The sequence below is a fragment of the Marinibium conchae genome (genome assembly GCF_015595035.1).
Taxonomy (GTDB): Bacteria; Pseudomonadota; Gammaproteobacteria; order Enterobacterales; family Alteromonadaceae; genus Glaciecola.
The window spans coordinates 461,374-692,059 of record NZ_JADNRN010000003.1 but is presented as its reverse complement, the minus strand read 5'-3'; the positions used below and the strand labels follow the sequence as shown (position 1 = coordinate 692,059).

General features: G+C 42.9%; 238 protein-coding genes and 2 pseudogenes (2 of these 240 running past the window's edge). 147 read left to right on the top strand and 93 right to left on the bottom strand.

The genetic code is table 11. The features are described 5' to 3' along the window. On the top strand, window positions 1-668 hold the end of the coding sequence (gene atpD, locus ISG33_RS14615) for a F0F1 ATP synthase subunit beta (RefSeq protein WP_195734334.1). Its footprint begins 715 nt before the window's first position; 668 of the gene's 1,383 nt are visible here — the last part of the coding sequence; its start codon lies beyond the left edge, outside the window; the stop codon is at window positions 666-668. A 51-nt stretch (window positions 669-719) separates the two neighbouring features. Beyond that, on the top strand, window positions 720-1,133 hold the full coding sequence (locus ISG33_RS14610) for a F0F1 ATP synthase subunit epsilon (protein ID WP_195734333.1): 414 nt from the start codon (window positions 720-722) through the stop codon (window positions 1,131-1,133). Between the two features lie 115 nt (window positions 1,134-1,248). Here ISG33_RS14610 and ISG33_RS14605 read toward each other — a convergent pair whose 3' ends face one another. Next, window positions 1,249-2,214, bottom strand: a complete 966-nt coding sequence (locus ISG33_RS14605) for an integron integrase (protein WP_195734332.1) — start codon at window positions 2,212-2,214, stop codon at window positions 1,249-1,251. A gap of 870 nt (window positions 2,215-3,084) precedes the next feature. On the opposite strand from ISG33_RS14605, the gene ISG33_RS14600 reads away from it, so the two are divergent. The 18 genes from ISG33_RS14600 (at window position 3,085) to ISG33_RS14515 (ending at window position 17,120) form a co-directional block, all read left to right on the top strand. Continuing rightward, window positions 3,085-3,483: a hypothetical protein gene (locus tag ISG33_RS14600; protein ID WP_195734331.1), complete on the top strand. Its 399-nt coding sequence runs from the start codon at window positions 3,085-3,087 to the stop codon at window positions 3,481-3,483. 336 nt (window positions 3,484-3,819) lie between these two features. Then, window positions 3,820-4,266 (top strand): hypothetical protein, encoded by a 447-nt coding sequence (locus tag ISG33_RS14595; protein ID WP_195734330.1) that lies wholly within the window; start codon window positions 3,820-3,822, stop codon window positions 4,264-4,266. Window positions 4,267-4,605: 339 nt separating this feature from the next. Then, a complete protein-coding gene (locus tag ISG33_RS14590) occupies window positions 4,606-4,791 on the top strand; it encodes a hypothetical protein (RefSeq protein WP_195734329.1) in 186 nt (61 codons plus the stop codon). A 1,029-nt stretch (window positions 4,792-5,820) separates the two neighbouring features. Beyond that, window positions 5,821-6,153, top strand: coding sequence for a hypothetical protein (locus tag ISG33_RS14585; protein ID WP_195734328.1), 333 nt, complete (start codon window positions 5,821-5,823; stop codon window positions 6,151-6,153). Window positions 6,154-7,087: 934 nt separating this feature from the next. Next, window positions 7,088-7,492 carry a hypothetical protein gene (locus tag ISG33_RS14580; protein WP_195734327.1) on the top strand — a complete coding sequence of 135 codons (405 nt, stop codon included), beginning with the start codon at window positions 7,088-7,090 and terminating at the stop codon, window positions 7,490-7,492. Window positions 7,493-7,579: 87 nt separating this feature from the next. After that, complete coding sequence (locus ISG33_RS14575; protein ID WP_195734326.1) at window positions 7,580-7,864, top strand: hypothetical protein; 285 nt, start codon at window positions 7,580-7,582, stop codon at window positions 7,862-7,864. A 62-nt stretch (window positions 7,865-7,926) separates the two neighbouring features. Next, window positions 7,927-8,346 (top strand): hypothetical protein, encoded by a 420-nt coding sequence (locus tag ISG33_RS14570; RefSeq protein ID WP_195734325.1) that lies wholly within the window; start codon window positions 7,927-7,929, stop codon window positions 8,344-8,346. 71 nt (window positions 8,347-8,417) lie between these two features. Next, window positions 8,418-8,777: a hypothetical protein gene (locus ISG33_RS14565; protein ID WP_195734324.1), complete on the top strand. Its 360-nt coding sequence runs from the start codon at window positions 8,418-8,420 to the stop codon at window positions 8,775-8,777. Between the two features lie 339 nt (window positions 8,778-9,116). Continuing rightward, window positions 9,117-9,524 carry a DUF6559 family protein gene (locus ISG33_RS14560; RefSeq protein WP_195734323.1) on the top strand — a complete coding sequence of 136 codons (408 nt, stop codon included), beginning with the start codon at window positions 9,117-9,119 and terminating at the stop codon, window positions 9,522-9,524. 699 nt (window positions 9,525-10,223) lie between these two features. Continuing rightward, complete coding sequence (locus ISG33_RS14555; RefSeq protein ID WP_195734322.1) at window positions 10,224-10,733, top strand: hypothetical protein; 510 nt, start codon at window positions 10,224-10,226, stop codon at window positions 10,731-10,733. Window positions 10,734-11,060: 327 nt separating this feature from the next. Beyond that, window positions 11,061-11,477, top strand: coding sequence for a hypothetical protein (locus tag ISG33_RS14550; protein ID WP_195734321.1), 417 nt, complete (start codon window positions 11,061-11,063; stop codon window positions 11,475-11,477). Between the two features lie 1,362 nt (window positions 11,478-12,839). Next, window positions 12,840-13,319, top strand: a complete 480-nt coding sequence (locus ISG33_RS14545; RefSeq protein WP_195734320.1) for an energy transducer TonB — start codon at window positions 12,840-12,842, stop codon at window positions 13,317-13,319. A gap of 343 nt (window positions 13,320-13,662) precedes the next feature. Next, on the top strand, window positions 13,663-14,061 hold the full coding sequence (locus ISG33_RS14540; protein WP_195734319.1) for a hypothetical protein: 399 nt from the start codon (window positions 13,663-13,665) through the stop codon (window positions 14,059-14,061). Window positions 14,062-14,383: 322 nt separating this feature from the next. Continuing rightward, complete coding sequence (locus tag ISG33_RS14535) at window positions 14,384-14,767, top strand: hypothetical protein (protein WP_195734318.1); 384 nt, start codon at window positions 14,384-14,386, stop codon at window positions 14,765-14,767. Window positions 14,768-15,083: 316 nt separating this feature from the next. Then, the gene (locus ISG33_RS14530; protein ID WP_195734317.1) at window positions 15,084-15,428 is read left to right on the top strand and encodes a hypothetical protein; all 345 of its coding nucleotides are present in this window, start codon (window positions 15,084-15,086) and stop codon (window positions 15,426-15,428) included. A gap of 606 nt (window positions 15,429-16,034) precedes the next feature. Beyond that, window positions 16,035-16,214: a hypothetical protein gene (locus ISG33_RS14525; RefSeq protein WP_195734316.1), complete on the top strand. Its 180-nt coding sequence runs from the start codon at window positions 16,035-16,037 to the stop codon at window positions 16,212-16,214. A gap of 176 nt (window positions 16,215-16,390) precedes the next feature. Then, complete coding sequence (locus ISG33_RS14520) at window positions 16,391-16,801, top strand: hypothetical protein (protein ID WP_195734315.1); 411 nt, start codon at window positions 16,391-16,393, stop codon at window positions 16,799-16,801. Window positions 16,802-16,976: 175 nt separating this feature from the next. Further along, window positions 16,977-17,120 carry a hypothetical protein gene (locus ISG33_RS14515; protein ID WP_195734314.1) on the top strand — a complete coding sequence of 48 codons (144 nt, stop codon included), beginning with the start codon at window positions 16,977-16,979 and terminating at the stop codon, window positions 17,118-17,120. A gap of 601 nt (window positions 17,121-17,721) precedes the next feature. On the opposite strand, the gene ISG33_RS14510 is transcribed toward ISG33_RS14515, so the two are convergent. Further along, complete coding sequence (locus tag ISG33_RS14510) at window positions 17,722-18,087, bottom strand: SAM-dependent methyltransferase (protein WP_195734313.1); 366 nt, start codon at window positions 18,085-18,087, stop codon at window positions 17,722-17,724. Between the two features lie 331 nt (window positions 18,088-18,418). On the opposite strand from ISG33_RS14510, the gene ISG33_RS14505 reads away from it, so the two are divergent. From ISG33_RS14505 to ISG33_RS14385, 26 genes are all read left to right on the top strand, one after another. Continuing rightward, entirely contained in the window at window positions 18,419-18,778 is a 360-nt protein-coding gene (locus ISG33_RS14505; RefSeq protein WP_195734312.1) for a hypothetical protein, read from the top strand. 1,539 nt (window positions 18,779-20,317) lie between these two features. Beyond that, on the top strand, window positions 20,318-20,620 hold the full coding sequence (locus ISG33_RS14500) for a hypothetical protein (protein ID WP_195734311.1): 303 nt from the start codon (window positions 20,318-20,320) through the stop codon (window positions 20,618-20,620). 325 nt (window positions 20,621-20,945) lie between these two features. After that, window positions 20,946-21,344 carry a hypothetical protein gene (locus tag ISG33_RS14495; protein WP_195734310.1) on the top strand — a complete coding sequence of 133 codons (399 nt, stop codon included), beginning with the start codon at window positions 20,946-20,948 and terminating at the stop codon, window positions 21,342-21,344. 282 nt (window positions 21,345-21,626) lie between these two features. Continuing rightward, the gene (locus tag ISG33_RS14490) at window positions 21,627-21,953 is read left to right on the top strand and encodes a DUF2185 domain-containing protein (protein WP_195734309.1); all 327 of its coding nucleotides are present in this window, start codon (window positions 21,627-21,629) and stop codon (window positions 21,951-21,953) included. A 348-nt stretch (window positions 21,954-22,301) separates the two neighbouring features. Continuing rightward, window positions 22,302-22,607 (top strand): putative signal transducing protein, encoded by a 306-nt coding sequence (locus ISG33_RS14485; RefSeq protein WP_195734308.1) that lies wholly within the window; start codon window positions 22,302-22,304, stop codon window positions 22,605-22,607. A gap of 595 nt (window positions 22,608-23,202) precedes the next feature. After that, a complete protein-coding gene (locus ISG33_RS17200) occupies window positions 23,203-23,328 on the top strand; it encodes a hypothetical protein (RefSeq protein WP_255528914.1) in 126 nt (41 codons plus the stop codon). 646 nt (window positions 23,329-23,974) lie between these two features. Next, window positions 23,975-24,505, top strand: a complete 531-nt coding sequence (locus tag ISG33_RS14480) for a hypothetical protein (protein ID WP_195734307.1) — start codon at window positions 23,975-23,977, stop codon at window positions 24,503-24,505. 732 nt (window positions 24,506-25,237) lie between these two features. Beyond that, window positions 25,238-25,534 (top strand): hypothetical protein, encoded by a 297-nt coding sequence (locus ISG33_RS14475; RefSeq protein ID WP_195734306.1) that lies wholly within the window; start codon window positions 25,238-25,240, stop codon window positions 25,532-25,534. 943 nt (window positions 25,535-26,477) lie between these two features. Next, window positions 26,478-26,753, top strand: a complete 276-nt coding sequence (locus tag ISG33_RS14470; protein ID WP_195734305.1) for a DUF6881 domain-containing protein — start codon at window positions 26,478-26,480, stop codon at window positions 26,751-26,753. A 490-nt stretch (window positions 26,754-27,243) separates the two neighbouring features. Further along, window positions 27,244-27,681 (top strand): hypothetical protein, encoded by a 438-nt coding sequence (locus tag ISG33_RS14465; protein ID WP_195734304.1) that lies wholly within the window; start codon window positions 27,244-27,246, stop codon window positions 27,679-27,681. Window positions 27,682-27,830: 149 nt separating this feature from the next. Beyond that, window positions 27,831-28,361, top strand: a complete 531-nt coding sequence (locus ISG33_RS14460; RefSeq protein WP_195734303.1) for a hypothetical protein — start codon at window positions 27,831-27,833, stop codon at window positions 28,359-28,361. A gap of 128 nt (window positions 28,362-28,489) precedes the next feature. After that, window positions 28,490-28,972, top strand: coding sequence for a CPCC family cysteine-rich protein (locus ISG33_RS14455; RefSeq protein WP_195734302.1), 483 nt, complete (start codon window positions 28,490-28,492; stop codon window positions 28,970-28,972). Window positions 28,973-29,009: 37 nt separating this feature from the next. Further along, window positions 29,010-29,240, top strand: coding sequence for a hypothetical protein (locus ISG33_RS14450; RefSeq protein ID WP_195734301.1), 231 nt, complete (start codon window positions 29,010-29,012; stop codon window positions 29,238-29,240). 350 nt (window positions 29,241-29,590) lie between these two features. Further along, a complete protein-coding gene (locus ISG33_RS14445) occupies window positions 29,591-29,929 on the top strand; it encodes a hypothetical protein (protein ID WP_195734300.1) in 339 nt (112 codons plus the stop codon). Between the two features lie 364 nt (window positions 29,930-30,293). Beyond that, window positions 30,294-30,572, top strand: coding sequence for a type II toxin-antitoxin system RelE/ParE family toxin (locus tag ISG33_RS14440; protein WP_195734299.1), 279 nt, complete (start codon window positions 30,294-30,296; stop codon window positions 30,570-30,572). Continuing rightward, window positions 30,572-30,868: a HigA family addiction module antitoxin gene (locus tag ISG33_RS14435; RefSeq protein WP_195734298.1), complete on the top strand. Its 297-nt coding sequence runs from the start codon at window positions 30,572-30,574 to the stop codon at window positions 30,866-30,868. The genes ISG33_RS14440 and ISG33_RS14435 overlap by 1 nt, the downstream gene beginning before the upstream one ends. A 62-nt stretch (window positions 30,869-30,930) precedes the next feature. Continuing rightward, window positions 30,931-31,326 (top strand): hypothetical protein, encoded by a 396-nt coding sequence (locus ISG33_RS14430; protein WP_195734297.1) that lies wholly within the window; start codon window positions 30,931-30,933, stop codon window positions 31,324-31,326. A gap of 75 nt (window positions 31,327-31,401) precedes the next feature. Further along, window positions 31,402-31,677 carry a hypothetical protein gene (locus ISG33_RS14425; RefSeq protein WP_195734296.1) on the top strand — a complete coding sequence of 92 codons (276 nt, stop codon included), beginning with the start codon at window positions 31,402-31,404 and terminating at the stop codon, window positions 31,675-31,677. Between the two features lie 425 nt (window positions 31,678-32,102). Continuing rightward, window positions 32,103-32,357, top strand: coding sequence for a type II toxin-antitoxin system Phd/YefM family antitoxin (locus ISG33_RS14420; protein WP_018982647.1), 255 nt, complete (start codon window positions 32,103-32,105; stop codon window positions 32,355-32,357). After that, entirely contained in the window at window positions 32,350-32,613 is a 264-nt protein-coding gene (locus tag ISG33_RS14415; protein ID WP_195734295.1) for a Txe/YoeB family addiction module toxin, read from the top strand. Before ISG33_RS14420 ends, ISG33_RS14415 begins: the two co-directional genes overlap by 8 nt. A gap of 135 nt (window positions 32,614-32,748) precedes the next feature. Next, window positions 32,749-33,078: an SMI1/KNR4 family protein gene (locus ISG33_RS14410; RefSeq protein ID WP_195734294.1), complete on the top strand. Its 330-nt coding sequence runs from the start codon at window positions 32,749-32,751 to the stop codon at window positions 33,076-33,078. Between the two features lie 160 nt (window positions 33,079-33,238). Beyond that, window positions 33,239-33,424: an addiction module protein gene (locus tag ISG33_RS14405; protein WP_229333613.1), complete on the top strand. Its 186-nt coding sequence runs from the start codon at window positions 33,239-33,241 to the stop codon at window positions 33,422-33,424. Beyond that, window positions 33,421-33,717 (top strand): type II toxin-antitoxin system RelE/ParE family toxin, encoded by a 297-nt coding sequence (locus ISG33_RS17335; RefSeq protein ID WP_195734292.1) that lies wholly within the window; start codon window positions 33,421-33,423, stop codon window positions 33,715-33,717. The genes ISG33_RS14405 and ISG33_RS17335 overlap by 4 nt, the downstream gene beginning before the upstream one ends. Before the next feature lie 73 nt (window positions 33,718-33,790). Next, the gene (locus ISG33_RS14395) at window positions 33,791-34,417 is read left to right on the top strand and encodes a hypothetical protein (protein ID WP_195734291.1); all 627 of its coding nucleotides are present in this window, start codon (window positions 33,791-33,793) and stop codon (window positions 34,415-34,417) included. Between the two features lie 84 nt (window positions 34,418-34,501). Then, window positions 34,502-34,891, top strand: a complete 390-nt coding sequence (locus ISG33_RS14390; RefSeq protein WP_195734290.1) for a hypothetical protein — start codon at window positions 34,502-34,504, stop codon at window positions 34,889-34,891. Window positions 34,892-34,981: 90 nt separating this feature from the next. Continuing rightward, entirely contained in the window at window positions 34,982-35,551 is a 570-nt protein-coding gene (locus tag ISG33_RS14385; protein ID WP_229333612.1) for a hypothetical protein, read from the top strand. 486 nt (window positions 35,552-36,037) lie between these two features. Here the strand turns inward: ISG33_RS14385 and ISG33_RS14380 are convergent, their stop codons facing one another. Together ISG33_RS14380 and ISG33_RS14375 are read right to left on the bottom strand one after the other, a co-directional pair. Continuing rightward, window positions 36,038-36,325, bottom strand: a complete 288-nt coding sequence (locus tag ISG33_RS14380; RefSeq protein ID WP_195734289.1) for a type II toxin-antitoxin system RelE/ParE family toxin — start codon at window positions 36,323-36,325, stop codon at window positions 36,038-36,040. Further along, the gene (locus tag ISG33_RS14375; protein WP_195734288.1) at window positions 36,318-36,539 is read right to left on the bottom strand and encodes a TA system antitoxin ParD family protein; all 222 of its coding nucleotides are present in this window, start codon (window positions 36,537-36,539) and stop codon (window positions 36,318-36,320) included. Before ISG33_RS14375 ends, ISG33_RS14380 begins: the two co-directional genes overlap by 8 nt. Window positions 36,540-36,772: 233 nt before the next feature. Here ISG33_RS14375 and ISG33_RS14370 point away from each other — a divergent pair, with 233 nt between their 5' ends. The 25 genes and pseudogenes from ISG33_RS14370 to ISG33_RS14255 all read left to right on the top strand — a co-directional run bounded on the left by ISG33_RS14370 (window position 36,773) and on the right by ISG33_RS14255 (window position 51,932). Next, window positions 36,773-37,375, top strand: coding sequence for a hypothetical protein (locus ISG33_RS14370; protein ID WP_195734287.1), 603 nt, complete (start codon window positions 36,773-36,775; stop codon window positions 37,373-37,375). A 957-nt stretch (window positions 37,376-38,332) separates the two neighbouring features. Next, a complete protein-coding gene (locus ISG33_RS14365; protein ID WP_195734286.1) occupies window positions 38,333-38,716 on the top strand; it encodes a hypothetical protein in 384 nt (127 codons plus the stop codon). Window positions 38,717-38,845: 129 nt separating this feature from the next. After that, window positions 38,846-39,580, top strand: a complete 735-nt coding sequence (locus tag ISG33_RS14360; protein WP_195734285.1) for a hypothetical protein — start codon at window positions 38,846-38,848, stop codon at window positions 39,578-39,580. 99 nt (window positions 39,581-39,679) lie between these two features. Beyond that, window positions 39,680-39,922 (top strand): hypothetical protein, encoded by a 243-nt coding sequence (locus tag ISG33_RS14355; protein ID WP_195734284.1) that lies wholly within the window; start codon window positions 39,680-39,682, stop codon window positions 39,920-39,922. 12 nt (window positions 39,923-39,934) lie between these two features. After that, window positions 39,935-40,324, top strand: a complete 390-nt coding sequence (locus tag ISG33_RS14350) for a hypothetical protein (RefSeq protein ID WP_195734283.1) — start codon at window positions 39,935-39,937, stop codon at window positions 40,322-40,324. Window positions 40,325-40,390: 66 nt separating this feature from the next. Beyond that, a complete protein-coding gene (locus ISG33_RS14345; RefSeq protein WP_195734282.1) occupies window positions 40,391-40,732 on the top strand; it encodes a hypothetical protein in 342 nt (113 codons plus the stop codon). Between the two features lie 91 nt (window positions 40,733-40,823). Beyond that, window positions 40,824-41,087, top strand: coding sequence for a hypothetical protein (locus tag ISG33_RS14340; RefSeq protein ID WP_195734281.1), 264 nt, complete (start codon window positions 40,824-40,826; stop codon window positions 41,085-41,087). Window positions 41,088-41,721: 634 nt separating this feature from the next. Next, a pseudogene (locus ISG33_RS17370) lies at window positions 41,722-41,796 on the top strand (immunity protein Imm33 domain-containing protein); the annotation flags it as partial. Between the two features lie 34 nt (window positions 41,797-41,830). Then, window positions 41,831-41,995, top strand: a complete 165-nt coding sequence (locus ISG33_RS17365) for an immunity protein Imm33 domain-containing protein (protein ID WP_498043315.1) — start codon at window positions 41,831-41,833, stop codon at window positions 41,993-41,995. A gap of 81 nt (window positions 41,996-42,076) precedes the next feature. Then, entirely contained in the window at window positions 42,077-42,598 is a 522-nt protein-coding gene (locus tag ISG33_RS14330) for a hypothetical protein (protein WP_195734279.1), read from the top strand. A gap of 84 nt (window positions 42,599-42,682) precedes the next feature. Continuing rightward, a complete protein-coding gene (locus tag ISG33_RS14325) occupies window positions 42,683-43,108 on the top strand; it encodes a hypothetical protein (RefSeq protein WP_195734278.1) in 426 nt (141 codons plus the stop codon). A 404-nt stretch (window positions 43,109-43,512) separates the two neighbouring features. After that, window positions 43,513-43,830, top strand: a complete 318-nt coding sequence (locus ISG33_RS14320) for a hypothetical protein (RefSeq protein WP_195734277.1) — start codon at window positions 43,513-43,515, stop codon at window positions 43,828-43,830. A 142-nt stretch (window positions 43,831-43,972) separates the two neighbouring features. Further along, window positions 43,973-44,407, top strand: a complete 435-nt coding sequence (locus tag ISG33_RS14315) for a hypothetical protein (RefSeq protein WP_195734276.1) — start codon at window positions 43,973-43,975, stop codon at window positions 44,405-44,407. Between the two features lie 100 nt (window positions 44,408-44,507). Then, window positions 44,508-44,873, top strand: a complete 366-nt coding sequence (locus ISG33_RS14310) for a ribonuclease E inhibitor RraB (RefSeq protein WP_195734275.1) — start codon at window positions 44,508-44,510, stop codon at window positions 44,871-44,873. Between the two features lie 256 nt (window positions 44,874-45,129). Further along, window positions 45,130-45,501: a hypothetical protein gene (locus tag ISG33_RS14305; protein WP_195734274.1), complete on the top strand. Its 372-nt coding sequence runs from the start codon at window positions 45,130-45,132 to the stop codon at window positions 45,499-45,501. After that, window positions 45,491-45,961, top strand: coding sequence for a hypothetical protein (locus tag ISG33_RS14300; RefSeq protein ID WP_195734273.1), 471 nt, complete (start codon window positions 45,491-45,493; stop codon window positions 45,959-45,961). The genes ISG33_RS14305 and ISG33_RS14300 overlap by 11 nt, the downstream gene beginning before the upstream one ends. A 69-nt stretch (window positions 45,962-46,030) precedes the next feature. Beyond that, a complete protein-coding gene (locus ISG33_RS14295; RefSeq protein WP_195734272.1) occupies window positions 46,031-46,405 on the top strand; it encodes an energy transducer TonB in 375 nt (124 codons plus the stop codon). Window positions 46,406-46,741: 336 nt separating this feature from the next. Then, window positions 46,742-47,179, top strand: coding sequence for a hypothetical protein (locus tag ISG33_RS14290; protein ID WP_195734271.1), 438 nt, complete (start codon window positions 46,742-46,744; stop codon window positions 47,177-47,179). Between the two features lie 433 nt (window positions 47,180-47,612). Then, a complete protein-coding gene (locus ISG33_RS14285; protein WP_195734270.1) occupies window positions 47,613-48,047 on the top strand; it encodes a hypothetical protein in 435 nt (144 codons plus the stop codon). A 164-nt stretch (window positions 48,048-48,211) separates the two neighbouring features. Continuing rightward, window positions 48,212-49,846, top strand: coding sequence for a carbohydrate-binding protein (locus ISG33_RS14280; protein ID WP_195734269.1), 1,635 nt, complete (start codon window positions 48,212-48,214; stop codon window positions 49,844-49,846). 60 nt (window positions 49,847-49,906) lie between these two features. Then, a complete protein-coding gene (locus tag ISG33_RS14275) occupies window positions 49,907-50,419 on the top strand; it encodes a tetratricopeptide repeat protein (RefSeq protein ID WP_195734268.1) in 513 nt (170 codons plus the stop codon). Between the two features lie 64 nt (window positions 50,420-50,483). Then, window positions 50,484-51,131, top strand: a complete 648-nt coding sequence (locus ISG33_RS14270; RefSeq protein WP_195734267.1) for a DUF1287 domain-containing protein — start codon at window positions 50,484-50,486, stop codon at window positions 51,129-51,131. 8 nt (window positions 51,132-51,139) lie between these two features. Next, the gene (locus ISG33_RS14265; protein ID WP_195734266.1) at window positions 51,140-51,364 is read left to right on the top strand and encodes a hypothetical protein; all 225 of its coding nucleotides are present in this window, start codon (window positions 51,140-51,142) and stop codon (window positions 51,362-51,364) included. After that, on the top strand, window positions 51,361-51,651 hold the full coding sequence (locus ISG33_RS14260; RefSeq protein WP_195734265.1) for a hypothetical protein: 291 nt from the start codon (window positions 51,361-51,363) through the stop codon (window positions 51,649-51,651). Before ISG33_RS14265 ends, ISG33_RS14260 begins: the two co-directional genes overlap by 4 nt. A 14-nt stretch (window positions 51,652-51,665) precedes the next feature. Further along, window positions 51,666-51,932, top strand: a complete 267-nt coding sequence (locus tag ISG33_RS14255; protein ID WP_195734264.1) for a hypothetical protein — start codon at window positions 51,666-51,668, stop codon at window positions 51,930-51,932. A 116-nt stretch (window positions 51,933-52,048) separates the two neighbouring features. Here ISG33_RS14255 and ISG33_RS14250 read toward each other — a convergent pair whose 3' ends face one another. Then, entirely contained in the window at window positions 52,049-56,050 is a 4,002-nt protein-coding gene (locus ISG33_RS14250) for a rhombosortase-dependent M36 family metallopeptidase (RefSeq protein ID WP_195734263.1), read from the bottom strand. A gap of 340 nt (window positions 56,051-56,390) precedes the next feature. Here ISG33_RS14250 and ISG33_RS14245 point away from each other — a divergent pair, with 340 nt between their 5' ends. After that, entirely contained in the window at window positions 56,391-56,981 is a 591-nt protein-coding gene (locus ISG33_RS14245) for a serine protease external chaperone (protein ID WP_195734262.1), read from the top strand. 127 nt (window positions 56,982-57,108) lie between these two features. Further along, window positions 57,109-58,059 (top strand): FAD:protein FMN transferase, encoded by a 951-nt coding sequence (locus ISG33_RS14240; protein WP_195734261.1) that lies wholly within the window; start codon window positions 57,109-57,111, stop codon window positions 58,057-58,059. Window positions 58,060-58,070: 11 nt separating this feature from the next. Here the strand turns inward: ISG33_RS14240 and ISG33_RS14235 are convergent, their stop codons facing one another. The 4 genes from ISG33_RS14235 to ISG33_RS14220 all read right to left on the bottom strand — a co-directional run bounded on the left by ISG33_RS14235 (window position 58,071) and on the right by ISG33_RS14220 (window position 65,249). Then, window positions 58,071-59,453 carry a M24 family metallopeptidase gene (locus ISG33_RS14235; RefSeq protein WP_229333611.1) on the bottom strand — a complete coding sequence of 461 codons (1,383 nt, stop codon included), beginning with the start codon at window positions 59,451-59,453 and terminating at the stop codon, window positions 58,071-58,073. A 241-nt stretch (window positions 59,454-59,694) separates the two neighbouring features. Then, window positions 59,695-61,305, bottom strand: coding sequence for a general secretion pathway protein GspF (locus ISG33_RS14230; protein ID WP_195734434.1), 1,611 nt, complete (start codon window positions 61,303-61,305; stop codon window positions 59,695-59,697). Between the two features lie 105 nt (window positions 61,306-61,410). Further along, window positions 61,411-63,939 (bottom strand): LamG domain-containing protein, encoded by a 2,529-nt coding sequence (locus ISG33_RS14225; RefSeq protein ID WP_229333610.1) that lies wholly within the window; start codon window positions 63,937-63,939, stop codon window positions 61,411-61,413. 2 nt (window positions 63,940-63,941) lie between these two features. Continuing rightward, a complete protein-coding gene (locus ISG33_RS14220; protein ID WP_195734260.1) occupies window positions 63,942-65,249 on the bottom strand; it encodes a hypothetical protein in 1,308 nt (435 codons plus the stop codon). 770 nt (window positions 65,250-66,019) lie between these two features. Here ISG33_RS14220 and ISG33_RS14215 point away from each other — a divergent pair. The 17 genes from ISG33_RS14215 (at window position 66,020) to ISG33_RS14135 (ending at window position 83,714) form a co-directional block, all read left to right on the top strand. Further along, complete coding sequence (locus ISG33_RS14215) at window positions 66,020-68,782, top strand: HzsA-related protein (protein WP_195734259.1); 2,763 nt, start codon at window positions 66,020-66,022, stop codon at window positions 68,780-68,782. Then, a complete protein-coding gene (locus ISG33_RS14210) occupies window positions 68,782-69,534 on the top strand; it encodes an SH3 domain-containing protein (protein WP_195734258.1) in 753 nt (250 codons plus the stop codon). Before ISG33_RS14215 ends, ISG33_RS14210 begins: the two co-directional genes overlap by 1 nt. A 39-nt stretch (window positions 69,535-69,573) precedes the next feature. Then, window positions 69,574-70,284: an outer membrane beta-barrel domain-containing protein gene (locus ISG33_RS14205; RefSeq protein WP_195734257.1), complete on the top strand. Its 711-nt coding sequence runs from the start codon at window positions 69,574-69,576 to the stop codon at window positions 70,282-70,284. Between the two features lie 15 nt (window positions 70,285-70,299). After that, window positions 70,300-70,830 (top strand): TlpA family protein disulfide reductase, encoded by a 531-nt coding sequence (locus ISG33_RS14200; protein ID WP_195734256.1) that lies wholly within the window; start codon window positions 70,300-70,302, stop codon window positions 70,828-70,830. A 4-nt stretch (window positions 70,831-70,834) separates the two neighbouring features. Beyond that, window positions 70,835-71,107, top strand: a complete 273-nt coding sequence (locus ISG33_RS14195) for a DUF4266 domain-containing protein (RefSeq protein WP_195734255.1) — start codon at window positions 70,835-70,837, stop codon at window positions 71,105-71,107. Next, complete coding sequence (locus tag ISG33_RS14190; RefSeq protein WP_229333609.1) at window positions 71,094-72,284, top strand: DUF3570 domain-containing protein; 1,191 nt, start codon at window positions 71,094-71,096, stop codon at window positions 72,282-72,284. The genes ISG33_RS14195 and ISG33_RS14190 overlap by 14 nt, the downstream gene beginning before the upstream one ends. 2 nt (window positions 72,285-72,286) lie before the next feature. Next, window positions 72,287-72,886: a hypothetical protein gene (locus ISG33_RS14185; RefSeq protein WP_229333608.1), complete on the top strand. Its 600-nt coding sequence runs from the start codon at window positions 72,287-72,289 to the stop codon at window positions 72,884-72,886. A gap of 18 nt (window positions 72,887-72,904) precedes the next feature. Beyond that, entirely contained in the window at window positions 72,905-74,914 is a 2,010-nt protein-coding gene (locus ISG33_RS14180; protein ID WP_195734253.1) for an HlyD family secretion protein, read from the top strand. Window position 74,915: 1 nt separating this feature from the next. After that, window positions 74,916-78,224 carry a tetratricopeptide repeat protein gene (locus tag ISG33_RS14175; RefSeq protein WP_195734252.1) on the top strand — a complete coding sequence of 1,103 codons (3,309 nt, stop codon included), beginning with the start codon at window positions 74,916-74,918 and terminating at the stop codon, window positions 78,222-78,224. Then, window positions 78,208-79,050, top strand: coding sequence for a tetratricopeptide repeat protein (locus tag ISG33_RS14170; RefSeq protein ID WP_229333607.1), 843 nt, complete (start codon window positions 78,208-78,210; stop codon window positions 79,048-79,050). The genes ISG33_RS14175 and ISG33_RS14170 overlap by 17 nt, the downstream gene beginning before the upstream one ends. Before the next feature lie 4 nt (window positions 79,051-79,054). Beyond that, complete coding sequence (locus ISG33_RS14165; RefSeq protein ID WP_229333606.1) at window positions 79,055-79,441, top strand: hypothetical protein; 387 nt, start codon at window positions 79,055-79,057, stop codon at window positions 79,439-79,441. A 184-nt stretch (window positions 79,442-79,625) separates the two neighbouring features. Next, the gene (locus ISG33_RS14160; RefSeq protein ID WP_195734251.1) at window positions 79,626-80,282 is read left to right on the top strand and encodes a MotA/TolQ/ExbB proton channel family protein; all 657 of its coding nucleotides are present in this window, start codon (window positions 79,626-79,628) and stop codon (window positions 80,280-80,282) included. A gap of 11 nt (window positions 80,283-80,293) precedes the next feature. After that, window positions 80,294-80,887 (top strand): ExbD/TolR family protein, encoded by a 594-nt coding sequence (locus ISG33_RS14155; RefSeq protein WP_195734250.1) that lies wholly within the window; start codon window positions 80,294-80,296, stop codon window positions 80,885-80,887. Then, window positions 80,884-81,441: an ExbD/TolR family protein gene (locus tag ISG33_RS14150; RefSeq protein WP_195734249.1), complete on the top strand. Its 558-nt coding sequence runs from the start codon at window positions 80,884-80,886 to the stop codon at window positions 81,439-81,441. The genes ISG33_RS14155 and ISG33_RS14150 overlap by 4 nt, the downstream gene beginning before the upstream one ends. After that, entirely contained in the window at window positions 81,438-82,436 is a 999-nt protein-coding gene (locus tag ISG33_RS14145; protein ID WP_195734248.1) for an AgmX/PglI C-terminal domain-containing protein, read from the top strand. Before ISG33_RS14150 ends, ISG33_RS14145 begins: the two co-directional genes overlap by 4 nt. A gap of 166 nt (window positions 82,437-82,602) precedes the next feature. Then, window positions 82,603-82,839, top strand: a complete 237-nt coding sequence (locus ISG33_RS14140; protein ID WP_229333627.1) for a VF530 family protein — start codon at window positions 82,603-82,605, stop codon at window positions 82,837-82,839. A 164-nt stretch (window positions 82,840-83,003) separates the two neighbouring features. Beyond that, window positions 83,004-83,714 carry a DUF4919 domain-containing protein gene (locus ISG33_RS14135; RefSeq protein ID WP_195734246.1) on the top strand — a complete coding sequence of 237 codons (711 nt, stop codon included), beginning with the start codon at window positions 83,004-83,006 and terminating at the stop codon, window positions 83,712-83,714. 64 nt (window positions 83,715-83,778) lie between these two features. Here ISG33_RS14135 and ISG33_RS14130 read toward each other — a convergent pair whose 3' ends face one another. After that, window positions 83,779-84,066: a TIGR03643 family protein gene (locus tag ISG33_RS14130; RefSeq protein ID WP_195734245.1), complete on the bottom strand. Its 288-nt coding sequence runs from the start codon at window positions 84,064-84,066 to the stop codon at window positions 83,779-83,781. A 133-nt stretch (window positions 84,067-84,199) separates the two neighbouring features. On the opposite strand from ISG33_RS14130, the gene ISG33_RS14125 reads away from it, so the two are divergent. From ISG33_RS14125 to ISG33_RS14115, 3 genes are all read left to right on the top strand, one after another. Next, window positions 84,200-86,110, top strand: coding sequence for a glycoside hydrolase family 9 protein (locus tag ISG33_RS14125; RefSeq protein ID WP_229333605.1), 1,911 nt, complete (start codon window positions 84,200-84,202; stop codon window positions 86,108-86,110). A 327-nt stretch (window positions 86,111-86,437) separates the two neighbouring features. Continuing rightward, the gene (locus ISG33_RS14120) at window positions 86,438-87,751 is read left to right on the top strand and encodes an ABC transporter substrate-binding protein (RefSeq protein WP_195734244.1); all 1,314 of its coding nucleotides are present in this window, start codon (window positions 86,438-86,440) and stop codon (window positions 87,749-87,751) included. Window positions 87,752-87,868: 117 nt separating this feature from the next. Beyond that, a complete protein-coding gene (locus ISG33_RS14115; protein WP_195734243.1) occupies window positions 87,869-90,592 on the top strand; it encodes an ATP-binding protein in 2,724 nt (907 codons plus the stop codon). A gap of 49 nt (window positions 90,593-90,641) precedes the next feature. Here ISG33_RS14115 and ISG33_RS14110 read toward each other — a convergent pair whose 3' ends face one another. Both ISG33_RS14110 and ISG33_RS14105 read right to left on the bottom strand, forming a co-directional pair. Then, a complete protein-coding gene (locus tag ISG33_RS14110; protein WP_195734430.1) occupies window positions 90,642-92,828 on the bottom strand; it encodes an exonuclease domain-containing protein in 2,187 nt (728 codons plus the stop codon). Window positions 92,829-92,929: 101 nt separating this feature from the next. Next, entirely contained in the window at window positions 92,930-93,271 is a 342-nt protein-coding gene (locus ISG33_RS14105; protein ID WP_229333603.1) for a hypothetical protein, read from the bottom strand. Between the two features lie 149 nt (window positions 93,272-93,420). Here ISG33_RS14105 and ISG33_RS14100 point away from each other — a divergent pair, with 149 nt between their 5' ends. The 3 genes from ISG33_RS14100 to ISG33_RS14090 all read left to right on the top strand — a co-directional run bounded on the left by ISG33_RS14100 (window position 93,421) and on the right by ISG33_RS14090 (window position 94,935). Beyond that, window positions 93,421-93,612: a zinc ribbon domain-containing protein gene (locus ISG33_RS14100; protein ID WP_195734242.1), complete on the top strand. Its 192-nt coding sequence runs from the start codon at window positions 93,421-93,423 to the stop codon at window positions 93,610-93,612. 2 nt (window positions 93,613-93,614) lie between these two features. After that, a complete protein-coding gene (locus ISG33_RS14095; protein ID WP_195734241.1) occupies window positions 93,615-94,265 on the top strand; it encodes a flavin reductase family protein in 651 nt (216 codons plus the stop codon). A 373-nt stretch (window positions 94,266-94,638) separates the two neighbouring features. Next, window positions 94,639-94,935, top strand: coding sequence for a high-potential iron-sulfur protein (locus ISG33_RS14090; RefSeq protein ID WP_195734240.1), 297 nt, complete (start codon window positions 94,639-94,641; stop codon window positions 94,933-94,935). 19 nt (window positions 94,936-94,954) lie between these two features. On the opposite strand, the gene ISG33_RS14085 is transcribed toward ISG33_RS14090, so the two are convergent. The 7 genes from ISG33_RS14085 to ISG33_RS14055 form a co-directional block, all read right to left on the bottom strand. Continuing rightward, entirely contained in the window at window positions 94,955-96,316 is a 1,362-nt protein-coding gene (locus ISG33_RS14085) for a sensor histidine kinase (RefSeq protein ID WP_195734239.1), read from the bottom strand. Between the two features lie 28 nt (window positions 96,317-96,344). Beyond that, complete coding sequence (locus tag ISG33_RS14080; RefSeq protein WP_195734238.1) at window positions 96,345-97,736, bottom strand: sigma-54-dependent transcriptional regulator; 1,392 nt, start codon at window positions 97,734-97,736, stop codon at window positions 96,345-96,347. 85 nt (window positions 97,737-97,821) lie between these two features. After that, window positions 97,822-100,299: an ABC transporter permease gene (locus ISG33_RS14075; RefSeq protein ID WP_195734237.1), complete on the bottom strand. Its 2,478-nt coding sequence runs from the start codon at window positions 100,297-100,299 to the stop codon at window positions 97,822-97,824. Window positions 100,300-100,325: 26 nt separating this feature from the next. Next, on the bottom strand, window positions 100,326-101,078 hold the full coding sequence (locus tag ISG33_RS14070) for an ABC transporter ATP-binding protein (RefSeq protein ID WP_370545330.1): 753 nt from the start codon (window positions 101,076-101,078) through the stop codon (window positions 100,326-100,328). Window positions 101,079-101,124: 46 nt separating this feature from the next. Next, a complete protein-coding gene (locus ISG33_RS14065; protein WP_195734236.1) occupies window positions 101,125-102,381 on the bottom strand; it encodes an efflux RND transporter periplasmic adaptor subunit in 1,257 nt (418 codons plus the stop codon). Window positions 102,382-102,586: 205 nt separating this feature from the next. Continuing rightward, window positions 102,587-103,237 carry a glutathione S-transferase family protein gene (locus tag ISG33_RS14060; protein ID WP_195734235.1) on the bottom strand — a complete coding sequence of 217 codons (651 nt, stop codon included), beginning with the start codon at window positions 103,235-103,237 and terminating at the stop codon, window positions 102,587-102,589. Between the two features lie 62 nt (window positions 103,238-103,299). Then, window positions 103,300-105,000 carry an amidase gene (locus tag ISG33_RS14055; RefSeq protein ID WP_195734234.1) on the bottom strand — a complete coding sequence of 567 codons (1,701 nt, stop codon included), beginning with the start codon at window positions 104,998-105,000 and terminating at the stop codon, window positions 103,300-103,302. A 202-nt stretch (window positions 105,001-105,202) separates the two neighbouring features. Between ISG33_RS14055 and ISG33_RS14050 the strand changes: the two genes are divergently transcribed. Further along, on the top strand, window positions 105,203-105,586 hold the full coding sequence (locus ISG33_RS14050) for a VOC family protein (RefSeq protein WP_195734233.1): 384 nt from the start codon (window positions 105,203-105,205) through the stop codon (window positions 105,584-105,586). 58 nt (window positions 105,587-105,644) lie between these two features. On the opposite strand, the gene ISG33_RS14045 is transcribed toward ISG33_RS14050, so the two are convergent. Then, window positions 105,645-106,244, bottom strand: a complete 600-nt coding sequence (locus ISG33_RS14045; RefSeq protein ID WP_195734232.1) for a tRNA-uridine aminocarboxypropyltransferase — start codon at window positions 106,242-106,244, stop codon at window positions 105,645-105,647. Between the two features lie 141 nt (window positions 106,245-106,385). Between ISG33_RS14045 and moaB the strand changes: the two genes are divergently transcribed. The 3 genes from moaB to ISG33_RS14030 are packed head-to-tail and all read left to right on the top strand — an operon-like array spanning window position 106,386 to window position 107,681. Beyond that, window positions 106,386-106,910, top strand: a complete 525-nt coding sequence (moaB, locus tag ISG33_RS14040) for a molybdenum cofactor biosynthesis protein B (protein WP_195734231.1) — start codon at window positions 106,386-106,388, stop codon at window positions 106,908-106,910. Then, window positions 106,910-107,410: a cyclic pyranopterin monophosphate synthase MoaC gene (moaC, locus tag ISG33_RS14035; RefSeq protein ID WP_195734230.1), complete on the top strand. Its 501-nt coding sequence runs from the start codon at window positions 106,910-106,912 to the stop codon at window positions 107,408-107,410. Before moaB ends, moaC begins: the two co-directional genes overlap by 1 nt. A gap of 10 nt (window positions 107,411-107,420) precedes the next feature. Beyond that, a complete protein-coding gene (locus ISG33_RS14030; protein WP_195734229.1) occupies window positions 107,421-107,681 on the top strand; it encodes a MoaD/ThiS family protein in 261 nt (86 codons plus the stop codon). A 58-nt stretch (window positions 107,682-107,739) separates the two neighbouring features. Here the strand turns inward: ISG33_RS14030 and ISG33_RS14025 are convergent, their stop codons facing one another. The 7 genes from ISG33_RS14025 to ISG33_RS17195 form a co-directional block, all read right to left on the bottom strand. Further along, on the bottom strand, window positions 107,740-109,116 hold the full coding sequence (locus ISG33_RS14025; protein WP_195734228.1) for a sensor histidine kinase: 1,377 nt from the start codon (window positions 109,114-109,116) through the stop codon (window positions 107,740-107,742). Further along, window positions 109,116-110,531, bottom strand: a complete 1,416-nt coding sequence (locus tag ISG33_RS14020) for a sigma-54-dependent transcriptional regulator (RefSeq protein ID WP_195734227.1) — start codon at window positions 110,529-110,531, stop codon at window positions 109,116-109,118. The genes ISG33_RS14025 and ISG33_RS14020 overlap by 1 nt, the downstream gene beginning before the upstream one ends. Window positions 110,532-110,557: 26 nt before the next feature. Further along, on the bottom strand, window positions 110,558-111,763 hold the full coding sequence (locus tag ISG33_RS14015) for an ABC transporter permease (protein WP_195734226.1): 1,206 nt from the start codon (window positions 111,761-111,763) through the stop codon (window positions 110,558-110,560). A 10-nt stretch (window positions 111,764-111,773) separates the two neighbouring features. Further along, window positions 111,774-113,108: an ABC transporter permease gene (locus ISG33_RS14010; RefSeq protein ID WP_195734225.1), complete on the bottom strand. Its 1,335-nt coding sequence runs from the start codon at window positions 113,106-113,108 to the stop codon at window positions 111,774-111,776. Between the two features lies 1 nt (window position 113,109). Next, complete coding sequence (locus ISG33_RS14005; protein ID WP_195734224.1) at window positions 113,110-113,832, bottom strand: ABC transporter ATP-binding protein; 723 nt, start codon at window positions 113,830-113,832, stop codon at window positions 113,110-113,112. Window positions 113,833-113,895: 63 nt separating this feature from the next. Beyond that, entirely contained in the window at window positions 113,896-115,152 is a 1,257-nt protein-coding gene (locus tag ISG33_RS14000) for an efflux RND transporter periplasmic adaptor subunit (RefSeq protein ID WP_195734223.1), read from the bottom strand. Continuing rightward, a complete protein-coding gene (locus tag ISG33_RS17195; protein ID WP_255528913.1) occupies window positions 115,149-115,280 on the bottom strand; it encodes a hypothetical protein in 132 nt (43 codons plus the stop codon). The genes ISG33_RS14000 and ISG33_RS17195 overlap by 4 nt, the downstream gene beginning before the upstream one ends. A gap of 438 nt (window positions 115,281-115,718) precedes the next feature. Between ISG33_RS17195 and katG the strand changes: the two genes are divergently transcribed. Beyond that, window positions 115,719-117,977, top strand: a complete 2,259-nt coding sequence (gene katG, locus ISG33_RS13995) for a catalase/peroxidase HPI (protein WP_195734222.1) — start codon at window positions 115,719-115,721, stop codon at window positions 117,975-117,977. 61 nt (window positions 117,978-118,038) lie between these two features. On the opposite strand, the gene ISG33_RS13990 is transcribed toward katG, so the two are convergent. After that, window positions 118,039-118,794: a LytR/AlgR family response regulator transcription factor gene (locus ISG33_RS13990; protein ID WP_195734221.1), complete on the bottom strand. Its 756-nt coding sequence runs from the start codon at window positions 118,792-118,794 to the stop codon at window positions 118,039-118,041. Further along, on the bottom strand, window positions 118,787-119,869 hold the full coding sequence (locus ISG33_RS13985; protein WP_195734220.1) for a sensor histidine kinase: 1,083 nt from the start codon (window positions 119,867-119,869) through the stop codon (window positions 118,787-118,789). Before ISG33_RS13985 ends, ISG33_RS13990 begins: the two co-directional genes overlap by 8 nt. A gap of 449 nt (window positions 119,870-120,318) precedes the next feature. Between ISG33_RS13985 and ISG33_RS13980 the strand changes: the two genes are divergently transcribed. Continuing rightward, window positions 120,319-123,309, top strand: a complete 2,991-nt coding sequence (locus tag ISG33_RS13980) for a TonB-dependent receptor plug domain-containing protein (RefSeq protein WP_195734219.1) — start codon at window positions 120,319-120,321, stop codon at window positions 123,307-123,309. A 364-nt stretch (window positions 123,310-123,673) separates the two neighbouring features. Here the strand turns inward: ISG33_RS13980 and ISG33_RS13975 are convergent, their stop codons facing one another. Both ISG33_RS13975 and moeA read right to left on the bottom strand, forming a co-directional pair. Next, window positions 123,674-124,423, bottom strand: coding sequence for a HesA/MoeB/ThiF family protein (locus ISG33_RS13975; protein WP_195734218.1), 750 nt, complete (start codon window positions 124,421-124,423; stop codon window positions 123,674-123,676). Window positions 124,424-124,473: 50 nt separating this feature from the next. After that, window positions 124,474-125,712: a molybdopterin molybdotransferase MoeA gene (gene moeA, locus ISG33_RS13970; RefSeq protein ID WP_195734217.1), complete on the bottom strand. Its 1,239-nt coding sequence runs from the start codon at window positions 125,710-125,712 to the stop codon at window positions 124,474-124,476. Between the two features lie 171 nt (window positions 125,713-125,883). On the opposite strand from moeA, the gene ISG33_RS13965 reads away from it, so the two are divergent. Continuing rightward, window positions 125,884-126,669, top strand: coding sequence for an exodeoxyribonuclease III (locus ISG33_RS13965; protein ID WP_255528910.1), 786 nt, complete (start codon window positions 125,884-125,886; stop codon window positions 126,667-126,669). 82 nt (window positions 126,670-126,751) lie between these two features. On the opposite strand, the gene ISG33_RS13960 is transcribed toward ISG33_RS13965, so the two are convergent. Next, the gene (locus ISG33_RS13960) at window positions 126,752-127,486 is read right to left on the bottom strand and encodes a hypothetical protein (RefSeq protein WP_195734216.1); all 735 of its coding nucleotides are present in this window, start codon (window positions 127,484-127,486) and stop codon (window positions 126,752-126,754) included. Between the two features lie 340 nt (window positions 127,487-127,826). Between ISG33_RS13960 and ISG33_RS13955 the strand changes: the two genes are divergently transcribed. Continuing rightward, a complete protein-coding gene (locus tag ISG33_RS13955) occupies window positions 127,827-127,997 on the top strand; it encodes a hypothetical protein (protein ID WP_195734215.1) in 171 nt (56 codons plus the stop codon). Between the two features lie 27 nt (window positions 127,998-128,024). On the opposite strand, the gene ISG33_RS13950 is transcribed toward ISG33_RS13955, so the two are convergent. The 12 genes from ISG33_RS13950 to ISG33_RS13895 form a co-directional block, all read right to left on the bottom strand. After that, window positions 128,025-129,092 carry an OprO/OprP family phosphate-selective porin gene (locus ISG33_RS13950; protein WP_195734214.1) on the bottom strand — a complete coding sequence of 356 codons (1,068 nt, stop codon included), beginning with the start codon at window positions 129,090-129,092 and terminating at the stop codon, window positions 128,025-128,027. Continuing rightward, entirely contained in the window at window positions 129,089-129,718 is a 630-nt protein-coding gene (locus ISG33_RS13945) for a DUF4956 domain-containing protein (RefSeq protein WP_195734213.1), read from the bottom strand. The genes ISG33_RS13950 and ISG33_RS13945 overlap by 4 nt, the downstream gene beginning before the upstream one ends. Before the next feature lie 9 nt (window positions 129,719-129,727). After that, complete coding sequence (locus tag ISG33_RS13940; RefSeq protein WP_195734212.1) at window positions 129,728-130,588, bottom strand: polyphosphate polymerase domain-containing protein; 861 nt, start codon at window positions 130,586-130,588, stop codon at window positions 129,728-129,730. Between the two features lie 114 nt (window positions 130,589-130,702). Then, window positions 130,703-131,431, bottom strand: coding sequence for a hypothetical protein (locus ISG33_RS13935; protein WP_195734211.1), 729 nt, complete (start codon window positions 131,429-131,431; stop codon window positions 130,703-130,705). Window positions 131,432-131,583: 152 nt separating this feature from the next. Further along, a complete protein-coding gene (locus ISG33_RS13930; RefSeq protein ID WP_195734210.1) occupies window positions 131,584-134,664 on the bottom strand; it encodes an efflux RND transporter permease subunit in 3,081 nt (1,026 codons plus the stop codon). After that, the gene (locus ISG33_RS13925; RefSeq protein ID WP_229333602.1) at window positions 134,661-135,983 is read right to left on the bottom strand and encodes an efflux RND transporter periplasmic adaptor subunit; all 1,323 of its coding nucleotides are present in this window, start codon (window positions 135,981-135,983) and stop codon (window positions 134,661-134,663) included. Before ISG33_RS13925 ends, ISG33_RS13930 begins: the two co-directional genes overlap by 4 nt. Continuing rightward, the gene (locus ISG33_RS13920) at window positions 135,976-137,397 is read right to left on the bottom strand and encodes a TolC family protein (RefSeq protein WP_195734209.1); all 1,422 of its coding nucleotides are present in this window, start codon (window positions 137,395-137,397) and stop codon (window positions 135,976-135,978) included. Before ISG33_RS13920 ends, ISG33_RS13925 begins: the two co-directional genes overlap by 8 nt. Before the next feature lie 88 nt (window positions 137,398-137,485). After that, window positions 137,486-137,830, bottom strand: a complete 345-nt coding sequence (locus tag ISG33_RS17330; RefSeq protein ID WP_370545338.1) for an alpha/beta fold hydrolase — start codon at window positions 137,828-137,830, stop codon at window positions 137,486-137,488. A gap of 380 nt (window positions 137,831-138,210) precedes the next feature. Then, entirely contained in the window at window positions 138,211-138,642 is a 432-nt protein-coding gene (locus ISG33_RS13910; protein WP_195734208.1) for a hypothetical protein, read from the bottom strand. 63 nt (window positions 138,643-138,705) lie between these two features. Then, window positions 138,706-139,365 carry a hypothetical protein gene (locus ISG33_RS13905; RefSeq protein WP_195734207.1) on the bottom strand — a complete coding sequence of 220 codons (660 nt, stop codon included), beginning with the start codon at window positions 139,363-139,365 and terminating at the stop codon, window positions 138,706-138,708. 77 nt (window positions 139,366-139,442) lie between these two features. Further along, window positions 139,443-139,865 (bottom strand): hypothetical protein, encoded by a 423-nt coding sequence (locus tag ISG33_RS13900; protein ID WP_195734206.1) that lies wholly within the window; start codon window positions 139,863-139,865, stop codon window positions 139,443-139,445. A gap of 49 nt (window positions 139,866-139,914) precedes the next feature. Beyond that, complete coding sequence (locus ISG33_RS13895; protein WP_195734205.1) at window positions 139,915-140,100, bottom strand: hypothetical protein; 186 nt, start codon at window positions 140,098-140,100, stop codon at window positions 139,915-139,917. Window positions 140,101-140,865: 765 nt separating this feature from the next. Here ISG33_RS13895 and ISG33_RS13890 point away from each other — a divergent pair. Genes ISG33_RS13890 through ISG33_RS13880 form a run of 3 tightly spaced genes read left to right on the top strand, consistent with a single transcriptional unit; the run spans window position 140,866 to window position 143,512 of the window. Then, window positions 140,866-141,156, top strand: coding sequence for a helix-turn-helix domain-containing protein (locus ISG33_RS13890; protein WP_195734204.1), 291 nt, complete (start codon window positions 140,866-140,868; stop codon window positions 141,154-141,156). Next, a complete protein-coding gene (locus ISG33_RS13885) occupies window positions 141,146-142,456 on the top strand; it encodes a type II toxin-antitoxin system HipA family toxin (protein ID WP_195734203.1) in 1,311 nt (436 codons plus the stop codon). Before ISG33_RS13890 ends, ISG33_RS13885 begins: the two co-directional genes overlap by 11 nt. 57 nt (window positions 142,457-142,513) lie before the next feature. Next, on the top strand, window positions 142,514-143,512 hold the full coding sequence (locus ISG33_RS13880; RefSeq protein WP_195734202.1) for an SEC-C metal-binding domain-containing protein: 999 nt from the start codon (window positions 142,514-142,516) through the stop codon (window positions 143,510-143,512). 256 nt (window positions 143,513-143,768) lie between these two features. On the opposite strand, the gene ISG33_RS13875 is transcribed toward ISG33_RS13880, so the two are convergent. The 3 genes from ISG33_RS13875 to ISG33_RS13865 all read right to left on the bottom strand — a co-directional run bounded on the left by ISG33_RS13875 (window position 143,769) and on the right by ISG33_RS13865 (window position 146,192). After that, window positions 143,769-144,149, bottom strand: a complete 381-nt coding sequence (locus ISG33_RS13875) for a hypothetical protein (protein ID WP_195734201.1) — start codon at window positions 144,147-144,149, stop codon at window positions 143,769-143,771. A gap of 20 nt (window positions 144,150-144,169) precedes the next feature. Continuing rightward, window positions 144,170-144,592, bottom strand: coding sequence for a hypothetical protein (locus ISG33_RS13870; RefSeq protein WP_195734200.1), 423 nt, complete (start codon window positions 144,590-144,592; stop codon window positions 144,170-144,172). Window positions 144,593-145,328: 736 nt separating this feature from the next. Continuing rightward, complete coding sequence (locus ISG33_RS13865) at window positions 145,329-146,192, bottom strand: YicC/YloC family endoribonuclease (protein ID WP_195734199.1); 864 nt, start codon at window positions 146,190-146,192, stop codon at window positions 145,329-145,331. A gap of 204 nt (window positions 146,193-146,396) precedes the next feature. Here ISG33_RS13865 and rph point away from each other — a divergent pair, with 204 nt between their 5' ends. The 3 genes from rph to tusA all read left to right on the top strand — a co-directional run bounded on the left by rph (window position 146,397) and on the right by tusA (window position 148,164). Next, window positions 146,397-147,110: a ribonuclease PH gene (gene rph, locus ISG33_RS13860; RefSeq protein ID WP_195734198.1), complete on the top strand. Its 714-nt coding sequence runs from the start codon at window positions 146,397-146,399 to the stop codon at window positions 147,108-147,110. A 122-nt stretch (window positions 147,111-147,232) separates the two neighbouring features. Beyond that, window positions 147,233-147,886 carry an orotate phosphoribosyltransferase gene (gene pyrE / locus ISG33_RS13855; protein WP_195734197.1) on the top strand — a complete coding sequence of 218 codons (654 nt, stop codon included), beginning with the start codon at window positions 147,233-147,235 and terminating at the stop codon, window positions 147,884-147,886. A 2-nt stretch (window positions 147,887-147,888) separates the two neighbouring features. Further along, window positions 147,889-148,164: a sulfurtransferase TusA gene (gene tusA / locus ISG33_RS13850; protein WP_195734196.1), complete on the top strand. Its 276-nt coding sequence runs from the start codon at window positions 147,889-147,891 to the stop codon at window positions 148,162-148,164. Window positions 148,165-148,327: 163 nt separating this feature from the next. Here tusA and ISG33_RS13845 read toward each other — a convergent pair whose 3' ends face one another. The 5 genes from ISG33_RS13845 to ISG33_RS13825 form a co-directional block, all read right to left on the bottom strand. Further along, window positions 148,328-149,845 carry a hypothetical protein gene (locus ISG33_RS13845; RefSeq protein ID WP_195734195.1) on the bottom strand — a complete coding sequence of 506 codons (1,518 nt, stop codon included), beginning with the start codon at window positions 149,843-149,845 and terminating at the stop codon, window positions 148,328-148,330. Window positions 149,846-149,968: 123 nt separating this feature from the next. Continuing rightward, window positions 149,969-151,297: a helix-turn-helix domain-containing protein gene (locus tag ISG33_RS13840; protein WP_195734194.1), complete on the bottom strand. Its 1,329-nt coding sequence runs from the start codon at window positions 151,295-151,297 to the stop codon at window positions 149,969-149,971. Window positions 151,298-151,362: 65 nt separating this feature from the next. Next, window positions 151,363-152,118: a class I SAM-dependent methyltransferase gene (locus tag ISG33_RS13835; protein WP_195734193.1), complete on the bottom strand. Its 756-nt coding sequence runs from the start codon at window positions 152,116-152,118 to the stop codon at window positions 151,363-151,365. 96 nt (window positions 152,119-152,214) lie between these two features. Further along, the gene (locus ISG33_RS13830; RefSeq protein WP_195734192.1) at window positions 152,215-152,784 is read right to left on the bottom strand and encodes a YqaA family protein; all 570 of its coding nucleotides are present in this window, start codon (window positions 152,782-152,784) and stop codon (window positions 152,215-152,217) included. Window positions 152,785-152,888: 104 nt separating this feature from the next. Further along, a complete protein-coding gene (locus tag ISG33_RS13825; protein ID WP_195734191.1) occupies window positions 152,889-154,229 on the bottom strand; it encodes a metal-dependent hydrolase family protein in 1,341 nt (446 codons plus the stop codon). 145 nt (window positions 154,230-154,374) lie between these two features. Here ISG33_RS13825 and ISG33_RS13820 point away from each other — a divergent pair, with 145 nt between their 5' ends. After that, the gene (locus ISG33_RS13820; protein WP_195734190.1) at window positions 154,375-155,925 is read left to right on the top strand and encodes a methyl-accepting chemotaxis protein; all 1,551 of its coding nucleotides are present in this window, start codon (window positions 154,375-154,377) and stop codon (window positions 155,923-155,925) included. 103 nt (window positions 155,926-156,028) lie between these two features. On the opposite strand, the gene ISG33_RS13815 is transcribed toward ISG33_RS13820, so the two are convergent. The 3 genes from ISG33_RS13815 to ISG33_RS13805 form a co-directional block, all read right to left on the bottom strand. After that, on the bottom strand, window positions 156,029-157,021 hold the full coding sequence (locus ISG33_RS13815; protein WP_195734189.1) for a fatty acid desaturase: 993 nt from the start codon (window positions 157,019-157,021) through the stop codon (window positions 156,029-156,031). Between the two features lie 185 nt (window positions 157,022-157,206). Continuing rightward, on the bottom strand, window positions 157,207-157,752 hold the full coding sequence (locus ISG33_RS13810; protein ID WP_195734188.1) for a DUF1285 domain-containing protein: 546 nt from the start codon (window positions 157,750-157,752) through the stop codon (window positions 157,207-157,209). Window positions 157,753-157,773: 21 nt separating this feature from the next. After that, complete coding sequence (locus tag ISG33_RS13805; RefSeq protein ID WP_195734187.1) at window positions 157,774-158,730, bottom strand: DUF3014 domain-containing protein; 957 nt, start codon at window positions 158,728-158,730, stop codon at window positions 157,774-157,776. Window positions 158,731-158,899: 169 nt separating this feature from the next. Here ISG33_RS13805 and ISG33_RS13800 point away from each other — a divergent pair, with 169 nt between their 5' ends. Continuing rightward, window positions 158,900-159,211 (top strand): DUF6482 family protein, encoded by a 312-nt coding sequence (locus tag ISG33_RS13800; protein WP_229333601.1) that lies wholly within the window; start codon window positions 158,900-158,902, stop codon window positions 159,209-159,211. A 17-nt stretch (window positions 159,212-159,228) separates the two neighbouring features. Here ISG33_RS13800 and ISG33_RS13795 read toward each other — a convergent pair whose 3' ends face one another. The 7 genes from ISG33_RS13795 to ISG33_RS13765 all read right to left on the bottom strand — a co-directional run bounded on the left by ISG33_RS13795 (window position 159,229) and on the right by ISG33_RS13765 (window position 167,131). Then, complete coding sequence (locus ISG33_RS13795; RefSeq protein WP_195734186.1) at window positions 159,229-160,308, bottom strand: GGDEF domain-containing protein; 1,080 nt, start codon at window positions 160,306-160,308, stop codon at window positions 159,229-159,231. Further along, window positions 160,301-161,314, bottom strand: a complete 1,014-nt coding sequence (locus ISG33_RS13790) for a GGDEF domain-containing protein (protein WP_195734185.1) — start codon at window positions 161,312-161,314, stop codon at window positions 160,301-160,303. Before ISG33_RS13790 ends, ISG33_RS13795 begins: the two co-directional genes overlap by 8 nt. Beyond that, window positions 161,304-162,356, bottom strand: coding sequence for a mechanosensitive ion channel family protein (locus ISG33_RS13785; RefSeq protein ID WP_195734184.1), 1,053 nt, complete (start codon window positions 162,354-162,356; stop codon window positions 161,304-161,306). The genes ISG33_RS13790 and ISG33_RS13785 overlap by 11 nt, the downstream gene beginning before the upstream one ends. A 49-nt stretch (window positions 162,357-162,405) precedes the next feature. Further along, window positions 162,406-163,725, bottom strand: a complete 1,320-nt coding sequence (locus ISG33_RS13780; protein ID WP_195734183.1) for an ABC1 kinase family protein — start codon at window positions 163,723-163,725, stop codon at window positions 162,406-162,408. 72 nt (window positions 163,726-163,797) lie between these two features. Next, on the bottom strand, window positions 163,798-164,085 hold the full coding sequence (locus tag ISG33_RS13775; protein WP_195734182.1) for a hypothetical protein: 288 nt from the start codon (window positions 164,083-164,085) through the stop codon (window positions 163,798-163,800). A 9-nt stretch (window positions 164,086-164,094) separates the two neighbouring features. Further along, complete coding sequence (locus tag ISG33_RS13770; protein ID WP_229333600.1) at window positions 164,095-164,649, bottom strand: DUF6702 family protein; 555 nt, start codon at window positions 164,647-164,649, stop codon at window positions 164,095-164,097. Continuing rightward, complete coding sequence (locus tag ISG33_RS13765; RefSeq protein WP_195734181.1) at window positions 164,636-167,131, bottom strand: M1 family metallopeptidase; 2,496 nt, start codon at window positions 167,129-167,131, stop codon at window positions 164,636-164,638. The genes ISG33_RS13770 and ISG33_RS13765 overlap by 14 nt, the downstream gene beginning before the upstream one ends. A gap of 250 nt (window positions 167,132-167,381) precedes the next feature. Here ISG33_RS13765 and proB point away from each other — a divergent pair, with 250 nt between their 5' ends. From proB to ISG33_RS13735, 6 genes are all read left to right on the top strand, one after another. Continuing rightward, window positions 167,382-168,479 carry a glutamate 5-kinase gene (gene proB, locus ISG33_RS13760; RefSeq protein WP_195734180.1) on the top strand — a complete coding sequence of 366 codons (1,098 nt, stop codon included), beginning with the start codon at window positions 167,382-167,384 and terminating at the stop codon, window positions 168,477-168,479. 125 nt (window positions 168,480-168,604) lie between these two features. After that, window positions 168,605-169,822, top strand: coding sequence for an energy transducer TonB (locus ISG33_RS13755; protein ID WP_195734179.1), 1,218 nt, complete (start codon window positions 168,605-168,607; stop codon window positions 169,820-169,822). A gap of 20 nt (window positions 169,823-169,842) precedes the next feature. After that, window positions 169,843-170,418 (top strand): carbonate dehydratase, encoded by a 576-nt coding sequence (gene can, locus ISG33_RS13750; RefSeq protein ID WP_195734178.1) that lies wholly within the window; start codon window positions 169,843-169,845, stop codon window positions 170,416-170,418. A gap of 117 nt (window positions 170,419-170,535) precedes the next feature. Next, entirely contained in the window at window positions 170,536-172,545 is a 2,010-nt protein-coding gene (locus ISG33_RS13745; protein WP_195734177.1) for an alpha/beta hydrolase family protein, read from the top strand. 43 nt (window positions 172,546-172,588) lie between these two features. Further along, window positions 172,589-174,622, top strand: coding sequence for an alpha/beta hydrolase family protein (locus ISG33_RS13740; protein WP_229333599.1), 2,034 nt, complete (start codon window positions 172,589-172,591; stop codon window positions 174,620-174,622). A gap of 136 nt (window positions 174,623-174,758) precedes the next feature. Beyond that, entirely contained in the window at window positions 174,759-175,994 is a 1,236-nt protein-coding gene (locus ISG33_RS13735; protein WP_195734176.1) for a multidrug effflux MFS transporter, read from the top strand. A 164-nt stretch (window positions 175,995-176,158) separates the two neighbouring features. Here ISG33_RS13735 and ilvC read toward each other — a convergent pair whose 3' ends face one another. After that, window positions 176,159-177,643 carry a ketol-acid reductoisomerase gene (ilvC, locus tag ISG33_RS13730; protein ID WP_195734175.1) on the bottom strand — a complete coding sequence of 495 codons (1,485 nt, stop codon included), beginning with the start codon at window positions 177,641-177,643 and terminating at the stop codon, window positions 176,159-176,161. A 229-nt stretch (window positions 177,644-177,872) separates the two neighbouring features. Here ilvC and ilvY point away from each other — a divergent pair, with 229 nt between their 5' ends. The 3 genes from ilvY to ISG33_RS13715 all read left to right on the top strand — a co-directional run bounded on the left by ilvY (window position 177,873) and on the right by ISG33_RS13715 (window position 179,568). Continuing rightward, window positions 177,873-178,742, top strand: a complete 870-nt coding sequence (gene ilvY / locus ISG33_RS13725) for an HTH-type transcriptional activator IlvY (protein WP_195734174.1) — start codon at window positions 177,873-177,875, stop codon at window positions 178,740-178,742. 218 nt (window positions 178,743-178,960) lie between these two features. Continuing rightward, entirely contained in the window at window positions 178,961-179,380 is a 420-nt protein-coding gene (locus ISG33_RS13720) for a hypothetical protein (protein ID WP_195734173.1), read from the top strand. Then, window positions 179,377-179,568: a helix-turn-helix transcriptional regulator gene (locus ISG33_RS13715; protein WP_195734172.1), complete on the top strand. Its 192-nt coding sequence runs from the start codon at window positions 179,377-179,379 to the stop codon at window positions 179,566-179,568. The genes ISG33_RS13720 and ISG33_RS13715 overlap by 4 nt, the downstream gene beginning before the upstream one ends. A 2-nt stretch (window positions 179,569-179,570) precedes the next feature. Here ISG33_RS13715 and ISG33_RS13710 read toward each other — a convergent pair whose 3' ends face one another. Further along, complete coding sequence (locus tag ISG33_RS13710) at window positions 179,571-181,175, bottom strand: YifB family Mg chelatase-like AAA ATPase (protein WP_195734171.1); 1,605 nt, start codon at window positions 181,173-181,175, stop codon at window positions 179,571-179,573. Between the two features lie 352 nt (window positions 181,176-181,527). Here ISG33_RS13710 and ilvD point away from each other — a divergent pair, with 352 nt between their 5' ends. Both ilvD and ilvA read left to right on the top strand, forming a co-directional pair. Next, the gene (gene ilvD, locus ISG33_RS13705; protein WP_195734170.1) at window positions 181,528-183,375 is read left to right on the top strand and encodes a dihydroxy-acid dehydratase; all 1,848 of its coding nucleotides are present in this window, start codon (window positions 181,528-181,530) and stop codon (window positions 183,373-183,375) included. Further along, entirely contained in the window at window positions 183,375-184,934 is a 1,560-nt protein-coding gene (ilvA, locus tag ISG33_RS13700) for a threonine ammonia-lyase, biosynthetic (protein WP_195734169.1), read from the top strand. Before ilvD ends, ilvA begins: the two co-directional genes overlap by 1 nt. A gap of 115 nt (window positions 184,935-185,049) precedes the next feature. On the opposite strand, the gene ISG33_RS13695 is transcribed toward ilvA, so the two are convergent. Both ISG33_RS13695 and ISG33_RS13690 read right to left on the bottom strand, forming a co-directional pair. Further along, the gene (locus ISG33_RS13695; protein WP_195734168.1) at window positions 185,050-185,391 is read right to left on the bottom strand and encodes a hypothetical protein; all 342 of its coding nucleotides are present in this window, start codon (window positions 185,389-185,391) and stop codon (window positions 185,050-185,052) included. Between the two features lie 102 nt (window positions 185,392-185,493). Next, window positions 185,494-185,838, bottom strand: coding sequence for a hypothetical protein (locus ISG33_RS13690; RefSeq protein ID WP_195734167.1), 345 nt, complete (start codon window positions 185,836-185,838; stop codon window positions 185,494-185,496). A gap of 608 nt (window positions 185,839-186,446) precedes the next feature. Here ISG33_RS13690 and ISG33_RS13685 point away from each other — a divergent pair. Next, window positions 186,447-186,950 (top strand): TFIIB-type zinc ribbon-containing protein, encoded by a 504-nt coding sequence (locus ISG33_RS13685; protein WP_195734166.1) that lies wholly within the window; start codon window positions 186,447-186,449, stop codon window positions 186,948-186,950. 77 nt (window positions 186,951-187,027) lie between these two features. On the opposite strand, the pseudogene ISG33_RS13680 reads toward ISG33_RS13685, so the two are convergent. Together ISG33_RS13680 and ISG33_RS13675 are read right to left on the bottom strand one after the other, a co-directional pair. Then, window positions 187,028-187,180: pseudogene (locus tag ISG33_RS13680) on the bottom strand (porphobilinogen synthase); the annotation flags it as partial. A gap of 87 nt (window positions 187,181-187,267) precedes the next feature. Beyond that, complete coding sequence (locus ISG33_RS13675) at window positions 187,268-187,717, bottom strand: DUF695 domain-containing protein (RefSeq protein WP_195734165.1); 450 nt, start codon at window positions 187,715-187,717, stop codon at window positions 187,268-187,270. A 420-nt stretch (window positions 187,718-188,137) separates the two neighbouring features. Here ISG33_RS13675 and ISG33_RS13670 point away from each other — a divergent pair, with 420 nt between their 5' ends. Then, a complete protein-coding gene (locus tag ISG33_RS13670) occupies window positions 188,138-188,332 on the top strand; it encodes a type II toxin-antitoxin system VapB family antitoxin (RefSeq protein ID WP_195734164.1) in 195 nt (64 codons plus the stop codon). Next, a complete protein-coding gene (vapC, locus tag ISG33_RS13665; protein ID WP_195734163.1) occupies window positions 188,329-188,730 on the top strand; it encodes a type II toxin-antitoxin system VapC family toxin in 402 nt (133 codons plus the stop codon). Before ISG33_RS13670 ends, vapC begins: the two co-directional genes overlap by 4 nt. Window positions 188,731-188,945: 215 nt before the next feature. Here the strand turns inward: vapC and ISG33_RS13660 are convergent, their stop codons facing one another. The 16 genes from ISG33_RS13660 to plsB all read right to left on the bottom strand — a co-directional run bounded on the left by ISG33_RS13660 (window position 188,946) and on the right by plsB (window position 200,189). Continuing rightward, window positions 188,946-189,455 carry a hypothetical protein gene (locus ISG33_RS13660; protein WP_195734162.1) on the bottom strand — a complete coding sequence of 170 codons (510 nt, stop codon included), beginning with the start codon at window positions 189,453-189,455 and terminating at the stop codon, window positions 188,946-188,948. A 138-nt stretch (window positions 189,456-189,593) separates the two neighbouring features. After that, window positions 189,594-190,106, bottom strand: coding sequence for a DUF6882 domain-containing protein (locus tag ISG33_RS13655; RefSeq protein ID WP_195734161.1), 513 nt, complete (start codon window positions 190,104-190,106; stop codon window positions 189,594-189,596). Window positions 190,107-190,274: 168 nt separating this feature from the next. Beyond that, entirely contained in the window at window positions 190,275-190,766 is a 492-nt protein-coding gene (locus ISG33_RS13650; RefSeq protein ID WP_195734160.1) for a GNAT family N-acetyltransferase, read from the bottom strand. Window positions 190,767-190,825: 59 nt separating this feature from the next. Next, window positions 190,826-191,182, bottom strand: coding sequence for a hypothetical protein (locus tag ISG33_RS13645; RefSeq protein ID WP_195734159.1), 357 nt, complete (start codon window positions 191,180-191,182; stop codon window positions 190,826-190,828). Between the two features lie 220 nt (window positions 191,183-191,402). After that, window positions 191,403-191,867: a hypothetical protein gene (locus tag ISG33_RS13640; RefSeq protein WP_195734158.1), complete on the bottom strand. Its 465-nt coding sequence runs from the start codon at window positions 191,865-191,867 to the stop codon at window positions 191,403-191,405. Between the two features lie 86 nt (window positions 191,868-191,953). Beyond that, window positions 191,954-192,379, bottom strand: coding sequence for a hypothetical protein (locus tag ISG33_RS13635; RefSeq protein WP_195734157.1), 426 nt, complete (start codon window positions 192,377-192,379; stop codon window positions 191,954-191,956). Window positions 192,380-192,493: 114 nt separating this feature from the next. Further along, window positions 192,494-192,802: a hypothetical protein gene (locus ISG33_RS13630; protein ID WP_195734156.1), complete on the bottom strand. Its 309-nt coding sequence runs from the start codon at window positions 192,800-192,802 to the stop codon at window positions 192,494-192,496. Window positions 192,803-192,887: 85 nt separating this feature from the next. Next, complete coding sequence (locus ISG33_RS13625) at window positions 192,888-193,079, bottom strand: hypothetical protein (RefSeq protein ID WP_195734155.1); 192 nt, start codon at window positions 193,077-193,079, stop codon at window positions 192,888-192,890. A gap of 87 nt (window positions 193,080-193,166) precedes the next feature. Then, a complete protein-coding gene (locus ISG33_RS13620) occupies window positions 193,167-193,871 on the bottom strand; it encodes a hypothetical protein (protein WP_195734154.1) in 705 nt (234 codons plus the stop codon). 130 nt (window positions 193,872-194,001) lie between these two features. After that, entirely contained in the window at window positions 194,002-194,889 is an 888-nt protein-coding gene (locus ISG33_RS13615; RefSeq protein ID WP_195734153.1) for a hypothetical protein, read from the bottom strand. A gap of 30 nt (window positions 194,890-194,919) precedes the next feature. Continuing rightward, on the bottom strand, window positions 194,920-195,813 hold the full coding sequence (locus tag ISG33_RS13610) for an acyl-CoA desaturase (RefSeq protein WP_195734152.1): 894 nt from the start codon (window positions 195,811-195,813) through the stop codon (window positions 194,920-194,922). A 223-nt stretch (window positions 195,814-196,036) separates the two neighbouring features. Beyond that, complete coding sequence (locus ISG33_RS13605; protein ID WP_195734151.1) at window positions 196,037-196,237, bottom strand: hypothetical protein; 201 nt, start codon at window positions 196,235-196,237, stop codon at window positions 196,037-196,039. A gap of 118 nt (window positions 196,238-196,355) precedes the next feature. Next, entirely contained in the window at window positions 196,356-196,700 is a 345-nt protein-coding gene (locus ISG33_RS13600; protein WP_195734150.1) for a hypothetical protein, read from the bottom strand. 56 nt (window positions 196,701-196,756) lie between these two features. Beyond that, window positions 196,757-197,098 (bottom strand): hypothetical protein, encoded by a 342-nt coding sequence (locus ISG33_RS13595; RefSeq protein ID WP_195734149.1) that lies wholly within the window; start codon window positions 197,096-197,098, stop codon window positions 196,757-196,759. Window positions 197,099-197,250: 152 nt separating this feature from the next. Beyond that, window positions 197,251-197,679: a DUF695 domain-containing protein gene (locus tag ISG33_RS13590; RefSeq protein WP_195734148.1), complete on the bottom strand. Its 429-nt coding sequence runs from the start codon at window positions 197,677-197,679 to the stop codon at window positions 197,251-197,253. Between the two features lie 74 nt (window positions 197,680-197,753). Further along, window positions 197,754-200,189: a glycerol-3-phosphate 1-O-acyltransferase PlsB gene (plsB, locus tag ISG33_RS13585; RefSeq protein ID WP_195734147.1), complete on the bottom strand. Its 2,436-nt coding sequence runs from the start codon at window positions 200,187-200,189 to the stop codon at window positions 197,754-197,756. Window positions 200,190-200,362: 173 nt separating this feature from the next. On the opposite strand from plsB, the gene lexA reads away from it, so the two are divergent. Then, on the top strand, window positions 200,363-200,983 hold the full coding sequence (gene lexA, locus ISG33_RS13580; RefSeq protein ID WP_195734146.1) for a transcriptional repressor LexA: 621 nt from the start codon (window positions 200,363-200,365) through the stop codon (window positions 200,981-200,983). A gap of 83 nt (window positions 200,984-201,066) precedes the next feature. Here lexA and ISG33_RS13575 read toward each other — a convergent pair whose 3' ends face one another. Next, the gene (locus ISG33_RS13575; protein ID WP_195734145.1) at window positions 201,067-201,372 is read right to left on the bottom strand and encodes an NIPSNAP family protein; all 306 of its coding nucleotides are present in this window, start codon (window positions 201,370-201,372) and stop codon (window positions 201,067-201,069) included. A 396-nt stretch (window positions 201,373-201,768) separates the two neighbouring features. Here ISG33_RS13575 and coxB point away from each other — a divergent pair, with 396 nt between their 5' ends. The 4 genes from coxB to ISG33_RS13555 are packed head-to-tail and all read left to right on the top strand — an operon-like array spanning window position 201,769 to window position 206,123. Continuing rightward, window positions 201,769-202,884, top strand: a complete 1,116-nt coding sequence (gene coxB / locus ISG33_RS13570; protein WP_195734421.1) for a cytochrome c oxidase subunit II — start codon at window positions 201,769-201,771, stop codon at window positions 202,882-202,884. Window positions 202,885-202,896: 12 nt separating this feature from the next. Continuing rightward, window positions 202,897-204,516: a cytochrome c oxidase subunit I gene (ctaD, locus tag ISG33_RS13565; RefSeq protein WP_195734144.1), complete on the top strand. Its 1,620-nt coding sequence runs from the start codon at window positions 202,897-202,899 to the stop codon at window positions 204,514-204,516. A 43-nt stretch (window positions 204,517-204,559) separates the two neighbouring features. Continuing rightward, window positions 204,560-205,222, top strand: coding sequence for a cytochrome c oxidase assembly protein (locus ISG33_RS13560; RefSeq protein ID WP_195734143.1), 663 nt, complete (start codon window positions 204,560-204,562; stop codon window positions 205,220-205,222). Between the two features lies 1 nt (window position 205,223). Next, window positions 205,224-206,123, top strand: a complete 900-nt coding sequence (locus ISG33_RS13555; protein WP_195734142.1) for a cytochrome c oxidase subunit 3 — start codon at window positions 205,224-205,226, stop codon at window positions 206,121-206,123. Between the two features lie 58 nt (window positions 206,124-206,181). Here the strand turns inward: ISG33_RS13555 and ISG33_RS13550 are convergent, their stop codons facing one another. Further along, window positions 206,182-206,424, bottom strand: coding sequence for a DUF2909 domain-containing protein (locus ISG33_RS13550; RefSeq protein WP_195734141.1), 243 nt, complete (start codon window positions 206,422-206,424; stop codon window positions 206,182-206,184). 70 nt (window positions 206,425-206,494) lie between these two features. On the opposite strand from ISG33_RS13550, the gene ISG33_RS13545 reads away from it, so the two are divergent. From ISG33_RS13545 to ISG33_RS13520, 6 genes are all read left to right on the top strand, one after another. Next, window positions 206,495-207,364 (top strand): SURF1 family protein, encoded by an 870-nt coding sequence (locus ISG33_RS13545; protein WP_195734140.1) that lies wholly within the window; start codon window positions 206,495-206,497, stop codon window positions 207,362-207,364. Beyond that, complete coding sequence (locus ISG33_RS13540; RefSeq protein ID WP_195734139.1) at window positions 207,351-207,929, top strand: redox-active disulfide-containing membrane protein; 579 nt, start codon at window positions 207,351-207,353, stop codon at window positions 207,927-207,929. Before ISG33_RS13545 ends, ISG33_RS13540 begins: the two co-directional genes overlap by 14 nt. Window positions 207,930-207,943: 14 nt before the next feature. Continuing rightward, a complete protein-coding gene (locus tag ISG33_RS13535) occupies window positions 207,944-208,927 on the top strand; it encodes a COX15/CtaA family protein (protein WP_195734138.1) in 984 nt (327 codons plus the stop codon). Window positions 208,928-208,962: 35 nt separating this feature from the next. Next, a complete protein-coding gene (cyoE, locus tag ISG33_RS13530) occupies window positions 208,963-209,865 on the top strand; it encodes a heme o synthase (protein ID WP_195734137.1) in 903 nt (300 codons plus the stop codon). A 69-nt stretch (window positions 209,866-209,934) separates the two neighbouring features. Further along, window positions 209,935-210,594: an SCO family protein gene (locus tag ISG33_RS13525; protein ID WP_195734136.1), complete on the top strand. Its 660-nt coding sequence runs from the start codon at window positions 209,935-209,937 to the stop codon at window positions 210,592-210,594. A 38-nt stretch (window positions 210,595-210,632) separates the two neighbouring features. Further along, entirely contained in the window at window positions 210,633-211,301 is a 669-nt protein-coding gene (locus ISG33_RS13520) for a GNAT family N-acetyltransferase (RefSeq protein ID WP_195734135.1), read from the top strand. Window positions 211,302-211,323: 22 nt separating this feature from the next. On the opposite strand, the gene ISG33_RS13515 is transcribed toward ISG33_RS13520, so the two are convergent. Continuing rightward, a complete protein-coding gene (locus ISG33_RS13515; RefSeq protein WP_195734134.1) occupies window positions 211,324-212,463 on the bottom strand; it encodes a polysaccharide deacetylase family protein in 1,140 nt (379 codons plus the stop codon). Between the two features lie 148 nt (window positions 212,464-212,611). Here ISG33_RS13515 and ISG33_RS13510 point away from each other — a divergent pair, with 148 nt between their 5' ends. Continuing rightward, window positions 212,612-213,997, top strand: a complete 1,386-nt coding sequence (locus ISG33_RS13510) for an MATE family efflux transporter (RefSeq protein ID WP_195734133.1) — start codon at window positions 212,612-212,614, stop codon at window positions 213,995-213,997. Between the two features lie 47 nt (window positions 213,998-214,044). Here the strand turns inward: ISG33_RS13510 and ISG33_RS13505 are convergent, their stop codons facing one another. The 3 genes from ISG33_RS13505 to nfuA form a co-directional block, all read right to left on the bottom strand. After that, window positions 214,045-215,154, bottom strand: coding sequence for a M28 family metallopeptidase (locus ISG33_RS13505; protein WP_195734132.1), 1,110 nt, complete (start codon window positions 215,152-215,154; stop codon window positions 214,045-214,047). Between the two features lie 44 nt (window positions 215,155-215,198). Then, window positions 215,199-215,495 (bottom strand): hypothetical protein, encoded by a 297-nt coding sequence (locus ISG33_RS13500; RefSeq protein WP_195734131.1) that lies wholly within the window; start codon window positions 215,493-215,495, stop codon window positions 215,199-215,201. Between the two features lie 99 nt (window positions 215,496-215,594). After that, on the bottom strand, window positions 215,595-216,173 hold the full coding sequence (gene nfuA / locus ISG33_RS13495; RefSeq protein WP_195734130.1) for a Fe-S biogenesis protein NfuA: 579 nt from the start codon (window positions 216,171-216,173) through the stop codon (window positions 215,595-215,597). Between the two features lie 303 nt (window positions 216,174-216,476). On the opposite strand from nfuA, the gene ISG33_RS13490 reads away from it, so the two are divergent. After that, window positions 216,477-219,008 carry a M14 family zinc carboxypeptidase gene (locus ISG33_RS13490; RefSeq protein ID WP_229333623.1) on the top strand — a complete coding sequence of 844 codons (2,532 nt, stop codon included), beginning with the start codon at window positions 216,477-216,479 and terminating at the stop codon, window positions 219,006-219,008. Here the strand turns inward: ISG33_RS13490 and ISG33_RS13485 are convergent. After that, complete coding sequence (locus ISG33_RS13485; RefSeq protein ID WP_195734128.1) at window positions 219,001-219,759, bottom strand: ComF family protein; 759 nt, start codon at window positions 219,757-219,759, stop codon at window positions 219,001-219,003. The two genes, ISG33_RS13490 and ISG33_RS13485, sit on opposite strands and share 8 nt — an antisense overlap. Before the next feature lie 34 nt (window positions 219,760-219,793). On the opposite strand from ISG33_RS13485, the gene bioH reads away from it, so the two are divergent. From bioH to ISG33_RS13455, 6 genes are all read left to right on the top strand, one after another. Next, complete coding sequence (gene bioH, locus ISG33_RS13480) at window positions 219,794-220,645, top strand: pimeloyl-ACP methyl ester esterase BioH (RefSeq protein ID WP_195734127.1); 852 nt, start codon at window positions 219,794-219,796, stop codon at window positions 220,643-220,645. A 139-nt stretch (window positions 220,646-220,784) separates the two neighbouring features. Further along, the gene (locus tag ISG33_RS13475; protein WP_195734126.1) at window positions 220,785-221,078 is read left to right on the top strand and encodes a flagellar basal body rod C-terminal domain-containing protein; all 294 of its coding nucleotides are present in this window, start codon (window positions 220,785-220,787) and stop codon (window positions 221,076-221,078) included. Between the two features lie 56 nt (window positions 221,079-221,134). Next, window positions 221,135-222,031: a putative metalloprotease CJM1_0395 family protein gene (locus ISG33_RS13470; protein ID WP_195734125.1), complete on the top strand. Its 897-nt coding sequence runs from the start codon at window positions 221,135-221,137 to the stop codon at window positions 222,029-222,031. A gap of 203 nt (window positions 222,032-222,234) precedes the next feature. Next, a complete protein-coding gene (locus ISG33_RS13465) occupies window positions 222,235-222,690 on the top strand; it encodes a type 2 periplasmic-binding domain-containing protein (protein ID WP_229333597.1) in 456 nt (151 codons plus the stop codon). Further along, complete coding sequence (locus tag ISG33_RS13460) at window positions 222,671-223,948, top strand: porin (RefSeq protein WP_195734124.1); 1,278 nt, start codon at window positions 222,671-222,673, stop codon at window positions 223,946-223,948. Before ISG33_RS13465 ends, ISG33_RS13460 begins: the two co-directional genes overlap by 20 nt. A gap of 18 nt (window positions 223,949-223,966) precedes the next feature. Then, entirely contained in the window at window positions 223,967-225,538 is a 1,572-nt protein-coding gene (locus ISG33_RS13455) for a sensor domain-containing diguanylate cyclase (protein WP_195734123.1), read from the top strand. On the opposite strand, the gene ISG33_RS13450 is transcribed toward ISG33_RS13455, so the two are convergent. Both ISG33_RS13450 and ISG33_RS13445 read right to left on the bottom strand, forming a co-directional pair. After that, entirely contained in the window at window positions 225,535-226,362 is an 828-nt protein-coding gene (locus tag ISG33_RS13450; RefSeq protein ID WP_195734122.1) for a YiiX/YebB-like N1pC/P60 family cysteine hydrolase, read from the bottom strand. The two genes, ISG33_RS13455 and ISG33_RS13450, sit on opposite strands and share 4 nt — an antisense overlap. 3 nt (window positions 226,363-226,365) lie before the next feature. Then, window positions 226,366-228,705 carry a Tex family protein gene (locus ISG33_RS13445; protein ID WP_195734121.1) on the bottom strand — a complete coding sequence of 780 codons (2,340 nt, stop codon included), beginning with the start codon at window positions 228,703-228,705 and terminating at the stop codon, window positions 226,366-226,368. 188 nt (window positions 228,706-228,893) lie between these two features. Between ISG33_RS13445 and greB the strand changes: the two genes are divergently transcribed. Both greB and ISG33_RS13435 read left to right on the top strand, forming a co-directional pair. Further along, window positions 228,894-229,376 carry a transcription elongation factor GreB gene (gene greB / locus ISG33_RS13440; RefSeq protein ID WP_195734120.1) on the top strand — a complete coding sequence of 161 codons (483 nt, stop codon included), beginning with the start codon at window positions 228,894-228,896 and terminating at the stop codon, window positions 229,374-229,376. A gap of 200 nt (window positions 229,377-229,576) precedes the next feature. Then, window positions 229,577-230,686: the 5' portion of an EAL domain-containing protein gene (locus tag ISG33_RS13435; protein ID WP_195734119.1), read on the top strand. 969 nt of this gene lie beyond the right edge of the window; 1,110 of the gene's 2,079 nt are visible here — the first part of the coding sequence; its start codon is at window positions 229,577-229,579; its stop codon lies off the right edge, out of view.

Sequence of the window (230,686 nt, the reverse complement as noted above, 5' to 3'; positions counted from 1 at the left end):
TACTTTTCTTCGTAGATAATATCTACCGTTACACGCTTGCTGGTACTGAAGTATCTGCACTACTTGGTCGTATGCCATCAGCGGTTGGTTATCAGCCGACTCTTGCTGAAGAAATGGGTGTACTACAAGAGCGTATTACCTCAACTAAGACAGGCTCAATCACGTCAATCCAAGCGGTATATGTACCTGCGGATGACTTGACAGATCCATCACCAGCTACGACCTTTGCTCACTTGGATGCAACTGTTGTATTGTCACGTGACATTGCTTCTTTAGGTATTTACCCAGCGGTTGATCCACTAGATTCAACGTCTCGTCAGCTTGACCCATTAGTAATTGGTCAAGAGCATTATGACGTTGCTCGTGGTGTTCAGTCAGTACTACAGCGCTACAAAGAACTAAAAGACATCATTGCCATTCTAGGTATGGATGAGCTTTCTGAAGAAGACAGACAAGTAGTATCACGTGCTCGTAAAATACAGCGCTTCTTGTCACAGCCTTTCTTCGTAGCAGAGGTATTTACAGGCTCTCCTGGTAAGTATGTTTCTTTGAAAGACACCATTAGTGGCTTTAAAGGCATTTTGGACGGTGAGTATGATAGCCTTCCAGAGCAAGCTTTCTACATGGTTGGTTCTATTGACGAAGCACTTGAAAAATCTAAGAAGTAATTCGCAGATTAATACTTATAGTGCAGCGAAAGCTGCCTACTAGGAGGCCCCATGGCAATGACAGTACATTTGGATGTGGTAAGCGCTGAAACAGAGATTTTCTCTGGTCTCGTTGAAACAGTCCAAGTCACAGGTAGCGAAGGTGAGTTGGGTATATACCCTGGTCATGCTCCTTTGATTACTGGCTTACAACCTGGCATGGTTCGAGTTGTTAAACAGCATGGTGAAGAAGAGTTAATTTATGTTGCTGGCGGTATTTTAGAAGTACAGCCACACACAGTAACTGTTCTTGCTGATACTGCACTTCGCGCCGAAGATTTGGACGAAGCTGCAGCGGAAGAAGCCAAAAGGCATGCTGAAGAAACCATCTCACAAGGTGGTGCCGACTTTGATTATGCCGAAGCAGCTATTGAGCTTGCCGAGGCAATTGCTCAGTTAAGATTGATTCAAAAACTGCGCAAGTAAGTTAGTTCACGAAAAGATAAAAACCCAGCAATTGCTGGGTTTTTTGTTTCATGTGGAACAAGTACTTTTACTGATGTAGGCGAGATTAAATGGGCTTGCCAATTACAACACAATACTAAAAAATGTTTTTAAGCGGACTTACGACAGCGTTTCCGCCTCGTTGTAAAATATGCGTATAGATTTGGGTGGTTCTTATATCTGCATGCCCCAGTTGGTCTTGGACCGTTCGAATATCAGCACCATTTTGTAACAAATGAGTGGCAAATGAATGCCTCAGAGTATGTGGCCCTACTCTCTTATCTATTTTAGCTGCTCTCTGAGCGCTCGCAATCGCTTTTCTCAAACTGGACTCGTCAATATGATGTCTGCGCTTTAATTTCGATTCTGGGTCGATTGAGAGAGTTTTAGAAGGAAAGAGATATTGCCAGCCAACAGTAAAACATGCATTCGGTGATTTGTTTCGCAATCCGTGGGGCATAAACACCCCTCCGAAATCAGGATTGCTGCGATCAAGTGATAAATAGTGATTAACAAACTGAATTTGAGAGCGTAAAGGGCTGAGTAATTCATCTGATAAGGTCACTACCCGATGTTTACCGCCTTTACCATTCCATACCCGAATATTTTTAAAATCAAAGTCGATATCGTGAGTTCGCAGCCTTACACATTCCATAAGGCGCAAGCCGCTTCCATATAAAAGCGCAGCTGGAAGCTTATAATTCGCATTTATAGCTTTAAACAATAATCCAATTTCACTAACAGTTAGTACAGTAGGTAATTTTTGTTGTCGATTGCTTTTGGCAAAGCGTAGATCGGGCGAAAGCGGTCGCTTGACTATTTCCTTGTACAAAAAGTTAATAGCATTAAGCGCAATTGCTTGAGTATTGGCAGCAACGTGCTTTTGAGAAACTAAATGTGATAAAAAATGTTCAACATCTTTGTCAAATAGCGTGGCAGGATGCTGGCCACCATGGAATCGGATATAGCTATTTATCCATTTCAGATAAGTTTGGATAGAGCGTTTCGCATAGCGACGAAGATACATTTGTTCTTCAACAAATGATAAAAATTGATTATTCATGCAATAGTCCTTTACTGCAAAGTGTTACTGTTTAAGCATACAGTAAAACCTTTTTGCCTGGAAAGAGCAATACTTTGTAAAAATTCCGTACTTTGGTACAGTGAGCATAATAAGGAAATAATCATTACTATATCTGTAAGTGTGGTGCAGAGGTGAATTTGGGCAAAATATGAAAAAATACAGTGCATATTTCAGGGAATTAATTCAAACACGCTTCCGAGAATTTGCTCGGGTAATAAGTTGTTATGTGGATTTTTTAGAATGAGACGGAGTAAAAGGAGTGGTGGTTCCTCATTGGTAGACCTTTATTATGTTAATGAGGAGGCAAAATCAAATAACTGGCTGTTCTTATTTTTTATATTATCTACTTTTCTTGGCTCTCTGACTGGAATTGGCGGCGACCATGCTTTATTTAGCGGTATTGTTGCAATAATTTCTGGTGTACTAATTTTTACTACAATACGAGAATTATGGCGTGCAAGAAGGTTTAAAAAACACCTATTAAAGCAAGACGATAACTAACCATAGTTATTAATGACTGCAATGCAAGCTCCTTCTTTCAAAACTCCCTCTCATCTGTTTTTAATGGGTTATTTTCGGGTTCGCGAGCGCATAATGTTTGGTCCACGCTACTGACCATAAGTTGTTGTCTCAGCGTAAAACGAGTATTGTTTTACTTAAATGGTTAACGAAAGGAGACATGGATTGTTTTATCAAAACCGCAAAAACATCGGGCAACATAACAATCGCATAAACGCACTCCCTACGGTCGCTGGGACACCTTTAAGTGCGGCCTTCGCTTCGCTCAAAGCGTCCGCCCATAAATCTGCCCGTTATGCGGGGTGTTATGTTTGATTTTTGGAGTTTTGGGTGACTAGAAATGAATTCATAAAAGCTTGTTTCTCTATTGCAGTAATAGTTTTGGTGCTGTTATTAATGGTTTATGCTCTTTCGCATATCGCTTTCTCTATTGCGACTACCTCTTTATTAGTCGGAGTTGCCTTTCTGGCCTTATTGATAAAGGTTGTTTCACTTAAAGTAAAAGGTGCTTATTCAGCATTTAAAGAGACACTATCGAAACACAATCTTGCTTTATTAAATACTAGTGAAAAGTTGGCAAGTTTTTGCTTTGTGCTGTTTGCTGGTGTTCAGATATATCAAAGCTACATCAGTAATAAATATCAAACCATCGGAGCATGCTTTGTTATCCTTCTCATGTACGCACTTGATACCTACCGAGAAGAGAGGGCGCAAGAAAACGATGGATAGCAATCGACTATGGCGTAAGCTCTTTCTTTCAAGAGTCACTCTCATCTTTCTGTCAGAAACTTATTTTCGGGTTCGCGAGCGCATAATGTTTGGTCCACGCTAATAGCCATATGTTGTTGTCTCAGCGCAAAACGAGTATTGTTTTACCTAAATGGATATCGCAAGGAGACATGGAATGTTTTATCAAAACCTCAGCAAACCGAAACAGCATAACAATCGCATCAACACACTCCCTACGGTCGCTGGGACAACTTTAAGTGCGGCCTTCGCTTCGCTCAAAGCGCCCGAACTTAAACTTGCCCGTTATGCGGGGTGTTATGTGACATGGAGTAACCGATGAAAATTCTTACTTTTTTATTGTCTTTAACTGTGGTTTCTACTGTAAATGCTTCAGAGTCCATAACTTTTGGTGATTTGTATGGTGAGTGGTTAGATGACAATGCTTATCGCACATTAAAGCCAAACGATGAGTTTGGAATATCGTTTAAGGCTAACGGAGACGCAGTAATTGTTGGAAACAAAATAGCAATATGCCCAAGGGATAAGATGAAAGATATAGATGGTGTTTTCCATATTAGCTGTTTTGAAAACCAAGAGTTTGAGGTCATTCGATTGGTTGTAAGTGGCTGGAAAAGTAAACATAAGCGAGTGTTATTTGGTTTTCACTATTGGCTTGCAGACACGGAACGAATATCGGGAGACGGTGATTCCAATGAACCCGAAAGATATCGAATATTCGCGGGCATGCCGACAAGTTTAGTATGGTCTTCAGATGGTAAATAGCAAACGACTATGGCGCAAGCTCGTTCTTTCAGGAGCCACCCTAAAAGGTTTTTAATAAACTAATTTCGGGTTCGCGAGCGCAGAAGGTTTGGTCCCCGCTGCCAACCATCGATTGCAGTATCAACATCAAACGAGTATTGTTTTACCTAAATGGTTAACGCAGGGAAACATGGAATGTTTTATCAAAATAGCAATAAACCGAAGCAACATAACAATCGCATAAACGCACTCACTTCGTTCGCTGGGACTACTTTAAGTGCGGCTTTCGCTTCGCTCAAAGCGTCCACACTTAAACTTGCCCGTTATGCGGGGTGTTATGTGGAGCAGGTAATTTAATCTATGTTTGATACAAAACCGCTAAACGAAGAAGAGTTTGTTGAGATGGTAAATCTATTAAAACGATACTCTGATAACCACTTAGATCAATTCGATAATTGGAAACTAATATCCAAAAAAGGTGATGTATTCATTTCACTATCTTTGAAGGCAAGTGGGCCAGAGTCATCATATGATGAATTGGAGTGATAGTTTTTTCAATGTTTCTATTTGGTACTTTTTATAGCTCTTTCTTTCAAGAGTAACCTTCATCTTTCTGTCAGAAACTTTATTTCGGGTTCGCGAGCGCATAATGTTTGTTCCCCGCTCCCAACCATCGATTGCAGTATCAACATCAAACGAGTATTGTTTTACCTAAACGGTTAACGCAAGGAAACATGGAATGTTTTATGAAAATCGCAATAAACTGAAACAACATAACAATCGCATTAACCTCGCTACGCTCGCGCAGGACATAAAAACCTGCGGTTTTCATGCCCGTTATGCGGGGTGTTAGCGTGCTAAAAAGCAAACTGGATTTCAGTTAAATTCAAAACAAGTCAAAATCACTAGTATAAGTTGAATGCAACAGACCCAAGTGCCTCTTCGTCTTTCTTCGTTAGTATTTTGATTCTAGGGTCGCGAGCATACTTTTGTTTGGTCGTTGTCTCATTAGCTTCTTCACAAGCTCCTGCTTTTTCCTTGTTACTTGCGTAGTTTGTCAGACCTTGTGTTTCATGTTCGCGAGCATCCGTTGTTTATTCGCGCCATCAAACAATGACGTCCGTCGCGACACATTGGCGCAAGCTCGTTCTTTCAAGAGGTACCCTCATCTTTCTGTCAGAAACTTATTTTCGAGTTCGCGAGCGCATAATGTTTGATTCCCGCTGGTCAACATCAGTTGTTGTTTCAGACGAAACCGAGTATCTTTTCAACATCAAAACAAAATTCAAACATCGCAACGGAGTGTGTTTTGTCCTATCAACATCGAGTGGCATCAACGTGTGCTAACAAATACATCAACGCACTCCCTTCGGTCGCTGGGACAAATTTACGTACGGCCTTCGCTTCGCTCAAAGCAGCCGCACATAAATCTGCCCGTTATGTAGGGTGTTATGTGTAAGGGGAGTTTGAGTTATTAGTTCTTTTAGGTTTGTAGTTTTTATATTCATTTTGCTAGTTTTCACTGGATGTAATCGTCCCGAGCCTTTCGATGCAAAAGCAAAAGAAGCTAGAGCAATGCTAGGGTGGCTAAATGATGCAAACCCAAACGAGGATGCGATGAATGCTATTAAGAGCGGCGATATACGTTTTTACGCTTTTAAGCTTCATCACCGTTATTCTGTTCCAGTATATGAAAGTTTTTGTCCAGATTGGCGTAAGTTGTCAGCAAATAGAGAGCAGGTGTTGTCAAATGTTAGGTTGATTGATGGAGCCGGTTATTCACCGAATTATACAATTTCCTACGAGTATAGAAAGTTCTCCGCTATCGCATTACTTTACATCAAGGAATACAACTCTAGAATTTATTTTGAAATGGAAGAAGATGGAAGCTTTAAGTGCGACACATAACAAACGACTATGGAGAAAGCTCTTTCTTTCAAGAGTCACTCTCATCAGTTTTTAATGAGTTTTTTTCGGGTTCGCGAGCGCATAATGTTTGGTTCACGCTACTAACCATCAGTTGATGAATCAGATTCAAACGAGTATTGTTTTACTTAAATCGTTAACGCAAGGAAACATGGAATGTTTTATCAAAATCGCATCAAACCGAAACAACATAACAATCGCATCAACACACTCCCTTCGGTCGCTGGGACAACTTTAAGTGCGGCCTTCGCTTCGCTCAAAGCGTCCACACTTAAACTTGCCCGTTATGCGGGGTGTTAGCGTGTTAAAAAGCAAACTGGATTTCAGTTAAATTCAAAACAAGTCAAAATCACTAGTGCAAGTTAAATGCAACAGACCCAAATGTCTTTTCGTCTTTCTTCGTTAGTACTTTGATTCTAGGGTCGCGAGCGCACTTTTGTTTGGTCGTTGTCTCATTAGCTTATTCACAAGCTCCTGCTTTTTCCTTGTTACTTGCGTAGTTTGTCAGACCTTGTGTTTCATGTTCGCGAGCATCCGTTGTTTATTCGCGCCATCAAACAATGAAGTCCGTCGCGACACATTGTCGCAAGCTCGTTCTTTCAAGAGTCACTCTCATCTTTCTGTCAGACACTTATTTTCGTGTTCGCGAGCGCATAATGTTTGATTCACGCCAGTCAACATCAGTTGTTGTTTCATAGTAAATCGCGTATCTTTTCAACATCAAAACAAAATTCAAGCATCGCAAAGGAGTGTGTTTTGTCCTATCAACATCGAGTGGCATCAACGTGTGCTAACAAATACATCAACGCACTCCCTACGGTCGCTGGGACAAATTTACGTACGGCCTTCGCTTCGCTCAAAGCGTCCGCACATAAATCTGCCCGTTATGTAGGGTGTTATAGCTCTCAAGGAAAGTATGCGTAAAATTCTCGTTTTGTTATCAATCATGCTAACTACAGCGTGTACAGCAAAAACTGAAAACATGTCTCAATATTATCCTGAACATGTTGCCGGTAGTTTTTATCTTACGGAAGATATGGCTTTATTTGAGAGCAACGAACACAATTATAGTTTTGTTAAAAATACGCTTGCGCGCCAATCAGATTGTTGTACAAATGGAAAACAATTAGCCCTTTTACCTAAAGGCACTAAAGTACAAATTAACAATGTTCTTAGGTACGTTAAATTTACCAACGATTGCAACGAGGTTGTTGGTAGCGTACAAGTTAAAGGCAAAGACGTGGAATTTGAATTTTTTATAAACTGTAATTATCAGGGTGTAAAAGTAGCAAAAGATCTACCGTGGAAACGAGAGCTATAACAAGCCAATAAGGGGCGTTATATATCATTGTCAGCCATCGAGGTAGTTTAGTCATTGGACGAATTAGAAAATAGATTAACAGAGTATGTGCATTCGTTATTTTTAGACGATGCTTTTGAAGCATGGCGAGATAAGTTAAGTATATTTGCAGATTCTAGATGGTATTCTTTGATCGTAGAACTTGATAGTAAAATGTGTCCAACTGAAGATCTAAAGTCATTTGACGAGCCTGTGTATTCACGGGTTGTTTTTAGGAAGTTAAACGCTCCGAATTACATTACCACTAAAGAAATCATGCTTGTATTTACTATTTCAGACAGTAACTGGAGCTCAGTTATTTGGCACAGCTCAGGGGTAAAACATGATATATAACAAACGCTTCAAGCGGATAAAAATGAAGAGCAATTTTTACCGCTTAAGCGGGTGTTAGGCGTATGGTGAAAGCTCTTCCTTTTTTAGTGATTTTCGCTTTCTTAACTGGTTGTAGCCATGGTTATAATGGCCCTGACCAGACAATTGTTAATAAATTTGAAGTATCGCAAGACCAAATGTTGCTTGTAGTAAAAGTAAAGGATGTTGCCTACACTGAGTACTCTACTACGTCATGCCCCGATAATGATTGCATAGTGATGCGCACATGGTTTGTTTATGAAGCTGATGTTCTTGAAGTTTTACATGGTAAATATGACGACAGCAAAATCTCTTTTGCAAATATGCAGCACTCTTATTATGTAGACGAATATACTAATGAATGGTATTTGTTACTTCAGCAATTCGAGGATTTATCATCGGTAGAAAAATTGAATACAAAATACTATGTGATTCAACAAGAGTCCAAATTCAATGGTAGTTAGAATAAATACGCCTAACAAAAAAATTCAAGCGGACATTGCCAAGAGCGGGCAACGCCGCTTAATTTGGTGTTATGAGTAGGGTTTTAAGTCTTGTTTTATTACTTGCTGGGCTCCTTTTTACGCTGTTTGGTGATTATTCATATCGGCAAAATAATGGCGGTAGAATATTAACTGATATTATTAGGCCTTTTTTCAAGCCTTTTGCAGAAAACCCAACAGGACCAATGTTAGTGCCAATTCCTTTTTATCAGAATAATCAAACGGTGACTTTTATTCTTATCGGTTTGGCTGTGTTTTTTATTGCGATTGCTTCACTAATTGAAATAAAGCGATTTAAAACTATAGGACATAACAAACAATCGGCAGGGGTTGTGTCACTGGCTACTTGTTTGGCTATCTTTAACTTAGTGTTAATCAGTTGGAATTTATAATTTCAACGCATTGTTGAGCTATTTAATTGCTCGTTCTTTCAAGAGTCACCTTCATCTTTCTGTCAGAAACTAATTTTCGTGTTCGCGAGCGCATAATGTTTGATTCTTGCTGCCAACCATCAGTTGTTGTCTCAGCCTAAAACGAGTATTGTTTTACCTAAATGGTTAACGCAAGGAGACATGGATTGTTTAATCAAAACCGCAAAAACATCAAGCAACCTAACAATCGCATAAACGCACTCCCTTCGGTCGCTGGGACAAATTTACGTACGGCCTTCGCTTCGCTCAAAGCGTCCGCCCATAAACTTGCCCGTTATGCGGGGTGTTATGGTTAAAGGAATGATAAGCAGCTTAGTTGACAGATTCGGCATTGATGCCAGATTGATTAAAAGCACTAGACTATTGAACGAACAATACTCTAATAAAGACTACTTTGAGCTCACTGAAGTAGATACCGTGTTAGAGCAATTAAAGCTAGGCCGTTATAAAGCACTACCTTTGCTTTATGCTGCGCACTGTAACGCTAAATCTTTTTACACTAGGTTTGAGCATACTGACTTTGATTATCGACAACTAAGAATGCAAATTGCAAAAATATGTTTTGGTTCAAAGATTGAGTTTGATTCAAATATACTAAGACAATATGCATTGGACAAAATAATTCATATTGATGAGCCCTTTTATGATAAACCTAAAGGTACGACGAGAGGCTCTAGTACTCACCCCACAGATGCGGGGAGCGATTAGATATTGGTTGTTGCGGTCATTAGTGAATTGATTCTAAGCTCGTTCTTTCAAGAGGTACTCTCATCTTTCTGTATGACCACTTTTTTCGGGTTCGCGAGCGCATAATGTTTGATTCCCGCTGCCAACCACCGATTGCAGTATCAACATCAAACGAGTATTGTTTTACCTAAATGGTTAACGCAAGGAAACATGGAATGTTTTATCAAAGCCGTATCAAACCGAAGCAACATAACAAACGCATTAACCTCGCTACGCTCGCGCAGGACATAAAAACCTGCGGTTTTCATGCCCGTTATGCGGGGTGTTAGGGTGCTAAAAAGTACACCTTAAAAGCAAAAAACAGTCGAGCATGGGTCGTCTAGTCTTCGCCATCAAACATGAGAGTCCGTCGCGACACATTGGCGCAAGCTCGTTCTTTCAAGAGTCACGCTCATCTTTCTGTTAGAAACTTTTTTTCGTGTTCGCGGGCGCATGATGTTTGGTCTTCGCCGGTCAGCATCAGTTGTTGTTTCAAAGCAAATCGCGTATCTTTTCAATATCAATGCAAAATTCAAACATCGCAACGGAGTGTGTATTGTCTTATCAACACTGCAAAAACATTTGGCAACCTAACAATCGCATCAACGCACTCACTACGTTCGCTCGGAAGCCATTACGTGCGGTTGCACGCAATGTCTCCGGTTATGCGGGGTGTTAGCGATGTTAGGTAAGGGTGGCGTAATAGTTTTTTTAGTAGTTTTATTACCGTCTTTTAACCAAATGGCTTACGTCAAGTCTGACGACAAATGCATTGAGAACGGGCTTGCTGAAATAGCAGATATCCAACTAGGAGATTTAAAAAGTACTATAGTAAATAAGTTAGGACTTCCAACTTCAGTATTGTATGACGCGGACGAAGGCTCTAGTGGTCAGAATTCAGGAGAGTCATTGTTTTATCCAGGGATTGAATTTTTTAGTGCTGATATTGGTGGTGTCACATACATAAAAACGAGCACTGAAAAGCATGACAGTGTATACGGAATAAAAGTAGGAATGTCATTTAAAGAAGTTACAGACACTTTAAATATCGACTATACCAATAAGCAAAGGTTAATGGTTTATCTTTGTGATCAGCCTAATTTTTTAGAGCCACATTTTTTATTTACCTTTGCTACTAATGATGGGGCTAAATTAAAATCGATTGAAATTGCACTGGGCGGTGAGTTATAGATAACGCATGATTTTGCAAAGCTCGTTCTTTCAAGAGTCACCCTCATCTTTCTGTCAGAAACTTTATTTCGGGTTCGCGAGCGCATAATGTTTGTTCCCCGCTGCCAAACACCGATTGCAGTATTAGCGTCAAACGAGTATTGTTTTACCTAGATGGTTATCGCAAGGAGGCTTTCAATGTTTAATCAAAATCGAGTAAAATCAACCGGTGCTAACAAATACATCAACGCACTCCCTTCGGTCGCTGGGACAAATTTACGTACGGCCTTCGCTTCGCTCAAAGCAGCCGCACATAAATTTGCCCGTTATGTAGGGTGTTAGCAATTTATGGATAAGCAAGTGAGAATGGAAATCCGAAGGCAGACAGGCACTAGGAAAATTCCTGAAAAGACAAAAAAACCTGAAGGGCCAGAATACTCTATGTCGTTTGTCTGTTTTAATTGTAAAACAAGTAATATGCGACACTTTAACAGGCCGCCTTGCGATTACCCTGATGTTATTAGCTGCCCTATTTGTAAAGAGGACTCATTCAATTTAGGTAGAAACTTTAAGCCACCTAAAAAAAGTGATTCTATGCAATGGAAAAAGATAAAATATTTGGTCAGCCACGGCTTCCTTTTTCAGAAAATTAGAGTGGTTCCTGGAAGTTATGACAGTATCCCATACCCTGAAACACTCTCAGAAGCTAAGGACTTTGTAGTAAACTATGGCAAATGGGCAATTAAGCGTTTAAGAAAGGAGTAAGCTCGTTCTTTCAAGAGGAACTTCCATCTTTCTGTCAGAAACTCATTTTCGAGTTCGCGAGCGCATAATGTCTGATTCCCGCTGCCGACCACCGATTGCAGTATCAACGTCAAACTAGTATTGTTTTACCTAAATGGTTAACGCAAGGAAGCACTAAATGTTTTATCAAAATCGAGTTAAATCAACCTGTGCTAACAATCGCATCAACGCACTCCCTCCGGTCGCTGGGACAACTTTAAGTACGGCATTCGCTTCGCTCAAAGCAGCCAAACTTAAACCTGCCCGTTATGCGGGGTGTTATGGCGTATGAACTGTCAAATCTGCAATGTTAAAATTAGCAAACTAGATAAATGGTCCTTGATTTTTGAATTGCCAGTCAAATGCAAAAATTGCGGTGCTACCTATCGGATAAAACGGCTAGAGGGTTTATTGCTTGGCTTTGTCGAGCAAATTTTATTTTTCGTCGCAATTGGTTTGTCTTTTTGGTTCCTAAGTAAGCTTCTAGCAGTGCTATTGATAGTAATCCTTTTTAGTTTAAAGGTGTTTTACCCTTTGCAATTAGCAAAGAAAAACGCTGTCAATGAGTTACTAAAACGGAAGTATAAAGTAGAGGTATAACCTCGTTCTTTCAAGAGGTACTCTCAACTTTCTGTCAGAAACTAATTTTCGGGTTCGCGAGCATTTGCTGTTTGGTCTTCGCTAGTCAACATCAGTTGTCGTCTAAACTTAAAACGAGTATTGTTTTACTTAAATGGTTAACGCAAGGAGACATAGATTGTTTTATCAAAATCGCAATAAACCGAAGCAACATAACAATCGCATAAACGCACTCCCTTCGGTCGCTGGGACAACTTTAAGTGCGGCCTTCGCTTCGCTCAAAGCGTCCGCCCATAAACCTGCCCGTTATGCGGGGTGTTAGGGTGCAAAAAGCACACCTTTAAAACAAATAACAGTGTAACTAGTCTGCATTTAATGTAACAGAGCCAAGTTTTTCTTCGTCTTTCTTCGTTAGTATTTTGGTTCTAGGGTCGCGGGCGTACATTTGTTTATTCATTGCCTCATCGACATTTGCTAAAGCTCTACGTTTTTCCTTGTTATGCCATCTTCAATTAGAAACTGTGTTCCATGTTCGCGGGCATGACTTGTCTAGTCTTCGCTATCAAATATCTAAGTCCGTCGCGACACATTAGCGCAAGCTCGTTCTTTCAAGAGTTACTCTCATCTTTCTGTAAGACACTTTATTTCGGGTTCGCGAGCGCATAATGTCTGATTCCCGCTGTCATACTGCAGTTGTTGTTTCAAAGTAAATCGCGTATCTTTTACACATCAAAGCAAAATTCAAGCATCGCAACGGAGTGTGTATTGTCTTATCAACATAGCAGTAATAGTCAACAATCTAACAAACGCATCAACGCACTCCCTTCGGTCGCTGGGACAACTTTAAGCACGGCCTTCGCTTCGCTCAAAGCGTCCGCCCTTAAACCTGCCCGTTATGCGGGGTGTTATGTGAATAAAATTATTGTGACTTTCTCTTTATGCACCTCATTATTTATAACGGGTTCTGCTCAAGCATTTTCCTTAGAACCAGAGACATGTGATAGCAGTTATCCCACAATAGCTGCTCAAAAAAAACTGGAGGGCTCCGTTCGGTTAAAGTTTGATATAAGCGTTCAGGGGAGACCTGTAAATATAAAAGTATTATCATCAGATCCTGAGATAATTTTTGATAAAACTGCGATATGCTCATTATCCAAATGGAAGTATAGGCCTAAGATAGTAGATGATATCGCTGTAGAGCAAGTAGGGCTAGAGGTCCAGTTAGACTATAAAATGGAAAAATAGAGATAATTAAAGTGTGCGAGTGCTCGTTCTTTCAAGAGTCACTCCCATCTTTCTGTCAGAAACTCAATTTCGTGTTCGCGAGCGCATAATGTTTGGTCTACGCTACTAACCATAAGTTGTTGTCTCAGCCTAAAACGAGTATTGTTTTATCTAAATGGTTATCGCAAGGAAACATGGAATGTTTAATCAACACTGCAATATACTGAGGCAACATAACAATCGCATAAACGCACTCCCTACGGTCGCTGGGACAACTTTAAGTGCGGCCTTCGCTTCGCTCAAAGCGTCCGCCCATAAACCTGCCCGTTATGCGGGGTGTTATGTTTGATTTTTGGAGTTTTGGGTGACTAGAAATGAATTCATAAAAGCTTGTTTCTCTATTGCAGTAATAGTTTTGGTGCTGTTATTAATGGTTTATGCTCTTTCGCATATCGCTTTTTCTATTGCGACTGCTTCTTTATTAGTCGGAGTTGCCTTTCTGGCCTTATTGATAAAGGTTGTTTCACTTAAAGTAAAAGGCGCTTATTCAGCATTTAAAGAGACACTATCGAAACACAATCTTGCTTTATTAAATACTAGTGAAAAGTTGGCAAGTTTTTGCTTTGTGCTGTTTGCTGGTGTTCAGATATATCAAAGCTACATCAGTAATAAATATCAAACCATCGGAGCATGCTTTGTTATCCTTCTCATGTACGCACTTGATACCTACCGAGAAGAGAGGGCGCAAGAAAACGATGGATAGCAATCGACTATGGCGTAAGCTCTTTCTTTCAAGAGTCACTCTCATCTTTCTGTCAGAAACTTATTTTCGGGTTCGCGAGCGCATAATGTTTGGTCCACGCTAATAACCATATGTTGTTGTCTCAGCGCAAAACGAGTATTGTTTTACCTAAATGGATATCGCAAGGAGACATGGAATGTTTTATCAAAACCTCAGCAAACCGAAACAGCATAACAATCGCATCAACACACTCCCTACGGTCGCTGGGACAACTTTAAGTGCGGCCTTCGCTTCGCTCAAAGCGCCCGAACTTAAACTTGCCCGTTATGCGGGGTGTTAGGTTTTGGTCGAATCCAACCTTTCAACTATCAAGCGTGGTTCGTTTCTAAGTGGCGGTGTTTTCGTTCTTATCTTGGTATTTTTGTTTCACTGGCTCGTTGATTATAACGATCCAAGTTTTCGTTTGGTATTCAATGGCTTTGAAAAGCCAATAGAAGAAATAGTATTAAATTTTGACGACACCAAATTAACTTTTACTCCCCCGATCCTTGAAAAGGGAAATACGCTTGAGTTTTTTGTTTCGCAAAGTAGAGGTACTTTTAGCTTGCTAATTAAAACAAGTAATGGGCAGGTTTATGAGTTAAAAAACATTGAGTATAAGTCAGGTAATTATAACTATATAAGTAAGCTAGACGGCTCAATAATATATGTAAAAGGACACTGGTAGTGAAGCTCGTTCTTTCAAGAGGTGCTCTCATCTTCCTGTTAGAGACTTATTTTCGTGTTCGCGAGCGCATAATGTTTGGTCAACGCTACTAACCGTCAGTTGTTGTATCAGCCTAAAACGAGTATTGTTTTACCGAAATGGTTAACGCAAGGAGACACGCATTGTTTTATCAAAACCGCAAATACATCTGGCAACCTAACAATCGCATAAACGCACTCCCTTTGGTCGCTGGGACAAATTTAAGTGCGGCCTTCGCTTTGCTCAAAGCGTCCGCCCATAAATTTGCCCGTTATGCGGGGTGTTAGGTAGCTCGCGGATGTATAAAGAATTTCTTAAAAACGGGAAGAGTGAAGGTGACAACCTTCTAGGTTTTTTATTCGATTTGGAGTATTACCTTGAAGAGCTTGAAGGTGTCTCAAATGTATCCGTCAGAAGTACTGACGACGAGGAAAATTTATTAGTTGCTAGTTTCAAATTTGCCCATGATATTAGTGAAAAAGAGATGGCAGATAGGTTAAAAAACACATGGCTAGATTGTTTGAGTTATGCCTCATTTGAAAAACACTCGTTTGTATTATCCCAAAGGAAAGTTGAATTCTATTTTTGTACTATTTCAAGCCCCATTGGGGTTACAGGGAAGATTGTAGGAAACGGCACCTAACAAACGACTATGGCGCTAGCTCGTTCTTTCAAGATTCCCTCTCATCTTCCTGTCAGAAACTTATTTTCGGGTTCGCGAGCGCATAATGTTTGATTCACGCTACTAACCATCAGTTGTTGTCTCAGCCTAAAACGAGTATTGTTTTACCTAAATGGTTAACGCAAGGAGACATGGATTGTTTAATCAAAACCGCAAAAACATCGGGCAACATAACAATCGCATAAACGCACTCCCTTCGGTCGCTGGGACAACTTTAAGTGCGGCCTTCGCTTCGCTCAAAGCGTCCGCGCTTAAACCTGCCCGTTATGCGGGGTGTTATGTGTAAGTTAACGAAACCAGTGCGGCCAAAAAATTATACTTTGAGATCGATAATTATATTTTTTCTTTGGCTTACGCCATTAATATTGATGTTGAAATACTTACCAAGAGAACCATTTTGGCTGTCTATTACTCCTATTGTATCTGCCTATCTGTTGCATCACTTTCTGATACTGGTTTTATACGACAAGGAAAGCAAACAATACCGAGACGATTATCGCGTTTATAAGGAGGCAATAAGGGTGCGTAAAATGGAAGTTGCAACTCGACTTCAAAATGGCAATGTAAATGAAAATATTACTAGTTACAGAAATCGAAAGTGAAACGTATTTGGTTGCTCGTCCTCTCAAGAGTCACTTTCATCTGTTTTTAATGAGTTATTTTCGGGTTCGCGAGCATTCGTTGTTTGGTCTTCGCTGGTCAACATCAGTTGTTGTATCAGCGCAAAACGAGTATTGTTTTACTTAAATGGTTAACGCAAGGAAACATGGATTGTTTTATCAAAACCTCACAAACATTAAGCAACATAACAAACGCATAAACGCACTCCCTTCGGTCGCTGGGACAACTTTAAGTGCGGCTTTCGCATCGCTCAAAGCAGCCTCACTTAAACCTGCCCGTTATGCGGGGTGTTAGCTATCGTCATGAACCTCAAAGAATCGTTGGAAGTTTTTATAAATACGGCTCATGACTCAGAGTCTTACGAGTTAGTATCAAAACAAACAATTGAATTATTGGTCAAACACATTGCGTCTGAAAATATCGGACCTATTGAAGGTCTTAAAGTGCTCGTAGAAGAAGTGCTTATGCCATATAACGAAGATTCTCGAAGTGAAATTAGCGTTGGTGGTAGCCACAAATTATCTTCTTTAGTATCAATCTATCATAATCTAGATGATATCTCTGATAGCACTGAGTGGAGATTAGTATCTATTGATCCACCAATAGAGGAGGGGTACATTGAAGATATTCCTCTTGATAAATTTATGGAAAAGTTTCGTCAAGATATTATTTTAGCAGCAAACGAATGGTTGTTTAAACAGCAATATAGCTAACAAACCACTATGGCGCTAGCTCGTTCTTTCAAGAGTCCCTCTCATCTTCCTGTCAGAAGCCTATTTTCGGGTTCGCGAGCGCATAATGTTTGATTCCCGCTGCCAACCATCAGTTGTTGTCTCAGCCTAAAGCGAGTATTGTTTTAACCAAATGGTTAACGCAAGGAGGAATTAAATGTTTAATCAAAATCGAGTTAAATCAACCGGTGCTAACAATCGCATAAACGCACTCCCTTCGGTCGCTGGGACAAGTTTAAGTGCGGCTTTCGCTTCGCTCAAAGCGTCCGCACTTAAACCTGCCCGTTATGCGGGGTGTTAGGTCTTGTGTTCGTGATTTCCTATCTCAAAATTATTGCGAGTTTAATGGTAGTTCATTTTGTTCTCGCTACAGTGCCTACGTTTGTAGTTGAAAATAAAGCAACAGCAACCATTGCTTATTACTCCATATTTTTCGTGTTACAAATCGCATCAGATTTTGGGTTAGCTGTTTTTGGTGTTGTAACCGAAAATCATTTTATAGCTCCGATTAATTCATTGGGTTGGTTTATTATTATTCTAACGTGGATTTCTGTGCATTCATTTTTTGGATATTTGATATTACGGATATTAAAAGCAAATCAGAGTTAACTTAAATCATGTTTAAAGCTCGTTCTTTCAAGAGGCGCTCTCATCTTTCTGTCAGAAACTTTATTTCGGGTTCGCGAGCGCATAATGTTTGGTCCACGCTACTAATCATCAGTTGTTGTCTCACCGTAAAACGAGTATTGTTTTACCTAAATGGTTAACGCAAGGAGACATGGATTGTTTTATCAACACCGCAAAAACATTTGGCAACCTAACAATCGCATCAACGCACTCACTGCGTTCGCTCGGAAGCCATTACGTGCGGTTGCACGCAATGTCTCCGGTTATGCGGGGTGTTAGGCGGACGGTTTTTTATCCACCTCCATTCTTCTTTCTGACTCTTCTTCTATAAAAAGATGTAAATTTACTTCTCTGTCTTCGTCACTTGGAAACTTACTTCTAAATTCATCTCTAATGGCTTCATACTCAATTTTGCCGTCTTTGCTAAAATCGAGAGTGGAGTCTTTTGATTGAATGTATGTATGAATTTCTAGGCTATTAAATAAAACAGCCTTAACTGAAGTCAGCAGCTCGTCCCTGTATTTATCGGAAATACTCTCGTCAGTTTTTATTGTTTCAAGAGCTAAATGAAATACCCTTTCCAATGGGAGTGAGTACAACGCAAGAGCATCAAATAGTGTTTTTGGTAAATTTTTATCCATATTTTTTCGCTTCAATCCTTTAAACTAGTTATTACAGTATCAGTTTTTAACCCTATAAACATTATCAATGCGTTGTCTGTGTTTGTTGTATGCTCTTTCTTTCAAGGGTCGCTACCATCAGTTTTAATCAGACTGTTTTCGGGTTAGCGAGCATTAGTTGTTGTTTTGAGTTCAAACGAGTATTGTTTTACCTATATGGTTAACGCAAGGAGACATGGATTGTTTTATCAACACCGCAAAAACATTTGGCAACCTAACAATCGCATTAACCTCGCTACGCTCGCGCAGGACATAAAAACCTGCGGTTTTCATGCCCGTTATGCGGGGTGTTATGAGTAAGGTTTTAAGTCTTGTTTTATTGCTTGCGGGGCTCTTTTTTACGCTCTTTGGTGATTATTCATATCGGCAAAATAATGGCGGTAGAATATTAACTGATATTATTAGGCCTTTTTTCAAGCCTTTTGCAGAAAACTCAACAGAACCAATGTTAGTGCCAATTCCTTTTTATCAGAATAATCAAACGGTGACTTTTATTCTTATTGGTGTGGCTATGTTTTTTATTGCGATTGCTTCACTAATTGAAATAAAGCGATTTAAAACTATAGGACATAACAAACAATCGGCAGGGGTTGTGTCACTGGCTACTTGTTTGGCTATCTTTAACTTAGTGTTAACCAGTTGGAATTTATAATTTCAACGCACTGTTTAGCTAATTAATTGCTCGTTCTCTCAAGAGTCACCCTCGTATTTCTGTCAGAGACTTTATTTCGGGTTCGCGAGCGCATAATGTTTGGTCCACGCTAGAAACCATCAGTTGATGTATCAGATTCAAACGAGTATTGTTTTACCTAAATGGTTATCGCAAGGAGACATGGAATGTTTTATCAAAATCGCATTAAACCGAAACAACATAACAATCGCATAAACACACTCCCTTCGGTCGCTGGGACAACTTTAAGTGCGGCCTTCGCTTCGCTCAAAGCGTCCACACTTAAACTTGCCCGTTATGCGGGGTGTTAGCGTGCTAAAAAGCAAACTGGATTTCAGTTAAATTCAAAACAAGTCAAAATCACTAGTGCAAGTTGAATGCAACAGACCCAAATGTCTGTTCGTCTTTCTTCGTTAGTATTTTGATTCTAGGGTCGCGAGCGTACTTTTGTTTGGTCGTTGTCTCATTAGCTTATTCACAAGCTCCTGCTTTTTCCTTGTTACTTGCGTAGTTTGTCAGACCTTGTGTTTCATATTCGCGAGCATCAGTTGTTTATTCGCGCCGTCAAGCAATGAAGTCCGTCGCGACGCATTGGCGCAAGCTCGTTCTTTCAAGAGGTACTCTCATCTTTCTGTCAGAAACTTATTTTCGAGTTCGCGAGCGCATAATGTTTGATTCCCGCTGGTCAACATCAGTTGTTGTTTCACAGTAAATCGCGTATCTTTTCAGCATCAAAACAAAAATTCAAACATCGCAAAGGAGTGTGTTTTGTCTTATCTACATCGAGTGGCATCAACGTGTGCTAACAAATACATCAACGCACTCCCTACGGTCGCTGGGACAAATTTACGTACGGCCTTCGCTTCGCTCAAAGCGTCCGCACATAAATCTGCCCGTTATGTAGGGTGTTATATGCCATGAAGACTGAAACCAAGCTTTTATTACAATACTTGTTTTTGTACCCGTTTTATTATGTGGCCGCGATGCTTGGTGCCTCGATTACCTTGTATTTTTTAATGTCATGGCCTTATGTTTTCACAGTTAAGTTTTTTCTAATAATGGCGTTTATAATGGGTGGTAGTTCTTATTTCATTCATTGGCGTGTCGGTTTTTATGCCCTCACTGAATTTAAGAGATCTTAAACTGAAACCTATGTACCAAAAGGCATATAACAAAAGACTATGGTGCAAGCTCATTCTTTCAAGAGTCACCCCCATCTTTCTGTCAGAAACTTATTTTCGGGTTCGCGAGCGCATAATGTTTGGTCCACGCTAGAAACCATCAGTTGATGTATCCGATCCAAACGAGTATCGTTTTACCTAAATGCTTAACGCAAGGAGACATGAATTGTTTTATCAACACCGCAAAAGCATTAAGCAACATAACAATCGCATAAACGCACTCCCTGCGGTCGCTGGGACAACTTTAAGTGCGGCCTTCGCTTCGCTCAAAGCGTCCGCCCATAAACTTACCCGTTATGCGGGGTGTTATGCGTTTAAAGCAACATTTCGCTAGGTGTTCATGAGAATTGAAAAATCGACCTTAACTGGTAAATACAAGAAGCTTTATTTTTGTGTCTCACGGATACTTTACGACAATGATATTGAGGGCATAAATTTTGGTGTAAATGATGATGAATATGAACCCGAAGTAGGAACCATACTGCCGAGGCTCCATGATGCTAGTTCAGTGGAGGATATACAATTAATTCTATCGGAAGAGTTCAATCATTGGTTTGGAAGTAACAGAGAGCTAGATGAGTATTATGATTCAGCAAAAGAGATATGGGCTGCATGGCTTTCTTATAAATCAGGAATATCATAAATTGACTGTAGCGAAAGCTCGTTCTTTCAAGAGTTACCCTCATCTTTCTGTCAGGAACTCATTTTCGGGTTCGCGAGCGCATAATGTTTGTTCCCCGCTGCCAACCACCGATTGCAGTATTGACGTCAAACGAGTACTGTTTTACCCAAGCCGTTAACGTAAGGAGGCATGGAATGTTTTATCAAAACCGCAGCAAACCGAAGCAACATAACAATCGCATAAACGCACTCCCTTCGGTCGCTGGGACAATTTTACGTGCGGCCTTCGCTTCGCTCAAAGCGTCCGCCTATAAACTTGCCCGTTATGCGGGGTGTTATGTGTTTCTATGAATACCAAATTTAGAGTTCGCCTAAAAACATCATCGAAGCTAAAAATTCTCGGTGGATTATTAGTTATCTCAATATTAATTGTTTTGATTGTATTTCCGTTTTTCGATGTTGACGTAAAAGATGGAACTTATACTCATTTCTTTATTGCAGAAGTCATTAATCCATACAAAATAGAGCGCACATCAGTAACAACAAAAATTAAAAATGATTCTCGTTTTCCTCATACTGCAAAATACCCTTACGAGGTTAGAGTCAGGGCACATGGTGAGGATTTCATTGTAGGTAGTTTTAAGCAATCTTTCGTAACAGAGAAAATATGCATCGGGGTCTTGAGTAGTGTTAAAACTAGAAAGGTGGCTAACTATGTTAGGGTTGATGAGCAAAATTGCAAATAAGCTCGTTCTTTCAAGAGTCACTCTCATGTTTCTGTCAGAAACTTTATTTCGTGTTCGCGAGCGCATAATGTTTGGTCCACGCTACTAACCATCAGTTGTTGTCTCAGCGTAAAACGAGTATTGTTTTACCTAAATGGTTAACGCAAGGAGGCATTAAATGTTTAATCAAAACCGCAAAAACATCAGGCAACATAACAAACGCATCAACCTCGCTACGCTCGCGCAGGACATAAAAACCTGCGGTTTTCATGCCCGTTATGCGGTGTGTTAGGTAAGTTGTTGATGAAGAACTACAAAATACCAAAAGGTCAGATGCGCTCACTAGCTGAGGGGTTTGGAGCATGCCTAGCTACCGACCATATAACTGTAGAGGGAAGGCCTGTTGGGTATATGTACCGCACAGAGCCTGATATAAATGAGCACAATGGTTGGGTTTTTATGTCAGGTGATGAAAGTCAAGAATACGCAGATACTGCAGAGAATTGGAATTATTACGATACAAATACAATTGCTAATTATGATCCTGACATTGTCAAATATTTGGGTGCAGCAATAGGCTCATCTTTTGAGCGAGATAGTGAGGGTAAATTCATAGTAGTGACTGATTAAAAATGGAGTTAAATAAAGCTCGTTCTTTCAAAAGGTACTCTCATCTTTCTGTCAGAAACTTTTTTTCGGGTTCGCGAGCGCATAATGTTTGGTCCACGCTACTAACCATAAGTTGTTGTCTCAGCCTAAAACGAGTATTGTTTTACCTAAATGGTTAACGCAAGGAGGCACTAAATGTTTAATCAAAATCGAGTTAAATCAACCGGTGCTAACAATCGCATCAACACACTCCCTGCGGTCGCTGGGACAACTTTAAGTGCGGCCTTCGCTTCGCTCAAAGCATCCGCCCATAAATTTGCCCGTTATGCGGGGTGTTATGTAAATCTAAGTTTGTAGGAGTCGTTTAAAATGAAGATGGTCTATACAAATGAAAGTAGTGTTTTGGTAAACAATGCCAAAAATTTGCTCATACATAATGGTTTGTCTGTATCAGTAGCAAATGAGCACAATTCAACAGGTGGGCATACATTGCTCGCGAACATGGAGCTATGGGTAAATCGCGACTCGGATTACGACAAGGCAATGGAGTTGTTGAACACCTTAAAATCATCAAAAAATATAAAAGAATGGGTATGCACCGAGTGCAACGAAAAAAATGATGCATCTTTCGAAATATGCTGGAATTGTGGTAGCGAGGCTCCGCGGCAGCCCTGATTTACATAACAAGGCGCTCAAGGGGACAATTACATGGTGCGGCTTCGCCATTATAGCACCATGTTATTGCCCCTTAGCTAAGTGTTAGGCTTTCAGATGATTCATACCGTTTTTAGGGTGATTATTTCATGTTTTTTGATGCTTGCTTTATTAGGGAAAATAGAGGTTTTTGCGGGGTTTCAAATCGCTGTCGAGGCAAATGATTCTGTGGGGTCAATCAGAGCCTCAAGGGGTATAAACTTTGTACATTTAATCGTATTTTTTTCTATATGCTGTTTATTGTTTCCATCCTATTTTGAGAAAAAATTCAACGATTGGTCACCTACAGATTTTGGTGTTTTGTATTCTAAGTCTGTATTCATTTTTATAGGTTATTGCCTTTTTGGTATTAGCCTGGTGATTCTTTATATGTTTAATCGTTAAAATAACAGCAGAGCTGCTCGTTCTTTCAAGGGGCGCCCTCATCATTCTGTCAGAAACTATTTTTCGGGTTCGCGAGCGCATAATGTTTGATTCCCGCTGTCAATCATCAGTTGTTGTCTCGGCCTAAAACGAGTAATGTTTTACCTAAATGGTTAACGTAAGGAGACATGGAATGTTTTATCAAAATCGCAAAAACATCGGGCAACCTAACAATCGCATTAACCTCGCTACGCTCGCGCAGGACATAAAAACCTGCGGTTTTCATGCCCGTTATGCGGGGTGTTATGTGCCGTCATAGATGCTGATTTTTATTTGGTGTGCTTTAGGTGTTTTACTATTTGCCATTAGCATTTTCACAACAGACTCTTACTTAGAATTTCAATTTAGAAATTACAAAGAGGACTGGAAAATTGCTGGGTGCAGCCGTGGTTATACGTTTAACCCAATAGGTAGTAGCACGTTTATTAAATGGATAAATTTTACGTCTGATAAAGATGTACCTTATTGGGTGGGTGTTGATCCTAGGGCAAAAATACTGGTAAAACGATTAATACTCATTAATCGACTCTGGCTTGCATATATTTTTTCGATGTTCCCTATAATTGTCATATACCTTTTGTGAAAGCTCCTTCTTTCAAGAGTCACTCTCATCTTTCTGTCAGAAATTATTTTTCGGGTTCGCGAGCGCATAATGTTTGTTCCCCGCTGCCAACCACCGATTGCAGTATCAACGACAAACGAGCATTGTTTTATCTAAATTGTTAACGCAAGGAGACATGGAATGTTTTATCAAAATCGAAATAAACTGAAACAACATAACAATCGCATCAACACACTCCCTTCGGTCGCTGGGACAACTTTACGTACGGCCTTCGCTTCGCTCAAAACGTCCGCCCATAAACTTGCCCGTTATGCGGGGTGTTATAAGTCACAAGGAGGTTTTAGTGTTACTTAAAGAATTGAAAAGTTTAAAATTGAGCAAAGAGTTAGTATCAATCGATCGAGATTGCCATGATGAAGAAATGACGGGCTTCTTATTGGAAGTTAATGAAAACTTTATGGTAATGTCATTATATACAGACGATGGACTTTTTGATGGCGTTAGTATGTTTGAAACGTCGCAAATAGATGAAGTCTATTGGGGTAACAGAGAGCATGAATCTATTAAGGCTTTGATAAGTGATAGCGCAGTTAAAATGCTGGGAAAATTGAAGTCGACAACATTTGAAAATGCAATTCTTGAGGTCGGCAACGAAAACAATAGTTTATGTATTTATTGCCACCACAATGAATCTAAGTTTGAAGTGGCTGAAATAATTAATCAGAGTGATGGTTGGCTAAAAATCCATACTTTTGGTGCAAAAAGGTCACTTTCAAGATTATATAAATTGATTCAGGTTGATTCTATTTCTCGTGTGGATTTTAATTCTCCGTACCAAAATAATATCGTAAAGCTCCATGGCAGCGACTTATAACAAACGCATAAACTCACTCCCTTCGGTCGCTGGGACAAATTTAAGTGCGGCCTTCGCTTCGCTCAAAGCGTCCGCCCATAAACCTGCCCGTTATGCGGGGTGTTATGAGTATGGCGAGATTTAATGTTTAAGTTAGGGATGAAAAATATCGCCAGCTGCTTAACATGCTACTGCGAGTCAGAATATGTGTGGGTAACTGATACGCTTAACATTTCTCTTTTATTAGTTTGCATTGGCTTGATGGTGGCGTTTGTATTTTCGGTTATCCTTATCAATAGCTTTTGGTATGTAACTATTCTATTCTTTGTGTATTCACTTTTGACTAGTTTAGTTAAAAGGCAGATGCGATTTGAGTTGCGCTGCAAAGGTTGCAAAAAGTCGCTACTTATTTAAGTTTATTGGTTGCTCGAGGTGGTTAGATGCTCGTTCTTTCAAGAGTCACTCTCATCTTTCTGTCAGAAACTTATTTTCGTGTTCGCGAGCGCATAATGTTTGGTCCACGCTACTGACCATAAGTTGTTGTCTCAGCCTAAAACGAGTATTGTTTTACCTAAATGGATATCGCAAGGAGACATGGAATGTTTTATCAAAACCTCAGCAAACCGAAACAACATAACAATCGCATAAACGCACTCCCTTCGGTCGCTGGGACAACTTTAAGTGCGGCCTTCGCTTCGCTCAAAGCGTCCGCCCATAAACCTGCCCGTTATGCGGGGTGTTAGCTGTATTGCAATGCACGAGTATTTCGAACTTAAAGAACAAATAGTCAACTTATTAACCCGGAATGGGTTTGATGAGACTCACCCGCATACAAATTCAGATGTGTATGGCTCTATGTATTGTGTTTATTCAAAAAACGATGAGCGTTTTATGATTGAGTGGGATGGAGAAGAGGGCTTTGGCAATGTTCAAAGATGGCTTGGCGACAATCAATGGGAAATATTAAAGCCTTTAATCGTCGAGAGCAGTCGCGAGGCGTTCGACAGTCAAATTAATGCCCTTCTAAAAGTTATAACAACGCATCTGTAAATTAAAGCATTGCATGGTGCTCGTTCTTTCAAGAGTCACTCTCATCTTTCTGTCAGAAACTCATTTTCGGGTTCGCGAGCGCATAATGTTTGATTCCCGCCAGTCAACATCAGTTGTTGTTTCACAGCAAATCGCGTATCTTTTCAACATCAAAACAAAATTCAAACATCGCAAAGGAGTGTGTTTTGTCTTATCAATATCGAGTGGCATCAACCTGTGCTAACAAATACATCAACTCACTCCCTTCGGTCGCTGGGACAAATTTACGTACGGCCTTCGCTTTGCTCAAAGCAGCCGCACATAAATCTGCCCGTTATGTAGGGTGTTAGCGTGCTAAAAAACACACTGGATTTGAGATAAGTTCAAAACAAGTCAAAATCACTAGTGCAAGTTGAATGCAACAGACCCAAATGTCTTTTCGTCTTTCTTCGTTAGTATTTTGATTCTAGGGTCGCGAGCGTACTTTTGTTTGGTCGTTGTCTCATTAGCTTATTCACAAGCTCCTGCTTTTTCCTTGTTACTTGCGTAGTTTGTCAGACCTTGTGTTTCATGCTCGCGAGCATCCGTTTTTTATTCGCGCCATCAAGCAATGAAGTCCGTCGCGACACATTGTCGCAAGCTCGTTCTTTCAAGAGGTACTCTCATCTTTCTGTCAGAAACTTATTTTCGAGTTCGCGAGCGCATAATGTTTGATTCACGCCAGTCAGCATCAGTTGTTGTTTCAAAGTAAATCGCGTATCTTTTCAACATCAAAACAAAATTCAAACATCGCAAAGGAGTGTGTTTTGTCTTATCAATATCGAGTGGCATCAACCTGTGCTAACAAATACATCAACGCACTCCCTACGGTCGCTGGGACAAATTTACGTACGGCCTTCGCTTCGCTCAAAGCAGCCGCACATAAATCTGCCCGTTATGTAGGGTGTTATGAGCCAGTTAAGATATGAGATACATCGATGTTTTATGGATTCATGATTTCAATGAGGAACCATATCGTCTTATTTCAGAAATTGGTGAAGACGATTACGAAATAAGAAAAATAGAATTTTTTCGAGATGGTAAGATTGGATTTGCGACAACCCAAAACCATTCAGACAATACAAGATTAGGCGTAGCGGAAGTACCTCATTTAGATGAAATAAACTCAGAAAATGAATTTGACGGAAAGAATATTTCAAAACAAGAGTTCGAGGCGCTTTGGGTTGATTGTGTTGGGTAGAGCTCATAACAAGCGAATCATGTCGCTGCGCTGTGACACGACTCTGTCGCGCACCATATTCGGGTGTTAGGTATCAAGCGTGAAAACATACTATTGTTGGCGATGTGAATTGGATGTTCCGATGCTTGAGGAGACCGAGTGGGAAGTGATTGAACCGCTTCTTTCAAAACAAAACAGCATAATAAAAGATTATCGTGAGCAGACGGGATGCGATATAAAACAGCTATGAACGAAGCTTTTAAGCCTGCCACAGATAAATACTTAGAAATGACAGGCTTTTTAGAAACAAACCACTTAGCAATTTTGCATCATCGTCTAAATGATTTTGGACCTGAATGCGTTTCATGTGGTCACTTACTTAGGACTCCGAAAGCTTCTTATTGCGCAAATTGTGGGACTAATAAACAATGATACCTAACAAAAGCTTCAAGCGGATAAAAATGAAAAGCGATTTTTACCGCTTAAGCAGGTGTTATGTTTACTTTGAGATATGACTGAATCGGAAGCTATTGAGAACTTCAAGGAATTTTGCAGACAAGAACTTAAAGCGCTTGCGCATCAATTCGGCTTAAAAGAAGTCGTATCATCCAAACACAAATTTGAAAACCCATATAAAATAGCGTTCAAAAATAAAGAGTTTTTTATTCAACTTGAAAGTATTAGCTATGGTTTTAGATCGACAACAACCTTTGGTAAGTCATCTAGGGTAAACTCCTTTAGCGTTCAAAATGCCCTATGTTTATTAAAAGGTAGAGCGGAAGTAGAAAAATATAATGATATTTGCCCTAGTGGTTATCCTGCTAATATAAAGAGAGATTTGAAGATTCTAAATGATAATCTCAACTTTTTTACGCAACTTAATGACAATCAAAAGATCGCAGCTCTTTTAAATGTTCAAAAAGAAAATCTAAAGCAGTATCGTGTGTAAACATAACAAAAGCATCTTGGCGGTCGCTGTCGCTTCCTCGGACATTTTGCATTTGCTAAAATCTGCATTTCACTGCGTTCAATTATTGCAGATTTTAGCAAATACAAACTGCCGCAAATGCAGGTGTTATAAGTCACAAGGAGGTTTTAGTGTTACTTAAAGAATTGAAAAATTTAAAATTGAGCAAAGAGTTAGTATCAATCGATCGAGATTGCCATGATGAAGAAATGACGGGCGTCTTATTGGAAGTTAATGAAAACTTTATGGTAATGTCATTATATACAGACGATGGACTTTTTGATGGCGTTAGTATGTTTGAAACGTCGCAAATAGATGAAGTCTATTGGGGTAACAGAGAGCATGAATCTATTAAGGCTTTGATAAGTGATAGCGCAGTTAAAATGCTGGGAAAATTGAAGTCGACAACATTTGAAAATGCAATTCTTGAGGTCGGCAACGAAAACAATAGTTTATGTATTTATTGCCACCACAATGAATCTAAGTTTGAAGTGGCTGAAATAATTAATCAGAGTGATGGTTGGCTAAAAATCCATACTTTTGGTGCAAAAAGGTCACTTTCAAGATTATATAAATTGATTCAGGTTGATTCTATTTCTCGTGTGGATTTTAATTCTCCGTACCAAAATAATATCGTAAAGCTCCATGGCAGCGACTTATAACAAACGCATAAACTCACTCCCTTCGGTCGCTGGGACAAATTTAAGTGCGGCCTTCGCTTCGCTCAAAGCGTCCGCCCATAAACCTGCCCGTTATGCGGGGTGTTAGGGTTCCATTAGAGGTATCGAATATGAATGAATTATCCGAAAATAGACAGAAACTCGAACAAGTATCAAAAGGTGTAAATTTAGGTCTTGGTTCTTTTTTCAAAAAGCTGAATCGAGTTACCTGTCCTTGTTGTGGTTACCCAACACTTGAGGCACGCGGAAATTATGATATTTGCGAACTCTGTGATTGGGAAGATGATGGTCAGGACGATGAAGACTCTTCAAAAGTTTTAGGTGGCCCTAATGGTGGTTACTCGCTCGATGAGGCTCGCAAGAATTTTAACAAATATAGAATAATGTATTCTCCTGACAACAATACTACGATTACTGGTGGTGATTCAGAAGAAAGAGTAAAGCTCAAAATTGAGTTGGCTTCAGTCTTCGATAGAATGATTTCAGAAAACAATACTTCGGAGTTGTGGAAGCAAGCGTTGAAGATCGAGAAGGCACTTGATCAGGAACTGACGAGAAGTATCGAAGAGTATGAGAATTCATTCAAGCCCTAACAAGCGGCTCATCGGACGTTAGGTGCCAGGTAGATTTATGCCCAATTCAGTAGAACACTTTTTATTTGTTTATCAAAGACGAAAGTCCATGCAAGATAAAGGGGCAACAAACCCACCTGACTCGGTAAAAAAATTCACTTCGAGTTTTGTAGAAGTCTTAAAAAGACAGAACCCAAGCGATATGGTTGAAATCGTCAAAGACCAAAATAGAGCGACTCGTTTCGTTCTTGTAAAGAATGGCGAGGTACTGGGAGAGTTGCAGAAATAAGGATGTTTTCAGATGCCACCTAACAAACGACTATGGCGCAAGCTCGTTCTTTCAAGAGGTACTCTCATCTTTCTGTCAGAAACTTATTTTCGGGTTCGCGAGCGCATAAGGTTTGGTCTACGCTACTAACCATAAGTTGTTGTCTCAGCCTAAAACGAGTATTGTTTTAGCTAAATGGTTAACGCAAGGAAACATGGAATGTTTAATCAACACTGCAATATACTGAGGCAACATAACAATCGCATCAACGCACTCCCTTCGGTCGCTGGGACAAATTTAAGTGCGGCCTTCGCTTCGCTCAAAGCAGCCGCACATAAATTTGCTCGTTATGTAGGGTGTTATGTAGCAGCATGAAATCAAGTTTTGCATTCTTAATCATGTCTTTCTTTAGTTTGAGTTGTTTCTCAAATGAAGATGTTGAATTCACAGTAAGTGCTAATAAAAGTGGTACAGTATTTCTGATGACGGCAAAAGGCCAAACTGATATTGGTAATGAGTTACTTGATAGCTGGTATAAAAAAGCTAATGAACTTTGCGGCACAAAAAAGGTAATAGTTGAACCCAATAATGGTAAGCCTATTGTAAGCAATACCGCTTGTGGAGACGCAATGAAAATTGAAAATGGCATTCAAAAATGTGAGCTTATTAAGGCTACGGTTTTTGGTAAAGTGTCGTGTGTATCTAAATAACAAAAGACTGTGGCAAAAGCTCGTTCTTTCAAGAGTCACTCTCATCTTTCTGTTAGAAACTTTATTTCGGGTTCGCGAGCGCATAATGTTTGGTCCTCGCTGGTCGGCATCAGTTGTTGTCTCACCGCAAAACGAGTATTGTTTTACCTAAATGGATAACGCAAGGAAACATGGAATGTTTTATCAACACCTCAAAAATATCAGGCAACATAACAATCGCATAAACACACTCCCTTCGGTCGCTGGGACAACTTTAAGTGCGGCCTTCGCTTCGCTCAAAGCGTCCGCACTTAAACCTGCCCGTTATGCGGGGTGTTATACCTCGATCGATTGACAATTGTAACCACTTGGGTTACATTGGCGTATGATAAAAAGTTTCCTACATAAAGGTCTTCAAAAGTTCTATCAAAAAGGTAGCACTGCCGGTATTCAGAAAAAGCATGAGAAAAAACTCAGGTTAATTATGTCAAATTTAGACCAAGCTGAGATTCCTGATGATATGGATTTGCCAGGCCTTTTTATGCATAAATTGAAAGGCGATAAGAAGGATATATGGTCGGTTAGAGTAAGTGGTAACTGGCGTATAACTTATCGTTTTATTGGTAAGGATGTCGAACTCGTCAACTATGAGGATTATCATTAATGACTATTTATAATCCGGCGCATCCAGGTGAAATATTAAAAGAACTTGTGATAGAGCCTCTTGAATTAACAATTACTGACGTCGCAGCGCACTTAGACGTCAGCCGTAAAACACTCTCAAAAGTGTTGAATAGCCGTGCTTCTATTTCACCTGAAATGGCAGTTCGTCTTGAATTAGTATTTGGCAAGCCGTCTGCCGACCACTGGTTGAAGCTGCAAAATGCTCATGATTTATGGATAGCTCGCCAGAATCAATCAGCGCTAAATGTAGAACCATACAAGGCTTTGGTGGCGTAATTGCGGTATAACAAAAGCTTGAAGCGGATAAAAATAAAAAGCGATTTTTACCGCTTAAGCAAGTGTTAACTGCCCTCAAAGCTATGAATGTCTTTTTTAAAATTTTAGTTGCTGTACTGACTATCTCATTAATAATCATTAGTGCTTTGGTTCTTTGGTATGATAGAGAACAGTATATCGATTTTGTAGAGCGTTTCCCTGATTACTTTGAAACTTGTCACGGAACAGTTTCTGGCACTTCAAGTGAATTGATAGCTTGGTTCTCTGCAAATAAAGATGGGTGGCAAAATAATCCAGCATCTCTGGCTCCTGGCTATTTATATAGGTCATCAGAATTGAACATAAATGTTCATCCTAATTCTGTGGTCGTTAATTATTCAAAAAACGGAGACTGGCAGCAGGTAATGAAACACACACCCGCTGCTTTAATCTCTAAGGAATGCGGAAGTGGCAGTTAACAAAGCGTTGAAACGGACAAAAATAAAAAGCGATTTTCGCCGCTTAACGCGGTGTTATGTGTCACGGAGTATTCAATGAATTGTCCAAGCTGCGGTAAAGATGGTATTAGCTGGTTATCGCGCTTCAAAGTGGCGTTTCATAAATACCCAGTATGCAATATTTGTATGGTTCAATTAGTTCCAGATAGCGAGTCAAAATTTAAGGCGACGCTTGCTTTTTCTGGTTTACTATTTCTTGCATTTTTGGCTTACCCTCTAACTGGTAGTGTTTCTTTAAGTGTATTTTTTGCAGCATTTAGCAATGCACCTTTTTCTTTTGTAAAACTGATAGTAAAGAAGGATCGCGAGTAACCGATATATTAAACTGGAGTGCAAGCTCCTTCTTTCAAGAGTCCCTCTCATCTTCCTGTCAGAAACTTTATTTCGGGTTCGCGAGCGCATAATGTTTGATTCCCGCTGGTCAACATCAGTTGTTGTTTCACAGCAAATCGCGTATCTTTTCAACATCAAAACAAAAATTCAAACATCGCAAAGGAGTGTGTTTTGTCCTATCAACATCGAGTGGCATCAACGTGTGCTAACAAATACATTAACTCACTCCCTTCGGTCGCTGGGACAAATTTACGTACGGCCTTCGCTTCGCTCAAAGCAGCCGCACATAAATCTGCCCGTTATGTAGAGTGTTAGCTGCCACGGCGCAGTAATGCACAGCACCCTTTACATGTGCTTATTTTCGACCTAAACTTGTCCCATATAATGTACAAGTGGGGTGCAAAATGAGAATTGTTTCTTTTACCGAAGCACGAAATGGTTTAAAAGCCGTTTTGGACAATGTAATCAATGATGCAGATACAACAGTAATCACTCGTCGTGACTCTGAAGATGCTGTTGTAATGTCATTAGATTACTACAACAGCCTTATGGAAACCGTTCATCTACTTCGTTCACCAGCGAACGCTGAGCACTTAAATCGTTCAATAGCACAGTTTAAAGCGGCAAAAACGACCCAGCGAGAACTTATTGATGAGTAGCAGGTTGTTATCATGGACTGATGAGGCTTGGAATAGTTACGTTTATTGGCAGACTCAAGACAAGAAAACCTTGAGACGTATCAATAAGTTAATTTCGGATGTTAAGCGTTCTCCATTTGATGGAATTGGAAAGCCGGAACCTCTTAAAGAAAATCTTTCAGGTTTCTGGTCCCGCAGAATAGATGACACAAATCGTTTGGTATATGCCGTTGACGATACCGCAATTACGGTTATCTCGAGTCGTTACCATTACTAGTAGATGGCAGCTAACAATCACATTAAGTCGCTCGCAGGCTCGCTGGGACAGTAACGCGTGAGCTCTGTCGCTTCGCTCAAATTTTAGCCCACACGTTACTGCCCCTTATGTGGGTGTTAGATTTTTGGAGGGAATTTGGATATTGAGGAATGCATAGGAAAGGCGATTAATGGAGTAGACGGCAAAACCTATGGTTTAATCCGCAATGCTCTGAAACCATTCCCTAATGAACTTAAAAATTTGGAGGTATTGGCTGAAGATGAGTGTGGAAACTACTTTGTAAAAATTCACGGTCAAGTTTACTTCTGGGATCATGAAACTTCTGAAAAGTCATTAATTTCCGGTTCTTTTTCAGAGTTCAAAAGTTTGTGTTTTGAACCGAAAGAAACTGAACTGAATGATACAGATGTTATTTCCTCATGGATCGATCCTGATGTTGCTAGAGAGCATGGTATCAAACAATGAAATCTAACAAAACGTTGAAGCGGACAAAAATGAAGAGCGATTTTCGCCGCTTAACGTGGTGTTATGTGCCTAAACCATTGTCCAGTCGACTGACATTTGCCGTTTGTGCTATTATTTCGACAACATCAATTGATGGAGCCTTGAAATGGAAATAGAAAACTTGTCTGTATCTGAACGAATCATCCTAGCAGAAGCGTTGTGGGATAGTGTTTCAAATCAACATGATGAAATTCAGTTGTCCGCTGAACAGAAGTCTGAACTTGATAGAAGATTAACGGCTTTTCATCTTGACAAAGACCATGGAGAAACTTGGGAGCAAGTAAAGACTGATATCCTAAGTAAATGACTTTCGAAATAAGGTTACGCCAAGAATCTAAAAATGATTTGCGCGTCGCTTTTGAGTATTATGAACAGATTCGTCAAGGACTTGGCCAAGATTTTTTGCTCTGCTTTGAAAATAGCCTAGCTAAAATACAAAGAACCCCGATGTCATTCAAGGTTGTATACTCTGGGCTCAGGCGAATAGCTATCAGACGGTTTCCTTATAGAATATTTTACATTGTAGATGATTCCACAATAGTGATTACGGCAATATTTCATGTCAGACAAAATCCAGAATCTTGGCAGTATCGCACATAACAAAAAAATTCAAGCGGACATTGCCAAGAGCGGGCAACGCCGCTTAATTTGGTGTTATAAGCACTAGGAAGCTATGGAAGGAACGCATAAATTTAATCGGGGGGACTGGTTGGTGAATGAAGATGGAATTTGCCAAGTTTTGGGTGCTCAAGATTATGTTGTTGAGCAGTTTTTCGCTTATGAATTCTCCGATAAAAAATTAGGTGATGTCTACGACCGTAAGCTTGTTTGTAAGCAGCTTTGTGGTTTTGAGCCTAAGCCGCGTAAAGCAAGATTTATAAAGGTATATAGCAGTATATACTGCGAACCAATAAACGATGAATATCTCGCTTTAATGCAATTGATAAAGGTGAAGTTTCCAGATCAATTTAAAAAATTTGAGACAATTAAGCTAAAAAAGCCACTTTACGCAGGTTTAGACTTTTCACTCAGAGTAAACCCTGACAAAAAAGAAGATATTGTCGCTGGCATTGATGATTTACTTTCAAATAACATCAAGTCTATGGATTTTGATACTGTCGAAAATATGTTGTTTGAAAACATCGATGGAATTGAGACCGCTCGACTCGCTAACCAGCATATAGACAGGCTTTGTACAAACGTATTAGTAACTTTATACTATGATGTTCTTGGCGCGTGTAACAACACTTATTGTTTTAGTTACGGTACGGCCAGATCGGTATATTGTGCACAAGAGTAACCGTGCTTATAACAAAGCATTAAAGCGGACAAAAATAAAGAGCAATTTTCGCCGCTTAACGCGGTGTTATGCATCAGGAAGATTATGAGTACTCCCCCTATTTTGGAGAATGATTTCTATCATGACGGTAGAGGCCCAGAGCTTCATCGGGTACGTTGGAAAGAAAATGGAGTGGTACTCGTTGGTTTTGAATATTTCAACCCAGATGATGAGTATACTCCAGAAAATTTAAAGCATCTAGCGCTCGAAAGAGTTGAAGCTTATAGTATGTCTTCTGTGGAGGTACACGGTAATATTCTGGCAACAAGTGATTGTAAAGCAGCTATCTTTGAGGTCAAAAGTTCAGGATGGCTAGCTTCATTCAATCAGTCCCATTTATCTGAATGCAAGCACTACCAAATCATGTTCTACGATGAAATCTATGATGTTATCTGTGGGAATATTAAAGTAGGTGCGGGGAAACTGAATGCATAACAAGACACTAAACTCACTCGCTTTGCTCGCTAGGACAAAAACGCATTGCGTTTTCGCCCGTTAGTGAATCGTTAGCCGTCTAAAGGAAGTATGTTGAAATACGTAAGTTTATTTATTTTTATTCTATGTTTAGCATCTTGCACTTCTAATTATAAAATTCGTACGCAGTCGAATAATGTGGTAAATAAGACAGAATTTTCATTTCCGTACTCAGCGGAAAATTTGTCTTCTAAACTAGAGCGTATATTTTCAATTCAAAACCAAATTGAGAATAAGATCCCTTTATCGAGTAGCTTTCATAATGGAATTTACATTGCCAAGGTTACTAAATTTAACTCAGAAACATATCAATTTGATGTTAACACTATAAGCTCCAATTTTTGGAAGTCGGATTTTTATATCGTAAATGGGGAAAAAGCGAAAACCAGAGGTAAATTCCAAATCTTTCTCACTCAGACAGGAGTGCAGTCAACTAATGTAAAGGTTAAAGTAACTCTGTTACAGGTCATTAACGGTGTTGAGTGTTGTGGTCCTCATGGGCGATATTCTCGCTATACAGATGTAGCACCAACGACAATTGAAGAATATGCTTTTTTATTTTTTATAGGTGAACAGTTAGGCGTTAAAATGAATCCTATAAATAGACTTAACAAGGGCTAACAAGTCGTTAAGAGGCCTTAGCTACACGGTGAAACATGAGCTTTAAATGTCCCCATTGCGGGAGCAAAGAAAAATACTCACAGGTCATAACTTTGCTGCTCGGCATTGTTTTAATTTTTGCATCATGTAATGAACAGTATCAGTCGACAATTACGATGGTCAGTGGCTTTTTATATCTAATATTTAGCTTGGTATTCTCCACTTCGTTGTTAATGCTAATAATGAGGCACTATAATATTTCAACCAATACCTAAATGGTTGCTCGTATAATCGGTTTGATATTGGCAATTCCAATTATCGGCCTTTGGTTTTTAATGGTTTATCCTCTGTTCTTTATACTGTCATGACTTTTATAATTAGAGTCGAAAACTAAATGGTTCTTCGTTAGTATTTTGACTCTACGGTTGCTGGAACAAGTTTACGTGCGGCCTTCGCTTCGCTCAAAGCCTCCGCCCATAAATTTGTCCGTTATGCGGGGTGTTATATTCAGGTTTTTTTAACATCGCGATAGAAGTTTTCATGTGAGTCAAGCGCAAGTAGCTCTAAAACTAACTCGTTGTCCTCATAGCTGTACCCGAGAAGAGTGAGTTGTTTCACCATTTTAAATTTATAAACTCTCAAGAAATAAAGATCGCCTTTTTTCTGTTCGCCAACCAGCGGGGTTTCGATAATCGTCTTTACTGCATTATCTAGGTCGTTTTTTTGATTCTTATGTAGTTTCTTTACTGCTTTTTTAAAGCTTGGAGTTTGTAGAACCTTGATGACTTTAGCCAAAGGAGTAAGACTCTAGTTTTCCAGCCTCTTTTTCGGCCTGTGAGATGATTGCCTGTCTCACAAACTCATAAGGTAAGTCAGGATTATCTTCCATTATTTCACCAATTTTAGCCCAATGCTCGATTTGTTTTGGTGTTGTTCGGTTGAGTGCCTTGCCCATTATCGAAGCTTTTTCAACGAGCTTTTCATCTAACCTGATGCTTGAAGTTGCCATGTGAGACTTTTATATTTTATTGATGCGAGTTGCTACAATTGTAGCAACTCGCATCAATATTTCAAGTTTTACTAAAGCTCTTTCTTTCAAAAGTCACCCTCATCTTTCTGTCAGAGACTTCACTTCGGGTTCGCGAGCGCATAATGTTTGATTCCCGCTGTCGACCACCGATTGCAGTATTAGCGTCAAACGCGTATTGTTTTACCTAAATGGTTAACGCAAGGAGACATGGAATGTTTTATCAAAACCTCAAAAACATTAGGCAACATAACAATCGCATCAACACACTCCCTTCAGTCTCTGGGACAAATTTACGTGCGGCCATCGCTTCGCTTAAATCAACCGCACCTAAAGCTACCCGTTATGTAAAGTCTTATGGTCGTTTGTTATTGTCAGGTACTTTTTGTTTTGTGTTTATGTTGTTGAGTGCCGAATCGGTTGCTGCTGATGATTGGTACAGAGCACCAGATTTAACGGATGAGCAACTGGAAAGTTTTAGCTGGTTAGACTCAAGCACAAACTGTGAGGTAATTGCATCTAAAGCTGATCTTGCAGTCAGTGCTCTGAAGGAAGATACATTTTTGAGCATTGATAGACATGAGATAAAAAAGTACGCAGGTGATAGATGCGATTTGCAACGTTTTGAATATTACATTTTAGCAAGAGGTCTATTTTTTTGCTGCCTTGGGGAGTTTGGTGTAGCTAAAGTTGAAGATAAAATAGTTGTTGGTTACTCAGGTTTAGGTAAAACACCTGAATTGCAAAAATCTGCGGTTGTAATAGGTTTAAATCAGATGCCTTCAGAAGTTTTTACTATTGTTTTTGTATCTGAGTAACACTAATCTCAACTAAGCTCTACCTTTTAAGAGGCACTCTCATCTTTCTGTCAGAAACTTATTTTCGGGTTCGCGAGCGCATAAGGTTTGGTCTACGCTACTAACCTTCAGTTGTTGTCTCACCGTAAAACGAGTATTGTTTTACCTAAATGGTTATCGCAAGGAAACATGCAATGTTTTATCAAAACAGTATCAAACCGAAACAACATATCAAACGCATCAACGGTCTTATTTATTATTTTGAGGCTTATAGAATGTAATAACCTGCCGAAGTAGGTTTAAATTATTTAATTTTGTGGTCGCGGGAAGACAAGTGTGCGGTCAAAACAACTGCACCAACATCTAGCCGAAACAGAAGTCATGCACGATTGTCCTAATTGCAAACATACTATGGCTTTTATAGGTAGAAACTTTTCAACGCCAAATAAAATCACAGAGTGGGTTGCGGCAACTAGGTTATAGATATATTGGAAATAGGTATCACTCCTGTCCTGCATTGCCGAAAAGACCTCGAGATATGAGTCGATTTATATTGGAAAGCCCTGACCATGAGCAAAAGGTTGCAACTCCATCTAGTTGAGAGGAAAATCCTGCCTAACAAAACGTTGAAGACGGATAAAACATGGGCGGTTTCTACTGCTTAACGAGGTGTTATGCCGCAAAGAGGATTGAATGAAGATTTTATTGCTGCCAGGCATGGACGGAACAGGAATAATGTTTGAGCCTTTTGTTAACGCTCTTCCTAATTCAGCAGATGTTCAAATAGCTAAACTTATCTAAGAAAAGGGTGTCAGCTTTGAAGAGCAGGCAAGTGCATTACTTGGTAACGTAAAGAAAGATACGATTTTTATCGGAGAATCATATTCGGGCTTAATAGCACATGAAATTGGTAAACTAGCCCCAGATTCGATAAAGCATATTGTTTTTGCGGCGAGCTTTTTAGAGCAACCATCTGTTTTGGCTAAGTTCGGAAATCTACTTCCCAAGGCTATGCTAAATTATTCTTTATACCCAGAACCTATTGTGAAGCATATTTTGTTCGGTAAATACAGCTCACAATATTTAATGGGTTTATTTCAAAGGGCAATGTCAGGCGTTTCATTAGATTTATTAGAATTCAGAATAAAACAGATAAGTAACTTAAACCAACCTGAGTCCAAGAGCGATATTCCAGCAACATATCTTCAAGCTACACATGATATGTTGGTTTCGGGTAATGCAGTAGAAGTTTTTAAGAAGGCTTATGCCAATCTTAGCCTTAAAACGATGGACGGAAGTCATTTTGTTCTGCAGACTAATCCACATGATAGTTTGCGTGAGGTGTTAGCAATTGCGGCATAACACAGAAAATGAAGTCGGATATCTCAGAAGAGCACTGAGCTACCGCTTATTTTGGTGTTATAAGCCACGGAAGACTAATTAGTGTTTGGAATTCTTAGGAAAAGGCCCGTACTTTCACAAGACGACATTATGTTTCAAATAGAAACATATAAGTGGTTAATGAAGCACTTTGGGGGAGATGACTTCAACAAAGGTGCAGTACTGGTTTTACCCACTAGCGAATTTTTTCCATCAGAAGTTTCAAATGAAAAAGAAGCCGCAATGGAAACATTCACTCAAGTTAAAAAGTATGCTGGAATAGAAAATTGGGATTGTGTCTTAATTGAGCAAGATGAAGATCCAGATCCTAGAGTTGGTTCTGCGCTGCTTATTCAGCGCACAGAATCTTCCCCACTTGGAACATTCTCTGTTACAGAAGAAACTGTGCAAATAACTTACAACCCTTCTTTGCTCAAACAGCCCACGCAATTGGTAGCGACTTTTGCTCACGAACTAGCTCATTATTTAACGGCAACATCCACTGAAGAACCACCTGGAGGTTGGAAAAATTGGGAGTTTGCTACTGACCTAACCGCTGTGTTTCTTGGATTTGGTATATTCATGGCAAATTCGGCATTCAATTTTCAACAGTTCACAGATTTTGATGCCCAAGGCTGGTCAACCAACAGAAGTGGTTATTTAACAGAAACAGAGTTTTGTTATGCACTTGCCATATTTTGCACTCTGAAGGATATACCTATTAGTCAAGCTTCAGTTCATCTAAAACCAAATTTAAAGAAACTTATTAAACGATGTGCAAGTGAAATAGATAAATCGCATATAGATTCAATACTTAACCAAGAGTACGTAGGAAATGGCTTATAACAAACCGATCAAGCTTACTCGCTCCGCTCGCTGGGGCAGCTGCTTGCATGCGAGGAGCTGCCCTTATAGAGGTGTTATCTGCCAGAGAAAACCTGAATTATGAAGCTTAAATTAGCAGTTCTTATCATTGCAATTCTCTGCTTATTGGAAGCTTTTTATTATCCGATTAGAGATGTTCTTCCTGTTGATATGAGCGGAGGAGGCGAGGTCTACTATAAAGTAGTAGTAACCGAAGAAGTAACAACCAACGATTATATTGATGCTGGCCTTTACGTAATCGGTTCGGCATCACTTCTTCTGTTCGCGTTTCTGTATTTAAAAACTAGACGGGACAAGAAATGAGTTACGCTAAAAGTGATCCTCGTTTTTTTATTAATGTGTTTGAGCCTAAACGTATTTGCGACGACCTGTGAAATGGACTTCAACAATCCGAATGAACATAATGATAGATACGGCTCAATTATTCATGTTTCAGTCACGAAAATTAGCGATTTTTATGAAGTTAGTGTCAAATTTCCCAAAGAGATTGAGTCAACTGAACTATCATTTGTTGTATTGCAGCTGATGGATGGCGACGCAATGTTATTTGGGTCCCAATTAGACGTTACTGAATTTGAATACATGTCATCAGTATATTTTACATTGCAAAATTCTCTCGCAGTTGACGCCTACCTTACTTCTTACTATGGTACTGATTGCCAAAGTCTTATATGGAAAAAGGTTGTTTTTAATGAAGAGAGATAACAAAAAAATTCAAGCGGACAGCGACCAACGCCGCTGAATTTGGTGTTAGCTATCAGAGGTAGTTCAATGAGGTCCATTTTAGCTATTGTTTTTTCAATGCTGATTTTAAGTTGTAGCAAATCTTGGAAAGAGGAACCTTACGAGGTGATCTGGATAGACGGTAATGATTCGCTAGCCTATAGCGTAGGCAATGGAGCCTATATTGGCAGAGTTGATTTTCCTGAACGTATCGCTTCGAATGACAGTTTTATTTCCGTTTATGCATGCGAAGAAGAAACGTGTACTTACTACTATATTGATAAGTTAAATGACCATAAGTATGCAGACCATGATGAGTTTGTTTATGGACCTTTCTTTAAATATGAATTTGTTAGCTTAAAAGGCAAGTTAGGATTGCCAGATGTTTAGATTGATTGAGTGGAGAGCTAATAAAAAAATTGAAGCGGACACTGACAAGAGCGGTCAGCGTCACTTGATTTGGTGTTATGGGGTATTCTGAGTGGGTTTAATTGAAGCAATATTGCTAGGTATTCAATTCAAACGCCTAGAAAAGCCAATCGTATTTTTCACTATGCTCCTAGGTCTTATTCTGTTTATAGCTTTCGGTGTTGTTATTGTCTTAGCCACACTAGATTCTATTTTCAATAGTAAAGTAGAAGTGTCGTCAGAAATAGTAGCTCCTTTTTTTGGTATACTAGCGAGCTCCTTTGTGTTTTTTGGTTTGGCTTGGGCCTGTGGATACATGATTAAAAGGTGTTTTTGATTAGCTTGTGAGAGCCTTTAGTGTATTTTTGTGTTTGCTCGTTCTTTAAAGAGGCAGCCTCATCTTTCTGTCAGAAATTCATCTTCGGGTTCGCGAGCGCAAAAGGTTTGTTCCCCGCTGTCTACCACCGATTGCAGTATCAACGTCAAAAGAGTATTGTTTCAGCCAAATTGTTAACGCAAGGAAACATGGAATGTTTTATCAAACCGAAACAACATAATAATCGCATAAACGCAATCCCTCGGTCGCTGGGTCAACTTTACGTGCGGCCTTCGCTTCGCTCAAACGTCCGCCTATAAATTTTCCCGTTATGCGGGGTGTTATGTAACTTGGCAAGGATCAGTTGTTGAATAAATGGCTTGTCTTCTGCATTGATAACGACAGTGCAAGGTTTAGTTTTATGTGTGCCTGGTTTACTGCTTTTATTGATCGCAATTACAGCCTTTAGATACAGGCCGAATTGGTTATACTGGGTCACACTAATGAGCTCGATATTGCTCCTATTCATGATTCCAATTGGTAGTATTTTAGGGCTTGTAGGGCTTATAATAGTCGTTTTGAAAAGGAAGAGTTTTGGCTCAGTGGTTAACGTTACATAAAAAAGCATTCAAGCGGACATTGGCACGAGCGGCAAATGGTAGTGATTTCCGATGGTATCTATGAAAATAACGGTCCTGTTGAAGGAGTCAGATATCCATCACCCGAGCATATGAGTGGTTGGTGGCTCACTACCGAACTTTACAATGGTGATATCAAGACACTCAAAAACAGTTCATTTCAAGTACATATTCGAGTTGCGACCAGATTTCTCAATATATATGGCCTTACCGTTTGGTTATCGATTTCAGCTTGGTGGGGACAATGATCATGTATGGTTTGACGAGGATGTTGAAAGTGAAAGCGTATAATAAAAAATGAAGGCGGATATCTGGGAAAAGCACACATCTACCGCTTAATACGGTGTAAGCTGTAAATGAGGAGGGATTATTTTGGTCGGATATAAATGGACTTGTAACGCATGTTCTTCTTCAAATGAAGCTGGCGTCGATGTTTGCGCTCAATGTGGTTGCCATGCTACTGCGAGTAGTGATGATATTGATAGGCACCGTGATCCAGAAGGTCACAGAAGACGCAAACTTAAGCAAGGCTATGAGAAAAAGTTGACCTCATTACTCTTTCTACCGTTAGCTATATTGATATTCTTAGTAAACGGACGATTAGAGTTGTTGTTATTGGCCATTCTTGTACTTGTCGCTTCGATGAAATTTAACTCTGAGCTATTCAAATTTTTGTTTTCTGAAAGCTTCCTAACAAAGTCTCTTTTAATATCGTCGGGTACAATATCACTACTTCTTTTACTAAGGGTTTTCTTTATTCCAAACGATAGCGTTTATATTTGGATTCCAGTTTTTGGGTTTGCGATGACGACCTTGATAACATACTACGCACTGTTTAAAAGTACACGCGGGGAGAAAGCCTTTGAAAAGTATTTTCAACAAAATGACAGCTAACAATCGCATTAGCCTCGTTACGCTCTCGCAGGACATAAAAACCTGTGGTTTTCATTCCCGTTATACGGAGTGTTATGTGTTCTTATGAGTGTTGAGCCTCAGATTTCAGGTAGGTCTGCCGTTGCCGTATTTATTGGAGCAACGATATTTGTATTAGTTTTAGGAAGTGCTTTTTTTAGCACTCTTTTTACTTTTGAGCACGGAGACGATGGTGCTTTACGCGGGTTCATTGCAATAGTAATGATGAGTCCTATTTTATGGTTTGTTATGTTGATTTATTTTACTGTACTAACTCTTTGCAAAGCTTATAAGTTAAAGCATGGATTAACCACAGGTTCAGTTATATCGGCATTTATTTCGGTGTTAGTTTTTTATAGCATATATGAAGTCGAATATTGGTTTAATATGTTAATGGCGAGCTTGCTCATATGTTTTTTGCTAATCATAGCTTTTGGCTTGTCAACATTGGGGTGGCTCAGATGTTTAAAACCACACATAACAAACGATTGAAGACGAGTGAAAACAAGAACGGTTTTTACCGCTTAATCTGATGTAACGTTTCTAAATCTAAGTAGGTTTTTTCTGTATTCAGAGTTTTGTTGCGTTAGTATAAAACTAATGTATTAGAAAAATTTTTTAAGTGAGGGATCACGAATGTTGTTCTGGGCAATTATTGGTTTCGTTTTCATTCCGCTATTTTTAGTGTTGTCTCAAATCAGAAATACGAAAAAGGAAAGGACACGCAAGTTAGAGCTAATTCAGCGACGGCTAGCTGATAAAGAAGCTCGTGAGGAAAAGACAAAAAATGAATAAGGAAATTTTGTGCTCAGAGACAAAGGTTGTTTTAAATATAACAAATCAATCAAGACGCACGTTTCCAAAGACCGCGATCGCCACTTATTGAGGTCTTATAGGTGTTAATAAGCAGAGATTCAATTGAAGCCTTTAGAACGCTTAGGGAGCTAAATGCACGTTATTGGATTGCCGTAAGTGTTTCTCCGGTTTTGGCATTATTCGCTTTAGGTGTTTCACAGGCGAGCACTTTTGGATTGATAACTACCCTGTTTTATTTAGCCGTATGGATTCAGTCGATTAGAGGGCTACGGTACACTAGCTTATTGAAAAAAAAGTTACGACAATCACCTTCAGAAGTAAGAAGAAATGATATCCTTAAAGGCCCAATAATATTGGGTATCCCAGGTATGCATTGGTTTGCCAGCCTAGCTCGCTAACAAGCGACTATTGCATAAGCTCCTTCTTTCAATAGTCACTCCCATCGGTAGCTGTGACAAATTTACTTACGGCGTTCGCTACGCTCAAAGCGGCTGTAAATAAACCTGCCCGTTATGTAGGGTGTTATACACAAGGCAAGCTATGAAGATAATTTTGAGCTTACTGTTGCTTTTACCATTTTTAGCTTATGCCTGTGGAGATGGTAAAACATCCGAATTAACCCCTTTCGCAAAGGTTGATCACACTGTTGAGCAGAACGGTCAGTCGTTTTATGAAGTTTTCATCCCCTCAAAGCACAGCGAGTACTTTTTAACTTCACTCGACCTCTCACTTCCGAGTTCTCTTTTGGTAGAGCTAGATGTTATTAGAGCTTTTGGATATGGTGGCTTTGACTCTGTATCGTTTTTCTTAAACCCTGAGTTACTTGATGTAATAAAATTGACCGCATTATATTCGTCTAATGAGGATCGAACGGAATTTGTCTTGTGCGGTAAAGCGATAGAGTTGAATCTTAAAGGCATGCTTTTGGCCGATCAACCTGAGATGATTATTCCGCCACCACCGTCCTTGGATTAGAGGTAATTGTGTATAACAAAAAGTTGAAGACAGACATAAATCAAAGAGCGCATTTCTGCCGCTTAAGTAACTGCTATATGGCTAGAGGAGAGGTTTAACTATGTTTAATTTTCCAGATGATGAAGATGGGAATGTTCTCAAAATATTAGCTGAGAGAGGTCTCGATATGACCGCTCCTATTGAAATTGAATTCGCAATATTTGCTAAAGATGAAAGTGCAGCTAAGGCCATCGCTAATGAGATGGAGAGGGTTGGTCTCAATGCAGAAATTGACTTTGATGAAGGGGATCTGGATGATGGTGAAGCACCTACAGAGGACAATAGAGAGTTTTGGCCGTGTTGGTCAATCTACCATGTAGTTACTATTGTTCCCTCGTATCAAGAGATAGTATCAATACAAAAGCGTCTTGACGTCGCAGCCAAGCCTTATGGGGGCTATTCTGATGGGTGGAATGTCCAAATATAGAACGCTAATTTAAAAGGGATATTTCTGCATGGAAAAGTAACGCAAATGGAAATATGAGATGGTTTTTGCTGGATGCGAAATGTCACTTAAAGACTCTTCTTTTAGGCCTGTTTCAAATATAACGTTTTTTGATTCTGGGTCTGGCGCATCAAAAGTTTGGCGTCGGTGTGACAAAATGTAATAAATGTATGAAAACAGATTTGGCACAAGAGTGGCGCCAAAGCGCTTATGCAAACTGTTAGTTCAAGGAGTAAATTTGAAGTTTTTAAGAGCAGTTTTAAGTGGGCTCTACTGTATTTTTGCTGCAATCGGTGTAGCGTCAATTGTTATGGGAAGCGCTCCTCCTTTTGCAGCCATTTTTGTAGTTGCCTATGTGACCGTTGCTGCTGCACTCAATCTCAAAGGTGGTAAAGTTGCCCGATGGGTTGCATATGGATTATCAGTTTTATTCATGGTACTCGGGCTTTTGTCTTTAGCTATGTTCGTTTCCTCATTCTTTGGACAAGAATTTGACAATCTTTTACTCTATGTATTGGTCGTATTTGGTATCGTCGGGTTTGGCACTTTTATATCGCTTAAAGAGCAATTTTCCCCGCTCAAGCGGCTGCTAGGCTTCTATGAAAGTTAGTCGCTCTGAAAAAGTGGTGTATAGATTTTTGATGTTTTGGAGTGCCAAGGGAGCTTGGGTAACACTTTTCGTCATCATTGGTTCTTTTCTTTTCGTATCTCTTTTTGGTAATTATCCTCAATGGAAACAAGAGGACTACAACAAGGCGTTGATAAAATACTTCGATCCATTGCTTGAGAATGTTACTTACACCAGAATGCAAAATGGTGATAATTCAACAAAGTTATTTTTTTCCTATTCAGATGGAAGCGACTTGTCCAAAGAAGACTTTGAAAGAGCTGATAAGCAAGATATTGTGAACGCTTGGAAAATTGATATTTTAAACTTGGTTTGTGTTCACGATGATTTCCGGGCTGAACTTAAAATGGGCAGAAGTATCGAAATTGACCTTAAAGATGGTGATTCATTCAATGGGAAGGGGCACATAGCTAATATGAGGATTTATGAAGAGCGTTGTTAAGCCCAGCAAGAAAATTAAGGCGACCAACGTCGCTTAATTTGGTGTTAGCCACTATATAGGAAGTATGAGATGAAAAAAGTTGTTTTAATTTTGCTTGGTTCACTGCTGTTTGGATGCAACTCTACAAGTAATCAAAGCAAATTAAATTTTTGTGAAAGAAATGGAGAAGGAATAACGCGCGAAACTAGTTCACCGCTCGTTAGAATTGAACCCAAGTACCCTAAAGAGGCATACGAAAACAATATTGCCGGCCAAGTTACGCTGTCTTTTCGTGTAGATAAGAATGGGGATACAAAAGATATAAGAGTTATTTCATCAACACCGGAGCAAGTCTTCGATAAGGTAGGCACTGAAGCTGTTAGAAAGTGGAAATATTTGCCATCTTGCCTTAATGGTGTCGTACAAAACACTCAATTAGAAACAACCCTTACGTTTGGAAAATAGAGGCAAACAAGGCGCGTTTGGCCGCATAGCATTACAGTTCGCCGGCCCCATAGCTTAATGTTACATGTTGGAAGTAACATTAATTTATTGCTTGTGTGTTCTGAAAATCGTTTATGTAGCCTAAACCGCAGAAGAGGTCATCAGTCAATATAACAACGTTGATGCTATCGCTTGTGGAACAAATTTGGATTCAAAAATACCACTCTCTGCGTTAACTGCTATTCAAATATTAGGTACAAACATGCCGTGGACGTATAATAAAAAGTCAGACGGATAAAAATGGATTGCAATCGCACCGTTTATTAAGGTGTTGTGCTGATAAGGATATTTATAAAAATGAAAATTGTTGTTTTAAGCGTTCTGTCTTTTCTTCTCATGGCTTGTGCGTCCAACGATGAAGGTATTTCTCCGTTTACCTTTTCGGAGCAAGAGATATCTAGAATTCAAAATGGATATATAAATCGAGATGAGTCTGTTTTCCCATTTATCCTAGTCGCAGATGGTGGACCCAATGGCAGCATTAGCATGGAAAAGCCTAATTCAGGAAATCTCAATTACCTAAGAAATTATGGTGTTGTATATTTAGCAATCGTAAATGAGAGAGGCAGGGTAATTCATAAAAAGCTAATTGCAGGTCAGCGAAACATGCGCGGCAACAACGCAGTATTTTTCAATCAAATAATTAGCAATATTCCCTTCAATAGAGAAGGCGAAAATCAGAATCGAGAGATGGTTGTACCAATTGCACTTACGTATCCTTTGGAAACCTATTAAGGAATTTAAGCCACATAATAGTTGTATCAACGCACTCCCTGCGGTCGCTGGGACAACTTAAAGTGTAGCCATCTAGGTTTGCAATAGATGTTTTTTTACAATAAATAAAATGGATGATTATGGAATTGTTTAGTTCACTACTATTTAACTTGGGTCTAGTATTTTTCGTTGTATTTGCGATCGCAATATTTCTTGCTTTGAAGCAGAATAAAAAATAATTACTATTAATGAACATGCACGGGGCCCCACGCTTAGGTGTTAATTGATTGAGGATTATAAAAGCGACAGGTAGTCCGACCGAGAGGGGATGTCACTTGTTGCTTGAAGCCTTCCCCCATTGGTCAAAAAAGTGACTAAATGAGGCGTCTAATAGTCAGTATTTAACTTTAAACGAATCTCAGTTTTTGGGATTTAAAGAGTGCAGATTTCCAACATGAAAGAGTTAGCAATAATCCCGACAAAATATCAAAGTGTCTTTTCCGGTTTATACGAAAGACTATCCAGTTTACTTTGGTTGTTTGCCATCTCAATTGCTGCCTGGTTTGTATTTTCAATAGAAATTGCTAGCACTTCGTTTCTCATCCCTTTTTTATTCTTTAGTATTAGCTACGTGATTTTTTTCTTATTTTTCTATAAGGGTGCGTCACGAAGAATTATATTTAATGAAGAAGGCTTTGAGTTCTGCAGCTATGAAAACAAACGCTTTGTGAAATGGTCAGAATATCAGGGATACAAGATAACAAAGTTTATTCCCCATCAAGTTAAAATAAAGATTCAAGACAGAGAAAGTATCGTGTTTGGTTTTTATGCATTTTCCTCAGAGCAGCGAAAAAAACTGTTCAGTATTCTTGATGCTGGAGAATTTTGAAGAGCGTCGATCTTGTGTAAAACGATAGTTTTCCTCCTCTAAGACATTGTTCTTTAGTATATAAATACTCCATTAATCGAATTAGTAGTTGCATGTCATTCCATTGATCTCTAATGTAAACGTTTACATTTTATTAACCGTAAATTAACGTAAGAGAAAATATTATGGCCAAACTTCACAACATAAGGGCTTTAAAACATTTACTCATTAGCATTTATTTGATGGTAGTTGCTGTTTCAGGAAGTGCTTTTGCTCAATCTCCAAATAACCAGCTGCGCGGAGGTGAAATTCAATCCTTCGATGAATATAAGTACGGAAAGGTTGAGGTAAGAATGTACTCTCAGCGCGTTACAGGCACTACAAGTACCTTTTTTTGGTGGCGAGAAGGCGGACATAGATGTGGAACTAAATGGAATGAAATCGATATTGAAACAATTCCCGTCGATGGAAAGTATCAATCGAACCCTATCTGGCAAACCAGTGACGATGATTGCGATATTAAACGTTCGGAAGCACTTCACGGAGATGCCGACTTATATGACAGGTGGGTAACCTATACCTTGGAATGGACACCTGACTCTATCACTTGGTACCACGATGGCATCCGTGATCGCCGAATCACTCGTGATAACCACCCCTCTATTAATCATATTCAAGAGTTCATGCGCTACTGCTTTAACCTTTGGACGCAAGGAAATGCAAATCCAGACTGGCTCGGTAATCTCGATTTTAATAAGTTACGCTCTACTCCGGTATATCAATTTGTTGATTACTTTAGATATTACGCTTGGAACGGCAGTGGTTTTAATAATAACCCGACAAAAACAATTAACTTTTCTAGTCAGAGCGATATAGACAATAACTTTGCGGTTTCTAGCTGGGAATTTAGCGAGAGTAAGGGCTTTTTGTCGTGGTCTCCCGATGCTGTTGGTGTAGTAGATATTGGTGGTGGAAATGGTGCTTTATGGCTAGGGCTGTTTCATGAAGGCGATGAGCGAGCACCTAATAGCAGTGAAATCCCTGGGGGCTCATCTGGGTCGAATGCAGGTCAAAATGGCAGCATTACCATAGAAGCAGAATCTGCCATAAACTCAAACGGTTTGAGGATTCGTCCGAATAACTTGGGTTACATTAGTAACGGGTCTTGGGCGACATATTCGGCTGTTAATATTCCTAGCGCAGGCGAGTATGATATTACTTATCGTGCATCAAGCGGTGGCAATGGTGGAACTATTCAGCTTGAGCGTGCTGGTGGAAGTGCTGTCTTTGGTAGCGTGGATATTCCAGCAACAGGCAGTTGGTCGACATTCAGAGAAACGACACATACCGTCAACCTACCTGCGGGTAATTTGAGCTTTGGGATGTATTTTGCCGATGGCGGCTTCAACCTTGATAAATTCACCATAAAAGCGAAGTCTTTATCGCCAGTAGGAGCTACAAGGCTAGTAGAAGCTGAAAGCGCGATTGGTTCGAGTGGTTTGCGCATAGCGGCTCGGAACCTTGGCTACATTACAAATGGTGCTTGGGCGAGCTATAGCGCAATAAATATAGGTACAGCAGGTCAGTATCGTGTTACCTACAGGGTATCAAGTGGCGGTGATGGAGGCAGTATTCAGCTAGAACAAGCGGGCGGCGCTCGGGTATTTGGTGAAGTAGCAGTACCAGCAACCGGAGCATGGTCTAACTATACGACGGTGAGTCATATTGTCACTTTACCGAGAGGAAATCTTCAGTTTGGAATGTACTTTGCCGACGGTGGATTTAATCTGGATCATTTCTCTATTGTAAGGATGCAATAAAAATTTAAAATAGGGGGGCAAAGCAAGTTAATCTTACTTGTTTAACGAGATGTGGTTTTGATGAAATATTACTTACTTTTAGCCCCTGCGTTCTTCTTTTTAACCGCTTGTAGTTCAACACCGGTTACTACTCAAGTAAAGCACATGCCTTACGGTAAGGTGCTTTCACTTGCCCAAGAGGGCAATTCTGAAGCCATTCATACTCTGTGTTTTCGTCATATATATGGCTATGATGGAGCTGCAAGAGACTATGCTAAAGCGCTGAACTATTGTGAGTTAGCCACTAAAAACGACAATATAAATGCCTATACCTTGCTCGCAGAAATGTATTTTTCGGGTCACGGTGTTAAGCGCGATTATGTAAGAGCGAATGAGCTTTATACATTCGCTGCGCAAAGAGGTCATGCGCATGCTCAATTGATGCTGTTTTTTATTTATGATGGCGGGCTTGGTGTCGCTGTTGACCCCTCAGCAGCAGATTATTGGCTCGCACAATCGCTATCGAGAGACTATGCTAAGGCGCTTGAGGTCTTTGAGCATAGAGCAAAAGAGGCTGCGGCAGGAAATATCTAAACACAATTTCGATTAATTGCTAAGATATCGATAAGCCTTCCCTTTCAAGGAGTCGATTCATAAGATGAAGATGCTATTTAAGCCTTGCATTAAGTTCAGCGCATTTTTTTGTATTCTACTGAGCTTGTTACTGCCGGTCAGAGCTGAACAATTGACGCTAGAGCCTTTAACTCTTGTTCATGCAGCCAAAGAGCGCTTAACGCACTCGGTGAGATATGACGGTAGGTATATTTCAATTCCTTACCCAAATGGTGACGTTCCTAAAGAGATTGGCGTGTGTACAGACCTTGTCATTAGAAGTCTTCGAACTGTTGATCTAGACTTACAAGCGCTTGTGCATGAAGACATGAAAAAGAATTTTAATGCTTATCCATCAGAGCGTATTTGGGGCTTAAGCAAACCGGATTCTAATATCGACCATCGTCGCGTGCCCAATTTACAAGTATTCTTTAAGCGCTATGCTAACTCTTTAGCGTTGAGGAGAAAGGCGAGTGATTATGCCGACAACGACTTCCTTCCTGGCGATATTGTGTCGTGGATGTTACCCGGTAACCTACCTCATATTGGTATCGTCGTTGATGAACGCCATTCAGTCACGAATAGGCTCATGGTCGTCCACAATATTGGTAGTGGGCCCCAACTGGAAGACATGCTTTTTGATTATAAAATCACCGGCCATTATCGTTTTGAAAATGCGATTGGAGAGGAGTAAAGCTTGATATGAAAGTAGAAAAGGGTTCTCAAGATGCCGAGCAAGATAAGCTATCCATACCAATACGAATGCTTATTGGCTTGGCTTCACTTCCTTCAATGGCACTGGCGTTTATGTTAGTGAGCGCCATAATTGATGGGCAAGCAGCGGGTATTGGTGCATTTGAAACGCTATATGCTTTAGTCGGATTTATTGCTTTTTATGTCGCACTCAGTGGTAAGAAACTATTTTGATTATATTCAGACAATGTTTAGCGGCCATATTTTTCTTATTTGCCTGTTTTACCGTCATTTTTGTTATCAGAGGTGATCTTGCGTTAGGGCACCTCGTCTCAGCCTATGCTTTTTTCTTACTCGCCTATGCTGCATGGCCAAGAAAATCTCGGGAGCAACTTGAATCCGACAGCAAGGTTGGCGATATACTCGAAATTATCATTGAGTTTCCCATCGAGTTAATTGTTTACGTGTTTCGCCTTTTGCGTGCGATTTTCAGTAAAAGTAATATAGATTTAGATATATAAGATATGGATGAACGATGGATTTAGCGCTCAACGTTATTTTAATTATGTTATTCGGTATTGGTGCAGCTATGTTTTATGTGGGCTCATTAATCGCTGTGGTAACCGCTTTCGGAAAGAAACAATACGCCTTCGGCGCAATAACTCTGCTACTCCCACCCTTTGCTGTTATTTACTGCCTCGTTTACAAACAGAGTGCCAATTACCCTGCCCGTTTCTTGTTAGGTGGCACTTTAATGATGGCGCTTGCCTACATCCTAGCAATTTCTTTTCATCGCTTGTAAAAAAAAGCCCTGTTAGTTGTGAAGTGTCCCATTTAATAAAGTCACTTCACTGTCCTAACAGCGCTTTTGTATAGTGAATTAAGCAGCACAATTATTTAGTGCTGCTCTTTCTACACTTACTTTTTACGGCGTCTCAAGAACGCTATTGGTGCTAACAGTAGTGCAATCCAGCCCATGCTTCCGCTGCTTCTTAATGAAGCCTCTTCTGCTGGTGGTTCTGGTAAGTTATTGACTGTTACTACCCATGTTTGCGAGTCTGATGCCATACCATCCGAAGCGGTAACGGTGAACTCAATTTGGCTAGATAACGAGACAGAAGGTGCTGTAAAGCTCATCGTTGCAGTATCAGCGCCAGTCATTTGCACGCCAATCCCCGCCGTTTGCGTCCAGCTATACGAAATGGTGTCATCCGTATTTCTGTCTTGCGCACTTGCTGACAAGGTGAGTGAGCTGCGCTCATCGACTGCCGCAGTTCCTGATACAGGATCTAAGCGTGGAGCTGAATTATCACAGCTTGCTGTTTCACCACTGGTAACCTCAGAAAACACTGGGCTATCAATATTCGTGAACGTGACGTTATCGACGAACCAACCAAAATCACTTCCTGAGCTGTCAGTTGCCATGCGGAAGCGGAATCTCACTTCACTGCCGTTTAGTGTCGTACCGAAGTTAATAACTTCTCTACCGCCATCGGCAGGAGCGAAGTTTCTTCCGGTAAATACGCCACGGCCAGCAAGTGGCTGATCTTCAACGGCTGGGTCAAGAACGGCGTTATAACCGAAGTCGAATTGACCTCCAAACGCGGTTACGTCAGCCCAATCGCTACCGTTGACAGAAAGTTCAACTACACCGCCGTCAAAACCAGTTTCAAACAAATACGCATGCCAGAACGAAATACTAAAGTTGTCTTGGAAGCCAACTTCCATGGTCGAGCTTTCGTACGCTACGTCTGTTTCAAAACCTGAATCAATGAAGCGGATAGTGCGAGCACCGAGGTCGGTGCGTGGGTTGCCACCTTGGAAGAAGGGTGTGTTCACTGTATCAAAGATGAAGTTAATTGCATCTTCACCGCCAACCATAGCGTTTGGCGTCCAATCAGCTACGCTACTACCATCTTCCATGTCGTCAGTTGCTTCACCTCCCACAGGGTCAACTTTCTCAAAGCTAAAGTTTAATGAGGTGCTTATTCCTACAGGTAAAGGCTCAACAATTTCATCATTTTCCATCGCTTCTGGGAAAACAACAACGAAGGCCACGTCTTCAGCTATTGCTGCGTCATTTATCGTTACCTGTATTGGGGCACTGGTACTGCGGGTGAATGGTGCAAGGTCATCGAAAGTGATAAGACCGTCATTCTCTAAAGTAATATCAGCATCACCTTGAACAATAACCTGGGCAGTAATACCAGACAACATTTCGCTACCGCTATTTGCTATTGTCACGGTTAGAGTACCTGTTTCACCAATATCAAGTACGCCATCATCTGAACAGAAACCAACAGTCTCGCCGTCGAAGTTGGTATTGAGGTCTAAATCAACTGCAGAGTATGCTGCCAATTCTGTGAGGTTTGAAGGTACAACGCCTGATAGGTTGGTCGAGAATCGATCTGGTGAAACAGCACCAAGACCCATACCACGCTTAGCAAATGCCGCAAGTGCTAGGTCAAAATCACCTTGATCGTTTGCTATTGCTGCGGCAAGTATCGCATCACGAGCTTCGGTGTATAACGGTGATACTGGAGTGAGCTTGTACCCTTCAACGATGTAGCGCGATATACGTGCTTTTGCTTCGTCGAAACCATGCGTATTGATCAAAGAAACATAGAAATCCCATAAAGACACAGCCCAGATTTCACCTGCTCCATGCGGAGAAAGGTTACTCGTTGCAGGGAAACCTGCGGGGCCAGCGCCCGTGGTGATGTGCTCAAAACTAAATGGGTTTACATCTAAATCGCTACTGTAAGGCGCGCGACGAATGCCTCGGAAGAAGTCAGTAACGTATGTACCAACACCATAACCTACAGCGAATTCCTCGTTACCAGGTAGCAGTAAATCTTCTTCCTGTGTCACAAATATCATGGCATGGACATCAGCCCAACCTTCGCCCATCGCTCGACCTTGGAAGTTGTTCAAACCACTTGCATTACCGATCAATCTGTTTTGAATGTAGTGGCCAAATTCATGCGCAATAATCGCATTATCGAATGTAGAGTCTTTTAATGGGAAGGTACTGAACATGCTAACTTCAGCGGTGCCGTCGGCATCAATGATGTCGTACAAACTAGCGCCGTCTTGGAAGCTTAGACCTTGTGAAGCGATGAAAACAGTGTCGTCACTTCCACCCATTGGTGCAGGTGTTCCATCATCGGTGTTGTTAACGATGATCGCACCAATCGCTCCAGCGTTTTGGGCGTTAAGTACCTTTGTTGTAAAGGCACATGCGCCACGGTCTATAATGGCAATATTGCCAGCCAGTTCTGCGATGTTCACTGCTGGTTGACAGCCATCGTTTACACTAGCGGCACCATCAGCATCATCACCGTCGTCGATACGAACAACTGCTCCTGCAACATCTGAGTATTGCTGAGGACCAAATGAGGCAAGTTGACTTGTACCCAGTACACCAAGTTCGTCTGGAGTTGTGACCATTATGCCCCAGTCTTCACCAACAACAGCGTCTTTGTCTGTCCATAGGAACTGTTGCATACGAGGGCTTGCGCCATCGGCAGGTGTAGACATATTCGCGTTATTTAAACCAGAGTTGTCCTGCGCTTCAAGTAGCAATGGGTCATTTTCCACACCGCCTCGACCGAAGTTTGACAACTGTGCATTACCCGACGCTTCGTCAAAACCAAAATCGTAATAGTAGTTGTGCAAATAGTTAGTCATGTAAAATAAGTTAACGATCGCTGCTTTTCGGTTATTCAGCGAGTTTGCACGTTGTGACTCATCGATAACGTAGTCGAAAGTTCGAACCGACGTTACTTCGGCTGTGAAATCACCCAGTGAGAAACCTTGTGGCGCAATAACATCAGCATATGCAAAGGCATTGTTGCCCGAGACTGTTGTCGCGTCTTCTGGTAGCCACGGATCTTGTCTACTAAAGAAAGGCATACTCTCGACAGTTACCAGCGGTGCATCTAAGATTTCGGTAGGGTCGTTGCCAGGAGTAAGTGCAGGTAGCACTTTACCATGCGGGCCTTGCATAGGAACGAGGTCGTCCTGAGCGTAAGCGCGATAGTGGAAAGCCGAGTCGTCGCTTGTCATTCTGTGCTTATGTAAAATTTTGCCGCTTACCGCATCTACAACATAGCCGTAAAGAACACCGTTTACTGAGTCAGCTTCGGCGATGTCAACTTCAACGTAATAAGACGCTCTAAGGCCTTTATTACTGTCAAAATAGACTTTTTTAGCACGCGGTTGCATGCCTAAGTCAATATTACCTTCACTAATTTGAGCATTAAATACTTCATATTTACCGCTGTTTGTTGAATCGCCGAAAGAGACGCTTACATCCTGTTCGGCAGCATTTGATAGCGCAAACTCAATCGCTTTTTGAGCGCTACCAAAATTTGAATCTGGTGCGATTTGGCCTTGCGGGAGTAAATTCTGAGAAAAGTAACCAGACGCTGCGACCAAGTTCATTTCGCTATTGAGCATCACGTTCATCTCACGATTGAAAACTTCGATACCGCTCACTTCTTGAGTGTATTTTGCGATTCGAGTGCCTTTACCCATATCATGAAAAGATGACAAAATAGCTTGACTAACGCCGCCTTTATTAACACTTACACCAGTGAGGGCATTGAGATAATGGTTCGCTGCTGCTTTTGGTTGTGCGCTCGGTGCAACATTCGACAAGTTAGGTGCGCGCATGTTTTGCGGAGCCCAAACAAAGGTCGCTTTACCCAGTGAAGCATCGAATTGACTCTTCATGCCACTCACTGTTGGCTGCGCCGCTAGTGCTTGTTGTGCAGAGGCGTCGTAGCTGGTAAATGCTTGAGAAGCGTAGTTACCACCTATGTTGATGACTTCACTTGCTGGCACCGCGTTAACAGCTAATGAGCCAAGGGCCATCGTCACTGTTGCCGCGATCAAGGTCGGCTTGAATATTTTCATTTTGTTTCCTTAGTAAGATAGGATTTTTTGTGTAATCCTTTTTTCTAATAATATGTCCCGTGTGCTGCAGGGTAGCGGCAGCGAACTACTCAGTAAATAGCAAAAAGCGTGGCGCTTCTATGCCTGTTAATCAATTGTTACAATTGAGCTGTAAACAATAGCTAACACTTTATTTTGTGTGTTTATAGCACCTACATACATGCGTAGTTGACCTAGCTACGATGAGGCGGCTAGGTTGACATAAATGCATTGAGCTTCATTTCATAATAAACTTACAGCAATGCGAGTAGTCGTAGTAAATTAATAGCAAAGTAGTCGCCAAATACAAAGGAAGAAGTTAATGAAAGATCCACTTTTCGTTTGCCGCAATGCAGCCATTGTGCTGATTGCATTGATGTTGGGGGCTTGTGGTGCTGAGGAAGCACCATCAAATAATGATTCAGCATCGGCTCATAAACAACCAGTAGTTCAGAAACCTGACAAAAAGAGTGTAGAAAGCATCAAAACAAACGGACATGTTTCAAATGAAGCGGATGCAACTGACAACAAAGAAACTGCTAATAAAATTGTATCGCCCTTTCCCGATGCCCCAAAGAGCCTATTGATTAATGGAATTAAGATGTCGGTAAATACAACGCCGTTAAAAAAAGGCGATACGATTTTTGATCACTCGGTGAAACAGAATGCTCAGCTAACTGGGAAGATTGTTGTGGTTTTAAAAGCTGATACCGAGCTGCCAGAGAAGATAAGCGCCGACATCCTCAACAATGACTTTGTGGCCACAAAACTTGCTCCAAGAACCTTTAGTTTATTGGCACTCAGCGATAGCGACCTTTTGGCTAGCTATGCGTCTCTTGAAAATAGCGCGCTTATTGAAAAAGTCGAATTAGGCTTGTTTTATGGTCAGTCAGATAACCGAGAGACGATGTAATATGCTTTCTTTCGCGCGCTCGTCCCTACGTTTCTATGAAAGTTCAGTTAGTGTCGTTTCTTTAGCTTTAACGAAGCTTTTGGGTAGCCTTGTGGGGCGATATCAATATATATGCCTGCAAACCCTAATGTGTTTGTGTCTCTTTACCCTTGCTCTTGGAAGTGCTGAAGCGAAGTGGCATAAGCAAAATGCGACGATTATGGGCACCAATATCTACGTTGAAGTATGGGCGGAAAATGAGACTCAAGGGCAGTTAGCATTAAAAACAGCACTGGCAGAAATGGAACGGATCAATCAATTAATGAGCCCGTATATAAGTAGCAGCGAGCTTAGTCTAATAAATGAGCAAGCAGGAAAGACCCCTTTCGTGATCAGTGACGAGATGTTTGAGCTACTTGATAAAGCTGTCAAAATCTCAGAACTCACAAAAGGTGCGTTTGATATTACCTTTGCAAGCGTTGGCTATCTTTATAATTACAAAGAAGGTCAACGACCCGATGATGAGACTATTGATTCTTTATTAAATGCGATTGACTACAAACACATCCAACTTAATGATAAAGAACGTACAGTCTACTTTTTAAACGACAAGGTGAAAATTGATTTAGGCGGCATAGCAAAAGGCCATGCGGTGGATAACGCTATTTCGCTTTTAGAAAGAATGGGCATTCTGAATGCTTTAGTAACCGCCGGTGGAGATACACGTTTGCTGGGCGACCGTCGAGGTAAACCATGGATAGTAGGAATTCGAGACCCCCGTAACAGAGACAAACAAGCGGTGCTTTTACCCATGCAAGACAGCGCAATGTCAACATCCGGCGATTATGAGCGTTATTTTGAAGAAGATGGTCAACGCTACCATCATATCTTGTCACCAAAAACCGGCAAATCAACCTACGATGTACAATCGGTTAGCATCATCGGACCAAGCTCAACCTTTAACGATGCCCTTTCTACAGCGGTTTTCGTGATGGGTTTACGGGAAGGTTTAGGGTTAATAAACCGCATCGATAATTACGACGCGGTGGTAATGGACAATAAGCGCAAAATGCACTATTCCACTGGATTACAGCAATAGCGTATCACTAGCTATTTACTTGTTATAAGCACCAAGTCTTGTTGCGGCGGAATGAGGTATTCGGCAACTTTTGCATTGATTACAACCATTTCTTCTACCGAAATGGTTTTTGCTTGTCCGTCGGGCAAGTACCAGCTGAAAAAGCCATCGAACGCAAAGGTCATTCCCTTAGCTAATTTTCGATTGGATGCAGGGCGAACGGAAACCGCGCGCGAGCCGCCTAAATTTGGGCCTGTATCGTGGGCAACGTAGCCTACTGGGTGGCCAGTACTCCACATTAGCGGTAGCGATCCTCTTGCTTTCATTACTGCTCTTTGTGCTGCGTCAACCTCAATTCCCTTAACTCCAGGCTTCATCGCTTTAAAGGCCGCGCTTCGGCCCTCTTTTGCATTTTCCCAATAACGGGCAATATCTTCTGGAGCGGTAATTTCACCTTCTTTTAGAACATAGGCGAAACGCTGAATGTCGGTTACCCAGCGGTCGAATACTCGAATGCCAAAATCTGTTTGAATGACATCTCCAGCTTGAATCACTTTTGCTGTGGCATGCGAGTGTCCGCGGTCAGTGCCTGAATTTACATTTGGGTTTTGCTCTGGTGCCCACGCATCTCCTACACCTGCTTCTCGCATTTTAGCTTTTAAGTAAGCGGCAACGTCGGCATCGGTAGTCACACCCGGAACGATTTGTTGATAGGCCTCTATCTGCCACTTTGCAGTCAGCGCAGCCGCCCTGCGCATAATTTCAACTTCGCTGGGTAACTTAACAGACAACCACTGATACACGACTTCGTCGGCAGAGCGAAGACGTTGGCTAAACTCATCGCCTAATTCTTTCGTAAGTGCCTGATATTGGGTATAACTCAAGCCATCAGCTTGAGCATTTGTAGCAGAAATGTTGATAGCGATGCGTTTGAAGTTTTGTTGCTTGATATAATTAACAGCCAAGCTCAGTGCAGAGCTGTTGCGCGCTACGGAGACTACTTCGTTAACTACATTGCTATCACGTAGAGCGGTCGATTCCCCAGAAGGTGAAAACGCCATTGAGTGGAAATCCGCAGCTTTATCTTCTGGTTGAGTGTGGAAAAGGAATACTGCTGTTTGCCCTGCATTTTCACAACCAATATGTTCGGCCAAAGGGTCGTTATTGTTTTCTCGGCAAATGACCAACCAAGCATCCACGTCCGCAGCTTTGAGTGCCTGCGGCAATAGTGTTTGAATGCGTTCTTTTCGAATTTCTGGCCAAGGTGATTTACCTTTGAATTCATCATTGCTAGCGCTTGTGTGAAATGATGAAAATAACGCCGTGGCAAAAATAGACGACAAAACGACGAGTTTTAATGGGCTGTTTTCCATTGGGCAGATTCGGGGTGTATTGCGTAGCAAGAATTTCAGCATATTTAGTCCTTTAGTGTTTATACTTGGTCAAAGTGTTCTTTACTATCGCCGATGCTGTAGAGAATGTCTAAATTAATGACCGGTGAGAATCTATTGAGTAACCGCGAATGGGCTTCACTATGCGAACTAGCGGGGAAGGACAAACATCCGTGTTTGGCTCAGCGTCCCTGCTAGAGCATTTTCCATTTTAACATTGTTATAAGGCCGATTGCTTAGTCTTCTTTATAACAAGAAGACTAACTTACGAGCCGATTGTGCCATTTACTATCGGGGCAAATGCAGTGAGTGAATCCATTAACGCCCCGTTACCTAAGCCATTTCTTGGGAACAGTTCAGCCATGCGCCCTTGCTCACCGTGTAAGGCCAAGTAATTTAGGATAACCGTTTCTACTAGCAGATTCACGTTGTTCGCCGCTGGTGTTGCTGACGTCTCAACTGCACCATCTCTGCGCATATAACCAATTTGTTTTGAGCGCGAATTGCCCATGGCGTCGAGCATGGCATCTGAGTCTGGGCTAAGTACCTGCGGGGCGCCGTCTGGGTTATAGACTAAGAAAAATGAACCAGCGGTTGACGAATTATCACCTGTCCATACACCTTTACCACGACCATTTTCTGAATCATCAATCATACCGTTTGAAAATACAGAGCCGTCACTCACTACATACATCATTACAGGGGTACGCAGTCTGGCTGCATACTCTAATACCGCGCCCATACAACGACCCGCACGTAAATCCCGAACCTCACCAGTTGCGCGATTTCCGGTATGATAGTCATAACCGCCCATCGTGATAGTGCCGGCACCAGCAAAACCATTTAGCACTAGCTTCATAACTGACGCTGTCTTTTGAAATTCACGATCACCGTCAAACTCTTCTTGGCTAAATATTCCGCCTTCGCCTACGATCTCTGGATCGCGCTCAGGATTTAGTGAGCTTGGATCGCCAAAACGGTCTGCAATGTCGGCGCTTTTTACATAGCCACAGCGCACTAGTTTTTTAAGTTCAGCGTCACCTACAACATTGGTATTAACGCGGTCTAGCTTCATGTCACTGATACGTTGAATCGACTCCATGACGGATACTGCGTCACCTTGGCTCAGTAAGCCCACTAGGTCACCGGTATCAACCAGTCCGGTTACGTCAGAAGGTCGGTCAATCTTAGTCGGGCGTTTACCGGGGTCTATCATTGCAGCAGGTGCCATTGAGCTACCGCCACTATCGGAGTTTCTTGAACCGATAAGTGTGAGCAGCGAGCCGTCGGCCCCAGCACGATTTATACCGTACATTGGATTGTGAGGGTTGTTCCCGGTATCGTTTTCAGAGCGAGCAGGTATTACTGCACCGCCTACGTTGGCGCGGTTGCCTACGGCGAGTTTATCTAAGATTCCGCGCAAGAATCCACTGTCGGCATGAAAAGCCAAACCTAGTTCGTTGTTAATGAAGTCACTTAGGCCTGTATCAGGATTCGCTATGCTCGGGATCATATCACCGGGTAGGCCTTGTCGACTGTAACCTTGCGTACTTAGGAAGTCGAGTTGACCTCCTCTGCCACCAATGAGTACATTCGAGCCAGCAATGTTCACGCCGCCTGCCAAGTCAAAGCAGATAAAGGGTATTTTACCTGCACCTAAGGTGGCTATATCACAATTGGCTTTCAATGCTTCTATATCAGGTGATAAGTCAGCAAAAGCTTTACTTGGTATCATTGAGCCGAGTAGCGAGCCGCCTACGACTGCGCCCATGCCGGCACAAAAACCTTGTGAAATAAATTCTCGACGCGTAACTGGACGTCCATGGTCTTGATGGAACAATGGAGCATCTGGATTGTCACCATTAACCCCGCCCATGCCGCCATGGTCAGTGCGAGCACTAGCACCTGTCGAAAATTTCTTGCCGAAAGTATGTGTTGTTCTTTTTGAAGTATTTTTCATAACTATCTCCTTTCGCCTCTGCTATTGCAATACAACAGCAGCACTGCCGAGAACGGCTGCACACGTTGCTTTCGCTACTGTGGGAGTGGTTTGTTCTGTACACATATTGTCGCTAGAGCAGGTGGTCAGACGATCAATAAGTGTATTCAATTCAGCGCTTACATCACTTGTTGATGGCTGGCTACTTAAGCCAGCGCCAATCATGCGATCGATAAGCGGGTTAATTAGTGCTGCTCTATCTGCAGGCGCTAAACCATCATTAGCGGACAATCCGAAATTAAAATCAGGGAAATAAGCGCTGCGTAAGCTACTATCTTCAACTAATACATCGCAGTAGCGAATTGCTAACTGCGTGATTGCCATTTGATTTGAAGCTAAGAAACTTTGCATATCAGTCACACTCGGCAATTGCTGTCTAAGTTGCGTGTAGGTTGTATTCACGTCGTTTTGTGATGCAGCTACGCCGGTCAGTGCAGCCATGCTTGCATTTACCTCAGCAAAGTTTCTGATGCCAATGTCAGCCTGAGGTGCCAAATCAACAGGAGCCGCGGCAACTGGTATTTCAGCTTCAGCGCGCAACGACACCGCATCACCTAGCACTTCAAATGTGAGGAAGAACTCATCGTCAATCGGGCCTTTTTGTACAGGAATAATGGTACCTTGTGGTGATAGCTGCTGTCCTAACTCGTTAGTTGCAGCTTGAACGCCGTCAACAGTCAGATTCAGCGTTGCAAATACTTGTCCGCCTGTTGCTTCGCGACCGTTCACCCCGATACGAATTCCCGTAAGAGTTATACCATCGAGGTTGGCATTGTCGGCTAAACTGATCATGAAGGGCTCTGTAAATAAGTAGCTATAAGAATCAAACTGACTGACTTTGAAACCAACATAGCTTTGTTCGACATTAATTACATCTGAAATGCCGAAGAGTAAAAAGAACTTCTCACCAACACCTGCATCGAAGTTTTTAACGATTTGCTCTTCAGTCAATATACGATTGTGCATTGCAGCCATTCTAATTGTGCCAGCCCAAGGAACATCGCCCGACACTTCGTTACCTAAAACAAAGGCAAAGCTATCGTCCCAGTCACCTAAGCCGGTCGCTTCTATTTCGTCGACGTCGTCAGTAAATTCACCATTAACATAAATTTGGCGACCGCCATTACCATCATAGTTAACCACAACATGCTGGAGTGCAGCTTGTAAATCTTCATCGGCGTCTCGCGTTGATAATGCGGGCATACCGTTAGAATCTGTATTGCCAGTGCGCAGCAGCATGTCGTAGTTATAAAGCGTTTGGCCAAGTGTGAAGTTTCTTCTGTCACGACCACCTGAATAACTGACTATGCGTGCTGGGCCTTCCTGTGTCACATTCGCTGGCGCAACCCAAGCCTCAATAGCAAATTCTCCTGTGGCAACAATTAAGTCATGGATTTTTTTGCTATCGGTTGTTGAACCTTGCGCTTTGCCGTTGGTGAGTTGTATGCCATTTCCACCAACCCAGTCATAACCACCGCTTAGCGTTAGGTTTAAGGCTGGCTCAACACCAGAGGTGTCGAAGGCAACATTCCCTACGCCTGATTTAAATTCCCACTTAGCAATAAGGTTGCTCTCAAAACGACCGCCACCCGTAGCGAGAGTGCCATCGAGAAGAGTGAGTGCGTGTGAACTTACCAAGTTAGGATCAAGCTGTGTGACCTCGATAGAATCAGCCATTGCAGCAATTGCAGCAGCTAAGTTTGCACCATCTTGCGCGCAATCGTTTGTCCAACAATTATGGAATTCATCACGCAATCTAGCGACTACTCGGGAGTCCGTCGGTAAATCGAGATTCATCTTCGGTGTTGCGGCAGCATAAGCCTCAGCAATGTCGGAAGACGCTAGGTAGGGTGATATAGGAATAGCAGCGCTGGATTGGTGGCATTCTGCGCAGTTATCGCGGAATACGGGGTAAACGTTTGCAGCGAAAAGTGCAGGGTCTGCAGGGAAGTTCTTGTTAGCCCCGGGAATGATTACTTCAGGTGCTTGCAACTCGATTGTTGTTGCCGTTTGTTCGTCGCTTATCCAGTTGCCAATCCAAGTTGTCAGGATGTCGGCACAGGCATTGTCGTCTGCTAGCCAGCAGTTGTGTCCACCAGCCACTTTGGTGACTAGTAAAGACTCGCTAATTTGAGATTGGTTTATTAACTGATTTACCTCAGCGTACGCGAGATTGATGTCGTCATTTCGAGCAAAAGGAGGTGATTGCTGATCTTGGACGTGACAAGCTCCGCAACGGTCAGCCTTGGCGATGTTGTCCCAGACGGACAATTTAAAGTTCTGAGTATCAGCAGTTGCTGGAGCAGGGCCAGAATAATTGACTACCGGTTGCTCAACAGGCGGTGGAAGAGGCGTTTGCTCAACTTCGGTATCGCTACCACCGCCACAACTCGCTAACAGTAAAATGGCAACGCTTGCTAATCCAATATGTTTTAGTGCGCTGGGTAGCACCGACGCTTTTTGATTCTGTGTTTGCATACTAGTTTCTTGTTGAGAATGATGTGTAAACATGATTATTCTCCCTTGCAATAGTCTGCTGTAGCGGCAAACACGTTTTTAATGTTGTAATTACTTCCAACGAATTCAGCTTGGATACTGCTAATGGTGTCGCGGTCAGTTTGGTCCTGCGGAGAACGTAAACACACGTTTTCAAACACCTTAGTAACCTGGCATTTTGCAAAGGTTTGCGTATTGGCTAGCTCTTCGCCCATCGACTTCGCACCACTGCCTGTACCAGGTAAATCTGGTGACCAACCAATAGTTTGGTTTTGGCCTTCACGCCAGTAGTTGTCCCACGTATCGTTCATGGTGACATAGCCAAACGGGAAGTTATTGGAGTTTATCCAGTACTTAGCTTGAACACGTAAATTAGTTTCAGGGTCGACTTGTCCCTCAGCGTTGTAAACTAAACTACCATTTTGACCTTCAGGATCGCCTTCTACATTATACTCGTAATTATAATAGGCAAAGGCTTGCGCTAATGGATCCATTCCAGAATGACAACCAGCGCATGAGTTTGTAAATATACGGCTGTCGCCACCTGGGCTTCGACTTAGGTCTTGGCGGATACGATCAGGTGGTAAACTAGCATCTTTAAATGCTTCTAAGTCCGCGCACATGTGGTTCATTAGTGTAAAACGAAACATGGCACGGTTAGTACCATCTTTGAAAAACGACTTCGCCGCTGCCCGCGTGGTCATTACACCAGCAGTGGCATCAGCAGGAATCCCTGTTACTGAAGATTGAGTGCTAGCAACCAAGACACTAGAGAGGTCGGCGCCTTGATTTTCTAGTGCTTCATAATGTGCATTGTTATTGTTGTTATAAGCTGGAACACCGGCACCGCTTTCAGCTACATAAATAATATCGCCGGTAAGTATCTGTCGAAAATCAACTTCATCTCTCACCATCCCGATAACGGTAGCCGTATAGTCGTTAAGCGGAGCAAACACGTCAAACTCTTCGTTTGTCCATGGCGTTACCCAATTTTTGATGGTGACGTTATAAAAGCTTGGTGAATCCATGGCAATTTCCGCAGCGGCACGGGCATTGCCCGCATCTATTAAGTCAGCCATTTGCTGGATAACTTCAGTGCTACCTGGAACGCCAGCTAAGCGGTCGTGCATGCGCTTAGCTTGCTCTAGAGAGCCTGCGTTTGCGGCACCACACAGCAATAGCAAGGGTACTGTTATGCAAGCTACCTTGAGCTTCGCCAATACACTTGATGATTGCGACCGATCGTTGAGCGAAGCACACTTTGCACTTTGCTTTGCTGTTTTAATGACTAGCGGGCGTTTGGATTCATTGTTAAACAAATACATCGAACCAACTCCTTTTATGAATTTGACCAACGTTATACCGCCTTTTAAAAAGCGGAAAGTTATTTTCTGTGAGTACTAAGTGTTTTAGCTTATACCGATGAGCGAAAAAAACAGCCCCCGTACATTAAATAAACACTCTTTTTTATCCCAGTGTAATCTAAGCTGTTATCATTACAATATCTATGCCCTTTGATTTAAGGCGCTGATTATTATCATTTTATTTGGAATTGTCCCTATTTTTTTTAAAAATTCATCCATAAAAAACCTGAAAAGTGTTGCCTTTTGCATACAGTGGCACTGTTTAATTAATGTACAATATCGCATACGCTACAGCGTTATTCTTCTGCAGTCCCTGCCAAGCCTGGAGTTAAGGAAATTTGAAAAGCTAGGCTAGAATATTTTTGAACGCACTTTATTGCATACAAACGCAAATTTTTCAAAAAAACTATATAACAAATGCGAAAGAAAAAGTTATTCTTATCTCAAATTTGAATATAAAGTCGCAAATGTAGGGTTCAAAAATATACCCAAAAGCCACGGTATGTTTTTTAATCCTTACATATGGAAAGTAATGTTGCCCTGTTGCCAGCTTGCTGTCAGGCTGTTTATGATAAATAAGTTGTGTGTGTATAAATCAATTAATAGGGTGTATTATTATATACCTTTAGGAAAGACAGAGCCTGCCGTTGCACTTTAGTGACACTATAAATTGTAGCAACAGAGCAGTATCGTTAGGATGCGTAGAAATCTGTATAAATAGGTCAAGCAAAATGAATACTCAAAATCAAAGCTATCAACAAAACGCCAAGAAATGCTGGCGCGCAGTGTTGTATGTATCGCTTGCTGTTGGCTTAGGTGCTTGTGGTGGTGAAGATATTTCATCGGAAGAACAAGAGCCCGATCCGGTTGTTGTAGATGTTCCTATTGCGGTTATTAAACGTGACCTTAGCGTCGAAGGGGCTGACCAGCAGCGTTCTATCGGAGAGCCCGCTTTGTTTGTGCCCGGCGCCTCTCTTGTGCTCAAAGCTAGAGCAAGCGCGAGTGCGGTTGAAGTTGACCTAACCGAAAGTATTTTTGCTGACCGCGTAGACGAGGAAGGCAATCGGCTACCTATCGATATTAAAGATTTAGAAAGCTCCTATGATGGTTCGCGTCTCATTTTTAGTATGCGTGCACCAGAAGATGAGGATGCAGATGATGATGAACAACCCACATGGAATATTTGGGAGTACATTCTCGAGACACAAGAACTAAGAAGGGTTATTGGCTCTGATATTGTTGCTGAAGCTGGCGAAGACACCGGGCCTATCTATTTGGCCGACGGAAGAATACTTTTTAGTTCTACCCGTCAGCGCGGCAATCAAGCAGTGTTGCTTGATGAGGGTAAGCCTCAATACAATGGCTTAGAAGAAGGTCTTGATGTGCATGCGTCGGTTTTACACATCATGGATGCAAATGGCGAAAACATTCAACAAATTTCATATAATCAAAGCCATGACCTCGACCCTCTCGTTGCGCCCAACGGGAAAATAATATTTAGTCGTTGGGATCAACTCTCTGGTAATAAGGGTGTGCATTTATATCAAATTAATCCCGATGGTAGCGACTTAGAAATACTCTACGGGCGCCACAGTCATGTTGATTCCAACGGTGATAATGCCGACATTCACTTTACGCAAACGCGAGTCACCCCAGACGGCCGCATTTTGGTCGCGCTCACGCCTTTTGAGAAAGATGAGCTTGGGACTGACTTTGTGTCAGTTGATGTTGACAATTATATTGACAACTTCATGCCTATTGCATCAGCTGAATCACTCAGTGGTCCGGCACAAGAAAAAGCATTATTTGAAAACATTGATATAGAAGCTGATATTTCACCAGGTGGCTATATTGCCGCACTTTATCCGCTGTTCGATGGTAGCGGGCGCCAACTTTTTAGCTGGTCACAATGCCGTTTACTTGCTCCTCTTGCCGAAGATGCCGAAGTAGATGCAGAGCGCCAGATCGCTCCATGCACTGAAGAGAATCTAGCGGATGATAATTTTGAGCAGGCACCATCTTTGTACGGGCTGTGGATGTTTGATCCGGTTGAAGGTACTCAGCTTCCCCTAGTGGTACCACAAGAAAACGTTGCTTATTCTGAAGTCGTTGCAGTTGAAGACCGTCCTTTTCCTGCAGATCCGCAGTCAACCATTGATAGCGCTGATACTGGCTTAATCGATGCTGGTATGGGTATTATTCACATTCGTAGTGTTTACGACTTTGCCGGTGAGGATCGAAGCCCAGCAGGCCTTATCAATATGGCCGACCCAACACAAGTAACGCCCGACGAACGTCCTGCGCGTTTTCTACGCGTGGTTAAAAGTGTATCGATTCCAGATGACGATACCCTTGACTTAGATAACAGTGCTTTTGGGCGCTCACGTAACGAACTGATGCGAGAAATACTCGGCTACACCCCCATTCAGCCTGATGGCTCAGTGAAAGTGGCAGTGCCGGCAAATCTGCCCTTTGCAATAAGTGTGGTAGATGCCGACGGTCGCAGAATTTCAGCTCGTCATGAAAACTGGTTACAAGTTGCACCAGGTGAAACCAAAACCTGCAGTGGTTGTCATGATGGAAACACACGCAATGCAGTAGCCCTTATGCCGCACGGTAGAAGCGATGCTGAAACCGAATCAATCAATCTAGGTGCGCCAAGTACCGGTGTCCCGTTTCCAAATACTAACCCTGCGCTCTTTGCTGATATTGGTGAAACCATGGCAGAAACCTTCACTCGTATTAATGGGGTTCCAAATTTGAATCCCGATATTATTTTTGAAGATGTATGGACTGATCCTGCTGTGCAAACCCCAGCTGAGTCATATCAGCTTCGTTACGCCGACATCCCCACACCTCAAGTTGAAGAGGGAGCAACAGCGCCCCGTACAATTCCAATCTCTGTTAGTTGTGGATTAACATGGACCTCAATCTGTAGATCGGTGGTGAACTTCCCCGATCACATTCAGCCTCTATTCGACCTTGATCGTTCAGTAGTAGACGATATGGGTATGGTGGTATCGGATACGACCTGTGCGTCTTGTCACAACCGCTTCGATGCTGATAATGAATTGCAGGTACCTGCGGGTCAACTAGAACTTACTAGCAATCCGTCGCCAGTTAATGCAGACTTACTCACAAGTTATCGAGAGTTGATGTTCAACGATGTTGAACTGGAAATTATCGACGGGGCTTTGTTGCCACGATTAATTCCTGTTTTCGACAATAATGGCGATCCTGTTTTTGAAGTTGATGAAGAGGGCGAACTCATTCTTGATGCGGAAGGAAACCCCATCCAAGTAACACAACAGGTTACCGTAACTTCTTCCATGCGCACTGCTGGCGCGAATGCCAGCGGTAGATTTTTCGCGCCTTTTGAAGAGGGTGGCAGTCACCAAGGTTGGTTAAGCCCTGCAGAGCTTCGTTTAATAAGCGAATGGCTGGATGTTGGTGGCCAAAATTACAATAACCCTTTTGATGCACCAGCGAATTAATGAAATCGACACTTAACCATATTATTATTGCTCTTGTTGCTTTAGCTGCAAGCTATAGTCCATTTGCATCCGCCGACGACTTGGTGGTAACCATTGTTGAGCCTTACATCGATTTTCGTACCGGTCCAGCGAGTGAATACCCTATTTTCCATGTTGCCGAGCAGGGTGAAAAAATCACGGTAGTGAAGAAAAAAACCGGATGGTATAAAGCGATTTCTATTGATGGAAAAGAAGGCTGGGTTTCGGCTGAACAGTTAGGCAAAACCCTCAAACCAAATGGTGAAGTACTTTACGTACCAACGGGTACTTTTGAGGATTACGGAAATCGTAACTTCGAATTGAGCGTTTTTGGAGGCGTGCTGGAAAACGTCACATCGATGACGGTGGCCACCTCTTGGAATTGGACCGGCAACCTTGTTGCAGAAGCCACTTACACCCAAGCTTTGGGTGATTTTTCAGAGAACAAACTATGGTCTGTGCGTCTTCAACACCATACTTTTCCTGAGTGGAAGTTGAGTCCTTATTTAACTATTGGTGCCGGCCAAATTAGCACTCGACCACGTTCTAACTTAGTGCAAAGTGGTGACGAGGAAAGAAAAAGCGACCTTTATGAAGTGGGTGGCGGCTTGCGTTACTACATCGCTCGCAACGTTACAGTGAAATTAGAATACAGACGAATTGCGGCCTTGACTGATCGTGACGACCAAGAACGTTTAGAAGAATTTAGATTGGGTTTTGCGGTTTTCTTTTAGAGCCGGGAAATACGAGATGCCCATTATCATGGTGAAAAAATGAAATTACGAAAAATAGCTCCGCAAGTCATCGATAAACTTAACAAGTTTACAGTCAGCTTCGCGGCTTTGTTGTTACTTTGCGCTGGATTATCACAGGCGCATGCTGCTCAACCCGCTATTGCCAGCATACAAGATGACAACGCGCAAGAGCGACCTCCTGCACTGATTGACCCCAATGTTGAGCGGCGTGAAATTGATGAGTCAGACATCGACACCGAGAACTTTGAGCTAGGGGTGTTTGGTGGCTTTATGACGATTGAAGACTTCGAATCGGATGCCGTGGTTGGCGCAACACTTGCGTATCATATTAATGAACATTTCTTTTTAGAAGCGGCCTATGCAGAAACTACTGCGGGGCAGACGAGCTTCGAGAAACTCTCAGGTGGAGCGCCTTTTTTGACCGAAGAAGAGCGTGACTATAGGTATTATAACTTATCACTAGGGTTCAATATAAATGGTGAAACCTTCCTCACAGATAATTTAGTCTTTAATTCTGACTTTTACTTGTTGATGGGCGCTGGCAGTACCGAGTTTGGTGGTGACGAGCGTTTTACAGTCAGTGTTGGAGCAGGGTATCGATTATTACTTACCGATTTTTGGGCGCTGAGAGTGGATGTGAAGGATCACATATTCAACAGCGACATTATCGGAGTAGAAAAGGATGTTCATAATTTGGCGTTCACGCTAAGCACAACATTCTTCTTTTAATTACAGGACACTATTATGATTTTTAGAAAAGCACACTCAAGATTATCCCTTCGTCAGTTATTGTTATTAGGCGCAACCACCCTCGCACTCAGTTTTGGGAGCGCTCAGGCGTCGGGCCCAGTTACTGGTAAGCCCTCTCCTGACTTCACATTAGAAAGTAAAGACGGTGGAAATATGCGCTTGTCGGAACAGCGTGGCAATATCGTTTTGGTGAATTTTTGGGCGAGCTGGTGTGGTCCATGCCGTGAAGAGTTACCGGCCTTTGAAGAGCTCTATCAAGAATACGCTGATTTAGGTGTTGAGATATTAGCCGTGAATGTTGATGACGAAAAAGAAAAAGCCAACGTTTTATTGGACGATATTGAAGTGAGTTTTCCAGTGTTGTTTGATACCGCTGGTGACGTAAGCAAGTTATACGATGTGAATGCAATGCCTACGACTGTCATGGTCGACCGTGATGGCAATGTGCGTTTATTGCACCCTGGTTATAGAAAGGGTGATGAGAAAAAATACGAAAAAGCTATAAAAATGCTAATGAGGGAGTAACACAATGAATTTATTCAAAAAGTCTTCTATAAAATTAACGCTAGTAGCTAGCCTTGCGCTCTTGGGTAGTGGTTGTGCTAGCACCCTAGAGAGTTTAAATCCACTCGCAGACTTAGAGCCCTGGGTTAAACCCTATGAGCGAAGCAACTTGGCCGACCCCATCATGAGTATGAATCGTAATCCGGTGGCTTTGGCTTATGCCAAGCACGTATTTGAATCGCGAGAAGGTGCCCGTGGTGCCGATGGCGGAGCAGGTGGCGGTTGTGGCTGCAACTAATCAAGGCTTGGTGCAGGCTATGCGTCAAAATCTGAATAATGCGAGCGCGTTTGTTGTTGCGCTTGCACTTGTTATCAGTGTGCTGTTTGCAGGTCTAGCGAAGGCGGCGGTACTACCTACCGAACGAGCCGATGTACTCTACCACGCTTACGAAGGTGATGGCGTGACCATTGACGGGCCGTCGGTTTTGCTCCGCAAAAACATCGCCGGCAGAGTGTCGATCTCTGCAAACTACTACGTCGATACTGTATCAGGAGCGTCAATCGATGTGCGCTCTACAGCTAGCCCTTACCAAGAGGTGCGTAAAGAAAAAACCGTTGGTATCGACTTCCTTAATAACAAGACTCTCATCAGCACAAGCTTTACTAACAGTAGCGAAAATGACTTTGAGGCTAACTCTGTTTATTTAGGCGTGAGCCAAGACTTTTTTGGCGATCTCAGCACCATCAGCCTTAGTTATTCCAAAGGGTGGGATGTTGTAGGTCGAAGAGGCGATGAGAGCTTTGAAGAGGAAGCTAATCGTCAAAAGTTTGGGCTAGGTTTTAGCCAAGTCGCTACCAAAAGTCTTATCCTAGGTTTTAACATAGAGCATATTTCTGATGAAGGCTATTTGAATAACCCTTATCGCGCCGTGCGCTTCCTTGACTCCAGTACCGATCGAGGCTTTTCTTTTGCTACTGAAACCTATCCTCGTACACGCTCAAGCACGGCTTATTCCATAAACGCGAATTACTATCTACCTTATCGCGCTGCCTTGTATGGCGATGCGCGAACCTACAATGATACTTGGGGCATTAAAGCGCGTAATTTCCGCATCGGGTATTTGCAACCCTACAAAGACAGTTGGTTATTCGAAGTCTTTGTTCGCTATTACGAGCAAGACAAGGCCGACTTCTATCAAGACCTATTTAATCGCCCTAATGAGTTTAATTTCATGGCGCGTGACAAGGAAATGAGCACCTACAACGGTCTGACCGCTGGAATTAGCGTGGCTTACGAATGGCAATTTTCGCAAACAGCGACCTTCAAAAAAAGTTCGGTACACTTTGAGTGGGATTATATGAAGTTTGCCTATGACGATTTCCGCGACGCAACTGCAGACGCACCGGTTGGTGAAGAGCCATTATTCGGTTTCTCGGCGAATGTGCTGCGCATCTTTGCCTCAGTTTGGTATTAATTATGAGAACAACTTTGACTACATTCATTCACACATTTGCAATGGCGGCGCTATTCGCACTGTTGTTTACGTCGGCTTCTTTGAGCGCTCAAGAAGACCAAGCTCCTGCATCTGAAGAAGCTTTGCTTGCCCCCGTGCTAGAAGAACCACCATTGCCTGATAGTAAGTTAGCTGAAGAGATGGAAACGTTGAAGCAAGCTTTAGTGAACTTGAATCGCGACTTATTCATTTTAGAAGAAGATTTGTTATTCCCTTCTAGTACTCAAATTGCCGTGTACTTAGCGATGGACGTGGGTGAGTATTTTAAGCTCGATGCTGTTGAGCTTAAAATTGACGGCGAGTTGGCTACCAATTATTTGTATACCGATCGCCAAGTTAACGCACTTTTTAAAGGTGGTGTTCAGCGTTTATATGTGGGTAACGTGAATCAAGGTATGCGTGAAATTACCGCCTTCTTTATCGGCACTGGCCCCGAGAATCGACCTTACAAAAGAGCGGTAACGCTTGAGCTTGAAAAGGACGACGAAGCGGCTACTGTTGAGTTAAAGATTGTTGATTCGACCACGAAGCAGCAGCCTGTCTTCGAAGCTACAGTACTCTAAGTCGGGTTATCAGAATTTATGCAGCTTAAGGCTCACTCATTTTCAAGTTTATCAAAATTGGCGCTGGTATCGTTAACACTGGTGTCTTTGTCGGCCTGTTTTTCAACGCCGCCTGCGCCTGCAGAGCCTGAAGATACGCGTTCACCAGAGCAAATTCTTGCGCAAAAACGTCAGCATCTGGCTTTTGGACAGGTGCTATACAGCTACTTTCAAGATGTGCCAGACCAAACCTTATTGCAAAGTGCTATCACGCGTTTGAACGAAGACATTGCGCAAACGCCATATGGTGTTGATGATAACGATCGTCTTGAATTAATGAAAGGCGCTGTGAGTTTGCAATTGGGCATGACGCAACAAGCTGAAACCATATTCAGACGACTATTGTCGGACACGACCGATGATTATATCCGCGCTAATACATGGTTTTGGTTGGCTAAATCAGGCTTTGCACAAAAAAATGATGGTATTAGTCAGCGCGCGTATGCTGCTATTTTTGATAACGATCTAGAAGATGAACTCAGTGATGAGCATCTTGAAGAGTTACTTTATCAAGTTAGCCACGAAAAAATGGAAGAAGGAGATGAATGGCGAAGCATTGCCGACGAACTGCCAAGCGACTCTATTTATCAAACCTATTTATTGGCGAATCAAGCGGTATTACTGCACAGTCAGCAAAATTTTGAAGCCGCAAACGATTACTTTATTGCGGCAAAATTAAAGCTTGATGAAACGCCTCTTGAAAACGCAATTCAAGACCCTGCCGATAACAACAGCTGGTGGAGCTGGTTTGATTGGTTCGGCAATGGTTTAAGTGATAGCCAAGAGCAACAGGCGAATAAAGAACGCAACGCCTTGTTCGATCGCTTAAATTATGGGTTAGGCATCAGCCTACTCGATAACAAGGATTATACTAATGCCCTTGTTGCCCTGCAGCAAATTGGGCGTGAGTCGTTGGAAGCAGAACAATCTCTTCTCACCTACGGTTGGACCTTGGCGCAAGAAAATCGTTGGCAAGAAGCAATGGCAGCCTGGCGATATTTGCGCGACAACAGCGAAGGCATTTTCGCTTTACAGGCGAGTCACGGATTAGCATTTGGTTATGAACAACAAGGTGCGATGGCTGAGGCTTTTAATTCTCTGCGAGATTCCTCTCGTCAGCTCGATATAGCGATGGCTTCTCTCGCTGCGTTTCAAGAGCAAGTTAAACAAGAAGATTTTTTTGATACGGTAACCAATGGTAATTGGCCAATAGAACATCGTGACATACAGATTTTATTATTAAGCGGCGATGGTGAATTAGATACCGCTTATTTGCTTGATATGCGCAGACAAGCCAAGTTATTACTAAACACGCTGCATAGCAATTTGGCACAAATCGATACCATGCATGGCTTGCTTGATGAACGTGAAAAGGCATTTATAAAACGCAGTGAAAATTTGTCCTTGGTGACGGCTCAGAATACTCTTGATGAAGCCCAGCTCAAAATAGAACAATATGATGCTATCCTAGCTAACGCTGAAAACTCATCTACGCTATACGCTAACGAAGATATTGTTGCGGCACTCGCTCGTTTAGAGCGCGCAGAAGCACGCATTGAACGTATTAATAATGAGCGTGAACGTAAGTTGTCGAAGAAATATGGGCAACGCGTTGCCCGCTTGAAAGGCTATCTCGAATGGCAATTATCTGAAGCCTACCCAAGCGCCCGCTGGCAACATCAAAAACAACTCAATGAGTTAGAGAGAGCTTATGCCGCTGCGAGCAAACAGTTTAGACAGCTAAGGCTACTACAGAACAATACAGCGATAATCGATAAACAACGAGAGAAAGTAAAAGAAATGGAGCGAAAAGCACAAGCCGATTATCTTCGCACTAAAGCCTTACTAGACTCTATAACTGCAAAGTTAACCGCCTTCCTAGAAGAAAATATGACTGCTCGAATGCAGGATTTGGCTGATCAACAAATTGCTACTCGTCTTGCGATCATTCGCATCCAAGACTTAGCTCAGCCGGTAAGGGGAGAATAAGATGAAAAAGTTACTTATTCTCTCGCTCACTATGTTGCTAGCAAGTTGCAGTATGTTTTCCTCCGAAGAGAGTACAATGGTAGCTGAAGGTGTGAGTGATGGCGTGAGTGCTCGCCCGACATTAGCAGAACTTGATTTACAACCGATTAAAGTCGAGCCTTCGATTGCACCGCGTTTATCCTTAAAAGAAACTCGTGATGAGTACGCCGCACTTTTACCCTTGTTAAAAGATGAGAAACAAAAGCAGCAGGTCGCCTTTCGATTAGCTGATATTGAAATGCAGTTGGCTGAAATTGCCCAAGAGGAAGGCATTCCTCTTGAAGAGCAACAGGCACAAGTTGCTTCTACGGAAGTTAGCGATGGTATTGGGCAACTGCAACCGGCCAGTTATTTTAACAAAGCCATATCACGCTATCGCGAAGTACTCGAGCAACAGGCTGATTTGCTTGCCAAGGTGAATGACATGAAAGCCGCTGCAGCGCTTGAGGGTGCTACGCCAGTTGATATACAAGCCTTAGAGGAAGCAAAGCGCACGGAAACAAAATACATGGATGCAATGTATCAATTGTCTCGCGCCCTCGACCTAGACGGCAAAAAAGTAGAAAGTGTTGAGGTTGCAAAGCGCTTTCTCGAGACCTTCCCTACTGAAACTAACCCCGTGACCAACTACCACATCGAGCTCTATTTTAGAATTGGCGAGTATTATTTTACCCGGACAGATTACGAAACAGCCGTATTTAATTATGGCCAAGTATTGGCATTGTCAGAAAAAGCCTCGAGTCTAGATGCGAATAACTTTTATGGTATTTCTGCATACATGCAAGGCTGGAGTTTCTTCAAGCAAGAGGATCACCCAAATGCCTTGGTATCTTTTTCAAAAATGCTAGACGATACTTTAGATGACAACTCATATACGCAAACCTTCACGCGTATTGAAGAGCTACCGTTAGGACAACAACGATTAGTTAAAGATACCCTACGTATTATGGCCTTGCTGTTCTCCTACTCTGGTAACGGAGAAGCCATTAGAGATTTCTTCGCGGCTAATGGCGAGCGTGCATACGAACATCTTATTTATGAAGAACTCGCCCAACAACACCTTAACAATGACCGCTTTAAAGATAGTGCCGATACGCTTTTGGTGTTTGCCAGCACTTATCCCACACATGGCCGCGCCGTGGAATTTTATGTACGACACATCGACGCTTACATCTTGGGTGATTTTCCGGCCTTAGTATTGGAAGCGAAGCAGGGCTTTGTTGCTGCCTATGGTATCGATGGCCCCCATTTTGATGGCTTGACCAGTTTGTTAGGCCAGCAAACGGCGGCTTATCTGCGCCAGTACCTCAAAGAGTTAGCGCAAAGCGAACATAGTATCGCGCAAACCTTAGATCGTATGCTGAATACAGGCGCTACCTCTTCGGCTGGAAGCGAAACGGCTGCCAGTTCATTTGTTGGAACGCAGTTGAGTGAAGGTCAAAGCGCTAGTTGGAGCAACGCGTCGGTAAACGACTTGTCGACGCTTAGGCAAGAAGCCTTCGAGGCCGCAGCTTTATATTACGACCAGTTTATTCGCACCTTCTCACCTGATGAGGAAGTAGCGCAAATGCGTTTTTACTTAGCTGAGGCATTGAGCTCAGCAGGAAAATTGAATAAAGCTATCGAAAGTTTTGAAATCTATGCATATCAAGACTCTCCAAATCCTTTGGCGAGCGAAGCGGCATATGCGGCGCTTTTACTCTTCGAGAGAGTAACATCCAATGCTGCAGGCCGAGATGCAAACTTCCTTGCTCAGTTAGAAGCTAGAAAAATGATCAGTCAGCAGCTTTTCGTGGAGAATTTTGCTGCCGATCCACGAACGGTGAACGTAACGCAATCGCTTATGCAACGTTTGTTTGAACAAGAAAAGTATATGGAAGCAATGCGTTGGGCAAACTGGTTGTTAGCCGGTGACAAACTCAACGGCGCTGCTTATGCGCAGTCGAACTTTTCTGAGGCAGAGTTGCGAGCTGCCCATATTGCTGTACACGACGTAGAAAAAGAAAGCATGATTTCTGCGCGCCTGGTGTTATCGCATAGTCATTTCGCGTTAGAAAACTATAAAACCGCGCAAGCCGGCTACGAAACGTTGCTAAGCATATTACCGAGTGACGACGAACGAGTTGAAGACCTGACTAATCGCTTAGCTGCAACTTTCTTCCAACAGTCTGAACAAGTACTCGCGTCGGCGAAAGTAAAAGAAGTGTTGTCGGCTCCGCTACCTGAAGGTCAGGATATTGCGATACTGAGTGAAACACAAAAGCTTGCACTGAGTGATAGTATTGCTTTGCTAGGTAAAATCATGCAGCAAACGCCCAACTCTACTTTCCGAGCAGCGGCGCAATATGATTCGGCAACCTACTTGCTGGCGCTTGAGTCGTGGGCTGATGCCTTATCTCTATTGCTTGATTTTCAAACACGCTTCCCGACAAACGATTTAGTGTCGACGATTCCGGGTAAGCTCTTAGTTGCTTATGAAAAATCTGAGCAATGGGAGCCTGCCGCGAACATGCTCATAGCGCAGCATAAGTCGCAACCTGATACTCAATTAGGCCGAGAGTCATTATTTGTTGCCGCAGAATATTATTTGAAAGCGGGAAACAAAGCTCAAGCCTTGGATTCTTTTAGATCCTACGCCCACCGATATCCTTCTCCACTGTCGGATGCCAACGAAGCGCGCTTTAAGTTAACAGAATTTTACCGCGAAAGTGGCGAGCAATCGAAAAGACGCTTTTGGTTGAACAAACTCATTGATGCTGATCGCGCAGCCAAAGATGAGCGCTCCGATCGTTCTCGTTATTTAGCAGCAATGGCATCGATGGTATTTGCCAATGATGCAGACCTTGCTTATAAGAAAATTAAGCTTACGCTACCATTGAATAATAGTCTGCAACGCAAACAAACGGCTCTTAGTACTGCGATTGGCCGCTATGATGGTGTTATGGCGTATGGGGTAGCAGAGTTCACTACTCAAGCAAATTACGCGTTAGCAAATTTGTATGCCGTGTTAGCGACCGATTTGATGGATTCAGCCCGCCCCACAGGTTTGTCTGCATTAGAGATGAGCCAATATGAACTATTGCTTGAAGAGCAGGCTTTTCCCTTTGAGGAAACTTCAATTAGTTTGCACGAAAATAACGCCAAGCGAGCACATAGTGGCTTGTATGACGATTGGGTAAAAGAGTCCTTAAAGACACTGGAAGGCTTACTGCCTGTAAGATACCGCAAACCTGAGCAAATTGAGGAGCTAAGCGTTGAAGACTTTGAATAAAATGAAGTTGCCGCTGTTTCTTATTGCTGCAAGTTTTCTACTAGGTGCTTGTTCCAGCCTACCATCATTGCCAAGTTTTTCTGGTGATGATAATCCCGAAGCCGAAAGTGCAGAAGTAGCGGGTGATGCGCTTAGTAATGAACAAGGTGAAGGTGCAGAAGCTGTTGTCTTGAGTCCAGAAGAACAAGAGCAACAAGCGCTGCTATTGAAAGCTAATGAATTACTCGCATCGGTCAATGCATTTGAGTTGGATAAACAAGCTCAGAAGCCACTATCTTCAGCCCAGATGAGTATGGTTCAAAATGCCATGAATGCGCTGGCAAATGCCAATATAGACGGTGCAAAGACGGCGATACAGCGCGTGATAGATGACCCAGATTTCATTGCTTCACCCCATAGTTCTGTTTGGGTGTTGCGCGGCGATATTCACCGTTCGGAAAAAGACACAGAACAAGCTATCAATGATTATAAAGCTGCCATTGCTATTGCCGCAAATAACTATCAGGCACATAATAGGCTGGCTCAGTTATACCGTAATGCAGGTGACTTTGTTGTAGCTAAACAACATTACGATGAGGCTTTGCAAGCGTGGCCTGGTAATGCGGCAACCTATCGAAATAGAGGGATACTATTTGATCTTTACATCGGTGACAAAAAGTCTGCTTTGGCTGACTATCAGCTTTACAAAGCCTTTCTTGATATTGAGCTGAGCGCAGTTGAAGCACCGTCAAAATCCTTGTTGCGCGAGCAACGCTTAGCTGGGCAGTGGATTACCGATATTAAACGCCAAATAAAGGCGATTGAAAGAGAGAAAGCAAATGGATAAAGTCATGAAAACAGTTATTTTCGTTTGTACAATAGCGTTGCTTTTGGCTAACCCGGTATTTGCTTTTCAAGAAGAGCAAGAAAATACTTCAGGCACACAACAAGAAGCGCCAATAACGGTTACCGTCGCATCCGACGGCAGTATCGCAAATGGCGGTGAAGTATTAAGATTAGAAGAGACAATTCGTGGTAACAAAGAGCAGCCAAAGGTATTATCTATTGTACCTTGGCAGCTACCATTGCATCAGCGTATTGATCGCAATGAAAACCGTTGGGCACCGATAAAAACATCGCTTAAGCCCATGGTTAGAAACAACTTTTTAAAGGAGATAAACCTTCTTGAAGGGATACAAACTAGCAAATCTACAGAGCAAAACAGCCCTGCAAATTAGCTGTTGGGTATAAATTCGACAACAGGTTGATAGTTCACAATACATAAGATGTTATTGTATTGGAATAGACTGTCAGCAATCGAAAATTCGTTATTAACCTTAGATTAATCCAAGTTTCCAATGTCATGTTCATCTGAACCTTTGGGGCTTGATAAACAACTGATCACTACATTGAGAGGATTTCATGGATACCATCATTCGCTTTTTCCAAGAAGGGGGCTCTTTTATGTTCCCTATCTCTATCGTATTAGCTATTGGCTTAGCTATCGCTTTAGAGCGTTATTGGTTCTTGGGTTCTGCCCGTCGCACGAACAAAAAAGCGTTTAGAGAGCTTGAGCCTTTACTTGCTGCTCAAAATTTCGACAAGATTATTCAAATTACACAAAATAGCACAGCGCCAATCGCACGAGTGATAGGCGCCGGTATAACACGTTTAGGTGTGAGCCCACGCCGTGAAGACATTGAATATGCAATGGAAGAAGGCTTAATGGAAACCGTGCCTCGCCTTGAAAAACGTACTCAATATTTAGGTATGTTGGCTAACATATCCACGCTATTAGGCTTGTTAGGCACAATCATCGGTCTGATCGCTGCATTCTCAGCGGTAGCTAATGCTGATCCGTCAGAAAAGGCAAGCTTGTTGTCGCAAAGTATTTCGGTAGCGATGAACACCACGGCCTACGGTTTGATTGCTGCGATCCCTTTATTGCTGCTTCATTCATTGTTGCAAACAAAAACAACTGAAATAGTGGAAAGCATGGAAATGGCGGGTGTGAAGTGTTTAAACACACTTATCGCAAAAGAAAAGCTTGCAACTAAAACTCGTACCACAGACCAGTAGGAAGCATTCTCATGTTTGGACGACGCCACGGGCGTAACGCCAAGAAAGAAGACGCTGAATTAGACATCACCTCTTTCATGAATCTAATGATAGTGTTGGTGCCTGTTTTGTTAATGATGATGGTGTTTTCGAGGATAACAGTGGTTGAACTTCAATTGCCTGGAATAGAGGCCTTAGGGGCCGACGATGAGCCAATTGAAAATCAAAGCTTGGAGATCCTCGTCACCGACGATGCATTAAACATTTTCTTCCCTCAGGGCTATCTGGTGCGCAGCGTACCTAAGATCCCCGTTGTAGCGGAAGATGGTGAAGCGCCTGCGAATAATGGCTCAGAACCTGCGATGCAGCACGACTATAAAGGGCTGCAAACGCAACTAAAATTAGTAAAACAAACCTTGTTATCACAATCGATTGATAAAAAAGATATCGTGTTAATGTTACCTGATGAAACCGACTATCAAACGATTATTAGTTTGATTGATGCAACCCGTTCCTACAAAGCTGTAGTGGCTGTGTCGGTAGTTGATGCGGAGTTGTTTCCTGAAGTCTCCTTGGCTGAAGCGCCAGCACGCTACGAGTTGAAAAATGCAGGAGGTGCGCAATGAAGCAGTCAGCACGCGCTAAACGCATGGCTCGGGCGAATAAGACCAGGACAGCGAAGTTAAGCTTGGTTTCTCTGATGGATGTGTTCACGGTATTGGTTTTTTTCTTAATGTTAAATGCCTCTGATGTGCAGGTACTACAAAGAGATAATTCTGTCGAACTGCCAAAATCGACGGTTAAAACACCAGCAAAAGACACCTTGCTTTTGATGATTACCTCGCAAAATATTTTATTGCAAGGAAAGCCACTGGCGAAAACATCAGATCTGTATGAGCAAAGCGAATATACCATCGACGCCTTAAAAACCGAGCTGCTATATCAGGCTTCTCGCACAGTTGCGGCACCGGTGGATGCTGATGACCCAAATGCTGAAGACCCAGGTCTTTCGATCACCATTATGGGTGACAAGTCAGTGCCCTACGAGATCTTAAAGAAGATCATGCAAACTAGTGCAGAAGCGGGTTACACAAATATTGCTCTAGCGGTGGAAAATCAACTTGAATCAAACAGTGACGTAGCAGCACCTATTGATGGTGCAGTAGGGGATGGCTCATGAGTTCATCTTACCCTAGCTATACCTATTTTAAGTCGGAGCTTCCTTGGGAAAGCAGCGATAAGGAAAATGCAACCTTCACCAAAATTACCATTGTGTTGTTGGTGCTGACCTTAGCCATAGCTATTTTTGTGAAACTGACCGACCTGCCTGAGGTACCGAGAGCCGAGCAGGAGAAGTTACCGCCGCAATTAGCCAAGGTGATCAAAGCTAAAGAGCCTCCGCCACCGCCGCCTCAAGTCATTGAGCCTGAGCCACCTAAGCCAGAGCCAGAACCTGAAAAGCCGAAGGAAGAGCCGAAACCCGAGCCTAAGCCAGAACCAAAACCTGAGCCAAAGCCCGAGCCTAAGCCAAAACCGAAAGAGCCAAGCTTAGAAGAAAAAACTAAGAAGGCCCGCGAAACGGCGAAAAGCAAAGGTGTTTTAGCGCTTCAAGATCAGCTTGCGAGTATGCGAGATGCGGCCAATTTAAGCAATTTGGCTAATACGCAGCAAACCCAAGGTGGTGGTCAGCAAGAAAGCACCCAACGCAAGATACTGGGCAGAGAAACCAATAAAACCAGTGGCGGTATTGCACTGGGGAGCTTGAGTTCAGACGTAGGTGCTGCAGGCGAGTTGGAGGGAAGACGCAATACAGAGTTCGTCGCTGCTGAGATAGGTGAAGCTGCAATTGCAACTAAGCGTATTGAAGAAGAAGCTCAAGTTATTGGTAGCCGAGATCTAGACAGCATCCGCCAGATACTGGATGCTAACAAAGGCGCTGTATATTCTTTGTATCGTAGGGCTCTTCGTCAGGATCCATCGATAGAGGGCAAGCTCACAGTGCGTTTAGTGATTGAACCCGATGGCTCACTATCAGAGGTGAAACTTGTTGATAGTGAACTGGATGCACCTGAACTTGTGCAAAAGCTCATTGGGCGCATTGGCTTAATCAACTTTGGCGCTCAAAATGTCACCACGACAGAACTTGAGTACGCATTTAATTTCCTACCCTTCTAAATTTATGTGGCTGTTGCTAGCGTGAGAGTAACGGCCCATAATACCCTCATTGAATTAACAGCAGAGAAGCAAAGTCTTTTTATACACTGACTTAGTACAAATCATGACTGACGATAACGCCAACGAACAAGCAAAAGCGCCTTCTACAAGCGAAGACTCGCAAGCGATGAAGCAAGCAAACAATCCTCTACACGGGGTGAAGTTACAAGAAATAGTAGAAAAGCTCGAAAGTAATTATGGCTGGGAAGGTTTGGCTTATCGCATTAACATCAAGTGTTTCAAGTCAGATCCTTCCGTAAAGAGTAGTCTAAAGTTTCTGCGCCGCACACCATGGGCGAGAGAGAAAGTAGAACGCCTATATGTGAAAACCTTCCATAAAAAATATCGCCCAGAGAGTTATTAGCCTAGTGGCTGCAAGCTTGCTACTTCATTGGAAGTGAGCCACGAGCCATGTTTCGCTCGCAATGCCGTGTAACCCTCCCCTAAAATCAGAATAGCGTAAAAGCTTGAAATATTAAGTCATTCGTAGCACAGTTTACAAAAATCTTCTTCTCAGGTGATACCTTCATGCGCTCATTCACTTTTCTTCTAGTTTTCATTGCCTTAAGCGGCTGTCAAAGTACTTCCCCTCAACAGAACAATAGTACGAGTATTGAAGTCGAAAAGCAGCGGGCTGAAGCGAAAAGGCAGGTGCTGGACTACGCTAAAGCTGATAAAGACTATAAACGCTTAGTTGCAAAATTTCAGTCAGGTGAAGCGCTTAATGATGATTACGATGCCATCATCAAGGTGTATCCGCTTACTCCTGCATACAACCCTTATGGTGGCATTGAAATTAAACAGAAAGACCTAGCATTTGAGGCGATGGATAATCAGGACTGGTCTAGCTGTTTAGCTGCCACTAAAGCTATATTAGAGGTCAATTTTACCAGCCTAACGGGGCATTTTGGGGCTATGGTATGTCATTTTGAGAGTGGTAATCGTGAGTTAGGTGAATATCACAATCAAATACTAGACGGTTTTATCGACGCTATTTGGCGTTCCGGAGACGGCCTAAGCCCTGCCAGTGCTTTTTATATCACCAGTACCAACGATCTTTATGCTTTTGTGCAAATGCACGGCTTCGTTGCGACTGGCCAATCATTGGTATATCACGAACAGCGCCCAGTAGATGCAATTGAACTGGAAAACCCAGATACGCTTGAGAAAAACACTTGGTACTTTGATGTCACGGCGCAATTCCGTCGAGGCATTCTGGATGATCTGGAAGCGCGCTAATACTGCCTACATTGCCTACGAAGCTAGCTAATCAAAATAGAGCTAGTCAGACACAGCTAGGTGACTAACGTTTTCTAACGGCCTTGTATTGAGTTGGGCAATAGCCTCGGTCAACGTCTGGGCTTCTTAGCTTCAGGTGCTTAGTTTTTCTACCCGACACTCTTGCTCGCCAGTTGTTAAAAGTTTTACGTTTGATATTCGCACGCATTATCTCAATGACCTCAGGCTCAGCTACCCCAAATAAACGTTCGATTGCCTCAAACGGGGTACGGTCTTCCCAAGCCATTTCAATAATCCGTGACTTTTCATCTTCACTAAGATGCTTAATTTTATTTCTAATCGCAGTTTTCATAGGTTCTTTTACTCTAATAAAACGAGTATGGATTAACTCTTATTTTCTCTGGTGTAGATATCACGCACTGTGTTGCAAAAATCAGAAAGTAGAATACGTAATAGGCTAAATGAATTTTGTTATAGATTTGTAAATGATTTTTATTGTAATCGTTTACATTATTGGTTTTAATAGCTTTCAGTTAACTATGGGGAAGTTAAAAATGAACATTGCGGCAACAGCAACTTCAAAACTACGCTTGATAAAAACGTCAGCAAATACATCTGTAAAGACATCGGTAAAATGTGCACTTTTAGGGGCTGCCGTAATGCTCGGCGCCTGTGGTGGTTCAGGCGGTTCTGATCCTGGCATTGTAAGTGATCCACCTCCTCCATCAACACCTGCACCTGCGCCAACACCTAATGATTCTCAAGAGCTGATAAAACTCAATCAGATTGGCTTTTTGCCAAATGCTGTAAAAATAGCTGCTGTGCCGGCAACAGAAGCTACGAGCTTCGAGCTCGTTAATAATGCAAACGACACGGTAGTGTTAACTGGTGAGCTTTCTGCAGAACAAAGCTGGCCCGTCTCTAGTACTTCTGTGAAGCTTGCCGATTTTTCCTCAGTAACAAGCGCTGGCGAGTACACTTTACGTGTCGAAGGCATAGCCAATAACGCAAGTGTCAGCATTGGTGAAAGTGTTTATCTTAATGTGCATGATGCTGCCCTTAAAGCATACTATTTCAATAGAGCCAGCACAGAACTTGAAAGCACCCATGCGGGTCAATGGGCGCGTCTAGCTGGGCATCCTGACACCAATGTGCAAGTTCATGTCTCTGCAGCAGATACTAACCGCCCAGCGGGCACTGTCATCAGTTCACCTAAAGGTTGGTATGATGCCGGTGACTACAACAAATATATCGTCAACAGTGGCATCTCTACCTACACCTTAATGCAGGCCTACGAACAGTTTCCAGCCTTCTATGCCGATCGTGATGTGAATATTCCTGAATCAGGCAATGACATTCCGGATATTTTAGAGGAAATAAAGTGGAACCTTGATTGGATGGCAAGCATGCAGGACCCCAACGATGGCGGTGTTTATCACAAGCTTACGACTCTGGGCTTCTCAGGTACAGTCATGCCACACGAAACAACCGCTCAGCGTTACGTAGTTCAAAAGGGCACGAGTGCGACCTTAAATTTTGCTGCTGTGATGGCTTCGGCTAGCCGAATTTATGCAGCTTTGCCTGAATTTGAAGATGACGCTGCCGCATGGCGTTCTGCCGCAATACGCGCGTGGGACTGGGCTCAAGCCAACCCAAATGTTGCTTATCAACAACCTAGTGATGTCAATACAGGCGAATACGGTGACGGTTTCTTTGATGACGAACGTTTATGGGCAGCCGCCGAGCTTTTCTTACTTACGCGGCAACCTTCATACCTCACTAGCTTCAAAGCGATGACTGCCTCTGCTGGCCCAGGTGTGCCTGCATGGCCTGCGACTGCAACGCTGGGTTATATCTCGATGCTGTCGGCAGGAGAGCCTTTGCTAACATCAGAAGACTACAATAGCTTCCAAAACTCATTTTTAGGTTTAGCTAACACTATTGTCGACCAAACTGAAAACTCGGCATACGGTGTAGCTATGGAGCAGGCAGATTTTGTGTGGGGCAGCAATTCGGTGGCTCTGAATAAGAGCATGGTACTGATGAATGCTTTTGAGCTAACTGGTAATCAGGCCTACGAAGACGCTGCGGTTGCGCTGGTTGATTACGTATTAGGACGCAATCCTACCGATTTCTCATTTGTGACTGGGTATGGTGAAAAAACACCGCTCGATCCGCATCATCGTCCATCTTTTGCCGACGATGTACCCGAGCCTGTGCCAGGTTTTGTCGCCGGTGGTCCTCAGCCAGGTCAACAAGATGGTTGTAATTACCCATCATCACGCCCTGCATTGAGCTATTTGGATGATTGGTGCAGTTATTCAACCAATGAAGTCACGATAAATTGGAACGCACCTTTGGTGTACTCCCTAGCCGCATTACACAACAAGCAGTAATCCCTGTCCTAGTGTGGGCCTGTTGTCGCTGATGAAAGTTAGCTTCGCAGGCCTTTTTTATGCACAAGCCTTACTTTGTGAGTGCTTGGGCGCTTTGTCTTACTTAACCTCATCTGCCCCACTACACGAGAATGTAAAGGCGATCTTAACTAAAAAAGTAGACAAAGGTCTTAAGTCTTTCATCATTTACTTGCTAAATCATAAATATAGCACTGTTTATTTTTTATTCGTCGCTCTAATTTGTTATAACAGTGTTGTATACCCCTAGTATTTGTAACGATATTTTCACAAATGTGTTGAACCCATTGTAACTTTCGAGGCAACCTTATGGCAGACAAGAGTATCGATAAGCCAAATAAGCCAAACACCTTAAGTCGCAGAGAGGTGCTGAAGTCGGCAGCGAAACTTGGCGCATTAGCAGCGACGTTGCCGGCAGCAAGTTTTGCGGCAAACAGCTTTGCGATTGGGAAATCTAAGCCTGTGCTACGCGTGTTGGGCACTCATGTCACTTTGCAGGAGGCATTGCGTAAGCAAGCTATGGATGATTTAGGCATCGATCTTGTTTTTGAGCCAAAAGGCAGCGCAGCGGTATTGCAAAAGGCATCAACACGACCGGAAAGCTTTGATTTATATGAGCAGTGGTCGAATAGTATTAATGTTTTGTGGCGTTCTAATGCCATTCAAAGCATTGACAAAAGACGCATTAAAAATTGGCAGGAAATTAACTCTCTGACCAAAACAGGCCGCATTACTCCTAACGCAAAAATTGGTGCGGGTGACGCGCCCTATAAACTCTTACATGTTCAAGAAGACAATAGCTTGAGCGAGCAAGAATCAAACGCCATAAGCTACCTCCCATACGTTCACAATGTTGACTCTTTTGGCTACAACACGTCGGTGATAAAGAAGGGTATTCCTTACGAAACGGAAAGTTGGGGCTGGTTGCTAGACGAGGCATATCGCGGCAAAGTGGCCATTGTTAATGCGCCGACTATAGGCTTGTTTGATCTTGCTCTGGCGGCCCAAGCAAAGGGCCTAGCAAGCTTTGCGGATATTGGTGCAATGACGAAAGTCGAGCTCGATAAGCTCTTCGATGTGCTTATACGTTATAAGCAACAGGGTCACTTTAGTGGTTTTTGGACATCTGTGCCTGAATCGGTGCGTTTTATGAAGTCAAAACGAGTGGTGATTGAAAGTATGTTTTCACCAGCGGTGTCGAGCTTAAATGGTCAGAATATTCCCGTTACTTTTGCTGCCCCTAAAGAAGGTTATAGAGGCTGGCACGGTGTTATGTGTTTATCGTCTAAAACCACCGGTAGAGCAAAAGACATTGCTTACGAGTATATGAATTGGTGGCTGTCGGGATGGCCTGGTGCCTTCATCGCTCGGCAAGGTTATTATATTTCAAATCCACAGCGTTCTAAGCAGTTTCTGTCTAACGCTGAATACAATTATTGGTACGATGGCAAAGCTGCAAGTGAAGACTTGCGAGGTACCGACGGTAAGGTTTCGGTGCGCAAGGGAAGTTTGCGAACCGGCGGAAGCTATGAAAAACGTTTTGAAAATGTGGCAGTTTGGAATACGGTTATGCCAACCTACGAATATAGTTTGCAGAAGTGGTATGAATTTCTTAGTGCTTAATCTTGCTAATTTCCAACAGCTTGTAAAAGGAACTAAACGTGCCTTTGCAAAAACTAGTCGACAATCTAGTTTGTTAGCACTGTCTAGCTCGTTAGCACCATTAAGTTCGTTAGCACTATGAAACTCACTTTAAAGTCACAGCTAAATCTATTTTTGTTGTCTTTTGTCATTTTGCTGATTGTTCAGTTGATATTCACGCGCGCTAATCAACATCAATTGCTGCGTTCATTCTCAAGTTATCAAGTGGCCGTGAGTGAAGAGAAAATCGTTCGAGAACTTGAACGTGATGTGCTCGATTTACAGCGTCACGTATTAGTATTTAAAGACACCGGAAGCCTGTCTTCTAAAGCGCGCTTCGATAGCATTATTGCTGACGTAAAAATAAGTTTAACAAGCCTTCTTGAGAACCTTCCAGATGGTCTTAATACCAGCGATGTTGAAAGTACCATCGAGGCGATGCAACAACACTTAATTGATTATGAAGAGAACTTTAGTTCAGTTGTGGTTGGCCGTACGGATCGCGATAGCATCTTCGAACAAGGTGTGTTGTTAACACTAAATCAACTCATCAATGACGCAAATGTTTCGTATCAGAGCCAAGAACAACTTCAACAAAACCAATTTAGCTATTACCTTTCACTTGCTGAAAATAAAGCCTATCAATACTTACTAACCCCTAACTCGGTGCTAAAGACTGAGTTTATACGGCAAGTTGAAAATGCTGAAAAAGTAGTAGATAACTTACCGTTACCCACGCAGCAAAAAAGCAATATTTTAACTAAGCTCAGTGATGTAAAAGACCAATTTACTCAACTTGCATTGAGCACTACTGGGTATTTGTATTTGGTCAATGTGGTGATGGCGGGCTCAGCAAATGAGTTTCTATTTTTGGCAAAGGAATTGTCAGAGACTACAGGAGTGTATGCGACAAAGGAAAATGCGTCTATTTCCGCGAGTATTGACGAATCTCGTCAGCGCTTGAATGTCTACATGGGAATCGCATTATTTACCAGTTTGCTGATTGCTTTTTTCATCGCACGCAGGATTATTCGACCGATGGCGCAGATTACTTCGGTGTTTGAAAAGCTTAGTGACGGAAAAAACATCACTGAAATACCCGGCGAGCAGCGCCGTGACGAAATTGGGCAACTGGCTGAAGCTGCAAAAGTGTTTAATAACAAAAACAAGCAAACCGAAGCCTTGCTGCGCGAAGCCCAAAGTGCCAACGATCAAAGTAATGAGCTCAACAAGCAGTTGCAAGATGCCATTAGAGTGGCTGATCAGGCCAATGCATCAAAGAGTATTTTCTTAGCAAATATGAGCCATGAGATACGCACACCAATGAATGCCATCATTGGATTAGTGGATCTATCGATGCGCGAAGAACTTAACGAGAATGTAAGAAACAACCTATCCAAAATACTCTATTCAAGCCAAATATTGACGAACGTGATTAACGATATTCTTGATTTTTCAAAAATTGAAGCGGGCAAGCTAGAAATTGAAGAGAGCTACTTTTCTTTTGCGTCACTCTTCGATACCTTGCTTGCAGTCGCCAGTCTCAAGGCGTCTGAGAAAAATCTCAATCTTCGACTTTATGTGGAACCCAGCTTACCCACCAACGCTATCGGTGATCCGCTTCGAATTTCCCAAGTGCTACTGAATTTATTGAGCAATGCCATCAAGTTTACCCGAAGTGGTGTAGTGGACATTAGGCTAAGCAGTGCCGTCAGCAATAAGGCAAACGCATTTAAGTTAGTGGTTCAGGTTATCGATACAGGCATTGGCATGAGCGAGGCACAACTGAATAAAATATTTATGCCATTTATACAGGCTGATGGCTCCACCAGCAGGGAGTTTGGGGGCACAGGCTTGGGGTTAACCATTGTAAAACAATTAGTGAAACTGATGGATGGCGAGATAAGTGCAAGTTCGGAAGAAGGCAAGGGAAGTACTTTTGAATGCAGTTTTACCCTGCTCAATGAAAAAGAACCACATCAGCTTTTGGCTGAGAAGAATCAATACGAAAGTGCTATTCACTATGTTTGCTGCGATGGTGACGTTAGCAGCTACATCGAGGCAGACTATCTCAAGCAAGTAAGTACTAGCCTTAACTTTCTTCAACATCATGACTTTCCAGAGTTAGTTAGTAGCATAACGCAAGCGACAAATACCCTTATAATTATTGATATAGAGCATGGCAAGCAAGCTCGCGCACTACATGATTATATTGCTATACTAAAGGCGAAAAAGCTGCGCTATGCATGCGTGACTAACACGCAACCGCTACAGCTAAAAACCCTATTGCAAGCTCAATGGCAGTGCCCTGTGCTATCACACCCTTTTACGCCAACAGAGTTTTACGCATTTGTGGCAACAGCTTATGACGACTCAACACCTTTTACCGCCAAATCGCATGATGTTGAAGAAGCCAATACTTTAATCAGCGCCATATCGACAACGCTTTACGAAGGACACGTTTTGTTAGTTGAGGACAACAGTATCAATCAGGCGGTTGCAGGTGAAATGCTGCATTCTTTTGGTTTAACTTACGATGTTGCAGAGGACGGCCATCAAGCCTTAACAAAAGTCACTAACTCGCCATATTACGACCTAATATTAATGGATATTCAAATGCCTGTTATGGACGGTAAAAAGGCCACAAAAGCCATTCGTGCATTAGGTCTACAAGATATTCCAATTATTGGACTATCAGCTAACGCAATGAAGGAAGATTATAAAAGTGCTAAAGAAAGTGGCATGGACGATTACTTAACCAAACCCATTCGTCGCGAGACCCTTCGCCAAGCAATTGAAAAGTACTTGTTAAAGCAAAGCTAGTAAGCAAGCACCTTTCTACACTGAGGCAAGGTAGCTATGAAACTGCTATTTACTTTACAGCGCCACGTTTCTCATTTATCAGAGCAAGCAGTTCACTTGCCGCAACTGCATCAGACAGTGCCCTGTGATGTCTTTCCATTTCAATATTAAAATGCTTCGTTAAATTGGCGAGTGAGTACGAAGAAATACCTTTATACCACTTGCGCATTTCCCTTACGGTGCAGAGTTTTGGGCGGCGGAATCTGCGCTCCAAGCGCTCGAATTCGGCCTTAATAAAACCATAATCGAAGTTAACATTATGTGCCACAAATACGCAGGACTCGGTGAATGCTTCGATGTCGTCGGCCACATCTGCAAACAAAGGTGCATCTGCTACCATTTGATTGTCGATGCCAGTAAGCTGGGTAATGTTTGCAGGTATCCGTCTTTGCGGGTTAATAAGAGATTGCCAACGAGCTAGCTCTTTTCCGCCCTCAATTTTGACCATGCCTATTTCAGTAATTCTGTGATGCTGGGCACGGCCTCCGGTGGTCTCGATATCAACAACAACGTATGTCTGCATGGGATCGAAGGTCCATACTACATTGGTTATTAAAACGCAGAAGCCCAAACTCTGCAGTTTTTGTATGCTAAGTAATTGATTTCGGCGTAACTGATCGCCTTCTGATTTGATTTCTTCGAAGCGCAACTTACCGTTTTCAAGCACCATAATATCGGGAAAGCCATCACTGAGGTTTCGCCAGTCTTCAGCCATGGCTTTGAGTAAACTCAATATTGCTTCTAGTTCACTGTATTTAATCAAAATATTGAGACGCTCAAGAATGTTCTTGCGCCACCGAAATACAATATTTGCTTTGCCATAGTGGCTTGCTGCGCTTTGTGAGAGTTGTTGAAACAACACTTTCTTACTTGTGGTGGATGCAAGACGCTGGTCAATTTCCTCTTTAGCAAGTGCGTAAAATTCATTGGTTTTTAATGAACTAGGCACGTGCTCAAACTCGTTACTTAGGCCTAAACCATCCAGCTCGTATATTTCCCGCCAGAAATACAAACCAAACAACGCTCTCCACAGCTCATTTTCAGTTCTGAAGGCTTGTGCTGTGCTTTGTTCATAAAAGCTGACCACGCCGCGCTCAACCGCCCCTTTGTGGATTTCGTCTATGGCTATCGTTTTGGCATTTACTCGCAGCATATCGGTCAGTGCGCTGGTACGTTTCTTATGATACTTGCGGGCGAGGAAGTCTTCGGCGAACGCCAGTAAATCTTCAGAGAGAGGCGCTTCGATCATCGCCTCCAGCGCTTGCTCGACAGCGTCTTGATGACCATGTTTATAAGCTTCTCGTGCCCATTTCTCTTGAGCTTCAGGGCTTGCTATGTTGCTAAGTAAGCGCAGAGCTAAGTGTGGATCGCTGCTTAACAATTCACTGGCGAGTAAAAACCGTAGGCGCAGCTCTATTTCAATTGCTCGGCTGCCAATTGCCTTAGGTAGGGAGTTGAGCTTAGTTTTGATAAAAAGTTCTTTAGCTAGTTGCTGCTCAGCGCTATTGCCAAAGGCACACAGGTCGCTACGAGTTTCATGCAACATAAAGTGCATGTTAAAACTACTTTTTGCACTGTGGATGTCGGTGAAACGCGCCATAACTTGTGCTTGTTCTTTTCGGGTGCGCATTACACCTAAATCACGCATCGAAAATTGATTTAGTTTTGACCGAAAGTTGCCAAAATACAGATATAAAAAATACTGAATTGGACGCTCAAAATTGCCTTGCCAATATGATTTGGCGATCGAAGTATCACAAATTTCTTCATTTGTGGCTGAGGCTAAAAGTAATTCGATTAGAGTCGCTTTAGGGCTGCTTTTGGTGAATTTGATTGTATCCTCAGATAGCTCGTTGAGCTCATTCAGTAAACCCACAATATCATCTTTGGTTAAATGCTCTACCAATGCGTGGGCATGCTTTACTTCCACATCAATAAACCAATTGGCTTCAAATAGTGTGTGTAGACGATGTTGAATATCGTCAATTTCTGAGTAGTCATAGCTGTCGGGTTTTATAAAAATTGATTTGCGATTTATAAAGCGAACAATGAGGCACTGGGAGTCTTTATCGAGCGCATTGAAGTGCTCAATAAAAGCCAAGTCGTCGGTATCGAGTAAGCTCGCGCAAGGCCCGGTCACAAACTTCATAAACTCATGGAAGTGAGTGTGATAATAATAGGTGGGCAGGTCACGCATTCTTGGCATAGTAAATATTGATTTTGAACCGAGTCTTAACTTGAGTAAGGTAAATATTACAAGATAACTGGTTGGATATACAGTATTAAGTGTTATGTTTTTTATAGGCTAACTTTTTGTTTTGCAACCCAAGCAAAATGCTCGGTTAACACAGGCTCTGCCATTATGGCTTCAATACTTGCATATCGCTTCGCTAATTCCATCTCGCTGAAAGCTTTATGTAAACCGGTGTGACATTGCCGGCAAATGTCGATGCCTTGTGCCATTTCCTGCTTCGAATAGTGCTTTTTAAAATAGGTGCGTCGATGCATTTTCTTGGGTATTAGGTGATGGAAAGTAAGATATGTTTCACGCTGACAAAACAAGCAAATGCCATAACCAGAGCGTTTTGGGTATTTTCTGGTCAATGAATCCTTAGGTTCAACACGCACTCTTTTGGTCATTTATTTTCCAAAAATGAAGCTAGCTTTCAAGATAAGTTAAGTACGTAGCTAATGCCGGATACAGATTTATCCTAATAAATTTTCATTCATACACGTCCAAGTAGAGAATCTTTGCGTAACAACAAATAATCTATGAAAGAAGGTATGGTATGAGTTTAACAAGCGCCGCGAAATTTGAGTGTCCATATTGTATGACTTACAACGATTTAGAAATAGATGAGGAAAATGATGTGGGTCAGCAGCAAATAGTAGATTGCCAAATATGTTGTTCGCCGATAGAGCTAACCTTGGTCGACAATGGTTTTGGTATCGAGATAATTGCACAAACGGATGACGACTAATAATGAAATCGATTAACGCTAGTGACATTGCTAACATGGAGCAACGCAAGCGCGCTAACTTCATTAATTCACTATCAGGCTTTAAAGGGGCAAATCTGATAGGCACTACCAGCGTTGATGGCATAGACAACCTAGCGGTAGTGAGCTCTGTATTTCACATTGGCGCGAACCCTCCATTGCTCGGTATGATAATGCGCCCGCATACTGTTGTGCGAGATACCTTGCAGAATATTAAGCAAACAGGTGAGTATACGATCAACCACATTGGCAGAGAGATTGTAGAGCAGGCCCATCACTCTTCAGCCCGTTTTGACTCAAATCAGAGTGAATTCACTGAGCTCGGATTAACGGTGTTGGCAAGTGAGCATGTAAAAGCACCATACGTTGCAGAATCAAACATACGCTTGGGCATGCAAGTGCAAGATATACAATTACTTGCAATCAACCAAACGGAGCTAGTGATAGGGCAAATTGTTGAAGTTCAAACAGATAGCAACTGGCTAAGTGAAGATGGCTACCTTGATATTGAGGCTGCGGGTTCTATGGCTATTTCAGGCCTCGACTCGTATCACTCTACGCAAAGGTTTGGCCGTTATGCTTATGCTAAGCCCAACGAAAAGGTCCGAAAAATTGATGTTGTTAGCGGCAAATGACCGCGAATGTTAAGGAATAAACATGATCCCCAACCTTGATCAGCTTTTATTAGTGTGTGGCATCGCCTTAGCTGTAGTGTTGCTGATAGTGTGGATATTAGTGAAGCTACCGACTGAGGATAAGTCTGAGCACGATTAGAGTGATTACTGGCATGATCCTGGCGGATTAGTCATTTATTTATGACAGATCAATAAACCATGTCGCATTTGATGGAAAAACTAGATCGATCTAAAAACTTTCTGTATAAGTAATAACATGTAGTAATAATATTTACACAGCTTTAAAAACTCGTCCTTGGTGGCGAGTTTTTGCATTTTAGGGCTAGTGTAAAAGAGAATCATTTTTATTTTCGTCTAACTTAGGATACAAACTATGAATAATGTTAATCGTCGTGACTTCTTAAAGCTTTCTGGCTCAACGCTTATCGGTCTAACTTTAGGCGGTGTTGCCCTACGTGCAAATGCGGCTGAAAAGTTAAAGCTAGACGACCCAACAGCAATGGCACTTAAATACGTGCACAAGTCTGAAGTTGAAGGTCAGAAGTGTTCTAACTGCTTATTGATTCAAGGTGAAGATGGTCAAGAGTGGCGTCCGTGCGGCGCGTTCCCTGGCAAACTAGTTAATGCTGAAGGCTATTGCTCTGCTTGGGCGCAAAAGCCAGGCGCTTAAAATTGGGGGCTTAAGTCCTCTAGGTGGGAAGCGTGAGTCTTGCTCTCGCACCCACTATGATACCATCTTGGTTCTTGATATTTTGTAGACTCAAATCGCCGTGATGATTCATGGCGATTTGCCGACTTAGACTCAGTCCAATGCCGCTGCCATTTTTCTTCGTGGTGTAAAAAGGTATAAAGAGATTGTTAAGGTTAGTGATGCCTTTGCCTCTATCCTCCAAAGTAAAACTAGCAAGCTCAGAATCTTGCTGCCAATGTAAGTTGATCAAAGATAGCCCTTGACTTTGCACTTTACTTGCATTGGCTTCTTCAGCGTTTTTAATCAAATTCACAAAGACTTGCTGTAATTGTTCAGCATCGGCGTATACCTCAATATCAACATCGGGATAACTAAATTCAGAACCCTTAAATAGCGCAATGATCCCCTCAATAAAAGGACGAACTTGTATCATACTTTTGTTCGGCTCAGGTAGGCGCGCTAGCTGTTGATAGTCTTGTATAAAATGATTCAAACTGTGCGCGCGTTCAGAAATTACAGCTAAGCCTTCATTTAAGTTTTCAAGTTTCTCTGGGTTAAAGCCTTCACTGTCGTCATGCTTTGTTACTATGTGCGCAAGTGTTTCACTAATCGATGCAATCGGTGCCAGAGAATTATTGATCTCATGGCTCAACACTCTCAATAAGCGCTGCCAGGCTTGGCGCTCTTCATCTCGTAAAATATGTTGAATATCGCTGATAAAAATTAAGGTATGTTTCTTACCGAACTCAAAGTAAGCGTCGGTATGAACATATACTTTGCGTTTGTCTTGGCCTATTTCAAAGGCTTTGAGGGCTTTAAAGCTGACGTCACTCACTATATTCTGTAAGCCCAAATGTTTAATAGGCCATCCTTCAAGTTCATCAAAACGCCTTTTGAAAAGCGTTTCTGCAGCAGGATTCATCAAGCTGATATTGTGTTTATCGTCGCAAGAAACTACCGCAACATCTATTTGGTCAGTAATTTTTGTGAGTAGAATTTGTTTTTCACGAGTAATAAGACTTTGCTCGGCAAGCTTCCCCGCGAGTTGGTTAAGCAATTGATTGAAGTCACTTAGCGCACCGTCAACATGTTTGTTGTTAGCCCGCAAACTGTAGTCACCCGACGTCATAGCCTCTACAAGATTGGTTGAGGTCCTTAGTTGGAAAATAACATGCTGGCGAATCGAAAAAGCGGCAAAACCCACCGACACCAGTAAAAAGAACACCAGCAGTATTTTTAAGTATATTGATAAGTCACTGAGTAGCACAAAACCGCCACTCAGGAATAAGGGTAAAGCGCAGCCAATTAGGGCGATGCGAACGAGTCTATCTTCAAAGGCTATCAGGGTTTTTGAGTACATTGGTTTAGCACTTCATTGTGACGTATGCTCAAGTTAACTGATATTTCTCTAATCGTCGATAGTAAGCACTTCTACTTAACCCTAGTGATTCGGCAGTGAGCAGAGGGTTATTGTTACACTGTTGCATACGCTGAAGAATAATCTCTTTTTCTATTTCATCGAGGCTAGCTTCACTGGGATAAGTACATTGCTGCTGTAAAGAGTGATTGTCGTTTCCGTTTTTAGGTGTCGGTAAGGCTAAATCACTGGCATCGATACACTCTGAGTTGCACAGAAAGATAGCGCGTTCGAGCACATGGTTGAGTTCTCGAATATTTCCAGGCCATTTGTAGCTAAGTAAAGCATCTTTTGCTTTTGAAGAAAGTGTTGGTGTATTTATGCGATAGTGCGCGGCATGTTTGCTAACAAAAGCTTCAGCCATAGAAACAATATCGTCTCGACGCTCTCGAAGTGGCGGAATATCAATAACAACCGTGTTCAAGCGATAGAAGAGATCTTGACGGAATTGACCATCTTCAATCATTTGTTGGATGTTGCCATTAGTCGCACTGATAAGGCGCACATCAACCGCTTGGGTTTTGCTACTGCCGACTTTTTCAAAGCGCCGCTCCTCAAGCACTCTTAACAACTTCGCTTGCTGAGAAAGCGGAATGTTGGCGATCTCATCGAGAAAAATGCTGCCGGCCTTGGCTAATTCAAAACGACCAATTCTATGTTCCTTTGCATCGGTAAAAGCGCCTTTTACATGCCCAAAAAGCTCACTTTCAAATAGGCTTTCTGGCACTGCTCCCATGTTTACCGCGATAAATGATTCTTCGGCGCGCGAGGAATGTGCATGCAGATATTCTGCAAACATGCTCTTGCCTGTGCCGTTCTCGCCGGTAAATAGAATGCTCATATCGCTTTGGGCCAGCTTTGTGATTTGAGCGAGTATGGTCTGCATGACCGTTGATTTAGCGATAATATTGCTGAAAGGTTGATGTATTTGTGACTTCAGCAAGTCGTTTTCACGCTGTAAGCGAAAGCCTTTCAAGCTAGCGTCTTTCAGTTGTATTTGCGTGCGTAAAATATGCAGTAGACGTTCGTTCGACCAAGGTTTTTGTACAAAATCGCCAGCGCCCAATTTCATAGCTTCTACGGCAACTTCCACGCTGCTATAACCGGTCATTACAACAATAGGAAGTATGTGATCACGCTTCTTCAGTTCCGAAATCAAGGTTAAGCCCTCTTTTCCTGACGTGGTATCGTCTCGATAATTCAAGTCGATGAGGGCAGCAGAAAAATCAGCTTTTTCAACCTGTTCGAGCAGAGCTTCAGGCGTGGTAACCGATACCACCTCAAAGCCTTCTGACTTAAGCAGCATATTCAGTGCAGAAAGCACACTGGCATCATCATCAGCAACTAAGATTGTATCGGTCATTCTCAAACAGCCATGTTAGTTTGTGGTTAAGCTAAACGCCCTACATTTAAGTAGGGCTGCGCATAACAAGCACTATAAGCATCAATTAGTTATGATGCAATGCGTTACTCGGCTCCATCTTCACCACTTTTTTGGTCGGAATGAAGGTGGCAATCAACACCATCGCCGCAATTAATAATGGCATACCAGCCAATCCGATGATGTAGCTAAGCTGACTAAATATCATGGTTGACGACATGATACTTATCAGCCAAATCGACATTGCTAGACCAATACTTAAGCCCACTAACAACTGCCAAGTTGCTTGCCCCATAAACAAGCGAATGATGCCTTTGTCGGGCGACCCTAAGGCTCGACGAATACCAATTTCTTGAGTGCGCTGTTGCACACTGTTAGCCGCAACCGCATAGATTCCAGAGGCAGCTAAGAACGCAGCAACTACACCACAAATCAAAAATATCTTACTCACCGCAGCGATTAAGAGTATCGGTTTGGCAATAAGAGCATCGTATGACTGTACATGAAAAATACCGACGTCGGGGTCGACAGTATTCACCGCGTCAAATAAGCTTTGTCTTGCTTGAGCCTCACTACCTGTGTAATGGATTGCAGTCATAGTACGGAACATGCCCGCATTATCCATCGAGTGATAGGTATTGTAAGCTGCGCTTGAAAACTCCATTGTGCTGCCATGATAGGTGTCGGAAACCACCCCAACAATGGTGTACCACTCAGCATCGTCTCTATTTGCCCTGCGAACGCGTTTACCGATGGCATCACCATTTGGGAAGAAGTCTTTCGAAATAGATTCATTTACAATAATACTGCGCGCATCTTGGTTTGCATCGCGGTAGTCGAAGTCGCGACCTTGAATGATTTGCATACCCAAGGCATCCCATGAATCGGTTGCCGCTCCCTCATTATTACTGAAGGGGTTTTCTTCGATAACTTCTTTCTCTTGCCCTTCGATGACAAAGTAACTAGTACCTCCGCCTGTGCCGGGAAGCTGACTCATATAAGCAACGTCAATAATATTATCTCTGCTTTCTAGTTCGGCCTTAAGGTCGTAATAAAACTTTGAGCGAGCAAGCCTGTCCTCATGTTCTGTATCAGGGCGAATAGGATAATTGCTAGGCGCGAGTTGAAGTTGCGCTGTGAGGCGGTTTTCGGTTTCAATGCCATAGTCTGCGTTACCTGCGTTATAGCTAGAAACTAATAATACAGTTGCCATGATCAGCACCACACACGAGAGCAATATTTCAGATATAACCAACACTTTTGTTGTTTTGGCTGCCTTCTTTCCAAGTGCGCCACGCGTGCCATCACGCAATACTGCGTTGAAATCGCCAGTAAGTGCTCGCCATGCAGGCATTAAGCCCGTTACTAATATCATCCCTACAATGGTGAGCGCTAATACTAGAAGCGCTTGGCTATCTAAACTCACATGCCACCAAAAAGGTTTTAAATTATCAACTTCATAGGTGTTATCGAATACCTGATTGGTGATCTCTAAGCCCCAACCTGCCAACAGAACTGCGAGAAAACCACCTAGCAGACATATGAATATACTTTCCCAAAGCATTTGCAAAATAAGACGTTGCTTTGGTACACCTAAGGCAACACGAATTGCGACTTCTTTAATTCGCTCATTCACCCGTGCGAGTAGCAGGTTTCCGACGTTGATACAGGCCAAAACAAGTATCAGAAAAACCACCACTAACAAGGCGATGAACATGCCATAGTATTGGGTGATATTGGCTTTTTTCATTGGTTCTATTGTCAGGTATTTTCCACTTGGCCCTATTAGCCATGTGATGTCGTCACCCACGTCAGCTTCAATTTCTTTACTTTTGGCATCAAGCGCCAGTCGCGCCTGACTCAGAGAAACACCATCGGCAAGTTTAGCGAAGGCAAACACAAAACTTCGCTCTCGAGTCGTTGGATTGACGACACTGTTTGGCAATGGTTGCCAAATCTCTGCGATCGAAGGGAAGGCAAAGCCCTGTGGCATCACACCCACAACGCGAGTAGGCTCAGAGCCATCAATAGGCACAATGGTGCCTACAATATCAGGGTCACCATTGAAATAACTTTGCCACATATCGTAGCCTAGCACGATGACTTGCTCAGCACCCTCCAAGTGGTCTTCAGGAAGAAGCCCACGCCCGTGCAGAGCTTGAACACCAGTAAAACCGAACATATTGGCGCTAACATAGCTTGAATTGTATTTTCGAAGGCCATCATTGGTGCCTCCAACAAAAGTAGTACCCTCTTGATATACCCCAATATCTGCAATCAAAGATGTGTCTTTTTTCAAATTATAGATATCAATTGCCATGATCTCTCGGCGCGCAAGGTGAGTGTGATCATAAGGTGATTCAATTGCATAGATGGGCTTGTTATCTGCAAAAGAAAGGGGTTTAAACAGCAAGCCATTGAGCAAGGAAAAGGTGTAGAGGGTTAGGCCAAGACCTACTGCAACGATGCTAACGGTAAGCGCAGTGAAGCCCGGTTTTTTGCTTAGTAAACGCGCTGCGTATTTTATGTCGATTGATAAAGACATAACTTTACTCCTAAATTCAATGAAAGTTAGACTGCAATAGCAGGCGCTTTGTCGGTACTTCTGTCGGCAACAATTTTGCCATCGAACACTTCTATTGTGCGTTGAGCTCTAGCAGCCGACTTTGGATCGTGTGTCACCATACAAATGGTTGCCCCCTGCTCATGTAAATCATCAAGCAAAGACATCACCGATTGCGCATTTTTTGAATCGAGATTGCCGGTGGGTTCATCGGCAAGAATAAGCGATGGCTTCCCAGAAATCGCCCTAGCTACCGCAACTCGCTGCTGCTGGCCACCAGATAATTGAGATGGAAAATGATTGGCACGATGCAGCATATCGACTTTTTCCAGGGCGTCATCGACCATTTTCTTTCTATCAGCTTTAGATAAATCACTGCGATAGGTTAAAGGAAGTTCTACATTCTCTGCCACCGACATATCGCTAATTAGGTTGAAGGCTTGAAATACGAAACCAATCTCTTTATTGCGGATACGGGCGCGCTCGTCACGATTTAGCTCAACCGCATCATGACCAGCTAATTCGTATTTGCCACCAGTAGATGTATCGAGCAAACCTAGCAAAGACAGTAAAGTAGATTTACCGCATCCGGAGGGGCCAGTAATTGACAAAAACTCGCCCTTTTTGATCTCCAAGTTAATTTCATTCAAGGCATGGGTTTCTACATCATCGGTGTAAAAAACTTTCTTAATATTACTGAGCTTAACCAAGCTAGCATTCATGGGGCTCTCCTTTTCATTAATATCTGTGTGAGTGGTCATTTGCTTTTCCTTGTTTGTTCATTGTGTCATGGCGCTGCTATAGCGACTAATTAATGCTGATCTGTTGATGCACTTCAAAATTTGATACGTCCGAAATAATCACTTTTTGACCTAGGGATAAGCCTTCCTTTATCTCAATGTAAGTCGCAGAGGCTTTACCAAAAGTAACAGCATGTTTGTTTGCGGTTTTCTCATTTTCGTCGAGCAAATACACATAAGAATCGCCATAGCTCTTAGCGAACATGGGTCGTCTAACAAATAGGGTGTTGGGGATCCTGACAATTTCTATACTTCCCTCAACGGTAAGTTCTGGGCGGGCTTCTTGCGGGCTTGATCCACTAATTTCGACATCTACTTGCACCGAACCATTATTTACCGAGGGGTCGATACGCTTAACAATGCCCTCAAAGCGACTGTTTCGAGTCTCAAGTGTCACGGTTTGGCCAATAAGCACTTCTTGAATTTGAATTTCCGGAACACGTAACTCAGCGATAAATTCATCGCGTTTAGCTAGGCGGGCTAGATTTGTTCCAGCATTTATTTGCTGCCCTAACTCCATTGGCATCGCCTGAACGATGGCATCGATGCTGGCTCGTACCTCTAAACTTTCAACCTGCTGCTGTACCCGTTCCAGCGTCTTGCGCATGCGATTAACCTTCGCCGAGTTTGCCAACATTTGTGCTTCAACGTTTTCTTTTTGTTTTGCTAGTCGTTTGATTTCAAGCTCCCAGCGCTGCTTGTTTTGAGCAACTTCGATTTTTATTGCTTCATGATCAATCGCCGAGACAGCGTTAATGCCTTGCTCTAAAAGCGTGTTTTGTGCAGTGAGGGTAAGCAAGGAACGTTCGTAATTGAGTTTTTCGTTAATAACTCTCGCCTCTTGATCTAAGGCTTCTGACTCTAAAGATACTTGCAGGGCTTTGGTTTGTGCTTGAAGCTCATCTACTTCCCAGCGCGTTTCTTCCAGACGCTGCTGAAGTTCAGGATTTGAGAGCTGTAATATTAAATCCCCTTTTTGCACTAGCGCGCCAGCTTTGACCAAAATGCGCTCGACTTTTCCACTGACATTCGTTGCTAGCCAGCGCACATCTCTTGGCGCCAATACGCCAATACCTCGCACGGTAACGGCCAGTTCACCTTGTTCGACTTTACTAGTGAGTAACATGTCGGGTGAAACGCGGTGGGTAGCGTTATTTGAAAAGACAAAAAAGTAAATGAGGGAAGATAGCACCAGAACAAAGAAAGCGGCGAAAATGACTTTCTTTCTTTTGCCTGATGCTGATTTTGTTCTAACGATATCCATGGTGTTGCCCCTTTACCTTAACTAGCTTGAAAGTGCGCGTTCGACATGTGCGTCACTTCTGTTGTGTTAAGGTAGAGCAAGCCTTATGCCAAACAATTAAGTCAATAAAATCATAAGCTTATTTTTGAGTGCTTATTAGGTATAGGTATTCAGTCCCAATTTCGGGATGTTTTAGACTTTAGATAGTTCCGAAATTGGGATGCGTCTACTCTTCCATCATGGCAGCTAATACTGGGCGTTGGCAGCAGCGCTCGAACCACATCATCACATTCTTAAATTCGCTTAAGTCGAGTTCCATGAACATCGCCCAAGCAACCAAAACAAACATATGTGTATCGACAAGAGAATAGTCGCCTAGCAAATAGTCTTTATTTTCCAAGCCAGCGTTTAGAATATTAAAACAGGATGTTATGCCAGCTTTTGCTTTTGTTAGGTCGGCTGGACGGCGTAATTCCATTGCTACAAAATCCTGAGAGCCTTGTTGCACAGCGCCAGGGGTGTCAGGGGGAAGTTCGGCGGCCAATTTGCCAGCAGCATTTGCAAGGTTAACGTTAGCCCACACGGTCCACGTCATTGCCTCAGCGCGAAGTGGGCCCAGAGCAGGAAATAAATTTTTGTCGACACCAAAACGTTCCCCTAAATAGAGCGTAATGGCCGCCGATTCAGTGATAGTAACCCCCTCGTGTATTACCACTGGTACTCTGCCGTTAGGGTTTATTTTTAGAAATGACTCGGTTTGTGTATCGCCCGCATCAATATCAACAAGAATAGTCTCGGCTGAAAGTGCTAACTCAGCAATAACCGCCTCGGTAATGCTCGAAGTTGACATGGGGGAATGATAAAAAGTAATTGACATAAGATCCTCAAATGCAAAGTGATATTAGGCAGTGTAGCGCAACTATTTTCTTATTTATGCATCTATTGTTTCATGGGTCGCATTGCTTCTTTAAACCGCTTGTGATCGAAGGCTCCGTTGGCAAATGTCGGTTTGATGATAGCCTTAGTTTTTTGTTCGTATTGGTAGGCAAAATTCAACAGAGTCGCTTCATCCCATTTTGCACCAATAAAACTCAAGTTTATCGGCAAGCCTTTCATTTCGCCCATCGGCACACTCACTTGTGGGTAGCCCGCAATAGCAGCCAACCAACCTGCTCCAGCAAAACCGCCTGCAAAGCTGTCACCATAGACTGGGTCGATAAGAAACGCAGGTGTTTGTGAGGGCATCACCAAGGCGTCAACCTCATAGTCGGCTAGCAGTTTATCAATTCCGTTGGTACGTGTGGCTTCGGCCAAAAAGCGTCGTATTTCTTGATATTCTTCATTGTAGCCATCTTTCTCTTGGGCTTGCAGAAACAGGCTTTGATCGAAAATGGCAAACTCTCTTTCGTTTTCGTTATTAAATGCTATCAGCGATGCTAGGTCTCTGTGCTTTACTTGAGGTGCGGCATCAGCTAGGTACAAATTCAATTCATGCTTAAATTCAATTAGTAATAAATCAAGAGCCTTGCCCCAGAAGCCCTCAGGTGTAGAGAACTCATCAATGACAACCAGCTCTACACCTTGACTCTCCAGTTCCGATAATGAGCTTTCAAAAGCCTTGATGATCGCAGGGTGCTCACTTTGTACAGACTTCATCACACCCAAACGTTTACCTTTTAAAGACTGTTTGAGTGCGCCTACGTAATCTTCTTTTTTATTATCGGCCTCTTCAGTGTATGGGTCGGCGGCGTCGGAACCTGCCATTACCGACAGCATTAAGGCGGCATCTTCAATGCTGCGGGTCATTGGGCCTGCGGTATCCTGAGTGACTGATATCGGTACAATGCGAGAGCGAGACAGTAAGCCAACCGTTGGCTTAACACCCGCGATACCATTCATGGCAGTTGGGCAGATAATAGAACCATTGGTTTCTGTGCCTATCGCCAGAGACGCCAGTTGTGCAGCAATCGCTGCGCCTGAACCAGATGAGGAACCACATGGCGTTCGGTCTAGGCTATGAGGGTTTCGTGTTTGCCCGCCTATCGCACTCCAACCACTCACTGAATCGTTTGAACGAAAGTTGGCCCATTGCGACAAATTTGTTTTGCCTAAGATAATGGCACCTTCGGCTTTGAGTTTCGCAATAATGGGCGCATCGCGACCGGTCATGTTGTCCTTCAGCGCAATTGCCCCCGCGGTGGTTGGCAGTTCACTGGTTTCTACGTTGTCTTTCACCAACACGGGAATGCCGTGCAAGCGCCCCAAAATTTCCCCATTTTTGACTTGAAGGTCGCGCATTTTTGCTTCAGCGAGTGCATTGGGGTTTAACGACAATACAGATTGTACTCTTGGCCCATTTGAGTCCAATAAAGCTATACGTTGTAAGTAGGTGCTAATTAACTCTTCTGAGCTTAACTCGCCTTTTGCAATCATGGCGGCTTGCTGCGAAGCGCTTAAATCAAGAATGTCGGGTGCGGCGTACTTGCTGTTTTTGTTGGCTTGATACTCTGTGTTAGCAACGCGCGCGCTTGTGACTTGTGCTGTTTCGCTCTTGTCTGCGCTACTATGAACGTTTGCACAAGCACTTACACTTAATGCACTGGCAATAACTACGCTTAACAGTCTTCTATTTAGTGACATTTCCTAACCCTTTTTTATTAATATTTCCATGAGACCAACAAGGCTGTTGTTGGGTAAAACGTGCCTGATACTGTGATGGCCCTCTTATGAAGCTATGCATTCAAAAAACAGCTTAATGGGCTTGAGTTTCTTGTCGTTTAGTAAAAGTATAAATATGTGCTGAAAAATGCAACTATTGAGCGTACTAAACGGAGAATAAAAAATGACAGATGTAAACCCCTTAGCTTCTGAGCATGAAAAGCTCAATTATGTTGAATTCGCAGCAAGTGATTTAAAAGCAACCAGTGACTTCTTCAGCAAAGCCTTTGCTTGGGAATTTACTTGGTATGGCGATGATTATGTGTCGTTCGCCAATCAAGGCTTAGATGGCGGATTCTATAAGGCAAACCTTCGCACACGCGAAGCTGATGGCGGTGCTATTCTCATATTCTATTCAAGCGACCTTGAAAGCTCGATGCAGAAAGTGGAGGCAGCCGGTGGTAAGATCACCAAAGCGATATTTTCTTTTCCTGGCGGCAGACGCTTTCATTTTCATGAACCTAGCGGCAATGAATTTGCAGTATGGTCAGACTTAGAAGCGCAATGAATCATGAAGGTATACGGTGACATAAGGTCAAGCTTAGGCTTGATTTGTTAAGCATTGCTCACGACTGGGAGCTTGGCCAATACGACTGCATTTTTTCAAATAAATCATATAGCGGAGAGGTGTCGGTTGAATCCGCCGTTTCAATCGCATAAGCCACTGCTTCGAGCGTTGAAATACCATTGCTCACGCTCGTTTTGCGTATGCGATATTTGCTTTGAATGTCATTTTCGAAGTGATAGTGATTGAGCTGTTGTAACCATTCGTTTTCTAGCAATAGGCGTTTTGCCTTGCGCCAAGTGCTATCAATAAAAACAAAATGACAATCAAGCAGTTCAGCACTCTGTTTGGCTTCTGCAATGCGACTCACCTGTAACTCAAAGGGGGTGCTTGTGGCTGAGGGAAAGAATAAAGCGTAGCGAGAGGGCGCGGCCATGCAGTGATTCTTGAGGCTTGCCATGGCTTGCTCATTATCGCTTTGAATAATGCAGGTATTTTGCAGCCCTAGTAGCAGCAAGCGACCGGTGTTTTTGGCGCTCTTACTTTCCGCTTTGCTTTGCAACAGAATCACTTTCCGCATGTTTTTACAAGGCTCAAGCGCCTCACAAACGCAGGTTTTGAGAGGATAATGGCAACGCTCACAACTGACTCGTTTGCTCAATCTTTTTTCCCTTCTTTGGAACAGCTAGTTTGGCGAGCTCTATATGCTACTTTAATATGCAATTTTAGCCTTGTTTATATGTTCGCCGACGATTATTCTTAATTGATAATACTAACGCCCAATTAGGAAATAGCTACCTCCATGCCAGCAAATAAAGAACAGACTTATCTTAATATTGCCGTACTGACGATTTCAGATACTCGCACCGACGAAACCGATACTTCTGGTCAGTATTTGCTTTCTGCGATTGAGGAAGCCGGCCACAGCATCGCGCAAAGAGCGATCGTCATTGATGATGTTTATCAAATTCGTGCAGTAGCATCGGCCTGGATTGCAAATGAGGATATTCACGCGATCATTACTACTGGCGGGACGGGTTTCTCAGGGCGCGATTCAACGCCTGAGGCCATGTCTGTTTTATTCGATAAGCACGTCGAGGGTTTTGGCGAAACTTTTCGCGCCATTTCGCTGCAAGAAATTGGCGTGTCGACTATTCAGTCAAGAGCATTAGCTGGCTTGGCCAACAACACCGTAATTTTTTGTGTGCCAGGCTCAACTGGTGCATGTAAAACGGCGTGGAATAATATTATTTCGCAACAGCTTGATAGCACCTATCGTCCTTGTAATTTTGTTGGTCATCTTACTCAGAAATGGAGCAAGAGTTAATGAGTATAGGGCCACAACCCGCTAAATTGTCACATGTTGATCAAAGCGGCAGCGCAAATATGGTTGACGTAAGCGATAAGCAAGTGACAAAGCGCGTTGCTATCGCTGAAGGCTTCATCTACATGAGTGACGAAACTATTCGCCAGGTGCTAGATAACAAAAATGCTAAGGGTGATGTGATTTCGGTAGCTAGAGTTGCTGGTATTCAAGGCGCAAAGAAGTGTGCCGACCTTGTTCCCTTGTGCCATCCGCTAGCCTTAAGCAAAGTGAATGTAGACTTTTATATTCAACCTGAGCAAGGCCGCGTTCGTGTCGAGGCCCTGTGCCGATTAACCGGGCAAACGGGCGTTGAAATGGAAGCATTAACGGCAGTGTCAGTGGCAACTCTCACTTTGTTTGATATGTGCAAAGCAGTCGACCCTTTTATGCGAATTGAGGGCATCAAAGTGCTTCACAAAGAAGGTGGTAAGTCGGGCAACAAGTACCAGCAAGGTAAATAATGAGGTTTGTATGGCAGTAATAAAATTCTTTGCATCATTACGGGAACAGTTGAAGCGCTCTGAAGTTGCTGTATCGATTAGTGAGTATACAGGGGCTGCGTCGGCAAGTGTCAATGAGCTAGTAAGTGCAATGGCTGCAGCCGACAAACAATGGGAAGTGTTGCAAGCCGAGCATTTGCTAGTGGCAGTGAATCAAACCATGAGCTCACGTGATACGGCAGTGAAGGACGGCGATGAAATCGCGTTTTTCCCTGCGGTAACCGGCGGTTGAGTTAGCTAGATTTGAAGCCCAATAGTTATCACTGAGCAGGAGTTATCACTGAGCAGGCCTACATCGGCAGCGCCACCCGAACAGCTAAACCTCCGCCGTCACGATTATATAAACCAATTTGGCCATGATGTGCATCGATAATTTCTCGGCAAAGTGCTAAGCCTAAGCCACTTCCGCTTGGTTTTGTCGAATAAAATGGGATCAACGCATTGCTCATGACGGTATCAGATATGCCTTTACCTCTATCGAGCACTTGAATAATCACTTCTTGTTTCCGATATTCTATGTCAACTGCAACATCCTCGGGAGCAGAGCCAGATTCGTGCGCATTCTTCAGTAGATTGATAAGAAGCTGTTCAAGTTGCACCGGATCGGCATAAAAACTTCGAGCACTGTTTGCGCTAGTATCAGCAGGCCCAGACGAATCGTTTACTGTAAATTGCCATTGGTCGGCTAAATTAGCGATAAGATCAGCCCACTTAATTAACGCCAATTTCGGTTCTGGGAGTTTCGCAAATTTACCATAGCCTTGAACAAATTCACTTAGGTGTTTTATGCGATCATCGATGGTTGAGAATACCCGATTCAATTGCTCTTGCTTACGCTGTTGCGAACTGTCCTGGGTGTTATCATTTTCATGGCGTGTCGCTTGAGCACCTAACTTTGCGCTGAGTATCTTACCGCTATGCAACATCGACGAAATCGGCCCAAGTGAGTTGTTCAATTCGTGACTGATAACACGTATCACTTTTTTCCAAACCGCCACTTCTTGCCTACTCAACTCACGGGTCATTTGTTTGAGGATGAATAAAGTGTGGGCTTGATTGTTGAGCAGAAATTGACCTGTCGACATGTGCCAAGTTTGCGGCTCACCATCTTCGGGAACAAGTGAAAACAAACCCTCTTTTTCTGCCCCAATGGCTTCTTCGGCGCCTGCGGGTGCATTTACTACAAGTTGATCAATTTTGCTGCCATCTATATTTTTAGAAGCATTAAAAAAGCGACGAGCGGCAATGTTACTAAACACGACTTGTTGTTGGTCATTTAATAAAAAAAGCACCTCAGGTGAACTTTGCGTGACCTTATCGAGAAGTAATTCACGCTGATATAGCCAGTGTTTTTCTTCTCTGAGTTGCAGTGCAGTTTGATTGTAAAGGCGACATAAATAGCCCAACTCGTCGTCGTTATTGTATGAAAGAGTGGAGGCAAATTCACCGTCTTTTAAATTTAGTAAACCCGTTTCTAAAGACGAGATGCCCTCACGTAAATCTTTCAGAAAATAGCGGGTAAGCACTAGTATGAAGCACACACCAACGAGCGCGATAGCAAGTTGTTCGTAAATACTTAGCGCATTCAGAAGAAATATGGGGGTCATGGCTAAAGCACTGGTAAAAAAGACCGTTAGCGTCACCCTATTGATGAGCTTTAGGCGCATTAATATTCAATCCCATGTTTGTCGAGCCGGCGATAAAGCGCTTGTCGGCTCAGCCCAAACTGACGCGCAACCTTCGCAATCACACCGTGATGCTCTCTCATTGCAGTTTCTAGGTCAGCTTTATTCGGCTCTGCAACGCTTTTAGTTGAGCCTGTAGATAGCTCTCCCAGCGTTTTCCCATTCATATCAACCCTGTTGTTGCCAGCAGTAGGCGTTGCTTGTGGGGTGACGAGTAGGTCAGAGCGCCCCTCAAGTAAGGCAAAATCACTCGGCTCTATCACACCTTCTGGCTTTAATACCGATACCCGCTTACAGGCATTTTCGAGTTCGCGCACGTTACCATACCAAGGATGGGCTAACAGCGCTTTTTCGGCCGCTATACTAATTTGCCGATCGCCTAAAAAGTGTTGAACAAGGGGCATGACATCGTCTAGTCGCTCGGCCAACGCTGGCAAGGCAAGCTCAATGACGTTAAGACGGTAGTACAAGTCCTCGCGAAACTCGCCAGAAGCAATAGCCTGCAATAAATCAGAATTAGTAGCGGATATTACTCTGACTTTTGTTGTGAGGGTTTTGACTGAGCCTAAACGCTGAAACTCGCCGGTTTGTAATACTCTTAATAGTTTGGTTTGCCCCGAGTACGGCAGGTTTCCTATTTCATCCAAAAATAGAGTACCACCGTCGGCAGCTTCAAATAATCCAACACGGGCTTTGTTTGCGCCCGTATAGGCCCCAGCTTCGGCCCCAAAAAGCTCCGCCTCGATTAGGTCGGCGGGTAAGGCGCCACAGTTTACTTTTATAAAAGGTTGGGTGTTAAGTGTTGAACTTTGTTGTATGAGTTCGGCAATTTTTTCTTTACCGCTACCATTTGCCCCGGTAATGAGTACCGAAATATCGGATTTGGCAACTTGAACTGCCATGTCGACAACCCGTTGCATATTAGCTGAGGCAAAAACTAAGCCTGTAGCTTCGGCTTGATTTTGCGCTTTGGCAATAACATCTTGTTGACGCTCCAGCTTTGCGGAAGCTGTAGTTGCTTTACCAAGGGCAACAAGGTTAGCAATGGTGTTAACAAGCTTTTGATCATCCCAAGGTTTAGCAATGTAGTCTACTGCACCCGCTTTTACCAACTCGATGGCTTGTTCTAAGTCAGTCCACGCGGTGATCAATATAACGGGTAGATGCGGATTCAATTCTCGCATTTGATAAAAAAGAGACTTGCCTTCCTCACCTGAAGTGGTGTCGCCAGTGAAGTTCATATCTTGGATCACTAACGACACTCTAAGTTGATTTACATACTGCATTGCCTGCTGGGGCGAAGTGGTGGTGATCACTTCGTATCCATGTATCTCTAGCAGCAAGGATAAAGCCTGAAGGACTGCTGGCGTATCGTCTACAATCAGGATTTTATCCATAAATGTCCCTTTTTTATTGATTAAGCTTAAATGCTTCTAGTTGCAATGCTTGGCGCGATATTGGCTGCTTTTAGTGCCGGAAACAATACCGATAACAGACTAATTGCAAACACACATACGATGGTCACTACGATATAGCTGTTATCAAGCGCTGGCAACGAAAATTCTGACATCATATATTCGCCCAAAAATAATGAGCTTGCATAGCTTGCAGCAGCACTCACTATGCAGATGATTGTATTTTCTACAAGGAAGTAGCGCAAAATTGCCGACTTTCGAGCGCCTAACGCTCTGCGGGTGCCTATTTGTTTGGTGCGTTTACTAATATTGAACACAGTCATTCCAAAAATACCTAAAGCGGTCACCAACACTATTACGCAAATAATCACCGTCATCATACGCACCATTAATATGTCCGAGGCATTATAGTTTGCTTTCGCAGCGTCCATACTGCGCATGTAGGTCACGACTCTTTTGTTACTTTCTTCAAGCAGCACGCTTTCAATATCTCGCATAATAATATCGCGTTGGTCAGCTTCGGTGCGTACAATAAATTTCTGTCGCATAGACGCTCTAGCATTTGGCATCACTACCACACTGTCTACAGCGCTGTCTTTGAGCCACGGGCCCTTCATTTTGTCAACAATACCAATTATTTGCATGGGGGCATTGCCAAAATAGATGGTTTGGCCAAGTCCGTTTCCTTCAGGAAAATGAGTATCGGCAAAGCCTTTAGATACAATCACTACCTGCGGCACATCGTTCATTGTGCTACCAACAATCACCTCGTCTGAGCGAAAGTTACGCCCTTCGCTAATCGTTACGCCCAAAGTCTCAAAAATATTTTCGTCGGCAGTGAAATAGGCGGCACGAGTGTCGGGCCCGCGCTCACTGGCCGGTTGACTACCAAATCCTGATGCTGAACCGCCACCCGAAACCGGTACGTTATTGATTAGATTAGCGTTGATTACCCCAGGTATATCACGAATGAGTTGCTCGGTGCCTTCCAACAGCGTTGAAAGGTTGTCTACTTCGCCCACAGTCATCACGCTGAAAGAAAAGATTTCATCCTCGGGATAGCCCGTTTCTTGTGACAAATAGTTCATTCTATCGTTAATAATAAAGGCTGCATTACTCACTATTGCCGTGGTAATAATGATTTGAAAGATCAACATCGCTGCGCCCGCTTTAGAGCGCATTAGAGAACGTAAAATAGGTTTTATTTCTAACATGATATTGCCCTTATTGAGTTTTTAGATAGATAGCGGGTTGTGTTTTACACACTAACCAAGCTGGATAGAGGCCTGCGATTATGCATGACACAATAGCGATTGCAGGAGCGGCGAGTAGCATGCCTAGGTCCATGGTCGCAAGTGCTTGGTAATTTCCACTGGTTGTGCGCACTCCCCACAAACCAAGTTGAGCGATGGCGATACCAAGGCTGCCGCCGAGTAAACCGAGAATGGATACTTCTACTAAATGCTGAAGAAAGACCTGTCGTTTGCTAGCACCAAGAGCTCTGCGAACGCCTACTTCTGGAGCACGGCGTAGGAACTTTCCTAGCAAGAGCCCCAAAATATTGGCTAAGCAAACCGCCAAGAAAAGAAAACTCAAACCAACTAGCACTTTATTGTCTTCAGATACCACGCCGCGATAATCCAGCCAGTTGTTAACATCTCTCACGGAAAAGCTTGGTACTTCGCGCTCGAAGCGTCCTTTGGTCGCTTCTTCGGTAAGGTAGGCAAGCAAGTAATCTTCGAACCTTTGGGTCTCTTGCTTATTGTCGAGTTCAACCCAGAACTGCAGCCAAAAGTTTTCAGACTGCAGGAAGTCTTCCCAAGAATTGATATCGCCATACTTCCAGCCATTCGTATTGCCTGCGGTGTCTATTTGATTGGGTTCCACTAAGGTGATTGGCATGAAGATCGGTTCTGGACTATCGAAAGGGCCATTGTTCACATCATAAAACTTCGTATGAATGTCCCACTGCTGCATTACGCCAACTATGCGGAAAGGCGTGTCGTCGAGGTATATTTCTTTACCAACAGAATTACTACCACCAAACAACCTTTCGTTAAGTTCTTGGTTGATCACAATAACGGCTTCAGCATTGTTTTCTTGTTCTTGAGACCAACTGCTACCGTACACAAATTCGCGCTCGAACATTGGAAAGAATTCTCTGCCAGCGATGCGCGTCATGGCTAAAAAAGGTGCCATTTCATCGTTGTTCATGTGTACAGCGAACTGCGCGACCAACATCGCAGTTTTACGAATGTCGATGTTTTCATCACGGTCGTTCAACTTCAATTTGTGTAAATGCATAGCATCTTTGAAGGTAAGCTGAAATGGCATATTATCGTCGGACCACCAATCGGTGTTATCGTCCATAGTATTAAGTTGTACGGCAAATAAGCGGTCGCTTTTTGCAGGGATCGGATCCATCGACATCATGTGATAAACCGACAAACTAGTCATGGTTATACCGATACCAATCGCGATTGCACATACCATCAAAATCGACACCAAGGGGGTGCGACGTAGGCTTCGCCAGCCAATATCCATATAGTAAAATAACATATTACACCTCCATTGCAGTTGCGTTGGCAACTGCTTCAATGGTCTTGTTTTGATAGAGAGTGAAATCGGCAAGTTGGCCATCAACAACTTGAATATTGCGAGGTGCTCGACGTGCTAATTCCGCATCATGAGTGACCATAATTATCGTTGCACCTTCTTCATTAATGCTTTCAAGCAATTCCATAACTTGACGTGCCATCAGTGAATCAAGGTTACCTGTTGGTTCATCGGCTAGTAAAAAGCGCGGTTTGCCAGCTAAGGCTCTGGCAATAGCGACCCGTTGCTGCTGACCACCGGAAAGCTGCTGTGGTAGATGTTTAGCTCTGCTCGCTAGCCCGACTTTTTCTAAACACTCTACAATACGACGCTTACGCTCAGCTGACTTGATGCCTGCATAGCGCAGCGGCACTTCAATATTCTCGAACAAGTTTAAGTCTGGAATGAGGTTAAAACCTTGGAAAATGAAGCCAATTTTTTGATTGCGAAGGTCGGCAGTTTGGTTGTCACTTAGCTTACCAACATCGATACCATCGAGCATGTATTGGCCGCCGGTATGCGGTTCGAGCATGCCCGCAATGTTTAAAAAGGTTGTTTTACCAGAGCCTGAAGGGCCGGTAACGGCGATAAATTCGCCTTCTGCAACCTCCAAGTTGAAATCGCGAAGGGCGTGAGTTTGTACTTTCTCGGTTTGATAAACCTTGCTGATGTTTTTCATACTTAACATAAAATTTTCCTTTTAAACGCTCGCGATATACATTGGACGCGAGCTTAAATTAGTGTTTGTGACTTAGTTGAGAAGGAGGGTTTCAGCCCCTTCGAATTGGTCGTAATTCGATACTATTATTTGGTCGTTGGCTTGCAGGCCACTGAGAATTTCTACTTCGCGCATGCTGCTTACGCCAACGGTGATATTAATTTTGTGTGCAAGGTCGCCTTCCACTTTGTAGGCAATAAAACCACCAGATTGGAGGAAACTGCCTCGACGTACTTTGATAACGTCAGCTTTGCTTTCCAACAAGATACGCGACGAGACTTGCTGATTTTGCCTAATACCTGCCACCGCATCTTGATTAAAACGTACACGAGTTTTCACCTGGCGATTTTCAACTTCAGGCGAGATGGCTGAAAGTGTTCCTTTAACTGTTTCACCCCCAATATTGATTTCGGTCGCCATGCCAATCGCTAGGTCGTTTGCAAAGCTCTCTGCAACATTGAGTTCAACTTCGTAAGCGCTAAGGTCGACAAGTGTCATTAAGGCATCGTTTTTGGAGACAAGAGCTTTTGCCGGTACCAATAAATTGCCAACTACGCCGTTGACACTTGCGGTTATCGAGAGTTGAGATATTTTTCTTTCAATTTCTTCTACTACCAATGCTTGACGAGCAAGAGTGCTGCGAGCACTTTCGAGCTCAAAATTAAGGCGATCTTTGGCGATAGCCACTTCTTCTTTCGCGTGCTTTTGTGTCAGCTTGGCGCGGGCTAGGTCATCCACTGCTTTTTCGAAATCGATTTGACTAATTAAGTTATTTTTAATGGAAGCTTGGGCTCGGCGATTTTCGCGTTCAGCGGCCTCTAAATCCACTTGCGCTATATCGAGTTGTTTAGTTAATTGTAGCGCTTGGCTTCTTGAATCTAACTCTTGACGAGCTAGCTCACCTTTGAGCCTGTTCATTTCAGAACGTTCTTGCTTGAGTTGATTGGCAAGTTCAGGACTTTCAACGCGAGCAAGCTCTTGGCCGAAGCTAACACTATCACCTGCATTTACCAATAATTCTACAAAACCTTGTTCGGGTGAGTACACTTGAGGGGCATTCGCTGCGACAATGCGGCCGTTAGCGACGACATCGCTGATTAATTCACCGGTCTCAACCGTAGCGATTTGTACCGAAGCGCGTTTAAAGCTGCGCTCAGCTGAGCTACTTGAAACAATGGCATTTGCGACGAAGGCGATGGCTACTAATGCAAGGAGTGCCACTACAATGAATTTCCTTCGTTTAGGCTTAGGGGCAACTTCAACATCTTGAGCGCTGGTGTCTTTAATCATTTGTGTGTCTCCACTTGAGGACCACACAATTCAGCATCACCGAAGACTTGATTAAAGAGATTCACTGCAGCGGCAAAAAGCACAACGCAAACCGGAGATAAAAATAAGTAAGTGGCTAATGTTTCCATTTTTCTTCCTTAAGTGAGTTGAGATAAGCGCTTGTAAACTGCTTATCACCATAATTATTTCTTGTATAGCGAACATCGTGCCAAAGATTAAGTTGCTGAAAAATAACGATTAAATTGTTAATTTGATGATGAAGAAGTGTCCGCGGACAGAAAAAGTGTCCGAAGCGGACACTTTTTAGTTTGCTTGCTTTACTGCGCCAAACGATGATTGAACCCTTTAACAAAGGGGGTAACTCCCAAACAAATGCCACGATAAAAACACGGTCATCTCTTCGTAAATACAGGCCTTGGCTTTTCTCTCAGTTTTTCCGATTAGGCCAATCGGTTTAATTCACAACATATTATTAACATTCACGACTATACTTTTTGAGTACCCACAAAGCGCGCAGTACTGAATTCATGTGGGTTAAACCTTCAATTTGTAAAAAGGAACATATCATGAGAACGCAAAAGTTGTTTTCAAAAGCCTGTATAGCCGGCTTAGTCAGTACATTCTGCATGGCAGGTGCCGCGATGGCAGAAACTGCTGAAATTACCAAACCAAAAGGCGCTATGGGTACAGGTGCCGCTGTTGCTGGGCAGCCAAAATCAAATCAATTTTGGTGGCCAGATCAACTCGACCTAAGTGCTCTACGCGATCATGACAGCCGTTCTAATCCGTATGGCGCAGACTTTGACTACGGCGAAGCTTTTAAAAAGTTAGACTATGATGCTGCTAAAAAAGACATAGATAAACTACTCACAACTTCACAAGATTGGTGGCCAGCAGATTTTGGAAACTACGGCCCTTTCTTTATTCGCATGACCTGGCACAGTGCGGGTACCTACCGCACACTCGATGGTCGCGGTGGTGCAGGTGGCGGTCAACAACGCTTTGACCCGCTCAATAGCTGGCCTGACAATGGCAACTTAGATAAAGCGCGTCGTTTACTTTGGCCTATAAAAATGAAGTATGGTGAAAACCTTTCATGGGCTGACTTGATGGTGTTGGCTGGCAACGTTGCATTGGAAAACATGGGTTTTGAAACCTATGGATTTGCTGGTGGCCGAGCTGACGATTGGGAACCCGATATGGTGTATTGGGGTCCAGAAGTAGAGATGCTGGCAAGCGATCGAGAAGATCGTGATGGCAAGCTTCAACGCCCGCTAGGTGCAACACACATGGGCTTGATTTATGTAAACCCAGAAGGCCCTCGTGGTAAGCCAGATCCAATTGGTTCAGCCAAGAATATCCGCGTTGCTTTTGGTCGAATGGCGATGAATGACGAAGAAACACTCGCGCTTATTGCTGGCGGGCACACCTTCGGTAAAATGCATGGTGCTCACAAGCCCAAAGACTGCGTAGGCCCTGAGCCAGGTGCTGCACCCATAGAAGAACAAGGCCTAGGCTGGAAAAATAAGTGTGGTAAAGGTCACTCAGAAGACACCGTCACCAGTGGCTTGGAAGGCGCTTGGACTCAAGCACCTACGCGCTGGACGTCACTGTATTTGAGTAACTTGCTTAACTTCGAGTGGAAGCAGACACGTAGTCCAGCGGGTGCCATTCAGTGGATCCCAACTGATGAGTCTCTGCACAAAGTTGTTCCGGATGCGCATGTGAAAGGTAAGTTTAATCCACCCGTTATGACGACAGCCGACTTAGCACTTAAGTTCGACCCTGAGTATCGTAAAATTGCAGAGCGTTTTCTTGCTGATCCAAAAGAATATCAGCTCGCTTTTGCGAAGGCTTGGTATAAGTTGACACACCGCGATATGGGGCCTCGTGCGAATTACTTGGGCAGTGAAGTGCCACAAGATATTTTGATATGGCAGGATCCTGTACCAGAAGAGTCGCGTTCAACTATTGACGCTAGTGCGGCTAATAAACTGAAAGCGGATATCTTGGATTCAGGATTGTCTGTATCGGAATTAGTGAGAGTTGCATGGGCCTCTGCTGCCAGCTATCGTCACTCTGATATGCGTGGAGGTACAGACGGTGGGCGTTTGGCCTTAGCACCTCAAAAAGATTGGGCTGTTAATAACCCGGCTGAAACAAGCAGGGTTCTGAAAACTCTAAAAGACATTCAAGCGAAGCATAACAAAGGGCGCAAGAAAGTATCACTTGCTGATCTCATCGTTTTAGGTGGCGCTGCTGCCATTGAGAAAGCGGCGAAGGATGCTGGATTTGACGTGAAAGTCCCCTTTAGGCCTGGCCGCGGCGATGCAACTCAAGCGCTAACCGACGTAAATTCGTTTAATTTACTTGAGCTCAGTGCCGATGGTTTTAGAAATCATTTTGATGCTGAGGCTAGCTATAAGTCGCCTACCGAAAGTTTGGTAGATAAAGCAGACCAACTCGACTTGAGCGTTCCTGAAATGACGGTACTTGTGGGTGGTTTACGCGCGCTTGATGCGAATCATTCAGGTGCTAAGCATGGCGTACTTACCAATCGCGCTGGGCAGCTAAGTAACGACTTCTTCGTCAACTTGCTAGACATGTCGACAGTGTGGCAAAAAGCTGATCAAGAGGGTATTTATAATGGCTTGGACCGCAGTACGGGTGCTCAGAAATGGTCGGCTACATCTGTAGACCTGATCTTTGGTTCAAACTCTGAACTGCGTGCTGTGTCTGAAGTGTATGCCTACGACACCTCGAAAGAGAAGTTCGTAAATGACTTCATCGCGGCATGGACTAAGGTAATGAACTTGGGACGTTAAGCGCACTTAAACATTTAAACAAATCACAAAAGGCCACATTGTTTGTACAATGCGGCCTTTTTTAATGCATGATTTCTTCCAGTTTATTGCGATTACGTCTGGAAAGCGTCAGTGTTTCTCCGTTGACCAAAATCACGGTGTAGTCACCTTTATCGTTTGGCCTAAGCTCCACAACCATTTTTCGCTGTACTATCGATGAACGGTGAATACGCACGAAGAGGTTGGGATTAAGTTGCTTTTCTAGCTCGCAAAGTGTTTCTCGATGCAGAATGACTTTGCCGTCTTGCAGGTGTACTTCAGCATAATTTCCTGCACCGCTTATAAAGCTGATGTTTTCAACGTCAATCAGACGTATTCGGCCCGGATCGCGCACAATCAAACGTTCACGATAACTATCATTTTCTTGTGCAGCCAATGAATGTAAGCTGCTGTGAAGTTGATGATAGGATTTGAAGCCTTTCTCACTGTGTCTTCCGGCCGCTTTCTCGATCGCGCGCACAAAACGATCGTCTTCAAAGGGCTTTAAAATATAGTCAACAGCGTTTAGCTCGAAAGCCTCAATGGCGTAATCATTATAAGCCGTTGCAAACACGACAATGCATTTGTCTGGTAACTGCTTGGCTAACTCCAGACCAGAGCACCCTGGCATCTCAACATCGAGGATCACGATGTCGGGTTGAGACTCTTGGGCAACTTTGAGCGCTTCGGTGCCATTGCAGGCTTCAAATACATCGGTAACATAAGGGATATCGCTTAAGATCAACTTGACAGTCTCTCTTGCCAAAGACTCATCATCAGCAACAAGTACTCTAAGCATGGTGAACTCCTATTGGTATCGCTAAAACGGTTTCAAATAATCCTTCTTTTAAAGGTCTTAATTCTAATCGAAAGCTAGAGTATAGGCGGGTTAAACGCTCTCGGGTGTTGCTTAACCCTATACCAAAACCATCGTGGTGGTCGTTTTGGGCAACTTTATTGACCATAGTGAAGGTGAGCTCATTCTCGTCTCTTGAAATGTTAAGGCTGAGTGGGTTCTGGTTTGATTCCAGTTGTGACCCGTGCTGTACCGCATTTTCAACTAGGGGCTGAAGTAGCATGTTTGGAATTTCTAAATCGAGGCAATTAGCCGCAACGCTTATATGTGTTTCAAGTTTGTCTGAAAAGCGCATTTTTTGAATGGTTAAATAACTATTGATAAAGGAGATTTCGTCTTTGATACGAATGTCACTGTCGTTTTTATTTTCAAGAATTTTACGAAGCATCATACTTAGTTCAGCTAGTGCGCTCACCGCATCTTTTTCTCGCTTGAGTCTCACCAAACTGGCAATCGTGTTGAGGGTGTTAAATAGAAAGTGAGGGTTTAACTGCGAGCGAAGCGCTTTGAGCTGCTCTTGAATTAATTGGTTTTGAAGATGTTTTACTTCGATATTTCTTTCCATTGATTGGTGGTAGAAAGACAAACCAAGAGCGCAGGCTAAAATGCCTAAATAAATCGCGATATCCAGTTGCGAACTGTTTTGTAGAATGAAGATGAAAACATTAATGTAGTCAGCAAAACTGTCGTCGCGCAAGACAATGCGCATGGCACTGCAAAAAGCCCAATACATGCTAAGCAAGCCTGCCATAGTGAGAACTTGGTAAGTCACTTTTCTAATGGTGCTGCGTGCTACTGATGCAGTGTGTGCGACGGAATGAAAAACACCGCCGGTCACGACTATCCAACTTAGGAACCAAGGGCTCATCAGTACCCAAGTATTTAGCCACGTTAATTCGTATTCAGTTCCTTCTGCTGCGCCATATTGAATATGCACAAAGAGACCTAACACCGCTATCCAAAATGCGATATTGATTAACCAAAAATATCTGCCTAAATGAGGCTTCATTGCCGACATAAGTTGCATTATCCTGTAATCCCTTACGAATAACATAGCGGTGTTTTGATTAATAATCCATCTTTTAGCTAACCACCGGTTCGTCACATCAATCAGACCGTTTAACCCAAAAACACCATAAAATAGATGCGCTATCACGCTGTGTGTCTTATAAATAATAGTCTGTAGAAATATTCACCATGACGCATATTAGCCCTTGCACTGCGCTAGAAAAGAGTGTTTCAAATCGTGTCAGTGCAAAAGTTCCCCCTGTTCAACCTGTAATTTGAACCTCTGGTCACACCGTTGCGCCTTTTCATGTAATCACACTAGTGATGCCTCTCTATTGTGCCTAATTTAGTAGCAGGCAGAGTGTTTGCCATAATAAAAATTCACAATAAAAATTAGCCTTCACGGCACTATCTAATTGCTATCAAACAATTAGTGCTCATGAAGGGGGGGAACTCAAAATGTTTACAAGAACAAACGGATTTAGGAAGTCTAAGGCGGCTTCATCAGTCAGTTTAGCGCTGTGTGTTGGAATGATTTCGGCCGGCGTATTTAGCTATTCGCCCGCCGCGTTTGCACAGGACGAGGATGAAGCTGACAACGCAGTTGAAAAAATATCAGTCACCGGCAGCCGAATTCGGGCGCCAGGAACTGAATCTTCAAGCCCGATTATTTCAATTGGTGAAGAAGAAATAAAATTTGCCGGCACGCCAGAGTTTGAGCGTGTGCTGCGAGCATTACCTTCGACCATCCCTGCGGACGGTAGTAATGCGAATAATGGCACGGCAGGTGCTGCCACAATCGACCTACGTGGTTTAGGCGCTCAGCGAAATCTTGTTTTGCTGGACGGGAAACGCATGGTGCCCTTCAACTTTAATGGTCAGGTAGATACGACTAACATTCCTACTGCCTTGATTGAGCGTATTGATGTGGTCACTGGTGGGGCGTCAGCGGTTTATGGCTCTGATGCCGTAGCCGGTGCAATTAACGTCATCTTGAAAAAGGATTTTGAAGGTGTTGCCCTTGATATGAATCATTCTCAAACAGGTGATTCAGATGGCGACCAAGATTCGATTGCACTTACCTTGGGTTCAAATTTTGATGATGATCGTGGTAATGCTGTGTTATCCATCAGTTGGTTTAATCGCGAGGCCATTCGCTTGGGGCAGCGACCGTTAGGCCAGTTGGGCATTAACTCAAATACCGGGGCAGGATACGCTGAGTTCCTTGCCGGTGAATCGCCAGCAGATCCTGTAGCAGGCTGTGGTGGCCCTAATGTGGTTGATTTTGTAAACGGTAGTGGTTCAACAACAGCCATACCTACCCGCTTCGAGCTCATAGGTACTGGCGTATCCGGTCAGTTTAGAGACGACCGTACTTTGGGAGATCAATGCAGTCGTTTTAATTTCAATCCTTTCAACTTTTACCAAACTCCCGCGCAGCGATATTCAGCCACTGCGCTGGCAAATTACATGATAAACGACAATGCCGAAGTGTATGCGTCGTTTAACTATTCAAACAGTTCGGTTGATCAACAAGTGGCTCCGTCAGGTACATTTGGTGCAGCATTTGATTTGCCCTTGTATAACCCATTTATTAGTGATCAGGCACTACAATGGATACTCGATGGGGCAAACGATGCGGTCGCTGGTGGTTCCTTGGTAGATGGCGGCAGCTGGACTGACCGCAACGCCAACGGGGTTGTTGATTCTGAAGATTCACTCAACGTTCGTTTACGCAGAAGAACATTAGAGCTTGGGCCGCGTACCGAGCGTTTTGATTCTGATATTTGGCAGCTTAATTTAGGTGTTCGTGGCGAAATTAGTGATGGTTGGGAATACGATGTCTCGTATCAGTATGGTGAGTCGAATAGAACCACTGTTAGAGACGGCTATACAAACCTGCCAAATATTCAAGCCGCACTCGATACCCGCGATGGCGTAACGTGTGCCTCAGGTGGTACTTGTGTGCCGATTGATTTGTTTGGGGGTTTTGGCACGATCACTGAAGAACAAGCTGGTTTTGCACGAGCGATAGCCATTCAACAACAAAAATACGAGCAAGAAATTGGCTCGGTTGTATTTACTGGTCCAGTAGATGTGGTGATGTTACCTACAGCAGATGCGCCATTGTCGATGAGTTTCGGTTTTGAATTTAGAAACGAAACGGGTTTGCTTGAGCCTGATGAGTGTTTGAAGTTAGCGCCAGCAAGTTGTCAGGGTGGTGCTGGAGGTAACCTGCTGCCAATTAAAGGTGGTTATAAATCTCAAGATGTCTATTTTGAGGGCTTACTCCCTTTGGTTGATGGTAAAGCCTTCGCTGAGAAAGTCGATTTTGAATTTGGCTTCAGAACCTCTGATTACGATACGATTGGCAGAACTGATTCATGGAAGTACGGTTTGAATTGGCGTCCTGCAGATACCCTTCTGCTACGCGTAATGAAGCAGCGTGCTAACCGGGCCCCTAACATTGCCGAATTATCGTCGCCGGTGACATCGGGTTTAAGTAACGCTACTGGCGATCCCTGCTCGGTAGAAAATGCCGCAAATATTGATTCTCGTCTTACCCAGCTTTGTATATCGACTGGCATGTCGGAAGCGCAGGTGGGTGTAATACCCGACATTATCTCGGGTCAGATCAACACGTTTGCAGGCAGTGACCCTGCGTCACCTCCAGGTCCGGAAGAAGCCGACACCACCACTGCAGGATTTGTATGGACACCAGATTTTGAGGCTTTCAGGAGCTTCTCACTGTCTGCCGACTACTACGATATTGATATTAAAGACATCATAGGTAATTTCTCTGCACAGGAAGTATTAGATTCTTGTTATGTACAAGGCCTAGAAAGTGATTGTGCAAAGATAAACCGAGTGGGTGGCGATCTTACTGGGTCTTCAGCAGGGGTTAATTTGTTTACCAGTAACCTGAAGTTCTTACGTGCTGAAGGTATTGAAATTGCGTTCAACATCGGTTTGGATTTAGAAGAATATGGTGACCTGAACTTCTCAGGAAACATCAATAAATATCTAACCCAAGAGTCACAAAGCTCTGACAACGTGCCTGTTGTTGATTGCAGAGGCTTTTATGGTACAAGCTGTACGCCAATTTCAGACTTAAGATGGATACAAAGAACAACTTGGAGCCTTGATGAGTTAACAGTGTCATTGCAATGGCGTCATATCAACTCAGTGGATGTTGAACTGCCAGAAGCGAGTATTCGATTCGAAGAGTTTAGAAGCATAGACTCTTATGATTATTTCGATTTATTTGCTAGCTATGCACTTACTGATTATGCGGTTGTTACGGCAGGTGTGGATAACATCTTGTCGGATGATCCACCAGTGCTTGGAAATCAAATCGGTGCTACGCGCGCTAACTCAGGAAACACCTTTCCAAGCCAGTACGATACTTTAGGTCGTATCTACAAGCTTGGCGTGAGTTTTAGTTTCTAAGGTAATGTAAGTGCAATAAAATAAAGCGTAAAGGCGATGACTTGAGTCATCGCCTTTTTTTTAATACTAACTTGTGAGTGATGCTTCAAGGATAGGGGCCATATGCTAGAAGTCATGAGAGAAGAATGTAGCAAATAGACAAGTCAGTAAAAAAAGTAAGTAAAAAAAGGCAAAAAAAAAGAAGGCACAGAGCCTTCTTTAGCACCAAATGTCTAGGGATTGGCATTAAGTAGTGTTTATATAATAAGCAATTTTAAGCGATGCGAAAGACCGTTGGGATGAAATGTCTAAACAGCGGGATAAACGGTTAACATAATGTTTTAAGATGTGTTTTTGCCAATAAAAACCGACGATATTGCTACTGTTAGTTACCACAAACCTCACAACCTTTGCGCTTTTCTACATTGAAGCTTGACCATGTGGATGTGTCCGCATCGTATAAATTTAGTTTATTGGATAATAATTTTCCGTAGTGACAGAGTATTTTAATCGCCTCTGTTGCCTGCATTGAACCGATAGTGCCAACCACTGGCGATAACACACCAGCGTCAACACAACTTAAGTTTTGTTCACTCACAAAATCAGCGAAACACTGATAGCAGGCAGATTTCTGACTAGGCAATACAGCAAAAATGTGTCCTTCCATGCGGATTGCAGCCCCCGCAACCAGCGCAATCTTGTGAGCATAGCAATATTGATTGATGAGTAAACGAGTGCTGAGGTTGTCACTACAATCAAGCACAATATCAGTTTTCGCCAGTAGCGTGCTCATGTTGCTTTTATCCAAGCGCCCCTCGATGCCAGTAATGCAAATGTCGCTATTCATTCTTTGCAAAGAAGCGAGTGCAGACGCAACCTTCGACTGCCCAATACTATGCTCTCTGTGCAGTATCTGGCGTTGTAAGTTAGTTAGCTCAACTTTGTCATCGTCGACAAGCGTTATGTTTCCCACACCAGCAGCAACCAAGTATTGAGCGGCAGCACAGCCTAGCCCGCCAACTCCCACGATAACTGCCGAGCGTGCAAGTAGTAACTCCTGCTTGTCTAAATCAAAGCCAGAAAGCATTATTTGTCGGCTATAGCGCATTGCTTGTTGGTTTGTTAGCTCTTTCAATCGCCGCCTCTATGTTTGTAGTCAATGATGTGAGTATTGCGCCCAAGTATTTAGAGCGAACGAATGCTAGAATCAAATGGCAATATCGACACTGTTTCGCCAATCTCAACCGTGCCTCTTTCTTGCTCTAAAACGGCATAGCAATTACTTCGACTAAACGACGAAAGCACTCCAGAACTCTGTGTACCAACATGTTTGACGCAAAGCTCACCGTCATCATTCTTGAAATATGCTACGCGCTGATAGTCGGTTCTACCCGGGCGTTTTTTAAAACGTGTTGCGGCTATAGCCGCAAAAAGTGTGGGTTGCTTTGTGTTACAACCGGCAATATGCAGAATCGCTTCTTTAGCAATTTGGTCAAAGGTCACTGCTGACGAGACTGGATTACCAGGCAAACCAAAGAAATAGCTATTGGGTAAACGCCCAAATGCGAGGGGCTTTCCCGGTTTGATTGCTAATTTCCAGAAGTCGATGCTACCGTATTCATCAAGTACTTCGCGGGTGTAATCAGCTTCGCCCACCGATACACCACCGCTGGTGATTACGCAGTCAGCTAGCTCATTGGCCTTTTCAAATGCGCTGCGAATAGCCGTTTTGTTGTCTTGCACTATACCCAAATCGACCACCTCAACACCAAGCTTTCTGAGCATGGCGATAACCATCGGGCGATTACTATCAAATATTCTGTCTTCGCGAGCCGCCTCACCGGCAGCCAATAACTCGTCACCTGTTGAAAACACAGCGACTGTTACTTTGCGATAAACCCTTAGCTTATTAATGCCTAGCGAGGCAAGCAAGCCAATATCCACTGCACCAATTCGATGACCTTGTTTCAACACCGAAGTGCCTTTCATTATGTCGCCACCAGCTTTACGAATATTCGCACCGGCTTGTACCTCAGATGAGATGGTCATGATCGAATCACTCTGGGTTGTCGCTTCTTGCATAATCACCGTATCAACGCCAGATGGAATTTCAGCCCCTGTCATTATGCGAACGCACTCGCCAGCAGCCACTGTGCCTTGAAATGCATTGCCAGCGAAGCTCTTCCCAATGATGGTAAAACGATTAGACTGCTCTGAGCTTGCATGTGAAAAGCCATAGCCATCCATTGCTGAGTTGTCATACGCGGGAACGTTAATGGGGGATATTACGTCCTCGGCCAATACACGGTCGAGTAAACCCTCCAGATTGCAAAGCTCGATTTCGGTAACCCTTGTGAGCATTGAGTGTATTATCGTTTTTGCTTCGCTTATAGGCATTAAGCCCGGTGCATCACAACTTGCCATGCATTTATTCCCTGAAACTAATTATCGTTATGATTTTTATGAAGTATAACACTATGGCGCACGCGATCAGAATCTGAAACAAGTAAACAATGAGCGAGTGTTCACCGCCCCCTTGATGAATAGCCATCACAAAGCTATTATCTGGCTCCTAATTTTTATACGGAGAGACTCTTGAGTACGACTAAACTTGTATCTTGGAACGTTAATGGCATTCGTGCGGTAATGAAGAAGGATTTTTTAACGTCTTTCGCTCAGCTCAATTGCGATGTGTTATGTTTGCAGGAAACGAAAGCGCAAGATGAACAAGTAATTGAGGCTTTAGGTGATATGAGTGAAGTTGGTACTTACTATACATTCACCAATTCGGCTGTTAAAAAAGGCTACTCTGGCACTGCTATTATTACTAAGACCAAGCCGATTAGTGTGACAATGGATATGGGGATTGAAGAGCATGATCAAGAAGGACGCGTAATTTGTGCTGAATTCGATGCTTACTATCTTGTCACGGTTTACACACCAAACTCAAAAAATGACCTTTCTCGCCTGCCTTATCGTGGGAATTGGGACGCAGACTTCCTCGCCTACTTACAAGCCTTGGAAGAGAAAAAGCCAGTTGTGATGTGTGGTGATTTAAACGCTGCTCATCGAGATATTGACCTTGCTCGACCAAAGCCTAACTACAACAAGAGTGCGGGCTATACCCAACAAGAAATTGATGCGCTGGATAACTTAGAAAGTGCCGGTTATGTTGATACTTTTCGTATGTTGAAGCCTCAGGAGCAGAAGTTCTCTTGGTGGTCCTACCGTGCGGGTGCTCGAGAGCGTAACGTTGGCTGGCGTATAGACTACTTCTGGGCTTCAAGTGCATTGAAAGAAAAAGTCCTAGACGCTGACATTCATACCGACGTATTTGGCTCAGATCATTGCCCTGTCAGCGTAAGCTTAGCAATCGATTAGGACGAATCTTCTGCTACAAAAGAAAAAGCCCAGACGCATTAAATTAAGTCTGGGCTTTGTTATTTTAGGTTAATGGGTTCTTCTACAGGCTGGTGGTAATTCTAAAGAATAAATTGTGATCAGCAGATGCATCGGTCACGCCGTTTAAATATCTCAACTCATAGTTAACATCACCAAACGAACCACTAATTGTAGGGCCAAAGAAAACGCCCTGTTCGTTAACGGATGCAAAATTACCTAGTTCACCGTGTTGGTTAAGTAGATGAACGCCAACTCTCAGGCCGTTTTCAAGCTTTCGGCTGACACTAGCTCGGCTTTGCACTGCTAGGTCGTTGGACGTGCGACTACTGCCGAGTTGCTTGCCTAGCACTAACATTGCTCTTGCTCTAAAGCCTTCAGTTAAGTCCCATTGATTGCCCCAGTTTATCGCGAAATCTTCAGAACGACTGCCTCTGCGTGTTCTTAAATCAAAACGCAATGCGCTTGACCAATTATCGTTGGGGCTGGTCTTTTTAAAGTTATAAAGAAGCTCGGTTCTAACGGAATCCCACTCGAAATTCCCTCTATCACGATATTGCAAAAATACTCGCCCGCGCCAAGTATCGTTGAAAGCATGTTGATAATGCAGGCGATACGCCCACGCATCTTCCTCGCCATCTTCATCGGCGAATGACACCGCGCTTCTAAATTGTAAGCTACGATCACCTTCTTTGATATTCGGGCCCATAACACCCGAAATATTCGCATTTGCGGTTGATGCATAAATAAAAACAAACACTAAAAGACTATTTACAGATTGTCTCACTAACTGTGTCAATTCACTCTCCTTGCCTTTGTGGCTTATATTGTGGCTTATATTGTGGCGTTCGGTATAGATAAGGCCAGAACAGCTGTCTTCGTTGAGCGACAGATTGCTCTTTTGTGCTAAGTTTTTGCACATATTTCCAATTATGACACTTTTATTACAGAATTATGACAGTTATGTATCTTTATTTTATGCAAAACATGCTAAACTCTTTATAAATCAATGCTAGCAACGATTGAATTTACAAGCATCGTATTTGGGTAAATGTGTTTTAACATTCTAGTTGTACTGACTAAAGACATGTAAATCATAGTCGAAAAAATATAATAGATAGGAGTCCAAGAAAAAACTTATGAAATTGAACATCTTTAAAAAATTTTTTAAACGCAAGCATCCGTATGCGCCTGTTGGTTACATTGGCAGAAAAACTGTTGAGAAGTCGCTTGGTGCAGATATTGTAAAGCGTAAAAAGTTAGAGAAACAAATCACGGAAGAAGCTGAATCTGGTGAGTCGGAAAAATAGCACTCCATTGCTATCGTTACTGGTTTTCTAAAAACGATAAAAAACCCTCAAGGCCAAAGCGTTTCCAGCGCCTTCATTACTGCCCTCGCTTTTATATTCAGCTCTAATATAGTTTGCACTGAAACGCGTATTTTTATTTAGGTAATAGTTTACACCTAGGCTTAGACTTTGGGCCTCGCTTTGCTCTTTTTCAAGTGAAAGCTCACTTAGACGCAGCGCCAATTCCCAGTCATTTTTCGCCTTCACTTTCGCTAAAATACCCTCTTTATACTTTCTATTGTTACCCGAAAATAAATAGCTTAATTGATAGTAGCCACCAGAGTAGTCATAATTGTGTCCGTCCAAGGTGCTGTAATTGGCATCTTGCCATTCGGCCGTCGCGACAAAACCTTCATACTGCCCAATGAACTCAATACCTCGTAGCGAAGCCTCTGTTGCATCGATAAACGCACCTTCAATGAGTGAGTCGGCGCTGTTTACTTCTAGTCTTTCATTGATACGGTATTCAAGGCCATCGAGGTTTCTTTGGCTGAATGATGCGCCTACATGAATCAGATTCTTGTTTTTGGTTAGGCCCCAAGCTAAGCGCCCAGTAATTGCACTTCCTTTTGCAGCGTCGTCATCTTCAAAGTAGCCGAGCTGCCAATTAAATGCACCCTCATCGCCACTGAGTTTGACACCTAATGAGCGATTGGGACTAAATGCGCTTGTAACCATGCTTCGTTCTATAAATGGCAGACTTTTAGTACTCATTAAGCGTTCTAGGCCAAAGGGTTCTTTTTGCTTCCCTATGGTGATATTTGCCCAATCCCAAGCATCGTATTTAATGTAGGCATCTCGAATATCAATACCGTCATGAGTATCTACCTTGAGTACTGCAGACCAGTCCTTGGTGATTTTCGACGAGAGTTTTAATCTGAGTCGCCTAAGATAAATAGCATCTTCGGACTCTAGACCATCTTCCAAAAAATTCGGCTCAAAGTAATCATAATCAAGCTTTATATCACCATCGAATTCGACTGTAGGATAGTCTTTTGCTGCAGCAATCGTGCTCACCGACAGCAAAGCCATACAACACGCTAACTGGGCTTTCATGAAGCTTGCCCCGAGATTGCATCAGCTTCATTTTCACTTCTTTGTACAGCGCTTGTTGTTTCGGGGCAATACTTGATTTTAAGCTCGGCAGCATCTTTTAGGAAATCGATATGGACGATTTCAATATCAATAATGTTTAAGCCGGTTCTGGTTTTAAGATCTTGAAGGAGTTGCGGGCGCTTATGAAGTTTTATATTTTCGATGCGCTCGTAGGAAATGCTTTGAGTACGGTAAGGGCTGCGCAAAAAACGAGTGTCGACTATGAATGCAATGCCGCAAATTAGCCCGTTCAAAGCAAGAAGTTCAAGGGTAGAAAGTTTACTGACGGCGGTGAGTAAAGCGATTGCCGTGACCAAAAATAGATAGGTCATCTCTTTAATTGAGATGGCGTCGGTGCGGTAACGCAGCATGGTAAATACTGCGAAAAGGCCAAAGGCAAATTCCATCGACATATCTACGCCATGGAGCAGATTAGTGATAATAAAGATGCCAACGCCGAACAACAGAAAAGATCCGGCCACGTCGGTATTTTTGTTTAAGCGATAATAGCATCCGTAACACAACACCGAGATAGACAAAATGTTGATGGCAAGTTTAAACATAAAGGGAAGTGCTAATTCAGTCATAATAAGTGCTCAATGAGAGGTGAAAGTAGAAAATTGATTTAATTTTGTTAGTACAGGTTTGAACTGATTTGTTTTTAATGTGTTTTGATAGAGCAGGGCGCAACCTATGCAATATTTGCTAAACGAGATAGGGGATATCACGTGTTCAGTCATTAATTGAAAAAACGGCGATAGCTTTGAACGTCGACTTTGCTTTAATTCGGCGATAAAGAAGCCTTCGGGTTGAATTTTGTCTGCATCGTCGTTTTCGCGGAACCAAAGATTGAAGTCGATGGTTACTCGCTCGGCGCTAGCTTCGTTTGCCAAGGCTATTCGACGGTAGCCACTTTGTTGAGTGACGCAATAGTGTGCAAAGGGATTACCTAGCTTCTTCGCAATAAATTGCTGACATGCCATATCGGTTTTGGCATTTTCCGGGCAAGTTACTCGGCGTTTAATCGTGCGTCTTTGATTATTTTTGAACTTCACCTCTAAAAATCGAGTGTTGGTATCCACATATGTTCTTTGGCGCACTTTGAAGCGGTTGAGTCTGCCATTGTGATGGGCGTAATAGAAGCTCATATCGGGCGTGTCGAAATACTCATTGTAGTATGTCGATATTCGGTTTTGCTCAACCTCGAGCACGCTGTAGTGAAATTTAAGTGCTCGTAGCAGTGTGGGCAAAAGATAATTTGGTAGCATAAACTTAACGTCTACGCGATCCATCAAATTAGCTTTGTTTAAATCGGCCAACTCATGGCTATGAAAACTATCAAGTAGGGCATTAAGGTGACCATCGTCGTGGTCGCTTACTTGGTGGTTTGTGCGCCCTAGTATGGGTAATATACTGTTAGGACTGATGGCTTGTGCCAGCTTATTGTGTAGCTCCATTGTTTTTCTCGTTACCGCGATGACCAAGTTGACAACCACGGTAACGAAAGAATGTGCAGTAAATGTGCATCAATTACGAATTAAGCGTGAAAATGAAAGCCACTGCACTGGCCGTTAGCCCTTTTTGGGTGGCACACTCAAATAGAACTCACTCGAGGCTCTAAGTGCTGCGTTGCTGAGTTGCTCTTTTTTGAAGCTATGCATACTGTTCTGGAAAGCGTCAAATGCTGCTTGGCTCTCCCATTCGGTTATGAACAGAAAATCTGCTGCGTCGGTGTAACCAAACATTGAATAAGCCTCTTCAATCAATAATGTTGACTTGCCATTGTGTTGTTTCACCTCGTTTTTAAATGCTTTTTTAAGTACAGAAAAAGCCTTAGGGTCTGCCTTCCAGTATGCCCCAAAAACATATATTTTGCTGCTATCAAACTGCAGATCAATCGCCGTTTGCGTTTCAAAGTTGAGCATATTAAAGCTTGACCAAATAGCTAGCCGACGCTCTCTAATATCGGGCTTCTGGCTGCTTAGTTCTCCGAATAGTGGCGCTCTTTGTTCCCAATTTCCAGGCCAGCTGCCAATGGCTAAAAAGTCTGGGTAATACATACCGCTTATTGGCGGTCGGTCGATCTTAAAAGCTGTGCCGCGCTGAAAACCCAGTTGCTGAGCACTAGGAAACATATCTTCAAAGTAGGCAGCTTTGAGTGGATCAGCTCCTTTTCGATCGGTAATGAAAAGAAAATCAGCGACGCGGTTTTTTTCAATAGCTAAGCTTTTGTCCTGAGCCTTGAGCCCCAATGAATAACCAAAAGTTAAGCTAACAATAATGAGAATTGATCTTAGCACTAGTATGTCCTTTTATCGTTTATTAGCGAAGCTCATATTTGTGAGCCAGCGTGACGAACTTGATACTAGTGCAGCCAAATAGACTTGGCAGCTAAAAAGCGCTGAAGCGCGGTAGTTTGCGATGAGCCAACATGGCTAAATGATCTTAGCACTCAACGATATCTTACTATCCGATCTAGCAATAAGTAATTAACGGGAACTAAGAGCAAGGTAATAAAAGTAGCAAACAAAATACCGAAGCCTAATGATACTGCCATCGGGATTAGGAATTGCGCTTGGGTCGACTTCTCAAAGAGTAAAGGCATGAGGCCAATAAAGGTTGTTAAAGAGGTAAGCATGACTGGCCTAAAGCGAGCGGCACCAGCGGTTAAGGCGGCCTCAAGTGTTGCCATTCCTTCAATACGTTTTTTATTAATGTAATCGACTAATACTAAAGAATCGTTCACAACCACGCCTACCAGCGCAAGCATTCCTAATAAGCTGAATATGGTTAAGTCCATGCCCATTAGCCAATGACCAACAACTGCGCCAATCATGCCAAAGGGGATCACGCTCATTACGATAATAGGTTGGGTATACGACTTAAATGGAATGGCAAGTAAGCAGTATATGATGAAGAAGACGAAAACAAGCGCCCATGCAAGCGAACCAAAGGATTCTCGCTGCTCTTTAGCTTCGCCTTCCAAACTATATTTGGTGCCAGGGTATTGTTGCAGAAGCGTTGACAAGTAATCACTTAAATCATTTTGTAATACTGTCATGTTGGTCGTGGTTTTATCGATGTCTGCGGTGACACTCACTGTTCTAAAGCGGTCAACGCGGTAAATGGTTGATGGGCTTTTACTTGGTGAAAGGGTGGCAACATGCGATAGCGGCACTTGGCTACCATTAGGTGTTTGCACCAATATAGTATTGAGAGTGGCGATAGAGCTGCGTTCTTGCAATGGCAGTCTTACCATGACTCGCACATCATCACTTCCGCGCTGAATTCGCTGCACTTCACTCCCGAAAAAAGCATTTCTCACTTGTTGTGAAATACCCGTGCGAGTTAAGCCCATTACCCTGCCCGCTTGGGTCAGCTCTATGCGCAACTCTTCCTTGCCATCAGATAAACTATCAGCTATTTCAAACACGCCTGGGTAAGTAGCCAAGCGTTCTTTAACCTTATCCGCAACTTGATTCAAGGTGGCTAGGGATTTTGCGCTTAATTGAATGTCGATAGGGTCAGATGAACGACCTATTTCTGCTCGGAAGGTAAGCAATTCGGCACCGGGTACCGAGCCTATCATTTGCCGCCACTCATTCACTAATTGTCGTGAGCTAATGTCTGAACTACGTTGATCAGGGGGAAGGATTTCAAAACGCACGCCGCCAACGTTGGTAGTGCCTCCGCGTCCGCCAGTAGTTGCCAAAACGTTGGTTATTACACTTTGTTTGCTATCTTCGTCGGTGTATTTTTGTTGCAGCTCTAATGCCTTATCTGTCATTAGTACAATGTATTGATTGGTTGAATCAAACGGCGTACCTGCTGGCATAGTTAGGCTAGCACGCACTGTTTCACTGGGTATGCGCGGGAAAAACACGAACTTCGTCCATCCGCTAATGATAAGTGCGGTGATGATAATAAATACACCACAAAACAGACTGAGCGTGGTTAATTTATGGCCTAAGGCAAGCTTAAGTACGGGCTGATAATATCGAATAATTGCGTGCTCAAAGCCGTCTGCAAAGCGCTGTTGAAGTCGCTCAAACTTATTCATTGAGGTTTTTTCAGAGCGTAATTTTATTGTCTTTAAGTGCGCTGGTAGTACTAACTTAGATTCAACCAGTGACAATAATAAAACGGGGATCACCACATAAGGTATTTGCGCAAAAATAGGACCGCGATTTCCTTCGATGAAGGCTAAGGGAAGAAACGCAGCGACCGTTGTGAGAATACCGAAAGTCACTGGCGTTGCCACTTCTTTGGTGCCATTAATCGCCGCTTCTTCACTACTACTGGAGGTTTTCAAATGGGTATAAATGTTTTCGCCGGTAACTATGGCGTCATCCACCACAATGCCAAGCACAAGTATGAAACCAAACAAGCTCATGATGTTGATCGTAACGCTCATGAAAGGCATGAAAATAAAGGCACCCAAAAAGCACACGGGTATACCCAAAAACACATAAAATGCGATGGAAGGACGTAAAAACAGAGTCAATAGCAAGAGTACTAAAATACCGCCTTGTATGGCGTTACTGGTGAGTGTGGCAATACGGCTTTTGACTATCTCAGAGTCGTCATCCCAATAGGATAAGGTGAAACCTCTTGGTAAGCTCGCTTGTTTTGAGTTGATGTAGGCTTTCACTTTATCAGCCACTTCAATCGCACTTTGCTGGCCAATGCGATACACATCTAAAAAGGCTGCTTGTTGGCCATTAAAGCGAGTACGAACCGGGCTTTCTTCGAAGGCATCGGTAATCGTGGCAATGTCCTTTAAGCGCACAACCGAACCGTCGGCATTAGTTTTTACTGGAATGTCTACAAATTCATTTTTGTAATAAGCCTGAGCTTTGGTGCGGATCAGAACGTCGCCGCCGGTTGTTTTGAGGTTGCCAGCTGATACATCAACACTGAATGAATCAATGATGTTCGATACTTCGTTAATGTTTAAATTGAACTGCTGCAGTTTTGCTTGGCTAATTTCAATCGCGATTTCGTAGTCTCGCACTCCATCTAAATCAATTTGCGTGATGCCATCAATAAGCAGGAGTTCATCGCGTACTTGTTCAGCATATTCCTTTATTTCTTTTTCGCTGTACGGTGCTGCGATGGTAACCGCTATTACCTCTCTGCGTCTCTGGGCTAAAGCAATAACCGGCTTTTCAGCGTTTACCGGAAAAGTATTAATAGCGTCTACTCGACTCTTAATATCGGCTAGAATTTCTCGTGCGTCGTAGCCACTTTCTACTTCGATGCTAACTTGTGATGAGCTTTCAGACGAACGACTCGTAATTTGCCTAATGCCTTCAAGATCTTGCACAGCCTCTTCAATTCTAATGGTAACACCTTGCTCAACATCTTCAGGTGCTCCGCCACGTAGGCTCACACTTACCGACACTCGCTCTGACTCAAAGGTGGGGAATACTTCTAATGGTATCTGTGTTGATAAGCTAAACAGCCCCGCAAAAATGATCGAGACCATCAGCAGGTTAGCGGCTACAGCATTGCGAGTAAACCAAGCTATCATTGCGCTTCCCTTCTTGCCTTGCGAGCGGCCTTCCTTTGTTCTATTACTTGCTCGACGCTAATGCCTTTCTCTTTTGCTATGGCTTCTAGTTCTTCCTGACTTGGCCTATTTGGGCGACGGTCGCTGGGCTTTTCAAGCTCGTTGCTTGCTTCACTCGCTTGAGTGTTTTGCACCTGCACGCGAGTGCCCGAGCTAACTTGTCCTAGTGTGGTTAATACAAGGGATTCGCCTGGCTCTAAACCACCATTAATAATCGACTGTGAGGCATTTTGCCAAGCAATGCTCACGTCTTTGCGTAGCAAGGCATTGTCGACCACCGTATAAACATAGGTTCCTTGATATATAGCGGAGTTAGGAATCACAATCGCATTCGTAAGGGTCTTACCAACAATATCAGCACTTACATATTGCCCTATTTTTAGTGGCATATTGCTAGTGTCTGCATCGCCGTAAGGGTCTTCAATTTGCGCTACCACATAGAGTTGCTGGGAATCACTGTTTATTGCACCTTCTGTGCGAACAATCTTGGCCTGTTTATTTTGTTTGCCTATGAGATCAGAAGTTAAAAAGACCTGCGTATTGGCATCAATTACCTTATTGCCCCTGTATTCTTTAGGCAGGTCGATAAGCGCCAGGTCGCCATTATTGATTGGTAGGCGAACTTCAACCACATCGATTGCGTAAATGCTGGCAAGTTGAGAATTGTTGTTTACAACTTGGCCAACGTCGGCGTCTGTGTTTAATATTCGGCCGGCGTATGGCGCACGAATGGTTGTTCGCTCCAGCGCTAACTCAGCTTTTTGTAATTGCGCTTGTGCAGAGAGCAAAACCGCTTTAGCAGCCTCAAGTTGCGGCGTTCTCAGCACCAAAGCATTGGGCTTTGAGCCATCGCCCAAACGTTGCCAATCGAGCAGCGCTTGTTCACCTCTGGCTTTTTCTTCAAGAAGTGCTTGTTCTCCCGACAGCACATTCGCTTGAGCTATTTTAACCTCTGCAAGATAATCGCGTTCGTCTAGCCATACTAGTGGGTCACCTTTCTCAAAAAAGCTGCCGTCTCTAAATTGATCGCTCACTTTCATAATTTGCCCACTCACCTGAGCAACTAAGGTACTTTGAGTGCGCGGTAATACAGTGCCAAAACTCGTTAACATCACCTGATAATCAATAGGCTCAATAGTAAGGGTGTTAACGGTAATTTGTGGGCCTGTGCTGGCTGGGCGACGCTGAGTTTCAGGCGGGTTATCGACAATAAAATACACAAGCGCAGCGCATATCAAGAGCACAACGACGGGCGTTAGGATTTTTTTCATTCTAGTCATTATTACGTTCACTTATATTAATACTTGGCTGCAGTGCTGGATCGAAATTGCTGCCCAGTGCTAGATGTAGGTTAACTCGATTGGTGAACAACTCTCGCTTTACTTGAATGAGGGTGCTTTGTGCTTCGGTCGCTCGAGTCTGAGCTTCAAGAACCGTGGTATAAGTGACTAAGCCCTTTAAATATTGCTCAAAGGCCAACGCTTCTGCTGCTATCGCGTTTTCTTCAGCCTCGCTTAAATTCACTACTCTTTGCTGTAAGTTTCGCTCTTGAGACAAGCCATTTTCAACGTCTGCAAACGCAGAATTTACCGTTTCCCAATACTGCAATTCTGTTTGTTGCACTTCTAAGCGAGCGATGTCTTCATTATTTGCCAAGGTGCCAGCGTCATAGAGTGGGGCAACAATGCTTCCTAGTAGCGTCCACACAAGGTCAGAAGAAAACAGATCTTTAAGTTTATCTGTAGAGCTTCCCAAACTCGCCGCTAGTGTAAAACTTGGAAAGCGTTGTTTATGAGCAAAAGCCAAGGTGGCATCTTTAGCGAGTAAGTTTAGCCAAGCTGCTTGAATGTTGGGTTTGTTCATTAGCATATTAGCTGGCACGCCAAGATAGATGTCGTTGCTGATAATGGGAATACTGTTACTTAGCGCCAGCACACCGGTTGGATAACGTCCCAAGAGTTGCTCAAGACTACGAATGCTGGCTAATTTTACTGTTTGTTGCTGGGCTTCGCGGGCAAGATCGGTATTTAGCTCGTTGCGAGCCAAGTAAACATCAAGAGCGGTATTGAGACCTTGTTTGTAGCCATCTTCAATAATGCGTAAACCTTGCTGAGAGTTATTGCTCCTGCGCTTAAATAAATCATATAACTGACTCGCCTCAACTGCTGTGGCATAAGCGGTGAGAAGATTGGCTACAAGGTTTTGAGTTTGCTGTTGCAAGTTCGCTTTTGCTGCGAGTAGCTCATAGCTTTGGGCTTTTTCTTGTGCTGATAGTTTGCCCCATAAATCTAGCTCGTAATTGCTAGATAGCTCAAGTGTGTTTGTGCTTGTTAGTTGAGTTGTATTCTGCTGTCGCCGACTGGAGAAGCCCAAATCAAGTGTGGGTAGCAAGCTAGCTTGCGCATTGTTCAAGCGTTTCTCTTGAATCGCCACACTGAGTGTTGTTTGTTGAAGGCTAAAGTTATTACCCAGCGCTTGTTGCGTGAAGTCGGCGAGTTGTTCATTGCTGTATTGCAAAGGCCAGTACGTTTTGCTACTCGCTAATGAGGCCTCAGAAAGATGCCCGAGTGCTTCTCGTTGCCAATTCTCTTGCCACTGCTCAGGGGCGGCGGCCGTTTTATCCGATTCTGAAATCGACGATGTGTGACTGCATGCACTTATAAGAATCACGCAGTAAATAACAATTAGGCGCACAATAAACCCTAGCGTAGCTTTGCTCAACAGCGCTTATTAGATAGTGATAAAAATCAGTTGTTAGTGCGCAATTGAGATATTGAAGAAGTTAAAGTATAACTTTCAGAACTGATGCGTAAATCTGATTTACACAACCTTTACAGTTAGTTGCGCCAAGCAAAGTAAGAGTGATGATGTCTGGATTATAATAGGCAAAGTTTCTTGCGTGGAAAGCACCAAATGAATGACCAACAAAGATCAGGTTTTTTTGCGTATTTAACTTGGTTAAGAGTTTTTCTAAACGCAGTAGAGAGCTTTTTAACCCTACGTTATTCGAACGGTCAGATGAGCCATTTCCAGCACGAGAATAAACAATAACTCTGGCGTTTAGTTGTTTGGCAAATGGAATAAAAGAATCCCAATAACTGACCCCCGTACCAATTCCAGACTCGATAACAAAAGTGTATTTACCTTCGCCAAAGTCTATGTATTCGATTAAAGCACCATCTAGTTCGGCTTGTTTTATTTGCCCTAGAGCAGAGAATCAAATGATGAAAATCAGGGTTGTGATAAACCGAAACAACTGTTTAAGTCTCCATTGTGTATGACACCTCGCATAACGAGAAGGTTTAAGTTCGGCTGCTTTGAGCGAAGAGAAGGCCGTACGTAAAGTTGTCCCAGCGACCGAAGGGAACGAGTTAAGCGCTTTGTTAGCTCGCTCGCTGTTTAATCCCACCATAGTAGCAATTTATTGTTTCTGAGGTCCTTATCTGCAGTGTATTCCATACCTTGATTCGCGGCCTCTTGCTTAGCTTGATCAGATTGAACATTTTGTTATGTGCCGTTGTCAGTCTCACATCTTACCTTTTTTGCACCTATTTTGATCGCAAAACCAGACTCAAGACACATAGTAAGATGCTCACATCCCTCTTTGGGAGTCGCATTAGAGAATCCTTCCATATTTTCAATCATGTCATTCCAAATGAAACCTATGGAACTCAAGCAAGTATCGTCAGTTGTTGATAGAGCATTTTCTCGGTTAGTACACTTGAAAAGGTACACTTCGGAAAACAGCAATCGAAGATTAAATGGAACATCATTTGCTATCCAAGCATCCTTTGTACGTTGCCATCTCAATATGACCCGGCTACGGTCTTCTATGTGCTCAAAATCAATAAAATCGAAATTATTATGGAGGTCTAAATAACTACCATTGTGTTCCAGTGCGATAAAATCATTCGCTATCGAAAAGTTAGTTAAAATCATATGGGCTAGAGGGCATATAACGCCGCGTTAACCGGCATTACAGAGTCCGTGTTGAACGCTTGGTTATACGTTTTTGGTGACATTAAATGCTCTGAGCCCTTGTTGTGACTGACCATATCTTGTACTTCTGCCTAAATGGTCAGTTGGGTAGCCTGCTGGCAAAATAGAAACATTACCATACAGGAATCGATCTACTTTTTTAGCGATCGCTATAATTTCAGAGTCTGTTATTAACTCTGGATAAGAAAAAACAACCAGCTCGCCAATATTACACAACAACCACCGCTCGAAATTGTTGCGCTGCTCAGTTTCAATAAATGGGCTTCGCATACAAGTGGATTTACAGTCATTGTAAAAGTCTGAATAATCTCTCATTGACCAATGATATGTTTCAAAGTACTCAAACTCATCTTTCATGTTTAAATACCCATGAATTATGTCAGCCCACTTATCTGTTTCTTCGTCACTATAGATAGAAGACTTAGTATCCTCGCAAAAATCTATCCATTCGGCGATGAAGTAAGCCGCAATATAATTAAGGTTTTTGAATACTAACCCGGGATGCTCAAGGTGCAAGCCGCCACCTAAAACTAAATTATCTATACTGGCGGGAAACTCGCCATAAATCGGGCTCTGAGGCACGACTGGTTCAAGCGGTCTATAGATCGGTAAACCTGCAAAATGCCCTACATGTTCATGATCGAATAGATCTATATAGCTCACTCGAACTCTCCTTTTTTCGTATAACACCTTACATAACCGGCGTTGGCCGCTCTTGCCAATGTCCGGTTTATGTATTGTTAGCTATCATCTTGCTTAGTGCTCAATTCTAGTTCCGCCGTTCTTACTAACTTATCTAATTTGTCTAAAAGCGCTTTTTTACCATAAAATATAACTCGAGTTTGGCCGCAACTCTCGAGTATTGGTGTACTGTTATTTTTACCGAACACTAGATATTCATAACCCACTCCAGCTGGTGACGAGCATGAACTCTTACTAACTCGAGACATCACAACATCTGTATCTCTGACACCTTTATATTCTTTTATTATAGTTAAATAATTGGTGACCTCGGTGGAATCACTCAGTTTTGCTGATTCTATTTGTCCAATATAGACAAAGTCAGCGTTTTTGAATGATTCTTCGATGCTTGGTGCCGCACAAGTGCAGGCTATACTAATACCCGAAAATAGCAAAACCACAAAGAACAATAGAAACTTCATGTCTCCTCCTGATATCTAGCGCCGCAATAACAGGCGATATATTTTTGGCTTAACTCGGAACGAAGTGACGCAAGCCAAACTTTATACGTCCTTCGTTGATCGCTTTATTACGTTTTTTAACGCCAAACTTCATAAACTCTAAACTGCGATCTATCAATTTAGAAATAAGTTTTTGATTGTTATTTTTAAGTTCTTCTTTTGTAGTCGCTGTAATATCTTCGGATGAACTAAACATTTTATAGCCAAAAGATTCATTTGTTATCCATACCGAATCTCCACCGTTATGTCCCAGCGACCGTGTGGAGTGCGTTTATGCGCTCGCGAACCCGAAATAAAGTCTCTGACAGAAAGATGAGCGTGACTCTTGAAAGAAAGAGCTGACGCCATGGTCGTTTGTTAGGTTGCCAACTGTTTCTGCGGTGTTGATAAGACAATACACACTCCGTTGCGATGCTTGAATTTTGCTTTGATATTGAAAAGATACGCGATTTACTTTGAAACAACAACTTTAGTATGACAGCGGGAATCAAACATTATGCGCCCGCGAACACGAAAATGAGTTTCTGACAGAAAGAAGAGCGTGCCTTTTGAAAGTGCGAGCTTACGGCAATGCTTTTTCTGTTAAGCTACATATATTATTTTTTAAAGTTTACGCAACGAATACCAAATCATACTCGGTAAAACGTTAATGCTCATAAAAATTAGTGATCGTAAATATACTATTTTTTGAATTTCTGAGTCATTCATAATTGGTACAATTAATATGGTGTTAGATGGTTTATACACCATAGAAGCTGTAACTCCATGTCACCAAAACTGTCACCATTAAATTGAAATGATTAACTTATTTAAATCAGGTTGTTGAGGCTGTCGTTTTCTTTAATCTTCACTTTTAACCACCAGTCATATAGTGGCTATTCACATTTGTATGGACATTATTGTATCCATAAATTAGGAAATAACGCTATAATAGATGTTATTGTATCCATTGAGGCTGTGTATGAAATTTTCACTTTTAGATGATACCGATGTAAGCCAAGCTTTTGCTGCTCATCTACGGGGCTTACGCAAACAAGCGAAGCTATCGCGAGAGGCACTGGCACTGCGTAGTTGTGTACCTGCTTCTACCATAAAAAAGTTTGAACTCACCGGGCAAATTTCATTTCGTCAGCTGCTGCTTTTGTGGCAGTCGTTGGATTCACTAGACAGGCTTTATCAACTGACACAAACCACGGCTGACCGTACCGCTTTACCGACCAGTATAGAAGAGGTGCTTAAAGATGAGCTTTAAATCCATTCAAAAGTTGCATGTGGAGCGCACTCTCACAACGGGCGAAACCGTATCGGTGGGAGTATTAGCGCAAAACCGCCAAGGTGTTTTCTTTCAGTATGATGAAAGTTATCTAAGTAGATTTGGCAATTTATCACCTTTTACTCTTCAAGGAGATTTGCGATTACAGCAAGCACCGAAAGAGCCTCACCAAGGTATACAAGGTGTTTTTGGAGACAGCCTTCCCGATGGTTGGGGGTTGTTGTTACAAGATCGCGTGTTCCGCCAACAAGGAATTTTACCAGCACAAGTAACAGCAATGGATAGACTGGCGTTTGTTGGCCAGCAAGGAATGGGTGCATTGTCTTTTACACCTGTATCAGAGCTCTCATTAGATCAGCGTTCAGATATTGATTTGGCAACACTTGGGCTTGAAGCTCAAACCTTGTTTGACCAGTCCCTCTCTGACGATTTAGACGGTAGCACTCAGCAAGTGTTAGCAACGTTGGTAGCCGTCGGCAGCTCCGGCGGTGCTCGTCCTAAAGCGCAAATTTATATGCCCGCTGGCGACCCGACGCAATGCCGCACTTATGCACAACCTGGTGATGAAGCATGGTTAGTTAAGTTCACTTCGAAGAACTTAGCCTTGGGCCACGAAGAAGGTTTGTGTGAAGCGGTTTATTTAGAAATGGCTGAGTTGGCAAAATGTCAGCCACCGATTTGGCAGTTAATTGAAGCTCCTGCAAGTAGCGGCGCTAAAGCATGGCTTGCGTTAAAGCGTTTCGACTATTTACCCGCGCAGGAGAAGGCTGGGCGTTTACATATGCACAGTGCCTGTGGCCTATTGGATGCTGATTTTCGAAGCCCGAGCTTAGATTACAGCGACCTTATTAAAGCCAGTCGTCAATTGTGTAAGTCACCCGCTGCTGGGCAACTTCAATTTCGTCGCGCAATGTTTAACTTATTTGCCGCGAACCAAGACGATCACAGCAAAAACTGGGGCTTTTTACAAGCCGATGATGGCAGTTGGCAACTCGCTCCATTTTACGATGTAACCTTTAGCCCTAATCCCTTTAATGAGCATGCGACCGCCTTTGCAGGGTACGGAAAAGTGCCACCACTCAGTGTGATGCAAAAGCTCGCTGCCAGTGCTGGTTTTGCTAATTGGCAGGAGGCACAGCAATGCATTCAAGAGGTCGTTGATGCCATTAGTCAGTTTAGGCCGCTTGCTGAGCAACACGGAGTAAGTAAAACTACTGTGTTAGCAATAGAAAAAACACTCGCAGAGCGTAAGCAAGAAAATGCGGCACTTTTAGCTTGAGATGATGTTGGTTTGAGATGACGTAGCATTAAGAAAAATAAGACGAGTAGATAAAACATGAAACCAGGTCGAAATGAATCTTGCCCTTGTGGCAGCGGTAAAAAGTACAAACGTTGCTGCATGAACAGTATCTCTAAGCAACACGCATCAATGCTGGATGATATTGAGCAAGTTGCTGCAATGAACCCTAACTTGTCTATAGAAGAACTTAATATTGTTGCAGAGCAAAAAATGAAGGCAGCTAATGATCGGCCACACCCTGACTTTTGTGGCCTTTCGCCAACACAAATGAGCAATTGGTTATATGCATCTGTCAGTGAGTTGGAAGGGGTAACACTACACACGCCATCTAACCTAATAACCAGCCCAGTGATGCGTTACTTAGCATTGATATTAAACGAAGCCATGCAAAACGATGGCTCTTTTAAAGCCACCAGCAAAGGTAACTTGCCGACAAAAATTGTTAACCAGGCTAGTGAGCTATTACCAGAATTTGCAGTCTCTCAATTTGAACGACATATTAGCATCAGTGAATATGCAGGCAGTAACGAGGATAAGTTTAATGCCCTACATTACAGCCGAGTGCTGGCAGAGATTGCTGGTATTATCTATCGTCGCAGTGGCCGCTATCATGTTAAAAAAACGGCTCAAAAGCAGTATTTAGCCCACGGCATTCAAGCGTTCTTTATCCCTATGCTCGAAGCTGCAACCTCTCAGTACAATTGGGGCTACCTAGATGGATGGGAGCACGATATTGATCTAAGAACCTTCTGGCTATTTATGCTGTGGCGCTTACAAAGTCATGGCAATACAGAGCAATTGATTGAAGAGGTAACGATCGCATTCCCAGACTTACTGCTGAAATGCCCTGAAGATGGGTATTCATCTCCGAGTAAGTTACTAGGCACAATGATTGAATCACGATTTATTAAACGCTTTCTTGAGTTTTGGGGTTTTGTGACGGTTACGCCAATGAGACATGTTAATGAGCTTAGGACGCCGGAAAAAGTGGAAGTGCAACCATTGATGAAGCAAGTTTTCCAATTCGATGTTTAGCGTGAAATAGAAGAACAAGGTTAGGTCTTTCAGCTTAAGAGTTTGCCACGTTGTTCGAGAACGAGAGCAATCGTACATAGGTTTATTTGTTTGGTGACAACTATTACATTCTTCTTAGCGCTCATCTTTGATTACCTAACACTCCGCATAACGAGCAGGTTTAAGGGTGTACGCTTTAAGCGAAGCAAAGGCTGCATTTAACGTTCTCCCAGCTACCGTAGGGAGTGCGTTTATACGATTGTTAGATACGTGCTTACTACAATACATGAACGTCATTAATAGTGGCTGCATATTCAAAATTACCATTAGGTATGAACTCAAATTCTACAGTTAAGTCTGTTATTTCGCCGTTTGCCGGCAAGTAAAAACCAAATAAAATAGAGCCTGATTCAGTTTCTAGCAATTCAGGGTAACACTTAGCTAAGTCCTCGTTTTGAAATTCAACGCGTGAAGTGTTGTCGAAGTAATCTTGAACAATCTTAATTAATTTTGCTTCAGTCCAAATTTCACCATAGCTGTTTTCGGTATCTATTAGTTTCTGAGCCTCGACAAATTTTCTGGCTGAAAGCAAACTTACCCAATTCTGGCAGTAATTTTTGAATGCACTTTCCTTATTTTCTTTTGCTATTAAGGGCATAGACTTCCTTGAATCGTTTGTTATATGCCATACACCTCGATCTCGCAATTTTCAATACCACTTTGATTTAATACATCAAGAGCTGTTGCTGAGACCACTAGCATACCCGTTTCTGATATTGAAAAATCATCTACGCCTAGCTTCCCGTAGACCTGAAGCCATAAGAAATTAGGAAGTTCCCTGTTGGGATGTAATTCATTAAATTGTTCAGAAGTAGTGGTACTACATTCTTCGAATTTACATCCTAACAGACCCTTTTCAACTATTTCTTTAGCTAACGATTCAGTAACAATAAAGCACGGAAAAGATTCTATTAGCGAATCACCTAACCAACCGTCAAATACATAGTTAAGCTTTGTAACACGCGGTGGATGAATTGAATTATCAAAATCTGAATCGTCCCCAATCCTACCAGAGACCTCAGGTTCTAAACTGTAATACATAACTCTCCTGGCATGTAACACCGCATTAAGCGGTAAAATTTGCTCTTTATTCTTATCCGCTTCAAGCTTTTGTTATATAATATTTTTCACTCTACGTCCGTTCAGTCGATAACCAATAAAACAAAATAAAAGTATAACTATGAAAGCAATGTAAGAAGCTACTATATAAGGTGTGCCTTGCTCATGAATTACATGCGCACCAATATCAGAATTCAAAGTTGCATAGCCAGCATAAAACATAAACAACGCGAGTAACACGCCTAAAAATATAAAGCCTTTCTTCCAAACTACTAGTAAACAAACCAGCAGGCCTATAACAAAACCTTGCATCCATAAATCAGATGTTGTTGCCGCCGCTACATCGGCAAAGCTTTCAATTAAAAACCGATGCCCTTCTGTTTCTTTTTCAATAATCGAAAGTAAACTTTGTGCAACAACCTCAAGTTTTTCGAAAAAAATTATGCTGTAGCAATGGCCTAGCTCGTGTGTAAGTGTTGATTTAAAACTTCAGGCTTAGTTTTAAATACATTGGCTGTCGCCGCTAGTGTATTTCTTGGGCAACACAAAATCATACTGGTTCGCGAAGTCATTAATGCTATTCCAAATCCAGCGAGGTCGTTTGATCATTGCTTGTCGAATAGCCTCTTTCGATGCATCTTCTGGTGCTATCGCAACTGTTAGGTGTTTAAATTATTGATTCATAACGTTAAAATGCTTCAATGTATTATCAGAAACTCTACTCAATATTCTGGATCTGCTCACGCATCTGCTCAATCAACACCTTCAGCTCAACCGCAGATTGAGTCACTTCTGAATTAATCGATTTAGAACCCAAGGTATTGGCTTCACGGTTAAACTCTTGCATCATAAAGTCTAGTCTTCTGCCCACAGCGCCGCCTTTTTTCAAAATCGACTTGGTCTCATTTACGTGGCTGGTGAGGCGATCAAGTTCTTCGGCAACATCCATTTTTTGCGCAAGCAATACCATTTCTTGTTCAACGCGGGTGGCGTCGAGTTCCATTTTAGCTTCGACGAACTTGCTTCTAATGCGTTCCTTTTGCCATTCGATAACACTGGGCATGTGCGCGCCTACTTTATCTGATTCGGCTTGTATCGCATCTAAGCGCTGTTCTATCAAGCCTTTCATATTGTTGCCCTCGCTTGCCCGCGCCGCCACAAAATCTGTGAAAGTAAGATCAAAGGCTTTCAGCATATCCGCTTGAATGGTGTCCATGTCGGCTTCTTGAGCGGCGATAACGCCAGGCCAGCGTAGAATTTCAATCGGGTTCATTAAGGCAACGTCGCCTTGTGTTTGCACCCAAGTGGCTGCTTCTACGACTTGTTTGGCTAGGTCTTCATTTACGTTTATAGAATTACTTGCTGCATCGTTTAAGCTGTAACGTAGTGCACATTCTACCTTTCCGCGTTGAAGGCCTTTACGAAAACGTTCACGCAATATCGGTTCTAGGCTTCTAAATTGCTCTGGCAGTCTGAAAAATGTTTCCAAGTAGCGTTGGTTAACCGAGCGTATTTCCCAAATCGCGCTACCCCAATCTTCTTTAATTTCACGGCGTGCGAAGCCTGTCATGCTATAAATCATGCTATTCCTTATCGAATCATCTATTAAAAAATGCTCGACTGGTTCTGTGTTTTCCTAACCAGCAACAAGCGCGCTAAGTTTAGCAGGCTTTTTCGCTTTATCGAAAAACTTATTAATAAGAGACCCTTAGCGCAATTGAAAGAAAGACTGCGTTTTTAAAAGTAAGTAGGCTATAATTCAGCCCTCAAAAATAAGGAGTCCACCATGCGTCCAAGCGGCAGAACTGCTAGCCAAATCCGTCCCGTTACTATTACCCGTAATTTCACTTGTCATGCCGAGGGTTCAGTACTCATCGAGTTTGGTAATACCAAAGTGCTTTGTAATGCCTCTGTGGTTGAGGGTGTACCTCGTTTCATGAAAGGTCAGGGCAAAGGCTGGATCACGGCTGAATACAGCATGTTACCTCGTGCTACCCACACACGTTCCGACCGCGAGGCGGCTCGTGGCAAGCAAGGTGGTAGAACTTTAGAAATTCAACGTTTGATTGCTCGCTCATTGCGTGCGGCAGTCGACCTAAAACTCCTTGGTGAAAACACCATCACCTTAGACTGCGATGTAATTCAAGCAGACGGCGGTACGCGCACAGCTTCAATTACGGGCGCTTGCGTCGCCTTGGTTGATGCTCTTACATGGATGCGCAGCAAAGGCATACTCAAAACCAACCCTATGAAGCATATGATTGCGGCAGTTTCTGTGGGTGTTTATAAAGGTAATCCGATTGCCGACCTTGAGTATTTAGAAGATTCCGACGCGGAAACCGACATGAACGTAGTGATGACCGACACCGGAAAGCTAATTGAAGTGCAAGGCACTGCTGAAGGCGACCCTTTCTCGTTTGAAGAAATGAATGAGATGTTGAGCTTAGCCAACGACGGTATTAAAGAGTTATTCGACGCCCAAAAGAGTGTGTTGGCCTAAGCTTAGCTCTGGCCTTATCGCTGCGTTCTTTTTTGAGGCAGCTATAAGCCAAGTGAGTCAGCAATGCAGCACGATGAACGTTACAACGAAGAGCAATAATTTTTAAGTAAGGTAGTTTACAAATGCAAGATTACAAAAGAGAGTTTATTGAGTTTGCCATTCAGCGTGGTGTATTACGTTTTGGCGAGTTTACTCTGAAATCTGGCCGCGTAAGTCCTTACTTCTTTAATGCTGGTTTGTTTAACACTGGCGGCGATCTAGCGAAATTAGGTAGATATTATGCGGCTGCGTTACAAGCCTCAAACGTTGATTTTGATGTACTTTTTGGCCCAGCCTACAAAGGTATTCCAATCGCAACAACTACTGCAGTTGCATTAGCGAATGACTACGAGCGCGATGTACCTTATTGCTTCAACCGTAAAGAGGCAAAAACCCACGGTGAAGGCGGAAGTTTAGTGGGTAGCGCCCTGAATGGAAAAATTATGCTAGTCGACGACGTGATCACAGCCGGAACAGCTATTCGTGAGTCGATGTTGATTATTGAACAGCACAAAGCGTCATTAGCCGGTGTATTGATTGCTCTCGACCGTCAAGAAAAAGGGCAAGGAGAGTTGTCGGCTATTCAAGAGGTTGAGCGCGACTTTGCTACACAAGTGATTTCGATTGTGAGTTTGGCTGATGTTATCGAGTACTTATCGCAAAACAGTGGCGAAAGCAGTGATTTTGAGCAAGCATCAAGTGCTATCAAAAGCTACCGCGACCAATACGGTATTTAAAAGTGACCCGTGAGATTTACGAACAAGCCGATCACCAGTTAGATGCTATAGGCCTTCGTTGCCCAGAGCCGGTAATGATGATCAGGCTTCAAATCCGTAAAATGCAGGAGGGTGAAACCTTGGCAATTAGCGCCGATGATCATTCAACGACGCGTGATGTCCCCTCTTTTTGTCGCTTCATGAAACACACTTTAGTGGCGAGTGAAACGAATCAAGCCCCTTACCGTTATTTGGTGAAAAAGGGCTTAGATTCCTGCCTTCGCAGGAATGACGATTGACTAGCCGGAATGACGGTGTAGTACCAGGAATGACGGTTGATTAGAAGGAATGAGGATTAAGACCCGTCACCCTTGCGAAGGCAAGGGCCTAGATTCCTGCTTTCGCAGGAATGACGGTGAAGTAGTAGGAATGACGGTGTAGTACTAGGAATGACGGTTGGTCTTAGCTCTCGCATGAGTCCCAGGTTATGCCGTCATCACTACATTCCAATAATGTTGTATCGTTAGGTAGGCTTGTGGCGCGCTCCCATTTAATAGCGTCGCTTCCGCGTTCACCAAATTTATTGATGTCAACAGCGTTACCGTCGTCATTAATATAAGTTTTAGTTTTCTGCCAGCGGTTTACTTCTAGGCTAATGTCATCTTCAAACTGATAAGGAATAGCAAGCAAATAGTCACCTAAATCACGTAGTGCTAGGCTCGCTTCTTTGTCTCGCATGTTATGCCAGTCGGCAAGCGCGGCATACTCTGCATCGGTATTATCAATCGTAAATACTGCGCCATAGCCAATTTCTTGTTCAGAAAAAGTATAACCATAACCGCGCTCAATGCCGTTGCCATAATTCAATGACTGGCAATCTTCATAGCTATCTTCAAACGTTGGCGGTGTTGCATTAATTAAGTCTAACTCTATGCCATTTTGAACGAAGCGCACCTGCTCTTCATTAAAGCATTGCCATTTCTCGCTACCGTCTTCGTATCTGATAGTGGTAGTTAAGCCCAATACACCCTCGTTCCAACTATCTTCGCTATAAAAACGGTAGCCAATTGTTCTGACAATGCTTCGTAAGTTATTTCTCAATACTGCTGTTTCGGTGAAATACTCGGTGGAGTGACTCACCGATATATACCGTAACCATTGCTCCGAGCTATCTGTGTTCGCGGAATCTTTAAACACAATAACGCTTATGTCGCTAGCATCTGGATACTCTTCACTTAGCTCTAGCTGAAAGCGATAACTTGCTTTAAGACTGCGCACAATATCTTGGGCAATGTCATACACCTCATTATTGCTGCTTGCGATGAAATCGGCATATATTTGTTCCGCCGAGATGTTGTAAAAACTCACAACATTCGATACTGCATTTTCTATAGAATCACTGACTTGTTGTCTCAATTCAACATTGTTTCTGAGTTGCGCACAGCTCATATTGCCTTGACCACTGCCTTGCAATTGCCTTCTAACCATACCCCAAATAAAGCTAGTTAGGGGCGTAATATGGCGAATATCGTCGTTGCTTGGCGCTACGAACGAGGGTGGGAATGACATCTGATATGCTTCGGTAACTTCGCCTAAGTCCTCGTCGATGGCACCTACAGGCACATCAACATAAGTTGTTGTATAGGGCAAACAAGCCTGCTCATCTTCACTTAGCTCAAGTGCATAGTCTCCAGCGTCGCCAGAGATGGCAAAGGGTTCGATGTTTCGGTTTAGTTTACCGTTGCCATTTAAATCAAGCCATATTGTAGCGCCTGACACATAGCCATCGATAACTTTTCCTTGCATGGTATATGCACTAGCAACAGGCGTGCTTGGTGGTGTTTCCACTGCTATTGGGGAAGCGCTATCACTGTTGTCGCTTCCGCCGCCACAAGCGCTGAGTAAGAAAGCTGCCACGATTAGTGAGCAGCTTAATTTGGGATGTTGCATACCTTTGAGTTTTGCATTTTGTATAAACATGGGTTTAGCCTAGTACTGGTTTAGTTAAGATATGCACTAACGGTAACAAGCGGGGAAACTAACTCAGGTAAAAAAGCGACAAATGACTGTAAAAAACCGACAGATTACTATTTAAGCAATTTTCTAGTGAATGGCTTGCAACAATGACGAGGGTTTAATGTCATATTTACGAATAAAACTACGCGAGAATTGGTCAACATTTTTGAAGCCGCAAATATCGGCACTGTATTGAATTGGCTTACCTTGCAGTAGCAATAAATACGCTTTATTCAGGCGGAAATCCTTTATAAATTGGCTGGGCTTGCCTAAGCCTAAATTAAGCATATTTCGTTGCAGCGTCCTCTCACTCATGGCCATCTTTTCAGCTAATGACAAGGCTGAAAAGCTTGCATCCTGATAATTGTTTTCGACGATTTTTTGTAACTTTTCGCTTATTTGAGATGCCTTGTGAGGTTTTGCATTAATTGCTCTGTGGTTTAGCTTTCCTTGGTTTGCAAATTGTGAAAGTAGTTTTTTTCTATGCAAAACACAGCGATTCACTTTTAGTAGCAGTTCGGGAGCTAAAAAGGGTTTCTCAATGACGTCTTCACATCCTATTGATAAGGCCTGAAGCTTGTATTCAATATCGTCAACAGAACAAAGAATATAGATGGGAGTTAACTTGAGCGTATCGTGTGACGCGATCATAGATAGTAGTGCAAAGTTATGTCGACACATTATATCGCTATCAGTAATGATCACATCTGGAATAGTATCAGCTAAGAGACTTATAACAGCATGAGAACTCACGGTAGCGAGGTTAAAGCCATGCTCGACAACTTTGTAATGCGTACTGAAAATATCGCCTAAGTAGCCGTTGAGCTCTAGGTTTGGTTCGAGTATCAACACTGAGTTATTGAATAAACTTAACTCTGAAGATTGAACCGCACTGTTGTTACTTTCTCTAAAGTGGACTAGGTTTTGGGATACTTCGTCATGAATTCCAGCGTAGTCTAGCGTCCACTCGATATGTGCCACTTCATCTACCCATTTGTATGAAATACTCCATCCGTACTGCGCATACACAAGATTGATGACTTGCATATCTTTATCTTGAAATAAGGATGTTTTTTGAAAGCTAGGAGTGTAGGTAACACTACAAGTGATGTTGAGTGAAGCGTCGCACACCTGGCTTTTTACCATCATTTCTTTTGGCTGCTCGTTATGATTGACAATAGTGCCAAGCAGGCAATGCATTACCGAGCGAATAGCATCATCAGAAGCAGATATAAGATGCTTGACTGGAAAATGCCATTGCAAGCCAAGCCCTTTGTTTTTGAACCAAGGCTCATAAGCAATAAGGTACTTAACCAGCTCATCTTCAATCGAAAGCATTGCTGATGATGTTGGAGATTTAGACAAGCTTTCTTTTTGTAAAAGCGTAAGGATCGGCGGTGCGCTTTTGGTACTCAAAACAAGGCCCCTACTACTGTAGAAAGCCTGTTTTGAATAATGATGAATAATACAGGAATTTGCGCTTACTCTGGTTTCATGAACTTAATGGTCCAGCGGTCGGTATTTCCGGCTACTGATTTTACGCCAACTTCATACTCAAGTTCGTCATCTTCGCGATAGTGAAGAGTGCTGTAATCTACCATCACGAAACCAGCTTCTTGAATTTCTTTAATTGCCAGAACTGGGTCAACTCTGCGGCGATTACTATTATTTGGTGCTTCCATATGACGCGCGGTATGGTCAACAACACCATAAATACCACCAGGCTTGAGCGCCTTAAATGCAAGCTCGTTCATCTTTTTGCGACCCTGCTCACTGAAGTTGTGATAGTTACGAAAAGTGAGAACAACATCGGCATCACTCACGCCAAGATCGGTCGCCTTGATTGAACTGAAACGTTCACCTTCTTCACGGTAGGTGCTTACTTCCTTTCCAACGATCCGCATTTTTTCGAAGCCTGGCTGATCGGCTAAATTTCTTTCTATGCGACTAGTGCCGATAGCTGCAAAATATTCACCATTTTCATTTAATGCAGGTGCTAGCAACTTGGTATACCAGCCACCACCAGGAACAAGTTCTACTACACGCATGTCGTCCTCAACACCGAAAAACTCCAGAGTTTGAACTGGACGGCGATTGCGGTCACGTTTAATTTCAGCGTCGGTTCTAATGTCTGAGGCCATTGCCGCTTCTATTTTTGCCTTGATTGGGCCTGCACTAACAAACGCCGAGGCGCTGACCAATGCACATGCAATGCTTAAAGTGAGTAGCTTTTTCATGGTTTTTCCTTTGTCGTTCACAATTATAATTATTAATCACTTGGCTCGTCTGGAACCTTTCGCTTGAGTATAGCTTATGAAACATATTTGTGGTTACTAGCTAAGCATTAACCACCAAGCCATGGCAACCAGCACACAAGCAAGTGCTACAGCTTGCCATTTATACCGCTTAATAAGTTTTTCGGTTTTATCACCAAAGTAATAAACCAGCACGGCGATCCCAAAATAGCGAATGATCCTTCCTAGTGCTACTGCAAGCATAAACAGCCCGAGCGAATAGCCACTCACACCGGCGGCTAACATAGCTATTTGCAGCGGTATCGGGGTGACGCCAGTGCTAAAAATAAACCAAAAGCCGTCGCGAGCCATCTGCTCCTGAAAGCTTTTGAACTGCTCTTCGGTGGTTAAGTACTGCATAACCAAATCGCGAATCATTTCAAATAAAAAGTAACCAAACGTGTAGCCCAGCAATGCCCCAAACAAGCAGCCTAAGGTGGTTAAAAAGGCAATTAGCCAGAGCTTCTCTCGTCGCTTCTGCATAAGAGGAACAAGCAGTGCCTCTAATGGAATGGGTACTACCGTTGATTCTAAAAACGAGGCAAGCGTGATGCCACTTAACATATGCTTGGATTCTATCAGCTTTTTAACTTTCGCTTTAATCGACATTTGGCCTGCTTACTCAACTCATGCTCTACAGCATATTTTTCATTTCAAATCACAAAAAAGAGGCCTTTCAGCCTCTTTCGTATCGTCACCACAGGAGTTCGGCTTTACTCGCCTGAGCTTACTGCCATTGTGTTTTTGAACACGGTACCGTCTTTCATTACAAAATCTACTTTTTCAAGCAAGCTTATGTCATCGAGAGGGTCGCCTTTTACGGCTACTAAGTCGGCCAACTTGCCAACCGTCACGGTGCCTAATTCCTTGTCGATCTTGAGTAATTTGGCTGTGTTAATAGTGGCTGAACGAATGGCATCCATTTCCGACATGCCCGCTTCTACCATAAGCGCAAATTCTTGAGCGTTGTTGCCATGAGCGGACACTCCCGAATCAGTACCAAATGCGATCAGCACGCCATTTTCATGCGCTCTAGCGAAGGTCTTTTGGATCAAGGGGCCAATAGCGGCTGCTTTAGGACGGACTATGTCGGGGAAGTAGCCGTCGATTTTTGCTTTTTCGGCAACAAAGTTACCCGCTAAAATAGTTGGTACATAATACACATCGTTTTTGCGCATCAGTTTAATGATTTCGCGATCCATGTAAGTGCCATGCTCGATTGAGTCGACGCCAGCTAAAATAGCGCGCTTCATGCCTTCCTTTCCGTGAGCATGAACCGCTACTGTCATGCCGTAATCTTTAGCTGTTTGCACGATGGCGTCTAGCTCATCTGTCATAAACTGTGGGTTTTGACCGCTTTTTGCAACGCTCAGTACACCGCCGGTTGCTGTGATCTTAATAAGATCGGCGCCGTCTTTGTAACGCTGTCTTACTGCTTGGCGGGCTTGTGCTACACCATTAATTACACCGTCGCGAGGCCCAGGGTTGCCCATTAAATCTGCACTTTGACCATTAGTTGGATCCGCATGCCCGCCTGTTGTTGCAATCGATTTTGCTGAGGTGAAAATGCGCGGGCCAATAGAAACGCCGCTATCAATCGATTTGCGCAATGCAACAGTCTCATTTTTCATGTCACCGAGGTTTCTTACCGTTGTGAAACCAGCCATCAGTGTTTTAGCTGCATAGTCCACTGAGGCAATTGCATAGTCGGCTTCGTTTGAGGTAAAGCGCTTCATATAACTAGCAGGCCCTTCATTTTGAAACGATAGGTGCACATGCATATCCATCAAACCAGGCATGAGAGTGGCACCTGTTAAATCGATGAAAGTGTCGTCATCGCCACCTGTGTCTTTACCATCAACAATTTTAATGATTTTGTTATCTTCGACGATAACAGTCTTATCACTTTGTGTTTTTGAATCTTCTGAAGTAATCAGCTTACTTGCGAAGATATGGGTAGCCGCGAAGGCTTGTATCGAAAAGGCCTGCGATAGTATAAGTACTGCTGCCGCATAGCCTGCAAATTTGTTTTTTGTTGAGAAGATTACTTTCATGTTTGTTTCCCTACTAATTTGTAGTGTTACATTAGGACAAAAGTGACTGTAAATCAAAGGATTCTGAATGCTATGCACCAAATAGGGGCTTGATTTCTTTACACACTTACACTGCCACGTAAAACGGCAGGTAAAAGGGTATTTTATGCGCAAAGACCAGTTGATTGTAGATGAGGAAGTTACTTTTCCGGCTACGTCAGAACTTGTTTCTACCACCGACACTCGAGGTATTATTACCTATGCTAACACCGTGTTTTGTGAGGTTGCGGGCTATCGTTCAGACGAGCTCGTAGGTTCAAACCATAACATCGTGCGACACCCTGACATGCCAAAAGCAGCATATAAAGATATGTGGGATCACTTAAAAAAAGGGGAGTCGTGGCATGGTATCGTAAAGAACCGTTGCAGCGACGGCCGTTATTATTGGGTCGATGCTTTCATTACTCCAATTTATGAAAATGAACAGTTAATTGGCTACCAGTCGGTGCGTGTTAAACCGCAAGCTGAACAAATCGAGCGGGCCAAAGCTTTTTATAAAGTGATCAACGAGGGCGGCAAGTTGCAAAGCTCTGAGCTAAGCTATGCACAAAAAACGCGACTCTTTTTGGCGATTATCGTTGTCGTAGCGCTGTTCACTTCTTTCGTATCAGATTGGTATGCTGGTTTTTCCATTCTTGCATTGGCATCGGCTGGTTTAATCGTTTTTAAAACCGAGCTAATTGAAATTCCGAAAATGGCTCACGACCTCAAAAATGATTATGACAGTATTAGTCGTTATGTTCTCGCGGGGCGAGGGGTTTCTGGCATTGTGAAGTTTCACTTGGGAATACAAAAGGCCATGCGCAGGACTATTCTTGGCCGCACGCTCGATGCAACCAGAGAGATCAGCCAAATAGCAAACAACACCCTAGCGATAGTAGAGCGCACAACCCAAGGCATTCATGAGCAAAAAGCCGAAATGCAGCAGATATCCGACGCTGTGAAGCGCATGGCAGAAGGAAGTCAGGGGGTAATGTCGAGTACCGAAGATACCAACCAACGGGTTATTCAAACTAATGAACAATGCGCTGGCGCTAAAGACTTGATTATCAGAGGGCGCGATGGGGTGAGTGGTTTGTCAGATGTGGTTGAACAAGCCTCAAATACTGCCGATGAACTCATGCAAGCCTCGGATAAAGTGTCTGAAACCATTGGCGAAATAGACTCGATTGCCGACCAAACTAATTTGTTGGCACTCAATGCGGCTATCGAGGCGGCTAGAGCGGGAGAGTCAGGGCGTGGCTTCTCGGTAGTGGCTGATGAGGTTAGAGCACTCTCAACACGCACGCAAGAGTCTGCGGCAAATACCATGAATAGTCTGGCACAAATGCGTGAAATGCTTAAAGAATGGGTCGTTAAGATGCACGATAGTCGCGAAAATGCAGTGACCAGTGCGAATCAAGCCAACGAATCGGCTGATTCTATTCAAGAGGTATACACTATGATAGAAGCAATATCTCAACACCTTGGCGGCATTGTTAGCGCGACTGAATCGCAAGATAGTATGTGTGGTGAAATCGAACAGCATGTTGGCGGTATTCAATCTGTGGCTGATGCAAACGCAGCCCTAGCGCAGGAAATGGAAGATAACGCCCGAGCGCTTAACGACAATATTCAGCGCCTAGTTGGCTTGAGTAACGCCTTCGGTGAGAAGTGAATCGAGTTGAATATTAGCGTCTAGCGAAGGCCGTGGGTGTTCATCGTTATCTGAACAAATACGTGGATCAAAAAGAGCGACAAAGGTCGCTCTTTTTATGTACTTACTTTGAATAGAAATTAGCGTTCTTTATGCTAGCAAAGTCGTTAAATCTCACACCATGCTCCTTCATCACTTTCAAAATTTTAGCGCTTATTGCTTGGCGCAAATAGAAAGGTTGATTTGGCACAAAGTGATGAATAGTGTGTGTCTTACCGAAGTTGAAACAGAACAAGTGAAAAGGCGCAAACAAGCGACTGGTTAATACATGAGTTTGCTCGAAAACGTTATTCACGCCGCCGTAATAGTGCATCGACGAAGTAACAAAATTAAGCGAGCTAGAACGAATGATATTGGGTAAAACCAAAGTGATCATCAAAAACTCGAACACGTTCATAGTCGACATTGCCCATGCTGGCATCATTCCTTCAATGGGCACTATAAAGTTAACCAAATGGAAGATAACCACGCTATATAAAACGATGAAGTAGGCTGTCGTAATGGGGAAGCCTGCGTTAAATACGCGCGAAAAGCTAAAGTCTTTAATTTCTTTTTTGAAACGAGCAGAGTTAAATACCAAGCCCAACAAACCATCAACAATCACTAAGAAGCGCAAGAAGGGATTTTTAATTCCATTGCCAACTAAGCGTTCTTCTAAGTCTTGCTCTGTGCCCGACACTTTATGATGGTGCAAATGAATCTGACGGCGATACCATGGGTTAATAGTATTCGGACGCATCAGCCATACCACTAACATCATAAAATTATGCACAATGGGGAACTTGCTGAAGTATTGCTTGTGGATCAAGTCATGCTCAAGCTCGTGTGAGATGGAAGTTACAACAGCCGCTAACACTACGCACAGCCACGCCGGAATGATGGCTAAATAATAAAGCACCCCTAAACCTACCAACGCAGAGAAGGATAGCAATAAAATCGTAAGCCCTAAGGCGTTTTGATAGGACAGAATAGGATACTTCTGCCGCAAGTTACGCTCTTCATCCTTGATAGCTTTTACAATGGTTTTAATTGTCAGTTTTGTGTCTGTAGTTGTCATAAGCGATTTTCATTACTTTGTGATGCGTGGACTATAACCGATTCGAACCCAGATTCGAAGTATTTAGCTAGACCATATAGGTATATATGGCAGCAAATTAGTACAGTTATTAATCTATTTAAGGAAAGGTTTTTACTGTTTTGGGGGCTGCAAAGTTCAGTTTCATGAGCAAATTCTGTGAGTTATTAATAACGCCCGATAACAAACTCGTAGTCACCGCTGTTAATGACTAACTCAGTGCTCTTTGTAGTTGTTCTTTCTCTTGCTAACTCAACCCATTGATACAATACATTTTGATGAAGCCTTGCCCATAAGTTTCTGCGAACCAAGCAATAGGGAACGAGTACATCTTTGTATTCTCTAAGCTCCACTGGATGGCTATCGTCGATAACAAAGCTATCTCCCAGCTGGGTTGTCACAGTGAGTACGTGTTGGTCTTGCTGCCAGTCGCCAATAATGAACGGAACGTCTTCAACGCTAATCCCAATTTTTTCAACAGGGGTAACTAGAAAATAATCGTCAGCTTCCTTTTTTAAAACACTCGCCAATAGGCTTACCAATGCCGCACGAGTGAATGGACTGCCCTCGTGCCACCATTGCCCATTCGCTTTAATGACTAAGTTCATGTTGCCACAAAATTCGGGGTTCCAGTCATCAACGGGAGGTAAAGCTTGGCTATTCAAGCCCTGCTTTACCTCTTTTAATTGTTGAGCAATTGCGCCTAAATCCATAATTAAAGCTCTGGCCTAGTACTAGGAGTCTTGCAAGGCATCGCGCAAATCACGTAATACTTGTTTGATTTTTCGAGTGTTTTCTGGGCCTGTTCTGAGTATTTGCTTTTGTGGTCCCGACAAGTTTTCAAGTTTCTCGTCTTTATACTTGTACATTACACTGTCGGAGTAAACCTCAATAGGAAGGGGCACTATTGGCGTATCAAGAAGTTCATTGATTGCAGACAACAAGGTGCTATTGAATGAGCTGCCCGGCATTGAAATTTCTGAGAATTTACTTTCTATCGTTGGGCGATAAGTATCAAGTAAGGCAATTAAGTCTTCAGCATCCATCGATGCCAGTGCATCCACATAGGCGTTGTAGCGTTTAAAGCTGGCAGCGTCTATCCAATCTCTATCTGCCTGCTGGTAAACACGGAACTCGTCTTCTGGCTCATTAAGCAGGCTGTGAGTAGGCGACATTTCCGCATTTGCGATGTTGTTTACATTAATCACAAACTTCTGCAATAAGTCTTCACTAACGAGATATTGTGCAATAGCTGGGTTTTCGGCTACAGAAACTAAGGCAGTTTTTATTGCTGAATCACTTTCGTCAATTGGAAGAGGGTCGGGAACAACAGCTTCGGGTAGTGTGGTGTTGCCCGCTTCAATTTCTAAGGCCTGTATTTCCGGCGTGCCATTGAACACATCGCTCTCAACACCTACTTGTGTAGCTGTTTGGGCTTCGGTATCGGTGATAGTTTGTGAGCCATTGAGGGCCGGCGCATCGCCACTCTCGCCATCAAGTGAATCACGTGCATTTTCAGCTGTATCTGGGATGACTACCGGCACGGGTGTTGATACTAGCGCACTGTCGCTATCGTCTGATACTGGCCAAAAAAAGGCGATAAGTAAAATGACAAATAGAATGCCCGCTGCAAATAAATAAGGTTTCATTTGTGCTAGCTGGCTAGGGCCTTGCGTTTCTTGTTCGCTCATTGCTACCTCTTATTGCTGTAAACCGATAAAACCTGACTACTCAGACTATAGGACGATGTTTTTGTTCACTCTATATGGGGGTTGCAGCGAAAAATCAAACCCACACTGACCCCCTTCTCTACTAATTGCGTAAGTAATCTTACTATAGATGAAACAAGCTTAACTCACTATGAATATAAAATATCCAATGTCTGACTTATCAAAAAAGTCTCACGTTATCGAAAAGCTCGAGGTGCAGTCTTTCGAAATGAATGTCTATCTCGTGCGCGTGCAAATTGAGGGGCAAGCAGGTTTTGTCACTGATAAAAAAGGCAGCCCGATGCGTTTCCATAACTCGCAAATGGTACGCGATATGTTCGAGCACTGTGAAGTACAAAAGGCTGTGATGCTGCACGACTCGCCTTACGATGAAATGATTGGCAACCCGATGAAGGCAAGTGATTTAACCGAAATGCCTTTTTCAATGCAGCAACCCTACTAGGCTCTATCGTATTATTGCTAGCCACTCACGAGTTGATTGCGGCCATTCTCTTTAGCCGTATACAACAATCGATCGGCGCGTTTTATGAGTGCGTCTGTTGCTTCATCTTGTTCCGCTAAAATAAGGCCAAAACTCATCGTTACCTTGATTTCGGCAGACGACAAAACTTTACTCGCGATGGTTTTGCGAATTTTTTGTATCACTTGTGGGCCGTCCGACATATCGCATCGGCGTAAAATGATCGCAAACTCTTCGCCACCCCATCGACAAACAGCGTCACTTTTTCGTAGATTGCCACTGATGATATTCGCGACTTCAATTAACACTTCATCTCCAACATCATGCCCATATTCGTCATTCACTTTCTTAAAGTAATCGATGTCGGCCAAACAAACACAGAAAGGACCACCGCCATTCGACAGTGTGTCGCGGTCGTATTCTAATAGGGTATCGAAGAAACCTCTATTGAACAAACCAGTGAGAGGGTCGAAGTTTGCATGGTTTTGAAGTTGTTTGCGGTCCCGGATTTGTACTGACTTAATAAACATCAGCACCGTCATCAGCGGTATTGCAGAGCATAAGGTTAACAAAACAAAAATGAATTCGCGGTAATTTTCAAAGGCAGTGAACTCTGTGAATTGAGGAACAAAGGCATACAGGGCAGCCATTTCAATTAAGCAGGCATAGCTAACAATACGCGTTATCATTTTGTTTTTGTGATAACTGAAGGCTGCATAGGCAATTGATGCCCACAAAATTAGCTGACCGCCATAAGCTAAGCCGATCACACTAACAACTACGCCCACATGGAACATCATTTCAAACATTCCCACAAAAATAGCGGCACTGAAATGCCCACTATAAGCAAAACGCATTGCTGTTAGCCAAAATATGATGCCAGTGATGCTTAACGACGCGAGAAAGTAGCCGCCTTCAATGACAAAAATTATCAGTAGAATGAGGTTAACCAAAATACCATTCAGGGCAGATACAACAATGCCATAAAAATCGGGGTAGTCTTCCTCACTGATAACGCGAGGCGGTTCGGAAAAGCCCTTAAACATCTCAGGAATCGTGGAACTCAATAGTCTATTCATATTCCACCCTATTTCGACCAGACTGCTTCGCCTTATATAACAGCAAATCTGCAGCTTTGAATAGCTCATCGAGTGCCTCACTTCCATCCGACTCAACTACTCCAAAACTGATCGTGGTATTGATGCCATCGATGTTTTGGTCTGAAATAACCTCTCGAATGGCTTCCAAGACTGGATATGCCATGCTTATATCCGACTCAGGAATGAAGATAAGAAACTCCTCTCCTCCCCATCTACAAATTACATCACTTTGTGCCGATATTTCTCTAAAACAGGCCGCAATTGCAACAAGCACAGCGTCACCCATTTGGTGGCCATGTTGGTCGTTAATTTGTTTGAAGTGATCGATGTCACCCAAAGCAAGGCAAAAACGAGTGCCTTCTCTTCGTATAACGTCTTGTCGATGAGCAATAAAAGTCGTGAAAAAACGACGATTTTTTAAGCCCGTTAAGGTGTCGTGATTCGCTATGTATATCATTTTGTTGCGACGCGCTCTAAAAGCACTTTTGATAGACATGACAGCCGATACCATTATTGCTCCAGTAACCAGAATGAAGATCTCAAGGCTACCAGGAATAAAACCATCTTCCGTCGACACCGGGGCATATAAACTGAGTAAAATAAAACTGATCAGGCAAACCGAAGCAAACACGGTGCCGGCCACCATTCTCGTTCTCGTATTAATCACAAATATACAGGCCAGAGGCCACAGGCCCATCAATACGCCAGATTCAGTGCCATACAAAATAGTTACCAGATTAAGCTGAATCAGCATCACCAGAGAGGTGAGAATAGCAATGCGGTAATAGTCTTTTTTGCGTAGAAAATAGAAGCAATACAGCCAGCACGACAGCGCAACAATGTTGTAATAAATAAGCGGCTCTTGTTCATCGAAGATGAAATATAACAACAGCAGAAAATGAACAACGGTGCCAATAATTGAATACAGTGTTAAACGCTTGTGTTCTCGTAGTTGCGAGCGAACGGTCTGACGCTCAACGTTCATCTGAGTTACCTTGCGTCGTGGTGTCAATGTCGCCACTTCGCAATTGCTTGAGCGATTCCTGTAAAGACTCTAAAAGTAATTTTTGTGCTGCTTTTTCTTCACCCTCGAAGGCTTTCAGTTGTAGCTCAGCTTCTACAATTTGAGCTTCGAGCTCTTGCTCTGCCTTTTCTCTTAATTCGGCCTCCTCAGCTTTGTCAAACAGAAGTTCTTCAGGTGCTTTTTCTACCGCACTTTCGGTGCGCTTCGCCTTTGGTGGTAATACTGCCTGATTATCGGGAAGCTTGCGCTGGTTCATAAAGCTTGGGGAAACAATTTCTATTTTTTCGTCGTGCAAACAATCCAAAATATTAGAAAACAACTTCGAACGAGCAGAAATCATACTTTTCACTTCGGTCAATAAACCCGACACTTGATAGGTAATCGAGAAGTCGCCTAGTTCGAGTATCTGTACAAAGGGATCGCTTAAATTGCTTTCTTCGGCTGCCTTTAACAGCAGGGGCTCGATGCGTTTGTGATGTAAGTCGTAACCAAGTGACAAGCTAGCAGAAATGATAGTACCTGACGAACGTACCACCTGCACTGGATGCGAAATGAGAAAGCTGTTGGTAAGAGCGATTAAGTCACGTTGTTCAGTCTGGATTTCAGTGTCGAACAGGCCTTTTTCACTCACTCTCCCAAAATAGCCATTTACTCTAATGAAATCGCCCGTGCGGAAAGGTTTAGTGAAGCGCAGCACAATACCGGCCATCACATTAGATACGATATTGGTTGAGCTAAATGCAATAACACCTGATACCAGTATACCGATCAGACTGATAACCTGATTTCGGGTGCTGTCGGAAACTGGCAAGGTGAGCGCGATGCCAACAAGAGCACCGATATACAGTACGATTAAAATAAGTCTGCGTGGTAAGGCAGTGTCTTTGTCTACGCCATTCTTGGGTAACAACACACGATGAGCAATAGCCAATACAATAATGCTAATGAGCACTATTAACACAAGTGGGACCAGCGCTTTTCCTAACTCTTGTATGTGCTCCATGTGCCCCTCATTGCTTTATATATTACCTATTCATTGGTCGCGGTTTGTTTCATGTTCGCTCAGCTAAATAAGGGGTCAGTGCATTCTTATAATCGAGTGTTGCACTGAGTTTATTCGCTAGCAGGATCATACCGGTAATTTTTCGATTCACTAATGCTACATCAAAAGCAGGGGTAACTGTTGATATTTTATCGCTTATGAGTGGCATGCTTACTCTTTGAATACGCTTTATCAGCTGCGCCTCTTTCAAACTGTAAGGTGAGCTTTGTAAGCACTCACTGGCTATTAAGCATGCATCGAGTATCACCTTAATGACCGATTCAGGCATGTTGTTATCGATGAGGCCAAGCTCAAATAGAGCGCTTTGCATAGCCTCAATATTTTGCTCTTGCATTGCCTTAGCCATTGCCAAGTATTGTGATGATGTATGCTCTGCTATGTTTCTACAGGCACCAAAATCCAATAATACAATACGTTTTGAGCTTGGCTGATAAAGGTAATTCGCAAAATTTGGATCGCTTTGCATTAGCTTTGTTTCAAACAATTCTATGTAGGTAAGCGCCATTAACTTCGCGCATACATCGTTAGCAAGCTCACTGTTTACTGCGATTTCATTAATGGGTTGACCTTCTACATACTCCATAGACAAAACGGTTTCAGTGCTAAGCTCATCTATTACCTCGGGCACAATAAAGTGCGACTTGCCCGCTAAATTAGACCGATACTGCGTTAAGAAAGCAGCCTCTTGCAAGTAGTCTGCTTCTGTTTTCAACTGTAGTTTTGCTTCTGCGATGAGTGGGTCGATATTGATGTGTTTTGGTAAAGCCCTACTGAGTTTGATTAAGCCCACGACATTATCGATATCGCTGTCGATGCTTTCTTTCACGCCGGGATACTGCACTTTTATCGCTAGTTCTTCACCGCTTTTGAGAGTAGCCCTATGCACTTGGCCAATGCTTGCGGCAGCGATTGGTTCGAAAGAAAAATACGAAAACTGTTGATGCCATTCTGGCCCCCAAGCATCGTTCAAAGCCTGAATAAGTTGCTTTTTCGGCATAGCGTCGGCCTGATGACGAAGTCTTGATAGAATAGCTTCCCACTCGGCGGGAAGTAATTCACCCGCATCCATTGAGAGAAGTTGCCCAAGCTTCATGGCAGCGCCGCGCATTTGTGCGAGCCTTGTGGTTATCGAGTTTGCGTTGTCGGCGTTGAGAAGGGAATCGGACAGTGATAAGCGCTCACCCTTTAAAAGTTGCTTTCCAACACCTTTTATAACATTCCCCGATACGGCAGTGGCAATGCCTGTAAGCTTTGCAAAACGCGCTAGGCGGCTAGACGGTACTCTTTTCTCTACTAGCCTTTTATTCAATGAATGTCTTCCCGCTTATATACTTGTAGTGTGAATCGAGTATTGAGTTTTCATAATAAAGCTTATTCGGGTCTATAGAGCAGCGATACCCACGATAGGAGCAATAACATAGCAGATAACACCGAATACGCTGCCTATGCCAAAACCAATCCAGCCGTTCTTGTCAAAATAGCGCGCTAACACTCCACCAAAAATGCCCGTCCATAGCATCACGCTGTATACCGAGCCAATGATGCCACCGCCTGTTCCGGTAAACAATACGAAAAGAATGAATACACACATCGACGCCGACATTAACACCCAAACAATATTTTTTTTATTCTTGAATTCGTCTAAAGGCCGGTATTGTTGGTCTGACATCTTGGCTTCCTAATGTTGGCTAGTAAATTCAACGCTCAATAGCTCAGTGTTATCGGAAAAAGTAAGTGTTTTGATATCACCTAAGCCCTCTATATTAATCGTGTTAGTTTGTTTATGCCAGATGTCTCTAAGCGCATTATGTTCTATGTACACGCCCTCTAACTCAGTGGGAGCGGGGGTTTCTTGGTAAACCCAAAAGTGTTTACCTTCAAGTTCGCTACCTACTAGTTTCAATGGCAATTGCTTCTTGTTTAAATCAAAAATGGCAAAGCGATCTACAACATAAGTAGTGAAGTTAGCTTGAGTTTGCTCGCTATTATAGATATCGGCACTGCCGCCAAAAATCTCTTTTACTGCATGCTCCGCGTCGTGCAAGTTAAAGCGATGCATCACTTCAATATTGTTAGTTCTCGGATTATACAACACAGTGCTTATTGCCATTTTTTGCTGATGTGCCTCGGCGTTTGCTGTGAAAACAATAGCAGCAAACGCAGTGGCTGTAGACAGCAGTAGCAAGCAAACCGCGATGAAGTTTGCTTGCCTTTTTGTATTATTCGTCGTCATCGTTATCTTTTTTATCAAGCTCTTCGTCCGTTTTTAATTCAGTCTTACTATCTTGCATCAGATCACGGCGAACACCTGTTTTGCTTCTTTCCGACTTATAGGCTTCAATGCGAGATGGGATTATGCGTCGAGGATAATGGTTATTTTCGACGTTAACATCTGCCGTCTCCCAGCGAGGATCGACCGTGACCGATTTCAACACTTGATCTTTTTCCGTCACAATGAGTTTTGAAACCGCTTTTGGTGTTCTTCGCCAGATTTCTGCTGGAATATACATGTTCTCTTTGTTGCCATTTTCAAACTCAAGTTCAAGAATAATTGGCATCACCAAACCACCTTTATTAGAAAAGTCTAATACGTAGTAGTTTTTGTCTTCTTTAACGGCGCGCTCGAATACACGCTTTTCCCAAGGATCTAGATTTTTAAGGAAAGAACGGTAGCTATTTCGCTCTTTGTTGGTGACTGTCCATGGATCATTCTCGTCGTAGAAGTCAGAAATATCATCGTTACGATCAACCCAAAGCTCGATACCTTCAGCTTTATTTCTTTCGTCGGTTATCGACACTGGCTTATCCATTTCGGCCTGACGCTGACGCGCAAAATCGATATCGGGATCTTTAGTATCCAGACGTAACTTGTAAACTGAATCGAGTGAAATATCTACGTGATCTGTGGAATAGAACCAGCCACGCCAAAACCAATCAAGGTCGATGCCTGAAGCTTCTTCCATCGTACGGAAAAAGTCTGCGGGTGTTGGGCGTTTGTATTTCCAGCGCTGCGCGTATTCTTTAAATGCGAAATCAAAAAGTTCTCTACCCATGATGGTTTCACGTAGTATGTTGAGCGCTGCTGCAGGCTTTGTGTAAGCATTTGGACCAAGGCGCAATACGGAATCAGATTGCGTCATAATGGGCACTTGAGTAGACGACTTCATGTAATCTGTAATATCTCGAGGTTCAACACCCCAAGGGATCGTTGGGTCCCACTCACGACCTGCGACACCGTCGAGAAAACTATTTAGTCCTTCATCCATCCAAGTCCATTGACGCTCGTCTGAATTCACGATCATTGGAAAATAAATGTGGCCGATTTCATGGATCACTACGCCAATAAGAAAGCGCTTTTCGGCTAGAGAGTAGGTACGCGAACCGTCATCTTGAAGCTCGGTGCGTGGGCCATTGAAGGTGATCATCGGATATTCCATTCCGCCCACCGGGCCATTCACCGACTGAGCAACGGGATAAGGATAATCAAAGGAGAAACGACCATACACTTCCATTGTATGAATAACCGATTCGGTGCTGTACTTCTTCCATAAGTCACCACCTTCTTTGGGGTAAAACGACATCGCCATTACCAAAGGCTGTTCATCGCCGCCTTGCTGATAACCTTTTGCATCCCACATGAACTTGCGCGAGCTAGCCCAAGCGAAGTCACGTACTTTCTCGGCCTTAAAGCGCCAGGTCTTGGTCTTATTTGTAGCCTCTTTCTCGTTCTCTAGCGCTTCTTCTGCAGTGACAATAAATACTGGACGTTTTGCTGTTTCAGCTTCTTTTAAACGTTTTCTTTGCTGGCTTGTGAGCACGTCTTTGGCATTTGTGAGTGAACCTGTAGACGAAACGATGTGGTCAGCAGGCACGGTAATACTTACGTCGTAATTACCAAACTCAAGGGTAAATTCGCCGCGGCCAATAAATTCTTTATTGGTCCATGCTTCGTAATCGGTGTAGGCGGCTAAACGAGGAAACCATTGTGCGAGCAGAAAAATATCGTTTCCACCTTCTCGCTCATCGTCGGGGAAGTGTTCGTAACCGGCACGAGCAGAAACCGCATCTTCCTCAACAATATTAAAGGCAAAATCAATATTCACTTTGGTTGATTTGCCTGGCGCGAGTGCTTTTGCTAAATCAACACGCATTAAGGTGCCCACCACCACATATTCGAGGGGCCTTCCGCGACTGTCGCTCACTTTTTGTAAATCGTAGCCCAGCTCAGTATCTTCAACAAACTGCTGCCTTCTTAGCGCGCCCAAACTCAAACGTGCAGGAGAGCTTGCTCCCACGCTTTGCGTCGCTGGCCCTCGATTGCCAATGCCACCGAAAGTCGTTGTTAGCGCCGACATAGAGTCTTCTCGAAATTTATTTTGATCGAGTTGTATCCACAGATACTTCAGCGTGTCGGGCGAATTATTTAAATAGGTAATTTCTTGGGTGGCACTCAATCGTCGTTTTTCTTCATCAAGTGTTACCTTGATGACATAATCCACTTGTTGTTGCCAATATTCATGGCCAGGCTCACCAGCTGCATTACGATATACATTAGGTGTTGGTAATACTTCGTCAAGTTGACGGAACTTATCTTCGAAACTTCCTTTAGTTTGTTTTATTGCCGAAGTCGCGCTCGCTGATGTGACGTATAAGGTGCTGGAAATAAGTGACGTGGCAAATACTATTGCTGCCAGATTGGCCTGTTTAAATCTCATTGGTGGTCCCTGTTGTTAGGAGTGGCGATATTGCAGTCGTGCTCATTATTATTGTTCCGACTATGCCATGTTATTGTGCATTGTTAGCGCTCATTATTGTATCGACTTTGGTCTTAAAGAAAAGTGTAACCAAACTATCCCTTATAAATAGTGTGCTTTTTATCTAAGTAAAATACCTAATTTCACTTGTGCCGAAGCCCGATTTTAGTATTCTAAAGGCACATACATATTTTGTAACAAATACCCATTTATGACCCCTTTTTCTTGGCAGCGTGCTGTAATCAAGGTTGGTAGTGCGCTTGTCGCTCCTAATGATGGAGACTGCAGTTCAAAACATCTTCTCGCTATTGCGCGTTTTATTGCCCTTAGTCACTCACTTGGCAAAGAGATTATTCTTGTGTCCTCAGGCAGTGTGGCCGCAGGCCGCAACAGTATTAGTTGTGGGCAAAAACCCAGTGTCTCCGAAAAGCAAGCAATGGCGGCAATAGGGCAAACTAAAATGATGGCGAATTGGTCACGTTTTTTTGAGTTTCCTTGTGCGCAAATCTTACTCACTCACGAAGACTTACAAGATCGACACCGCTACGTGAATGTAAAAAATACTTTACGGGAGCTGCTTAATAACGGGGCACTGCCTATTTTGAACGAAAATGACAGCGTAGCAGTTGATGAAATAAAGGTAGGAGATAACGACAACCTTGGTGCTTATGCTGCCATAGTGGCAGAGGCTGATACTTTAATTATATGTACCGACGTTGATGGCTTGTATGATGCCGACCCTCGTCGTAATCCGAACGCTAAGCTTATAGAAAACATCAGTGCAATTACGCCTAGTATAAAAGCCTTGGCCGGAGGCGCTGGAAGTAGGGCAGGTACTGGCGGCATGATCACAAAATTAGAAGCCGCTGAAAAGTGTATTCAAAGCGGCATTCAAACCTTGTTGGTAAACGGCGAAAAGTCAGAAGTGTTCGACGCCTTAATTGACGGTAAATGTAAAGGCAGTTTGTTTTCTGCTGGAAGCAGTTCAGCCTCGGCAAAAGCGCATTGGTTAGCACATTCTTTAAAATCGAAAGGCCAGATACATATTGACGAGGGTGCCTATCACGCGCTTCAACATTCTGGCGCCTCCTTGTTAGCCGTCGGCATTAAAGCCGTAAGTGGTAATTTCACTAACAACGATGCCACTGATATTTGCTGGAACAAGCAAGTAATAGCAAAAGGTATATGTTTATATTCCAAGCGCGAGTTGGAAAGTATTCAAGGGCTACGCAGTGGTGATATCGAGAACAAACTAGGCTTCTCGTATGGCGACACGGTGGTGCATCGAGATGATCTGGTTTTGATATAGCCTACTGGCAAACTGCAGATTATTGCGACTGACGGTCGAAAAAGTTTGAGTCTACGCGGGTTGTGGTGCATTCTTACTTGTGAATAGTATAATAATAACGGGTTTAAACCCGAAAAAAGTAAAATATGCTTGAATTTGAAACCATGGAAGAGCAACGGTTAATGACCAGCTACAGCGAGCACCAAAAAGTGTTAGCTTTAGCGCTTGCGACTGTTTTTGTTGGCTCAGGACGAGACACCCAACATGGCAACGTGTTGGTCACTGACAAGTGCCCATTTAATAAAGCTTTCATGCTCTATGCAAACGCTTTGCAAGATCCCAACGCTTCCCCACTCGATATTGTAGAGCAAGCAAAAATTACCTTTTTACATGGTAAAAAGAAGTTTGGTCGAGCGCATCGACATAGTTTTATGTTGGAAAATAATTTAGCGCATGCCTATTTGCAGAGCGGTGACTTTAGAGCAGCCTCAGCGCATTACTTAAGCGTGCTTTCCTATCATGAAGAAGTGATGGGCGATGAATCACAAGATTATTTTTTTACCTTACTCGACATCATTCATCTCATCAAAGCATTCAAATTAAATGCCAATAAACAAAACAGCAATACTCCGCCCGTTTTCAGCAGTCTCCCATCACTACTAAACAAACTACTCAGTGTTACTGATGCTTTAGTTATTAGTACTCCAGAAAGTGCATTGCTCTATCGCGAGCAAGCTCTAAAGGCGGCACATTCTCATCCTGGCTTGATGCCACTGACTAGAATTCGCGACCTCGCCTTAGACTATGCCCGCGACACCATCAGAACTTACGGAAAGCTCTCGGAGGCAGCAATAGAAGCGCGATTCTTCCTTGGCAAAATTTATTTTGATATGAAAGCCATTAGAAAAGCGCTTATCGAGTTTGTCGCTGTGCTAGATGCTTTAGATGAAATATTAGCGTTCTCACATCCTTATGCCCTTGCATCGCATGCTCGCTTAGTCAGTTTGTATGAGCGACAAGGAAAATCGAATTTGGCCACTCGCCACTGTCAAGCTGTTGGGAAGCTGCGAGTTTGGGATAACTCCACTAATCAACAAGCCCTGCATGCAAATTTGCCGAATTATGCAAAAGTACTCGGCGGAACTTACAATAAATCAAGCACCTGCGATGGCCTAATTTGTTTGAGTTTTGACATATCAAGTTTAGGTTACACAGAAAATATTTCAGTGATCAGTTCCACCAAGCCAGCCTTAAATGAGCTAGTGATTAACGCATTCTCAACTTGGCGTTTTGCTCCTAAATACGAAAATGGAGCGCCTGTTGTTGCTAGGCAACAACAAATTCAAATTAACATTCCTAATTAATACCAACCTAGTGAGAAAGCATGCCCGAAATTAAAAAGCTATTAGACAACAATATTCGATGGGCAGAGCGAACAAACGATGCTGATCCCGACTTTTTCAATAAATTGTCTAAGCAACAAGCGCCCATGTACTTGTGGATAGGTTGTTCAGATTCTCGTGTGCCAGCTAACCAAATCGTTGACTTGCTGCCAGGTGACATCTTTGTTCATAGAAATGTAGCTAATATGGTCATTCATACCGACTTTAATTGCCTTTCTGTATTGCAGTACGCTATTGACGTATTAAAAGTGAAGCACGTTATTATATGTGGGCACTACGGCTGCGGCGGCGTCGAAGCTGCCATGGGCACCGAGAGTTTGGGCCTGATTGATAATTGGCTGGCTCATATAAAAGATACAGCAGACGAAAACAAAGCATTGCTCGACGGTTTATCAAAAGCCGACCGAGCGGCGAAACTGTGTGAGTTAAATGTGCTGCAGCAAGCCGAAAACGTGAGAAGAACCTCGGTTTATAAAGATGCCATGAAGCGACATCAAGATGTGAAACTCCACAGTTGGATATATAGTCTGCGTAATGGAAAAATCAAAGTTCTTTAGTCTAGGTTTTAAGTAGCACGCTGGTGGCGCTATTCCAAAACATCATAAAATTTAGTATTATTCGGTCCGCTCAATTGGATTTTGAGTGTTATTTTCATAGCAAATCAAGGATGCCTCATGCTGTCAAAGTCATATCAGTGTTTCATTAGCGCTATCTTCGTATCTTTCGTTTTTTCTTCCGTTTCTGGTAATCAAGCTTATGCGCAAACACTGGCATCAGAACTGGCTCAAGTTGAGCAGCCTTTGATACCTGCGTCGGTTTTTGGCGCCTTGCCAGAGTACCAACAGCCATCGCTATCGCCGTCCGGGACTAAAGTCGCTTTCATAAAAAACGTGACGACTCCTGAACATCGCGCTCTCCTTGCTACCTTCGATTTTAAAACAGGTAAACAAACTGTTTTGTTTGCATCAAATAATGAAACCGTGCGCTTTCGTTGGTTCAGATGGGCGAATGAAGATACATTGTTAGTAAGTGTGCGCTTCTTAACTCGAAGTGGTTCATCTCGCTATACCAGCACTCGCATGATGTCACTAAAGTTCGATCAAGCTAACCAAGACCCAAATTGGTTATTACAACCCAAACGCAGAACAAACTCCGACCCTCTTCAAAATAGAGAAAGTCAGTTTGCTGATAGAATCATTGACATGTTGCGCAGTGACCCCGAGCATGTATTAGTCGCGCTCGACAGAGACGTACAAAATATGCCGTCGGTATTTAAGGTAAATATCAGTACAGGGAAAACAAAGCGCATCGAGATGGCTAAACATGATATTCGTGATTGGACAACTGATCGACAAGGTGTGTTGCGAGTGGGCGAAGCTTTCGATTATGAAACCGGTACATCTGATGTTTATGTGCGTAAAAATGACGAAGACAGTTGGCGAAAGATTTATACATTCAATGCTTTTGAAGATGCATCAAACGCTGTTTATGTCAGTGGCTTCGGACTTGATCCTAATATCTTATACATACGCAAGTACAAAGGTTACCACCTTGCGCTATATAAAGTTAACTTAAGCACGATGGAAGAAACCTTGGTATTCAGTGATGACACCTACGATGTGGATGGTGCCCTCGCTTACTCTGTTTTGTCGAATGACGTGATTGGGGTATTTCACCGAGCGGCAAAACATGGTGTGCACTATTTCGACAAAAAGCACTACGCATTGCACGATGCCTTGGCGTCGGCTTTACCAAGCTTGAACAGCAGTTTGTATGATCTAAGTGTCGATGAGCGAAAATATTTGATGTACGCTGAATCGGACTCAACCCCAGGGCAATATTATATAGGCGATCGCGACAAAGGTAGTTTGAATTATCTCTTTGGCGCTTATTCAAAGATTACGCCGAACTCACTGCCAGGCAGTAAAAGAATCGAATACAAATCGCGAGATGGCTTGGATATTGAAGCCTACATTACCCTCCCAAAAACTGGCAAAGCGCCTTATCCATTGATTGTGCATCCGCATGGCGGTCCTTCAGGTAGAGTCACCGACGGTTTCGATTATTGGACTTCCTTCTTTGCTAGCCGAGGCTACGCCGTCATACGTCCAAATTTCAGGGGTTCTAGTGGTTTTGGTGTTGATTTCTCTGAAGCACAAATGGGCGCGTGGGGCTTGCAAATGCAAGATGATATCACTGATGCGACCCAATGGATGATAAAGCAAGGTTACGCAAATAAAGACAAGATGTGCATTGTTGGCGCCAGTTATGGTGGCTACGCAGCAACAATGGCAAGCACCAAAACACCTGAACTATTTAAATGTGTAGTTAGCTTTGCCGGCGTTACCGATCTTGTCAAGTTGACCCGCCGCATGCGAAACGATTTTGCAGGTGGTGACTTAATCGGGAAGGAACAAATAGGCAGTTCAACATCCGATTTGAAAGCGCGCTCGCCTTTGCACAATGCTGAAAAGATTATCGCTGATACCTTGATCGTGCACGGAGAATACGACGATGTAGTAAATATTGAGCAGTCTAGAAATTACGTCCGTGGTTTAAAGTCTATTGATAAGTCGGTGACCTATTTGGAACTTGAAGATGGCGACCATTACTTGCTTAATGCAAAAAATAGAATTGCTTTCTTTGAAGCAATGGACGCGTTTTTAGCAAAGCACTTGAAATAAATAACGCTTTAATAGAGAAGATAAATACGGGTGAGAGGGATAAATGAAGCAACTTAATATTAAAGCTATGGTGGTGCCGGCGAGAGCACTCCTTTTCACTCTGTTCTTTTATAGTGTCGCAGCTTATTCACAACAATCTGATGGCGAGAGTGCGTCACATAGCACAGAGCAGCAAAGTGCTGGTACTACCTCTAAAATACAATTGCCTGCATCAGCCTTTGCTTCCTTACCCGAATATGAAAGCGTGTCCCTATCGCCATCAGGCAGAAAAGTTGCTTTTGTTCGCAACATCAGCGAGCCAGAACACCTAGCCTTATTAAGCACTTTTGATCTCGATACAGGTAAGCGCTTCTTATTGGTAAAGTCGGATAACGATGAGGTAAAGCTAAATTGGTTTCGCTGGGCCAATGACGAAACCTTAGTGATAAGCGCCAAGTTCGGTTCTAGAGAACGCGGAACACGATATTATCAAACTCGCCTAATGGCTATGCGTTACGACGACCAAGGGGTAAAGCCCAAAGTACTGATTAAGCCAAGAAGAGCTAGTTTTGGTTCAAGTGCGGGCGGTAATCACATGTCGCAATTTCAAGACAACGTTATTGACTATTTACCGGATGATCCCGGCCATATTATGGTTGCGGTAGACTTTGATGTTCCAAATATGCCTTCGGTATACAAAATTGCGCTAAAAAATGGCAAAAAGTCTCGTATTGAAAAGGGCAAGCGCCAAATTCGTAGCTGGATTACCGACCAACAAAGCCGCCTGCGTATTGGTGTGGCTTATGATTATGATGACGGCGATGTAAGCATATATGAGAGAAAGGACAACGATGCCAAATTCAGAACATTGTTTAAATATAATTCACTGAAGGATGACGGCCCTACAATATTAGGCTTCGATCTTGACCCTAACGTTTTATACCTCCGAAAATATAAGGGCGACAAGTTAGCTTTATATAGCATGGATCTGACTAGCTTAGAGCAAACTTTGGTGTTTGCCGATGACAATTATGATGTCGATGGAAGACTAATATATTCTTCAAAAACACGCGAGGTGATTGGCGTCGGTCATGCTCACGCTCAGTGGGGTATTCATTACTTCAAGAATGGTAGAGAGAGCTTTCATAAAGGGTTGGATGCAGCCCTTCCAGAAACCTCAAACTTCTTTCAAAGTTTTAGTGAAGACGAAAATCGCTATATTCTCTACGCCGAGAGCGATAATGTGCCTGGTATTTTCTTACTCGGCGACCGAAAAAACCAATCGCTACAAGGGATATTTGAAACCTATCCGCAGCTAAATGAAATCACTATTGCCAATAATAAAAAGGTGTCATACCAGACCAGAGATGGCTTGGAGATAGAAGGTTATTTAACCCTACCTACCTCTGGCGAGGCACCGTTTCCAACAGTCATTCATCCTCATGGCGGCCCCGGTGCTCGCGACTATTCAGGTTTCGATTTCTGGACGGCGTTTATGAGTCATCGTGGCTATGCTGTATTTCGACCTAACTTCCGCGGATCTTCGGGTTATGGGCGAGAGTTCTCAGAAGCACAAATGCGCCGGTGGGGTTTGGAGATGCAGGATGATCTTACCGACGCCACAAAATGGCTGATCGCACAAGGTACTGCCGATCCAAGTAAAATATGTATCGTTGGCGCCAGCTACGGTGGCTATGCTGCTACTATGGCCACAGTAAAAACCCCCGATTTATTTAAGTGTGCCGTCAGCTTCGCTGGTGTAAGCCATTTGCCAAAGCTGGCCTACCGACAAAAGCAATTTTTAGGTGGTGATTTGGTAGTAGAAAATCAAATTGGTGATGATAAAGACGATATGCGCGCTCGCTCACCTTACTACAATGTGGAAAAGGTAAAAGTGCCGACGTTGTTAGTGCATGGCAAAGAAGATCGCGTAGTACACGTTGAGCAATCTCGATTGTATGCTGATGAACTGGAAGACCATAATAAAGCTGTCACTTATATCGAATTCGAAAATGGCGACCATCACCTCACCTTGGGCGAAAACAGAAAACGCTTTTTTGAGGAAATGGATACGTTTTTGGCAGACCACCTAAAATAGTAAGTCGCCGCCAGCCTTACAATTCGACAGCCCTTTCGAGGGCACGAGCCTCGTAACGAATATTAAGTTCATGACTTTAGTCTTGAATTATGGAACAATCTCGCGCCCAAAACGCAAGGCTCGGATACTACAAACTATGACAACTTCTGCAGAGAGCTCTGCACCTCAAACACAGGCTAAACCCCAACTTCCGCTATTTGAATTTATCGCTTTGATGGCGCTTCTCACCTCTTTAGTCGCGTTAAGCATCGATGCGATGTTGCCCGCATTAAATATCATCGGTGAAGAACTGAATAGTCAAAGTAGTCAACAAACCTATCTTGTTATCTCCCTGTTTTTTGCGGGTATGGCGGCTGGGCAGTTATTTTTTGGGCCCTTTGCAGACGCAAGAGGGCGTCGACTCACTATTCTTGTGGGTCTTATAATCTTTATTGTAGGCACTATTATTTGCTACTTTGCGAAGTCTATTGAGGTCTTACTGGTAGGCAGAGTGGTACAAGCTTTTGGGGTATCGGGGCCTAGAATAGCGTCAATGGCTGTTATTCGCGACCAATATGCGGGTGATGCAATGGCGCGTGTTATGTCTTTTATTACCGTGATATTTATTTTGGTACCAATGGTTGCGCCGCTTGTCGGGCAGGCTGTGATGGAACACTTTCACTGGCGTGAAATTTTTACCGTGTTTTGGATTGTGGCGGTTATTTCAGGTCTGTGGTTCTTCATTCGACATGGTGAAACGCTGCCAAGGGCAAGACGCCAGCGCTTTGCCTTTCACCACTTCTTTCGCTCGTGCTTATGGCTAATTAAACAACCACAAGTGATGGGTTATTCACTCGCTATGGGCTTTATTTTTGGCTCATTTTTGGCGTATTTGAGTGCTTCGCAAACCATATTTCAAGAAATTTACGACACAGGTAAGTGGTTTCCGCTGGTTTTCGCCACCTTAGCATTTTCGATAGGCCTTGCTAGCTTGTTTAACGGCATGATGGTAATGCGCTGGGGCATGCAAGCTATATGCGATAAAGCGGTCTTTTTCTCGATGGTTTTTGGTATTGGCCTTACTGCTGTTACCTTATATTTTGAGGGTGTTCCACCGCTCTGGTTGTTCATCAGTATGATGTTTTTTGGCTTCTTTTTTATCGGTATGCTCTTTGGAAATTTGAATGCAATGGCGATGTTACCTGTCGGTCATATTGCTGGTTTAGGTGCCGCATTCATCGGTTGTTTTACGAGTTTAATTGCAGTGCCGATTGCGATGTTCATTAATCAATACTTAACCAGCGATCTAGTACCAATTGCACTCGGATTTCTGGTATTTTCAGTGTTGTCATTTTTTGCAGTGCAGTTTGCTAAGAAGAGCTTGCCAAAGTAGTAGAAAATAAAAAGCCCGACCAAAATGGCCGGGCAAAAGGAGCTAATTAAAGCACCTAACGACAGAAAAGTGTCGAAACTAATATCAGTGTTAAAGTATAAACAAGAGGGCGATGGTTTCAGCAATACGGGATTAAGATATTGCCGCAAGCATCGCTAGTTTGTTTAAACTGCCTCTACAATGGCCTTCATGTCGGTCATGTAGCCGCGAAGTACATCGCCGATACTTTCCACGCCATGAGAACGAATTGCTTTGTTCACTTCAACTAGTTTCATATTGTCCACGCCCATGGACTGATTTGCTAAGCCACCACCAATATGCTCGGCTGTGATCTTAGGCATAATGCTCTGTTGTAACAGTGGCACAGCTGCATTAGCGAATAAGTAGTTACCGTATTCAGCTGTATCAGATATTACAACGTTCATTTCATACAAACGCTTTCTTGCGATTGTGTTTGAGATAAGAGGTGTTTCATGCAGCGACTCGTAATATGCAGATTCAGGTAGTATCCCTGCCTCAACCATAACGTCAAAGGCTAACTCAACACCGGCTTTGATCATCGCGACAAGTAAGATGCCTTTATCGAAAAACTCTTGGTCAGAGATTTTGCCGCTAAATTCTGGGGCATTCTCAAATGCACTCTTTCCGGTTTCTTCGCGCCATGTAAGCAGGTTTACGTCGTCGTTCGCCCAATCTTCCATCATGGTTTTACTAAACTCACCACCGATAATGTCGTCTTGATGTTTCTCAAATAAGGGTCGAAGAACAACTTTCATTTCTTCAGATAGATCATGAGCAACAATCTTGGCAGGGTTGCTGAGCCTATCCATCATATTGGTTACGCCGCCTATTTTTAAGGCTTCGGTAATGGCTTCTAAACCATATTGAACAAGTGCGCCAGCATAGGCTGCATCAACACCATCGGCGACCATTTTATCAAAGGCTAAAATAGCACCAGCTTGTTGCATACCGCATAGAATCGTTTGCTCGCCCATTAGGTCAGATTTTACTTCAGCTACAAATGAGCTTTCCAATACTCCTGCGCGGTCACCGCCAGTGGCGCTTGCAAGTGCTTTAGCAATGTCCCAGCCTTTTGCTTGAGGATCGTTTTCTGGATGCACGGCAATGAGTGTAGGTACACCAAAGCCACGCTTATATTCTTCTCGTACCTCAGTACCAGGACACTTCGGTGCGCACATTACTACAGTGATGTCAGAACGTATTTGCTGACCTTCCTCGACAATATTGAAACCGTGAGAGTAGCCAAGTGTTGCGCCTTCTTTCATCAAAGGCATAACCGCTTCTACCACGCTTGAGTGCTGCTTGTCGGGAGTGAGGTTGTATACTAAATCTGCTTCAGGAATAAGATCTTGATAAGTGCCTACTGTGAAGCCATTTGACGAAGCACGTTGATATGATTCTCGTTTTTCATCAATAGCAGCTTGACGAAGTGCGTAACTCACATCCAAGCCAGAATCGCGCATGTTCAAGCCTTGGTTGAGGCCTTGAGCGCCACACCCTACTATGACAATACGTTGCCCTTTAAGTGCGTCGCAACCTGTTGCGAATTCTTCTCTTTGCATGAAACGACACCGACCTAACTGGTCGAGTTGTTTACGCAATGGCAATGTGTTGAAGTAGTTAGTCATTTAAGTTTCCAAATTTGTTTTGAATCTGCTTTTAAGCATCTGCGCTACTGAAAATTGATAACGGTGCAGCGCTAATTGTTTGTGTGTCCGTGACGACATGGATGCATCTTATGTAATGCAGCTTATTTTATAAAGTGATATATTTGAAATGTAATGTTTCATATTATGAAATAAATATTATTCTTGTTGTATTTGGCAAGTCTCAACTAAGCTCAAAAGCGAGGTAAAAGTGGATCTCCGTTCCTTACAACTATTCAGACACTTAGCTAAAAGCCTGCATTTCGGTAAAACGGCAGAAGCAATGTTCGTATCACCGCCTACACTCTCTCGGGCCATAACGCGTTTGGAGGAGGAATGCGGAACCGTATTGTTCGTTCGTAACAATCGAAGCGTTAAATTAACCGTTGCAGGTGAAGTATTTTCAGAGTTCGCAGAAACTACACTTGAATCTTGGCATCAAGTAAGAAGTCAGATAGGCCACCAACAAACACAGCTTAGTGGTTTGCTATCTTTCTATTGTTCAGTAACAGCAAGTCATAGTCATTTGCCAAAATTACTCGATAAACTAAATGCGAGTTACCCGCAAATCGAATTAAAACTCGACACTGGTGATCACGCATTAGCACTAGATAAAGTGCAGCAACAGCAAGTCGATATTGCCATCGCAATTCATACTCCTGACTTTCCAGCTCATGTGGGTTTTCAAAAAATTGATACTGTGCCGCTTGTGCTCATTGTACCTAAATCTACTCATATCACTACGCTGGAGGATATTACGTGGCCTGAGCATAAGGTGGTTATGCCTGGTTCCGGGCCATCAAAACGGATTATTCATCATTGGTTTGCAGAGCAAGGTGTGAAACCAAAAGTTTATGCAAACGTAGCGGGTAACGAAGCTATCGTAAGCATGGTTGCGCTCGGTTTAGGTGTTGGCTTTGTTCCGAAAATAGTCCTTGATAGCTCAGTTGCAAAGACCAAAGTAAACAGTATCGAAGTAGCGAACATTGAGCCATACTCCCTCGGACTATGTTATTTGCGTGATAGAGCTAACGAAGCGTTGATGCGAGCAGTGCTAACGCTGTTTCGCACAGCTAGTTGAGTCGAAGTATTTTAACAAAAAGTAAAGCATACTTGACATGATGAATTTGAAAAGCTATCTTGTCATTAAGTAAAGGACGCTTTACTTTGGTGGTTGCCGCTCTGGTACTTTTCGATTGGATACTATGTTATGTGAGGTATCACTATGAAAGTAAGGAGCTGAGCAACCTTCTGTCTACACGGTGGGAATTCCTACCGCAAAGAAAAGTGAAGAATACAATGAAAACAAACGACCACGATGAAAACTTCAGTTCACGCACCGCGCGCAATACAAAGCATCTCGCGTTTTGGACTGGCCTTTGGCTATTGAGCTTAGCGCTAGTATCTTTCGGCCCAACGCTGCTATGGGACTATCACAAAGTCATTACGATTTGCACAGTAGTTACTAATGTAGTGATGGGTTACAAAATGATCATGGCTAACAAGCAACATTTGCAAGGGCTTGACGAACTACAACAACGCATCCAACTTGAAGCAATGGCAACATCCTTAGGCGTTAGTATGGTGTTTGGCGCATTATTCGGTTTAATTGAGGCGATTAAGCTGGTGAGTTTTACACCCAATCCATCCAGCATACTATTCGTAATGGGTATTACATACTTCATTACCATACTTGTAAGGTCAAGGACCTACTCATGAAGAATCGTTTTAAGGTATTGCGAGCTGAACGTGATTGGACCCAGGCTGACCTCGCTAAAGCACTAAACGTATCGAGACAAACTATCATTGCCATTGAGAAAGGAAAGTATGATCCCAGTTTGTCGTTGGCATTCAAAGCGGCAAGGTTATTCAGCCTCCGCATTGAGGATATCTTTGACGATGAGTAAGTTTATTCAACTAACTCATTGAGCATTCGGTCGAAGCTGCGAAAACTCAGAGCTTCGGCCAAATGTTGCTTATTCACTCGTTCAGCGCCGTCTAAATCTGCAATAGTGCGAGCGACTCTCATTGTGCGGTGGTAAGCTCGCATCGATAAATTCATGCTTTCCATTGCTTTCGCAAGAAAGATACTCTCGAATTCACTCATGGGGCAATAGCGCTCAATTTCATGCCCATTTAAATGCTTGTTAAGACGACCTTGACGCTTAATTTGTGCAGCTTGCGCTTTGACCACTTTGGCTTTGATAAATGCGCTAGTGTTTTCTTCTTGATTGTTAGACGCTGGCACATGTTCCTCAACTGTCGATGTTGACGGCGCGCTACGTAGAGTTTTGCTTAAATCAACCTTTGGTACGTTCACTTGTAAATCAATTCGATCGAGAAAAGGCCCTGAAATTCTATTTAGATAACGAATTACCTGATCGGGTGTTGCTCGGTTATCGTCTATGTCGCCTGTAGGACTCGGGTTCATCGCGGCAACAAGCTGAAACTCTGCCGGATATACTACTTTTTGCGCTGCCCGAGAAATGTTTATTTCCCCAGTTTCCATAGGTTCGCGCAGCACATCTAAGATATGCCGGCCAAACTCAGGCAGTTCGTCTAAGAACAATACACCATTATGTGCTAAGGATATTTCTCCTGGTTTCGGGTAGCTACCACCGCCCACCAATGCGGTCGCTGAGCTAGTGTGATGAGGCTGCCGAAAAGCTCTACGCCTCCAAGTATAGGGGCAAATAGCTTCTCCCGATATTGAACGAATAGCCGCCGACGCAAGTGCGGACTCTTCGTCTAATTCAGGCATTATGCTAAGTAGCCTATTGGCAAGCATACTTTTACCGGTGCCAGCGGGGCCAAAAAAGAGGACATTATGGCCTCCGGCAGCTGCTATTTCTAAGGCACGTTTTGCATGTTGTTGGTCAACAATATCCGACATGTCACCCTCTGCGCTACGCATACCTAACTGGCTCATCTGAACTGCATCTGAGCTCTCACCATCAGCACTTTTAGTTGTAGACTTGTTAATACTGTGCGGCGGGAGTGCCTTTTTTCCCACTAAATGAAGATATACGTCGGTGAGCGTTGAAGCCGCAATAATTTGAGCTTTGCTTACCAGGCTAGCTTCATTACCATTGTCGAAGGGAAGAATGAGTTGCCTACTCGATTTGGAAGCCGCAAACGCCATGGGTAGCGCGCCTTGAATAGAGCGAAGCTTGCCAGAAAGTGCAAGTTCGCCAATAAATTCAAAACGGCTTAGGTCAACATGTTTTAGCTGTTCGCTAGCGGCGATGATACCAATGGCTATCGCTAGATCGAAACGACTCCCTCCTTTTGGCAAATCTGCTGGCGCCATGTTCACCGTTATCCGTTGTGCTGGGAATTCAAAATCAGCATTTATTAGTGCGCTGCGCACTCTATCTCGCGATTCCTTCACTGTGGTTTCCGGTAAGCCAACCAAATTAAATGCGGGTAAACCATTCGAAAGGTGCACTTCGATAGTTACCAATGGCGCATCGACGCCAAGGTTAGCGCGGGTGTAAACAACAGATAAAGACATTAACTATTCCATTAGTTAGTTTCAAAGAGCTTTATTCTATTTGTGTTTGTGCCTGTAAAATAGCTGGCCTGAAGCTTAGTTTTTACACAAGTCTTAGAGTGGGTAAAAGAACATGATGACGCTTTAGTCCTTGCCAAGGCATGTAAAATAAGGCAATCTGCACTAGTGACGACAATTTGAATCAATTTTTAAGCATCTTCGTGGTGGCAGTACTTTCGGCATTATTTTATTAATAGCAAAAGTACGTGCTGCAATAACGAGGGAGCATCGTATCTACGAAACCCTCCATTGCGAGGGTTTTTGCGTTTTAAAGCCCTCCTATTTTGAAGAATACTGAAGAGAGGAACAAAACATGCCTAAATTACGTTCGGCAACCACCACCCAGGGCCGCAACATGGCGGGTGCTCGCGCATTGTGGCGCGCAACAGGAATGAAAGACAGCGATTTTGGAAAGCCAATTATTGCGGTATCAAACTCCTTTACCCAATTTGTACCGGGGCATGTTCATCTAAAAGATATGGGGCAACTCGTAGCACGTAGCATTGAAGCTGCTGGTGGTGTGGCTAAAGAGTTTAACACCATCGCTGTAGACGACGGCATTGCAATGGGCCACAGCGGTATGCTTTATAGCTTACCATCTCGAGAAATTATCGCCGACTCAGTTGAATATATGGCGAATGCTCACTGTGCTGATGCGCTTGTATGTATTTCTAATTGCGACAAAATCACTCCTGGCATGCTTATGGCAGCAATGCGTTTGAACATTCCTGTTATTTTTGTTTCTGGCGGGCCTATGGAAGCCGGCAAAACAAAGCTAAGCGATCAAATCATAAAGCTCGACTTGGTTGATGCGATGGTTGCGGCGGCAGACGACAAGGTATCTCAAGAAGACTCTGATGAAATAGAGCGCTCCGCTTGCCCTACCTGCGGTTCATGCTCTGGTATGTTCACTGCAAATTCGATGAACTGCTTAACCGAAGCTCTGGGCTTGTCTTTGCCAGGAAACGGTTCGATGCTTGCGACCCACGCCGACCGTGAAGGCTTGTTTAAGCAAGCTGGTGTTGAAATCGTGAATTTATGTAAGCGTTGGTATGGCGATAACGACCCGACTGCCTTACCGCGAAATATCGCAAACTTTAATGCCTTTGAAAATGCAATGAGCCTTGATATTGCAATGGGTGGGTCAACCAACACTATTTTGCATTTACTCGCGGCAGCTATTGAAGGTGAGGTTGACTTCACCATGGCCGATATCGACAGATTGTCGCGCAAAGTACCACATTTATGCCAAGTCGCTCCTGCCACACCACAATATCATATGGAGGATGTGCATCGGGCTGGCGGCGTGATGGGTATCTTAAACGAATTAAACAAAGCAGGCTTATTGCATGGCGATAACCCTCATGTGTTAGGTAAACCAATTCACGATGTGATTGCCGAGTGGGACATTACCAACGAGAAGAATACCGACGCATTAACATTCTATCGTGCTGGCCCTGCTGGTATCAGAACAACTAAAGCCTTTAGTCAAGACTGTCGATACCCGACTGCCGATATTGATCGCGAAAATGGTTGCATCCGCACTATTAATAACGCTTACAGTCAAGAAGGCGGCTTAGCGGTGCTTTTCGGAAACCTCGCCGAAGACGGCTGTATTGTGAAAACCGCGGGCGTTGATGAATCTATACACAAATTTACCGGCCCTGCACGAGTATACGAAAGTCAAGATGATGCCGTTGCTGGCATATTGTCTGACGAAGTGAAGTCGGGTGAGGTAGTGGTTATTCGCTATGAAGGGCCAAAAGGTGGGCCAGGTATGCAGGAGATGCTATATCCAACTTCTTACCTTAAATCAAAAGGTTTAGGAAAAGAGTGCGCTTTAATCACCGATGGCCGCTTCTCAGGCGGAACGTCTGGTTTATCAATAGGGCACTGCTCACCGGAAGCCGCTTCAGGCGGTGGTATCGCCTTAGTGCAAAATGGCGACACTATCGCTATTGACATTCCTAGCCGAAGCATGAATTTAATGGTTGATGAAGCTGAACTTCAAGCACGTCGTGATGCGATGAATGCCTCGGAAAAAGGCTGGAAACCTGTTGATCGCAAGCGCGAAGTTACCACCGCATTGAAGGTGTTTGCAATGCTGGCGACAAGCGCAGACAAAGGAGCGGTGCGCGATCCATCGAAGCTTACCTACTAATGACCGAGAAAGCGCCAATAACAAAGCAAAGCAATTATGAGTATCTTACTAAGATACTCTGTGCGCCGGTGTATGAAGCCGCTGTTAATACTGATTTAGACTATTTGAGCAAGTTTTCAAATGACATTAAAAACCAAGTGTTTTTAAAGCGTGAAGATCAGCAAGCGGTAAAATCCTTTAAGATACGGGGCGCATACAACTGTATACGCCAATTAAGTGACGAGAAAAAAGAGGCGGGTGTAGTGGCGGCCTCGGCTGGAAATCACGCACAAGGCGTAGCGTTTGCTGCTAAAAAGTTGAAAATAAAAGCCACCATTGTGATGCCAGAAACGACGCCTGATATTAAGGTGGAGGCGGTGAAGCGCTTCGGTGGTGCGAATGTAAATGTCGTGCAATACGGTACTAGCTTTGACCAAGCCAGTGATATGGCTAAAACCTTATGCGATCAACACGGTTATTCCATGATCCCGCCTTTCGACCATCCCGATGTGATTGCAGGGCAAGGCACCATTGCAAAAGAAATGCTCGAGAAAAATCCCGACCTAGAGTACCTCTTTGTTGCGGTCGGCGGTGGTGGTTTAGCCGCGGGCATCGCGGTGTATATCAAACAAATTCGGCCCGATATCAAAATAATAGGCGTGGAGTCAGTAGAATCCGCTTGTTTACGAGCAGCTATCGACAAGGGCGCGCCTGTTACCTTGCCAAGTGTAGGGATATTTGCTGATGGTGTTGCAGTAAAAACCATCGGCAGTGAGACCTTTCGTTTGTGCGAAGCTTATCTCGACGATGTGATAACGGTAAGTAACGACGAAATTTGTGCTGCGATCAAAGATATATTCGATGACACTCGAGTGATAGCTGAGCCAGCAGGAGCCTTGTCGATTGCCGCGATTCGAAAATATACCCGAGAGCACTCCTTACAGGGCGCAGTGCTTGGCGGTATTTTGTGTGGCGCTAACATTAACTTTCATACACTACGCTATGTATCGGAACGTTGTGAGCTAGGTGAGCAGAAAGAGGCGGTTTTTGCGGTGAAAATCCCAGAAAACAAAGGAGCATTTAAAGCGTTTTGTGCGATGCTCGGTGGAGTAACCATTACCGAGTTCAACTATCGCTATTCTAAAGCCGGCAAGGCAAATATATTTGTTGGGGTTAAATTAAAGCGTGGAAACGTAGAACTTCAAGCCTTGCTTAAAAAGCTTAATAAAAATGATTATGAGTGCTTTGATATGTCGGATAATGAACTCGCCAAGTTACATGTTCGTCATATGGTGGGCGGGAAGCCTCAAAGTGACATCAATGAACACATATTCTCTTTTGCTTTTCCTGAATACCCCGGAGCTCTCATGCAGTTTTTGAATAACTTGGGCGAAGATTGGAATATTACTCTTTTTCACTATCGTAATCACGGTGCCGCTGAAGGTTTAGTGCTTGCCGGTTTCGATATTGAAGAGGGTAAACGTAAGCTATTTGACTCACATGTTGCCGAGCTTGGTTTTGATGTACACGAGCATCAGGACAATCTTGCTTATAAACTGTTTTTGTCGGGTAATGATTAGCAAGGTTCTCATCAATTGACACCATGAACGTTGATAGCAATTTGTTGTTCTTTCCCTCTAACTTTTTGGCTCTCGCTAGATATAGCGCTTTGTGATAGTGAGCTTGTTCGGTTTGTTATGTAGCATGCTGATAAAACCTTGGCGCTAATTTGCTTATGCCAAGCGCCATCAGAGCAGCAAAAACATCCGGTAAGAACAGTAAAAGGTTTCTTTCCTCAAGTGTGTTTACTCCCCAAAAGACGTAACTAACCAATGCAGTGAACAGCCAAAGAAGTAGCAAAACAACGAGTAAGTGTTGAGCCACTTTTTCTTTTTGGAGAAGTGCAAACGCAGTAAATACCACTAAATTGATTAGCAACACTATTGCAAACGAGGGTAATCCCAACCATTCTGGAACAATCACCGCAACGAAATGTCCTGCGGCCATTTGAAACAATATCAAAATGACTATCGTCAAAAGAATACCTTTAAAGTTCACGTTGGACCCTTGGCGACATAACGGCCGCTTAAGCGGCGAAAACTGCTCATTATTTTTGTCGGCTTCAACGTTTTGTTATGTCTAGCCTCTGATTTTGTAACTATAAACATTTTCCGATAACCTTTTGTATTCGGGATCTTGACCGATGCTGGAATAATCTATAGTTCTATCACTTGGGATAAAAAGTCCACTTTCGCTTGTAAAGAAACTATTCATTTTTATGAAAAGTCCATTGCCTCTGATGGTTACGCCCATAGGTTCTAAGCTTTTAATTGTGCTAGGTAAGTCATTAGAGTTAAGACTTTTATTTTCAAGTAAAATAATGGCTTCAGCTTCTATTTTTATGAAGTCTACACTCAAATCCTTAACGTGAGCAGAGCAACTCAATAATACAATTGTACAAGCACACGAAATTAAAACTTTCACCTGAGCTCTCACTAGACATAACACTCCGCACAAGGGGCATGAAAACCGCAAAATTTTATCTCCTGCGCGAGCGTGGCAAGGTTAATGTGATTGTTATATTGTTTCGATTTGATACGGTTTTGATAAAACAATCCATGTCTCCTTGCGTTAATCATTTAGGTAAAACGATACTCGTTTGAAGCCGATACTTCAATATAGAGGCCGCAACTATCCAAAAGACAATCACGCATTTGGATAAACAAGACTCACCGATTAATACCAATACGTGCGAGCGCCACCACTGAATGAGTCAATGCAACCAGCGCTGCTTGACGATTTCGTCATTCAGCGCGATTTTGACTTTGGGGCTTAAGCATCCCACCATCAATATAGCTAGAACACTACCTTGTTGAGTGTTCTATTTTCACATATCACGAAAAAATCTTCAGTACTGATGTCCTGCATAGTATGCTATTCGGTAAATGTTTAGTTCACTAGTTTGATGCCTTCAGCGACTCATGTATGAAAATACTCACGTGACGAGTTAACAACGCTAGCAAGCAGGAAATTGAATCATGCTGGTTATCTGGCTGGAAGAAACGTTGAAGTACCTATAAGGCAGATTAAAGATGGAATGTCCAAGAAGCAAAACACCCTTAAAAAAAATAAATGTGGGTAAAGTGCCTGTTTATGTTAGCGAGCAGTGCGGTGGTGTATTTTTGGAAAGTTCAACACTTTCGTTATTTGAATGCCCTACAAGTGAGAGAGGCCAAGCCTTGGTTAATCATTTGAGTCAATTCCACGACGATACTTTGGACCTTTCTTGTAGAATATCTTGTCCTAGTTGCGCCGATACAGTGATGCTGCGGAGGTATCATAGCCCTCTTCATGTTGTTGAGATTGATGAGTGCCCTGGGTGCGGCGCGATATGGTTAGATACCGGAGAGCTATCAAAACTTCAATCCTTAATGCTGAATGAAAAAGAACGCAGCTTATTGAGAGCTCAAATGTTAGAACAGCATCGCACTCCTAACATTGAAAGCATGCCCTACATCAATGACTATTGGATCAAACGAGAAAAGAGGATAGGCGGCCTTATGGAAATCGCGGGCTACCTAACCCGCTTCTGGTAATACAAATACAAGCGAAAGGCTTACTGTGTATTTGAGGCCAGCAGTTTTGCTGCATCCTCAGCGAAATAAGTCAAAATGCCATCCATCATATCAGAGGGTGCTACAACGTCTGCGCCTGCTTCGACATGGGGCAGGGCTTGTTTCACTAACACATCCGTAGTTTCATCGTTCATCACGTTACCATGCGCGTAGCATGAGTCAATGCAATCAGCCTTAAATTCAGCTGTCATACAGGGTAGTAAATAGCATATACTATCCATATTGCATGCACCGAATCGGATCTTCAAACCTAGCACCCGCTTTAAGCGTTTGTATTGTTAGGTGCGCTCTTTACTACAAATCTCATATATTTGACGCAATTTATCCCAGTTTTCATCTGTTTCGACTTGCAGTTCAATCGGTAGTTTGGGAAATGATGACAGTGATTCGTTGAACCTTTTTCCCACAGCTCCAATATCTCCTGTATAAAAGTGCCATTCTCTCGTGCCATCCTTAGTAAACGCGAGTACAAATATTGCCAAACGATCCAAATCTAATGCGGGCACCACGACATCTTCAAATTTTCGCATTTCTTCCATCTGTTCATCAGTAGGCAATCCATTGTTTTCTTTTTTTTCATAATCCCAAAAGATTGTCAGTTTTCTAGGGTAATCTTTGTGTCCAAGCAAATATTCTAAATCTGGTCTATATCTAATAAGACTTGGAGTTCCATCGATAATACTCTCAGCATTGTTCCATGAATCTTTATCCGCAGAAACGATATCCATTAATTCTCTTTTAGCTCCTAACACCCGCTCTAGCGGTAAAATTGCTCTTCATTTTTGTCTGCTTCAAGGGGCTGTTATGTACCGGTTTTATTGACCAAAAACTCGAGGAACTTCGCAATGCATTCATTGTGTTTTCCACCATTTCAATTTTTTGTACGGTACCAATGAATACGATAGAGGATAATGCGTATTCATCTTCTATATCTTCAACAATACAGTCGCAGGCAAAAGTATCAAAACTAAGGAACAATAAGACTAATGAAATCAGCTTCAAATCAACAACTCTCTATAGTTACATAACACCTGATTGACCAGTAAAAATTTATTCTACAAATTCTATCCGTTTTTAATCTATTGTTATGTTTTTTTAACTAAGCCATAATGTGTATAAAATTACCACCCTTTACACATAGGTGCAACATGAGAACTAACATTGTCATCGACGATAAATTAATGGCAGACGCGCTCAGTGAGACGGGTCTACGAACCAAAAAAGAAGCTGTAGAAGAGGGCCTGAAAGCATTAATCAGACTCAGAAAGCAAGCTAAGATTCGTTCTCTTAGAGGAAGGTTAGATTGGGAAGGCGATCTTGATGATATGAGAACTGGTGAATGATATTGGTAGACACTAGTGTTTGGATTGATTACTTCAAAGGTATTGAGACGCAAGAAACGAATTTGTTAGATGCAGCTTTGAGTAATGATAGTGTGGCCATTGGTGATTTAATCTTATTGGAGATACTTCAAGGGTTTCGCTCTGACAAAGACTATGCAACAGCTAAAGAACACCTACAAGTATTACCTCAGTTTAGTATGCTTTCACCAGAAATAGCGATATATGCAGCTGAAAATTATCGTGTGTTAAGAAAGCGTGGCATCACTATAAGAAAAACCGCTGACATTATAATTGCAACATTTTGTATAAACAAAAGTATCCCACTACTTTTTGCTGACAAAGACTTTATACCCTTTACCCAACACTTGAAGCTTCAATCAGTATTAACCGAAACATAACAGCGCTAGATTACAAACATCACTTTCGCTTGATTCAATTATATAGGGTTTGATCTTCCCCTCTAATCGAAAAGCTGACACAAGTAAAAAGTAACAAGGTAAAGGTGAAAACTTTTTGCACTAAATTCTCCATATGCATTGAACTGTCCCTAGGCATTTAACACCTTACATGAACGGCGTTGGCCGCTTTTGCCAATGTCCGGTTTATGTTTTAATTAGCTGCCAATTAAACCTATTGCTCTCAAATAAACATATAAGTACGGTATTAATATCAATGTGATAACAACTATCGTACCAATATAAAAATACTTAGCCTCTTTTTCCGTTTGGTCAAAATCATAGGTTTGGTCAATATTTTCTAAATCGGATGGATCAACTCCTTCCTCTATCGCTTTCTCGTTTATCTCTGATATCTTTCGTAGTAATTTTTCGTGCTCTGCTATTGCAGATTTATGAATATCAGACTTAAAGTTTTCATAGTTAAGATAGTGTCTATGAGCATGATACGACCAAGTAAAGGTGTAAACAAAACAAAGTGTGCTTAGCGTTGTAGAAAATTCAAACTGCACAACGCTAAAACCTATTAAAAATATCAAAACACCACAAAGGCAGTATAAAATTTCGCCTGCAGGTTGATAGGAACGCCTCAATCGATTTTTGTCAAAAAGTCCAAAAGCGCAACTTAACAAAAACACGCAACAATAAAAATAAGCCCATATAGGCACCGGTCCTCTCCTTGGCAACTAACTTTTTAAATAAGGGGTCATAACGCGTAGAGCACAATAGCGAAGAGGTATCTATAGCAAAAAATTGCATTCTCAATCGGCATTACACCAGACTGATAGTCTCTGTGAATTGTCTTGTTAGCCAATTGCTCGAATATTTGAAACAAGCAAATAAACCGACAAGCCGTCTCCAGCAGCCCCTCTGTATATGTAGTCTGCATCGCTTAGTTTGAATGCAACTGCTGCTAAGTATGCGGCGAGCTCCTCACTCCCTAAAACGTTGACCGTCCCGGAAGAAAGATAATCTAGCCCTTCTTTAATACCATAATTTTTTACTGTTAAAGACGCAGATGAAACTTCCTTATCCACATTGGGATTATTCCAAGCCCACTCCCAAGTACCGTGTGGGGCATAAAAGGAACCTGCTATCTGAGCGTCCGCCTCGTATACTGGGCTTCCATTCTTCAACAACTGAAGTATCATTGTATCTTGCTCATACCCCCACCCAAGTTTCGTGATCTCATATTTCTCATCCATTTCCGAGATGTTTTGATTATATTCACTAATAGCGTTTCCAAGATATTCATCTTGCTCCGCAGTTAAATCAAAATCTGCAACCTGCGGTTTCTTTTTAAATAATTTTGAGAGCATCTTTATCCCTTGAGTAAGATTTACCGACAACTAATCCGGTATGTATAGAATGAGACTGTCCAAATATATTGGGCTTTTTGTTTTGTCGCTAACCCTCTCTGTCAGGCTAATAGGGTACAACAACTGTCGCCGCACAGTCCGCTTATGCCAATTGTGCGCTTAGTGCTTCTATTTTATTTTGCGGATCGCAAATACATGATTGTTATAAAACACTTGGTCTTTAAAAATTGCGTCATAGTGAATCCCTTCTTGCTCAAAACCGCATTTCGTCAACAATTTCATTGAGCCAGTATTGCCAGAGAAAACAGATGCAAATATTCGGGTCATTTCAGTTGTATTGAATATCTTTGATACAAACTCGTGCACAGCTTTAGTCATGATACCTTTGTTCCAATGCTGACGGTCCAACCAATATCCAATTTCACCAGAGCGATAGTATTCAAAGTCGCCTTGATCAACCCCTATGCAGCCAACAAGCGTGCCATCTATTTCAATCGCATTAATGTAACCAAGCTTACTACCTACATCTATCCACCAACTTGCGTCCTGAAACGTATATGGAGCAGGTATTTTACTAGATAAAAACCTAGTTACTTCAGGATCATTTAATATATCAAGCAGTCTATCTCTATCTTGCTCAACAAACTCTCTTAATATCACTCTCTAAACGTCCCTAATGAATGGCTTAAGCATCTTGTTATTTTTTGTCTTGTGCGAAACTACTCACGAACGAGCCTTAGCACTTCTGACTCTTTGTTATCGATGACTACTATCGTTGAGTTATCGATTAATTTAATGGTAACGGCCACGTATGAATCAATGTAACCGTTGTACATATTGCCGGTCCATACGTGCATTATTTCTGAGTCGGAGTTGATATCTTTAATGACTGTTAGACCAGTAGCGCTTTGATTATCATCATGCTGTTTTACCGTCGCTAGGCCTGACTTCAAATCGAATTCGATAAGCGCTGGTTTGTCTGAATGCTTCCAGACTCCGGAAATATCAGTGTTTGCTGACGCTTGAAACGTCAACACAAAAATAGCCGTTACAACAACCAATCTCCATATTTTCATTACTTTTATAGATTCCTTTTATTGTTTAGGCACCTAAACACTTCTATAACTACCTTGTTACCTTTAAAATACACTGTTGACAACTCATTGTGCCAACTTCCAGCGCCCGAAAATTCTTTGATGTTTATGTGGTCGGCTTCGATAGTATTTATTTCAGCCAATACGAATTCTCTGGACTCAGAATGTAATTTACTCTCAAAAGTTGGTGAGGGTTCGTAGGCTAGCTTCGCATTTTACTGGGCCCTGAAAACTGATCTCTTGAATTCTCAATGATCTCTTTGCTTATTTCTATGCAGTCTTTAGACGTCCACAATTCATCGTCAAAAAAATCGCTATACATAGCGCCATTTGTAATCTTGGTTAATACAGACGAGACAGTTAGCATACCTGCAATTTCTTGTGCATTAGAATAGGTATTGAAAGCCGCAACTATTTCTGGCTCCTTCAGTTTTGTAAGATCCTCGGGTTCCCAGTCAAAATCGTCGCTATTGTAGAGGCCTAGAAAATAATCAAAGCCAGATTCAAGTGTTTCAAAATTGCACTTAAAGAATGTGGGCTCGGAGCAATCGAGCTTAAATTCTGCTGGAAGCTCAAATTCAAATCCATTTTCTTTAATTGCATCTTTCAATTCTTCAATAGTAGGAGCGCTATCCTTTGTGAAGAATACGTATGTTTGCATTGCCATTTGCTATAACTTCCTTTTTGTCTAATAACTAGTTATGCGGTAAAAACCGTGCTTGTTTTATCCGTCTTTATTGATTTGTTAGAACCCTATTCACGACCAAGCTCACTAAACTTTCCTACTACATATTTTAAAAAAATTATGTCGAGTAATTCGTAGTACTTTTTGTAATCGAATTTAGGCCCTGCCATATCAAAAAGTTTCAATAAGGGAGCTAATTCTGGGATAGTAAACAGAGCTTTTCGCTTTAACATATCGACAATTTTTTTTGTAAAATTCAAGTCCGGTCGCTCTTCTCGAAACTCACCGATCATCGTATTTAAATTGCAGAGGAGATAAATAACTGCGCCCTGTCTGAGTAACTCCTCACATATTTCATTTCTATTCGATGATTCAACAGATACATCAATATAGTCAACACCATTGAAATGGTCTGGGTCAATGTATACCGCTTCACTTCCTATAAAGCCGCCGCCTTCAACTAGGTGATAATAAAGCAATAAAACTGACGCCATAGCTTTATTCCCTTGGTCGCGATTTTCCGAAATTACAAGTGAATTGTCCATGCGTTCTAATACCAAATTAAGCGGCGTTGCCGGCTCTTGCCAATGTCCGCTTCAATTTTCTTGTTAGCTTTCATTATTTATTTGCCTTCTACGAGACCTAATTCTTTCTATAGCGCTTTCATCAAAACCACCAAGCGTTGAATGGTGAATAATCCAATATATACCAGCAAAAAAAGGACCTAAAACGAGTACCGCAAATGACCAATCTATTGGCCAAATAAACCATGTTTTGCTCCCTTCAATTTCACCTTGTTTCGCAGCTGAATATACTCCCATCGCAAATAAAATGTGGATAACAATTGTGGTGAATAAAATAAACATCGTAACAATTCCACTACCAGCAGCTATTGATACTGAATTGTTAAAGTCCATAACCTAACAATTCCTCCATTTATAAAACTAACTCCACATTAAGCGATGAAAATCGCTTTTTATATTTATCCGCTTGAACGTTTTGTTAATTGTCATTTAAGCAGCATTCCAAACGAGCTTTCCAATGAGGCCGATGTTTATTTTTCACTTTGGCTCCTGACCATGCTAACAACCTAACCACTTCATCACTCGCATGATGTAAGGCCATTTTGAGTGGAACGTTACCACCTCTTGCAGCAAAAATTACCAATTGATCGGCTGTTATTGCTGAGCTCATGTGACTATTAACACATCTGGAATGTGCCGCGTTGTTGCGAAGCAACACTTTTGGCGGTCGCATTGCTACATTTGTAAAAAGCAGTCACTACATAGTACCAATATTGGTTAAAAATGAATTTAGTTGAGATGCGGCTTCATTCAATGACTTGGCCACAGCTGTGATCTCTGCCTTTTTTATAGTTTCATTGAAGTTTGTGTCGCTCTGCAGTTTGCGGGCGGTGAACTCGTTAGTTGAAACGACAGTGAAAGGAACAATACCCGAACGCACATCGAGTAAAACAGCTTCGACTGTGCAGTAAGCTTTGGTTTCATGAGGATCAATGAATTTATACTTTTCAAAGGTACGACAGTTAGATCGATAAGCCAAAAGTAAGTCTGCTTGGTAGCGTGCTGCAGCCTCTCGAAGATAAGGCACTGTTCGTTGCTCTGGGACCAACATGCTGGGCAAGAATGATGCATCATATACTCTTGGGGATTTTCTCAGTTGTCCAATAAAATCTGCCACAATTGAGTCGTTGAGCTGGGTGAAATCATTAGAGTAATACCGCCAGTAGCTTTCATTAGTCAGCTTGAGAATAGCAATTCTATTTTTTGCGGGGAGCTTTAGCCGATAATTCAGGATTCGCTCTATATCTTTATCTGCAAGGGTTCCTACAGTCAAGCCAAAGAGCGGCTCATCACTTTCCTCCTTGCTCCCTGAATTATAGTAATCATTTGGACGATGGGTGGTACCAACGCTAGTGCAACCCGCAGCGAGTATTGTGATTACGATTATTAAATATTTTGTCATTTTTGCTCCTTGGGTGGATGACATTAACTATTAACACCAAATTGAGCACGTTGGCTGCTGTTGCTAGCGTCAGCTTCAATTTCCTTGTTATGTGTATATCTAGTAAGTGCGAAGTCAATAAGATTTACGCTTAAAACACCTCATAGAATTTTTCAATATACTCGTTCTTTTTAGGGGCCCACTCTCCCCCTTTAACCTCGACATCCATCCCATAGCTCTTCAACTTTGCAATGCTGTAGTAGAACCCTTCATATTTCATACTTTTCCATTCTTTTTCGTATATGCCACGCTGCCCATGATATGGTAATTCATGGCAGTATGAACAATCGATAGAATTATAAAACTCGGTTTCTAAATCGGACATCGCGCCAATACAAGCTGTGATAAAAGATTCCAAGTTATTATTAGATGTTCCAGATGAATAATGATTAAATCTGCACTCGTCTGGTGTAAGAGCACCAGCTTTTCTTACGTAAGAAGTTGCTTGCTTTCCTTCTTTACTCGCCGCATCGATATCTGAGGTATTTGAATTGAGCTTTTTGCTTCTTAATTTTTTGATAGTCTCCTCTTCGAGTCCTTTCTGTTTCATTCCACCGTGGAACACAAGTAAGGCGTCGCTATAGAGTACCTTTCTAGGGCTAGCTAAAAAAATATAGTTCGCGCATGAGGACAAACACAGAACCTTAACTTCGACTGATATCTGATTAGCATGTATATATTTTCCTAATCTCAGTGCTTCGACTCCATTTCCACCACCACTAGATATGACAAGTGTGTCTCCAGGTTTTAACAACGATAGCGCATTGTCGACGTTCTCAGGCGTTATATCTCCGTAAAAACGCACTTCTGAAGGCCCAAGTCTACTGACAGTTTTCGTAGGAATTTTGTCATGCTCTGTAGGAGTTATGTCATGTTCTATAGGAGCTCCGTAATGTGTTACATATACAATGAGAGATCCGAGAGACAATACAACGACTAAGACTATTAATGCGATCCACATTAATATTTTTATTGGCAAGGACATTTTTAATATTTACCGACTATTTTGTTAGCTAACGTCAACCAAATCATCCCTTTTCCCCTCTTCCCTAGTTAGTTTCACATCGTATATTAAATTTACTTTACTCATGGCTTTGATAAACCACCAAGCAGGATCCCATTGCCCTTTTTCAAGTCCAATTTTAGCCGATTCAGGAAATGCGTGATGATTGTTATGCCAGCATTCACCATAGGTTATCAAACCTAGTCCTTTTATGTTAGATGCCTGCACTGCTGAATTTTTCACATTCCAGCGTCCGGGTCCGGGGTTGTGGCAAAAATAGGTTATTGTCCAATGACCTACAATACTCAATGAAACTCTGACAAAGACTCCCCAAACAACAAAATCCCATCCACCCAAATAATAAAAAATGATTGCAATAATTAGCTGATGAAATCTCCACGTTTTTTCACAGAAGATGAGAAACTTGTCGTTTTGAAGTGAAGGCTCGATTTCAATCTTTGGTGGTTCATCGAATTCAAATTTGCAGGTCAACTGCCACCAGAGATCTCTAAAAAATGACGATTTATGGCTAAAAAAATCATGACAAACTGCTTTTCGTTGCGCCCAATCTCGTATGTCATGTATCCGTATTATCCCGAATGGACCAGACATTCCTACCAAGACCCCAATATAAATGAGCACTCTTCTGACATAGATATTTGCTTTAAATGTGCGGTGAATCATCATGCGATGCATTCCAACACTATGACCAACTAATAAAGTGAAATAAGTAGTGAAAAGAAACAGTAAGAAAGCGTTAACACTAAAGGTGACGGGTGCAAAAATAAAGGCCAACACAATAACACTCAGATTCCACCCCATCTTTAGATAGTCGTATTGAATCCTTCCATGAATTGGCCTTGAAGATTCAACAACTATTCTTTTTACTGGTTCCATCATATGACTAAATTCTCAAATTTACCCGCAGTTAGCTTAGTCGTAATAAACAGCAACCAATTCGTCTTGTGGGTTAAATTCGATTTTGCACCTAACCATATGCAAATTGAATTTGCTGCTGTTAACAATGCGCTTTCCTTGCTCTGTGTCTTCTGTTTTGTATTCTGACATATTAATAGTATCTAGTTGTCTAACAACATTTGCAAAAGAATTTCCTGCATTAAAATTACCACACAAAAAAATAGACCTCTTTTCTTGCCTCGTTTGAAAAGAAACCAAAAATTGCCAAGACCAAAATGCAGATTTCAGGTGCAATGAGTTTTGGTTTAAGTAAGGTTTTACTGAAGCCATCTCTGGCTGAAACGCCGCTGCGATAACTGATAGTTAGTTGCGCGAAGCAAACAACTGATGCGCGCAAATCCGTCATTAATTAGTTAAACACCTTTGAGAATAGCAATTGAAAGAACGAGCTCACATCGTTGCCCAAAGTTAAAGTTTAAATTTGTTGCCAGCCTTCCAACCTATCTAGACATGCAACTGCAGTGCTATTGATTCCCTAATGCAATTTTTGATGATAACAGTAACGAAGTTTTCAATTTTTCAATCTGCTTAGGTAAACCAACACATAAGTCTGCTTTTAGAATACCTCTCCTTACGCGCCCACTAGAGCCATTCGTACTTGCTAGATATAACATCTTATCATCGATGAAATAACCGTAATACCCATGCTCATTACCTAAATAGCCTACTTGAAACGTAATCTCGGGGCTCCAGATTTCATATTCCTCTTCAGGGAATGCCAATTCAAGAATGGGTGGATGAATGCCACTCCTAGACGTGCAAGACACCAATAGAATTGACAAAAAAAGTGGCAAGTGCGACTTACGCATAATACCTCAATTAGCCGCGCCGCAGTCTGGCGTCGGCTGCATTTGATTATTATGTTTCACATTAACTCGAAACATGAACTTTTATCACCTTCGAGCCATTTAAAAACAGATTCAGTAGCTGTTTTCCATTTGGTTGAATCATTAAGTAAGTATACTTTTATGCTAGCTGGGCAAGACTCTGTTTTTTGTAATTCGATAAGTTGAAGAAACCCACCTGCGACAGGGTTGATGTGTTCTACTGATACTTTTGCAAAGGTTTTATCATTTGAAATATAACCCTCTATTCGGTCCTCCGTTGATATAGCCATGTATCCGCCAGCGGCAGGAACTATTGAACCGTCAGCACCGCCATGACAGCGAGCGGTATTTTGAGCAATGATTTCGAAGGCTTTAAACAATTCAGTTTGAACGCATTTTGATTCTATTTTGAAGTGGTTAGTTTTTAATTCTTGCTCCGATTTTGGCAGGGAAATACAACCAGCTAGCAAAAAGATAAGAAAAATGAAGCGGAACGGTTAGGGCTATTCGCAGTCCCGCCTTATTTGTCGAGTTATGTATTTTCTTCTGTAAGCATTTCTTTGATACCAGAGTAATATTCCCACTCAGGATCAGGGCTATGCTCGATTTCTATTGGAAACATTGGTTTCTCTGCCAATGCGTCGTTAAGCTGGTCCATAAACAGAGCATAATCCTTAGCTTGGTAACACCATTCCCTCTTCCCGTAGCCAGTATAAACAAATGTAACAAAGCTATTATTTTGAGAGTCGTCCAAAGGTTCCATAAATTCTTCGAAAACTTTTAAAACCTCACTCACTTCATTGTCCGGAAACCCATCATCAGCAAATTGCCAGTATATTGAAATACTCTCTGTGAACTCATTTTTATTGATGCCTGAGGTAGCATTTTCAAAAAATCTATACAGTCTTTTGCTGCCATCTTCATCCTCAATGGCAATTAAATTCCATTTTTTGTCTTCCATGATTTCATCTTCCTTTAGTAAATTAACGTAACAGATTAACGTGCCTGATAAGTATATCTGACTTTAAATGTTGGTTATATTTTTTCTAAGTGCTGGGCTATTTCTGGCCACACTAATTCATTAATTAATTCTTTCAGTGCCAGACTGTCTTGAGAAAACTCTAGAGTACCGTCTTCGAGTGTAGTCAATAGCTTACTTTCACGAAGTGCATTCACAAAGCTTCCTAGAACATTCTTATCATAAAACTCAGGTGAGCTCATGCCATAAAGCGTGGAAAGTCTTTCTGCTATCACGCAGCTTTGCTTTTCGAGTTGTGAGCGTCCTAACGACTTTTCTTTTTCCAGTACTCTGAGCACTACCGCATAGCGCTGCCAAGTTTCCTGCATCGCACGGCTCAGTAGCCATGATGAATGAAAGCCATCATCGCTGGCTGCTGGTGGAACCAAATAGCGGCCATTTTGAACTAACAAACCTTGTTGCTTCATTTGTGCAATTAATTCGCTTGCATATTCAATCGCCTGTTCAACACTCAAATGCATAAAAAACTCGCGCTTCAGCAATGGGTAGAGTTTTTCTACCATCGCTAATACCGCAGATTTTTCTGATTTTTTGGCATTAAACACCACCGCCATAATCAAACTTGGTAATGAAAATACATGCATGATGTTATTACGGTAATAGGTGAGTAACACAGCATTGTCTTCTTTAGTGGCGACTAATTTGCCGTATTCATCTTCAGATTGTTCAAAGCGTTTAAGTGCGAGTGTTGTTTGAACTAATTCTTGCGCATCTTCCTTGGGAAGTGTGAAATCATTGCTGAAAGGCGCATTTTTTAAAAGCTCTAAGTAATCTGCGATAGCATTGGTGAGTTCAGACTCACTCATTATTTGCGTCTTGGAAGAGAGTAAGCAAAGTGCAACTAATGCTGTGCCATTGAGAGCCGCGGCCTTATTAATGCGAGTCATGATGGTGTCGGCAAGTTTATTAACCGCTGGTGTTAGCCAAGAGGGCTTTTTGTCGGGATCGCTAGGAATATTTTCACGCCAATCGCTAACCGTATCATCTAAAAATTGATTAATTTGCAAAGGCTCACCGAAATTAACGAAACCATGCCCGTAGTTTTTCAATTTACGAATAGCGGAAAATACTTGGGTTGGCGATTCTTTCTTTTTACCTTTTCCTTTCAACTCCTTCTGATAGCTCTTTACTTCCATAACATGCTCGTAGCCCAAATAAACTGGCACTATCGACACGGGGCGGTTTATACCCTTTACGGCGGCTTGTAAGGTCATTGCAAGCATACCCGTTTTGGGAGGTAGTAAACGACCAGTTCGGGAGCGTCCACCTTCGGGATAATATTTAACTGAATACCCTTTGTTGAATAATAACTCTAGGTATTCTTTGAATACTGCCGTGTATAGTTTGTTACCCGCGAAACTTCGGCGCAGGAAGAAAGCACCACCGCGTCGAAATATTTTTCCAACAGGCCAAAAGTTAAGATTAATACCAGCAGCAATATGGGGGGTGACTAAACCTTCGTTATAAATACAGTAGGTGAGTAGTAAGTAATCCATATGCGAGCGATGGCAGGGTACATAGATAATCTCATGCCCGTTTTGTGCTAACTCTCTAACACGATGGGCGTGTCCGACGTGAATGCCATTATAAATTTTATTCCAAATGCGGCCCAGAATGCGGTCGCCTATTCGGATTAACCCTTCTCGGTAATCCGCAGCGATTTCGTCGATATAGTCGAGTGCTTTTTTCCTAGCTTCTTCACTGCTTATTTTCTTTTGACGCATCTCTTCATGCATTGCTGCTTTCACACTGTCTGCGGCCAAGAGTGAATTGTGCAAAGTCGCTCGCTCTAAAAGCATTGGGCCCGACATGGCTTGACGCTTGCGTTGAAAGTGAGTGCGAGCGACCCTTACTAATTTTTGAGATATGCGTTGGTTGGACCCGTGGAGTTGCCCCATTTGTTGCGTTGATACTGCCTTGCTGTAACTGACAATGTTGTCGCGACCTAGAAACAAAACAATGAAAAACTTTCTTAACCATGAAGGCGACGCTCGGTCGGCGAGAAGCTGAGCAAAGCCCGATGATTCCTTTCCTGCAGAGCGACCCCATGAGATTGAAACTGGGACAACTTGAAGATCGAGCTCGGGATTCTCTCGATGCAGATGGAACATATCGGTGAACACATCTTCAATTTCAGTCTTCTTTACCTTCCGAGTAAACAAGCCTTGTGGGCGTGAAAGGTAATAACAACGCTTATGTTCTTCACCTAAAAAGCTGATCGTTGAGCTGGGATCAGGTAGCCCTAATCCTGCTGTCGACTTTTGTAAGGCCACAAGATCCGTAATCGATTCAGTTTGAATAAGATAGAGGATGGGCTTTTTCTTGTCGATGCCTAATTCTGCTTCAATATTGGCGGGCACGCTTCTTACCGAAATAAGCCACCTAATCGGACTTGTAAAAACCTTACGCAACAAACTGCGAACAGCACTCATGCTTTATTTCCTTAAACTCGGATATTCATGTAATCACTTGCCAATAATAACACGACAACTGAATGAAATATTAATTCCTTATAAAACAACGGCAACAAAATGTGAATTGATGATTGCCATTTTATGTTTACTGTATATACTTACACCTAACTGTATAGAAAAACAGGCTGTTTATGCGTCCATTAACACCAAGACAACAAGAAGTACTCGACTTAATTAAAAATACGATGCTCGATACTGGCATGCCGCCAACTCGCGCAGAAATCGCCAGAAGTCTTGGCTTTAAATCGGCGAATGCCGCCGAGGAGCACCTTAAAGCATTAGCAAAAAAAGGTGTGATTGACATTATACCGGGTACGTCGCGCGGTATTCGTTTAAATTGCGCTTTGGATGATGAAGTCGAAGAAGGTTTACCGTTAATTGGTCGCGTTGCTGCTGGCGAGCCTATTCTAGCTACTGAGCATGTTGAGTGTCATTACAAAGTTGATCCAGACCTTTTCAAACCCAATGCAGATTTTTTACTTCGTGTAGATGGCATGAGTATGAAAGACATTGGCATACTCGATGGCGACATTCTGGCAGTGCATCGCACAACTGATGTGCATAATGGCCAAGTAGTTGTTGCCCGTGTTGATGAAGATGTTACGGTAAAACGTTTTGAAAAACGCGGCAGTGAAGTATTACTGCATGCTGAGAATGAATCCTTCTCGCCAATTAAAGTCGACCTAGCATCGCAGCCTTTTAATATTGAAGGCATAGCCGTCGGTGTGATTCGTAATTCCGATTGGATGTAATGCTGGGCGTAATAATACCCTGTTAAGCTTGCGTAGTTCTTGCGCAGGCTTACTCTCTAAACTAAATAGCGCAAATTATCGTCTTACTCAAACACCGGTCTCATAAAGCTTCTTTCGTAGCTCACAATACATTGGCTCTCTTCGGCTAGGCGAAACGCTGCAATACAGTCGTTGTCAGATTTAATTTTTTCTCTATATCTTTCATATTCGGCAAGGCTAGCGAAACTAAACATCGCATAGGCAAGGTTATTAGCACCTTCATAAGGTAAAAAATAGCCGTGATGCTGCCCGCCAAATTTGTTCACTAAGGGGATCCATGCCTTGACATACCTTTCGAAGGCATTAATTTCTGCGGGGTTAATGATGTATTTCAAATAGCAGGTGATCATGAGAACAGTAGCCTAGTTGCGCAAAATGAAAACTAAGTATATTCAAGCGACCCCGTGATTACCACTTTCTCGATACAGCAATAGCATCCAAAATTTGGCTTTTATTTCATAAAGCTTGTCAAAAAAGTCCAATAAAGAAAATCAGAATATTTTCATCAGCTTTTTCTGCTTGTTAAAAACCAATCCCTAGTAATTTTTTCTTACGAATATCAAAAAAACACTAGACTAAGTAGGGACTTTGTTTAATAGTTATACATTGATTTACATTGCGTTAAAGCTAATAACAATAAATTTACATTAGAGTGTGTTTTCTGAACAATTAAAAGCAATCTGATGGAAGAAAAACCGTGAAGGAGTATCACAGTGAAGCGAATATCAACATTGCTTGTAAGCGCAATGCTCGCGCTTAGCAATTCGGCAATCGCGACGACTGCTGCAGAAAGATCTGACGTTAATCTACGTGAAGGCGTTACCGACATAAGTGCTCAAGTATACGACTTGCACATGTTAATGTTTTGGATTTGTGTCGTTATTGGTGTGGTGGTGTTTGGCATCATGTTTTATTCAATGGTAATGCATCGTAAATCAAGAGGTGCAAAACCTGCCAATTTTCATGAAAATGTGAAGGTCGAAGTTCTCTGGACTGTAATCCCATTTATTATACTCATTGCTATGGCATGGCCTGCTGCGCAAACACTCATGGCAATGGAAGATACCACTGAATCTGAGGTGACCATTCTTGTCACGGGTTCTCAATGGAAGTGGCACTACAAGTATCAGGACAATCCAGAAGTTGAATTTTTCTCATTGATGGCGACCCAGCGCGAGCAAATTCAAAATAAATTTGAAAAAGGCGAGAACTATCTCCTTGAAGTTGATCGCCCATTGGTTATTCCTACCGGCAAGAAAGTACGTTTCTTAATAACCTCAGATGACGTTATTCATTCATGGTGGGTACCGGATTTCGCTGTTAAAAAAGACGCCAACCCTGGTTTTATTAATGAAGCATGGACAAACGTTAATGAACCTGGGATCTACCGTGGCCAATGTGCTGAACTTTGTGGCAAAGACCATGGCTTTATGCCGGTTGTTGTTATAGCAAAAGAGCCTGCCGAGTATGAGGCTTGGATAAAAGCGCAAGAACTTGCCGCAATCGAAGCAAAAGCCGAAGAGCAGCGCTTACTTGCACTCAATATGAGTATGGACGAGCTCATGACTCAGGGTGAAAGAGTATATAACACAGCCTGTGTGGCTTGCCATCAACCAAATGGAGAAGGGCTACCGCCTACTTTCCCTGCATTGAAAGGCAGTGCGATTGCACTAGAGAAGCAAAATATTCCAGCTCATATCGACTACATCATTAATGGTAAAAACAACATGCCAGCTTTTGGTAAGCAGTTAACAATGTCTGAAATTGCAGCCGTTGTCACTTACGAGCGAAACGCTTGGGGGAACAACACCGGCGATATGGTCCAAGCTAAAGACGTTAACGCATTTATTAACGGCAAATAGGAGGTCATCATAATGAGTACTGAAACAGCTACAAATACACAAGACACTCACGCTGATGGCCAACATCACGATGAGCATCATGAGCATCACATTCCAACAGGTCTAAGTCGGTGGTTGCTCACTACAAACCATAAAGACATAGGTACCTTATATTTATGGTTCGCCTTCATTATGTTTTTGGTGGGCGGCGCAATGGCAATGGTCATTCGAGCGGAACTATTTCAGCCCGGTCAGCAAATTGTCAATCCTGAATTCTTTAACCAAATGACTACCGTTCACGGTCTGATTATGGTGTTTGGTGCGGTTATGCCAGCCTTCACTGGCTTAGCAAACTGGTTAGTGCCAATGATGATTGGTGCGCCAGATATGGCACTTCCTAGAATGAATAACTGGAGTTTTTGGATACTACCATTTGCCTTTCTTATATTACTGTCTTCACTCTTCATGGAAGGTGGCGGCCCAGGTTTCGGTTGGACATTCTACGCGCCACTCTCTACACAATATAGTAACGATAGTACTGCCTTATTTGTGTTTTCGGTACACATTATGGGTATTTCATCCATTATGGGCGCAATCAACGTTGTTGTAACAATCCTTAATATGCGCGCTCCTGGTATGACCTACATGAAAATGCCCTTGTTTGTATGGACATGGTTAATTACTGCTTTCTTACTTATTGCAGTAATGCCTGTGCTTGCTGGCGCCGTTACCATGGTTCTCACCGATAAATATTTCGGTACGAGTTTCTTTGATGCAGCTGGCGGTGGCGATCCAGTTATGTTCCAGCATATCTTTTGGTTCTTTGGTCATCCTGAAGTTTACATTATGATCCTGCCTGCTTTTGGCATCATATCTGCGATTGTGCCAACATTCTCGCGGAAAAAACTATTTGGCTACGCCTCTATGGTATATGCAACGGCGTCAATCGCACTGTTGTCTTTTATCGTTTGGGCGCATCACATGTTCACAACAGGCATGCCAGTGGCGGCTGAAATGTTCTTCATGTTTGCTACTATGCTTATCTCGGTTCCCACAGGTGTAAAAGTGTTTAACTGGGTGGCAACTATGTGGCGTGGCTCACTGACCTTTGAAGTGCCTATGATGTTCGCCATTGCCTTCATTGTACTATTTACCATCGGCGGCTTGTCGGGCCTTATGTTGGCGATTACACCGGTAGATTTCCAGTATCATGATACCTACTTTGTTGTTGCCCACTTTCACTATGTGTTAGTCACAGGGGCGGTGTTCTCAATTATGGCTGCCGTTTATTATTGGTTGCCTAAATGGACTGGGAAGATGTTCGATGTAACATTGGCGAAGTGGCATTTTTGGTGTTCATTAATCTCGGTCAATGTGCTGTTCTTCCCCATGCACTTTGTTGGCCTTGCAGGTATGCCTCGCCGTATTCCGGATTATGCACTGCAGTTTGCCGACTTCAACAAGTGGATCAGTATTGGTGGTTTTGCCTTTGGTCTTTCTCAGCTTATTTTTCTTGTGTTAATTATCAAGGCTTGCAAAAAGCAAGGTGAGCCAGTGTCTGACCAAGTTTGGGAGGGCGCAGAAGGTTTGGAATGGGAAATTCCATCACCAGCTCCCTATCACACATTTGAAACACCGCCTGTGGTGAAGTAATTCACTTCAGGCGATAGCTTTTATAAGGGCACGCGGAAACACCATGACTGAAAACAACAACACTCAACATCAACAGCAAGGGCTAGAAGGCTCGGAGGCTACTAACTCTGTAAACCCTAGCCATAAAACGCGAGAGCAGATTGCGGCTGAAAATATGCGCACAGTTAAGAAGCTGGCGTTTGTTGTTGTTGGCATGTTGGGTTTCAGCTTCGCACTTGTGCCTTTATACGATGTGTTTTGTGATTTAACCGGAATTAATGGGAAGACCTCAGATCAAGCCGCAGTTTATGAAGCTGTCGAAATAGATGAATCGCGTACGATAAAGGTAGAGTTCATTACCCGAACGCATTCGGGGATGCCTTGGGAGTTTACTGCCCAGACCGCTGAGGTTCGTGTACATCCGGGTGAAATGAGTGAGGTTGCATTTTTTGTGCGTAATCCTACCTCGCGTGACATTATCGCTCAGGCAATACCGTCTGTGTCACCTGGCACGGCAGCACTTTATGTTAATAAAACCGAGTGTTTTTGCTTTCAACACCAGCCTTTAAAAGCGGGTGATGAAGCGCTTATGCCGATGAAATTTTATGTTGACCCGCAATTACCCAAAGATATTAGTGTATTTACTTTGCAATATACCCTGTATGACATATCTGCCAAAGTACAACCCGCTGTTGACGTCGCCATGACAACAGCTAATGGAGAATAAAATGGCTCAAGAAGAGTATCAAAAGTATTATGTGCCCGAACAAAGCGTCTGGCCGATTGTGGGCGCAGTCGCGCTCTTTCTAATTGCAGTTGGTGCAGGTAACTACGTAATTGAAAGTACCAAAGACAAAGATGGTTATGGGTTTTATATCTTATTGGCTGGTTTAGCGCTCCTACTGGTCATGATCACCGGTTGGTTTAAAAACCAGATCGATGAATCTATGAGTGGCCTATATAGCGCACAACTTGGGCGTTCATACCGTCAGGGGATGGCGTGGTTTATCTTCTCTGAGGTGATGTTTTTTGCAGCCTTCTTTGGTGCATTATTTTATGCTCGTGCCATTGCCATTCCTTGGTTAGGAGGCGCGTCGAATAACGCATCAACGAACGAAGTATTGTGGAATGGCTTTCAAGCAACATGGCCTCTATTAGTTACTCCAGCAGATGCTATTACTACCGGCGAGCCCTCAACACAAGCAATGCCTTGGACAGGTCTTCCGCTCATTAATACTGCATTATTGTTAGCATCGTCAGTCACTCTCCATTTTGCCCATGTAGGCTTGGAAAAGGATAAGCGAAAGCAGTTAATTTGGTTACTTGCTGCTACTATCGTTTTGGGCTCGATATTTATCGTATTACAAGGTCAAGAATATATTCATGCCTACAGAGACTTAGATCTCACACTGGATTCCGGTGTTTACGGCAATACCTTCTTTTTGCTCACCGGCTTCCACGGTTTGCACGTTACCTTAGGCACAATTATATTGATTGTATTGTTTTTTAGGGTATTAAAAGGGCACTTTAGTCCCAAAGAGCATTTCGCGTTTCAGGCAGGTAGCTGGTATTGGCACTTTGTAGATGTTGTCTGGGTAATGTTGTTTTTCTTTGTGTATATTCTGTAGACGAAGGTAAGGACTTTTTGGGCTAGCAAGCGATGTTCTTGCTAGCCCATATAATGCGCTAGTTAACGCTCGAACTCGTCGTCGCTTGGGTCGGATAGGGTGAAGGGTTTGGTTCGATAATACCTGTTGCAACAGCAAGCAGTATTAACCCGATGATCAACGCTGAGGCAAGAACGCGTCTACCAATATATTTACTCATGTTTTCGCTTTGTTCATTTTTTATCATGATCATCATGGCTTTAAATAAGCTGAAAACCATAAAGATTAATAAACCAGCAATCACTATTTTAACTATTAACACGCTTGCTCTCCTGCAGTTGTTGCATTAATCCCTAAGGGATGACAAGGATTTCTAAGGTTTACTTACGCTTATGTGGCTTCGCAATTTACCTCTAATACCTACCTTAATCACTTTGATGTGTGTTGTCATCATGTTTGGCTTAGGGCTATGGCAATTAGATCGAAAAGTCGAAAAAGACATCCGCCTTTCGCAAATTGAGGAACGTAAGCAAAATAAGGCCCTTAGTCCACAAGAGCTGAATAAACTGTTGCTTCAAAATAGCTTGCCTAGTAAAGCTAACGAGCTACAAGACTTCCCTATTAGCTTTACTGGTAAAAGCAAGTCGCAACAGCTGTTTTATATCGACAACAAAATATATCAAGGCAAGGTGGGTTACGAGATCATCTTGCCGGTACAACTCGATAACAGCAACAATATGCTTAATGAAACCTTTATTTTAGTTAATTTAGGTTGGATACAAGGTGTTGGGCCGCGAGGAAGCCGAAGTAAATTACCTAGCCTCTCTGCGTCAGAACTTGAGCTATTAAGCAGTCCTGTAGACATACCAAGACCTACCCATGGTATTGATCATTTGCCAGAGTCAGTGCTCATAGCGGGCGTGGTAAAATACCCATCGAATAATAAAATGGTGAGCGAAACTAATACGCGTTACGGTATCTTCCCAGCCGTTCTGCAACAACTTAACATGGCAGAGGTAGAGAGGCATCTCGGTATTCACTCTGAGCAAAAGCTACTGCCTTACATCGTTAATATTAACCCTAACCCCGAATCAAGCTTCGTTCGCGATTGGCAGCCAGTTGTAATGGCGCCAGAAAAGCACCTTGGTTACGCTGTTCAATGGTTTGGTTTGGGCATAGCTGCACTCACTATTTATCTACTAAGCGTACTCAAACTACTTCATTCTAAAAATAATAAAGAGGATCAAAATGCAAGAAAATAGCGCTAAGGCAAAGTCAAAAAAGTTCACTATCATCGCCTTAATTGTGGTGTTCATTCTTCCTGTAATATTAGCCAAATTTGCCTTGGAGAATGATTGGTTCAACAAAGGCTCTACTAATCGCGGTATCTTGCTCGACCCGATTATCGACGCCAGTAGCATACTTGCCAACAAAAGTGCCGAACCGCATTGGAAGCTACTTTACACCGTGCCAAACACTTGTGACATTGCTTGTGAAAACGCGGTTTTCAGCATAAGTCAGGTACGCAAAGCTGTCGGGCGCGAAATGGACAGAGTCGACGCCCTGTTTCTTGTTACTGAAAGCAGTGATGCAAAAGCTGTAGATAACCTAAGCGTCAACAATTTCGGACAAGTGTTAAACTTAGATTCAAAAAATGTTAATAAATTGTTTAATGCTGTGGGTAATAATGGTATTTTCATTGTAGACACTCTGGGAAATGTGGTTCTTAAATATGAGCTAACACTAGAGCGCGAACAAGCAATTATGGATAGCCGTGACATTTTGGCCGACCTCAAAAAATTGTTGAAACTATCACGGATTGGCTAACGGGAACTTGTAAAATGAAGAACTTAGTGCTTGCTAGTATTTTCTTAGCACTATTTGTTATCGTACTAGGTGCATATACTCGTCTTACTGATGCAGGTCTTGGCTGCCCTGACTGGCCGGGTTGTTATGGCACTCTTCTTGTGCCACAAACTGAGGAGTTAGTAGAAAAAGCGAATCAAGCTTTTCCAGAGCGACCAGTTGAAGCAGAAAAGGCGTGGAATGAAATGATTCATCGCTATTTTGCTGCGGGTTTAGGCTTCTTTATTCTGATTATTTTTATCGCCTCTCTTGTCAAAAAACTTCGAGGCGCTAACGGCCCCATTAAGCTTCCTTTCGCACTATTGTTGCTCGTTTGCTTTCAAGGTGCGCTAGGCATGTGGACAGTCACTTTGAATTTGCTGCCGGTGGTTGTAATGGCACACCTCTTGGGCGGTTTCACGGTGATATCGTGTCTGTTTTTACTTTATTTACGCTTAACGCCCTACCGAATTCCCGGTGGTGACTCCCAAGTAAGACAGCTCGCTAAATTTGGCAGTATTGGGATTGTTATTCTTGTATGGCAAATTGCTCTCGGGGGCTGGACCAGCGCAAACTACGCCTCGCTTGCTTGCACTGAATTGCCTATCTGTGAAGGTAATTGGTTCTCCAACTTGGATATTGCAGGGGCCTTTAGTGTGCCAGCAGCGGAAAATTACGAATTTGGTGTGCATGACTACGAAGAGCGCGCGACGATGCATGTTTTTCACCGTATTGGTGCGATCATCACCTTTATCTATTTGTGTTGGTTTGCCGTTTTACTTTATCAGCGCTCATCTTCTGGTTTGATGAAGCGTTTAGCGGTAACAATGACACTCGTACTTGGCTTACAAGTCATTCTTGGCGTGAGCAATGTGGTTTACAGCCTGCCGCTTGTTGTAGCTACAATGCATAATGCGGTTGCTGCCTGTTTGCTCTTGGTGATGGTGATGATCACCTACACCATGTATCGAAAATATTGATCAAGAAGATCTCAAAATTATAAAAGGAGAAGCCAATGAGCCAACAAGCTATCGCTTCCAAAGCTATTCGAAATCAAGCCACATGGCGAGACTACTATGAAATGACCAAGCCTCGTGTAGTCATGCTTTTATTGCTGACTGCTTTGGTCGGCATGTGTTTGGCAACGCCTACTTGGATAGATCTTCAAGTATTGGTATTTGGAATGTTGGGTATTGGACTTCTTTCATCATCTGCGGCTGTAATCAATCATGTTGTCGACCATAAAATTGACAGTGTTATGGCCAGAACGTTTAATCGTCCTGTTGCGAAAGGCAAGGTCTCTCCGCAACGTGCATTAGTTTTTGCCTTTGTGATTGGCCTAATGGGCTTCGTTTCATTGGCCTTGTTTGTGAATATGCTTACCGCTTGGTTAACGCTTGCGAGCTTGGTGGGTTACGCTGTTATCTATACTTCTTACTTAAAACGAGCAACGCCACAAAATATCGTGATCGGTGGATTGGCTGGAGCCGCGCCGCCTTTGTTGGGCTGGACCGCAGTAACAGGTGATATCCATGCTCATGCTTTGTTGCTTGTGTTAATTGTGTTCACCTGGACACCTCCACACTTTTGGGCCTTAGCAATACATCGTGAAAAAGACTATGCGAAAGCCGAAATTCCAATGTTACCGGTCACTCACGGCATTGAATTTACAAAGACTTGCGTGCTGCTTTATACCGTCTTAATGTGCCTTGTATGTGCGCTACCTTACTTGGTTGATATGAGCGGTTTGATTTATTTGATTGGTTCTACCCTCTTAAATGCTGGCTTTATGTATTACGCAATAAAACTGAAGTATCGTCCTACCGCCACAACGGCGATGGATACTTTTAAGTTTTCGATTCTACATCTGATGATATTGTTCGTTGTATTACTTGCCGATCACTATATCTATTTGTAGGTAACACTCTTTGCTTGATAGTATTGCCGACAACTTACTGAAAAAGTAGCATCATTTGGATACGCAAAAATGAATCAGAATAAACTAGTTGGGCTAGTAGCACTCGTTACCTTGGTATTGGGTGTGTACTTAGCGGTAACTATCGCACCGCCGTCAATTGAAGACAAAGCACTTAACGAGCAAACCAAATACATGAGTTGGTATCCTCAAGCTCGCGCATTGAGTGAGTTTGAGCTCACTGACCATCGTAATAATACAATGACGAATGCAGATCTTACTGGAAAATGGACGCTTGCGTTCGTCGGCTATACTTTTTGCCCCGATATTTGCCCCGTTACCTTGAGTGAAGTTAATAAAATTTATCCAGAGTTGGTGGCACAACAGTCAAATACGCCATTACAAATCTGGTTTCTATCGGTTGATCCAAAGCGCGATACTACCGAGCGACTCAATGAATATGTCAACTTTTTCAATGCTGATTTTGTTGCTAGCACTGGCTCTCACGATCAGCTTTTTCCACTCGTTAGAAGCATGGGCATGATGTATTCAATGAGTGAAAGTAGTGACAATCCCAACTATTTAGTTGACCACAGTGCTTCTATCGTCGTTATTAACCCTGATGGCAACGTAGTGGGTCGTTTTAAACCCAAACTCCTGCCTGGCGAACTGGCTATTAGCGATATGGAAGAACTCAAGGCCGACGTGCCAGTGCTTCTGCAAAATGGCTAATAGTTTATCGCTCAGATCAACACTAGGCCCTTTTGTCGATGCCATTAACTAGCGAAGAAATCAGACTGTCATCGGTGAGCGAATGTTCTGTTGAGGATTCCAAAACCATTGCAAAGCTGATCTTTTCCTCTGAGCCAAGCTTGTTGGCTTATCTTTTTGGTGGCGAGCGTAGTGCGCTCAGTTTTATTAGCTTTGCCTGTGCTCTCGACGACGGACAATTTTCCGCTAATCGGCATTTTGGTGTTTATTCAACGCCCGAGTTAAGCGCAAGTAAAGCTGAAGCGAGTGGAGCATATTTAGGGCCTCGCGCTATTTGCACACTTTGGCACTATGCCATGCCTGAACTGTTTGAATCTTTCACTTTAAGCGCATTAAAGCATCACTTTAGTCTATCTCAACTAACCCACCTTCTCAGCAACAAACAAGATTTAGATGCTTGTTTTCGACCACCAGAAGAGCATGAATTATGCATAGGACACATAGCTGTTGAGCAAGGAAGTCGACATAAGGGTTTCGCGACCACCTTGCTTCATTTTGCTATCAAAAAAGCAAAGGAAATGGGTAAAGATAAACTTGTGCTCGATGTGGAAAAAAGCAACCAAGCCGCTTTCTACTGTTATTTAAAAGCAGGGTTTGACGTTGAGCGTGAAAGTCAATTCGTGCCAACAGCACAGCACTTCGTTAGAATGAGCTTGAGCCTGAAGTAATTCCCTATGCTTGCATAGCGAGTTAATCAAGGAAAGTACCATCTTCTTGTGCGGTGAAAAATGGAATTGAATACCAGTAGTATCGAGATCTGTCAGTGCTACTTGGGGCGGTGCAATTTACCCGCGTTCGCCCGGGTGTGAAGCGTGCATTTAATTGGATGGAAAAGCCGCGTTCAGTCTTTGTTACTTCCAAAGACTTGCCTTTGAAGTAACAGGCTAGTTCCGCGGCTGAAAAGCCCTCAAAGTTGGTCTCCAGCTCTATCTTTTCTAGCACTTCACCGATTTGCATAAGCGATTTGCTTGGGCGCAGCCCTGTGATTGGCATCGCCAAGCTATGTATCTTGGTGCGTAAACTTTCAAGTTTTGCGTAGCTTCCAGCAGCGGGGTAGCGAGGCAGAGCTGTGATGTCACTGAATGGCCCTACGGCACCAGACTGCTGCCCAAAACCTACGTAGCCCATGCTAGCAATCAGGTTTTTCACTTCAATACTGAACTCCCCGAAAGGATAAGCTAACCATTTTAATGAATAGCCCAGTTCATCCATTAGCTTGGCTTCAGCCGACTCTATGTTTTTCTGTATGCGTACTAACCACGCCTTGTCGTTTTCTTCTGAGAAGCGGTCTAAAAGATGGATATGATCAAGGGTATGATTGGCAAACAGCACGCCTTCTTCGCTCATTTGTTTAACTTCATTCCAGTTCAACTGAGAAGGACTTACGCCAATTTCGTCAGGGTTAATGAAAATGGTGTAGGGAAACTGATACTGTCGAAGTATGGGATGACCATTCTCCAAGATGTTATCAAAGCCATCGTCAAAAGTTATCGCAACTGCATTTTTGGGAAACGGCAGTCTATTTTTAAGCCTATTGATAGCGCTATCAAGTGACATGACGGTAGCGTGCTCATTCAGATATGCCATGTGGGCTTCAAATTCATCAGGGCTAGTTGATGTTACTCTAGGCGTAGTGCTGCTCACATGATGATACTGTAGAATAACGAAACTTTGCTGCTGCTCTCCCTTGGGCGACAATGTTGTGGTGGCCGTTTTCCCAGCCGTTTTCGTAGCTGTTTTAGCCTGAGCAAGATTGATTAAAAGCGCCAAAGAAAGTGCAAGCAGTGGCAGAAAATGGCGAATGCGGCGGCCTTGTAGATTCAGTGTCATCACGCTACCCTTATTGGAAGAATGTTATTGGCTTAAATTGAACGACAATCAGCGCAAAAGTTACCATATCACCGTAAACAAAGTAACTGCCAATATGATAGCGTTCTAGGGCGATATTGCTAACGCAGAGAAAAAATAGAGAGCCCATGTGCAAGCCAAACTAACGAATAACGCGACACAAGATAGCCCCTTCAAACTCTTGTTGTTAGCCTTCCCTTTAATTCTCGCAAACATTACCACGCCTTTGCTAGGTTTGGTCGATACGGCAATATTAGGGCATATGGAACACAGCTACTATTTGGCGGGGGCATCAATCGCTACTCTTATTCTTACCCAGCTCTATTGGATTTGTGGCTTTTTAAAAATGTCGGTCACTGGGCTGAGTGCGCAATCAAAAAGCCAAAGCAGTGAGCAACAGCTCAAGCTCTTAGTGCAAGCGCTTGCAATAGGCTTGGTAATAGGTGTGCTGTTTGTATTGCTGCAAAAACCAATCTTGCAAGCAGGATTATTTTTTGTGCAGAGTGCCGACAATAGCAGTGGCTTTGCACAAAGTACCAGAGAATATTTCACAGTAAGAGTGTGGGGAGCGCCAGCTGCCTTGGCTAATCTCGCTTTAGTCGGTTGGTTAATAGGGCAACAAAAAACCAAGCAAATACTGGGGCTTCAAGTTGCGGTGAATGTGATCAACATTGTGTTGAGTATGCTTTTTGTCTTTGTCTTTCATTGGGGGATTAAAGGTGTTGCTGCCGCCACTCTCGTTGCTGAGTATTCTCTACTTGCGTTGTCGTTACTTACTGCAAAGCAAATTCTCGACAAAAACACCGACACACAGCACGAGCATAACAACACCTTAACGGCCTTAATGCGCGGTATTCAAGAATGGTTAACACTGCGCGCACTACTGCCATTGTTAAATTTGAATACGCATATTTTATTTCGTAATTTGGCGCTGCAATTTACCCTAGCATTTCTCACCTTCACGGGTGCCGGATTTGGCGCGCAAACCGCTGCTACGAACGCCATACTAATGCAGTTTTTTGCCTTGATTGCACTTGGGCTTGATGGCGTTGCCAATGCCACTGAGGCCTTAGTTGGGGAGCATAAAGGGGCAAAAGCGCATAAGAAATTAATTCGAGAACTCAAGTTTGGCTTGTTATGGTCAAGCACTTTTGCCCTGTTGTATAGCCTGACTTTTTGGTTGTTTGGGGAAGGGATCATTAATATCTTGACCGACCAGCAGGCACTGCGAGACTCGGCCATTAGTTATTTGGGCCTAATGATTTTATTGCCAGTAATCGCACATTGGTGCTTTCTCATGGATGGTGTATTTGTTGGCTTAACGCAGGGCAGAGCGATGCGCGACAGTATGATCATTAGTGCAATATTCGGATTCTTTGCAGTGTGGTGGTTTATCGCTGATATGGAAAATGTTGGTTTGTGGCTGGCTTTACTTAGCTTTCTAGCCTGCCGAGGCATTATCCTCGGCCTTTGGTTTGTAATACTACTGCGGCGCCGCGCTATTATTAATGACTAAAGACCGCAAGCCATGCTTTGGATTCTTGGGTGATGAAATGTAAGTCACTAACGGCTCATAAAACCCGCAGCATCCTTTAGAAACACGCCTAAGGTTTCAACGTTTTGCTCTTGTTGAGCTTGCAATTTATCTTTCATAACAGGGAATAGCGCTGCGCGTTGGTCGAATTTTGTGTGCCATATTTGGCCCCATGCTTTTTCATTAGGGCGATCACAGCTGGTAAGGTTTTCTTCATCAAAGCAATCCCAATATGCTTTGTCGGCGGCCTGAGAGTAGCCGTCGTTGCCATCTTTACCATTTATGTTGAAGTTGGTCGCTTCAATATAGGCAATTTCAACCCCAGCGCAAGCGAAGGGGGAATGATCAGACCAAGGTCCGGTTTCTCCTTCCGGATAAGCTTCGAAAGCGGCATGCAGAAGATGGGGTGAATCAGGAAAGCTTTGCATAGAGGCCGCACGAATGCCCTCGCGCAACACCGATGCACTATTGTAGTTAAGTTCTTTTATCGCCTCGCATTTGTAGGGAGTGGAGTGAGCACTGTGTACGTACAGTTTATCACCGCCGATAATAGTATCGAGGTTAATCATGCCGCGTATGTTTTTTAAATCAATGTCATCACGATTCACATACGCCTTTGAGCCAATTAATCCGCGCTCTTCAGCGCCAAATACAATTAAGCGAGTGGTATAGGGCAGTGATTCATCTTTTAGTAGTCTGGCGAGTGAAATAAGTGCGGCTACGCCTGAACCGTTGTCAATTAAGCCTTTTGAACCGGTATTTGTGCCAACTGAATCATAGTGAGCGCCAACTATCAGTAACTCGCTTGATTTTCCAGGAATATCAATAGATAAGTTTTGAGAACTAAGGCGTTCGCCTTGCAAGTTGAACTCAAAAGGTAACCGCTTCACTTCGTAACCTAAAGATTCCCATTGTTGGGCTATCCAATTGGCGGTTTCAGCTTCAAGCTCAGTTCCTGCTGTTCTATCGCCTTTATCTTCGATGAAGTCCGCTAAGGATAAAAAGTCCTGCCAAGCTGTATAAGTTTCTTTCTTGGTCTGGACATTTGGCTGTTGAGTGCAAGATAAAATAAGACTAGAAAAAAGGAGTACTGCGCCGCTTTTTAGTGCGCGGCGACGAAGTTTTGTTGTGAATTTCATAGCGACCTAAATGTGTTACTAAGTTAAAAATGTGCAGTGCGTGCTTAGCTATTTTGTTTTGCCACTTTGGCCGGGAGTAAACGGCACACAAGAATTTGTAAGTAACCGTAAATTGACATTAGGCTACCGATCAAAATAAACACCAGCGCGATTATTTTAGCGCTGTTGCCGTAACTCCCCATAAAAGACTCACTGAGGCCTAAACTATCAATACCAATATAATATAAAGCTAGTTCTGAATACCATAGTGCGACGCCGACCATAAAAATAGCAAAGCCTTTTATAAAGCGTTGCCAATGGCGAATAGGATCGGTGGTTATTTTATCAATTAACGTGCTCATGTTATTACTGCCTTGCTAGACGAGTGTCTACAACGTAGAGCGCTACAGCTACCATTTTCACGCATGAGAATAATGCTGAGTGCGCCCCAGTTAGAAAAATTAGTAGTAAGAATGTTCGCCAGCTTCGTGTTCCGTCGCGTCTTTTACAGCGGTAATTTCACCTTCAAACTGCGCTAGCATCTGCTTCTCAATACCGTCTTTGAGAGTAACGTCTACCATCGAACAACCGTTACACCCTCCACCGAATTGTAGCACAGCCGTTCCGTCTTCGGTAACTTCAACTAACATCACTTTACCGCCGTGGCTTGCAAGACCAGGATTCACGTCGGTTTCAATCATATAGTTAATTCTTTCAACCAAGCTCGCATCGTCTGCTAACTTTTTCGCTTTAGCGTTTGGTGCTTTTAGCGTGAGCTGTGAACCCATTTGGTCAGTAACAAAGTCAATTTCTGCTTCTTCTAAGTAGGGTGCGCTTTCCTGATCTACCACGGCATTGAAGCCATTAAATGGTAGCGTAATGTCAGTGTCTTCTACTGCATCAGGCGGGCAATACGACACTCCGCACTCTGCCGTTGAGGTGCCGGGGTTGACTACAAACACACGAATATTCGTGCCTTCACCTTGCTGAGCAAGTAATTTACCAAAATGGCTCTGTGCATTTTCAGATATTGTGATCATTTTGAACCCTTTAAAGAATGTAATGGAGCGAGGGTTGTCCCCGTCTATTTTGTGTATAATAGCAAAATTACCTGAGTAAAACAGTCGGGTATTAATGATTTTACGCAAAACATGAAAATATTTCCTTCCAAGTTTTGTTTATAGTTGGATTTCGCCTAGGATATAGGGAAAATTGTTGCTAGGCCTTAAATTAATCGCGGGCAACAAGCATGAAGTATAAAAATAATGACTATAGGACACAGTATGTTGAATCGTTGCGGCTTTTTTGGTCGAGTAAGAGTGTTTCTTTTTCTAGCATTAACAATGCTACTAAGCCTAAGTGTAAAAGCTGGTGAGTTAACTGATTTAAGTTATCTCCCTCAGGGTCAGAACTACAATCAATCAATTCCATTACCCGAGGAAGTGCTAGGTTATCCGGTCGGCACTTGGCATGTGCGTCACGACCAACTCGTTGCCTACATGTATGCTGTTGCGGAGGCTTCCGACCGCGTATCGATTAAAGAAATTGGCCGCACTCACGAGCATCGTCCCTTGTTGCTGTTAACGATTAGTAGCCCTGAAAACTTAACCAATATCGATGAGATAAAAAAGCAGCATCTTGACCGCATTGCGAACGGCGTCTCGGCGCCACAGTCTGCACCACTTATCATTAATATGGGATATAGCGTACACGGGAATGAGCCCTCCGGTTCCAACGCTTCTTTGTTAGTTGTGTATCACTTAGCTGCATCTAATAGCCCAGAGACCAACAAGCTGTTAAGTGAGAACGTAGTACTTATCGACCCATCTCTAAATCCTGACGGATTATCACGTTTTGCACAGTGGGCTAATTCTCACAAAGGTAAGACTTTAGTCAGTGACAAGCTACATCGCGAACATAGAGAACATTGGCCATCGGGAAGAACCAATCATTACTGGTTTGATTTGAATCGTGATTGGTTGTTGTTAACCCATCCTGAAAGCCAAGCTAGAATTCGAGAGTTTCATGATTGGCGCCCACATATTCTTACTGATTTTCACGAAATGGGCACCGACAGCACCTACTTTTTTCAACCGGGAATTTCATCGAGAAAAAACCCGTGGACGCCGGACACTAACGTTACCTTAACCGCCGCCTTAGGCGACTTCCACGCTCAGGCCTTAGACGATAACAAAGAGCTTTATTTTACCCATGAAAGCTTTGATGATTTTTATTATGGCAAGGGTTCAACTTATCCGGATGCTCACGGCAGCATCGGAATTTTGTTTGAACAAGCCAGTAGTCGCGGTCATCTTCAAGACTCAATAAATGGTGTATTGAGTTTCCCAGACACTATTCAGAACCAAGTAACAACCTCGTTTTCTACCTTTGCCGGTGCCATGGCCAACAAAAATGCAATTTTGGCTTATCAAAAGCAATTTTATAATGACACTCAAAAGTTGATGAAAGACGATGACATTGAAGGTTTCGTGATCCAAGGGAATCTTGATGAGAGTCGCTTTGAGCGAGTAATGAGCATATTGAAAAGTCATGAAATAGACTTCAAGCTTATCGACAAAAACACGACAATTGACAAACTAAACTTAGCTGCGAACAATGCCTTGTATGTACCCGTAAAGCAGGCTCAGTATCGTTTGATTCGTTCGTTATTTTCAGAACGACAGCGTTTTGCTGACAATACTTTTTATGATGTGTCGAATTGGAATTTGCCACTCGCTTTTAATTTTCAGTATGCAAGTGTAACTCGTTCGCAGGCTCGAAAGCTGTCTACAAGCGCATCCTACGAAAGGAACGAAGCTAGCACTGTGTTGATAGACAATGCCTACGCCTATGCTTTTGAGTGGCATGATTATGAAGCTCCGCGTTTGTTGCAGCACTTGCTCACTAATAAAGTACAAGTGCGAGTTGCAGGAGGCGACTTCACTGCGACAGTTGCTACCAACAGTGGCAAGGTTGAGCGCGACTTTTCCAAAGGTGCCATAGTTATACCAGCGGCTCTTGAGCAACCAGACAACTTGCTAGACATATTGAGTACGAAAGCGAAGCAGTTGAACTTAGCACTTTATAATATCGACTCTGGTCTCACCTCAAAAGGCATCGATTTAGGGAGTCGTCGTTTTGCCCCTGTTAACCTACCTAAGGTTCTGCTTATTGGTGGTAAGGGAACATCTCAATATGAAGTAGGCGAAATTTGGCATTATCTTGATACTCGTCTGGGCTTGCCCGCTACCTTGCTTGATTTATCAGATCTAAATGGTCGCGATATATCTGACTATACTCATCTAATTTTTGCCTCGGGCAGCTACTCTTCTATTAATGAAAAAACCGCTGAAAGTATCAAATCTTGGTTGCAAAAAGGTGGTGTGTTGATTGGTCAAAAATCAGCGCTACGATGGTTCAGTAAGCAAGAATGGATTGATAACGAAGTAGTCGATCGCAGCGACATTGACGACGCTTTTTCTACTAAGGGTCTTGCCTATGGTGACAAAAGCGCATTGGCCGCTAAGAAGCTCATAGCTGGCTCAGTCTATCGTGCTAACGTTGACCTAACACATCCGCTCATGTTTGGTTTTGAACGTGATACCTTACCTTTATTCAAAACCAGCAACATGATAGTGAAGCAAAGCGACAACCCTTTCAACGAAGTCGCCACCTATTTAAAGGAGCCATTGGTGGCGGGTTACACGGCCGATGAATTACAAACAATGATTTCACAAACTAGCGCGATTGTAGTGAAGCCAATTGGGCGTGGAGCAGTAATTGGCTTTGTTGATAATATTCATTTTAGAGGTTACTGGGATGGCACCAACAAATTAATGTCGAATAGCTTATATATGTCGCCATTAATTAACTAGGCTTCATGATGGTCAAGCCCATGCACCATACAGTTATCCTTAGCTCGGGTAGAACCTTGAGTAGGGCTAAACAGGCTTCGTTTATTGTCGCGCCAGTGGTAATTACATCATCAACAAGTGCTATATGTTTGTAAGGTTTATCTGATACATATACAAAAGCTTGCTTAATGTTGTCTTGGCGTTGAGCGCGATCTAACTCGCTTTGTGCCTGGGTGTGTTTTGTTCTTTTTAGCAAAGCGGCATTGGGTATTTTACTCAGCTTGCTCAATGCGTTGCATAAAAGCTGTGCTTGGTTATAGCCTCGTTCACGGTGACGTTTGTTGGATAGTGGGATAGGCACTAATACCTCAGGGCGATGCTCGTCTTCAAAAGGTGAATGCTGCAGAACGCTATGGTGAAATAAAGACGCAAGTGCTTTCGCGCAATAGGCCTTCCTATGAAACTTTAGATCTTGCACCAACATATCTAGTGGCCATTGATATGGTCCCGTCGCATAAAGATAATCGTAATGCGGAGTTTCAAGATGCTTAACAAATTCGGCTTCCTCTAACAGATTTGTTGCTGTTGAGCAGTTTGAGTTTTCGAATCGGCATATAAAGTGAAAGCAATATCCGCATACAATGTTGCGGCTACTTTGTAGACACATGCAGCAGTTGCGATGAAAGCCAAGCTCGTTTTTTTGAGCAACAGCGGCGAAACAATTTTCAATTACGCTAGTGGTGCGCCGTAAGGCATCATATAATGTTCGCATTATTTTCCTTGTCGATTTTGAGTTAAACATTAGCATGGTGACTTCACCACAACAGCTGTCTGAGCGACCGGTTTTCAACCTTGTTTTCTTGCATGGATGGGGAATGAACTCTGGGGTCTTTACTAAGCTTATTGCAAGTTTGGAAAGTCAATTGGCTGGGCTGTCATTACCGATAGCATTTACTTTTTCATGTATTGATCTTCCGGGGCATGGTCACAATAACAAACAACGTCCTCATGCTGGGGCGAGTGCCTCGGATTGGCAACTTTCAAGCATGGCAAGTGCAATTGCTGATCAACTAAAAGCAAATTCAATATTGATAGGGTGGTCTTTAGGAGGCTTAATTGCGCAAAAACTTGCGGTTGATCAAAACACTAAAGTTAAGGCTTTAATAACCATAGCCTCTACGCCAAAATTTCAGATGGGGTCGAGTTCCCAGCGAGAATGGCCAGGAATTAAACCAGAAGTACTCCAGACTTTTGTCGAGCAATTAAGCTTGAATCATCATAAAACACTGTCACGATTTTTAGCCATTCAAATGATGGGGGTTGCTAATGCTAAAGCCCTAGTGAAGGAAATATCTGCAGCCATAGAGCAGCGCCCTGCTCCAGATCCAAGTGCCCTTGCTGCGGGTTTACATATTCTTCAGCAAGCTGATTTGTGTGAGCAAATAGCTAACATTAGTGTGCCCACCTTACGCCTTTATGGTCGACTCGACAGCCTTGTTCCGCACTCCGTTATCCACTTAATTCAGAGTCTGCAGCCAGAAAGTGAATCGGTTATATTTAAACATGCCTCGCACGCCCCCTTTCTTACCAATCCAGATGTATTTGCAGAACATTTATTGCCCTTCATTAAGCAAGTTACAAGCAAGCACCCACACTAGCCTTTAATTCTCTGTTTAGTCTATTGATTTCAGTTAGTTAAGTGAAAGAGCAAAAATATTCAAAAAAAAGCTAAAGTTTCTTTAGCATAGGCCGATACGTGGGATACGGGAAAAAGTAATTATTATAAAGGCAAACTAGATGACAAATGCAGTAGGTGGGTCGACTATATCGAGCGCTCTATACGCCGGTGTTCAAGGTTTCAATCAGGGGGCTGAGCAAGTTCAGCAAGCATCCCTAGATATTGCCTCTTCGAATACTAGACAACAAAACGCCGCGCAACAAAATGCGGGTGGCGAGAGCAATAGGCTTGCACCGAACTTAAATACCAGTGCGGTCGAGATAATTTCTGGTAGCAATCAAGCTGAAGCCTCTGCCAAGGTGATAAAGGCAGCAGACGAAATGCTTGGTACTATCATCGACACCTTTGCCTAAGCAAAGCTTTTATTTCAAATTAGGGTAGTAATTAACAAGGGCACACCAAACAGCAAATGAACATTGTAACGCCGATACCTAACAGTTTTGGATTTCCTACGAGTAATGTAGGAACTGATTCTGCACGTCGAGACAATGTGCTTCGTGAAGCCATCCCATCTGTGACTCAGGGCGAAAAGAGTGCTGCCGAAAAAGGCTTGGGTTCAGAAGCTGACCGCAACAACCAAGCGAACAACCTCGCCAATCTATTACAAAACCCCACCTATGATCGCCCTAGTGTTAACCAAGCCCTAATTAATCAAAATGCTGGTGACGCGAATAAAGACAACGGCAGCGATCAAAGTGCTGGGCGTGAAAATGCCGAATCGGAGCAAGAAAAGCAACAGCGGCAAAGCGAAGAAAAGCAGATAAAAGAGCTGAAAGAGCGTGATACCGAGGTGAGACTGCATGAGCAAGCACATGCAGCAACCGGTGGGCAATACGCTGGCGCACCAAGCTATGAGTACGAGACTGGACCCGATGGAAAACGTTACGCGGTTGGCGGAGAAGTATCGATTGATATATCTGAAGAGAAGACCGCCGAACAAACTGTTCGCAAAATGCAACAAGTACAAGCTGCTGCCTTAGCCCCCGCTGAGCCTTCAGCTCAAGACTACAAAGTAGCCGCTCAGGCTGCACAGAAAGAACAAGCAGCCAGAGCTGACATAGCCGAAGAAAAGTTGGATAAACAGAATGGCAATCCGAATGAAGCTGCTGACCAAAGTACTGGTGAGAGCGCTACAGTGAACGAAGTCAAAGGAAGTAGCTCAGCGCCGGCTGATGCTGGTCCTAGCAAAGTGAGTTTAGAGCTCAGTGAAAAAACGCTAAAGGCGAGCGAGACAATTTCAAAACTTTATCAACAAAACGCAAATCTGTATTCCAATCAAGCACTAGAGCTTAATATCTTTGCCTAAAACCTTTGTCTAGTATCTTTGCGCCATCACACAAAGTTAAATGTCAATTCCGAGCAAAAATATACTCATGTAGTGAAAGCGACACCTTAAGTTAAAGATATTTTTGTCGAAAACCTTATAATATCAATCTCACTATTTTCGACTTTTTGGAGCTGAGCATAAAACAGTTTGCTGGTGCAGGGTACAACAGATTTATCCACTTAATGCTAACACTAGGTGTAGCGTTAGGCTTGCTGGCGACTGTAATAATAGCGAGCCCAGCGATGGCAGCTAAAGCCTACATGACTGACAAAAGCGACCAACTTGTTGTCGTTGTTCACGGCACAAGCTCTACAGAAGCTTTATCCAAAAAAGAACTCATTGACATTTACATGGGGCGCTTCAAAAACTTCCCTAACGGCAGCACTGCAACACCTATCGACTATTTTAAAGGAAGTAATCAACGCAAAGCATTTTATCAGCTTTTGGTAGGCAAAAGTGAACGTAAAATTGACGCGTATTGGTCACGATTACTTTTCTCAGGACGAGCCACCCGACCCAATAAAGCGACATCGGTAGCTGAAATCCAACAGGAGCTTCAGCAAAACCCGAGTGCTATTGCCTATATTAATGCGGCAAACGTGACTGAGGAGATGAAAATTGTTTATCAGTTCGACTAAAACAACAGCCTCTCTTTTGTGTGCGCTTCTGAGCCTTAGCCTTGGGTTCTCAAAAGCAGCTTCAGCCGAGTATTCTTTCAATGGTTTTGCAAACCTTGGGGTAACTTATTCTGATTCTGAGCAACTTGCGTATAGAAGCTCACTACTGAACAATGGGCGGGAAGACCTGTCACTTATACCCGATACCTTGGTTGGCTTGCAGTCAAACTACCGCTTCAATGATAAGTTTGACGCAGTAGGTCAGATCATTTTGCAAGACAGAGACAACACTAGTCTGACTAACTTTGTTGAACTGGCTTTTGTTCGCTTCCAGGCAAACCGGAACTGGGCATTTAAAATAGGCAGGTTTAGTACTAATAGCTATTTATTCACCGATTATCGCTATGTTGGTCACTTACTTAACAGGGTGCGACCGCCACTTGAGATGTATTCTGCCGCTGGCTCCTTAGGTAATATGGATGGTTTGCACGCTAGTTACACCATGGATGTAGACTGGGGCGCGATAAAGTTCTCTGGTGCTTACGGCCAAAGCTCTTTCAACGATACACTGAATGGCGGTGAAGTGACTGTCGATTATACCGAGTTAAGTTCACTAAATATCGAATTTCAGTCAACAGAGTGGCGTTTTCACATGGCCTATTTGACTGCCGTGATGGATAATTTTGATAGTCCCGATCTTGACGGTATCCGAAACTTAGATCAGTTGGTGCCAGCTATTTTTGTTCCCTTTGCTCTAGAGCTAAAAAATAATCTGATTCCAGATGGCAAGCGCATCACCTATGTTTCGGTCGGCGGACAATACAGCTTCGACTCTTTTGACCTTATCGCAGAATATTCGGATTATGAAGGAGAATGGGCACTCGCCGCTAGCGCTAAGTCGGGCTATGTTAGTCTCGCTTACCCTATAAAAAGATTCACACCGTTTATTACTGCGGCTTTTTATGATCGCCAAATGCAACCCGAGATTATCGACTATGCTAACGCGCAAGCGGTGTTGCCTGACTTTGCCTTTCAGCAGTTGGTTGCGATCTCCGCAGGCGCAAATGAGGCGATACGCGGCGGGTCAATTGATCAGAATTCAATAAGCGTAGGCATCAAGTGGGACTTCAGTGACGCTTGGGCAGTAAAAGCACAAGTGGATCATTTTGATATCGGAGAATTTGGCAGTGGTTTCTTTTCGGTTCAAGAAGGCTTGCTAACGCCTGCTGAAAAGCTGAGTTACAATGTATTTAGCCTTAACTTCACCACCACCTTTTAACATTAGAGCCGCATTCATATGAAATTGTCGGTGCGCATCAGCTTGGTTATTTTTCTGTTATCCCTAGCGATATCTACGGTATTTGCTAGTTTCAACTACTATTATCAGCTTAAAGCCGCTACCCAACAATACCAAGAACTTACTACTCAACTAGCTACGTCAGCGGTGAATACCGCAGGCATTGCGGCCTACTTGATCGATACGGAATTGGCTCAGGAAGTTGTTGATGGTCTCACCGCTAACGATCTCATTGCCAGTGCATCCATCACTATATCTAGCGAAGAACTTACTATCAGCGCTGGCGAGAGCAAAGCCAGCCGTCAGAAAATTGAAGCAGTGATACGCAATCCCTTCATTGAGGATGATATTATTGGACTATTGGAAGTATTACCTAACGTTGAGTTTATCGAGTTACAAGCTTCCAGCGCTAGCCTAGAGAATGCTTATTTGCTGATGGGCTTGAGTTTCATTATTGCGGTAGCCGTAGGCCTATATGTGAGAATGAAGTTAACCTACCCTCTGAAAGCGCTCGCCGACGCCGTGAGCCTAATTGATACTGATAAGCCCGAAGCAATTACACCCATCAATACTGGCTACAAGCACAATGATGAAATTATGGCGCTTTCGCAAAAAACGAATTCACTGATAAGCGCACTGAAGATTCAGTTTTTATCCGAGCGTGAACTCAGGGAAGCTACTGAAGAATTACAAAAACGCTTCAGACTGTTATTTGAACAGGCCACTGCCGGCATAGGGCTGCTTGATAGTCAGGGCAAAATCAGTATTGCCAACCCCGCATTTCAGAGCTTGTTTGGGAGTGATGTTGAAGGGCTAAACTTTGCGAATCTGTTTGAGTCGCCTAAATTGGTGAAAAAACAAATTAGCTTGCTGTCAGCGAGTAGCGGTGTTTCTCAAGTAAATATCGACCTAGTTTTATTAAATGGCACTGAGAAGCGCTATCTACATTGTTTATTTTCTTCTATCCAAGACACGCGGCTCAATACTCGAGCCGAATCTGAGCAGTTGGTTGAAGTAATAGTATACGATGTTACCGACCGCAAGAAGCAAGAGGCCAAGGCGCGTTATGAGGCCGACCATGATTCACTTACAGGCTTATTAAATAGGCGCTCTGGTGCGCAAAAGCTCAATGAACTTTTGCTTAAGCAGCATAATGAGAAGCAGTTGTTTGCCTTAATGATGATCGATCTCGATAAATTCAAGCCGATCAATGACACCCACGGCCATGATACAGGTGATCTAGTGTTGCAAAACATTAGTCGTCAGGTTCAAGAGTTGTCGCATAAGTACGAGTCGGTAATTGCTCGTTGGGGTGGTGATGAATTTGTTGTGGGATTAGCCTTTAAAGATGCGGAATTTCTGCCCATATTTACCGAAGAATTAATTGAAAAAATATCAACCGAAATTGAGGTTAATAGCGAGTTAAGTGTCCAAGTAGGCGCTAGCGTGGGCGTTATTGTGTTGCGAGCTGAGCAAGAAGCTTCTTTAGATATGCTCATTTCAAAGGCCGATGACCTTATGTATGAAACTAAAAAGCAGAAGGCTAAACGTTACACGATTGTCGATTTTTAGCTTTTTTCAACCCACTTAATATTTTTGTAATTAAAGCCTGCATGCAGTGTCGGTTTGACCACTTTAAAGTAGGGCGAAAGGTCAAAGTCTCGAGGCGTAAAATGACTGTAGTGTCGAGCATGAAAGTAAGTATTCTTTTCCCTAATACTTCCCTGTAGGTCATCGGCATTAGCGTCAATATCGGCTGCTTGCAGCGGTAATATTGGGTAAGCAATTGATTGAAAAGCTTGTGATACCAAGGTAGAGCAAATTGCCTTGGTCGGATCCCCACTGCCAAGCGTTAGTAGGCGACGGCGATAACGCTCTGGCACAGGCGGTGCAGGTAACAAGTAACGCACAAGGTCGAAAATATTCTTGGTGTCGTATTGGCTGCCTAGCCTTGCTAACACAAACTGTACAAGGCTCTCGCTATCTTCCTCAGTAAGTGCCACTGGTCGACAAATACGTAAATTATAGCCATCATATTTATCAATAGGTGCCGCGATCACGCCTTCAACGAGATCTGCCTCTATTAGCGGGTCGATTGGTGTGCCATCTGCATCTAAACGCCCTTCACCAATAAAAATAGCTACATGCGACCATGTAGACTGAGTTAAATACTTTATTGCAGTACTGATGCGACTGTTTCCTTCTACTAGCACAAGATCACCAGCTTGAAGGTTGTCACTAAGTTGTTTTTTAGAAAGCGTAGAAAATGTTTGATAATGAGGGCGTGGCTTGCTCAAGAACTCGGCTAGTTTTGCCCCTAGCGAAGAAAACAAGCCCTCTTTAGCATCACTATTATCGACTGATGCGACGCTTTGAGAAGGCTTATTCTTGCTCATGTTTTACTTCTTAGCTTTTGCAAATGCGTCGGCAAAAGCATTACCCATAGCAACGTTACCAAAGCTTTTCTTATTAGAAGAACTACTGTTCTTGTTCGTATTTGAGCCTCCACCCCTGTTAGATTGCTTTCTAGCACCAGGCGATTTTTCCTTGCTCTTGTTGCTGGTATTACTCGCTTGAGGGCTATCGTCCATTCGCATGCTCAGGGAAATACGTTTACGCGCTACGTCTACTTCCATGACTTTAACTTTTACAACTTCACCTGTTTTTACAACTTCGCGCGGGTCGCTGATAAAGGTGTTGGTCATCGCCGAGATATGCACTAGCCCGTCTTGATGCACGCCAATATCAATAAAGGCACCAAAGTTAGCGACGTTGCTTACCACTCCTTCCAATATCATACCTTCACTGAGATCTTGAATACTTTCGACCCCTTCTTTAAAGCTTGCAGTTTTAAACTCTGGGCGTGGGTCACGACCTGGTTTGTCGAGCTCTTTTATAATATCTTTTAGCGTAGGCAAACCAAATTCTTCAGTGACGAACTCTTCTGGCTTGAGGCTTTTCAATAAGTCAGTGTTGCCAATCATGTCGTTTACGGCAACATCGACTTTATTAGCGATGGTATCAACCACCTTATAAGTTTCGGGATGGACAGCCGATGCATCTAAGGGGTTCTTCCCGTTCATGACACGTAAGAAACCCGCAGCCTGCTCGTATGCCTTTGGTCCTAAACGTTCAACTTTTTTCAATGCTTTGCGGTCGGTGAATGCGCCATTTGCATCTCGGAAGGAAACAATGTTGTTGGCCAGTGTTTTGTTCAAACCCGATACATGTGAGAGTAAAGCCGGGCTAGCTGTGTTGAGATCAACGCCCACAGCATTCACACAGTCTTCAATAACGGTATCAAGTGATTTGCCCAATTGGCTCTGGCTTACATCATGTTGATATTGCCCGACACCAATTGCTTTGGGTTCAATTTTTACAAGTTCGGCAAGCGGGTCTTGTAATCTGCGTGCAATTGACACCGCGCCTCGAAGTGAAACATCCATATCGGGCAACTCATTAGAAGCAAGCTCAGAGGCTGAATATACCGAGGCCCCAGCTTCACTGATAATGATACGCTGCACTGTTAACTCGGGGGCGGCTTTCATCATCTCAGCGACAAGTTTGTCGGTTTCACGTGAGCCTGTTCCGTTGCCAATACTAATAAGATCGACTTTGTGTTGTTTACACAGAGTCGCTAAAGTACGCTGTGATTTATCCCATTGATTCTGTGGTGCGTGCGGGAACAGAGTCGTGGTATGAATTACTTTCCCAGTGGCATCCACTATTGCCAATTTCACGCCAGTACGAATACCCGGATCGAGTCCCATGGTGACTTTCGGGCCAGCAGGGGCGGCCATCAACAAATCGTTCAGGTTCTTGGCAAATACCTTAATTGCTTCGGCTTCGGCTTGTTCACGCAAACTAGCAAAAAGTTCCGTTTCCATGTGCAATAGAATTTTGATCTTCCACGTCCATTGCACTACTGATTTGAGCCATTTGTCACGAGCACTGTCACTAAGGCGCAAGTTAAGGTTTTGTTCGATAAGATCTTCACCATGTGAGCGACGAGCACCTTCTTCCTGTTGCGGATCGGCATCGATATTGATTAACAAGATACCTTCGTTACGACCTCGAAACATGGCTAAAGCACGGTGAGAAGGAATTTTTGAGTATTTCTCTGAGTAGTCAAAATAGTCTTTATACTTTTGACCTTCGCTTTCTTTGCCTGCAGCAACAACACTTTTTACATGTGCTTGCTTGGTGAGATATTGGCGAACACTTTGCAGCAATTCTGCATTTTCAGCAAAGCGCTCCATCAGGATGAATTTTGCCCCATCCAATGCGGCTTTGGTATCACTCACACCATCGTCGATATAATCCTGAGCAAGAACTTCTGGCTCTGCGCTCGGGTCACTGAAGAGTGCGTCGGCGAGTGGCTCTAAACCTGCTTCAATGGCAATCTGGCCTTTTGTTCTTCGGCGCGGCTTGTAGGGTAAGTACAAATCTTCAAGCGACGTTTTATTATCGGCAGCGAGTATCTTAGCGTGTAAGCTTTCATCTAGTTTACCTTGCTCGTCAATTGACTTAAGGATAACTTTACGGCGGTCTTCTAATTCACGTAAATAACCTAAGCGTTGCTCAAGGCTGCGTAATTGAATATCGTCGAGACCCTCAGTGGCTTCTTTTCTGTATCTGGCTATGAAAGGAACGCTTGCACCTTCGTCTAGTAGATTAACAGCAGCTTGAATTTGTTTGGAAGATACGCGAAGCTCGGAAGCGATTTTCTCGATGATCATGAAACACTCTATGGTTAATTTTGTAGGATAATGAAATATATTTGTAAACGCCGATTATAGCACTGTGAAGAAGGGGGGGAAGAAATTTATGTTGATGTGTGCGACTGAACTTACTACATTGGCTGGCAGCAAAGGCGAAGCAATTCGTATACGTCGAAACAAAGTGTTAATTTAATCGAGAGCAGTGAGTGAAAACCAAACTTATCACCCGTGAAGGCTACACAAAGCTAAAACAAGAGCATGATTACTTGTGGCACACCAAACGACCAGAAATCACCAAAATAGTGACCTGGGCGGCGAGCCTAGGTGATCGCTCAGAAAACGCCGATTATACATTCAACAAACGGGTATTAAGGCAAATTGATCGGCGAGTGCGCTTCCTTCGCAAGCTCTTGCCCGAACTCACTATCGTTGATTATCATCCGCAACAAGACGGCAAAGTCTTCTTTGGCGCTCATGTAGAAATTGAAAATGAGGCAGGCGAAACAATGGCCTTTCGCATTGTCGGGCCAGAGGAAATTTATGGCGATGCAAAAGACTATATTTCTATCGATTCACCCATGGCTCGTGCATTATTGAAAAAAGAGATAGACGACAATGTCACGGTGAAAACACCAGAAGGCGAAAAAGAGTGGTTTATCAACAAAATCACATACCAAAAATCAACCTAGTATACTTTTCCATCGAGTAATTCGAGCGTCGGCCGATACCACTAATAGCTAAAAAATTGTACAATGCAGAAGTCGCAAAAATGCTTGCGGTTGTTATAGCTAATGTTTTGTTTGCAGAGGAATTAAGCAAGCAACAAATGACTTGATGGTGTCAAAGTATGTAAAGGCCTACTCTTTGAGCTGCGAACGTTTGAGTATCTATGTTAATTAAGAGTTTGCGCATTGAAATTGCCACCTTGGCACTGAGTTCTATCATCATAGTAAGTGGTCTTATCCTGTGGTTTTCGGTAAGCGCATACGAAACACTTTATCAAAAAGCTGCCAGCAACGACCTTAACGGTTTATCTGAAAACCTCGCGATTGATTTAATTCCCTTTGTCGACGACGCTGATGAATTTGATATTCAGAACAATCTCTTGCAATTAGAACAATATGACAACGTTCGCTTCGCTTTGGTAATTGATGACAATACCCAGGTAATAAGCGCTTATCTTGGTAAGGCCCTCACCAGCAATAAAACGCCCGAAGAACTTCTTGCTTTGTCAAATTTTGATGGTAGAGCTTATGCACCTTTGCCATTCGGTATGACCTTGTCAGAACACAAAATCCTAGCAAAGAAACGTATTGGTGATTTTCAGGCTTCTCTCGGTTTTCTCATTATTGAAAATGATTTGTCTGGGCCATTGAGCAAGAGTAAACGGGATCTACTATTTTCAATTTTTCCATGGGTGGTTCTTACTTTATTGATTAACGTGATCATAATTTTTATTGTTCAAAATCGTGCATTGCGACCACTTGTGCAGCTTGCTAGATTCACCCGCAAAATCAAAGACAGCAAAGACTATGGGTTAATTGCAAAAGTTCGCGGTAAGAAAGAAATATCAATTGTTACCGAAGGGCTCAATTCAATGCTTCAAGCCATCAACCTTGAGGTAAAAAAGAATAAAGAAAAGAATGCGTTACTTGAGCAGCAACAAGAAAAGCTAGAACAACTGGCCAATTTTGATGTGCTTACTGGTTTACCGAACCGTCACTATTTTATGAAACTATTAGATGATGCCGCGAGGAAAGCAAAAGCAAGCGATTCTGATGTTATTCTGATGTACTTCGATCTCGACGGCTTTAAAAATGTGAATGATTCTTTCGGACACGAAATTGGTGACCGCCTGCTATGCATTATTGCTGAGCGCATTCAAATTAGCATGGGCGTAGAGCATACTCTGGCCCGTTTGGGCGGTGACGAGTTCTTAGCGATGATCCCCGGCAAGATTGACGATATTCACATAAAAGAAAGCTGCAATAGATTTATA

What these genes read in the sequence shown, in the direction of transcription:
- ctaD (WP_195734144.1), top strand. Translation starts at nt 202,897, where the DNA reads ATGAGTACTGAAACAGCTACAAATACACAAGACACTCACGCTGATGGC.
- ISG33_RS13890 (WP_195734204.1), top strand. Translation starts at nt 140,866, where the DNA reads ATGAAATTTTCACTTTTAGATGATACCGATGTAAGCCAAGCTTTTGCT.
- ISG33_RS14370 (WP_195734287.1), top strand. Translation starts at nt 36,773, where the DNA reads ATGTTTTATCAAAACCTCAAAAACATTAGGCAACATAACAATCGCATC.
- ISG33_RS13805 (WP_195734187.1), bottom strand. Translation starts at nt 158,730, where the DNA reads ATGAGCGAACAAGAAACGCAAGGCCCTAGCCAGCTAGCACAAATGAAA.
- ISG33_RS14610 (WP_195734333.1), top strand. Translation starts at nt 720, where the DNA reads ATGGCAATGACAGTACATTTGGATGTGGTAAGCGCTGAAACAGAGATT.
- ISG33_RS14360 (WP_195734285.1), top strand. Translation starts at nt 38,846, where the DNA reads ATGTTTCAAATAGAAACATATAAGTGGTTAATGAAGCACTTTGGGGGA.
- ISG33_RS13870 (WP_195734200.1), bottom strand. Translation starts at nt 144,592, where the DNA reads ATGTATTACAGTTTAGAACCTGAGGTCTCTGGTAGGATTGGGGACGAT.
- ISG33_RS13490 (WP_229333623.1), top strand. Translation starts at nt 216,477, where the DNA reads ATGCTACTAAGCCTAAGTGTAAAAGCTGGTGAGTTAACTGATTTAAGT.
- ISG33_RS13500 (WP_195734131.1), bottom strand. Translation starts at nt 215,495, where the DNA reads ATGAGCACGTTAATTGATAAAATAACCACCGATCCTATTCGCCATTGG.
- ISG33_RS13520 (WP_195734135.1), top strand. Translation starts at nt 210,633, where the DNA reads ATGCCATTAACTAGCGAAGAAATCAGACTGTCATCGGTGAGCGAATGT.
- ilvC (WP_195734175.1), bottom strand. Translation starts at nt 177,643, where the DNA reads ATGACTAACTACTTCAACACATTGCCATTGCGTAAACAACTCGACCAG.
- ISG33_RS14055 (WP_195734234.1), bottom strand. Translation starts at nt 105,000, where the DNA reads ATGTCACTAAATAGAAGACTGTTAAGCGTAGTTATTGCCAGTGCATTA.
- ISG33_RS13635 (WP_195734157.1), bottom strand. Translation starts at nt 192,379, where the DNA reads ATGGCGTCAGTTTTATTGCTTTATTATCACCTAGTTGAAGGCGGCGGC.
- ISG33_RS14240 (WP_195734261.1), top strand. Translation starts at nt 57,109, where the DNA reads ATGTGTTTGTGTCTCTTTACCCTTGCTCTTGGAAGTGCTGAAGCGAAG.
- ISG33_RS13525 (WP_195734136.1), top strand. Translation starts at nt 209,935, where the DNA reads ATGAATCAGAATAAACTAGTTGGGCTAGTAGCACTCGTTACCTTGGTA.
- moaC (WP_195734230.1), top strand. Translation starts at nt 106,910, where the DNA reads ATGAGTATAGGGCCACAACCCGCTAAATTGTCACATGTTGATCAAAGC.
- ISG33_RS13640 (WP_195734158.1), bottom strand. Translation starts at nt 191,867, where the DNA reads ATGGCAATGCAAACATACGTATTCTTCACAAAGGATAGCGCTCCTACT.
- ISG33_RS14060 (WP_195734235.1), bottom strand. Translation starts at nt 103,237, where the DNA reads ATGTCAATTACTTTTTATCATTCCCCCATGTCAACTTCGAGCATTACC.
- ISG33_RS13790 (WP_195734185.1), bottom strand. Translation starts at nt 161,314, where the DNA reads ATGAACGTTGAGCGTCAGACCGTTCGCTCGCAACTACGAGAACACAAG.
- ISG33_RS14125 (WP_229333605.1), top strand. Translation starts at nt 84,200, where the DNA reads ATGATTTTTATTGTAATCGTTTACATTATTGGTTTTAATAGCTTTCAG.
- ISG33_RS13670 (WP_195734164.1), top strand. Translation starts at nt 188,138, where the DNA reads ATGAGAACTAACATTGTCATCGACGATAAATTAATGGCAGACGCGCTC.
- ISG33_RS13515 (WP_195734134.1), bottom strand. Translation starts at nt 212,463, where the DNA reads ATGACACTGAATCTACAAGGCCGCCGCATTCGCCATTTTCTGCCACTG.
- ISG33_RS14010 (WP_195734225.1), bottom strand. Translation starts at nt 113,108, where the DNA reads ATGTTATTTTACTATATGGATATTGGCTGGCGAAGCCTACGTCGCACC.
- rph (WP_195734198.1), top strand. Translation starts at nt 146,397, where the DNA reads ATGCGTCCAAGCGGCAGAACTGCTAGCCAAATCCGTCCCGTTACTATT.
- lexA (WP_195734146.1), top strand. Translation starts at nt 200,363, where the DNA reads ATGCGTCCATTAACACCAAGACAACAAGAAGTACTCGACTTAATTAAA.
- ISG33_RS13830 (WP_195734192.1), bottom strand. Translation starts at nt 152,784, where the DNA reads ATGTCGATTAAAGCGAAAGTTAAAAAGCTGATAGAATCCAAGCATATG.
- ISG33_RS14485 (WP_195734308.1), top strand. Translation starts at nt 22,302, where the DNA reads ATGAAGATGGTCTATACAAATGAAAGTAGTGTTTTGGTAAACAATGCC.
- ISG33_RS14075 (WP_195734237.1), bottom strand. Translation starts at nt 100,299, where the DNA reads ATGTCTTTATCAATCGACATAAAATACGCAGCGCGTTTACTAAGCAAA.
- ISG33_RS14200 (WP_195734256.1), top strand. Translation starts at nt 70,300, where the DNA reads ATGATTTTTAGAAAAGCACACTCAAGATTATCCCTTCGTCAGTTATTG.
- ISG33_RS14235 (WP_229333611.1), bottom strand. Translation starts at nt 59,453, where the DNA reads ATGCTGAAATTCTTGCTACGCAATACACCCCGAATCTGCCCAATGGAA.
- ISG33_RS14215 (WP_195734259.1), top strand. Translation starts at nt 66,020, where the DNA reads ATGAATACTCAAAATCAAAGCTATCAACAAAACGCCAAGAAATGCTGG.
- ISG33_RS14245 (WP_195734262.1), top strand. Translation starts at nt 56,391, where the DNA reads ATGAAAGATCCACTTTTCGTTTGCCGCAATGCAGCCATTGTGCTGATT.
- ISG33_RS14585 (WP_195734328.1), top strand. Translation starts at nt 5,821, where the DNA reads ATGCTAGGGTGGCTAAATGATGCAAACCCAAACGAGGATGCGATGAAT.
- ISG33_RS14090 (WP_195734240.1), top strand. Translation starts at nt 94,639, where the DNA reads ATGAATAATGTTAATCGTCGTGACTTCTTAAAGCTTTCTGGCTCAACG.
- ISG33_RS14145 (WP_195734248.1), top strand. Translation starts at nt 81,438, where the DNA reads ATGAGTTCATCTTACCCTAGCTATACCTATTTTAAGTCGGAGCTTCCT.
- ISG33_RS13720 (WP_195734173.1), top strand. Translation starts at nt 178,961, where the DNA reads ATGAAAACAAACGACCACGATGAAAACTTCAGTTCACGCACCGCGCGC.
- ISG33_RS14450 (WP_195734301.1), top strand. Translation starts at nt 29,010, where the DNA reads ATGCCCAATTCAGTAGAACACTTTTTATTTGTTTATCAAAGACGAAAG.
- ISG33_RS13745 (WP_195734177.1), top strand. Translation starts at nt 170,536, where the DNA reads ATGCTGTCAAAGTCATATCAGTGTTTCATTAGCGCTATCTTCGTATCT.
- ISG33_RS14100 (WP_195734242.1), top strand. Translation starts at nt 93,421, where the DNA reads ATGAGTTTAACAAGCGCCGCGAAATTTGAGTGTCCATATTGTATGACT.
- ISG33_RS13795 (WP_195734186.1), bottom strand. Translation starts at nt 160,308, where the DNA reads ATGAATAGACTATTGAGTTCCACGATTCCTGAGATGTTTAAGGGCTTT.
- ISG33_RS13880 (WP_195734202.1), top strand. Translation starts at nt 142,514, where the DNA reads ATGAAACCAGGTCGAAATGAATCTTGCCCTTGTGGCAGCGGTAAAAAG.
- ISG33_RS14455 (WP_195734302.1), top strand. Translation starts at nt 28,490, where the DNA reads ATGAATGAATTATCCGAAAATAGACAGAAACTCGAACAAGTATCAAAA.
- ISG33_RS13600 (WP_195734150.1), bottom strand. Translation starts at nt 196,700, where the DNA reads ATGCGTAAGTCGCACTTGCCACTTTTTTTGTCAATTCTATTGGTGTCT.
- ISG33_RS13655 (WP_195734161.1), bottom strand. Translation starts at nt 190,106, where the DNA reads ATGCTCTCAAAATTATTTAAAAAGAAACCGCAGGTTGCAGATTTTGAT.
- ISG33_RS14505 (WP_195734312.1), top strand. Translation starts at nt 18,419, where the DNA reads ATGAGTAAGGTTTTAAGTCTTGTTTTATTGCTTGCGGGGCTCTTTTTT.
- ISG33_RS14280 (WP_195734269.1), top strand. Translation starts at nt 48,212, where the DNA reads ATGGCCAAACTTCACAACATAAGGGCTTTAAAACATTTACTCATTAGC.
- ISG33_RS17200 (WP_255528914.1), top strand. Translation starts at nt 23,203, where the DNA reads ATGTTTTATCAAAATCGCAAAAACATCGGGCAACCTAACAATCGCATT.
- nfuA (WP_195734130.1), bottom strand. Translation starts at nt 216,173, where the DNA reads ATGATCACAATATCTGAAAATGCACAGAGCCATTTTGGTAAATTACTT.
- ISG33_RS13925 (WP_229333602.1), bottom strand. Translation starts at nt 135,983, where the DNA reads ATGACTAGAATGAAAAAAATCCTAACGCCCGTCGTTGTGCTCTTGATA.
- ISG33_RS13835 (WP_195734193.1), bottom strand. Translation starts at nt 152,118, where the DNA reads ATGAAAAAGCTACTCACTTTAAGCATTGCATGTGCATTGGTCAGCGCC.
- ISG33_RS14005 (WP_195734224.1), bottom strand. Translation starts at nt 113,832, where the DNA reads ATGTTAAGTATGAAAAACATCAGCAAGGTTTATCAAACCGAGAAAGTA.
- cyoE (WP_195734137.1), top strand. Translation starts at nt 208,963, where the DNA reads ATGAGCCAACAAGCTATCGCTTCCAAAGCTATTCGAAATCAAGCCACA.
- ISG33_RS14425 (WP_195734296.1), top strand. Translation starts at nt 31,402, where the DNA reads ATGAATTGTCCAAGCTGCGGTAAAGATGGTATTAGCTGGTTATCGCGC.
- ilvA (WP_195734169.1), top strand. Translation starts at nt 183,375, where the DNA reads ATGACCGAGAAAGCGCCAATAACAAAGCAAAGCAATTATGAGTATCTT.
- ISG33_RS13450 (WP_195734122.1), bottom strand. Translation starts at nt 226,362, where the DNA reads ATGAGCAAGAATAAGCCTTCTCAAAGCGTCGCATCAGTCGATAATAGT.
- ISG33_RS14550 (WP_195734321.1), top strand. Translation starts at nt 11,061, where the DNA reads ATGGATAAGCAAGTGAGAATGGAAATCCGAAGGCAGACAGGCACTAGG.
- ISG33_RS14525 (WP_195734316.1), top strand. Translation starts at nt 16,035, where the DNA reads ATGAAAATATTACTAGTTACAGAAATCGAAAGTGAAACGTATTTGGTT.
- ISG33_RS13575 (WP_195734145.1), bottom strand. Translation starts at nt 201,372, where the DNA reads ATGATCACCTGCTATTTGAAATACATCATTAACCCCGCAGAAATTAAT.
- ISG33_RS14290 (WP_195734271.1), top strand. Translation starts at nt 46,742, where the DNA reads ATGAAAATTGTTGTTTTAAGCGTTCTGTCTTTTCTTCTCATGGCTTGT.
- ISG33_RS14070 (WP_370545330.1), bottom strand. Translation starts at nt 101,078, where the DNA reads ATGACCACTCACACAGATATTAATGAAAAGGAGAGCCCCATGAATGCT.
- ISG33_RS14130 (WP_195734245.1), bottom strand. Translation starts at nt 84,066, where the DNA reads ATGAAAACTGCGATTAGAAATAAAATTAAGCATCTTAGTGAAGATGAA.
- ISG33_RS14015 (WP_195734226.1), bottom strand. Translation starts at nt 111,763, where the DNA reads ATGTTAGAAATAAAACCTATTTTACGTTCTCTAATGCGCTCTAAAGCG.
- ISG33_RS13735 (WP_195734176.1), top strand. Translation starts at nt 174,759, where the DNA reads ATGACAACTTCTGCAGAGAGCTCTGCACCTCAAACACAGGCTAAACCC.
- ISG33_RS13955 (WP_195734215.1), top strand. Translation starts at nt 127,827, where the DNA reads ATGAAATTGAACATCTTTAAAAAATTTTTTAAACGCAAGCATCCGTAT.
- katG (WP_195734222.1), top strand. Translation starts at nt 115,719, where the DNA reads ATGAGAACGCAAAAGTTGTTTTCAAAAGCCTGTATAGCCGGCTTAGTC.
- ISG33_RS14435 (WP_195734298.1), top strand. Translation starts at nt 30,572, where the DNA reads ATGACTATTTATAATCCGGCGCATCCAGGTGAAATATTAAAAGAACTT.
- ISG33_RS13885 (WP_195734203.1), top strand. Translation starts at nt 141,146, where the DNA reads ATGAGCTTTAAATCCATTCAAAAGTTGCATGTGGAGCGCACTCTCACA.
- ISG33_RS13810 (WP_195734188.1), bottom strand. Translation starts at nt 157,752, where the DNA reads ATGGATTTAGGCGCAATTGCTCAACAATTAAAAGAGGTAAAGCAGGGC.
- ISG33_RS17335 (WP_195734292.1), top strand. Translation starts at nt 33,421, where the DNA reads ATGACTTTCGAAATAAGGTTACGCCAAGAATCTAAAAATGATTTGCGC.
- ISG33_RS14390 (WP_195734290.1), top strand. Translation starts at nt 34,502, where the DNA reads ATGAGTACTCCCCCTATTTTGGAGAATGATTTCTATCATGACGGTAGA.
- ISG33_RS14315 (WP_195734276.1), top strand. Translation starts at nt 43,973, where the DNA reads ATGAAGATAATTTTGAGCTTACTGTTGCTTTTACCATTTTTAGCTTAT.
- ISG33_RS14000 (WP_195734223.1), bottom strand. Translation starts at nt 115,152, where the DNA reads ATGATTAAAGACACCAGCGCTCAAGATGTTGAAGTTGCCCCTAAGCCT.
- ISG33_RS14520 (WP_195734315.1), top strand. Translation starts at nt 16,391, where the DNA reads ATGAACCTCAAAGAATCGTTGGAAGTTTTTATAAATACGGCTCATGAC.
- ISG33_RS14495 (WP_195734310.1), top strand. Translation starts at nt 20,946, where the DNA reads ATGAATACCAAATTTAGAGTTCGCCTAAAAACATCATCGAAGCTAAAA.
- ISG33_RS14510 (WP_195734313.1), bottom strand. Translation starts at nt 18,087, where the DNA reads ATGGATAAAAATTTACCAAAAACACTATTTGATGCTCTTGCGTTGTAC.
- ISG33_RS13610 (WP_195734152.1), bottom strand. Translation starts at nt 195,813, where the DNA reads ATGATGGAACCAGTAAAAAGAATAGTTGTTGAATCTTCAAGGCCAATT.
- ISG33_RS13470 (WP_195734125.1), top strand. Translation starts at nt 221,135, where the DNA reads ATGAACATTGTAACGCCGATACCTAACAGTTTTGGATTTCCTACGAGT.
- ISG33_RS13895 (WP_195734205.1), bottom strand. Translation starts at nt 140,100, where the DNA reads ATGTTTAGTTCATCCGAAGATATTACAGCGACTACAAAAGAAGAACTT.
- ISG33_RS13910 (WP_195734208.1), bottom strand. Translation starts at nt 138,642, where the DNA reads ATGATTTTAACTAACTTTTCGATAGCGAATGATTTTATCGCACTGGAA.
- ISG33_RS13875 (WP_195734201.1), bottom strand. Translation starts at nt 144,149, where the DNA reads ATGCCCTTAATAGCAAAAGAAAATAAGGAAAGTGCATTCAAAAATTAC.
- ISG33_RS13930 (WP_195734210.1), bottom strand. Translation starts at nt 134,664, where the DNA reads ATGATAGCTTGGTTTACTCGCAATGCTGTAGCCGCTAACCTGCTGATG.
- coxB (WP_195734421.1), top strand. Translation starts at nt 201,769, where the DNA reads ATGCTCGCGCTTAGCAATTCGGCAATCGCGACGACTGCTGCAGAAAGA.
- ISG33_RS13685 (WP_195734166.1), top strand. Translation starts at nt 186,447, where the DNA reads ATGGAATGTCCAAGAAGCAAAACACCCTTAAAAAAAATAAATGTGGGT.
- pyrE (WP_195734197.1), top strand. Translation starts at nt 147,233, where the DNA reads ATGCAAGATTACAAAAGAGAGTTTATTGAGTTTGCCATTCAGCGTGGT.
- ISG33_RS14300 (WP_195734273.1), top strand. Translation starts at nt 45,491, where the DNA reads ATGAAAGTTAGTCGCTCTGAAAAAGTGGTGTATAGATTTTTGATGTTT.
- ISG33_RS14115 (WP_195734243.1), top strand. Translation starts at nt 87,869, where the DNA reads ATGAAACTCACTTTAAAGTCACAGCTAAATCTATTTTTGTTGTCTTTT.
- ISG33_RS14230 (WP_195734434.1), bottom strand. Translation starts at nt 61,305, where the DNA reads ATGGGCGGGGTTAATGGTGACAATCCAGATGCTCCATTGTTCCATCAA.
- ISG33_RS14250 (WP_195734263.1), bottom strand. Translation starts at nt 56,050, where the DNA reads ATGAAAATATTCAAGCCGACCTTGATCGCGGCAACAGTGACGATGGCC.
- ISG33_RS14530 (WP_195734317.1), top strand. Translation starts at nt 15,084, where the DNA reads ATGTATAAAGAATTTCTTAAAAACGGGAAGAGTGAAGGTGACAACCTT.
- ISG33_RS13465 (WP_229333597.1), top strand. Translation starts at nt 222,235, where the DNA reads ATGCTAACACTAGGTGTAGCGTTAGGCTTGCTGGCGACTGTAATAATA.
- ISG33_RS14445 (WP_195734300.1), top strand. Translation starts at nt 29,591, where the DNA reads ATGAAATCAAGTTTTGCATTCTTAATCATGTCTTTCTTTAGTTTGAGT.
- ISG33_RS13605 (WP_195734151.1), bottom strand. Translation starts at nt 196,237, where the DNA reads ATGACGGATTTGCGCGCATCAGTTGTTTGCTTCGCGCAACTAACTATC.
- ISG33_RS13900 (WP_195734206.1), bottom strand. Translation starts at nt 139,865, where the DNA reads ATGAAGTTTCTATTGTTCTTTGTGGTTTTGCTATTTTCGGGTATTAGT.
- ISG33_RS14135 (WP_195734246.1), top strand. Translation starts at nt 83,004, where the DNA reads ATGCGCTCATTCACTTTTCTTCTAGTTTTCATTGCCTTAAGCGGCTGT.
- ISG33_RS14270 (WP_195734267.1), top strand. Translation starts at nt 50,484, where the DNA reads ATGAAGATGCTATTTAAGCCTTGCATTAAGTTCAGCGCATTTTTTTGT.
- ISG33_RS14310 (WP_195734275.1), top strand. Translation starts at nt 44,508, where the DNA reads ATGTTTAATTTTCCAGATGATGAAGATGGGAATGTTCTCAAAATATTA.
- ISG33_RS14605 (WP_195734332.1), bottom strand. Translation starts at nt 2,214, where the DNA reads ATGAATAATCAATTTTTATCATTTGTTGAAGAACAAATGTATCTTCGT.
- ISG33_RS14020 (WP_195734227.1), bottom strand. Translation starts at nt 110,531, where the DNA reads ATGGATAAAATCCTGATTGTAGACGATACGCCAGCAGTCCTTCAGGCT.
- proB (WP_195734180.1), top strand. Translation starts at nt 167,382, where the DNA reads ATGACCCCTTTTTCTTGGCAGCGTGCTGTAATCAAGGTTGGTAGTGCG.
- ISG33_RS13985 (WP_195734220.1), bottom strand. Translation starts at nt 119,869, where the DNA reads ATGTCGGCAATGAAGCCTCATTTAGGCAGATATTTTTGGTTAATCAAT.
- ISG33_RS14165 (WP_229333606.1), top strand. Translation starts at nt 79,055, where the DNA reads ATGAAAACAGTTATTTTCGTTTGTACAATAGCGTTGCTTTTGGCTAAC.
- ISG33_RS14275 (WP_195734268.1), top strand. Translation starts at nt 49,907, where the DNA reads ATGAAATATTACTTACTTTTAGCCCCTGCGTTCTTCTTTTTAACCGCT.
- ISG33_RS13715 (WP_195734172.1), top strand. Translation starts at nt 179,377, where the DNA reads ATGAAGAATCGTTTTAAGGTATTGCGAGCTGAACGTGATTGGACCCAG.
- ISG33_RS13475 (WP_195734126.1), top strand. Translation starts at nt 220,785, where the DNA reads ATGACAAATGCAGTAGGTGGGTCGACTATATCGAGCGCTCTATACGCC.
- ISG33_RS14110 (WP_195734430.1), bottom strand. Translation starts at nt 92,828, where the DNA reads ATGCGTGACCTGCCCACCTATTATTATCACACTCACTTCCATGAGTTT.
- plsB (WP_195734147.1), bottom strand. Translation starts at nt 200,189, where the DNA reads ATGAGTGCTGTTCGCAGTTTGTTGCGTAAGGTTTTTACAAGTCCGATT.
- ISG33_RS14555 (WP_195734322.1), top strand. Translation starts at nt 10,224, where the DNA reads ATGTTAGGTAAGGGTGGCGTAATAGTTTTTTTAGTAGTTTTATTACCG.
- ISG33_RS13945 (WP_195734213.1), bottom strand. Translation starts at nt 129,718, where the DNA reads ATGACTGAATTAGCACTTCCCTTTATGTTTAAACTTGCCATCAACATT.
- ISG33_RS13555 (WP_195734142.1), top strand. Translation starts at nt 205,224, where the DNA reads ATGGCTCAAGAAGAGTATCAAAAGTATTATGTGCCCGAACAAAGCGTC.
- ISG33_RS14570 (WP_195734325.1), top strand. Translation starts at nt 7,927, where the DNA reads ATGGTGAAAGCTCTTCCTTTTTTAGTGATTTTCGCTTTCTTAACTGGT.
- ISG33_RS13740 (WP_229333599.1), top strand. Translation starts at nt 172,589, where the DNA reads ATGAAGCAACTTAATATTAAAGCTATGGTGGTGCCGGCGAGAGCACTC.
- ISG33_RS13645 (WP_195734159.1), bottom strand. Translation starts at nt 191,182, where the DNA reads ATGAAAATATGGAGATTGGTTGTTGTAACGGCTATTTTTGTGTTGACG.
- ISG33_RS13940 (WP_195734212.1), bottom strand. Translation starts at nt 130,588, where the DNA reads ATGGAGCTACACAATAAGCTGGCACAAGCCATCAGTCCTAACAGTATA.
- ISG33_RS14160 (WP_195734251.1), top strand. Translation starts at nt 79,626, where the DNA reads ATGGATACCATCATTCGCTTTTTCCAAGAAGGGGGCTCTTTTATGTTC.
- ISG33_RS14065 (WP_195734236.1), bottom strand. Translation starts at nt 102,381, where the DNA reads ATGGATATCGTTAGAACAAAATCAGCATCAGGCAAAAGAAAGAAAGTC.
- ISG33_RS13815 (WP_195734189.1), bottom strand. Translation starts at nt 157,021, where the DNA reads ATGACAACTACAGACACAAAACTGACAATTAAAACCATTGTAAAAGCT.
- ISG33_RS13625 (WP_195734155.1), bottom strand. Translation starts at nt 193,079, where the DNA reads ATGAGCTCAGCAATAACAGCCGATCAATTGGTAATTTTTGCTGCAAGA.
- ISG33_RS14440 (WP_195734299.1), top strand. Translation starts at nt 30,294, where the DNA reads ATGATAAAAAGTTTCCTACATAAAGGTCTTCAAAAGTTCTATCAAAAA.
- ISG33_RS14595 (WP_195734330.1), top strand. Translation starts at nt 3,820, where the DNA reads ATGAAAATTCTTACTTTTTTATTGTCTTTAACTGTGGTTTCTACTGTA.
- ISG33_RS14180 (WP_195734253.1), top strand. Translation starts at nt 72,905, where the DNA reads ATGCAGCTTAAGGCTCACTCATTTTCAAGTTTATCAAAATTGGCGCTG.
- ISG33_RS14140 (WP_229333627.1), top strand. Translation starts at nt 82,603, where the DNA reads ATGAAGCAAGCAAACAATCCTCTACACGGGGTGAAGTTACAAGAAATA.
- ISG33_RS14355 (WP_195734284.1), top strand. Translation starts at nt 39,680, where the DNA reads ATGAAGCTTAAATTAGCAGTTCTTATCATTGCAATTCTCTGCTTATTG.
- ISG33_RS13820 (WP_195734190.1), top strand. Translation starts at nt 154,375, where the DNA reads ATGCGCAAAGACCAGTTGATTGTAGATGAGGAAGTTACTTTTCCGGCT.
- ISG33_RS14285 (WP_195734270.1), top strand. Translation starts at nt 47,613, where the DNA reads ATGAAAGAGTTAGCAATAATCCCGACAAAATATCAAAGTGTCTTTTCC.
- ISG33_RS14415 (WP_195734295.1), top strand. Translation starts at nt 32,350, where the DNA reads ATGAGTAGCAGGTTGTTATCATGGACTGATGAGGCTTGGAATAGTTAC.
- ISG33_RS13505 (WP_195734132.1), bottom strand. Translation starts at nt 215,154, where the DNA reads ATGAAATTCACAACAAAACTTCGTCGCCGCGCACTAAAAAGCGGCGCA.
- ISG33_RS13445 (WP_195734121.1), bottom strand. Translation starts at nt 228,705, where the DNA reads ATGATCATCGAGAAAATCGCTTCCGAGCTTCGCGTATCTTCCAAACAA.
- ISG33_RS14515 (WP_195734314.1), top strand. Translation starts at nt 16,977, where the DNA reads ATGTTTAATCAAAATCGAGTTAAATCAACCGGTGCTAACAATCGCATA.
- can (WP_195734178.1), top strand. Translation starts at nt 169,843, where the DNA reads ATGCCCGAAATTAAAAAGCTATTAGACAACAATATTCGATGGGCAGAG.
- ISG33_RS13545 (WP_195734140.1), top strand. Translation starts at nt 206,495, where the DNA reads ATGTGGCTTCGCAATTTACCTCTAATACCTACCTTAATCACTTTGATG.
- ISG33_RS13590 (WP_195734148.1), bottom strand. Translation starts at nt 197,679, where the DNA reads ATGGAAGACAAAAAATGGAATTTAATTGCCATTGAGGATGAAGATGGC.
- ISG33_RS14185 (WP_229333608.1), top strand. Translation starts at nt 72,287, where the DNA reads ATGAGAACAACTTTGACTACATTCATTCACACATTTGCAATGGCGGCG.
- ISG33_RS13865 (WP_195734199.1), bottom strand. Translation starts at nt 146,192, where the DNA reads ATGATTTATAGCATGACAGGCTTCGCACGCCGTGAAATTAAAGAAGAT.
- ISG33_RS13535 (WP_195734138.1), top strand. Translation starts at nt 207,944, where the DNA reads ATGAAGAACTTAGTGCTTGCTAGTATTTTCTTAGCACTATTTGTTATC.
- ISG33_RS14095 (WP_195734241.1), top strand. Translation starts at nt 93,615, where the DNA reads ATGAAATCGATTAACGCTAGTGACATTGCTAACATGGAGCAACGCAAG.
- ISG33_RS14050 (WP_195734233.1), top strand. Translation starts at nt 105,203, where the DNA reads ATGACAGATGTAAACCCCTTAGCTTCTGAGCATGAAAAGCTCAATTAT.
- ISG33_RS14560 (WP_195734323.1), top strand. Translation starts at nt 9,117, where the DNA reads ATGATAAGCAGCTTAGTTGACAGATTCGGCATTGATGCCAGATTGATT.
- ISG33_RS14295 (WP_195734272.1), top strand. Translation starts at nt 46,031, where the DNA reads ATGAAAAAAGTTGTTTTAATTTTGCTTGGTTCACTGCTGTTTGGATGC.
- ISG33_RS13485 (WP_195734128.1), bottom strand. Translation starts at nt 219,759, where the DNA reads ATGCGAACATTATATGATGCCTTACGGCGCACCACTAGCGTAATTGAA.
- ISG33_RS14500 (WP_195734311.1), top strand. Translation starts at nt 20,318, where the DNA reads ATGAGAATTGAAAAATCGACCTTAACTGGTAAATACAAGAAGCTTTAT.
- ISG33_RS14345 (WP_195734282.1), top strand. Translation starts at nt 40,391, where the DNA reads ATGAGGTCCATTTTAGCTATTGTTTTTTCAATGCTGATTTTAAGTTGT.
- ISG33_RS13800 (WP_229333601.1), top strand. Translation starts at nt 158,900, where the DNA reads ATGAATATAAAATATCCAATGTCTGACTTATCAAAAAAGTCTCACGTT.
- ISG33_RS14590 (WP_195734329.1), top strand. Translation starts at nt 4,606, where the DNA reads ATGTTTGATACAAAACCGCTAAACGAAGAAGAGTTTGTTGAGATGGTA.
- ISG33_RS14375 (WP_195734288.1), bottom strand. Translation starts at nt 36,539, where the DNA reads ATGGCAACTTCAAGCATCAGGTTAGATGAAAAGCTCGTTGAAAAAGCT.
- ISG33_RS14385 (WP_229333612.1), top strand. Translation starts at nt 34,982, where the DNA reads ATGTTGAAATACGTAAGTTTATTTATTTTTATTCTATGTTTAGCATCT.
- ISG33_RS14030 (WP_195734229.1), top strand. Translation starts at nt 107,421, where the DNA reads ATGGCAGTAATAAAATTCTTTGCATCATTACGGGAACAGTTGAAGCGC.
- ISG33_RS14325 (WP_195734278.1), top strand. Translation starts at nt 42,683, where the DNA reads ATGAGTGTTGAGCCTCAGATTTCAGGTAGGTCTGCCGTTGCCGTATTT.
- ISG33_RS14490 (WP_195734309.1), top strand. Translation starts at nt 21,627, where the DNA reads ATGAAGAACTACAAAATACCAAAAGGTCAGATGCGCTCACTAGCTGAG.
- ISG33_RS14475 (WP_195734306.1), top strand. Translation starts at nt 25,238, where the DNA reads ATGCACGAGTATTTCGAACTTAAAGAACAAATAGTCAACTTATTAACC.
- ISG33_RS14150 (WP_195734249.1), top strand. Translation starts at nt 80,884, where the DNA reads ATGAAGCAGTCAGCACGCGCTAAACGCATGGCTCGGGCGAATAAGACC.
- ISG33_RS13710 (WP_195734171.1), bottom strand. Translation starts at nt 181,175, where the DNA reads ATGTCTTTATCTGTTGTTTACACCCGCGCTAACCTTGGCGTCGATGCG.
- ISG33_RS14155 (WP_195734250.1), top strand. Translation starts at nt 80,294, where the DNA reads ATGTTTGGACGACGCCACGGGCGTAACGCCAAGAAAGAAGACGCTGAA.
- ISG33_RS14195 (WP_195734255.1), top strand. Translation starts at nt 70,835, where the DNA reads ATGAATTTATTCAAAAAGTCTTCTATAAAATTAACGCTAGTAGCTAGC.
- moaB (WP_195734231.1), top strand. Translation starts at nt 106,386, where the DNA reads ATGCCAGCAAATAAAGAACAGACTTATCTTAATATTGCCGTACTGACG.
- ISG33_RS13950 (WP_195734214.1), bottom strand. Translation starts at nt 129,092, where the DNA reads ATGAAAGCCCAGTTAGCGTGTTGTATGGCTTTGCTGTCGGTGAGCACG.
- ISG33_RS14265 (WP_195734266.1), top strand. Translation starts at nt 51,140, where the DNA reads ATGAAAGTAGAAAAGGGTTCTCAAGATGCCGAGCAAGATAAGCTATCC.
- ISG33_RS13775 (WP_195734182.1), bottom strand. Translation starts at nt 164,085, where the DNA reads ATGTCAGACCAACAATACCGGCCTTTAGACGAATTCAAGAATAAAAAA.
- ISG33_RS14210 (WP_195734258.1), top strand. Translation starts at nt 68,782, where the DNA reads ATGAAATCGACACTTAACCATATTATTATTGCTCTTGTTGCTTTAGCT.
- ISG33_RS14225 (WP_229333610.1), bottom strand. Translation starts at nt 63,939, where the DNA reads ATGTTTACACATCATTCTCAACAAGAAACTAGTATGCAAACACAGAAT.
- ISG33_RS14395 (WP_195734291.1), top strand. Translation starts at nt 33,791, where the DNA reads ATGGAAGGAACGCATAAATTTAATCGGGGGGACTGGTTGGTGAATGAA.
- ISG33_RS17365 (WP_498043315.1), top strand. Translation starts at nt 41,831, where the DNA reads ATGGTGATATCAAGACACTCAAAAACAGTTCATTTCAAGTACATATTC.
- ISG33_RS14255 (WP_195734264.1), top strand. Translation starts at nt 51,666, where the DNA reads ATGGATTTAGCGCTCAACGTTATTTTAATTATGTTATTCGGTATTGGT.
- ISG33_RS13990 (WP_195734221.1), bottom strand. Translation starts at nt 118,794, where the DNA reads ATGCTTAGAGTACTTGTTGCTGATGATGAGTCTTTGGCAAGAGAGACT.
- ISG33_RS14220 (WP_195734260.1), bottom strand. Translation starts at nt 65,249, where the DNA reads ATGTATTTGTTTAACAATGAATCCAAACGCCCGCTAGTCATTAAAACA.
- ISG33_RS14205 (WP_195734257.1), top strand. Translation starts at nt 69,574, where the DNA reads ATGAAATTACGAAAAATAGCTCCGCAAGTCATCGATAAACTTAACAAG.
- ISG33_RS13770 (WP_229333600.1), bottom strand. Translation starts at nt 164,649, where the DNA reads ATGACGACGAATAATACAAAAAGGCAAGCAAACTTCATCGCGGTTTGC.
- ISG33_RS14470 (WP_195734305.1), top strand. Translation starts at nt 26,478, where the DNA reads ATGAGATACATCGATGTTTTATGGATTCATGATTTCAATGAGGAACCA.
- ISG33_RS14420 (WP_018982647.1), top strand. Translation starts at nt 32,103, where the DNA reads ATGAGAATTGTTTCTTTTACCGAAGCACGAAATGGTTTAAAAGCCGTT.
- ISG33_RS14025 (WP_195734228.1), bottom strand. Translation starts at nt 109,116, where the DNA reads ATGCGCCTAAAGCTCATCAATAGGGTGACGCTAACGGTCTTTTTTACC.
- bioH (WP_195734127.1), top strand. Translation starts at nt 219,794, where the DNA reads ATGGTGACTTCACCACAACAGCTGTCTGAGCGACCGGTTTTCAACCTT.
- ISG33_RS13765 (WP_195734181.1), bottom strand. Translation starts at nt 167,131, where the DNA reads ATGAGATTTAAACAGGCCAATCTGGCAGCAATAGTATTTGCCACGTCA.
- ISG33_RS13785 (WP_195734184.1), bottom strand. Translation starts at nt 162,356, where the DNA reads ATGGAGCACATACAAGAGTTAGGAAAAGCGCTGGTCCCACTTGTGTTA.
- ISG33_RS14080 (WP_195734238.1), bottom strand. Translation starts at nt 97,736, where the DNA reads ATGACCGATACAATCTTAGTTGCTGATGATGATGCCAGTGTGCTTTCT.
- ISG33_RS14105 (WP_229333603.1), bottom strand. Translation starts at nt 93,271, where the DNA reads ATGACCAAAAGAGTGCGTGTTGAACCTAAGGATTCATTGACCAGAAAA.
- ISG33_RS13630 (WP_195734156.1), bottom strand. Translation starts at nt 192,802, where the DNA reads ATGGACTTTAACAATTCAGTATCAATAGCTGCTGGTAGTGGAATTGTT.
- ISG33_RS14120 (WP_195734244.1), top strand. Translation starts at nt 86,438, where the DNA reads ATGGCAGACAAGAGTATCGATAAGCCAAATAAGCCAAACACCTTAAGT.
- ISG33_RS14465 (WP_195734304.1), top strand. Translation starts at nt 27,244, where the DNA reads ATGACTGAATCGGAAGCTATTGAGAACTTCAAGGAATTTTGCAGACAA.
- ISG33_RS13560 (WP_195734143.1), top strand. Translation starts at nt 204,560, where the DNA reads ATGACTGAAAACAACAACACTCAACATCAACAGCAAGGGCTAGAAGGC.
- moeA (WP_195734217.1), bottom strand. Translation starts at nt 125,712, where the DNA reads ATGGCAAGTTGTGATGCACCGGGCTTAATGCCTATAAGCGAAGCAAAA.
- vapC (WP_195734163.1), top strand. Translation starts at nt 188,329, where the DNA reads ATGATATTGGTAGACACTAGTGTTTGGATTGATTACTTCAAAGGTATT.
- ISG33_RS17195 (WP_255528913.1), bottom strand. Translation starts at nt 115,280, where the DNA reads ATGGAAACATTAGCCACTTACTTATTTTTATCTCCGGTTTGCGTTGTG.
- ISG33_RS13455 (WP_195734123.1), top strand. Translation starts at nt 223,967, where the DNA reads ATGAAATTGTCGGTGCGCATCAGCTTGGTTATTTTTCTGTTATCCCTA.
- ISG33_RS13620 (WP_195734154.1), bottom strand. Translation starts at nt 193,871, where the DNA reads ATGACAAAATATTTAATAATCGTAATCACAATACTCGCTGCGGGTTGC.
- ISG33_RS13980 (WP_195734219.1), top strand. Translation starts at nt 120,319, where the DNA reads ATGTTTACAAGAACAAACGGATTTAGGAAGTCTAAGGCGGCTTCATCA.
- ISG33_RS14580 (WP_195734327.1), top strand. Translation starts at nt 7,088, where the DNA reads ATGCGTAAAATTCTCGTTTTGTTATCAATCATGCTAACTACAGCGTGT.
- ISG33_RS13675 (WP_195734165.1), bottom strand. Translation starts at nt 187,717, where the DNA reads ATGGATATCGTTTCTGCGGATAAAGATTCATGGAACAATGCTGAGAGT.
- ilvD (WP_195734170.1), top strand. Translation starts at nt 181,528, where the DNA reads ATGCCTAAATTACGTTCGGCAACCACCACCCAGGGCCGCAACATGGCG.
- ISG33_RS14085 (WP_195734239.1), bottom strand. Translation starts at nt 96,316, where the DNA reads ATGTACTCAAAAACCCTGATAGCCTTTGAAGATAGACTCGTTCGCATC.
- ISG33_RS14175 (WP_195734252.1), top strand. Translation starts at nt 74,916, where the DNA reads ATGAAAAAGTTACTTATTCTCTCGCTCACTATGTTGCTAGCAAGTTGC.
- ISG33_RS13540 (WP_195734139.1), top strand. Translation starts at nt 207,351, where the DNA reads ATGCAAGAAAATAGCGCTAAGGCAAAGTCAAAAAAGTTCACTATCATC.
- ISG33_RS13755 (WP_195734179.1), top strand. Translation starts at nt 168,605, where the DNA reads ATGCTTGAATTTGAAACCATGGAAGAGCAACGGTTAATGACCAGCTAC.
- ISG33_RS14565 (WP_195734324.1), top strand. Translation starts at nt 8,418, where the DNA reads ATGAGTAGGGTTTTAAGTCTTGTTTTATTACTTGCTGGGCTCCTTTTT.
- ISG33_RS13845 (WP_195734195.1), bottom strand. Translation starts at nt 149,845, where the DNA reads ATGTTTATACAAAATGCAAAACTCAAAGGTATGCAACATCCCAAATTA.
- ISG33_RS13825 (WP_195734191.1), bottom strand. Translation starts at nt 154,229, where the DNA reads ATGAAAGTAATCTTCTCAACAAAAAACAAATTTGCAGGCTATGCGGCA.